The organism is Methylotetracoccus oryzae (genome assembly GCF_006175985.1).
GTDB classification, from domain to species: domain Bacteria; phylum Pseudomonadota; class Gammaproteobacteria; order Methylococcales; family Methylococcaceae; genus Methylotetracoccus; species Methylotetracoccus oryzae.
In genome coordinates, this window is the sequence record NZ_SRSH01000002.1 from 114770 (window position 1) to 292154 (window position 177385).

Annotated in this window: 184 protein-coding genes and 7 tRNA genes (1 of these 191 only partly in view); 139 read left to right on the forward strand and 52 right to left on the reverse strand. The window is 62.3% G+C overall.

From position 1 onward, the window contains the following. The 22 genes from rplP to BWR02_RS03265 all read left to right on the forward strand — a co-directional run. Positions 1-88, forward strand: partial view of a 50S ribosomal protein L16 gene (gene rplP / locus BWR02_RS03160; RefSeq protein ID WP_139556304.1) — the 3' portion only. Its footprint begins 326 nt before the window's first position; 88 of the gene's 414 nt are visible here — the last part of the coding sequence; its start codon lies beyond the left edge, outside the window; its stop codon occupies positions 86-88. Beyond that, positions 88-282 carry a 50S ribosomal protein L29 gene (gene rpmC, locus BWR02_RS03165; protein ID WP_139556305.1) on the forward strand — a complete coding sequence of 65 codons (195 nt, stop codon included), beginning with the start codon at positions 88-90 and terminating at the stop codon, positions 280-282. Before rplP ends, rpmC begins: the two co-directional genes overlap by 1 nt. Further along, entirely contained in the window at positions 279-539 is a 261-nt protein-coding gene (gene rpsQ / locus BWR02_RS03170; RefSeq protein WP_139556306.1) for a 30S ribosomal protein S17, read from the forward strand. Before rpmC ends, rpsQ begins: the two co-directional genes overlap by 4 nt. A 37-nt stretch (positions 540-576) precedes the next feature. Continuing rightward, positions 577-945, forward strand: coding sequence for a 50S ribosomal protein L14 (gene rplN, locus BWR02_RS03175; RefSeq protein ID WP_139556307.1), 369 nt, complete (start codon positions 577-579; stop codon positions 943-945). Between the two features lie 15 nt (positions 946-960). After that, entirely contained in the window at positions 961-1278 is a 318-nt protein-coding gene (gene rplX / locus BWR02_RS03180; protein ID WP_139556308.1) for a 50S ribosomal protein L24, read from the forward strand. Between the two features lie 16 nt (positions 1279-1294). Then, positions 1295-1834: a 50S ribosomal protein L5 gene (gene rplE / locus BWR02_RS03185; RefSeq protein WP_139556309.1), complete on the forward strand. Its 540-nt coding sequence runs from the start codon at positions 1295-1297 to the stop codon at positions 1832-1834. 11 nt (positions 1835-1845) lie between these two features. Next, positions 1846-2151 carry a 30S ribosomal protein S14 gene (rpsN, locus tag BWR02_RS03190; RefSeq protein ID WP_139556310.1) on the forward strand — a complete coding sequence of 102 codons (306 nt, stop codon included), beginning with the start codon at positions 1846-1848 and terminating at the stop codon, positions 2149-2151. Between the two features lie 44 nt (positions 2152-2195). Next, positions 2196-2591, forward strand: coding sequence for a 30S ribosomal protein S8 (rpsH, locus tag BWR02_RS03195; RefSeq protein ID WP_139556311.1), 396 nt, complete (start codon positions 2196-2198; stop codon positions 2589-2591). A 16-nt stretch (positions 2592-2607) separates the two neighbouring features. Next, entirely contained in the window at positions 2608-3141 is a 534-nt protein-coding gene (gene rplF, locus BWR02_RS03200; RefSeq protein ID WP_139556312.1) for a 50S ribosomal protein L6, read from the forward strand. A gap of 14 nt (positions 3142-3155) precedes the next feature. Then, positions 3156-3509, forward strand: coding sequence for a 50S ribosomal protein L18 (rplR, locus tag BWR02_RS03205; RefSeq protein ID WP_139556313.1), 354 nt, complete (start codon positions 3156-3158; stop codon positions 3507-3509). Between the two features lie 9 nt (positions 3510-3518). Then, the gene (gene rpsE / locus BWR02_RS03210) at positions 3519-4037 is read left to right on the forward strand and encodes a 30S ribosomal protein S5 (protein ID WP_139556314.1); all 519 of its coding nucleotides are present in this window, start codon (positions 3519-3521) and stop codon (positions 4035-4037) included. Continuing rightward, a complete protein-coding gene (gene rpmD / locus BWR02_RS03215) occupies positions 4034-4219 on the forward strand; it encodes a 50S ribosomal protein L30 (RefSeq protein WP_139556315.1) in 186 nt (61 codons plus the stop codon). Before rpsE ends, rpmD begins: the two co-directional genes overlap by 4 nt. Before the next feature lie 2 nt (positions 4220-4221). Beyond that, complete coding sequence (gene rplO / locus BWR02_RS03220) at positions 4222-4656, forward strand: 50S ribosomal protein L15 (protein WP_139556316.1); 435 nt, start codon at positions 4222-4224, stop codon at positions 4654-4656. A 26-nt stretch (positions 4657-4682) separates the two neighbouring features. Continuing rightward, positions 4683-5999, forward strand: coding sequence for a preprotein translocase subunit SecY (gene secY / locus BWR02_RS03225; RefSeq protein WP_139556317.1), 1317 nt, complete (start codon positions 4683-4685; stop codon positions 5997-5999). 37 nt (positions 6000-6036) lie between these two features. After that, positions 6037-6150: a 50S ribosomal protein L36 gene (gene rpmJ, locus BWR02_RS03230; protein ID WP_082054193.1), complete on the forward strand. Its 114-nt coding sequence runs from the start codon at positions 6037-6039 to the stop codon at positions 6148-6150. A gap of 74 nt (positions 6151-6224) precedes the next feature. Beyond that, a complete protein-coding gene (rpsM, locus tag BWR02_RS03235; RefSeq protein WP_139556318.1) occupies positions 6225-6581 on the forward strand; it encodes a 30S ribosomal protein S13 in 357 nt (118 codons plus the stop codon). 27 nt (positions 6582-6608) lie between these two features. Beyond that, positions 6609-6992 carry a 30S ribosomal protein S11 gene (gene rpsK, locus BWR02_RS03240; protein WP_139556319.1) on the forward strand — a complete coding sequence of 128 codons (384 nt, stop codon included), beginning with the start codon at positions 6609-6611 and terminating at the stop codon, positions 6990-6992. 16 nt (positions 6993-7008) lie between these two features. Next, positions 7009-7629, forward strand: a complete 621-nt coding sequence (gene rpsD, locus BWR02_RS03245) for a 30S ribosomal protein S4 (RefSeq protein WP_139556320.1) — start codon at positions 7009-7011, stop codon at positions 7627-7629. Between the two features lie 24 nt (positions 7630-7653). Further along, positions 7654-8634, forward strand: a complete 981-nt coding sequence (locus BWR02_RS03250; protein WP_139556321.1) for a DNA-directed RNA polymerase subunit alpha — start codon at positions 7654-7656, stop codon at positions 8632-8634. A 59-nt stretch (positions 8635-8693) separates the two neighbouring features. Continuing rightward, positions 8694-9065 carry a 50S ribosomal protein L17 gene (gene rplQ / locus BWR02_RS03255; RefSeq protein ID WP_139556322.1) on the forward strand — a complete coding sequence of 124 codons (372 nt, stop codon included), beginning with the start codon at positions 8694-8696 and terminating at the stop codon, positions 9063-9065. A 182-nt stretch (positions 9066-9247) separates the two neighbouring features. Beyond that, a complete protein-coding gene (gene glnE, locus BWR02_RS03260; RefSeq protein WP_139556323.1) occupies positions 9248-12127 on the forward strand; it encodes a bifunctional [glutamate--ammonia ligase]-adenylyl-L-tyrosine phosphorylase/[glutamate--ammonia-ligase] adenylyltransferase in 2880 nt (959 codons plus the stop codon). A 39-nt stretch (positions 12128-12166) separates the two neighbouring features. Beyond that, positions 12167-13105 carry a branched-chain amino acid transaminase gene (locus BWR02_RS03265; RefSeq protein WP_139556324.1) on the forward strand — a complete coding sequence of 313 codons (939 nt, stop codon included), beginning with the start codon at positions 12167-12169 and terminating at the stop codon, positions 13103-13105. A gap of 89 nt (positions 13106-13194) precedes the next feature. Here BWR02_RS03265 and BWR02_RS03270 read toward each other — a convergent pair whose 3' ends face one another. From BWR02_RS03270 to rpmB, 3 genes are all read right to left on the reverse strand, one after another. After that, complete coding sequence (locus BWR02_RS03270) at positions 13195-14562, reverse strand: DegQ family serine endoprotease (RefSeq protein WP_139556325.1); 1368 nt, start codon at positions 14560-14562, stop codon at positions 13195-13197. Between the two features lie 311 nt (positions 14563-14873). Beyond that, positions 14874-15029: a 50S ribosomal protein L33 gene (gene rpmG / locus BWR02_RS03275; RefSeq protein ID WP_139556326.1), complete on the reverse strand. Its 156-nt coding sequence runs from the start codon at positions 15027-15029 to the stop codon at positions 14874-14876. A gap of 30 nt (positions 15030-15059) precedes the next feature. Continuing rightward, a complete protein-coding gene (gene rpmB, locus BWR02_RS03280) occupies positions 15060-15296 on the reverse strand; it encodes a 50S ribosomal protein L28 (protein WP_139556327.1) in 237 nt (78 codons plus the stop codon). Positions 15297-15404: 108 nt separating this feature from the next. On the opposite strand from rpmB, the gene gshB reads away from it, so the two are divergent. Genes gshB through BWR02_RS03315 form a run of 7 tightly spaced genes read left to right on the forward strand, consistent with a single transcriptional unit; the run spans position 15405 to position 21207 of the window. After that, positions 15405-16361, forward strand: coding sequence for a glutathione synthase (gshB, locus tag BWR02_RS03285; protein ID WP_139556328.1), 957 nt, complete (start codon positions 15405-15407; stop codon positions 16359-16361). Positions 16362-16364: 3 nt separating this feature from the next. Beyond that, on the forward strand, positions 16365-17330 hold the full coding sequence (locus BWR02_RS03290; protein ID WP_201276118.1) for an energy transducer TonB: 966 nt from the start codon (positions 16365-16367) through the stop codon (positions 17328-17330). Between the two features lie 38 nt (positions 17331-17368). Next, positions 17369-17935 (forward strand): YqgE/AlgH family protein, encoded by a 567-nt coding sequence (locus BWR02_RS03295; protein ID WP_139556329.1) that lies wholly within the window; start codon positions 17369-17371, stop codon positions 17933-17935. Then, positions 17928-18398: a Holliday junction resolvase RuvX gene (gene ruvX / locus BWR02_RS03300; RefSeq protein WP_139556330.1), complete on the forward strand. Its 471-nt coding sequence runs from the start codon at positions 17928-17930 to the stop codon at positions 18396-18398. The genes BWR02_RS03295 and ruvX overlap by 8 nt, the downstream gene beginning before the upstream one ends. Continuing rightward, positions 18395-18922: a bifunctional pyr operon transcriptional regulator/uracil phosphoribosyltransferase PyrR gene (gene pyrR, locus BWR02_RS03305; protein ID WP_139556331.1), complete on the forward strand. Its 528-nt coding sequence runs from the start codon at positions 18395-18397 to the stop codon at positions 18920-18922. Before ruvX ends, pyrR begins: the two co-directional genes overlap by 4 nt. Before the next feature lie 6 nt (positions 18923-18928). Continuing rightward, positions 18929-19927 carry an aspartate carbamoyltransferase catalytic subunit gene (locus tag BWR02_RS03310; RefSeq protein WP_236101870.1) on the forward strand — a complete coding sequence of 333 codons (999 nt, stop codon included), beginning with the start codon at positions 18929-18931 and terminating at the stop codon, positions 19925-19927. After that, on the forward strand, positions 19924-21207 hold the full coding sequence (locus tag BWR02_RS03315; protein ID WP_139556332.1) for a dihydroorotase: 1284 nt from the start codon (positions 19924-19926) through the stop codon (positions 21205-21207). The genes BWR02_RS03310 and BWR02_RS03315 overlap by 4 nt, the downstream gene beginning before the upstream one ends. 202 nt (positions 21208-21409) lie before the next feature. Here the strand turns inward: BWR02_RS03315 and BWR02_RS03320 are convergent, their stop codons facing one another. Continuing rightward, complete coding sequence (locus BWR02_RS03320) at positions 21410-22219, reverse strand: hypothetical protein (RefSeq protein ID WP_139556333.1); 810 nt, start codon at positions 22217-22219, stop codon at positions 21410-21412. Further along, positions 22209-24638: a Lon protease family protein gene (locus BWR02_RS03325; RefSeq protein ID WP_139556334.1), complete on the reverse strand. Its 2430-nt coding sequence runs from the start codon at positions 24636-24638 to the stop codon at positions 22209-22211. The genes BWR02_RS03320 and BWR02_RS03325 overlap by 11 nt, the downstream gene beginning before the upstream one ends. Before the next feature lie 172 nt (positions 24639-24810). Here BWR02_RS03325 and rdgC point away from each other — a divergent pair, with 172 nt between their 5' ends. Next, positions 24811-25725, forward strand: a complete 915-nt coding sequence (gene rdgC, locus BWR02_RS03330; RefSeq protein WP_139556335.1) for a recombination-associated protein RdgC — start codon at positions 24811-24813, stop codon at positions 25723-25725. 64 nt (positions 25726-25789) lie between these two features. After that, positions 25790-27088, forward strand: a complete 1299-nt coding sequence (locus BWR02_RS03335) for a L,D-transpeptidase family protein (RefSeq protein ID WP_236101872.1) — start codon at positions 25790-25792, stop codon at positions 27086-27088. A 124-nt stretch (positions 27089-27212) separates the two neighbouring features. On the opposite strand, the gene BWR02_RS03340 is transcribed toward BWR02_RS03335, so the two are convergent. Both BWR02_RS03340 and mutY read right to left on the reverse strand, forming a co-directional pair. Next, positions 27213-27488, reverse strand: coding sequence for an oxidative damage protection protein (locus BWR02_RS03340; RefSeq protein ID WP_139556336.1), 276 nt, complete (start codon positions 27486-27488; stop codon positions 27213-27215). Then, positions 27485-28543 (reverse strand): A/G-specific adenine glycosylase, encoded by a 1059-nt coding sequence (gene mutY / locus BWR02_RS03345; protein WP_201276119.1) that lies wholly within the window; start codon positions 28541-28543, stop codon positions 27485-27487. The genes BWR02_RS03340 and mutY overlap by 4 nt, the downstream gene beginning before the upstream one ends. A 174-nt stretch (positions 28544-28717) precedes the next feature. Here mutY and lptM point away from each other — a divergent pair, with 174 nt between their 5' ends. The 6 genes from lptM to BWR02_RS03375 all read left to right on the forward strand — a co-directional run bounded on the left by lptM (position 28718) and on the right by BWR02_RS03375 (position 33675). Next, a complete protein-coding gene (gene lptM / locus BWR02_RS03350) occupies positions 28718-28840 on the forward strand; it encodes an LPS translocon maturation chaperone LptM (RefSeq protein WP_139556337.1) in 123 nt (40 codons plus the stop codon). A 4-nt stretch (positions 28841-28844) separates the two neighbouring features. Further along, positions 28845-30092 (forward strand): diaminopimelate decarboxylase, encoded by a 1248-nt coding sequence (lysA, locus tag BWR02_RS03355; RefSeq protein ID WP_139556338.1) that lies wholly within the window; start codon positions 28845-28847, stop codon positions 30090-30092. Then, positions 30089-30928, forward strand: coding sequence for a diaminopimelate epimerase (gene dapF / locus BWR02_RS03360; RefSeq protein WP_139556339.1), 840 nt, complete (start codon positions 30089-30091; stop codon positions 30926-30928). The genes lysA and dapF overlap by 4 nt, the downstream gene beginning before the upstream one ends. Then, positions 30925-31641, forward strand: a complete 717-nt coding sequence (locus BWR02_RS03365; RefSeq protein ID WP_139556340.1) for a DUF484 family protein — start codon at positions 30925-30927, stop codon at positions 31639-31641. The genes dapF and BWR02_RS03365 overlap by 4 nt, the downstream gene beginning before the upstream one ends. Then, positions 31631-32542, forward strand: coding sequence for a tyrosine recombinase XerC (xerC, locus tag BWR02_RS03370; protein WP_139556341.1), 912 nt, complete (start codon positions 31631-31633; stop codon positions 32540-32542). The genes BWR02_RS03365 and xerC overlap by 11 nt, the downstream gene beginning before the upstream one ends. Positions 32543-32613: 71 nt before the next feature. Further along, positions 32614-33675, forward strand: a complete 1062-nt coding sequence (locus BWR02_RS03375) for a DUF2333 family protein (protein WP_139556342.1) — start codon at positions 32614-32616, stop codon at positions 33673-33675. 87 nt (positions 33676-33762) lie between these two features. Here the strand turns inward: BWR02_RS03375 and yjgA are convergent, their stop codons facing one another. Both yjgA and BWR02_RS03385 read right to left on the reverse strand, forming a co-directional pair. After that, the gene (gene yjgA / locus BWR02_RS03380; RefSeq protein WP_139556343.1) at positions 33763-34278 is read right to left on the reverse strand and encodes a ribosome biogenesis factor YjgA; all 516 of its coding nucleotides are present in this window, start codon (positions 34276-34278) and stop codon (positions 33763-33765) included. A 21-nt stretch (positions 34279-34299) separates the two neighbouring features. Further along, positions 34300-34482 carry a hypothetical protein gene (locus tag BWR02_RS03385; protein WP_139556344.1) on the reverse strand — a complete coding sequence of 61 codons (183 nt, stop codon included), beginning with the start codon at positions 34480-34482 and terminating at the stop codon, positions 34300-34302. Between the two features lie 401 nt (positions 34483-34883). Between BWR02_RS03385 and BWR02_RS03390 the strand changes: the two genes are divergently transcribed. Continuing rightward, a complete protein-coding gene (locus BWR02_RS03390; RefSeq protein ID WP_139556345.1) occupies positions 34884-35849 on the forward strand; it encodes an AEC family transporter in 966 nt (321 codons plus the stop codon). Between the two features lie 41 nt (positions 35850-35890). On the opposite strand, the gene BWR02_RS03395 is transcribed toward BWR02_RS03390, so the two are convergent. After that, positions 35891-36355 carry a DUF3429 domain-containing protein gene (locus BWR02_RS03395; protein ID WP_139556346.1) on the reverse strand — a complete coding sequence of 155 codons (465 nt, stop codon included), beginning with the start codon at positions 36353-36355 and terminating at the stop codon, positions 35891-35893. A gap of 161 nt (positions 36356-36516) precedes the next feature. Further along, entirely contained in the window at positions 36517-37293 is a 777-nt protein-coding gene (locus BWR02_RS03400; protein WP_139556347.1) for a M90 family metallopeptidase, read from the reverse strand. A 265-nt stretch (positions 37294-37558) separates the two neighbouring features. Between BWR02_RS03400 and smrA the strand changes: the two genes are divergently transcribed. Then, positions 37559-38122: a DNA endonuclease SmrA gene (smrA, locus tag BWR02_RS03405; RefSeq protein WP_236101901.1), complete on the forward strand. Its 564-nt coding sequence runs from the start codon at positions 37559-37561 to the stop codon at positions 38120-38122. Between the two features lie 3 nt (positions 38123-38125). Beyond that, on the forward strand, positions 38126-39211 hold the full coding sequence (locus tag BWR02_RS03410) for a phosphotransferase enzyme family protein (RefSeq protein ID WP_139556349.1): 1086 nt from the start codon (positions 38126-38128) through the stop codon (positions 39209-39211). Between the two features lie 53 nt (positions 39212-39264). Here the strand turns inward: BWR02_RS03410 and BWR02_RS03415 are convergent, their stop codons facing one another. Next, the gene (locus BWR02_RS03415) at positions 39265-39849 is read right to left on the reverse strand and encodes a 3'-5' exonuclease family protein (protein ID WP_139556350.1); all 585 of its coding nucleotides are present in this window, start codon (positions 39847-39849) and stop codon (positions 39265-39267) included. 130 nt (positions 39850-39979) lie between these two features. Here BWR02_RS03415 and BWR02_RS03420 point away from each other — a divergent pair, with 130 nt between their 5' ends. From BWR02_RS03420 to BWR02_RS03435, 4 genes are all read left to right on the forward strand, one after another. Beyond that, complete coding sequence (locus BWR02_RS03420) at positions 39980-40876, forward strand: ATP adenylyltransferase family protein (RefSeq protein WP_139556351.1); 897 nt, start codon at positions 39980-39982, stop codon at positions 40874-40876. Between the two features lie 90 nt (positions 40877-40966). Further along, a complete protein-coding gene (locus BWR02_RS03425; RefSeq protein ID WP_139556352.1) occupies positions 40967-41356 on the forward strand; it encodes a hypothetical protein in 390 nt (129 codons plus the stop codon). Between the two features lie 58 nt (positions 41357-41414). Further along, positions 41415-42773, forward strand: coding sequence for an MBL fold metallo-hydrolase RNA specificity domain-containing protein (locus BWR02_RS03430; RefSeq protein ID WP_139556353.1), 1359 nt, complete (start codon positions 41415-41417; stop codon positions 42771-42773). Positions 42774-42845: 72 nt separating this feature from the next. Then, positions 42846-43790 carry a TraB/GumN family protein gene (locus BWR02_RS03435; protein WP_162559989.1) on the forward strand — a complete coding sequence of 315 codons (945 nt, stop codon included), beginning with the start codon at positions 42846-42848 and terminating at the stop codon, positions 43788-43790. A gap of 42 nt (positions 43791-43832) precedes the next feature. Here BWR02_RS03435 and BWR02_RS03440 read toward each other — a convergent pair whose 3' ends face one another. Genes BWR02_RS03440 through BWR02_RS03460 form a run of 5 tightly spaced genes read right to left on the reverse strand, consistent with a single transcriptional unit; the run spans position 43833 to position 46442 of the window. Beyond that, positions 43833-44201, reverse strand: coding sequence for a hypothetical protein (locus BWR02_RS03440; protein ID WP_139556355.1), 369 nt, complete (start codon positions 44199-44201; stop codon positions 43833-43835). Between the two features lies 1 nt (position 44202). Continuing rightward, positions 44203-44751 carry a GNAT family N-acetyltransferase gene (locus tag BWR02_RS03445; RefSeq protein ID WP_162559990.1) on the reverse strand — a complete coding sequence of 183 codons (549 nt, stop codon included), beginning with the start codon at positions 44749-44751 and terminating at the stop codon, positions 44203-44205. Positions 44752-44805: 54 nt separating this feature from the next. Beyond that, a complete protein-coding gene (locus BWR02_RS03450; protein ID WP_236101874.1) occupies positions 44806-45168 on the reverse strand; it encodes a GIY-YIG nuclease family protein in 363 nt (120 codons plus the stop codon). Positions 45169-45181: 13 nt separating this feature from the next. Then, positions 45182-45958 (reverse strand): Nif3-like dinuclear metal center hexameric protein, encoded by a 777-nt coding sequence (locus BWR02_RS03455; protein ID WP_236101876.1) that lies wholly within the window; start codon positions 45956-45958, stop codon positions 45182-45184. Between the two features lie 13 nt (positions 45959-45971). Next, positions 45972-46442 carry a ferritin family protein gene (locus BWR02_RS03460; protein ID WP_139556358.1) on the reverse strand — a complete coding sequence of 157 codons (471 nt, stop codon included), beginning with the start codon at positions 46440-46442 and terminating at the stop codon, positions 45972-45974. A gap of 373 nt (positions 46443-46815) precedes the next feature. Here BWR02_RS03460 and ndhC point away from each other — a divergent pair, with 373 nt between their 5' ends. The 13 genes from ndhC to BWR02_RS03525 are packed head-to-tail and all read left to right on the forward strand — an operon-like array spanning position 46816 to position 61281. Continuing rightward, a complete protein-coding gene (gene ndhC, locus BWR02_RS03465) occupies positions 46816-47235 on the forward strand; it encodes an NADH-quinone oxidoreductase subunit A (protein WP_139556359.1) in 420 nt (139 codons plus the stop codon). Between the two features lie 5 nt (positions 47236-47240). After that, a complete protein-coding gene (locus tag BWR02_RS03470) occupies positions 47241-47879 on the forward strand; it encodes a NuoB/complex I 20 kDa subunit family protein (protein ID WP_139556360.1) in 639 nt (212 codons plus the stop codon). Between the two features lie 12 nt (positions 47880-47891). Further along, entirely contained in the window at positions 47892-49682 is a 1791-nt protein-coding gene (gene nuoC / locus BWR02_RS03475) for an NADH-quinone oxidoreductase subunit C/D (RefSeq protein ID WP_139556361.1), read from the forward strand. A 10-nt stretch (positions 49683-49692) separates the two neighbouring features. Further along, positions 49693-50199 (forward strand): NADH-quinone oxidoreductase subunit NuoE, encoded by a 507-nt coding sequence (gene nuoE, locus BWR02_RS03480; protein WP_139556362.1) that lies wholly within the window; start codon positions 49693-49695, stop codon positions 50197-50199. Further along, complete coding sequence (gene nuoF, locus BWR02_RS03485; RefSeq protein WP_139556363.1) at positions 50196-51473, forward strand: NADH-quinone oxidoreductase subunit NuoF; 1278 nt, start codon at positions 50196-50198, stop codon at positions 51471-51473. Before nuoE ends, nuoF begins: the two co-directional genes overlap by 4 nt. Next, the gene (gene nuoG / locus BWR02_RS03490; RefSeq protein ID WP_139556364.1) at positions 51473-54169 is read left to right on the forward strand and encodes an NADH-quinone oxidoreductase subunit NuoG; all 2697 of its coding nucleotides are present in this window, start codon (positions 51473-51475) and stop codon (positions 54167-54169) included. Before nuoF ends, nuoG begins: the two co-directional genes overlap by 1 nt. Beyond that, positions 54166-55122, forward strand: a complete 957-nt coding sequence (nuoH, locus tag BWR02_RS03495; RefSeq protein ID WP_139556365.1) for an NADH-quinone oxidoreductase subunit NuoH — start codon at positions 54166-54168, stop codon at positions 55120-55122. Before nuoG ends, nuoH begins: the two co-directional genes overlap by 4 nt. Before the next feature lie 50 nt (positions 55123-55172). Beyond that, positions 55173-55688: an NADH-quinone oxidoreductase subunit NuoI gene (gene nuoI / locus BWR02_RS03500; RefSeq protein WP_139556479.1), complete on the forward strand. Its 516-nt coding sequence runs from the start codon at positions 55173-55175 to the stop codon at positions 55686-55688. Positions 55689-55698: 10 nt separating this feature from the next. Beyond that, on the forward strand, positions 55699-56199 hold the full coding sequence (gene nuoJ, locus BWR02_RS03505; RefSeq protein WP_139556366.1) for an NADH-quinone oxidoreductase subunit J: 501 nt from the start codon (positions 55699-55701) through the stop codon (positions 56197-56199). Then, the gene (gene nuoK / locus BWR02_RS03510; protein WP_139556367.1) at positions 56196-56504 is read left to right on the forward strand and encodes an NADH-quinone oxidoreductase subunit NuoK; all 309 of its coding nucleotides are present in this window, start codon (positions 56196-56198) and stop codon (positions 56502-56504) included. The genes nuoJ and nuoK overlap by 4 nt, the downstream gene beginning before the upstream one ends. Positions 56505-56516: 12 nt before the next feature. Then, positions 56517-58352: an NADH-quinone oxidoreductase subunit L gene (nuoL, locus tag BWR02_RS03515; protein WP_139556368.1), complete on the forward strand. Its 1836-nt coding sequence runs from the start codon at positions 56517-56519 to the stop codon at positions 58350-58352. Then, a complete protein-coding gene (locus BWR02_RS03520; protein ID WP_328591499.1) occupies positions 58352-59836 on the forward strand; it encodes a complex I subunit 4 family protein in 1485 nt (494 codons plus the stop codon). Before nuoL ends, BWR02_RS03520 begins: the two co-directional genes overlap by 1 nt. Then, complete coding sequence (locus tag BWR02_RS03525) at positions 59833-61281, forward strand: NADH-quinone oxidoreductase subunit N (protein WP_139556370.1); 1449 nt, start codon at positions 59833-59835, stop codon at positions 61279-61281. Before BWR02_RS03520 ends, BWR02_RS03525 begins: the two co-directional genes overlap by 4 nt. A gap of 170 nt (positions 61282-61451) precedes the next feature. Here BWR02_RS03525 and BWR02_RS03530 read toward each other — a convergent pair whose 3' ends face one another. Further along, positions 61452-61655, reverse strand: a complete 204-nt coding sequence (locus tag BWR02_RS03530) for a hypothetical protein (protein ID WP_139556371.1) — start codon at positions 61653-61655, stop codon at positions 61452-61454. Positions 61656-61927: 272 nt separating this feature from the next. Here BWR02_RS03530 and BWR02_RS03535 point away from each other — a divergent pair, with 272 nt between their 5' ends. From BWR02_RS03535 to ybgF, 11 genes are all read left to right on the forward strand, one after another. Next, on the forward strand, positions 61928-62674 hold the full coding sequence (locus BWR02_RS03535) for a YebC/PmpR family DNA-binding transcriptional regulator (RefSeq protein WP_139556372.1): 747 nt from the start codon (positions 61928-61930) through the stop codon (positions 62672-62674). 100 nt (positions 62675-62774) lie between these two features. After that, positions 62775-63281: a crossover junction endodeoxyribonuclease RuvC gene (ruvC, locus tag BWR02_RS03540; protein WP_139556373.1), complete on the forward strand. Its 507-nt coding sequence runs from the start codon at positions 62775-62777 to the stop codon at positions 63279-63281. Beyond that, positions 63278-63874 carry a Holliday junction branch migration protein RuvA gene (gene ruvA / locus BWR02_RS03545; RefSeq protein ID WP_139556374.1) on the forward strand — a complete coding sequence of 199 codons (597 nt, stop codon included), beginning with the start codon at positions 63278-63280 and terminating at the stop codon, positions 63872-63874. Before ruvC ends, ruvA begins: the two co-directional genes overlap by 4 nt. 13 nt (positions 63875-63887) lie before the next feature. After that, positions 63888-64916: a Holliday junction branch migration DNA helicase RuvB gene (gene ruvB, locus BWR02_RS03550; RefSeq protein ID WP_139556375.1), complete on the forward strand. Its 1029-nt coding sequence runs from the start codon at positions 63888-63890 to the stop codon at positions 64914-64916. Then, positions 64913-65338 carry a tol-pal system-associated acyl-CoA thioesterase gene (gene ybgC, locus BWR02_RS03555; RefSeq protein ID WP_328591500.1) on the forward strand — a complete coding sequence of 142 codons (426 nt, stop codon included), beginning with the start codon at positions 64913-64915 and terminating at the stop codon, positions 65336-65338. Before ruvB ends, ybgC begins: the two co-directional genes overlap by 4 nt. Next, entirely contained in the window at positions 65328-66005 is a 678-nt protein-coding gene (gene tolQ / locus BWR02_RS03560) for a protein TolQ (RefSeq protein WP_139556376.1), read from the forward strand. Before ybgC ends, tolQ begins: the two co-directional genes overlap by 11 nt. Beyond that, a complete protein-coding gene (gene tolR / locus BWR02_RS03565; protein WP_201276121.1) occupies positions 66002-66439 on the forward strand; it encodes a protein TolR in 438 nt (145 codons plus the stop codon). Before tolQ ends, tolR begins: the two co-directional genes overlap by 4 nt. Further along, complete coding sequence (gene tolA / locus BWR02_RS03570) at positions 66436-67794, forward strand: cell envelope integrity protein TolA (protein WP_139556377.1); 1359 nt, start codon at positions 66436-66438, stop codon at positions 67792-67794. Before tolR ends, tolA begins: the two co-directional genes overlap by 4 nt. Before the next feature lies 1 nt (position 67795). Next, a complete protein-coding gene (tolB, locus tag BWR02_RS03575; RefSeq protein WP_139556378.1) occupies positions 67796-69103 on the forward strand; it encodes a Tol-Pal system beta propeller repeat protein TolB in 1308 nt (435 codons plus the stop codon). Positions 69104-69177: 74 nt separating this feature from the next. Further along, entirely contained in the window at positions 69178-69726 is a 549-nt protein-coding gene (gene pal / locus BWR02_RS03580; protein WP_139556379.1) for a peptidoglycan-associated lipoprotein Pal, read from the forward strand. 3 nt (positions 69727-69729) lie between these two features. Continuing rightward, positions 69730-70647, forward strand: coding sequence for a tol-pal system protein YbgF (gene ybgF, locus BWR02_RS03585; RefSeq protein ID WP_139556380.1), 918 nt, complete (start codon positions 69730-69732; stop codon positions 70645-70647). Between the two features lie 84 nt (positions 70648-70731). Here ybgF and bamJ read toward each other — a convergent pair whose 3' ends face one another. Continuing rightward, a complete protein-coding gene (gene bamJ, locus BWR02_RS03590) occupies positions 70732-71454 on the reverse strand; it encodes a BamJ family beta-barrel-assembly machinery protein (protein ID WP_139556381.1) in 723 nt (240 codons plus the stop codon). Positions 71455-72000: 546 nt separating this feature from the next. Between bamJ and gltX the strand changes: the two genes are divergently transcribed. The 4 genes from gltX to BWR02_RS21035 all read left to right on the forward strand — a co-directional run bounded on the left by gltX (position 72001) and on the right by BWR02_RS21035 (position 73893). Continuing rightward, positions 72001-73410, forward strand: coding sequence for a glutamate--tRNA ligase (gltX, locus tag BWR02_RS03595; protein WP_139556382.1), 1410 nt, complete (start codon positions 72001-72003; stop codon positions 73408-73410). Positions 73411-73452: 42 nt separating this feature from the next. Then, positions 73453-73528, forward strand: a tRNA-Ala gene (locus BWR02_RS03600). Between the two features lie 27 nt (positions 73529-73555). After that, a tRNA-Glu gene (locus BWR02_RS03605) sits at positions 73556-73631 on the forward strand. Positions 73632-73731: 100 nt separating this feature from the next. After that, positions 73732-73893, forward strand: a complete 162-nt coding sequence (locus tag BWR02_RS21035) for a hypothetical protein (RefSeq protein WP_201276122.1) — start codon at positions 73732-73734, stop codon at positions 73891-73893. Between the two features lie 587 nt (positions 73894-74480). On the opposite strand, the gene BWR02_RS20790 is transcribed toward BWR02_RS21035, so the two are convergent. Then, positions 74481-74645, reverse strand: a complete 165-nt coding sequence (locus BWR02_RS20790; RefSeq protein ID WP_162559991.1) for a hypothetical protein — start codon at positions 74643-74645, stop codon at positions 74481-74483. A gap of 586 nt (positions 74646-75231) precedes the next feature. Between BWR02_RS20790 and BWR02_RS03615 the strand changes: the two genes are divergently transcribed. Together BWR02_RS03615 and BWR02_RS03620 are read left to right on the forward strand one after the other, a co-directional pair. Continuing rightward, on the forward strand, positions 75232-75468 hold the full coding sequence (locus BWR02_RS03615) for a DUF2934 domain-containing protein (protein ID WP_139556383.1): 237 nt from the start codon (positions 75232-75234) through the stop codon (positions 75466-75468). Positions 75469-76148: 680 nt separating this feature from the next. Continuing rightward, positions 76149-76349: a dodecin family protein gene (locus BWR02_RS03620; RefSeq protein ID WP_139556384.1), complete on the forward strand. Its 201-nt coding sequence runs from the start codon at positions 76149-76151 to the stop codon at positions 76347-76349. A gap of 63 nt (positions 76350-76412) precedes the next feature. Here the strand turns inward: BWR02_RS03620 and BWR02_RS03625 are convergent, their stop codons facing one another. The 4 genes from BWR02_RS03625 to cfa all read right to left on the reverse strand — a co-directional run bounded on the left by BWR02_RS03625 (position 76413) and on the right by cfa (position 79798). Further along, the gene (locus tag BWR02_RS03625) at positions 76413-77114 is read right to left on the reverse strand and encodes a Crp/Fnr family transcriptional regulator (RefSeq protein ID WP_162559992.1); all 702 of its coding nucleotides are present in this window, start codon (positions 77112-77114) and stop codon (positions 76413-76415) included. Between the two features lie 124 nt (positions 77115-77238). Further along, positions 77239-77451, reverse strand: a complete 213-nt coding sequence (locus BWR02_RS03630; RefSeq protein WP_139556386.1) for a DUF2934 domain-containing protein — start codon at positions 77449-77451, stop codon at positions 77239-77241. Positions 77452-77871: 420 nt separating this feature from the next. Then, entirely contained in the window at positions 77872-78609 is a 738-nt protein-coding gene (locus tag BWR02_RS03635; protein WP_139556387.1) for a PRC-barrel domain-containing protein, read from the reverse strand. Between the two features lie 31 nt (positions 78610-78640). Beyond that, positions 78641-79798, reverse strand: coding sequence for a cyclopropane fatty acyl phospholipid synthase (gene cfa / locus BWR02_RS03640; RefSeq protein ID WP_139556388.1), 1158 nt, complete (start codon positions 79796-79798; stop codon positions 78641-78643). A gap of 582 nt (positions 79799-80380) precedes the next feature. Between cfa and BWR02_RS03645 the strand changes: the two genes are divergently transcribed. From BWR02_RS03645 to BWR02_RS21040, 3 genes are all read left to right on the forward strand, one after another. Continuing rightward, on the forward strand, positions 80381-80911 hold the full coding sequence (locus BWR02_RS03645; protein WP_162559993.1) for a DUF697 domain-containing protein: 531 nt from the start codon (positions 80381-80383) through the stop codon (positions 80909-80911). 115 nt (positions 80912-81026) lie between these two features. Then, complete coding sequence (locus tag BWR02_RS03650) at positions 81027-81485, forward strand: ferritin-like domain-containing protein (RefSeq protein ID WP_139556390.1); 459 nt, start codon at positions 81027-81029, stop codon at positions 81483-81485. 272 nt (positions 81486-81757) lie between these two features. After that, complete coding sequence (locus BWR02_RS21040; protein ID WP_201276123.1) at positions 81758-82057, forward strand: c-type cytochrome; 300 nt, start codon at positions 81758-81760, stop codon at positions 82055-82057. Positions 82058-82121: 64 nt separating this feature from the next. Here BWR02_RS21040 and BWR02_RS03660 read toward each other — a convergent pair whose 3' ends face one another. The 3 genes from BWR02_RS03660 to coxB (BWR02_RS03670) all read right to left on the reverse strand — a co-directional run bounded on the left by BWR02_RS03660 (position 82122) and on the right by coxB (BWR02_RS03670) (position 86111). Further along, positions 82122-82493, reverse strand: a complete 372-nt coding sequence (locus BWR02_RS03660) for a hypothetical protein (protein ID WP_139556392.1) — start codon at positions 82491-82493, stop codon at positions 82122-82124. Further along, entirely contained in the window at positions 82490-85003 is a 2514-nt protein-coding gene (locus BWR02_RS03665) for a cbb3-type cytochrome c oxidase subunit I (RefSeq protein WP_139556393.1), read from the reverse strand. The genes BWR02_RS03660 and BWR02_RS03665 overlap by 4 nt, the downstream gene beginning before the upstream one ends. A gap of 121 nt (positions 85004-85124) precedes the next feature. After that, the gene (gene coxB, locus BWR02_RS03670) at positions 85125-86111 is read right to left on the reverse strand and encodes a cytochrome c oxidase subunit II (RefSeq protein ID WP_139556394.1); all 987 of its coding nucleotides are present in this window, start codon (positions 86109-86111) and stop codon (positions 85125-85127) included. A 195-nt stretch (positions 86112-86306) separates the two neighbouring features. Here coxB (BWR02_RS03670) and BWR02_RS03675 point away from each other — a divergent pair, with 195 nt between their 5' ends. Both BWR02_RS03675 and BWR02_RS03680 read left to right on the forward strand, forming a co-directional pair. After that, a complete protein-coding gene (locus tag BWR02_RS03675) occupies positions 86307-86879 on the forward strand; it encodes a c-type cytochrome (protein ID WP_139556395.1) in 573 nt (190 codons plus the stop codon). 47 nt (positions 86880-86926) lie between these two features. Then, positions 86927-87400 carry a c-type cytochrome gene (locus tag BWR02_RS03680; protein WP_139556396.1) on the forward strand — a complete coding sequence of 158 codons (474 nt, stop codon included), beginning with the start codon at positions 86927-86929 and terminating at the stop codon, positions 87398-87400. A 54-nt stretch (positions 87401-87454) separates the two neighbouring features. Here BWR02_RS03680 and BWR02_RS03685 read toward each other — a convergent pair whose 3' ends face one another. The 11 genes from BWR02_RS03685 to BWR02_RS03730 all read right to left on the reverse strand — a co-directional run bounded on the left by BWR02_RS03685 (position 87455) and on the right by BWR02_RS03730 (position 99098). After that, entirely contained in the window at positions 87455-88642 is a 1188-nt protein-coding gene (locus BWR02_RS03685) for an NAD(P)/FAD-dependent oxidoreductase (RefSeq protein ID WP_139556397.1), read from the reverse strand. 19 nt (positions 88643-88661) lie between these two features. Beyond that, positions 88662-89060 (reverse strand): DUF5335 family protein, encoded by a 399-nt coding sequence (locus BWR02_RS03690; protein ID WP_139556398.1) that lies wholly within the window; start codon positions 89058-89060, stop codon positions 88662-88664. A gap of 253 nt (positions 89061-89313) precedes the next feature. Then, entirely contained in the window at positions 89314-91455 is a 2142-nt protein-coding gene (locus tag BWR02_RS03695) for a glycosyltransferase family 39 protein (protein WP_162559994.1), read from the reverse strand. 58 nt (positions 91456-91513) lie between these two features. Further along, positions 91514-92623, reverse strand: coding sequence for a hypothetical protein (locus BWR02_RS20795; RefSeq protein WP_162559995.1), 1110 nt, complete (start codon positions 92621-92623; stop codon positions 91514-91516). A 3-nt stretch (positions 92624-92626) separates the two neighbouring features. After that, positions 92627-94126 carry an MBOAT family O-acyltransferase gene (locus tag BWR02_RS03700; protein WP_139556400.1) on the reverse strand — a complete coding sequence of 500 codons (1500 nt, stop codon included), beginning with the start codon at positions 94124-94126 and terminating at the stop codon, positions 92627-92629. 195 nt (positions 94127-94321) lie between these two features. Beyond that, positions 94322-94729: a GtrA family protein gene (locus tag BWR02_RS03705; RefSeq protein WP_162559996.1), complete on the reverse strand. Its 408-nt coding sequence runs from the start codon at positions 94727-94729 to the stop codon at positions 94322-94324. 152 nt (positions 94730-94881) lie between these two features. Continuing rightward, on the reverse strand, positions 94882-95925 hold the full coding sequence (locus BWR02_RS03710; RefSeq protein ID WP_201276125.1) for a glycosyltransferase family 2 protein: 1044 nt from the start codon (positions 95923-95925) through the stop codon (positions 94882-94884). A 231-nt stretch (positions 95926-96156) separates the two neighbouring features. Further along, a complete protein-coding gene (phaR, locus tag BWR02_RS03715) occupies positions 96157-96645 on the reverse strand; it encodes a polyhydroxyalkanoate synthesis repressor PhaR (RefSeq protein WP_162559997.1) in 489 nt (162 codons plus the stop codon). Between the two features lie 22 nt (positions 96646-96667). Next, complete coding sequence (gene phbB, locus BWR02_RS03720; RefSeq protein WP_139556403.1) at positions 96668-97414, reverse strand: acetoacetyl-CoA reductase; 747 nt, start codon at positions 97412-97414, stop codon at positions 96668-96670. Positions 97415-97492: 78 nt separating this feature from the next. Further along, positions 97493-98671: an acetyl-CoA C-acetyltransferase gene (locus tag BWR02_RS03725; protein WP_139556404.1), complete on the reverse strand. Its 1179-nt coding sequence runs from the start codon at positions 98669-98671 to the stop codon at positions 97493-97495. A gap of 94 nt (positions 98672-98765) precedes the next feature. Continuing rightward, entirely contained in the window at positions 98766-99098 is a 333-nt protein-coding gene (locus BWR02_RS03730; RefSeq protein WP_162559998.1) for a phasin family protein, read from the reverse strand. 342 nt (positions 99099-99440) lie between these two features. On the opposite strand from BWR02_RS03730, the gene phaE reads away from it, so the two are divergent. The 5 genes from phaE to BWR02_RS03755 all read left to right on the forward strand — a co-directional run bounded on the left by phaE (position 99441) and on the right by BWR02_RS03755 (position 104634). Continuing rightward, complete coding sequence (phaE, locus tag BWR02_RS03735; protein ID WP_139556406.1) at positions 99441-100565, forward strand: class III poly(R)-hydroxyalkanoic acid synthase subunit PhaE; 1125 nt, start codon at positions 99441-99443, stop codon at positions 100563-100565. Positions 100566-100589: 24 nt separating this feature from the next. After that, positions 100590-101645 (forward strand): class III poly(R)-hydroxyalkanoic acid synthase subunit PhaC, encoded by a 1056-nt coding sequence (gene phaC / locus BWR02_RS03740; RefSeq protein ID WP_139556407.1) that lies wholly within the window; start codon positions 100590-100592, stop codon positions 101643-101645. 184 nt (positions 101646-101829) lie between these two features. Then, positions 101830-102063: a FeoA family protein gene (locus tag BWR02_RS03745; RefSeq protein WP_139556408.1), complete on the forward strand. Its 234-nt coding sequence runs from the start codon at positions 101830-101832 to the stop codon at positions 102061-102063. Beyond that, positions 102060-104393: a Fe(2+) transporter permease subunit FeoB gene (gene feoB, locus BWR02_RS03750; RefSeq protein ID WP_139556409.1), complete on the forward strand. Its 2334-nt coding sequence runs from the start codon at positions 102060-102062 to the stop codon at positions 104391-104393. Before BWR02_RS03745 ends, feoB begins: the two co-directional genes overlap by 4 nt. A gap of 16 nt (positions 104394-104409) precedes the next feature. Next, positions 104410-104634, forward strand: coding sequence for a FeoC-like transcriptional regulator (locus BWR02_RS03755; protein ID WP_201276126.1), 225 nt, complete (start codon positions 104410-104412; stop codon positions 104632-104634). A 12-nt stretch (positions 104635-104646) separates the two neighbouring features. Here the strand turns inward: BWR02_RS03755 and BWR02_RS03760 are convergent, their stop codons facing one another. After that, the gene (locus BWR02_RS03760; protein WP_139556410.1) at positions 104647-105975 is read right to left on the reverse strand and encodes an alpha/beta hydrolase; all 1329 of its coding nucleotides are present in this window, start codon (positions 105973-105975) and stop codon (positions 104647-104649) included. A gap of 350 nt (positions 105976-106325) precedes the next feature. Between BWR02_RS03760 and BWR02_RS03765 the strand changes: the two genes are divergently transcribed. From BWR02_RS03765 to gspD, 14 genes are all read left to right on the forward strand, one after another. After that, on the forward strand, positions 106326-106874 hold the full coding sequence (locus tag BWR02_RS03765) for a hypothetical protein (RefSeq protein WP_201276127.1): 549 nt from the start codon (positions 106326-106328) through the stop codon (positions 106872-106874). 39 nt (positions 106875-106913) lie between these two features. Then, positions 106914-108392, forward strand: a complete 1479-nt coding sequence (locus BWR02_RS03770) for an alpha/beta hydrolase (protein WP_139556411.1) — start codon at positions 106914-106916, stop codon at positions 108390-108392. A 282-nt stretch (positions 108393-108674) separates the two neighbouring features. Further along, positions 108675-110927: a DNA topoisomerase IV subunit A gene (gene parC / locus BWR02_RS03775; protein WP_139556412.1), complete on the forward strand. Its 2253-nt coding sequence runs from the start codon at positions 108675-108677 to the stop codon at positions 110925-110927. A 218-nt stretch (positions 110928-111145) separates the two neighbouring features. Then, on the forward strand, positions 111146-112846 hold the full coding sequence (gene gspE, locus BWR02_RS03780; RefSeq protein ID WP_407941049.1) for a type II secretion system ATPase GspE: 1701 nt from the start codon (positions 111146-111148) through the stop codon (positions 112844-112846). A gap of 4 nt (positions 112847-112850) precedes the next feature. Continuing rightward, the gene (locus tag BWR02_RS03785; RefSeq protein ID WP_139556414.1) at positions 112851-114068 is read left to right on the forward strand and encodes a type II secretion system F family protein; all 1218 of its coding nucleotides are present in this window, start codon (positions 112851-112853) and stop codon (positions 114066-114068) included. A gap of 77 nt (positions 114069-114145) precedes the next feature. Then, positions 114146-114580: a type II secretion system major pseudopilin GspG gene (gene gspG, locus BWR02_RS03790; RefSeq protein ID WP_139556415.1), complete on the forward strand. Its 435-nt coding sequence runs from the start codon at positions 114146-114148 to the stop codon at positions 114578-114580. Between the two features lie 5 nt (positions 114581-114585). Next, positions 114586-115056: a GspH/FimT family pseudopilin gene (locus BWR02_RS03795; RefSeq protein ID WP_236101878.1), complete on the forward strand. Its 471-nt coding sequence runs from the start codon at positions 114586-114588 to the stop codon at positions 115054-115056. 48 nt (positions 115057-115104) lie between these two features. Next, positions 115105-115695, forward strand: coding sequence for a type IV pilus modification PilV family protein (locus BWR02_RS03800; protein ID WP_139556416.1), 591 nt, complete (start codon positions 115105-115107; stop codon positions 115693-115695). Further along, a complete protein-coding gene (locus BWR02_RS03805) occupies positions 115692-116285 on the forward strand; it encodes a prepilin-type N-terminal cleavage/methylation domain-containing protein (RefSeq protein WP_139556417.1) in 594 nt (197 codons plus the stop codon). Before BWR02_RS03800 ends, BWR02_RS03805 begins: the two co-directional genes overlap by 4 nt. Positions 116286-116320: 35 nt before the next feature. After that, on the forward strand, positions 116321-117235 hold the full coding sequence (locus tag BWR02_RS03810) for a type II secretion system minor pseudopilin (protein WP_162559999.1): 915 nt from the start codon (positions 116321-116323) through the stop codon (positions 117233-117235). Between the two features lie 76 nt (positions 117236-117311). After that, positions 117312-118496 carry a PilN domain-containing protein gene (locus BWR02_RS03815; RefSeq protein WP_139556419.1) on the forward strand — a complete coding sequence of 395 codons (1185 nt, stop codon included), beginning with the start codon at positions 117312-117314 and terminating at the stop codon, positions 118494-118496. After that, positions 118471-119046, forward strand: a complete 576-nt coding sequence (gene gspM / locus BWR02_RS03820) for a type II secretion system protein GspM (protein WP_236101881.1) — start codon at positions 118471-118473, stop codon at positions 119044-119046. The genes BWR02_RS03815 and gspM overlap by 26 nt, the downstream gene beginning before the upstream one ends. Before the next feature lie 8 nt (positions 119047-119054). Next, positions 119055-119762 carry a type II secretion system protein N gene (locus BWR02_RS03825; protein WP_139556421.1) on the forward strand — a complete coding sequence of 236 codons (708 nt, stop codon included), beginning with the start codon at positions 119055-119057 and terminating at the stop codon, positions 119760-119762. A gap of 14 nt (positions 119763-119776) precedes the next feature. Then, positions 119777-122245, forward strand: a complete 2469-nt coding sequence (gspD, locus tag BWR02_RS03830) for a type II secretion system secretin GspD (protein ID WP_236101883.1) — start codon at positions 119777-119779, stop codon at positions 122243-122245. A gap of 26 nt (positions 122246-122271) precedes the next feature. Here the strand turns inward: gspD and BWR02_RS03835 are convergent, their stop codons facing one another. Next, positions 122272-122991, reverse strand: coding sequence for a ComF family protein (locus tag BWR02_RS03835; protein ID WP_139556422.1), 720 nt, complete (start codon positions 122989-122991; stop codon positions 122272-122274). A 66-nt stretch (positions 122992-123057) separates the two neighbouring features. Here BWR02_RS03835 and bioB point away from each other — a divergent pair, with 66 nt between their 5' ends. The 9 genes from bioB to BWR02_RS03880 all read left to right on the forward strand — a co-directional run bounded on the left by bioB (position 123058) and on the right by BWR02_RS03880 (position 132211). Then, positions 123058-124056, forward strand: a complete 999-nt coding sequence (gene bioB, locus BWR02_RS03840; protein ID WP_139556423.1) for a biotin synthase BioB — start codon at positions 123058-123060, stop codon at positions 124054-124056. After that, positions 124053-125231: an 8-amino-7-oxononanoate synthase gene (bioF, locus tag BWR02_RS03845; RefSeq protein ID WP_236101885.1), complete on the forward strand. Its 1179-nt coding sequence runs from the start codon at positions 124053-124055 to the stop codon at positions 125229-125231. The genes bioB and bioF overlap by 4 nt, the downstream gene beginning before the upstream one ends. Beyond that, positions 125228-126016: a pimeloyl-ACP methyl ester esterase BioH gene (gene bioH, locus BWR02_RS03850; RefSeq protein WP_139556424.1), complete on the forward strand. Its 789-nt coding sequence runs from the start codon at positions 125228-125230 to the stop codon at positions 126014-126016. Before bioF ends, bioH begins: the two co-directional genes overlap by 4 nt. Beyond that, positions 126013-126828 carry a malonyl-ACP O-methyltransferase BioC gene (gene bioC, locus BWR02_RS03855; RefSeq protein ID WP_139556425.1) on the forward strand — a complete coding sequence of 272 codons (816 nt, stop codon included), beginning with the start codon at positions 126013-126015 and terminating at the stop codon, positions 126826-126828. Before bioH ends, bioC begins: the two co-directional genes overlap by 4 nt. Positions 126829-127164: 336 nt before the next feature. Beyond that, a complete protein-coding gene (locus tag BWR02_RS03860; RefSeq protein WP_139556426.1) occupies positions 127165-127635 on the forward strand; it encodes a DUF2244 domain-containing protein in 471 nt (156 codons plus the stop codon). 71 nt (positions 127636-127706) lie between these two features. Then, complete coding sequence (gene coxB, locus BWR02_RS03865; protein WP_139556427.1) at positions 127707-128840, forward strand: cytochrome c oxidase subunit II; 1134 nt, start codon at positions 127707-127709, stop codon at positions 128838-128840. A 34-nt stretch (positions 128841-128874) separates the two neighbouring features. Next, positions 128875-130464 (forward strand): cytochrome c oxidase subunit I, encoded by a 1590-nt coding sequence (ctaD, locus tag BWR02_RS03870; RefSeq protein ID WP_139556428.1) that lies wholly within the window; start codon positions 128875-128877, stop codon positions 130462-130464. 293 nt (positions 130465-130757) lie between these two features. Then, positions 130758-131303 carry a cytochrome c oxidase assembly protein gene (locus tag BWR02_RS03875; protein ID WP_139556429.1) on the forward strand — a complete coding sequence of 182 codons (546 nt, stop codon included), beginning with the start codon at positions 130758-130760 and terminating at the stop codon, positions 131301-131303. 50 nt (positions 131304-131353) lie between these two features. Next, positions 131354-132211, forward strand: coding sequence for a cytochrome c oxidase subunit 3 (locus BWR02_RS03880; RefSeq protein ID WP_139556430.1), 858 nt, complete (start codon positions 131354-131356; stop codon positions 132209-132211). A 177-nt stretch (positions 132212-132388) separates the two neighbouring features. Here the strand turns inward: BWR02_RS03880 and BWR02_RS03885 are convergent, their stop codons facing one another. Next, on the reverse strand, positions 132389-132769 hold the full coding sequence (locus BWR02_RS03885; protein WP_139556431.1) for a hypothetical protein: 381 nt from the start codon (positions 132767-132769) through the stop codon (positions 132389-132391). A gap of 86 nt (positions 132770-132855) precedes the next feature. Between BWR02_RS03885 and BWR02_RS03890 the strand changes: the two genes are divergently transcribed. From BWR02_RS03890 to folP, 4 genes are all read left to right on the forward strand, one after another. Next, positions 132856-133287 (forward strand): hypothetical protein, encoded by a 432-nt coding sequence (locus BWR02_RS03890; RefSeq protein WP_139556432.1) that lies wholly within the window; start codon positions 132856-132858, stop codon positions 133285-133287. Between the two features lie 16 nt (positions 133288-133303). Further along, on the forward strand, positions 133304-133921 hold the full coding sequence (locus tag BWR02_RS03895; protein ID WP_139556433.1) for a transcriptional repressor: 618 nt from the start codon (positions 133304-133306) through the stop codon (positions 133919-133921). Positions 133922-134099: 178 nt separating this feature from the next. After that, on the forward strand, positions 134100-136280 hold the full coding sequence (locus BWR02_RS03900; RefSeq protein WP_162560000.1) for a TonB-dependent receptor: 2181 nt from the start codon (positions 134100-134102) through the stop codon (positions 136278-136280). 70 nt (positions 136281-136350) lie between these two features. After that, entirely contained in the window at positions 136351-137199 is an 849-nt protein-coding gene (folP, locus tag BWR02_RS03905; protein WP_139556435.1) for a dihydropteroate synthase, read from the forward strand. Positions 137200-137221: 22 nt separating this feature from the next. On the opposite strand, the gene panD is transcribed toward folP, so the two are convergent. The 5 genes from panD to pcnB all read right to left on the reverse strand — a co-directional run bounded on the left by panD (position 137222) and on the right by pcnB (position 141260). Next, positions 137222-137602 (reverse strand): aspartate 1-decarboxylase, encoded by a 381-nt coding sequence (gene panD / locus BWR02_RS03910; protein ID WP_139556436.1) that lies wholly within the window; start codon positions 137600-137602, stop codon positions 137222-137224. Between the two features lie 90 nt (positions 137603-137692). Further along, on the reverse strand, positions 137693-138562 hold the full coding sequence (gene panC, locus BWR02_RS03915) for a pantoate--beta-alanine ligase (RefSeq protein ID WP_139556437.1): 870 nt from the start codon (positions 138560-138562) through the stop codon (positions 137693-137695). After that, positions 138559-139362: a 3-methyl-2-oxobutanoate hydroxymethyltransferase gene (panB, locus tag BWR02_RS03920; RefSeq protein WP_139556438.1), complete on the reverse strand. Its 804-nt coding sequence runs from the start codon at positions 139360-139362 to the stop codon at positions 138559-138561. The genes panC and panB overlap by 4 nt, the downstream gene beginning before the upstream one ends. Beyond that, a complete protein-coding gene (gene folK, locus BWR02_RS03925; RefSeq protein WP_139556439.1) occupies positions 139355-139879 on the reverse strand; it encodes a 2-amino-4-hydroxy-6-hydroxymethyldihydropteridine diphosphokinase in 525 nt (174 codons plus the stop codon). The genes panB and folK overlap by 8 nt, the downstream gene beginning before the upstream one ends. 4 nt (positions 139880-139883) lie before the next feature. Then, complete coding sequence (pcnB, locus tag BWR02_RS03930; protein WP_139556440.1) at positions 139884-141260, reverse strand: polynucleotide adenylyltransferase PcnB; 1377 nt, start codon at positions 141258-141260, stop codon at positions 139884-139886. A 128-nt stretch (positions 141261-141388) separates the two neighbouring features. On the opposite strand from pcnB, the gene BWR02_RS03935 reads away from it, so the two are divergent. The 13 genes from BWR02_RS03935 (at position 141389) to BWR02_RS03995 (ending at position 154266) form a co-directional block, all read left to right on the forward strand. Continuing rightward, positions 141389-141464: transfer RNA gene (locus BWR02_RS03935), tRNA-Glu, on the forward strand. A gap of 315 nt (positions 141465-141779) precedes the next feature. Beyond that, on the forward strand, positions 141780-142718 hold the full coding sequence (locus BWR02_RS03940) for a UDP-glucuronic acid decarboxylase family protein (protein WP_139556441.1): 939 nt from the start codon (positions 141780-141782) through the stop codon (positions 142716-142718). Next, positions 142715-143404: a glycosyltransferase family 2 protein gene (locus tag BWR02_RS03945; RefSeq protein ID WP_139556442.1), complete on the forward strand. Its 690-nt coding sequence runs from the start codon at positions 142715-142717 to the stop codon at positions 143402-143404. The genes BWR02_RS03940 and BWR02_RS03945 overlap by 4 nt, the downstream gene beginning before the upstream one ends. Continuing rightward, positions 143401-143841: a GtrA family protein gene (locus tag BWR02_RS03950; protein ID WP_139556443.1), complete on the forward strand. Its 441-nt coding sequence runs from the start codon at positions 143401-143403 to the stop codon at positions 143839-143841. The genes BWR02_RS03945 and BWR02_RS03950 overlap by 4 nt, the downstream gene beginning before the upstream one ends. Positions 143842-144415: 574 nt before the next feature. Then, entirely contained in the window at positions 144416-145564 is a 1149-nt protein-coding gene (locus tag BWR02_RS03955) for an NAD(P)/FAD-dependent oxidoreductase (protein WP_139556444.1), read from the forward strand. 136 nt (positions 145565-145700) lie between these two features. After that, positions 145701-146183: an SRPBCC family protein gene (locus BWR02_RS03960; RefSeq protein ID WP_139556445.1), complete on the forward strand. Its 483-nt coding sequence runs from the start codon at positions 145701-145703 to the stop codon at positions 146181-146183. A gap of 66 nt (positions 146184-146249) precedes the next feature. Beyond that, on the forward strand, positions 146250-146726 hold the full coding sequence (locus BWR02_RS03965) for a PAS domain-containing protein (protein WP_139556446.1): 477 nt from the start codon (positions 146250-146252) through the stop codon (positions 146724-146726). 42 nt (positions 146727-146768) lie between these two features. After that, complete coding sequence (locus tag BWR02_RS03970; protein ID WP_139556447.1) at positions 146769-147257, forward strand: type II toxin-antitoxin system RatA family toxin; 489 nt, start codon at positions 146769-146771, stop codon at positions 147255-147257. 442 nt (positions 147258-147699) lie between these two features. Continuing rightward, entirely contained in the window at positions 147700-148329 is a 630-nt protein-coding gene (locus BWR02_RS03975; RefSeq protein ID WP_162560001.1) for a retropepsin-like aspartic protease family protein, read from the forward strand. Between the two features lie 130 nt (positions 148330-148459). Further along, entirely contained in the window at positions 148460-148909 is a 450-nt protein-coding gene (locus BWR02_RS03980) for a secondary thiamine-phosphate synthase enzyme YjbQ (protein WP_456237925.1), read from the forward strand. A 15-nt stretch (positions 148910-148924) separates the two neighbouring features. Beyond that, complete coding sequence (locus BWR02_RS03985) at positions 148925-149413, forward strand: DUF411 domain-containing protein (RefSeq protein WP_139556449.1); 489 nt, start codon at positions 148925-148927, stop codon at positions 149411-149413. A 231-nt stretch (positions 149414-149644) separates the two neighbouring features. Next, a complete protein-coding gene (locus BWR02_RS03990) occupies positions 149645-151711 on the forward strand; it encodes a L,D-transpeptidase family protein (protein WP_162560002.1) in 2067 nt (688 codons plus the stop codon). Positions 151712-152496: 785 nt separating this feature from the next. Continuing rightward, entirely contained in the window at positions 152497-154266 is a 1770-nt protein-coding gene (locus BWR02_RS03995; RefSeq protein ID WP_139556451.1) for a cytochrome-c peroxidase, read from the forward strand. A gap of 185 nt (positions 154267-154451) precedes the next feature. On the opposite strand, the gene ssb is transcribed toward BWR02_RS03995, so the two are convergent. Together ssb and BWR02_RS04005 are read right to left on the reverse strand one after the other, a co-directional pair. Further along, positions 154452-154967: a single-stranded DNA-binding protein gene (gene ssb / locus BWR02_RS04000; protein WP_139556452.1), complete on the reverse strand. Its 516-nt coding sequence runs from the start codon at positions 154965-154967 to the stop codon at positions 154452-154454. A 113-nt stretch (positions 154968-155080) separates the two neighbouring features. Further along, positions 155081-156478 (reverse strand): MFS transporter, encoded by a 1398-nt coding sequence (locus BWR02_RS04005; RefSeq protein WP_328591501.1) that lies wholly within the window; start codon positions 156476-156478, stop codon positions 155081-155083. Between the two features lie 71 nt (positions 156479-156549). Between BWR02_RS04005 and uvrA the strand changes: the two genes are divergently transcribed. Genes uvrA through BWR02_RS04020 form a run of 3 tightly spaced genes read left to right on the forward strand, consistent with a single transcriptional unit; the run spans position 156550 to position 161211 of the window. Next, positions 156550-159438 (forward strand): excinuclease ABC subunit UvrA, encoded by a 2889-nt coding sequence (uvrA, locus tag BWR02_RS04010; protein ID WP_139556453.1) that lies wholly within the window; start codon positions 156550-156552, stop codon positions 159436-159438. Further along, positions 159428-160456: a hydrolase gene (locus BWR02_RS04015; protein WP_201276128.1), complete on the forward strand. Its 1029-nt coding sequence runs from the start codon at positions 159428-159430 to the stop codon at positions 160454-160456. Before uvrA ends, BWR02_RS04015 begins: the two co-directional genes overlap by 11 nt. A gap of 50 nt (positions 160457-160506) precedes the next feature. Then, positions 160507-161211: a DUF2959 domain-containing protein gene (locus tag BWR02_RS04020; protein ID WP_139556454.1), complete on the forward strand. Its 705-nt coding sequence runs from the start codon at positions 160507-160509 to the stop codon at positions 161209-161211. 46 nt (positions 161212-161257) lie between these two features. On the opposite strand, the gene BWR02_RS04025 is transcribed toward BWR02_RS04020, so the two are convergent. The 3 genes from BWR02_RS04025 to BWR02_RS04035 form a co-directional block, all read right to left on the reverse strand. Further along, positions 161258-161761 (reverse strand): cytochrome P460 family protein, encoded by a 504-nt coding sequence (locus tag BWR02_RS04025; protein WP_139556455.1) that lies wholly within the window; start codon positions 161759-161761, stop codon positions 161258-161260. A 129-nt stretch (positions 161762-161890) separates the two neighbouring features. After that, positions 161891-162580 (reverse strand): class II aldolase/adducin family protein, encoded by a 690-nt coding sequence (locus BWR02_RS04030; RefSeq protein ID WP_139556456.1) that lies wholly within the window; start codon positions 162578-162580, stop codon positions 161891-161893. After that, entirely contained in the window at positions 162577-163482 is a 906-nt protein-coding gene (locus BWR02_RS04035) for a CPBP family intramembrane glutamic endopeptidase (RefSeq protein WP_139556457.1), read from the reverse strand. Before BWR02_RS04035 ends, BWR02_RS04030 begins: the two co-directional genes overlap by 4 nt. A gap of 132 nt (positions 163483-163614) precedes the next feature. Here BWR02_RS04035 and BWR02_RS04040 point away from each other — a divergent pair. The 9 genes from BWR02_RS04040 (at position 163615) to BWR02_RS04080 (ending at position 172390) form a co-directional block, all read left to right on the forward strand. Beyond that, a tRNA-Leu gene (locus BWR02_RS04040) sits at positions 163615-163699 on the forward strand. Between the two features lie 151 nt (positions 163700-163850). Continuing rightward, the gene (tig, locus tag BWR02_RS04045; protein ID WP_139556458.1) at positions 163851-165161 is read left to right on the forward strand and encodes a trigger factor; all 1311 of its coding nucleotides are present in this window, start codon (positions 163851-163853) and stop codon (positions 165159-165161) included. A gap of 36 nt (positions 165162-165197) precedes the next feature. Continuing rightward, entirely contained in the window at positions 165198-165818 is a 621-nt protein-coding gene (clpP, locus tag BWR02_RS04050; RefSeq protein ID WP_328591503.1) for an ATP-dependent Clp endopeptidase proteolytic subunit ClpP, read from the forward strand. Between the two features lie 115 nt (positions 165819-165933). Further along, positions 165934-167214, forward strand: coding sequence for an ATP-dependent Clp protease ATP-binding subunit ClpX (gene clpX, locus BWR02_RS04055; protein WP_139556459.1), 1281 nt, complete (start codon positions 165934-165936; stop codon positions 167212-167214). A 164-nt stretch (positions 167215-167378) separates the two neighbouring features. Continuing rightward, on the forward strand, positions 167379-169808 hold the full coding sequence (gene lon / locus BWR02_RS04060; RefSeq protein ID WP_139556460.1) for an endopeptidase La: 2430 nt from the start codon (positions 167379-167381) through the stop codon (positions 169806-169808). Positions 169809-169987: 179 nt separating this feature from the next. Then, on the forward strand, positions 169988-170260 hold the full coding sequence (gene hbs, locus BWR02_RS04065; protein WP_139556461.1) for a non-specific DNA-binding protein Hbs: 273 nt from the start codon (positions 169988-169990) through the stop codon (positions 170258-170260). 9 nt (positions 170261-170269) lie between these two features. Then, positions 170270-170345: transfer RNA gene (locus tag BWR02_RS04070), tRNA-Val, on the forward strand. A gap of 13 nt (positions 170346-170358) precedes the next feature. Further along, a tRNA-Asp gene (locus BWR02_RS04075) sits at positions 170359-170435 on the forward strand. Positions 170436-170512: 77 nt separating this feature from the next. After that, complete coding sequence (locus BWR02_RS04080) at positions 170513-172390, forward strand: SurA N-terminal domain-containing protein (RefSeq protein WP_139556462.1); 1878 nt, start codon at positions 170513-170515, stop codon at positions 172388-172390. A 488-nt stretch (positions 172391-172878) separates the two neighbouring features. On the opposite strand, the gene BWR02_RS04085 is transcribed toward BWR02_RS04080, so the two are convergent. Then, positions 172879-172971, reverse strand: a tRNA-Ser gene (locus BWR02_RS04085). A gap of 360 nt (positions 172972-173331) precedes the next feature. On the opposite strand from BWR02_RS04085, the gene BWR02_RS04090 reads away from it, so the two are divergent. The 3 genes from BWR02_RS04090 to BWR02_RS04100 all read left to right on the forward strand — a co-directional run bounded on the left by BWR02_RS04090 (position 173332) and on the right by BWR02_RS04100 (position 177229). Continuing rightward, entirely contained in the window at positions 173332-174117 is a 786-nt protein-coding gene (locus BWR02_RS04090) for a TIGR01458 family HAD-type hydrolase (RefSeq protein WP_139556463.1), read from the forward strand. A 138-nt stretch (positions 174118-174255) separates the two neighbouring features. Continuing rightward, complete coding sequence (locus BWR02_RS04095; protein WP_236101891.1) at positions 174256-175281, forward strand: MraY family glycosyltransferase; 1026 nt, start codon at positions 174256-174258, stop codon at positions 175279-175281. A 22-nt stretch (positions 175282-175303) separates the two neighbouring features. Continuing rightward, positions 175304-177229 (forward strand): polysaccharide biosynthesis protein, encoded by a 1926-nt coding sequence (locus BWR02_RS04100; RefSeq protein ID WP_236101893.1) that lies wholly within the window; start codon positions 175304-175306, stop codon positions 177227-177229. The last annotated feature ends 156 nt before the right edge of the window (positions 177230-177385 follow it).

Here is a 177385-nt window from a genome sequence, read left to right on the forward strand (position 1 = left end):
CAGCGAGGAACTGGCGCGCGAGGCATTCCGTCTGGCTGCGGCCAAGCTGCCTCTGAAGACGACGTTTGCGGTCCGAACGGTGCTGTGATGAAAGTGAACGAGATAAGGGCGAAGTCCGCCGAAGAGCTCAAGACGCAACTCCTGGACCTGCACAAAGAGCAGTTTAACCTGCGTATGCAGAAGGCAACGGGCCAGTTGTCGAAGCCCGACCAGTTGCAGAAACTGCGGAAGGATATTGCCCGCATCAATATGGTGTTGGGTGAAATGGGAGTCAAGGCATGAGCGAAGTAGGCAAGACCGCCCGGGTGCTGGTGGGCAAGGTCGTTAGCAACAAGATGGAGAAGACGGTTGTGGTCAAGGTGGAGCGAGTTGTCGCTCACCCGCTCTACGGGAAGTTCATCCGCCGCAGCAGCAAGGTACTTGCACACGACGCCGCCGGCGAGTGTCGAGAAGGCGACACCGTTCAGGTCCAGTCTACGCGCCCGATTTCCAAAGGGAAGTCGTGGGTCGTCGAACGCGTGTTGGCGAAAGCTTCTTGATCGGATCGGAAACTCTCTTCGGAAGCGGACTACTAACATGATTCAAATGCAGACCTGCCTCAACGTTGCGGACAACAGCGGGGCAAAGGAAGTAATGTGCATCAAGGTGCTGGGCGGCTCGCACCGGCGTTATGCAAACATCGGCGACATTATCAAGGTGAGCGTTCGCGACGCGATCCCGCGTGGCCGCGTCAAGAAGGGCGAGGTCTATAACGCTGTCGTCGTGCGGACGCGAAAGGGTGTTCGTCGCAGTGACGGTTCGCTGATCCGCTTCGACAACAACTCGGCGGTGCTGCTGAACAACCAGCATCAACCGATCGGCACGCGTATCTTCGGCCCCGTGACGCGTGAACTGCGTTCGGAAAAGTTCATGAAGATCATCTCCCTGGCCCCTGAGGTTTTGTGAGGAGAGGGCAAAGAAATGCAAAAGATTAGAAAGGGCGATCAGGTCGTGGTCATCGCCGGCCGCGACAAAGGTAAGCGTGGCGTAGTGTTGGGAGTCGAGGGTGACGGGCGCGTGCTCGTCGAGGGCGTAAACCTCGTGAAGAAGCACCAGCGGCCGATTCCGAGCCGGGGCATAAACGGTGGAATCGTCGAGAAGCCTCTGCCCATTCAGGTGTCGAACATCGCGTTGTTCAATCCGGCCACCAACAAGCCCGAAAAGGTTGGCTTTCGTCTGCTTGCGGACGGGCGAAAGGTGCGTTACTTCAAGGCGACCAATGAGGTTGTCGATCTCTAGATCGGATATCCGAGCAATGGCAAGGCTACAAGACTACTACAGACAGACGATCGTCCCGGAGTTGCACAAGCGCTTCCAGTATCAGTCCGTGATGCAGGTGCCCCGGCTTGAGAAAATCACGCTGAACATGGGCGTGGGGGAAGCGGTCGCAGACAAGAAGATCCTGCAGAACGCCGTGGAAGACCTCCAGAAGATCTCGGGACAGCGCCCTATCGTCACGTATGCTCGGAAGTCGATCGCGGGTTTCAAGATCCGCGAGGGCATGCCGGTGGGCTGCAAGGTTACGCTGCGCCGAGAGCGCATGTATGAATTTCTCGATCGTCTGATCAGCGTGACCATCCCCCGTATTCGCGATTTCCGGGGGTTGAGCCCCAAGTCGTTCGATGGTCGCGGGAACTACTCGATGGGCGTTCGCGAACAGATCATCTTCCCGGAAATCGACTACGACAAGATCGACACCTTGCGCGGTCTGGATATCACCATCACGTCGTCGGCAAAGACCGACGCGGAAGCGCGGGCTCTTCTGGAGCTATTCCGCTTCCCGTTTCGTACCTAAGGGGTAACGCAGTGGCCAAGAAGTCAATGATTGCTCGGGAAGTAAAGCGACAGAAGTGCGTCGCGAAATACGCCCAGAAGCGGAAGGATCTTAAAGCGATCATCCAGAGTCCGCAGACGTCGGACGAAGCACGCGAAGTCGCGTTGAGCCAATTGCAGCGTTTGCCGCGGGATGCATCACCTAGCCGTATGCACAACCGCTGCAGCCTGACCGGCCGTCCGCACGGCTACTATCGGAAGTTCGGGCTCGGGCGCAACAAGCTCCGCGAATCCGTGATGCGCGGTGATGTGCCAGGCGTCGTCAAGGCGAGTTGGTAAACAGTGGCGATGACAAGTTCGGCTAACAGAGCCCGGAGAGAGATATGAGCATGACAGATCCCCTGGCGGATATGTTGAATCGCATAGCCAACGCGCAAGCGGCCGGCAAGACCGAGGCGGCGATGCCCTCTTCGAAGCTCAAGGTTTCGGTAGCGCGCGTGTTGGAGTCGGAAGGCTACATTGGCGGGTTGCGCGTCGATGACACTGACGGTAAGCCCACCCTGACCATCAAATTGAAGTATTTCCACGGCGCCCCGGTAATTGAAAGCGTGCGACGTGTCAGTACTCCAGGTCGCCGTATCTACCGTGGCAACGGAGAGATTCCGAAAGTGATGGGCGGGCTTGGCGTGGCGATCGTCTCGACGTCCCGCGGTGTCATGTCGGACCGGGAAGCGCGCGCAATCGGGCAGGGCGGCGAAGTCCTGTGCGTGGTCAGCTAAGAGCGGTGGAATTCCAATGTCGAGAGTAGCAAAAAATCCGGTCCGGCTTCCTGCTGGCGTTGAGGTTGCCCTCAACGGCACCGAGCTGACCGTGAAGGGAAAGAAGGGCGTCCTTTCGCGTTCGATCCCGGCCGGAGTGCCGGTTCGCGTCGAGGGCGGAGAAGTGATCGTGACCGCTGATAAGTCCAACCAACAGTTGAACGCACTGGCGGGGACGACGCGGGCGAACATAGCCAACATGGTGACCGGCGTCAGCACGGGATTCGAGACCAAGTTATCTCTGGTCGGCGTTGGCTATCGCGCGCAGGCAAAGGGCGATACGCTGAGCCTCACGCTGGGCTTTTCGCACCCAGTCGAGTATCGGGCACCTGCGGGCATCGAGATCGAAACACCGTCACAGACCGACATCATCGTTCGGGGCTGCGATCGTCAGCAAGTGGGGCAGGTGGCCGCGAATATTCGCGCATACCGCCCGCCTGAGCCCTATAAGGGTAAGGGCGTCCGCTACAGCGACGAACAGATTGTCCGTAAAGAAGCCAAGAAGAAGTAGCGTAGGACGGAGCAATGGATAAGAAATCGGCGCGCCTCAAACGAGCCGCAAAGACAAGAATGACGATACGACGCACAGGCCAAACGCGCTTGAGCGTGCATCGGACTCCGCGCCATATCTACGCACAGATCTTCAGTGCGGACGGCGCAAACGTCATCGCTAGCGCATCGACCCTCGAGGTCACGCTCCGTGAAGGCCTTAGCGGCACGGGCAACCAGGATGCAGCCAAGGCGGTCGGAAAAAGCATCGCGGAGAAGGCGCTGGCGCTCGGTGTATCCGAGGTCGCGTTCGACCGTTCGGGGTTCCGCTATCATGGCCGTGTCAAGGCACTTGCCGATGCGGCGCGTGAAGCAGGTCTGAAATTTTAGGATCGAGACATGGCAAGCAACGTAAGCGTACAGACCGCGAATCCGGAAGGACTCTCGGAAAAGCTGGTTGACGTGCGTCGCGTGACCAAGGTGGTCAAGGGCGGACGGCAATTCGGATTCACCGCCCTGACTGTGGTCGGCGACGGCAACGGCAAGGTCGGATACGGGCTGAGCAAGGCCCGTGAAGTCCCGGTTGCCATTCAGAAATCCATGGAGCAGGCGCGGAAGAATATGCGCCAGGTGTGTCTCAAGGGCGACACTCTGCACTATGCCGTGACCGCGTCGAGCGGCGCTGCAAAGGTGTATATGCAGCCGGCTTCAGAGGGCACCGGGATCATCGCAGGCGGTGCGATGAGGGCCGTTTTCGAGGTCGTTGGGATTCACAATGTACTGGCGAAGTGCATCGGTACCAACAACCCCATCAACGTCGTCGCTGCGACCATCCAGGGTCTCACGCAGATCAAGGATCCGAAGCAGATGGCAGCAAAACGCGGCAAAACGCTGGACGAAGTTCTGGGGGCGAAATGAGCACCAAGCAACTCCGAGTCACGCTCGTAAAGAGCAAGCACGGTCGCCTCCGCAGCCATCAGGCCTGCGTTAGCGGTTTGGGCATCCGGCGCATACACCAGACCGTTTTGGTCAACGACACGCCGGAAAACCGCGGGATGGTTAATCGCATCTCGTACATGCTGAAAGTCGAGGAAGCCTGATTATGTTTCTGAACACCATCAGCCCAGCCCCGGGCAGCCGCCAAGAAAAACGTCGCTTAGGGCGAGGGATCGGTTCGGGCCTCGGCAAGACCAGCGGCAAGGGACACAAAGGCCAGAAGGCGCGTGCGGGTGGCTTCCACAAGGTCGGTTTCGAGGGTGGCCAGATGCCTCTCCAGCGCCGGCTGCCAAAAGTGGGTTTCCGGTCACTGAAGAAGCGTTACGTGGCCGAGGTGACGCTGCGGAGTCTGAACGGGCTCCCGCAGGAAGATATCGATTTGGGCGTCTTGAAGGCGGCGGGCCTCGTGCCGGCTCACACGCTGCGCGTGAAAGCGATCGTGAAGGGCGAAATCGAGCGGCGGATCGTGTTGAAAGGGATCCACGCCAGCGCGGGTGCTCGAGAGAAAATCGAGGCCTGTGGCGGGCGAGTGGAAGACTAAAGCAATAACAAAAAGGCGGGCTGGGCGTGGCTACGACAGGTCTCGGAGATCAACTGGGTAAATTGACGGAGTTGCGGCAGCGACTGCTGTTCGTGCTGGGCGCGCTATTCGTCTACCGAGTCGGAGCGCACATCCCGATCCCCGGGGTGGATCCTAAAGCACTTGCCGCTCTTTTTTCGCAGCAGGGTGGCTTCCTGGACATGGTCAACATGTTCTCGGGTGGTGCCTTCAAACGGCTGAGCATTTTCGCTCTTGGGATCATGCCCTACATCTCCGCGTCGATCATCATTCAGTTGATGACCGTCGTGGTGCCGCAATTGGAACAGATCAAGAAGGAGGGGGAGTCCGGGCGTCGCAGGCTCAACCAGTACACGCGATACGGAACCGTCGGGCTGGCCAGTTTCCAGGCGATCGGTGTCGGGCTCGCGCTGCAGAATCAAACCGCCGCCGGATCATCGGTCGTCATTGCGCCTGGGTTTCACTTTCTCTTCGTCACGGCCGTTTCGCTCGTCGCCGGCACGGTATTCCTGATGTGGTTGGGTGAGCAGGTTACCGAGCGCGGGATCGGAAATGGCATCTCGATCATCATTTTTTCTGGCATCGTTGCCGGTTTGCCGTCAGCGATCGGGGGTACGCTCGAACTCGCGCGCACCGGTGAAATGGGGCCGATGAGTATCGTATTGCTCTTCGCGTTGGCGTTGGCCGTGACGGCGTTGGTGGTTTTCGTCGAGCGAGGGCAGCGCCGAATCACGATCAACTATGCGAAGCGTCAGGAAGGGCGTCGGATGTATGCGGCGCACAAGAGTTTTCTGCCGTTGAAGCTGAATATGTCGGGTGTCATACCGCCAATTTTCGCGTCTAGCATCATCCTGTTTCCGACGACCATCGCGGGTTGGTTTGGCAGCAGCGAAGAGCTGTCCTGGCTGCAGGATGTGGCAACGGCACTGTCGCCGGGCCAGCCGCTCTACGTGTTCTGTTACGCGGCTGCGATCATCTTCTTTTGTTTCTTCTATGCCGCGTTGGTCTTCAATACCAACGAAACGGCAGACAATCTCAAGAAGTCCGGCGCCTTCGTGCCCGGAATACGGCCGGGCCAACAGACGGCACAGTATATAGACAGCGTGATGACGCGTCTGACACTGATCGGCGCGATTTATATCACGGCGGTGTGCTTGTTGCCGGAGTTCCTGATCGTGTACTGGAACGTACCGTTCTACTTCGGCGGGACATCGCTTTTGATCATCGTCGTCGTGGTCATGGATTTCATGTCACAGATCCAGACCTACATCATCTCGCATCAGTACGAAGGGCTTTTGAAGAAGTCCAACATCAAAATCAAATGATGGTCGGCAGTCTGCCGGCGACCGGAGGGCATAAATCATGAAAGTAAGAGCTTCCGTCAAGAAGATCTGCCGCAACTGCAAAGTTTTGAAGCGGAAGGGCACTGTCCGCATCATTTGCAAGGACGCGCGGCACAAGCAGCGCCAAGGCTGATTATTGGTCTTTGCGTCAAACAGTGATATGATTCGCGATTCACTTAAACGGGCCAGTATAGCTGGAGAAGGAAAATGGCACGAATTGCCGGCGTAAACATACCGGACCATAAACACGTGGTGATCTCGCTGCGTTCCATCTACGGAGTCGGGGCTACGCGCGCCGGTGTAATCTGCGAGCGCGCCGGGATCGACCCTGCGGCGAAGGTCAAGACGCTCAACGACGAGCAAATCGATCGGTTGCGTGAAGAAGTGGGTCGATTCGTTGTCGAGGGTGACCTGCGACGCGAAACCTCGATGAACATCAAACGGCTAATGGATTTGAGCTGTTTCCGCGGGCTTCGCCACCGTCGCGGTCTGCCCGTTCGCGGTCAACGCACTCGGACCAACGCACGCACCCGTAAGGGGCCGCGCCGGCCCATTCGTAAGTAAGGTCTGGCTCAGAGGTTTCGGACAGAAATGGCAACAGGTCGCTCGACAAAAAAGATCAAGAAGGACATCAGTGATGGCATCGCGCATATCAGCGCGTCCTTCAACAACACGATCATCACGATCACGGACCGAAAAGGCAATGCGCTCTCTTGGGCCAGTGCCGGCGCTTCGGGCTTTCGCGGCTCTCGCAAGAGCACGCCCTTCGCGGCGCAGGTTGCCGCTGAGAAGGCGGGTAACATCGCGAAGGAATACGGCATGCGCAACCTCGATGTGCGCATTACCGGTCCAGGTCCGGGTCGCGAGTCCGCGGTGCGGTCGCTCAACGCGCTTGGTTTCAAGATCACCAACATCGTCGACACGACTCCCATCCCTCATAACGGTTGCCGGCCGCCCAAGAAGCGGCGTGTCTGAATACGGAGCTGTGTAAATGGCAAGATATATTGGTCCCAAGTGCAAGCTGAGCCGCCGCGAAGGCAGCGATCTGTTCCACAAGTCGCGGGGGAAGTCGCTCGAATCGAAATGCAAGCTGGATCAGCCTCCTGGACAACACGGCCAGAAGCGTGCGCGGCTGACGGACTACGCGGCGCAGCTGCGTGCGAAGCAAAAGCTGCGTCGCATTTACGGTGTGTTGGAGCGTCAATTTCGGGGTTATTACCAGGAGGCTTCGCGCCGCAAGGGCTCGACCGGCGAAAATCTTCTTAGCATTTTGGAATGCCGGCTTGACAACGTCGTCTACCGGATGGGCTTTGCTTCGACACGGGCAGAGGCGCGCCAACTGGTCAGCCACAAGGCGGTTTGTGTCAATGAGAGCGTTTTGAACATACCGTCATATCTGGTGAAGAGCGGCGATGTGATCACCATCCGCGAGCGCGCCAAGGCGCAGCAGCGGATCAAGGATGCACTTCAGGTTACGGAACAGTACGGCTTTCCGTCCTGGGTGGATGTGGATGTCGCCCAAATGAAGGGTACCTTCCGCATGCCTCCGGAGCGCGCGGAACTTGGCTCGGACATCAACGAGCAGTTGGTTGTCGAACTCTACTCCAAGTAATTACCTCCCTCCTCGGAAGCGTCTATGCAGAATCTTGCTGATTTGATCAGACCGCGGCTGATAAGCGTCAGTCCCATCGAAAGCCACAGTGCGCGCATCGTTATCGAGCCGCTGGAGCGGGGCTTTGGTCATACGCTCGGCAATGCGCTGCGCAGGGTGCTGTTGTCGTCCATTCCGGGATGTGCCGTGACCGAGGCGGCTATCGAAGGCGTGCTGCATGAGTACGCCTTCATCGATGGCGTGCAGGAAGACGTGATCGATATTCTTCTCAACCTGAAGGACTTGTCGATTAAGTCGCATGGCGACGAGGCAACTCTTCGGTTGGAAAAGACTGGGCCTGGCGTCGTGCTGGCATCGGACATCGCTCTGACGCACGAGGTTGAGATCGTGAATCCGGATTTGGTGATTGCCCACCTGACAAGCCCGGTAAAGCTCTCGATGTCGCTGCGCGTGCAGAAGGGGCGGGGCTATCAATCGGTCGCTTCGCGGTTGGTGGAGAGCGAGGCGCCGATCGGTACCTTACATCTGGACGCTTGGTTCAGCCCGATCAAAAAGGTGTCGTACCTGGTCGAGAGCGCCCGGGTTGAACAGCGCACCGACCTCGACCGCCTGGTGATCGAGATCGAGACCAACGGCACGGTTGATCCGGAGGAGGCTGTGCGCGATGCGGCGTCGATACTGAATCAGCATCTGTCGGTGCTGCTCGATCTCAATACGGAGATGGTGTCGAAGGTGGATCACCCGCCGACACACTTTGATCCACTTCTCATGCGTCCGGTGGATGATCTCGAGTTGACGGTACGCTCGGCGAACTGCCTTAAGGCGGAAAACATCTTCTATATCGGTGACCTCATTCAGCGCACCGAAGTCGATTTGTTGCGGACTCCGAACCTGGGCAAGAAGTCGCTGATGGAGATCAAAGACGTGCTTGCGACCAAGGGTCTGCAGCTGGGTATGCGCCTAGAGAATTGGCCGCCCGAAGGGCTCAAGCGTCCGGGACAGTGAGCATCCGGTCGCGTGGGCGACCCCGAATACTCTAAACAATAAGCTCGTAGGACAATTCCATGCGTCACCGTAAAGCCGGTCGAAAATTCAACATCGACAGCTCTCACCGCAGCGCGTTATTCCGGAACATGGTCAATTCGCTGTTCCACGTCGAAATGATTCAGACGACTCTGCCTAAGGCCAAAGAACTGCGTCGTTATGCGGAGCCCCTGATCACTCTGTCGAAGCGAAATGACAGCGTAGCCGGTCGGCGGCTGGCGTTTGCGCGAATGCGTGATCGTGCTGCCGTGACTAAACTGTTTGACGAACTGGCGCCGCGTTACAGGGACCGCCCGGGCGGTTATCTCCGTATCATCAAATGCGGTTTTCGTCCGGGCGACAACGCCCCGATGGCCTATGTAGAGTTGGTGGATCGCACGGTAGACGCCTGACAGTGCAGTCCGCGGCCCAGCCGAAGTCGGCGCGGCCGTAAGCTCCTTAGTTTTGGGCGCCGGGCCGCATGTCGCGGCGTCCGTCCCTTCCCACCGGCACTATCGCGTGCCTTCCTTCATTAGTCCGTGCGCCTGAACAGGACGCGGCGCGCCTCGCACACTGTGGTGGGTGAGCTTCCGGCATGACAGATTCGATCTCGGGGCCCGCCGCCGTACCAATCCCCCCTGGCTACGCAACGCTTCCCGCTGGCATACACGCGCGGGCCGAGGAAGCGTGGTTGGCCTTTCTGAAGCAATACGGCGCCTTGGATTCGATCCCGCAAAAGATCGCGGAATCCGTCGTGCTCGTGTGGTCCGCAAGTCCTTTCGTGATGCAATGGTGCTTGCGGGAGCCGGAATGGCTCTCAGCAGAGGAAACGCTGCAACGATTGCTCACGGCCACGGGCATTGTGGCGTACCGTGAGTCACTGAGGCTGGCGCTGTCGTCCTGCTCGAACGAGGCGGACCTCGGGCCCGTCCTGCGGCGCTTCCGGATGCGGGAGATGGCGCGCCTGGCGTGGCGTGACATCGCAGGACTGGCCGACATCGATGCGACGCTACGCGAGACCTCCGAACTCGCGGAAGCGATCGTCTCCGAAGCGCTCGCCGTCCTTTTTGATCGCGCTTGCAAGGCAACAGGCACACCGCTTACCCCGGAAGGCGACGTGCAGCCGTTATGCGTCGTCGGTATGGGGAAGCTCGGCGCCTGGGAACTCAACTTTTCCTCGGATATCGACCTGATCTTCCTCTTTCGCAGCGAGGGAGCCTTTCCGGACCGGCGAGCAACGAGCTATTCGGAATTCTACACGCGCCTGGGTCGCCGCCTCATTCAGCTCCTCGATGAAACGACCGATGCGGGCTTCGTATTCCGTGTCGACATGCGCCTGCGGCCCTTCGGGGACAGCGGACCACTGGTCATGAGTTTCGACGCGCTAGAGCTTTATTTCCAGACCCAGGCGCGCGAATGGGAACGCTACGCGATGGTCAAGGCGCGTGTCATCTCGGGCGATGCCGTCTCGACGCGACAACTTGACGCGCTGATCGAGTCCTTCGTCTACCGCAGGTATCTGGACTACCGGGCGTTCGGGGAACTGCGGGATCTGAAACAGAAGATTCTCACGGAGGTTCTGCGCCGCGATCGCCAGGAGAACATAAAGCTGGGTCTGGGTGGGATACGCGAAATCGAATTCGTCGCTCAGGTCTTCCAGTTGATTCGAGGAGGTCATGAACGCGGCTTGCGCGACCGTCGTGTCATCGAGACTTTGGCCATGCTGGCGCGGCAGGGCCACCTGCCGGAAGCGGTGGTCCGCAAACTGACGGAATCTTATCGATTCCTGCGCATGATAGAGAATCGGCTGCAGGAATTTCAGGACCAACAGACGCACGACTTGCCACAGGGGCCGGAGCATCAGGCGCTTCTTGCCTGGTCGCTCGGCTATGGGGATTGGCCCGCGTTAAAGGCTCGTGTAGATGACCTGCGGCGTCAGACGCACGAGGTCTTTGAGCAGGTGATGGCGGCGCCGCATACCGAAGGTGAGGAGCAGGTCTATTGCGTCGGCGGGGAGTTGCCACCCACTGCGTGGCTGGAGTCGGTCGGATTTCCGGACCCTCAACTGGCGTGGCGGTTGCTTGAGGATTTTGAGCACGCCCGCCCGGTGAAGCGCCTGACGAGCCGCGGGGCTGCCGACCTCAATCGGTTGATGCCGCTGATATTGCGGGCGGTGGCTACGAGTCTCGATCCCGAGTTGGCCTTAGGGCGCTTGTTGCGACTCCTAGAGTCCATCGCGTCGCGGAGTGTCTATTTCGCGCTATTGGCGGAAAATCCCCTGGCCTTGTCGCAACTTGTCAGGTTCGCCGTTGCAAGCCCCTGGATCATCCAACATATTACCCAGTTTCCGGTACTACTGGACGAGTTACTGGATCCCCGGGCGCTCTATCGTCCGTTGAGCCGCTCGGAACTGGCGGCAGAACTGGAAGAGAAACTCACCCTGGTCGATTTGGGCGATGCCGAACAGCGAATGGTGGCGTTCCGTCAATTCAAGCAGGCGAACCTTTTGCGCGTGGCGGCGACCGACATCATGGGCGTCACCCCCCTCATGGTGGTTAGCGACTATCTGAGCTACCTAGCCGAAACCCTGGTGGACGGCGTGTTGCGGGAGGCATGGCGCGTGACTGTGGGCCGGCATGGTGGGCCACCCGGTTCGGCCGGTCCTGAAGACCTGCGTGGTTTCGGGGTCGTGGCCTATGGCAAGCTCGGGGGCCTCGAATTGGGCTACGGCTCGGACCTCGATTTGGTCTTTCTCCACAACGCCCCGGATGTGACGACGTTGACCGAGGGCTCCAGCCCGGTGACGGTGGCCGAGTTTTATGCGCGGGTCGCCAAGCGTCTGGTCTCCCTGATGACCACGCAGACGCACGCCGGTGCCTTGTATGAGATCGATCTGCGTCTGAGACCTAGCGGGAATTCCGGATTGCTCGTGAGCAGTCTGGAGGCGTACGAAACCTATCAACGCGAGTCGGCCTGGACTTGGGAGCAGCAATCCTTGGTCCGGGCGCGCTTCATCGCCGGGGACGCGGTCGTGGGTGAGCGTTTTTCCGAGATCCGGTGCGACACGCTGGCACGCCCGCGTGACAAGACGACGCTACGCGCCGAAGTCGTGGAAATGCGCGAGAAGATGCGTCAGCACCTGCTCGTTGTTGATTCGCAGGTCTTTGATTTGAAACAGGGGGTTGGCGGTATTGCGGACATCGAGTTTATTGTACAATTCGGGGTCCTAGCTAATGCCGCCGCCGCCCCGGCGATCACGCGGTGGACCGATGTGGTTCGCCTGCTCGATGCCTTGCGGGATGTGAATTTCCTTTCGCCCGAAGACGCGGAGACGCTCCGAAACGTCTACTGCCACTATCGCGCCCAGGTTCACCGCTGCGCCTTGCGGGAAGAACCCGCGCTGGTTCCGAGCAGCGAGAATTCTGCCGAAAGTGCCGCTATTGAGCGGATATGGCAACGCATTATGCAAGATTAGTGACGCTTCACGATTAATTTCCCATGCAGGAGTGAGTCCATGGCGATGGAGGATAGAGACGGTGTGATCTGGCTGGACGGCGAATGGATCGATTGGCGCGACGCCAAAGTCCACGTGCTGACCCACACACTGCATTACGGGTGCGGCGTCTTCGAGGGTCTCCGGGCCTACCAGACCGACCGCGGCGCGGCGATCTTTCGGTTGCGTGACCATACCGATCGGTTGTTCCGCTCGGCTCACATCATGGCGATGTCCATGCCCTATGACAGGGACACGCTCAACCGCATTCAGTGCGAAGCAGTCACCCGGAATCGGTTGGCGAGTGCCTACATTCGCCCGATGTGTTTCCTGGGCAGCGAAGGCATGGGACTGCATGCAAGCAACCTGAAGGTGCATGTAATGGTTGCCGCCTGGGAATGGGGCAGCTATCTAGGCGCGGAGAACATGACCCGGGGCATTCGCGTGCGCACCTCGTCTTTTACGCGCAGCCACGTCAACAGTGCCATGCTGAAGGCCAAGGCGAATGGCAACTACCTGAACTCGATCCTGGCGGTGAAGGAGGCCGTTGCAGCCGGGTGCGACGAAGCTCTGCTGTTGGACCACGAAGGCTTCGTTGCCGAGGGTAGCGGTGAGAATATCTTCATCGTACGGAATGGCTGCCTGTACACGCCGGATCTGACATCGGCCCTGGAAGGAATCACGCGCGAGACGATCATGACGCTCGCCGCTGATCTGGGTATCGAGGTGCGCGAAAAGCGCATCACGCGAGACGAGGTCTATGTTGCGGATGAAGCATTCTTCACCGGTACGGCTGCCGAAGTGACGCCGATACGCGAAGTGGACTCTCGCAGCATTGGTCCTTATGGTGGGCGTGGGCCTGTTACTGAAAAGCTGCAGTCGCTCTATTTTTCGTACGTGCATGGGAAACAGGCGGAGCGTACGGAATGGCTGAGCTATGTCGACCGCATAGCGGATTGAACCCGGGCGGTGCGGGTTGCGGCCATCGCTTCATCGGCGACGTCGCAACCCCTCAAGCAAACTGCCCGAGCAGGAGTCGCGTCCTCGGGCTAACGCAGCATCAGGAAAAAGGCGCCGCTGCCGCGCTGCAGGTTTAGCAGCAACTCCTTGCTGCCTTTGGCGGCGGCCGCGAGATCATCCAGATTGGTGATCGGGCGGCGGTTCGCCATCACGAGGATGTCCCCCGGGCGCAGTCCAGCAGCCCAGGCATAGGAAGCACTGTGGATCCGCTCGACCAGTACGCCTGTCGCAGGCGCATCCGGCGGCGTGTTCTCGAGCACGGTTCCAGCGAGTTTGGGGTGAATTTTGTTGCCGTCTTCACGGACGATTTTCGGTGCGGCAATCTCGGCGCTTCGGGTCACCGTGTCGCCCTTGTGGATGACCTCGACCTCGACCTTCTCACCGACGCGCAGCAATCCGATGGCATTGCGGACGTCCATGCTATTCCTGACCTTGCGGCCGTTGATCGCAAGCACGATATCGCCAGGTTCGAGCTGAGCGCGGGCCGCCGGCGAGCCGGCCTGCACGGAACTGATCACCGCGCCCTGATTCTGCGGTAACGCGAACGCCTGAGCGAGTTCCGGCGTCAGATCCTGGGCGCTGATGCCAAGTAGACCGCGGCGGATCTCGCCGTGCTCGATCAGCTGGTCCTTGATCTGGGCCGCCATTTTCGACGGGATGGCAAAACCGATGCCGACATTCCCGCCGCTCGGCGCGATGATGGCAGTGTTGATGCCGACCAGTTCCCCGTTCAGGTTCACGAGCGCGCCGCCCGAGTTGCCGGGGTTGATCGATGCGTCGGTCTGTATGAAATCCTCGTAACCCTCGATCCCGAGGCCCGATCGACCCAATGCACTGACGATCCCGGAGGTGACGCTCTGACCCAGGCCGAAGGGATTGCCGATGGCCACGACGAAATCCCCGACTTCCAACTTATCCGAATCGGCAATGGGTAGTGCGGTGAGATTCTGCGGCTCGGTCTTGATCACGGCAACATCCGATTCGGGATCGGTGCCGACCAGCGTCGCGTTCAGTTGTCGACCATCGCTGAGCGTGACCGTGATCTCTTGTGCCTTGTCGATCACGTGGTTGTTCGTGAGGATATAACCCCGCGCGGCATCGACGATAACGCCCGATCCGAGGCTGGAGGACTGGCGTTGTTGCGGTGCGTCCGGCATCTGGAAAAAATGTCTGAAGAACGGATCGCGCATGAGGGGGTGCTCTGCCGTTTCAATCCGTGTGCGCGTCGAAATGTTCACGACTGCGGGCGTTGTCTTCCGCAGCATCGGGGCGAGGCTGGGCAGCCGCTGTCCATCGATGCTGTCCGGCCAGGCGCCCAAGGCAGGCGCCATCGGCTGCAATCCGCCCAGGCAGGCCAGAGCAACGACGGGGAGTAAGGGAATCCGAACCTTGCGCATGAACCTCACCTTAAGTGTGCAATCGTTGGCGTTGGGGAGGAGCCTTGGGGCCCCTTGACCATCTTGCCGATATGCTTCGTGCGAACCCGAATTTCAAGGGGGCGAGGGCGTGCAATGGCGCGCTGCGGGGCAGGGTGGTGCCTGCAGGCTTCAGCCAGTGCAGGATGCCGGTGGGGCTCGGAGGCGATGCTGGTTGGAGTTCAAGCGGAGTGAAGCGACAATTTCTTCCTCCGGGTGCGCCTCTGCTGAGAGTGGGGCGCGATGGTTCAAGCGATGGGGGCAGGCGCGTCCGGGAGCGCCTGCCCAGGCGGTCATTTGATCTTGCCTTCCTTGTACATCACGTGCTTTCGCACGACCGGATCAAACTTCTTGATTTCCATCTTTTCCGGCATGGTCTTCTTGTTCTTGCTGGTCGTATAGAAATGCCCGGTTCCGGCTGACGAAATAAGCTTGATTTTGTCCCGCATCAGAGTCGCTCCTGATTTTTGGCGATGGGTTTAGACGGTTACGCCGCGTTTCCGCATGTCAGCCAACACAGCTTCGATGCCGTTCTTGTCGATCGTCCGCAGACCCTGGTTGGATACGCGCAGCTTGACCCAACGGTTTTCGCTGGCAACCCAGAAGCGGTGATCATGCACGTTCGGGTTGAAGACCTTCTTGGTCTTGTTGTTAGCATGGGAGACGTTATGGCCTACAATACGGCGTTTACCCGTTACCTGGCACGTTCTGGACATCGTGAGCCTCGAAACCTTGAGTGAGATCAAACTCCGCTTTATATATGAAGCGAGTCGCAGTCGTCAATCCCTGCGGGCCGCGCCACACCGGGGTTCGGAGGGGCCGCGATGAGCCTGAAGCTCGGTATCGTCATGGATCCGATCGGCAAGATCAAGATCGAAAAGGACACCAGTTTCGCGTTGTTGCTCGAAGCGCAGGCGCGTGGTTGGCCGCTCTACTACATGGAGTTGAACGACTTGTTCCTGCGGGATGGCCGCGCCTTTGCTCGCGTTCGCTTGCTGAGCGTAACGCGCAACGAAGACGCGTGGTATCGCTTCCACGGCGAGGAAACACTGCCTCTGGACTCACTCGATGTCGTCCTGATGCGCAAGGATCCGCCCTTCGATCAGGAGTATATCTACGCAACCTATCTGCTCGAGTGCGCGGAGAACCACGGCGTTCGTGTCATCAACAGGCCGCGCTCGCTACGCGACGCCAACGAAAAGCTGTTCACCTCGTGGTTTCCGCAATGCTGTGCGCCGACGCTGGTGGCGCGGGAAGCGGCACGTTTGCGGGAGTTCCTGCACGAGCAGGAAGAGATCATCCTGAAGCCGCTGGATGGCATGGGGGGTGCGTCGATCTTTCGGGTTGCGCTGGGCGATCCCAATTTGACGGTGATCCTCGAGACCATGACCCGGCACAATACACGTTTTGTCATGGCGCAGCGTTATCTGCCGGAAATCGTCGACGGCGACAAACGCATACTCGTCGTCAACGGCGAGGCCGTTCCCTACGCGCTTGCGCGCATTCCCGCGGCGGGTGAGAGCCGTGGCAACCTCGCGGCCGGTGGTCGGGCCGAAGGCCGGCCGCTCACGGAACGCGATCGCTGGATTGCGGCCCAGGTTGCGCCCGAACTGAAGAAGCGGGGACTGGCCTTCGTCGGGCTGGACGTCATCGGCGATTATCTGACTGAGGTCAATGTCACGAGCCCCACCTGTGTACAGGAGCTTGACCGTCAGTTCGGACTCAATATCAGCGCCCGCTTGATGGACCACATCGCAGCGACTGTCGCCGAGGCTTCCTGATTCATGAACAGCTGGCCGCAGTCCGGCGATCGTTTGCTGCCCTTTCTGCTGGCAGCGCTGCTGCTGCACGGCGCGGTGCTGTACGCAGTACGGCTCGATCTGCCGCCGGTCGCGATCAACCGGCCGCCGGCCACCGTGCTCGACATCGCGCTGGAGCGTACGCCGACGCCGGTGGCCGTTGACGCGGCGGGCCACGTTCCGGCCCAAGCCGAGAGCCGGCCGGGCGCGATCAATCCGCCAGAGGTTAGCTCCAAGGCCGCACCGACCGGGCCAAATGTCGCCACCGGGCCCGCTGCGATGGTCGGTGCCGGCAGTGCGCGGGCCTCCGCAGCAGACTCGCCGACGATCGCAACTTACACTCCGGTGCCGAAGCCTCTGCCGCGGAAGGCGCGAGTGGAACGCGTGCCTGCGCGCAGCGTCCAGGCGGCGACGGAGGCGCCCGCCGCGGACGCGCCGCTTTCGGGCGTGCCATCGGCATCGGACGCTGCTGCGGGGTCGGCGCCACCTGTCGAGCGGCCTCGGGTGACGTCATCGCTGCTAGACCGGCAGATTAGCGAGTGGACGGCCTCTTACACCGAGACCCGGGCCAGGGAGTCCGCAATGCCTGCTCGGACGGCTTATGTAGCCCAGGTGACGACTCATCGCTATGCCGCGGATGCGTACGAAAGGGCATGGCAGGACAAAGTGGAGCGCATCGGCAACCTGAACTACCCTGAAGAAGCGCGCCGCAAGAACTTGAGCGGAGGTCTGCTGCTGACCGTGGGTGTCAATGCGGACGGCAGTCTGAAAGGCATCAATGTCGCAAAGTCATCCGGGCACGCGGAACTCGATGAGGCGGCCGTCAGGATCGTTCGCCTCGCGGCGCCGTTCGCGCCGTTTCCCTCGCAGTTAAAAGCGGATTACGATGTGCTCGTAATCACCCGGACTTGGCGCTTCTTTACGGATCACCATCTGTCGACGGCGCCTTGACGCTCGGCAGCACCTTGCCGCTCCGACAAAGAACAGCCATGAACGAGCAAGCGGACAATCTGACCAATCATTTCCTGATCGCCATGCCGGGCCTCGCCGATCCGATCTTCGCCAAGACGGTGACCTACCTTTGCCAGCACAGCGCCGATGGTGCCTTGGGCATCATCGTGAACCGGCCGTCGGAACTCACACTGGGCGAGGTCATGGAGCAGATGAATATCGAAGTGGAGACGGCTTCCGTCGGACAGGCGCAGGTCTACTTCGGTGGGCCGGTCCATCGCGAGCGAGGCTTTGTGCTGCACGAACCGGGCGAACAGTGGGATTCGACGCTGACGGTCTCCGACTCCATCGCGCTGACGACATCCCGGGACATTCTCGAAGCGATCGGGTCCGGTCGCGGCCCCCGCCGTATTCTGGTCGCGTTGGGTTATGCCGGGTGGGCGAAGGGCCAGTTGGAGCGGGAGATCGGCGAGAACGCCTGGCTGAACGCTCCGGCCGAGGCGCCCATCCTGTTCGATCTCCCGGCCACGCAGCGCTGGAAGGCCGCAGCCGGGCTGATGGGAATCGATATCGGACTGCTGGGCAGTACGGCGGGCCATGCCTGAAGTACGCCCCGAGAGTATCGCTGGCGTGGTCGTCGGCTTCGACTTCGGCACCAAGCGGATCGGCGTTGCAGTCGGTCAGACGGTGACCCGCTCGGCCGCGGCGCTGTGCACGATTCTGCTGGGCCGTAAGCACGAACCTTGGAAGACCATTTCGGAGATCCGGACGACCTGGCAGCCGGCGGCATTCGTCGTGGGCTGGCCCTATGCCCAGCCAGGTGAGGAGAATCCCGTTCAGGTCGCGATCGGACATTTTGCCGCCGGCCTGGCCAGACGGTACCGTTTGCCTGTCTTTGCGTTCGACGAAACACTCTCGACCGCCGATGCACGCGCGCGTTTTTTTGGCGGAGATCACCACCGATCCGTTCGGTTCGCCGCTCAGAAGGACGAGCTGGCCGCGCGACTGATACTGCAATCCTGGCTGGATGAACCGGCAGCCTCGAACCTTGCCGAGTCAGTCCCATGAACGTCGTGGAGAGGCGAGACGCCACCGAGGATTTCGACGTGCCGACGCTGATCGATACGCTTGAAGCGAGCCTGCGGCGAGAGATCGAGCGGCGGGGGCTGTTGAACCCGGCGATGGTCGGTATCGAGACGGGCGGGGCCTGGATTGCGGCGGCCCTGCACGCGCGCCTGGGTTTGGCGGAGCCGCTCGGCCTGCTGAACATCTCCTTTTATCGCGACGATTTTTCGACGGTTGGAGTCCATCCGCGTGTGGGTCCGAGCCGCTTGCCGTTCAACGTTGAAGGCCGTGACATCCTGCTGATCGACGACGTGCTGTTTACCGGACGTACGATCCGCGCTGCGCTCAACGAGATTTTCGACTACGGCCGACCGGCGCGGGTGGTGCTGGGTGTTCTGGTGGAGCGCAGCGGGCGTCAGATTCCGATTCAGGCGGACTGCATTGGCGGGCACGCCTCGGCCGGACAGAATCAACGGATAAAACTGGTCGGGCCCGAGCCGCTGCGGCTGGTTACTCAGATGGTGTGACGCCGCGTGAAGCACACTCAGATCGGATCCTTGCAACTCGACAGCGCCGGTCGCCTTCGCCATTTCCTGACCGTCGAAGGCCTGAACGCCGGCCTCCTGAACCGCATCATGGACACCGCGGAGTCTTTTTGCAGTGTCACCGAACAGACAGTCAAGAAAGTGCCTCTGCTGCGCGGCAAGACCGTCGTCAATCTCTTCTTCGAGAACAGCACGCGCACCCGCACGACTTTCGAATTGGCGGCCAAGCGCCTTTCGGCCGATGTGCTGAACATCAATATCGCGACCTCCGCGACGGCCAAAGGCGAAAGCCTGCTGGACACGATTCGGAACATCGAGGCGATGCAGGTGGACATGTTCGTGGTCCGTCACGCCCACAGCGGAGCGGCCCACTTCATCGCACAACATGTCGCGCCGCACGTCAGCGTGATCAATGCCGGCGACGGCCGCCATGCGCACCCGACGCAGGCGATGCTGGATCTGTTCACGATTCGCCGCAGCGGGCGGGAGCTTCCCGCGCTGAAGGTCGCGATCGTCGGCGATATCCTGCATTCCCGGGTCGCGCGTTCGGAGATACATGCGCTGCGCCTGCTCGGCGTGCGTGACATCCGGGCGATCGCACCGCGGACGCTGCTGCCGATGCACGCCGAAGACCTGGGTGTCAGTCTTTGGACCGATCTCGATGCGGGTATCGAGGGTGTGGATGTGGTCGTCATGCTGCGGCTGCAGCGCGAACGGATGAGCGGGGCGTTCATCCCGAGCGAGCGGGAGTATTTCGCGCGTTTCGGGTTGACAGCGCGCCGGCTCGCCCTGGCCAGGCCTGACGCGATCGTCATGCATCCAGGGCCGATCAACCGGGGCGTCGAAATCGATTCCGAGGTCGCCGATGGACTTCAATCGGTGATTCTCAAGCAGGTTCACTACGGTATCCCGATCCGCATGGCCATCATGTCCCTGGCCATGCGCAGTGGCACCGATTTCGATCCCGGAGCAGAGCGTCGGGCATGATCGCCGAGCGAATATTGATCAGCGGCGGGCGGGTCATCGACCCGGAGAGTGGCATCGACTGCGTTGGGCCGGTGTGCAGCGCCGACGGGGTGATCCTGGCGGTAGGCCATCAGCCCGCGGATTTCCAGCCCGACCGTGAGTTGCAGGTGCCGGGGCAGGTGGTCTGCCCGGGCTTCATCGACTTGTCCGCACGGTTAAGGGAACCCGGGCAGGCACACAAGGGCACCATCGCCAGCGAGGGGGCGGCGGCGCTCGCCGCGGGTTTCACGACGGTTTGCACGCCGCCGGACACGGTGCCGGTGATCGATTCCCCTGCTGTCGTCAAGCTGATCCTGGAGCGTGCGCAGCAGGCCGGCCGCATCCGCGTGTTGCCGATCGGCGCCCTGACCCGGGGGCTCAACGGACGCGATCTCAGCGAACTCGGCGCCTTGCAGTCGGCCGGATGCCGGGCTGTCGGCAATGCCGGGGTGCCGCTCGCGAACAATCTGGTTCTACGCCGCGCATTCGAGTACGCCGCCGGTTACGATCTGCTGGTGTGCCTGCGGCCGCAGGATACGGCATTGCGCGACGGCGGTTGCGTTCACGAGGGTGCCGTCGCCATGCGGCTGGGTCTGCCCGGAATCCCGGAAGCGGCCGAGACGATTGCGGTGGCGGAAGCCCTGGTACTGGCCGAGCTCACCGGGGTCCGTTTGCACTTCGGTCAGATCAGCGGCGCCCGCGCCATTCGCTCGATTACCAGTGCGCAGCAGCGCGGTCTGCCGGTGACGGCGGATACGGCACTGCACCAGCTGCATCTGACCGAGCGGCACGTCGACGGCTTCAACGCGCTGTGCCATGTCGATCCGCCCCTCCGGACCGAAGCGGATCGGGCTGCGCTGCGGGCCGCTGTCGCAGCCGGTACTCTTGCGGCGCTGTGCTCGGATCACCAGCCGCACGACCCGGATGCCAAACTGCAGGTTTTCCCGGAGACCGAGCCCGGCATGTCGACGCTCGAATGCATGCTGCCTCTAGGCCTTCGTCTGGTCGCCGACGGTGTCTTGTCGCTACAGGAATTGATCGCCCGGCTGACCGTGGGTCCGGCTCGCATCCTCGGGCTCGCATCCGGGCGCCTGGCCATCGGAGCCCCAGCCGACATCTGCATCTTCGACCCCCAACGTTGCTGGATAGTCGACGAGACCACTTGGCGGAGCGCAGGGCGCAATACCCCGTTCTGGGGTGAGGACATGGTGGGCCGAGTCACGACCATGGTGATCGGTGGCTGCGTCGTTGAGCTGATTTAGCTTAAGCGAGTTTTGCCCTTTCGGGTGCCTGTAACCGTCCCAGGGATGCACTGACTCGAGCCTGTCGGCCGGATTTCGACGGCGCGGCAGCGTGGCGATGGCCCATTGTGCGATGCTCACGGCGCTAACCGGGTCCGAAGGGCCTGCACCTGCCCGCACGGTCATTGTCAAGACGCCGCGAGCTGGCCCAGGTGCGGCGTCCTCAGACCAGCATCAACGGCCAGTCCGCACTGTCGGTCGTCGCCTCGATCAGCGACCGCTCGGTGCGCGGAAGAACCAGCATGCGACAACCGCTTTGCCGCAAACGGCGTAGCAGGGCGAACGGCTCGAAAGGCTGGATCTCGATGATCCGAGTGGGGGCAGGCTGCGGCACTTGCCCTGAAGCCAGGCTGCGCTGCAGTTCCTGGGTCAGTTCAGGCGGCGAGCGGGGCACCGCCACGCACAGGGGCCGCTTTTCACAGGCAGCCACCTCTGCGGCCACCGCCACCGCTGACAGGCTCGCCGCGGTGCCGTCGAAGACCGACCACACGGCTTCCCCCTGCATGGCGGGGGCGCTGGTGCCCGATCTCCTGGTTACCGACAGGCGTGCTCCGGCCCGATCCGGAGCAGGGCGGTCGCGACGACGACCGATCACCAGCACATCGATGTCGCTAACACAGGCCAGGGCCGTGGGAACGAGGTGCCCCCGGAGCGTTCGGACGCTGCCGCGAACCTTCAGTTGCTCGGCCAGCCGTCCTAGTTCCTGCCGAATCTGAGACAGGCCAATGCGCTGTGCGCGGGAGACCCGGAGCGGGTCGAAAGCACGTTCGGTACCGAACAGGCGGTCGACCTCCCGAGTGAAGGGCAGTTCGGCGCTGTTGAGCAGGTTCAGTTCCTCGACGAACACGGCGTCGATCTCGGCTCCGCGGCGCGCCGCCAGGACGGCTGCCAGTTCGAGTGAGTCGAGATCGCGCCGGCAGACATCGAACGCGACGACGATTCGCAGGCGGGAGGCAGGAGGCTTACTGTTCATTCGAATCGGTCTTGTCCGCCTGCATCCAGCGGCGTTGAATACGCGCGAATTCAAGCAGTTTGGCTTCGATACGGCCATTGAGGCTGTCGTCGGGAAAGTTCCCGGACGCATCGCGCTCCCCTACGGAAACGCCCAGCAGCAGTTCCAGCGCCTCGTCGAGTGAATCGACCGCATACACGTGAAAATTGCCCACGCGCACGGCGGCGACCACATCGGCGCGGAGCATCAGATTCTTGACGTTGGCGCGGGGGATGATGACGCCTTGGTCGCCGGTAAGGCCTCGGGCATGGCAGATATCGAAAAACCCTTCGATCTTCTCGTTCGCACCGCCGATCGGCTGCACTCGTCCGTGCTGGTTGATCGAACCCGTCACGGCGAGATTCTGCCGGATCGGCAACTCGGCGAGCGACGAAAGGATTACGCACAATTCGGCAAGCGATGCGCTGTCGCCGTCGACCTTGCCGTATGACTGTTCAAAGACCAGGCTGGCCGAGACCGAAAACGCCTGCGCCCGGGCGAACCGCGCGGCTAGCAGATTCGACACGATCATCACGCCTTTGCTATGTATCGCGCCGCCGAGCTCCGTTTCGCGTTCGATGTCGATGACTTTGCCGCTGCCGGGCCGGGTCGTCGCGGTGATGCGCGAAGGCAGGCCGAAGGCAAAGTCGCCGAGGCTGATCACCGACAGGCCGTTGATCTGGCCCACGGCCGCGCCGCTGGTGTCGATCAGCACGGTACCGCGCCGGATCGCTTCGTAAAGCCGCTGTCGGATCCGGTCCGAGCGCCCGGTCTGCTCGTCGATCGCGGTCTGGATATCCTCTCGCGTGATCACGTTGCGTCGGGCTTCGGACGCCCAGAAGTCGGCCTCTTTTAGCAGATCGCCAAGGCGCTGCAGGTGCGTGTTGAGCTTTTCGGCATCCTCCGCCCAGCGGGCGGATTCGTCGATCACGCGGATCACCCCGTCGCGGTCGAGCGGGTGCAGTCCTTCACGACGCGACAGGCTCGCGATCAGGCGGGCGTACATCGCGGTGCTGTCGGGTGTCCGGTCGATGGTCTCCTCGAAATCGGCTGAGACCTTGAACAGGCTCCGAAACTCCGGATCGTAGACGTTTAGCAGGTAGTACAACAGGCGGTCGCCGATCAGCACGACCTTCGTGCGTAGCGGGATCGGTTCTGGTTCGAGCGTGCCGGTACTCATCAGGCCCAGGGTTCGCTCGAGGGCCTCGACCCGAATTTCGCCGGCCTGCAGGGTCCGCTTCAGGGTTTCCCAGGCGTAGGGCTGCAGCAGCAATTTTCGGGCGTCCAGCAGCAGATAGCCGCCGTTCGCGCGATGCAGGGCGCCGCCCTTGATCATCGTGAAGTCGGTCAGCAGCGCGCCCATCAGGGCCTGATACTCGACGCGGCCGACCAGATTGCTGTGGGTCGGCAGGTCCTCGAATACGACCGGCGCAGCAGCGGCGTCATCATGGGCCACGATCAGGTTTACCTGATAGCGCTGCCCGGGACTTTGCCGCGCACTCTGGCCGAAGAGGCCGCCGCCGCTACCCTCCGGCTTCGGGAAAAACTCATCGGCGTGATCGACGATGTCCTGCCGGGCTGCGTCGATGAACTGTTTGACCCCGTCCATATGGCCGTAGCGTTCGGCGAGGTCGCTGATCAGGTGATTGACCGCGAAGGTGGCAATCTCGCGGTTCAGGTTCTTCAGCTTCTCTTTGGCTTCCTTGCGCCAAGGCTGGAACTGGCGGAGCAGTTTCTGCAGCGCCTGATGAAGCTGTTCGATGGTCTCACGGATGTGCTGCTGGTCGGTCTCGGCGAGCGCATGGTATTGATCGGGGCTCAGGACCTCGTTCTCCGGATTGATCGGGGCAAAGGCGAACCCGGTTGGTGTTTCGATCAGGGCTACGTGTTGCCGCTTCGCTTCGCGGCGCAGTTCGTTGAGGGCGTTTGTCTCACGTTCCTTGGCCTCTTCTTCGATTTCCTCGGTTCGTGTCCGGTATTCCTCCCCTTCGAATGCCGCCGGGATCGAGATGCTGAGTTCCTCGATCACGTGGGTCATATCCGTGGCAAAGCGCCGCCCGACGCCGGCCGGCAGGCTCAGTACCTTGGGTTTGGAGGGGTCTGTGAAGTTGTTTACGTAACACCAGTCCTCCGGCTTTGGTTGATGTTCCGCCTCGCGTGTGACGATTTCGCGCACTGCGGTCATCTTGCCGGTGCCGGTGGGCCCCAGCGCAAATACGTTGAAGCCCTTGCGCGGGATCGAGACGCCGAAGCGGATGGCATTGAGGGCGCGTTCCTGGCCGACGACCACTCCGATATCGGCCAGTTCATCGGTCGTCGCGAACGCCAGTTGCGAGGGATCGCAGGAGTTGAACAGCTGGTCCGCGGACAGGGGGCCGGGACCGAGGGTGGGGATCGTCACAAGACACTCCCGAGTTGCTCTGGTCTGGTAGACGCATCATCGGATACTCGGCTGTGTCTTGGCAACTGGGGGCGCTGGCCTGGGGTCGCCGGCTGGAAGAACGCTCGCTGTCGGTGACAACCCAGTCCCGATTGGCGATACTAAGCGGCTTTTTGCGGGTCACTTGCTCGATATGTGGTTCAAGAACTTAGCCCTGTTTCGCTTTACCACCCCGTTCACCATGCCGGCCGAGGAACTCGAGGCACATCTGGCAGAACGGCGTTTTCGCCCTTGCGGCCGCACGGATCAGATGAGTGCCGGTTGGGTGCCGCCCACCAGCCAGGCCGATGCCTCGCTGGCACACGTGATCGGTCCGTTCATGATGGTGACGTTGAAGCAGGAAGAGAAGATCCTGCCCTCGGCCGTTGTCAATGAGCAGGTGGCGGAGCGGGTCGCGGAGATCGAGGTTCGGGAGGGGCGAAAGCCGGGCAAGCGGGAACGGTCGGAACTGCGCGACCATGTGGTCATGGAACTGATGCCCCGCGCGTTCAGTCATTCCCGTCGTACCCATGCCTATATCGATTCCGAGCGCGGCTGGCTGGTTGTGGACAGCGCGAGCGGTCGGCGGACCGATGATCTGACCAGCTTGCTGCGCTCGACGATCGGGGAATTGCCGATCGCCTTTCCGGCCACTGAGGAACAGCCGTCAGTCGTCATGACGCGCTGGCTCGCGGATGGCGAGGCGCCGGCTGACATCACCATCGAACAGGAATGTGAGCTACGTGCTACCGATGAGGAGGGTGGCATCGTGCGTTGCCGGCGTCAGGACCTCGCGGTGCCGGAAATCCAGCAGCACCTGGCTGCGGGGAAGCAGGCCATGCGTCTGGCCCTGCGTTGGCAAGACCGGTTGAGCTTCACGCTGGACGATCGGTTGGTCGTGCGCCGCCTGCGGTTTCTCGAGACCGTTCAGGAGCGCGCCGGCGAGATCGAAACCGATGATGCGGCACAGCGCTTCGATGCCGATTTCGCGATCATGAGCCTGGAATTGGCGGAGTTTCTTCCGCGTTTGCTCGAACTTTTCGGCGGTGAACGCCGTCAGAGCGTATAATGATGATTTTTCAGGCTATTAAGGTTGGTGCCACAACACGATGACCAAGTCCCTACTCCAGATCTTGAAGTGGATTACTATTTCCTTCAATGTCTTAGCGCCAATCGCCGGAAACGCCGAAGTTTATCGGCTCCCGGCTGCCGGCGACGATTTGATCGGCCGTATCAAGTACGCAACGGCCGGCGACGAAGATACGCTGATCGACATTGCGCGGGAAAACAGCCTGGGCCAGGAAGAAATCGTCATGGCCAACCCGACGGTGGATCGCTGGCTGCCGAAAGGTGGCACGAAGGTATTGATTCCCCGGCAATTCATTCTGCCGGATGCCCCTCGCAGCGGGATCGTGCTGAACATCCCGGAAATGCGGCTGTACTACTATCCCGGCGGTTCGGCGCCGGCCGTCACCAAGCCCAAGCCGGCAGCGCCCAAGGCGCAGCCTGTGGCAGCCAGCGGCGGAAGGTATCAGACCCACATTGCGCGCAAGGGTGAATCCAGCCGCGCGGTCGCGAAATCGGAGCCGGCTGCCGAGCCGGTCGAGGCGGTTGCAGTCAGCAGCGCGCCGTCGCGCGACGTGATCACCTATCCGGTCAGCATCGGACGCATGGATTGGCGCACGCCACTGGGCGCGACTCAGGTCATCCAGAAGGTCAAGGATCCGTCGTGGCATCCGCCCGAATCAATCAAGAAGGAGCATGCGAAGGACGGTGACATGCTGCCCGACGTCGTACCGCCCGGTCCCAATAACCCGCTCGGGCAGTTCGCGATGAAACTCGGCGTTGCCGGTTACCTTATTCACGGTACCGACGTCGACAAGGCTTACGGGATTGGCATGCGAGTGACCCACGGCTGCATTCGCATGTACCCGGAAGATATCGCGAAGCTGTTCCCTCTGGTCAATGTCGGAACCCCGGTGCGACTGGTGAATCAGCCCGTGAAACTCGGCTGGATCGGCGACGATTTGTACATGGAGGTGCACCAACCGCTGGACGAGGATCGGATGAGCTACGGCGAACTTCGTGATCTGGCGATGGGGCTGATCGACAAGAAGACCGCAAGTCGGCCGGTATCGATCAACAGTGCAGCGCTGAAGAAGGAACTGGAACATCCGACGGGCGTGCCGGTGCTGATCTCCGGAATCGCTTCCGTATCGGATGCGCCCGAACGCGCCACTCCGTCGGCACTCGAGGCCTCGTCCCCCCGTTCGAACCCATCCGCGTATGCGGCGCCGGTGGAGTCTGCTCCGGTATCATCGAGTGAATCGTACCCCGCGGAGGAATCCCTGGCGAGCCCACCTGAGCCCGCCTACGTGCCGACGGCCCCGGAGCCGGACGATTCCGAGGAGGCGGATGACGCCGGTATCTGACCCGGGAGCCTTTGCTCCAGGGTTGCTTTAGGGTTTAGCGGGGCGGAGCGGTCGGCGGATTGTCGGCTGCTGCCCCGGACCGACACTCTGATGCGCCGGAGCGTTTGTCCTTCTGCCGCCCGTGCTAAGGCTCTTTGGGCGGAACGTAACCCTCCGGCATGGCGGTGCCACTGCCGAACAAGTACTTGTCGCGTTCCTGGGCGAGGAACGATTTGGCCTGTGCTTCGAAGGGTGTCAAGCGATGTTCATTGATGAGCATCGTCTGCAGACGCAGCCAATCCTGCCAGGCCTGTTTCGAGACATTTTCGAAGATCCGCTGCCCGACAGCGCCGGGAAACGGTGGTTGCTCCAGTCCTTCCGTTTCGATACCCAATTTCGCGCACTTGACCATTCTGTTCATGTTCTGGTTGCTCCAAGGTAATTGTTGAATTGATCCAGTAACCGACGCACTGGCGCCGGCAAGCCCAGGTCCGAAGCGTGGTTCGGTGACGTCCAGCACGAGTGCGCTTCCGACACTCGATCCGGGGGGCGTGTGGTTTGCATTCGGACCGCGACGAAGTCCAGATGGAAGTGGGTCAGCGTATGCCGCTGTGCCGGCAAGTCGGCCAAGTGCTCGGCCCGAAGGCTGTTCGTGGCCAGCCACGGGGCGATCTGCGTGGTGTCGTCAAACATCGGAAAGCACCAGAGGCCGCCCCAGACCCCGGTCGGTGGCCGGCGTTCCAGGAAGAAATTGCCCGCTCCGTCTTCGAGGATCAGCATCGTGCAGCGCCGCACCGGGACCGTGCGACGCGGTCGCGGGCTCGGCAGCGAACCGACCCGCTGCTCGGATCGGGCGCGACAGCCGGGGGACAGGGGGCAGTGATTGCAAGCCGGGCGGCCGCGGGTGCAGACCAGCGCCCCCAGATCCATCATGGCCTGATTATAAGCATCAGACCGGTCGGGTGGTGTAAGCCGGTCGGCGGTCGCCCACAAGCTTGCAGCGACTGAGGCGGTACCGGGCCAACCTTCGATACCCCGGTAGCGGCACAACACGCGCTTGACATTGCCGTCGAGGATGGTCGCCCGAATGCCGAAACCCAGGCTGAGGATCGCGCCGGCCGTGGAGCGTCCGATACCGGGCAGGTCAGCCAATTCATCGAGCGTAGCCGGCAGTGCTCCTGCGTAGCGTTCGGCGACGATCTCCGCGCAGCGATGCAGGTTGCGTGCGCGGGCATAGTAGCCGAGACCCGACCATAGGGCGAGCACGCGCTCCGCGGGAGCGGATGCGAGCGTGCGAATGTCCGGAAAATTTCCCGCGAAGCGCTCGAAGTAGGGCACAACGGTCGCGACCTGTGTCTGTTGCAGCATGATCTCGGAGATCCAGACTCGATAGGGGTCGCGTGGATTTTGCCAGGGCAGGTTCTTCCGACCGTGGATCTCAAACCAGGCGAGAACGGAGTGCCTGAATTGCTCCACTGACTCGTTCGTGGGCGTTGGAACCCGAGATTCCGGATTGATTGGTGGGCGCCTCAAACTCACTCCCCGGTACCCTCATCGACGAGCGACAGATCCGCCCAACGCAAAGGGAAGCGTCCGCTGCGGGATTCATTTAGAATTAAGCGACTGCACGGATGGGAAATGTTTTCTGACATGCTCCGGATTTTCAAGCTCAGTTCCCTGACGGTACTCGCCGTCCTCGTCCTGTCGGCCTGTGGCCAGAAGGGCCCACTTTATCTCCCGCGCCCGGGCGAAGACCCCGAGCAGCAGCGCTGACCTCATGGATCATTTTAACTACCGCGACGGCATCCTGCATGCCGAGGCCGTGCCTTTACCCGAGATCGCCAAGCGTTTCGGCACGCCCGTTTACGTTTACTGTCGGGCGACGTTGGAACGCCATTTTCATGCCTTCGATCGCGTATTCGAAGGTTGGCCGCATCTGGTCTGCTACGCCGTCAAGGCCAACTCGAACCTGGGCGTGCTCGATGTACTGGCCCGACTTGGCTCTGGTTTCGACATCGTTTCGGTTGGGGAATTGGAACGTGTCCTGGCGGCGGGTGGCTCTCCGGACAAGGTTGTGTTTTCTGGGGTCGGCAAGCGCGAAGACGAGATGCGCAGGGCCCTCGAGGTCGGTATCCGTTGCTTCAACGTCGAGGTTGCGGAAGAACTCGACCGCCTGAGCCGCCTGGCGGGAGAGTTGGGCGTGGTGGCGCCCGTGTCCATACGGGTCAACCCGGACGTCGATGCCGGCACCCATCCCTATATTTCGACCGGTCTCCGCGAGAACAAGTTTGGGCTCGATATCGACGCGGCGCTGGTGCAATACCTGCGGGCTGCGCGCCTGCCGAACCTCGACATCGTCGGCATCGATTGCCATATCGGCTCGCAATTGACCAGCGTCGAGCCTTTTCTCGATGCGCTGGATCGGATACTCAGGCTCGCGGACCGGCTGAGCGATGCGGGTATCCGGATCCGCCATCTGGATCTCGGTGGCGGTCTCGGTATTCGCTATCAGGACGAGATCCCGCCGGAGCCAGCGGACTACGCGGCCGCAGTCCTGGATCGGCTGCGCTCGCGAGACTACGAAGTATTGATCGAGCCGGGGCGGGCGATCGCCGGCAACGCGGGGGTATTGCTGATGCGGGTGGAGTATCTGAAGTCCACGCAGGCCAAGCACTTCGCGATCGTCGATGCGGCGATGAACGATTTGATCCGCCCGGCGCTGTACCAGGCCTGGCAGGAGATCGTGCCGGTCAAGCAGGGCGGCGCCGGGCCCGAGCGGACCTACGACATCGTCGGTCCGGTCTGCGAAACGGGCGATTTCCTGGGCAAGGAGCGGTCGCTCGGGCTCGAAGTCGGCGATTTGCTGGCTGCCCGTTCCGCCGGTGCCTATGGCTTCAGCATGAGCTCGAATTACAATTCCCGTCCCCGTGCGGCCGAGGTGATGGTCGACGGAGCCACTGTCCATCTGGTACGTGAGCGCGAGGATGTGCCGCAGCTGTTTGCTGGAGAATACCGGATCGGATGAGCCCGACGCGCGTTCCTTTCGTCAAGATGCACGGGCTCGGCAACGATTTTGTCGTGTTCGACGGCGTCCGCCGGAGGCTGAAGCTGGATGCCGGGCGCGTCCGTGCGATCGCTGATCGACATTTCGGTATCGGTTGCGACCAGGTCCTGCTGGTCGAACCCGCGACGAAGCCCGGGGCACACTTTTCCTACCGTATCTTCAATGCCGATGGCGGCGAAGTCGCCCAGTGCGGCAACGGTGCGCGCTGTTTTGCGCGTTTCGTACGGGAGCAGGGACTGTGCGACGCCGACGATGTCATCGTCGATACTCGTGCCGGTCGCATGATCCTGCACCTCCAACCGAACGGGGACGTGAAGGTCAACATGGGCGTGCCGCGTCATGCCCCCGCGGAAATTCCTTATCAGGCTGCCGCGGAAGCGCCGCTCTACACGTTGACGATCGACGGGACGGAGATCCGATTCGGAGCAGTTTCACTGGGAAACCCGCACGCGGTGATCGTCGTCGACGATGTCGATCTGGCGCCCGTAGCCACGCTCGGCAGGCGCATCGAGTCCGATCCGGCCTTTCCCGAACGCGTCAATGTTGGGTTCCTCGCCCCGATTGACCGGCAGCAGGGACGTCTGCGGGTCTTCGAGCGGGGATCGGGTGAGACGCTGGCCTGCGGCAGTGGTGCCTGCGCCGCTGTCATCGTCGGGATCGAGCAGGGGTTGTTCGACGATACGGTGCACCTCGATCTGCCCGGAGGGAGGCTGCAGGTTCAGTGGAGCGGTAGAGGACGCCCGGCATTCCTGATCGGGCCAGCCGTCACAGTATTCGAAGGCAGTATCGATTTATGAGTTCAAAGCCAGCCCAACAGCCCGAACAGGGCCTGCGGTCCATCGATGTGGCCGCCTACCTGAGCGCCCACCCTGACTTTTTCCACCAGCATCAGGACCTGCTGGAAGTGCTGAACGTCCCGCACCCCTGTGGCGACGCCGTGTCTCTGGTCGCCAAACAGATCGACTTGTTGCGGGACAAGAACCGGAAGCTTCAAGTTAAGCTGAGCGAGATCGTGCAGAACGCTCGCGACAACGACGCCGTATTCCGCCGGATACACGAGTTGACGCTCGCCTTGCTCGAAGCGACCAGCGTCGACGATGCGCTCGCCTCTCTGCGCTGGATCCTGCACGAGGCCTTTCAGGCAGATTTCGTGACACTGCGGGTTTTCGACCCGCAGCCTGCGATGGCGCTGTCGGATCTGTACACCTCGCAGGACCGCGCGGAGTTGAGCGCAATCCGCCCGATTCTCGATGCCGGGGTGCCAGTCTGCGGCGTGCCCAGCGCCGACAAGATTCGCTGCCTTTTCGACCCGGATGGCGATGAGGTCCTGTCATATGCCCTGATTCCGTTGCGGCACGCCGGCGTCAAGGGGTTTCTCGCCATCGGGAGCCGCAGCGCACAGCGCTTCCAGACCACGATGGGGAATTTCTTTCTCGCCCAGATCGGTGAGATCGTGGCGGCGCGGCTCGCCGATCTCCTGCGTGCCATCGGCCGAGAGCATGACGCCTGAGTCATTCACCGGCGTCGCCGAGTTTCTCGAACGCTGCGGACAGCGTGGCTCGGAGCACACTGCGGCCGCCTACCGCCGCGATCTGGCGCAGTTCCGGGCGTTCTGCGCTGACCTGGGGATCACCGGCCTCACCGAAATCCGGCCAGGACACGTCAAGGCCTTCATTGCCGACCGGCATCGAGCGGGCATGGCGACGCGCAGCCTGCATCGTAAGCTCGCCGCAATCCGCAGCTTTTTCGATTTTCTGACCCGCCGCGGTGAGCTCACACACAATCCCGCGCGAGCGGTCCGCGCCCCGAAGCTTGCCCGGAGTCTGCCGCGCTTGCTCGATGTCGACCAGATCGGTGGGCTGCTTGCCGCCGAGGCCGACGATGGGCTGGAGGAACGCGATCTCGCGATGTGGGAACTGTTCTACTCTTCGGGCCTGCGCCTCGGCGAACTGGTCAAGCTGGACGTCAGGGACGTGGACCGGGAACAAGGCTGGGTTCTGGTGCGCGAGGGGAAGGGTCGCAAGTCGCGCTACGTGCCACTGGGGCGCTATGCCAACGAAGCCCTCGGCCGCTGGCTCGACGTGCGCCCCGGCTTTGCCGTGACCGGAACGGACGCATTGTTCGTCAGCCGAAGAGGCAGCCGGATCGCGGCGCGTACCGTGCAGGTCCGGCTCAAGCGCTGGCAGGCCCTCAAGGGCGGCGATCAGCCGGTACATCCGCATATGCTGCGGCATTCCTTCGCCAGTCACGTGCTGGAGTCCGGCGGGGACCTGCGGGCTGTGCAGGAAATGCTGGGCCATGCCAATCTGAGTACGACCCAGATTTACACTCACCTTGACTTCCAGCGTCTGGCCGCCGTTTACGATCAGGCCCATCCACGCGCTCACAAGGTCCGCGACAAGAAGCGCTGACCGCGGCCGACCTCGTCGGCAACGGATAATGAGCTATAATCGCGCCCACCCCTAAGATACAGGAACTGATGATGGCATTCTCGCCTCAGAAACCCCCGGGTAAGTCGAAGGCGTCCAATTCCGGACTCTTTCGGGCCTTTCACCCGGAAACGATGAAGGAGAAAGGCGTCTCGTGGACGATCGCCATGCTGTCGATCATCTTCATCGTCGTGTTTCTCGCCATCGCCGAGTACTGGGGCGAGGAGCCGGACCGTTTCGACGTCGTCGCAACGGCCGCCAAAGAGGGTAAGGTCAAAGATGCCAAGCAGTTGCCTCTCGGCTATACCTACGCGACGACGGTCATCCAGGTCGCGGAAACGCTGCTGACCAAACCCGGCGGCTTTCTGGTCAACGACATGTTCCCCCCTGGCGTGTTCGAGGACAATATGCCGAGCTGGGAATACGGTGCGTTGACCGCGCTGCGCGACTCGACCTCGGCCCTGCGTAACCACATCGCGCGCGCTCAGTCGCAGTCCAAAGAAGATCCCGACCTCGCACAGGCCGAGCCGTTCTTCTATTTCGATCACACGTCGTGGCAGCTGCCGTCGTCCGAGTCTGAATACCAGAAGGGGATCGAGGCCATGCGGCGTTACCGCGCCCGGCTGTCGACCCGCGACGCCAGCTTCTTCTCGCGCGCCGACAACTTGCGCCAATACCTCGAAATTCTGGAGAAACGTCTCGGCAGCTTGTCGAACCGCCTGAGCGCCAGTGCCGGTGATACCGGTCTGGTTGCGGCCGACCTGGTGCCTCAGAACACCAATCCGGCTGACCGCCGCCAGACCATGCCGAAGACCCCTTGGTGGAACATCGACGATATCTTTTTCGAGGCGCGAGGATATAGCTGGGCAGCAATGCACGTGCTAAAGGCCGTCGAATTCGATTTCCGTGAAATCCTGGGGAACAAGACGGCGCTGGTTTCGCTGCAGGCGATTATTCGGGAACTCGAGGCCGGCCAGGCGCCTTATCTGAGTCCGATTATTCTTAACGGCGGGGGTTTTGGCATCTTCGCCAACTATTCACTCACGCTGGCGAATTATATCGCCCGTGCCAACGCGGCCACGATCGATCTCCGCAATCTGCTCCAACAGGGGTAGGCTTGCTTTTCAGCCTTCTCAGGTTATCTCGCGGGGCACGCTACACGGGTGGGCTCCGCGGCAGCGAAACCAGATTCCGCGCGGCGCCTATTCCGACTGCGCTTCCGCGAACAGTTCCCGCAGGTATTTGAACAGCAGCCGCGCAGCGCGCGGCGGCTGCGCCCGCAGCCGCTCGGTGCGCGCAGTTTCCACCAGGCTTCGGAGTTTCGGCCGGTCTGCTTCCGGGCATTCCGCCAGCAGGGATGCGATGGCGCTGTCGCCGTCGGCCAGAAGGCGGTCGCGCCAGGCTTCGATGCGGTGCAACGATCGCGTTGTCGCGGCGCTCACCTGTGTGAGCATCTCAAGCTTTTGCCGGATCGGTTCGGCGTCGACCTGCCTTAGCAGTTTGCCGATGTATTTGCGCTGCCGTTTCAGGGATCCGTCCTGTTTCAGAGACTGTCCCTGACGGAGCGCGTCGTACAGTTCCCCGGGCAGTTCCATCCGTGTCAGTTGGTCCGGCGACAGCGCCAGGAGGTCGCTGCCCAGGTCCTGCAATGACTGAGCTTCCCGTTTGAGGCTGCTCTTGCTGGGGCGTTCGGTTCCGTTTTCTTCGAATGAGTCCATCGCACGTTCGGGCTTGGCTTTTCAGGTCAGGAGGATCAGGCCGATCACGAACAACACGACGAAGCTCAGCGGCCAGAGGACGCTCGGCCAGTGGCTCGGCGCATGGCGGCTGAGCGCCAGGGCCGAGCGGATCCCCGGTGTCCACCAGATCAGCACCAGAACGACCAGAGCGCTCAGCAATATCGATTCCAGCGTGGAAGGCATCAGTCGTGTCGCTCCGTCAGGGTGTGGGAGACGCTACGCGAAACCGGCGAGCAGGTAAAGCCCAAGGTTGGTTGAGACTACGGTGTGGCCGCGCTCCTGCATCGGCTGGTCCGACCGGCACGGCCGCCGCTGGTGTCGCAGGCATTCCCGTCGAGCGAGGCATCGGCCCACATGGCCGGTTGCTACGGACATTTCGTCAGGCCGGCGAACCGGCAGGCCGAGTCTGGCCGCCGCCCACCCCGACCCGCCAGGAACGCCGCTGGGTCAAGCTGCTAAATTGTGCTGACTTCATGGCCCGATGGTGCGTGCCGCGCATCCATGCAGGGCGAGGACGTGCAACTCGGGCATCGCCGGACGTCCCCGCGTTATGCGTCGCTAATCGCTGGTGCTAGGAGTCGGCCATGCTGTTTCTGCATATTTTCGCGCTGATGATGCCGGTCATAATCCCGGTCGCTCTGGGCTTTACCTTCATTCGCCTCGGCATCTTCCGGCCGGAGCATGGTGACGCCCTTTTGAAATTCCTCCTCTACGCCACATTCCCGGCGATCATCCTCGATCACCTTGTCGGTCAGCCGCTCGCGGTGTTGTTCCAGCCCGCCTTCACCGCCGCGACGCTGGCCTTTGTGGTCATCATGTATGGGGTCGTGCTGTCCGTTTATCTCTTCGCTTTTCAGCGCCCGATGGCGGAAGCAGCCATGGCGGCGCTGACCGGTTCCTTCGTCTCGGCCGGAATCGTCGGCCTGCCGATCATGCTCGACCTCATCGGGCCGACCTATACCATCGTCCCGGTGATCGCCAATACCGTGATCAGTCTGGTCACGGCGGTGCCGGTCACGGTTCTGCTGATCCAGGTGGGCAGGCGCAGCACCTCCTCGAAGCTGTTGCCAACCCTGGGGCGGACCTTCGTCGAGGTGTTGAAAAACCCGCTGGTCCTGTCCGCCATCGCCGGGCTTCTGCTTTCGCTGCTCGCTGTCCCGATTCCCGGCTGGCTGCACGAAACCTTCGAAAAGGTCGGCGACGCGACTTTCGCGACCGCGCTCTTCGCCGTGGGCATGGGGATCGACCCGACCCTGCTGCGTAGCGATCTGTCACAGATCCTGGTGTTGTCGTTTTTCCGGATCGTGGTCTCGTCAGCCCTCGGGATCATCCTGGCGACTTCGTTCGATCTGCCACCGGGCTATGCGGTTTCCTTCGTCATCATGGCATCACTGCCGACCGCGAAAAGCGTGCCTCCGATCGCGCAGCAATACGGTGTTTTCGTCGGTCAATCGTTTCAGGTCGTCACACTGACAACCCTTGCCATGGTGATTGCGATGCCCATCGTCTGTTATCTGAGCGGAATGATCTGGCCCGGCATCCTACGTTAGCCAGGCTCGGGCCATGGCATGGCCCTACTCGGCCAGGGGGTTCAGGACAGGCGCAAGCGTGCGACCGCCAGGATGAGGCAAAGCGCGGCGACAGCCGTCAAACTGGTGCGCAGCGGCGGGTACCATTCAGGCACGCTGAAGCGGGACTCAAACTGTTGATCTGCTCCGTATTGCGCTGCAAAGGAGCCGGCCATCAACAGCAAGCCCGACTCGGCGGGCACCAGAAAGGACGACCAAGCTGCAGCCGCCGGCACGACGCTCCAGCCCATTGACGTCATTCGATCGCCGTACAGCATCTTCGGATGTACCAGAGCCAGCCCCCAGTGTATCGCCCCGACGAAGCTGAGGACGACGGCACCGTAACTCGATAGCCAGAACACCAGAGTGTTGCGATACTCCGACGGGAGTGCGTAGAGTCCGCTCGTCAGCACGACGAAGGGCAGCATCGCTGCCGTCCCGAGCCAGAACGGAACGGGCGGAGTTGGGTTGATCGGGCGGGTGTTCATTTCTATGGACCGAATGGGAACTGTGTATTCACGATTGAATCATAGGCCGCTGGGCCGATTGTAGCGACTGTTTGACCATGCCGGTGGGGGCGGTGGTTCCGAAACACCCCCCTGCGCGGCTTATGGGCCAAGGTCTTTCGGGTCGCGGCGTGCTGGTCAGGTCAAGTGCGCGAGGCGAGTCGTGTCGCCGGATCCTGACGATAGAACTCGACCAGAAGGCTATAGACCGGCGGGTAGAAGGCCTTGACCAGACCGGGGGTCTCGAAGAAGGCCTCGCTGATGACGGCGAAAAATTCGGCCGGAGATTCTGCCGCGTAAGGATCCAGCGGCTGAGGCTGATCGCGCTCGACAGCGCTCACGAGTTTCTCGAACGCAGCGCGAAAGACACGGGTCCAGTCCGACACTCGCATGTCGGGATGGAGTGGCGGGAGTCCGTCGGTTTCGCCGTTCAGGGCATCGAGCTTGTGTGCCATTTCGTGAATGACCACGTTGTAGCCTTCGCCGTGCCCCGAGGCTTCGACATCGGCCCAGGACAGAACCAGCGGGCCACGATCCCAGGATTCTCCGCTCAGGACCTCCGACCACTCGTGCATGACGCCCGCAGCGTCGACCTCGCTCCGTGGCCGGATGAATTCGCCGGGATAGACGATCACGGTTCGCCAGTCTCTGTCCCATTCGCCGTCGAGGTTGAGAATGGGCAGGCACGCCTGCACGGCGATCAGGAGCCGCATCGGTTGATCCAGTTGCAAGCCGAGTACCGGCTCGAACCGCTTCCGCGCGAGGAAGAGTGTGGTGAGGTGCCTGAGACGTTCGTCCTCCGCGGCTGACAGGTCGCGCAGCAGGGGCAAATCCCGGAGAGTATGGCGCCAGAGTGCCTCATCGATACGATGACGCTCCAGTAGCCGCTTTTCCCGCAGTCGATGCCAGTGTCGGAACATCGGGATCAGAATGATGTCTGGAAAGTTGAGGACAGCGCGCTACTCTGACCAGGACGCGAGCAACGCCGCACAGCGCAAACCCGGTCATCAGTCAGGACGCGCAACCGCCGGATGGCTCTGCGGATCGAATTTTTTCTACGATTTCCGTGCGAATTTTTTGATAAGCTCGGGCCGCAAGCCGCATGCGGTCAAGCTGCTCCCGTTCCTTTTTTTCGTTGACGTCATGCGCATCAAAGACGACGACCTCGAATTTTTCTCTCGCGAAATGGCCGATGTCCAACCGCTCAAGGCGGTCGAGCGCGTCGTGCAGAAGCCGCACTTTGATCGAACGCCCGGCCAGCAGTATCGGCGCGATGCTGCTCAGCGGGCGCAGACCCAGAACGACAACTTCCTGACGACAGCCTTCGTGGAACTCGTTCATCCACAAGCCGAACTGAGTTTCATGCGCCCAGGCATGCAACATGGTGTGTTCCGCAAACTCAGGCAGGGTGCTTACCCGATCGATGCCGTACTGGACCTGCATCAGCTGACGGTTGAGCAAGCGCGTTGCGAAGTTTTTCAGTTCATCCGCGACTGCATGGCCCGCGACGTGCGCAGCGCGCTGATCAGCCACGGCAAAGGCGGGCGGCATCCCGATCGACCGGCCGCATTGCTCAAAAGCTATGTGGCGAAGTGGCTGCCCCAGTTTCCCGAGGTCATGGCCTTTCACAGCGCGCAGGGGTTTCATGGTGGTACCGGCGCAGTGTATGTACTGCTGAAAAAGAGCGAGCGCCAGAAGCAGCGCACGCGGCGCCGCCTGGGCCTGATCGACGCGAAACCGGAGCTCTGACCGGTGGCTTGTTCGGCTGACGAGCGCTGGCGGACGATCGCCGGCCGATTCCCGTTGCCCGGGTGCTTGCTGAGCGTTCGTCCGTTCGGCTCGGGTCTGATCAACACCACGCTGCTGGTCGAAACGGATGCGCCGGCGCGGGTCATCCTGCAGCGGATCAACCGCCGCGTTTTTCCCGAGCCTGCGCAGGTGCAACGCAACCTGAGGACGTTGCATGATCATCTGGCCAGCGCGAGGGCGCCAGAGAGGCTGGCCTTGCAGCTGCCGGGCATGATACCGACGCTCGACGGTGCTGATTTCCTTATCGACGACGAAGGTGAAGTCTGGCGAGCGCTCGATTTCATTGATGGAACGCAGTCGTTCGACGCCATCGGGGACGAGGTTCAGGCAGTTGAGATCGGGCGAGCCCTGGGCCACTTCCACGCGCTGCTCGCCGATCTCGATCCGGACCGCCTGCACGATACACTGCCGGGTTTTCATGTCACGCCGGGCTATCTGGCCACATTCGATCGAGTCCACGCGGATTTCGGTGGAGAAAGGCCCCCCTCGCTGCGGGCTGCACTGGAGTTCGTCCAGGCGCGCCGCGAATTCGCTCGCGTTCTTGAGGATGCGAAAGCTGCGGGCGCGCTGACTGATCGTGTGATTCACGGCGACCCTAAACTCAACAACATTCTTTTCGACGAGTCCACGGGAGTCGCGGTTGCGATGATCGATCTCGATACCGTGAAGCCGGGCCTGATCCACTACGATCTCGGCGACTGCCTCCGGTCGTGCTGCAATCGCGCAGGGGAAGGCGGAGCGGAGTCGGTGGAGTTCGACGTCGAACTATGCCGCGAGGTGCTGGCTGGCTATTTCGCCGAAGCCGCGCACTTCCTGACAGGGTCCGACATCGCCTACCTGTTCGATGCCATTCGGTTACTACCGTTCGAACTCGGTCTGCGGTTCTTGACCGATCATATGGCGGGCGACCGATATTTTCATGTGACGGAGCCGGGCCAGAACCTCCGGCGCGCGCAGATCCAGTTCCAGTTAGTGGAAAGTATCGAGCGTCAGGAGAAGACGATTCGCTCGGTGTGCGGGAGCGGGTGAGCGGGCCGAGCGACACCGCTTAGGGTCAGTGCAGCGCCTGATGCCAGCGGTCGCTAGGAATTTCCCAGCGCCTTCGCCGAGTTCTCCTTGAACATGTTCATGAACAATTCACCCTGTTCCTTCGCATCGTCAAGTGCGACGTGCGTGTGCGATCCGCCCGACAACCAGCGCTTCGGCAGGTAGTTCTTGCCGCTCTTGCCGAACGGCTTGCGGCGCATGCCCATGGCGTAGGAGCGAATGTCGATGCCGTGCTCGGAGAACGGACGCCGGCCGGTAAAGCGGATCAGATACCAGTACACCCACATGAAATCCCAGGTCGCCGGCCAGGCGACGAAGATCGGCAAACCGGGCAGCGTCTCGATCCAGTCGGCGAAGCGGGTCATCGCGGCCGCCGGGGACTGTGGGCTTTCGCGGCAGGCCTCCCAGGCTTCAGGGAACTGCTGCCACCATTCGGTCATCGCAGGGTGCGGTTGGGCCTCCGGCAGGGTCTCCAGGTTGACGAAGAAGTCGCCGATGTTTTCGCCTTCGGCCGTATACGCGACGGCGCCCAGACTCAGCATCGAGTGGGGACCGGGAATGGGACCGTCGGCTTCGATGTCGACGCTCAGAAAAATCTCGGGGGGGCGGGGCTTGCTCATGGGCCTGGATTGTACCTGATCGAACAAGGCAGCACGCGGCGGACGCACCGGGCCGTGCGGGCCTAGGGAATCTGGCCCCGGCGTGCTACCCTGCAAGCGACATCACCGCAGCGGCTCGGAGGCGAGGCGAATGAATGCGCCATTTCCGAAAGGTCGATTCTGGCAACTGGTCATGCGGCGGGCGGCTCGGGCCCGGGTTAACGGGGCTTTGCAACCCATCGATACCGAGCGGGTCATGACCCGCGACCGCGGTATCCCTTTCATGCTCAGGAGCGCGCGCAATCTGGCCTCAAAGGCGCTGGCGAGCGGTGACGGCTCGGGCGCCGGAGAGGGTGCCAACCCGTTCCTTCCCTACGATCCGGACCTCTTCGTCTGCGATGTCAGCGCGAGCCACCTCTGTCTGCTGAATAAATTCAGCGTCGTCGATCATCATCTGCTGATCGTCACGCGGCACTTCGAACCGCAGGAAAACATGCTGACCTTTGCGGATCTCGAGGCGGTCTGGACCTGCCTGTCGGAGGTCGACGGCATCGCGTTTTTCAACAGCGGCCGAGCCTCGGGCGCAAGCCAGCCGCACCGCCACCTGCAATTGGTTCCGCTGCCTATGAGCGACGCGCCGGACCCGTACCCGTTCGCGCCGCTGTTCGCCGCCGGATCGGGCTCCGACATCGCCCACATTCCGGAACTGCCGTTCCGCCATGCCGTCATGTGGATACACCACGAGGTCGGGGATACGCCGCAGACGCTGGCCGAGCGCACGCAGGCGGAGTACGGCTTGCTGCTCGACGCGGTGGGTCTGGCGCCGATCGACCTGGATCGGGCCGTGCGCGCATCGGGCTCGTACAACTTGCTGTTGACCCGGCACTGGATGATGATCGTCCCGCGCTCCGAGGAGCGCTATGGCACGGTCTCGGTCAATGCGCTGGCTTTTGTGGGCTCATTGTTCGTCAAGCGCCACGAGGAACTCGAACAGATACTCGAGTCCGGACCGCTGGCGGTGCTGACCCAAGTCGCCCTGCCGCCATGAATCTTTCGCGTACACTGCGCACCCGGAATGGGCACTCCGGTGCATCGTGGGCGCGACCGCCTGAAACTTATGCCAAGGGTTACGACGACGATGAACAGAAAGCTCCTCCTTACCGCGGCCGGGTGTCTGGTACTGGCCGCTGCCAGCCCTCAGACCTATGCCGAGCGCTCGGCCGCGAGCGCCAAGGGTGCCATGTCCCGAGGGAGTTCGGGAGCCGAGGCCGATGTATCGGATCGAGCCGAAGAGATGTTGAGGAAACGCCAGCAGGACATGATCGCCATGCACGATTTGATGCACCGGATCCGGGACGCTAAGGATCCGCAGGAAAAGGCCCGTCTGATGGAGCAGCATCTGCAGATGCTCAGGGACAACTGGCAGGAGATGCGGGCCCACCGCCGGCCCCGCGCGGCGTTGCGGCGTGGAGGCAAGAGCCCCGATGGATCCGAAACCGATGGCTCGCCGGTCGGCGACGAGCCCTGAGTTCACGGACCGAGGTCCGAACAGGCGAGAGAGGGGCAGGCTTACCGGGAGGTTTCGCATGAAGCTGGCATTCTATGGCGCCACCGGGACCGTGACGGGGTCGAAGTATCTCGTGACGACGGACAACCAGCGGATCCTCGTGGACTGCGGCTTGTTCCAGGGTTACAAGCAGCTCCGCTTGCGCAATTGGGAGCGCTTTCCGGTCGATCCGGGCAGCATCGAGGCGGTGGTCCTGACCCATGCGCACATCGATCACACGGGTTATCTGCCGCTGCTGGTGCGCGACGGATTTCGGGGGCCGGTGTATTGCACGCCGGCAACCCGGGCCTTATGTGAGGTTCTCCTTCCGGACTGTGCCCATCTGCAGGAGGAGGAGGCCGAGTTTGCGAATCGTCGCGGCTATTCGCGGCACCGGCCCGCGCTGCCGTTGTATACGCAGGACGATGCGGCCGCGGCGCTGAAGCGGCTGCAGGTTTGCGATTTCGGTACTCCTTTTGCGATCGGAAAGGACTTGTCGGTCGAGCTGGCTCCATCCGGCCATCTGCTGGGCTCGGCCTTCGTGACGCTCGACCACGGTTCTCTACGCCTGGCATTTTCAGGCGATCTGGGACGCCCGCATGACCTGACGATGCGGCCACCGGTCAAGCTCCCGCGCGCGGATTACCTGGTGCTGGAGTCGACCTATGGCAATCGGCGCCATCCGGCCGTCGACCCTTTGGCGGTCCTTCGCGATGTGGTGAACCGCACCGCGGCCCGCGGCGGCGTCGTGCTGATCCCGGCATTTGCGGTCGGACGAGCGCAGACGGTGCTGTACTGCATCCGGCAGCTGAAGTTGCAAGGCGCAATTCCTGACTTGCCGGTCTACCTGGATAGCCCGATGGCCATCGACGCGACCCAGATCTTCCGTCGTTTCGCCGGTGAGCATCGTTTGGGCAGTGACGAATGCGAGGCCATGTGCCGCCATGTCAGCTACGTGAACACGGCTGACGAGTCGAAGGCGCTCAGCGCGTCGCGTGCGCCGATGATCCTGATTTCCGCGAGTGGCATGGCGACGGGCGGAAGGGTGCTGCACCATTTGAAGGCCTTTGCGCCCGATGCACGCAATACCATCCTGTTTACGGGCCATCAGGCTGGCGGTACGCGCGGTGCCCGGCTGCTCGGCGGTACCGACGAGATCAAGGTCCACGGCGATTACGTGCCGGTTCGTGCAGAGATCGGCGTGGTCGACAATCTTTCGTCTCACGCCGACTATCAGGAGACGCTCGACTGGCTGCAAGGGTTCGCGACTCCGCCGACGGAGATCTTCATCACCCACGGGGAGCCTGAAGCCGCGGATGCGCTGCGGCTGCGGATCGCGGAGCGCCTGGGCTGGCGGGTCCGGGTGCCGGAGTACCGCGAAGTGGTGGCGCTGAACTGAGGGCGGCCGCGGCCGGCAGCGCGCTGCTCCGCCTGGCCGCGCCCGACGACAGGAGTGTCTTGGAGGATGTGCGTGCGAAGACCGACGTGGGCGCGATGGGCGCCGATCTTCTCCTTGTGGCTGACGGGTTTGGTGGCGGTCGCGGCGGCACCCGTCGACGCGGACCTGTCCTGTCCGCCGTTGAATCTTGCGGTATCCCCGTCCGAACCCACCCCGTCATCCCATGCGCGAGGATTGCTGTGGAGGATCACCAGGGGTACGGCGGTGCCGAGTTACCTGTTCGGCACGATACACCTTGGCGACCCCGCGCTGGTGAGGATTCCCGAGCCGGTAGCCGACGCGCTGGATCGTAGTCGGCGCTTCGTCATGGAGGCGAAGCTGGATGTTGAGGAGATGGCGAACTGGTCCCGCAGCATGCTCAATACGGACGCCGACGCCCTCCGAAGCGAACTCGGCAGCCCGTTGTTCGGCCGTGCGATGGCCTTGTTGCCCCGCTACGGGATTCCGGACGCGATCGGTGCGATGTTGAAACCCTGGGCCTTGTATCTGACCTTGAGCACCCCGCCCGCAACGGGGGGATTGCCGCTGGATCTGGTGCTGGCCACGCGGGCCGAGAGTCAGGGCAAGACCGTCGAGGGTCTCGAAACGGTGGCTGAACAGGCTGACGTCATCGCCGGTCTGCCACGGGAGGAGCAGGTGGCGCTGGTCCGCGATGCGGTCTGTTACTACGAGACGCTGCAGGCTGACATCGAACAGACCAAACAACTCTATCTGAACCGTGATCTGGGCGCTCTCGCGGCGATGGCAACCCGCTACGGGCTCAGCGAGTCAGCGCGGTATCGACATCTGCTACAGCAACTCTTATGGGATCGTAACGCCCGGATGGTCGACCGGATGGAGCCCTTTCTTTCGGGCGGCGGCGCCTTCATCGCCATAGGCGCACTACACTTGCCGGGCCCGAAAGGCCTGCTGGGCCGGCTGGAGGCGCTCGGCTATCGTGTGACGCCCGTCTACTGAGCCCGACGCAGCTCGCTATGTGCGCAGTCGAGGACACGAGCGCTAGCCGTTGACCGCCAGGGTCAGGGTACCGGCGAGCAGCAGCGTTGCCAGCGCGACGGCCAGTCCCGCGACCGCGGCGACCGCACTGCTGCCACGTCGTTTTACGCTTGGGATAGTCCGGCGGGCGACGGCAATCCCGGCCGCCGTTGCCAACAGTATCGCTGCCGTGCTCGCTAGCGCGTGTTCACACCAGGGACAGTGCCGGGTTGCGGCCGGGTCGAAGTAATTGCAATGGGCCGCGAGGCCATGCCAGGGCCAGTCGCAACCACAGCTGAAAAGCCAGCCGCACAGCGGTGTCACGAGAAAGGCGACGCCGCCCGCGACCGCCAGAGAGCGACGGTCGGTCAGATGGCGACGAAGGGAAGACATGCTATGCAGCCCCGCTTGCCACGGTCTTGCTCATGACGTAGTCGTCGTAGACGAAGCCGCTGCCCGCGTCGGAAATCTCCTCCTGAGCGATTCGGAATCCGGCCCGTTGGTAGGCGCGGATCGCTCGCAGGTTCTTCTTGAAGACATAGAGCCGGATCTCCGGCAGCGCCCGGTCGTGGGCGGCGCGCTCGGCACAGGCCAACGCATGGGCCCCGAAACCCATTCCGTGGCATTCCGGCACGACGTACAGTTTACTGAGCCACAGGAGCGGTTCGGCCGGATCCGAACGCCAGGCGACGAAGCCAACGCGGGTCTGTTCCCGCTCGATCCAGCGGTAGGAGGCGCCGCGGTCGATGTCGGCCGCGATCAGCTCGGGACGATAGGCACGATCCCACAGGTGCCTGATGGCTGCCAGGGACAGAATGTCCGGGTAGTAATGCCGATGCCAGATGTCCCAGGCCATCGCGGACACTGCCGCGGCATCCAGCGGCAGCACCGGTGTCAATCGAGGTTCCTGTCGAAGGCCGTTCGTCGTGGCGGTGTCGCGCATGGGGGATGTTGATGCGACCTGCATCAGGCAGGCCCGCGGCGATGCCCGCCCGGTCTAACGGGAACCCGCCAGCGCGCCGACATACTTCAGATGACTGCCACAGCCGAAGCGGCAGTCCCCCGCGCCGAACCGGGGTACCAGAATATGCCCTCCGGTGACGCCATTGAGCAGGCATTCCGGCCGGGCAAAGCTGGTGACGGCTTCGATCGCGACACCCCGGGCGCCGAGTAGATAGTCGATGTGCCAGCGTGCCGGCTTTTCGGCCGTCAGATGACGTCCGATCCGTGCTGCGAGGTTCCGCCGCGCGCTGCCGGTGTACACGTAACGGCCTGCAGGAAAGTCGCATAGACCGAGAGCCCCGACGCGGACGCTCAGAGGTTCCGGAACCACGATATGCAATTGGTAGGCTCGGTGCACGGTGCTGATGTCCTTAGGCCGGGTTGTCGCTGGGTATATAGAAACAGTCCAAAGCGAAGGCGTCGGACACGTGAGCCATGAGCGCCTGGATCCCGAACTGCTCGGTCGCGTGGTGCCCGCCCGCAAACATGTAGATGCCCGCTTCCCTTGCTTCATGCCAATCATGCTCGCTCATCTCGCCGGTCACGTAGGCGTCGAGACCGGCGGCCACCGCGTCTTTCCAGCCGCCGTTGGCGCCGCCGGTGATGATGCCGATCGAGCGGATCGGCCGCGGGTCGTCGGGGGACGCCAGCAGCACCGCATGATCCAGCGCCGTCTGCAGGCGCATCCGTAACGCGGCGGCCGGCAGCGGCTCAGGCAAGCAGCCGCGGATACCGGTGGGCCGGCCCTGATGATTGCCGAAGGCATCGAGTTCGGTCAAGCCGATTCGCAGACCGAGCTGCGCGGCGTTGCCGATCTCCGGGTGCGCGTCCAGCGGCAGATGGTAGGCGAACAGATTGATGCCGTGGCGCACCAATGGGAAGACCCGTCGTGCGAACGGTCCGGTCAGGGTGCGCGCGCCATGGAACTGCCAGAACAGCCCGTGATGGACGATGAGCGCCTGTGCGTCCTGTTGCACCGCCACGGCAGCCGAGTGCGCCGTTGCCGACACAGAGAACGCGACCCGCGCGATCTCATCCGTTCCCTCGATCTGCAGCCCGTTGGGGCCGTAATCGGCAAATGAGGCCGGATCGAACAGTTCGGTAAGAAACCGGTCGAGTTCGGCGCGAGTCGTCGTGGCCGGGCCCACGAACAGGCGGCTGTCAGATGTCCTGCACCCATTCGGCGTCGCGGACGAACCGCTGTTTTTCGCGATGTTCCATTTCGGCGAGGTTCTGAAAGACTTCGCGCGCATGGGTATCGTCGATCTCGTTGGCGGTTTCGCGGTAGATGGCAATCAGTGCGTCGTCGAAGCGCATCGCCATCGTGATCACGTCGTCCACCGTCAGGTTGCTGCGCGTGCTGGAATGGGCGAGCAGCCCTTCGATGTTCGAGCTCGGCGCGTACTGCAACCACTGCTCGAGTATCTTGCGGCGCGTACCTTCTTCGAAGCGCTCCATGGCCTGCTGGCGGTTTCGCTCATGCCGGCTGAGGTAATCGAGCACCATCTTGACCCGGGTCTGTTCGGACTGAAGCCCGAGTTGATCGTAGGTCTCGCGCAGCCGTGTGTGCAGATCGATACCGTAGGCGAGTACGTCCTTGACCTGCTCGAAGTTATGCATTCTGGTTGTCATGATTCGATCCTCACTGTATTCGATTCCCTCCGGTCGCGGCGGTCGTTCCGCTCCGCATGGGCAAGTCGGCAGGACGGCGTCCATCGGGACCCAGTACCGTCGCACGACCTGTCCGAACGCACATCATAGCGCCGAACTTTTCGCAATGGCATAGCCGCTGATGCCCGGTACGGATGGCGGAGCGGGCTGGCTTCCGGCCGGTCCGGGGTTGAGTTCGTGTCACGCCTCCAACGGGTCTTCGATACCGCCGGCTCGGTTTGGCAATCCTTCCCTAGTCGGAGGATTCGCTGTACAGTCGGCAAACATTCCGGGATCGCGCGCCGGGGAGCACGCGGACCAAGGTGTCGGCGGCGGGCAATGCCCAGGGGGTTTCATGAACGTCGATCGGGTGCAGGTCGAGTCGCTCGTACCGCTGGCGATCTACTTCCTGCTGGTACTCGGCGTCGTCGGTGTGATGCTGGCCATTCCCCGCTTTGTCGCCCAGCGCCGCCGCAGTCAGGCGCGCGACGAGCCCTTCGAATCCGGCATCCTCTCGGTCGGCGATACCCACCTGCACCTCGGCGTGCATTTCTGGCCGATCGCGATCTTCTTCGTGATATTCGACCTGGAAGCCATCTTTATCTTCGCCTGGGCCGTAGCGGTGCGCGAGGTCGGCTGGCCCGGGTATCTGGAGATGCTGGTGTTCGTCAGTGTGCTGCTGGCTGCACTGGTTTATCTGTGGAAGCTGGGTGCGCTCGACTGGCGCACCCGCCGGCAGCAGCTGCAAGATTCATTGTTGTCGGAGCGGGGGTAAGCGCGATGCCCTGGACCTTGACCCGAGCCAGCGACGATCCCGCTCCGCGGCCGGGTGGAGCGCCGAACGAGGCCGCCATGAGCCGCAACGTCGTGCTGAGCCGCCTGGACGACCTGATCGCCTGGGGTCGCGCCCATTCCGTCTGGCCGTTCAACTTCGGTCTGTCGTGCTGTTACGTCGAGATGGCGACTGCCTTCACCAGCCGCCACGACATCGCCCGCTTCGGGTCGGAGGTGATCCGCGGCAGTCCTCGTCAGGCCGATCTGATCGTGATCTCCGGCACCGTTTTCCGGAAAATGGCGCCGGTCGTGCAGCGCCTGTATGAACAACTGCTGGAACCGCGCTGGGTCATCTCGATGGGATCGTGCGCCAATTCCGGCGGCATGTACGACATCTACAGCGTCGTGCAAGGCGTCGACAGCTTTTTACCGGTCGACGTCTATGTGCCGGGTTGTCCGCCGCGCCCCGAGGCGCTGCTCGAGGGACTGATCCTGCTGCAGCAGTCGATCGGCCGGGAGCGTCGCCCCATGGGCTTCGTGGTCGGCGAGGGTGGCCTTCAGGCAGCGCCCAAGCCGAGCCAGCGGGAGTTGAAAACGGCTGAGCGCATGCAGGCCGACCGGTTGCGGGATCCGGGCCAGGTGTAACGGGTTTCCAGGATGACCGAAGCCGCGTTGCAACGTCCGCCCCCCGCTGCCGAGCCGCCGGAGCCGGACATCGTGGCAGCGTTGCGCGGGCGCCTCGGTCCAGCCGGTTTGCTATGCCATCAGCCCACCCAGGACGGGATTCCGACCTGCTGGGTCGCTGCAGACCAGGTCCTGCCCGCGCTGCGCTACCTGAAGGACGAAGCCGCGCCCCGCTATGCGATGCTCTTCGATCTGACCGCGGTCGACGAGCGCCTCCGCCGTCACCGGGTCGGGCTCCCGGACAGCGATTTCACACTGGTCTATCAGCTGTTGTCGTTCGACAGCAATGACTGGTTCCGTTTAAAACTCGCCCTGCCCGCCGGCACCGCGAGCGCGCCGAGCATCACCGGTCTGTGGGCGTCTGCGAACTGGTATGAACGCGAGGTTTTCGATCTGTTCGGCATCGAGTTCGTCGGGCACCCGAACCTGCGCCGGATCATCATGCCACCGACCTGGCAGGGGCATCCGCTCCGGAAGGACCATCCGGCCCGCGCGACCGAAATGGGTCTGTTCAGTCTGCCGGCAGAGCGCCAAGCCTTCGAGCAGGAAGCCTTGCGGTTCGTGCCCGAGGAGTGGGGGATGCGGCGCAGCGGGGAGGACAACGACTTCCTGTTCCTGAACCTCGGGCCAAATCATCCCAGCGTCCACGGCGTGTTCCGCATCGCGTTGCAGCTGGATGGCGAGGAGATCGTCGACGCGGTGCCGGACATCGGCTATCACCACCGCGGCGCCGAGAAGATGGGGGAGCGCCAGAGCTGGCATAGCTACATTCCCTACACGGACCGGGTCGATTATCTTGGCGGCTCGCTGAACAATCTGCCCTACGTGATGGCCATAGAGCAAATGACCGGCATCGAGGTGCCGCCGCGCGCTCAGGTCATCCGGGTCATGATTTCGGAGTTCTACCGGATCGCCAGCCATTTACTGTTCTATGGAACCTTCGCTCAGGATGTCGGCCAGATGTCCCCGGTCTTCTACACCTTCGTCGACCGCGAGAAGGTGTTCGACATCGTCGAGTCCATCACCGGTGCGCGGATGCATTCGAGCTTCTTCCGGATCGGCGGCGTGGCCGCGGATCTGCCACAGGGGTGGGACCGGCGTGTGCGCGAGTTTGTCGATTGGCTGCCACCGCGCCTGGACGAATACGACGGCATGGTCATGCAGAACGGTTTGCTGAAACGGCGCACGCAAGGGATAGGGGTTTACGACACCGAGCAGGCCATCGCCTGGGGCGTGACCGGCGCCGGGCTGCGGGCCACCGGGCTAGCCTGGGACTTTCGCAAGGCGCGGCCTTACTCCGGCTACGAGAATTTCGAGTTCGAGGTTCCGACCGGTCGCAATGGGGACTGCTACGACCGCTGCGCCGTACGGGTCGATGAGATGCGGCAGAGTGTTCGCATCATCCGGCAATGCCTCGCGCACATGCCCGAAGGTCCTTATAAGGCACGGCATCCGCTGACGACGCCACCGCCCAAGGAACGGACGATGCATGACATCGAGACCCTCATCCAGCATTTCCTGAGCGTCAGCTGGGGGCCGGTCATTCCGCCCGGCGAGGGCTTCGCCTGCATCGAGGCCACCAAGGGCCTCAACGGCTATTACTTGACCAGCGACGGCGGCACGATGTCATACCGGACCCGTATCCGGACACCCTCGTTCCCACATCTGCAGCTGATCCCGGACATGGCCCGGGGCCTGATGATCGCCGATCTGATCGCGATCCTGGCCAGCATCGATTTCGTCATGGCCGACGTGGACCGGTGAGGAGCTAATGATGACGCCGGAAACGATCCTGACCGCGGCCGAAATCGCCGAGATCCAGGCCGAACTCGCGCATTACCCTAGCCCGTCGGCGGCGTCGATCGAGGCGCTCAAGGTCGTGCAGAAGCACCGCGGCTGGGTGGCGGACGAGCCGCTGAAGGCCGTAGCTTCCTTGCTGAACATGTCGCCCGAGGATCTGGATGCCGTCGCGACGTTCTACAACCTGATCTTTCGCAAGCCGGTGGGGCGCACGGTGATCTACTGCTGTAACAGCGTCAGCTGCTGGATGCTCGAGGCCGATGTGGTCCGCGAGCGCCTGTCCGAGCGACTTGGCATCGGCTTCGGCGAGACGACCCCGGATGGTGCGTACACCCTGTTGCCGATCGTCTGCCTGGGCGCTTGTGACCATGCGCCGGTCGTCATGGTCGGCGAGCGTCTATGCCACGATGTCAGGCCGGCACAGATCGACGCCGTCTTCGCTGACGATGTCGGCCCGGCAAGCACGGCGTCCGCGCGATGAGCGGTACCGCTACCCCACTGACGCAAAACGTTCGCCTCGACGGCGCCGCGGCGACGCTCGAACAATATCGGCGAACTGGCGGTTACCGCGGGCTTGAACGGGCGTTGGAAGAGCTGCCACCCGAGGCCGTGCAACAGGAAGTCAAGGACGCGGGACTGCGCGGCCGCGGCGGCGCCGGCTTCCCGACCGGCGTCAAATGGGGACTGGTGCCGATGGGCGACGACGCGGGGCAGAAGTACCTGGTCGTCAACGCCGACGAGATGGAACCGGGCACCTTCAAGGATCGCTACCTGATGGAGCGTGACCCGCACCAGCTGATCGAGGGTGTCGCGATCGCTGCTTATGCCGTGCAGGCCAGCGTCGCCTACGTCTTTCTGCGCGGCGAATATCATCTGGCGGCCGAGCGGCTCAAGCGAGCGATGGCCGAGGCCCTGGATCAGAGCTATCTCGGCTCGAATATCTGCAGCTCGTCCTTCAGCCTGGAACTGCATCTGCACAGCAGCGCCGGCCGCTACATCTGCGGTGAGGAAACCGCGCTGCTTAACTCGCTCGAAGGCAAGCGCGCGACGCCGCGGGCCAAACCCCCGTTTCCGCAGATCAGCGGCCTGTGGGGACGCCCCACGGTCGTCAACAATGTCGAGACACTGTGCAATGTGCCGCACATCCTCAGGGAAGGCGTGGCCTGGTACCGCGCGCTGACTGCCAGCGTCGATCCCGGCACCAAGTTGTTTGGCGCCAGCGGGCGGGTCCGGCGCCCCGGCTTGTGGGAACTGCCGATGGGCACGACGATACGGGAGATAATCGAGGACCATGCGGGCGGGATGCGGGACGGCTACCGGCTCCGCGGCCTGCTGCCCGGCGGGGCGTCCACCGATTTCCTGCTGCCGGAACACCTCGACGTGCCGATGGAGTTCGACGCGGTTGCCAAGGCCGGCAGCCGGATGGGCACGGGCACGATGATCGTGCTCGACGACCGAACCTGTCCGGTGCAGATGGTGTTGAACCTCGAGCGTTTCTTCGCGCAGGAGTCCTGCGGCTGGTGCACGCCCTGCCGCGACGGTCTGCCTTGGACGGTGCGCCTGCTCGAAGACCTCGTGGCCGGCCAGGGGCGGGCCGAGGACTTGGAACAACTGGGCCGCCTTTGTCGCCTGATGGGTCCAGGAAACACTTTCTGCGCGCTCGCGCCGGGCGCGGCCGAGCCGCTGCAGAGTGCGTTGAAGCATTTCCTCGGCGATTTCGAACGCTATTTGCCGCGGCAGTCGGAGGTCGCCTGATGGTCGGAATCGTCGTCGATGGCGAGCCACATGAGGTCCCTGCCGGCGGCAATCTGCTGCAGAGCCTATTGTCGCTGGGGCTGGACCTGCCGTATTTCTGCTGGCACCCGGCGCTGGGTTCGGTCGGTGCGTGCCGGCAGTGTGCGGTCGTGCAGTATCGCGACGAGAACGATGTGACCGGCCGTGTGGCGATGGCGTGCATGACGCCGGTCGCCGAGGGGCTGCGGATCGGCTTGAAGGCGCCGGCTGCGGTCGAGTTCCGCGCCGGCATCATCGAACTGCTGATGACCAATCATCCGCACGACTGCCCGGTCTGTGAGGAAGGCGGCGAGTGTCATCTGCAGGACATGACCGTGATGACCGGCCACACCTTCCGGCAGTACCGCGGGCTCAAGCGCACCCACCGCAATCAGTATCTCGGTCCGTTCATCAACCACGAGATGAACCGCTGTATCGCCTGCTACCGCTGCGTCCGCTTTTATCGCGACTATGCCGGCGGTGATGACCTGCAGGTGTTTGCCTCCCGCAATCAGGTCTATTTTGGCCGTTTCGAGGACGGTGCGCTGGAGAACGAGTTCAGCGGCAACCTGGTCGAGGTCTGCCCGACGGGCGTGTTCACCGATCGTACCTTCAGCGCGCATTTCACACGCAAGTGGGATCTGCAGACCGCGCCATCCGTTTGCGTGCATTGTGGGGTGGGGTGCAACACGACGCCCGGCGAGCGCTATGGCACGCTGAAGCGGGTGATCAACCGCTATCACGGCGACCTCAATGGCTATTTCCTGTGCGACCGTGGGCGTTTCGGTTACGGCTTCGTGAATTGCGCCGATCGCCTGACCGAACCGATGTTGCACGGTCAGCCGGTCACGCGCGCCGAGGGTAGAGCGCGACTGAGGGATGTGACCTTCAAGGGCGCGATCGGGATAGGCTCGCCGCGGGCCTCGCTCGAGGCGAACTTCGCGTTGCGCGAACTGGTCGGGCCCGAGAACTTCTATGCGGGGTGTGCTGACGCCGATTACGCGATGCTCGACACGATACGGCGCGTGCTGGCGTCATGGCCGGTGCATAGCCCTAGCTTGCGCGAGGTCGAAGGGGCCGACGTCGTGCTGGTGCTGGGCGAGGATGTCGGCAATACCGCACCGCGCCTCGCGCTGGCGATCCGCCAAGCCACTCGAAATTGCATGTTGGCCGCTGCCGCGGAGCTGAAGATCGCGCCGTGGCAGGATGCCGCCGTCCGCGAACTGGCCCAGCAGGTCCGTGGCCCGCTGTTCGTACTCGCGACGACGGGGACGCGTCTGGACGAACTGGCCGAGGTCGTGGTCCGGCGAACCCCTGCCGACATTGCCCGTTTGGGCTTCGCGATCGCGCATGCGCTGGAGCCTGCGGCGCCCGCCGTTTCCGGGCTGTCCGACGAGGACCGGCAACACGCCGAGTCGATAGCCGAGGCCCTCAAACGGGCAGACAACCCACTGGTGGTCAGCGGAACCGGCAGTGGTGAGCCGGCCATCGTGGAGGCTGCAGCGCAGATTGCTTGCGCGCTGAGTCGCCGCCGCAAGCAGCCGGCATCCGTATCCTTCGTCGTGCCCGAATGCAACAGCCTGGGTCTTATGCTGCTGGACCCGAAGCGCCTGGGCAAGGCGCTGGAGAGTGCAGAGAGCGGATCAGTGCCGGCGGCAATCGTGCTTGAGAGCGACTTGTTTCGGAGCGCGAGAACAGAGGCGGTCGAAAGCTTCCTGTCACGCGTGGGGGAAACGGTACTGCTCGATCACTCGCCGCAGGCAACCGCTCACCGAGCTCAGATCGTGCTGCCGGTAGGCACTTTCGCCGAGACCGAGGGAACGTTCGTCAACGGCGAGGGCAGGGCGCAGCGGTTCTTCGCGGCGATGTCGCCGCGCGGCGCAGCGATGGATAGCTGGCGTTGGCTCGCCGAGGCACATCCCCGACACGATTGGCAGTGCCTGGACGAGGTCACAGGGGCCTGCGCGGCGGCCATTCCAGTCCTGGCCCGGATGGTCGATGCGGCGCCCCGCGCGGATTTCAGGATCGATGGGCTGAAGATCCCCAGACAGACGCACCGCCGCAGCGGGCGGACGGCGGCTTCCGCGCATATCGATATCCGCGAGCCGCAGCCGCAAGACGACACCGACTCGGCCCTGGCATTCACGATGGAGGGTGATGCTTTCGATGCGCCGGCGGCGCTGCGAACCTACAGCTGGGCGCCGAGTTGGAACTCGAACGGCCAGTCGATAGCCAAGTTCCAGGACGAGGTCGGCGGCGCACTGCGCGGAGGCGATCCGGGCGTCCGGCTGTTTGAGCCGGTTCAGCGAGGTGCAGCCCCCTGGTTCACCGAGATACCCAGGGCCGTAGCCGCCGAGCCCGGCGTGTGGCTCACGGTTCCGCGATATCACGTGTTCGGCAGCGAAGCACTTTCGGCGCGCGCCGAATCGGTCGTAGAGCGCATCCCGGCGCCTTATGTCGCCTTGCATCCCAGCGATCTCGCTCGGCTGGGACATGCGGATTCCGTGGAACTGAACTGGCACGGATTTCGGGAAGTGCTGCCGGTGCTGGCCGACGACACCGTGGTTCCCGGCACCATCGGCGTGCCGGTTGGCCTCCCCGGCATGCCCTGCGGTCCCTGTCCGCGAACCTTGGCCTTGCGCAAGGCCGAACCGCACGGCTCCGGAGTCAGCACGTGAGCGTGGGGTCGCCGCTGAACATCGGACTGATCCTCGGGGCCGTGATCGCGACGGCCGCGGTGTTGATCTGGGTCGAGCGCCGGCTGCTGGCCGTCTGGCAGGACCGGCTGGGCCCGAACCGGCTAGGACCTTTGGGCTTGCTGCAGGTCGCGGCCGACATGATCAAGATCCTCAGCAAGGAAGACTGGGTTCCGCCCTTCGCCGACAAGGGCGTATTCGTTTTCGCACCCACCGTCATCATGGTCACGATGCTGACCGCCTTCGCGGTCGTGCCGATCGCACCGGACGTCGGCATCATCGACTTCAATTTCGGGCTGCTGTATTTCCTCGCCTTGTCGTCGCTATCGGTCTACAGTGCGGTGCTCGCGGGCTATGCATCGAACAACAAGTATTCGCTGTATGGCGCGTTGCGCGCCTCGGCGCAGACGCTGAGCTACGAGGTCTTCATGGGCCTGTCGGTCATGGGGGTGGTGATGCTGGCCGGCACCTTCGACCTGCGGGTCATCGTCGAGGCCCAACAAAATCTCTGGTACATCGTGCCGCAGTGCCTGGGATTCGCGGTGTTCTTCATCGCGGCGCTGGCCGAGAGTCACCGGACCCCATTCGACCTTCCCGAGGCCGAACATGAACTCGTCGCGGGTTTCCATACCGAGTATTCGGGCATCAAGTTCGGCATGTTTTTTGTCGGCGAGTACATCGGCATCACGCTGAGTTCGGCCATGATGGTGACGCTATTCTTCGGCGGCTGGCACGGTCCGTTGTTGCCGCCCGTGGTCTGGTTCGTGCTGAAGACCGCGGTTTTCATCATGCTGTTCATCCTGATCCGCGGCTCGCTGCCGAGACCCCGCTACGATCAGTTGATGGCCTTCGGCTGGAAGGTCATGCTGCCGCTGGCCTTGGTCAACCTGATGCTGACCGGGGCGCTGGTGCTGATGGTCGGGAGTGACGCGTGATGGCCGGTCTGCGGCAGATCGCCATGCAGGGGCGGGCGGTGCTGGGCATCGTGCTGAGTCAGTTCCGAACGCTGTGGCGGGTGCTGGGACATACCTTCACGCGGGCCGACACGGTTCAGTATCCGGAACAAAAGCCCGCGCTATCCCCACGCTACCGCGGGCGCATCGTGTTGACGCGCGACCCCGACGGGGAGGAACGCTGCGTCGCGTGCAACCTGTGCGCCGTCGTGTGCCCGGTCGCGTGCATCGCGCTGCAGAAGGCCGAGGACGCGCACGGCCGCTGGTATCCCGAATTCTTTCGCATCAATTTCTCGCGCTGCATTTTGTGCGGCCTGTGCGAGGAAGCCTGTCCGACCTATGCGATCCAGTTGACACCCGACTTCGAGATGGCCGAATACGACCGGCGCAACATGGTGTATGAGAAGGAGCATCTGCTGATCGACGGCCCGGGGAAGTACCATGACTACAACTTCTACCGCGTCGCCGGCAAGAGCATCGGCGGGAAGGACAAGGGCGAGGCGGAGCATGAAGCGCCCCCGATCGATATCCACAGCCTGCTGCCATGAAGGAACAGGGATGCTGTTGACCTTGTTCTACACCGCGGCCGCCGTCGCCGTGATCTCGACCGCGCTGGTCGTCACCCAGCTGAACGCGGTGCATGCGCTTTTGTACCTGATACTGTCGCTGATCGCATCGGCAGTTGTGTTTTACCTGATGGGGGCCTATTTCGCCGCGCTGCTGGAGGTGATCGTCTATGCCGGCGCCGTCATGGTGCTATTCCTGTTCGTCGTGATGTTGCTGAACCTCGGCCAGCGTACCATCGAACAGGAGCAGGCCTGGCTGCAGCCCGGAAGCTGGCGTGGTCCGGCAGTGCTGGCAGGCGTGTTGCTGACCGAACTGTTGTGGGTGCTTGCAACGGGGTCCGCGGCGGAAACCGGCCATGTCGTCAGCTCCAAGGAGGTCGGCATCCGGTTGTTCGGGCCGTATGTGTTGGCGGTCGAACTGGCCTCGATGCTGCTGTTGGCGGGTCTGGTGGGGGCCTATCATCTGGCGCGCCGCGGGGGCCGGCTGCGATGAACGCGATCCCTCTGGAACATGGTCTGGCCTTGGCTGCCATCCTGTTCGCGCTCGGACTTATCGGCGTGATGGTGCGGCGCAATCTGATATCGGTATTGATGTCGCTCGAAATCATGCTGAATGCCGCCGGACTGGCCTTCATCGTCGCGGGTTCGCGTTGGGACCAGGCGGACGGCCAGATCATGCTGCTGCTGGTGCTGAGCCTGGCCGCGGCCGAGGTCGGCGTGGCGCTGGGTCTGGTCATGCAGGTCTACCGGCGTTTTCGCACGCTGGACATCGACGCGCTAAGCCAGATGAAGGGCTGACGGAGACCGCCGATGCAGGGATTGTTGCCACTGATTCCGCTTTGTCCGCTGCTGGGCTGCCTCGCGCTGATCTTCGGCCAGGGGCTGATGCCGCGGCGGGCCGTGCCGTGGGTTGGAGCCGGTTCGGTTGGGCTGGCCGCTTTGCTGACCGGCATGGTGGGAGGCCAATTCCTGGGCGGCTCGCTGGAGCCCGTCACGGTCACATTGTGGACCTGGCTGCGTTCCGGGGAACTCGGACCGGATTTCGCGCTGTATCTGGATGCCCTGTCTTTATCGATGCTGTTCATCGTGACCGGCGTCGGCTTTCTGATCCATGTCTACTCCGCCGGCTTCATGGCGGACGATCCCGGTTCCGCGCGCTTCTTCGCCTACATGAACCTGTTCGTCGCCGCGATGCTGATATTGGTGCTGGCCGACAATCTGGTGCTGCTGTACCTGGGTTGGGAAGGCGTCGGTCTATGCAGTTATTTGCTGATCGGCTTCTGGTACCAAGAGCCTGCGAACGGTGCTGCGGCACGGAAGGCCTTCGTGACGACGCGGGTCGGGGACACCGCGCTGGCGCTGGGTCTATTCCTGCTGTTCACGGAATTGCGGACCCTGGACATCCAGCCGCTGATGGAGGCGGCGTTGAATCACTGGACATCCGGCGATCCGACGGCCTCATTGGCCGCCTTGCTCTTGCTCGGCGGAGCGGTCGGCAAATCGGCGCAGTTGCCGCTGCAGACCTGGTTACCGGACGCGATGGCCGGACCGACGCCGATCAGTGCACTGATCCATGCGGCGACGATGGTGACGGCCGGCGTCTACCTTATCGCCCGTATGCACAGTCTGTTCGAACTGGCCCCCGACGTGCTGCTATTGGTCGCGGTGGTCGGCAGCGTGACCTTGCTGATGGCGGGCTTCAGCGCGCTGACCCAGACGGACATCAAGCGCATCCTCGCCTATTCGACGATAAGCCAGATCGGCTACATGTTCCTGGCCCTCGGGGTCGGTGCGTGGCCGGCGGCGGTGTTCCATCTGATGACCCACGCCTATTTCAAGGCGTTGCTGTTTCTGGGGGCCGGCGCGGTGATCCATAGCTACCACCACGAGCACGACATCTTCCGGATGGGAGGGCTGCGTCAACGCCTGCCGGTTGCCTTCTGGAGCTTCGTTTTCGGCAGCGCGGCGCTGATGGCTCTGCCATTCACGTCGGGCTACTACAGCAAGCACGAAATCCTGCTCGCCGCGTACGCGGGCAGGGGGGGCGCATGGCTGTGGGCCGGCGGCCTGTTCGGCGCCATGCTGACGGGACTCTACAGTGCCCGGCTCCTCTTCGTCGCATTCTTCGGGCGAGCGAACACGCACGCGAGCGAGCAACTCGGATTGAGCATGAAGCTTCCGCTGTTCGTGTTGTGCGGGCTTTCGCTACTGGGCGGGTTCTGGGTAATACCGTTGGCGAGCGTGTTCGGAGAAACGGCGGTCGTGCCTCATCCCCCTGACGGGATCGGCTTGATCAGCACGTTTGCGCCACTCGTCGGTATCGCGATTGCGGCGGCCTTTTATTGGCAACGCCTGTATTCCAGCGACAACCTGATGGCCTCTAGCCTGGGCCAGCCGCTGTACCGGCTCTGGTTCAGCGGCTGGGGCTTCGACTGGCTGTACGCGCGCGCGTTCGTCGAACCGTTCAAGTGGTTCGCGCGAATCAATCAGCGCGACGGTATCGACGGGGTGTACCGCGGCATCGCGGCGCTGGCGCGCGCTGGCCATGCGCAGGCCTCGGCGGCGCAGAACGGACGGCTCCGGTGGTACGTTGCCAGTCTCGTCAGCGGCGCCGTGCTGGTGGTCGCGCTGGGAGCCTGGTGGTGATGCTGGTTTTACTGATTGCCATCCTGGCGGTGGGCGGGCTGGCGGCCTGGTACGGGGAACGCGCCGGTCCCGATGCCCCGCGCTGGATCGCGCTGGCGGCGATCTCGTTGGTCGGACTGTTGCTGCTGCCCTATTTCGGTCCCGCGGTCTCGCCGACCGATGGAGCCTGGTTGTCGGAGATTTACGCGACCTGGATCCCGCGGTTCGGTGTCGGGTTTCATCTCGCGCTCGACGGTTTGAGTCTGGCCCTGGCGGTGCTGACCGTGCTGCTCGGCGCGGCGGCCGTGGCCGCATCCTGGACCGAGATACGGGATCGGGTCGGCTTTTTTCACTGCAACCTGCTGTGGACCCTGGCCGGAGTGCTCGGCGTGTTCCTGGCGATGGACCTGTTCCTGTTCTTCGTCTTCTGGGAAGCCATGATCGTACCGATGGCGCTGTTGATCGCCATCTGGGGGCATGAAGACCGCACTGCAGCGGCGATGAAGTTCTTCCTGTTCACGCAGCTCAGCGGGCTGCTGATGCTGCTCGCGATGATCGGCCTGGTGTTGCTGCATCATCGGAATACCGGCATTTTCACCTTCGATTATCCGGTCTTGCTGAACGCCGAGCTCGACGGTGACGTCGCGCGGTGGCTGATGTTGGGTTTCTTTGTCGCGTTTGCGGTGAAGCTGCCTGCGGTCCCGTTTCATACCTGGTTGCCGGACGCGCACACGCAGGCGCCGACGGGTGGCAGCGTGCTGCTGGCCGGCGTGCTGCTGAAGACCGGGGCCTATGGTTTGCTCCGTTTCGTGCTGCCGCTGTTTCCCGAAGCGGCCGCCGCATTCGCGCCGGTTGCGCAAGGGCTGGGCGTCGCCAGCATCCTGTACGGCGGCTGGCTGGCGTTCGGGCAGGACGACATGAAGCGCCTGATTGCCTACACCAGCATCAGCCACATGGGCTTCGTGCTGGTCGGTGTCTTCGCCTGGAACGAGCAAGGCATTGACGGGGCCGTCATGACGATGCTCGCGCACGGCATCAGTGCGAGCGCGCTGTTCATGTTGGCAGGCGGACTGCAGGAACGCATCCACACCCGCGACATGCGTCGGATGGGGCGCTTGTGGGCGGATGTGCCGCGCATGGGCGCGATCGCGCTGTTTTTCTCCGTCGCTGCCCTTGGCCTTCCGGGGCTGGGCAATTTCGTCGGCGAGTTTCTGGTATTGCAGGGCGGATATCTCGTCAGCCCGGTGATCACCGCCATTGCCGCATTGGGCCTGGTCGTCGCGCCGGTCTATTCTCTGGTCCTGATGCAGCGCGTGTTTCAGGGGACTTGTCTCGAGCCGCACCGCCTGTCCGATTGCGGTGGGCGTGAGTTGGCGGCCTTCGGCGTGTTGATGCTGGCGACGCTCTGGCTGGGCCTGTATCCGTTGCCCGCATTGACGGTCGCGAAATGGGCAACGGCCCCGGTTGTGGAACTCTCGTACAGCGGCGAGGATCCGCCACCATGAGTGCGGCAGCTATCGGGTCGGCCGAGTTGACCGCGCTGCTGCCGATTGTCACGCTGGGGACGACGGCTGTCGTCGTATTGTTGTGGATCGCGTTCCGCCGCAATCATGCAGAAGCCGTCTGGCTAACCCTCGGCGGACTGTCCGCGACGCTGCTCGCGCTGGCTCCGGCAGCCGGGACGGGCCCGCGGGACGTGACCGGACTGCTGCGCATCGATGGCTATGCGCTGTTCTTCATCGCCTTGTTCTGCCTGGCCGCGATCATTGTCGTGCTGCTGGCACGCGATTATCTGCGGGAGCGTGCCGAGCAGCCGGAAGAGTTCTATCTGCTGCTGCTGACGTCATTGCTGGGCGCCTCGGTGCTCGCGGCCAGTACGCACTTCGCTTCGTTCTTTCTGGGCCTGGAAACCCTGAGCATCTCCTTGTTCCCGCTGATCGCCTATGCGACGCGCGATGCGCGCGCGCTGGAAGCCGCGACGAAATATCTGGTGCTTTCAGGGGTGGCGTCGGGGTTCCTGCTGTTCGGCATGGCTCTGGTCTATGCTGAGACGGGGAGTCTGGCCTTCGGTGGCACCGCACCGGCCGCTACGGCGGTGCTGCAGGCCGGTGCGGTGCTGATCCTCGTCGGTGTGGGGTTCAAACTGTCGTTTTTTCCGTTTCACCTGTGGACCGCCGACGTCTATCAGGGCGCGCCGGCGCCGGTCACGGCGCTGCTGGCGACCGTGTCTAAAGGCGCGGTATTTGCCGTGTTGCTGCGGTATGGCGTCGATGCCCCGCTGGCGCGCTTGCCGATGTCCGAGACGGTCCTCGGTACGCTGGCCGGCGCCTCGATGCTGATCGGGAATCTCGCAGCATTGGCGCAGCACAATCTGAAACGCCTGCTGGCCTATTCCTCGATCGCCCACATGGGGTATTTGCTGCTGGCCGTCATCGCCATGCAGCGGATCGGTCCCGCGCTCGCCGCCGAAACGCTGGGCTTCTACCTGGCTGCCTATACCCTGACGACACTGGCGGCCTTCGGCGTGATGACGGCGATGAGCCCGGCCGATCGGGAGGCTGAGGAAATCGGCGACTACGCCGGACTGTTCTGGACACGGCCCGCGATCGCGCTGTTGCTGACACTGTCCCTGCTGTCGTTGGCGGGTATTCCGCTGACGGCCGGGTTTATCGGGAAGTTCTATCTGTTCATCGCGGCGAGTCACGCGGCGCTGTGGCCATTGCTCGGGCTGTTCGTCGTCGGCAGCGGCCTCGGCCTCTATTACTACCTTCGGGTCATCTTCCGGATGGCCGCGTCCGTCGGAGAAGGAACGGCACCCGGGCCATCGGGAGCGCTGCAGGTGAGCCTCGGCACCGAGGCAGCGCTGGCGTTTCTGGGGTTGTCGATTGCCGTGCTGGGGCTGCTGCCGGCGAGTCTGATCGACTTTCTCGCGGCCGAGGCGCTGCGCTAACGCCCGGATACGACACGCCGCAGTGCACCATCCTTCATCCGAAGGAGGGTCTGGGTGATTGTGCGGCTGCCGATTGCGAGCGACCGGTCGAAACTCGCCGGCTGATGTCTTTGCCGCCTGATTTCTTTATCCGGTCGACCGAGAAGGATTCCCGGTGCCGGCGGCCACCTTCATGAGCGCGCCAGGAAAGCCGCCTGCAGACATTGGTACGCGTAGCGCGTGTCCCATGTCAGAAACGCGCAATACCGAATCCGCAATTCCTGCAGGCAGGCGACGATCTTTCTGGCCGTGTTGGGACAAGGACGCCGCGCGTAGGAGCGAAGCAGAAATGACAGCGCTGCTTCCAAGGTTTCCATGGGAAGAGGTCGCGGCATGGGTCTTCTCGGACTCGGGTGGTTGCGAATAATTCTCATCCAAGCCGTGGCGAATTGCAACCGCTCGGGTCGAGGGAAAGCGCATCGAGCGACGCTTGCCGCTGCGTCGCTCCCGAAGGATTTCCCGATGGCCGGATCGAGCGAGCGGGCCTCCGAATAACGGGTGCCGGCTTGGTGCCGCAGATCTCCCTTGAGCACGCTCCGGGCGGGTCGCCCGTCGCGGAGGTGTTACAATCGCGTGCTTGAGTTAGGCAAACAGACAGTGACGGAGCATGGCAGGTCATAGTAAGTGGGCGAACATCCAGCACCGGAAAGGGGCTCAGGATGCGCGGCGCGGCAAGCTGTTCACGAAGCTGATCCGGGAAATCACCGTATCGGCGCGGCAGGGTGGTCCCGAGGCGGCAAATAACCCGCGGCTGCGGGCAGCCGTGGACAAGGCCCTGACCGCGAACATGTCCAAGGACACGATCGATCGCGCAATCAAGAAGGGCGCGGGGGCCGGGGAAGGCGACAACTATGAGGAAGTACGCTACGAGGGGTACGGGCCGGGCGGCGTCGCCGTCATGGTCGATTGCCTGACCGACAACCGCAACCGCACCGTGGCCGAAGTCCGGCACGCCTTTTCGAAGGCGGGCGGTAACCTGGGCACCGACGGGTCGGTCGCCTATCTGTTCACGAAGGTCGGGCAACTGAGCTTCCCGGCCGGGGTCGAGGAAGACCGGGTCATGGAAGCAGCCCTCGATGCCGGTGCCGACGACGTGATCACGAACGACGATGGATCCGTCGACGTCCTGACGGCGCCCGAGCATTTCGAAGCGGTGCGCGATGCGCTGGTCACGGCAGGTCTTGTCGCCGAGAATGCCGAAGTGACGATGCGGGCCAACACGGCGAGCAAGCTCGACGCCGCCGACGGCGAAAAGATGATCCGCCTGCTGGAACGCCTGGAGGACCTCGACGACGTGCAGAACGTCTATTCGAATGCCGACATCAGCGAAGAGATTCTTGCGAAGATCGCGTGAAGCGGGTGTTTGCATTGACGGTCGTGCCGCGAACGGCAATGCCCGAGGCTGACGCGACAACTTCCCCTTGCAGCGCGGGCCGCGGCCCGGCGGTCGCCGCTTGACGCGCGTACTGGGCATCGACCCGGGTTCCCGCATCACCGGTTTTGGTGTGGTCGACGAATTCCCCGGTCGCCTGGCCGTCGTCGCCTGCGGCTGCATCAAGACCGAAGCCGATTCGTTTCCCGAGCGTCTGCGACAGATCTATCAGGGTATCTTTCAGGTTGTTGAGGAGCATGCGCCGACCGAGATCGCGATCGAGCAGGTGTTCGCCCACAAGAACATGGACTCGGCGTTGAAACTGGGCCAGGCACGGGGCGCGGCGATCTGCGGCGGCATCGCCGCCGGTCTGCCGGTGCACGAATATGCTGCTCGCGAAGTTAAACTGGCGCTGGTCGGAAAGGGCAGCGCCGAGAAGCAGCAAGTCCAACACATGGTTCGCATTCTGCTCTCGTACAAGGAACCGCTGACCTTGGATGCCAGCGATGCGCTGGCAGTGGCCTTGTGCCATCTGCATCATCAACAGACACGGCGCCGCATGCAGCGAGTCGCCGGGGTGGGGCGATGATCGGCTTTCTACGCGGTACGCTGGTCGCAAAACGCGCACCTTCGGTGCTGGTCGATGTCGGTGGCGTTGGCTACGAGGTCGATGCGCCGATGTCGACCTTCTTCCAGTTGCCCGAGCCCGGCGTCGAGGTGTTGTTGTTCACGCATCTCGTCGTTCGGGAAGACGCGCATAGCCTGTTCGGCTTCCTGTCCGAGGAAGAGCGCGCGCTGTTCCGCAACCTGATCCGGGTGACCGGAATCGGGGCCAAGCTGGCGCTCGGCATCCTGTCCGGTGTCAGCGCCGACGAGTTCCAGCGCTGCGTGCTGGCCGAGGACACCGCGCGTCTGGTGCGCCTGCCCGGCATCGGCAAGAAGACGGCCGAGCGCCTGATCATCGAACTGCGCGACCGGCTGCCGCAGACTCCAGCCGGCCTCGACCTGCCGGCGCGCGCGGTCACGCAGCAGCCGCTGGGCGCTGCCGACGAGGCCATCAGCGCGCTGCTGGCGCTGGGTTTTCGTCCGGCCGAGGCCAGCGCGCTGGTCCAGGCCATCCCGGCTGAGGGCAAGACCAGCGAAGACCTGATCCGCGCCGCGCTGCAAGCGGCCGCCCGATAGGTAGCGGGTTGCCGTGACGCAGTCCCGCCTGATCAGCCCCGGCGCCGATTCCGACGACGAAGCGATCGACCGGGCGATCCGCCCACGCCGGCTCGACGACTACGTCGGCCAGGCTGCGATGCGCGAACAGATGGCAATCTTCATCCAGGCCGCGCTGCAACGTCGCGAGGCGCTGGATCATGTGCTGATCTTCGGTCCGCCCGGACTCGGCAAGACGACACTGGCCAACATCGTCGCCAACGAACTTGGCGTGCAGATCCGGCACACCTCAGGCCCCGTCCTGGAAAAGGCCGGCGACGTTGCCGCACTGCTGACCAACCTCGAACCGCGCGACGTACTGTTCATCGACGAGATCCACCGGCTGAGCCCGATGGTCGAGGAAGTGCTCTATCCGGCGATGGAGGACTACCAGATCGACATCATGATCGGGGAAGGTCCGGCCGCCCGCTCGATCAAGCTCGACATCCCACCCTTCACGCTGGTCGGTGCGACGACGCGCGCCGGTTTGCTGACCTCGCCGCTGCGCGACCGCTTCGGCATCGTGCACCGACTGGAGTTTTACTCGGTCGACGAACTGACGCAGATCGTCACGCGCTCGGGCCGCATTCTCGGGCTGGCAATGACGCCCGAGGGCAGCCGCGAGGTGGCCCAGCGCTCGCGCGGCACGCCGCGGATCGCGAACCGGCTGCTGCGGCGGGTCCGCGATTTCGCGCAGGTCATGGCCGACGGTGAAGTGACGCTGGAGGTGGCCGGCAAGGCGCTCGAGATGCTGAAAGTCGATCCGCACGGATTCGACCAACTCGACCGCAAATTCCTGATGACGATGATCGACAAGTTCGACGGCGGCCCGGTCGGTCTGGACAACCTCGCGGCAGCGATCGGCGAGGAACGCGGCACGATCGAGGACGTGCTGGAGCCCTATCTGATCCAGCAGGGTTTCATCATGCGCACGCCGCGCGGGCGCGTCGCGACGCGCAGCGCCTATCTGCATTTCGGCCTGGAGCCGCCGCGCTTCGCGGGGGCGACGGAGGAATTGTTTTGACCGCTGCCGCGGCGCGCTTTATCTGGCCCGTTCGTGTCTACTACGAGGACACGGATGCCGGCGGCGTCGTCTATCACGCGAATTACCTCCGTTTCATGGAGCGGGCACGAACGGAACGCCTGCGGGCACTCGGCCTTGAGCTGACCCATCTGCAGGAAACCGAGGGCCTGGTGTTCGCCGTACGTGGGATGGAGGTCGATTACCTGAGGCCCGCGCGCCTCGGCGACCAGTTGCTGGTCACCGCCGATGTCGACGACATCAAGCGTGTCAGTCTGACCTTTCGACAGGCTGTTTACCCACCCGAGTCCGCCAGCGACGCCTATTGCACGGCGCGCGTGCGCGTCGTCTGCCTGTCCGCGGATGGCTTTCGCCCGATGGCCATGCCCGATCATTTATTGGAGCGGATCCGCGATGTCGCCTGAAACCTCGCTGCTGGAACTGGTCGCGCACGCGAGCTTCGTGGTGCAACTCGTGATGCTCGCGCTGCTGGCCGTGTCGATCGTGTCGTGGACGTTCATCTTCGGCAAGTACCGGGAGATCAAGCGGGCCGAGGCAAACTGCGAGGCGTTCGAAGAGCGCTTCTGGTCGGGTATCGATCTGACGGCGCTGTACCGCGAGCTCTCCCGTGACGAGCACGAAAGCGAAGGGGTCGAGAACATTTTTCGGGCGGGGTTCAAGGAGTTCGCCCGACTGCGTCAGCAGGCGGGCATCACGCCGGAGGCCCTGATTTCCGGCGCGCAGCGCGCGATGCGGGTGGCCCTGACGCGGGAGGTGGAATTGCTCGACGAACACCTGCCGTTTCTGGCGACGGTCGGCTCGACCAGCCCGTATATCGGATTGTTTGGAACGGTCTGGGGAATCATGAATGCCTTTCGTTCCCTGGGGAATGTCAAGCAGGCCACGCTGGCAATGGTGGCTCCGGGCATCTCCGAAGCGCTGATCGCGACCGCCATGGGCCTGTTCGCGGCGATTCCGGCGGTCGTCGCCTACAACCGGTACACCACGGCGATCGACCGTCTGGCGAACCGCTACGAAACCTTTGCCGACGAGTTCCTGAGCTTGCTGCACCGTCAGGCTCACACGCAATGAACGCTCCGCGGACGCGCGGCCGTGGCCGGCGCCGGGCGATGTCGGAAATCAACGTCGTTCCCTATATCGACGTTTCGCTGGTGCTGCTGATCATCTTCATGGTTACGGCGCCGATGCTGCAGACCGGAGTGGACGTCGATCTGCCCGACGCCAACGCCAAACCCATCGACGCCCAGGCGGAATTACCGGTTCTGGTAACCATCGACGCCCAGGGCAACCTGTTCATCGACGTCGGCAATCAGGGTGATCGGCCGGTCGCGGCAGAGGCCTTGACGCGTCAGATTCAGGCGGCGCTCGCCCGCAAACCAGGCCGGGCCGTGTTGATACGGGGCGATCGGGCCGTGGACTACGGTCGGGTGATCACGGTGATGGCAGCGCTGAAGGAGGCCGGTGTGCCCAACGTCGGCCTGATGACACGCCCAATCGAGCAATGACCGCACCGTCCGCGCGCGGCCGGGCCGTGTCGTTCGGGTGGTCGGTCCTGGTGCACCTCCTGTTGCTGATGCTCCTGGTGTTTCGGTTCGACCGGGTAACGGAGGTGAGGCCGCCCGCCCAACCTGAAATCATCGAGGCTCACGTCGTCGAGTCCGCGCCGGTGAAGTCGCGCACGAGACCGCCGCGTTCGATCCCGGCGCTACCCGAAGCTACACCTCGCGAGGAGCCCGCAACGGCGGCCGGTCCTGAAGACGCAGGTGGTCAGGCGGTGCGCCCGGTCGAGGTACCGCCCGAAGAGACAGCGCCGTCGAGTCCGGATCCTGCCGAAAAGGCTGCGGCTAGCCGCCGAAACGAGGAGGCGCGCCAACAGGCCCGGGTGCAGGAACGGAATGAGGAGGCGCAGCGTCGCCGTCGCGAGCTGGAACACGAGGCGGCCCGGAACGCGGCCCGCGCGCAGGCGGAGCTTCAGGCGCGGGCTGCCAAGGAACAGGCCGAGCGTGCGCGAGCCGAGCGGCTCCGCAAGGCGGAACACGAGGCGGCGGCCCAGGCTGAGCGCGAGGAGCAGGCCGCAAAGGCCGCACGGATGAAAGCCGAGGCCGAAAGTCGCGCCCACGCCGAAGCTGTGCAGAAAGCCGAACGGACTGCGCGAGAGAAAGCCGCACGGGAGTCTGCTGCGAAGTCCGAGCGCGAGGCGGCTGCCCGCGCCCAGTCGAAACGGGAGGCCGGGGAGCGCGATGCGCTGGCGGCTCGCGCCAAGGAAGAAGCTGAACTCAGGGACAAGGCCGCGGCGGAACTGGCAGCGCGGCGGCAGGCGGAGCGGGACGCGAAGGAGCAGGCGGACCGGGCGGCGGCACGAGCCAAGGCTGAAGCTGCAGCGAAGGCCGCCGCTGAAAAGGCCGCGAAGGAACAGGCCGCGCAGGCCCGGGCCGAAGCCGAATTGCAGCAGAGGCTGGAAAAGGACGCCCAGGAGCGTGCCGCGGCCGTGGAGCGGCGGGAACGACAGGAACGCGAGCGGGCCCTGCGCGAACAGTTGGCGCAGGAAGCCGAGGCCGGGGACGAGGCCCGTATCGATGATGCCGCCCAGCAATGGGCGATTAGCAAGATCAAGCCGCGCATCAAGGCCCGTTGGGTCCGGCCGCCTTCAGCGGGCCGCGGTATGTCCTGTAAAATGCGTGTCAGCACCGACGCCGGTGGGCAGGTAACCGGCGTGGTACTCGGCAGTTGTTCCGGGGACGCGGCGTTCGCCCGTTCGGCCGAAGCCGCGGTCATGAAGGCTTCACCCTTGCCGATGCCGCCCGATCCCCGCGTGTCGGCCCGGTTGCGTTCCTTTCAGATCACCTTTCAACCCGAATAGCATGCGTCAGCCCCATTCCCGTCGTCGCTTCGCAGCCCGTCTCTGGTGCTTGTTCGCGGGCATCTGCTGGCTCGGTCTCGCGGTGGCCGAGGTATCGCTGAAGATCACCGAGGGCGTGGAGGGTGCAACGCCGATTGCTGTGGTCCCGTTCGGTGGCGCCCAGGGTGGCGACAACATCGGCGCCATCGTCGCCGCCGATCTCGAGCGCAGCGGGCGGTTCACGCCACTGCCCGTCAGCGCCATGCTGGAGCAGCCGACGCAGCCTTCGGAAGTCCGGCTCCGTAGCTGGCAGACCCTCGGGCAGGATTATCTGGTGATAGGGCGGGTGCAGCCCGGAGGTGGCGAGCGCTACGTGGCTGAGTTCTCCCTTTACGACGTGCTGAAGGATGCGCCACTGCTGGAGCAGCGCTTGCCCTTCGCGGGCGCCGAGCAACGCCGCGCCGCGCATCGTATTGCGGACATCATCTACCAGCAGCTGACCGGTGAGGCCGGTGGGTTCGCCGCTCCGGTGGCTTTCGTGACCGTCAGCGGCCGCAGTGCGCAGGAGCGGAAATACCAGCTGCAGATCGCCGACGCGGATGGTTTTGGAGCACACACCGTCTTGAGTTCGCGAGAGCCGATCATGTCCCCGGCCTGGTCGCCGGACGGCACCCGTCTGGCCTACGTGTCGTTCGAGCAGGGGAGTTCGGCCGTGTATGTGCAGACACTCGCCACCGGTGCCCGGGTCGTCGTGTCCGAGCGCAAAGGAATCAACGGCGCACCGGCTTGGTCGCCCAGCGGACAGGAACTGGCGCTGACCCTGTCCAAGGACGGGAACCCGGACATCTATGTGATGGCGATCGACAGTCGCGCGCTGCGCCGGCTGACGGATTCCCCCGGGATCGACACCGAGCCGGCCTGGTCGCCTGACGGGCGGAGCATCGTGTTCACGTCCGACCGGGGCGGACGCCCCCAGCTCTACCGGATGTCGGCAGCTGGCGGACAGGCCCAGCGCATCAGTTACGAGGGGGACTACAACGCACGCGGGGCGTACTCTCCGGACGGCCGTTACCTGGCGATGGTTAACGGGTCTGGCGGTCGCTATCGCATTGCGGTGATGAACCTGGCGACGGGTGCGCTGACGCACGTCAGTCGTGGCCCGCTCGACGAATCGCCCGGTTTCTCGCCCAACGGCCGCATGCTGCTCTATGCGGCGCGCATAGACGGTGCCGCGCGGCTGGTGGCGACGCCGCTTGCGGGTGGACGGGAGCAGGTGCTGCAGATCGGCCCGGCCGACGCACGCCAGCCGGCCTGGTCGCCGCGGGAGTAAGTCATGGCGATCCGCCTTTGGCAGCCGGTTGCTGCCGTGTTTTTCACGAGGCGTGGCTCAAGCGAGGACACACAATGGCCTTGAAGTTCTGGAATGGCGCGGCCTGCCTGGTCATCATCGCCTTTCAGGGGTGCAGTTCGTCCGGAACCAAGCCCGAGGCTGCGGCTCAGTCAGGCTCCGGGCGCGGCGGTGCGGCGCAAGTCGGCCGCTATGACCCCGCCGACGCGGCGGCGCAGGGGCAGCAGCGTGCGCGCGGAGCAGCCGATGCCGCCATGGGCTACCGGGCCCCGTCTGAACGCGTGATTTATTTCGAGTACGATAGCGACGACGTACTACCGGAATACGTGCCGCTCATCAACGCACACGCGGCGTATCTGAGCGCCAACCCGAAGCGTGTCGCCACGCTCGAGGGTCATGCCGATGAGCGCGGCTCCTCCGAATACAATGTCGGGCTGGGAGAACAGCGGGCAAGGGCGGTCGCCCGCATGCTGGGACTGCAGGGTGTGTCGGAAGGCCAGTTGCAGATCGTCAGTTACGGCGAGGAGAAGGCGGCCGACCTCGGGCATGATGAGGCGGCCTGGCAGCGTAACCGCCGGGTTGAAATCAACTATACGGGACGTTAAGCGATGCGTGGATACCTGATCGTGGTAGTGGCGGGGCTGGGTCTGGCGATGCAGGCCGGTGCCCTCCGGGCAGCGGAACCTTACGACGTGTACGATCGTGCTGCCGGGTACGGGGTCGATACGCTCGAGCGCCGCGTGGAAAAGCTCGAGAAGAAACTCTCCGGCCAAGCCCTGAGCGGCATCAATGAACAAGTCGATCGGCTGCAGTCCGAGGTACAGCGGCTGCGCGGTGAACTCGAGAAAGCGACCAACGAAATCGCGCGGGTCAAAAAGTTGCAGAAGGAGGAGTTCGCCGATCTGGAAGCGAAGCTGCAGCAATTCGGCAAGGCGCAGACCGATCTGCAGACTCAGGTTCAGGCGCTGACTCCGCCCGCTCCCGCTACGGCGCCCGGCACGGTGCCCGGCGACGGCAGCGCGCCGATACCTGGGCAGCCGACCGATCCGGCGGCAGCAGTTCCGGGGCAGGCTCCGCCTCCCGGGACAGCGCCTGCCGATCCGGCCGCTGCGCAGACTGCAGCGGCTCCGCCCGCCGTCGCACCGCGGGAAGCGGCTTACCAGAAGGCTTTCGGAATTCTGAAGGAAGGCCGCTATCCGGAGGCCATACGGGAGCTTAAGGCATTCCTGACGGCATACCCGAGTGGGGAATATTCCGACAACGCGCAGTACTGGCTGGCTGAAGCTTTTTACGTGACGAAAGACCCAGCGGCGGCGCGCAGCGCCTTCGACACGGTCATCAAGAGTTATCCGCAGAGTTCGAAAGTCGCCGACGCCATGCTGAAGCTCGGCTTCATCGACTACGACATCGGGCAGTACGCGCAGGCTCGCGCGACGCTGAGCGAGGTCATGCGGACTTATCCGAACTCCAGCGCCGCAAAGCTGGCGGAAAAGCGGCTCGAGCGGATGCAGCAGGAAGGGCGATAGCCGAGCGATGATTGGGGTAACCGGCGGCCGTCGAGGACGCGCCGCCGGTTATGGGGACCGGGCCGAGACCCCGTCCGTGTGTTCTTACTTCTTTTTCGGTTTCGCCTTGGCTTCGGCGGCCGGCTTTTCGATGCCGAGCAACTCCACCTCGAACACCAGCGTGCTGTTCGGCGGGATTGGTCCGACGCCCGCTTCGCCATAGGCCAGAGCGGCCGGGATGAAGAGCTGCCACTTCGAACCTTCGCCCATCAACTGCAGGCCTTCCGTCCAGCCCTTGATGACCTGATCCACACGGAACGAGGCCGGCTCGCCCCGCTTGTACGAGCTGTCGAATTCCGTGCCATCCGTCAGCGTTCCCTTGTAATGCACTTTCACGGTGTCGCTGGCCTTGGGTTTCGGACCTTTGCCTTCCGTGACGACGAGATACTGCAGACCGCTGGGCAGCTTCACAACGCCGGGCTTCTTGGCATTTTCGTCAAGGAAGGTCTGGCCAGCCTTCAGATTCTTGTCGCCGGCTTCCTTTTGCGCGGCTTGCGCCTTCTCGGTCAGGCTCTTCCGCAGATCGGCCATCGTCTTGGCCATGGCTTCATCGGTCATGGCGGATTTAGCGCCGGACATGGCATCCTGAATGCCTTTCGTGAAGACCTCGGGATTTACCTCGACGCCCTGCTTCTTGAAGTCGCCGCCGATCTGGTGGCCAATGCTGTAGCTCACGCGGTCCTTTTCGTCCTTGAATGCGGCCTCGTCGGCATAAGCCACGCCGGTGAGCCCGATGATCGAGGCCGTGACGGTCAGAACATGTTTCATTCTTGCTCCTTCAGTAGTGGGCATGTGGGTAAAGGATTCCTTGGCTTCCTGTCGCGAGCGCGGCATGGTGGGGATCGAGACCTTCGCAAGGACTCCTCCCTGTTGTCGCCAGCGCCCAGCGCGGCGCAACATTGTCGCAGGATGTGCCGCAGCGTGCACTCATCGGCTCGCTGGGCCGAGCCTTGCGGGCGATACTGGATTGGAACGGTGTCCGACGCTCCGCAGAGAACGGGCAACGTTGAAAACAGGGGTCCCTCTGTTCCTGGGTCGGGCCTTCGGACTCAACTCCCCCTTGATCGATCGGCCCAAAGCGGACATCATCCGCGCTGGCTTTGACCCGGCGGCGACGCACGGAGCCCGCGAGGCCCGATGTCTTCGCCACCGACTGCTGCAGTGCAGCCCGTATCTCGGTCGCAGCTATCGCGTTTTGCGCTCAACGCGTGGGATATCCCGATAGCGGCGCCGTTCCGACGCACTGGCTATCGCCTCATGCCCAGAAGCGGATGAGCGTGCCGAGCTGACCCTACCATCGCAGGATCCGTAACAATGACGATACGCACTCGATTCGCCCCCAGTCCGACGGGTTATCTCCACATCGGTGGGGCGCGAACCGCGTTATTCTCCTGGCTTTATGCACGCCGGCATGGCGGGACCTTCGTGCTTCGCATCGAGGACACCGATCTGGAGCGGTCAACCGCCGAGTCGGTCAATGCGATTCTTGAAGGGATGACGTGGCTCGGACTGGAGTACGACGAAGGGCCGTTTTACCAGACGGAACGCTTCGACCGGTATCGCCAGGTCACACAACAGTTGCTCGATGAGGGCAAGGCCTACAAATGCTACTGCACCAGGGAGGAACTGGATGCCATGCGGGCGGATCAGATGGCCCGCAAGGAGAAACCCCGTTACGATGGACGCTGCCGCAACCGCAGCGAGCCGCGCCCGGGCGTCGAACCCGTGGTGCGGTTCCGCAATCCTGACGAAGGTCAGGTTACCATCGAGGATATGGTGCGCGGCCAGGTGCTGGTCTCGAATGCCGAACTCGACGATCTGATCATCGCGCGCTCGGACGGGACACCGACCTACAATTTCACCGTCGTCGTGGACGATCTCGACATGGGCATCACGCATGTCATTCGGGGTGATGACCACCTCAGCAATACGCCACGCCAGATGAACATTTTGGCGGCATTGGGTGCGCCGCTGCCGCGGTATGCGCATGTGCCGATGATTCTCGGCGCGGACGGCTCGCGCCTGTCGAAGCGCCATGGTGCGGTTAGCGTGATGCAATACCGGGACGACGGTTATCTGCCGGAGGCGGTGCTGAACTATCTGGTGCGTCTGGGCTGGTCTCATGGCGATCAGGAAGTGTTCTCGGTCGACGAGATGATCGAACTGTTCGACCTGGGGCAGATCAACCATTCGGCTTCGAGCTTCAATCCCGACAAGCTGCTGTGGCTGAACCATCACTACCTGATGCACGGCGACCCCTTGCATGTCGCCCATCATCTGCGTTGGCATCTGGGTCAGCTGGGCATCGATCCGACCGACGGCCCTGATCCGGTCGAGATCGTCAAGGCACAGCGCGAACGCTGCAAGACCCTGGTCGACATGGCCAGGCACAGCGCGTTCTTCTACCGCGATTTCGCCGCGTACGACGAGAAGGCCGCGCAGAAGAATTTCGCCGGCGACGCGCCGCGGGTGTTGGAGGCGTTGCGGGCGGCGCTTTCGGATCTGTCGGACTGGCAGCGCGAGGCCATACATGGGGTGCTGGCCTCGACGGCCGAGGACCTGGGCGTAAAACTTGGCAGTGTGGCCCAACCGTTGCGTGTCGCCGTGACAGGGACGAGTGTATCGCCGCCGATCGATGTGACGGTGGAATTGCTGGGCCGCGAGAAGACGCTGTGTCGCATCGACCGGGCCAGGGAATTCGTTCGGGCGCTTGGTTTGGGGTAGACAAGTCCAGCGAGGCTGCTATAATGCACGGCTTACGCGGCTGGGGCCATAGCTCAGCTGGGAGAGCGCAACAATGGCATTGTTGAGGTCGGGAGTTCGATCCTCCCTGGCTCCACCATCCTCAACCGCGTAAGTATCCGTTCCTGTCCCCATCGTCTAGAGGCCCAGGACACCGCCCTTTCACGGCGGCGACGGGGGTTCGAATCCCCCTGGGGACGCCAATGACAAAGACGGCTTGATCGGCGCATCGAGTCGTTTTCGGGCAGATGGGGTGAGCCCATTCTGACGCGATTTTCCAGCTGCTTCGAGGTTGCCTGCACGATGGCATCGATTGCTCGGACTCTGCTGAAATTCTCCATCTGGCTGGTTTTCTTCCTGCCCATGACCGCCTGCAATACCTGGTCCGGTTTCGGCAAGGATTTGCAGCACCTGGGCAAGAGCATCGAAGATCGCGCCAAGGAATCGCCGTCCACCGACAAGTAGCCACCGTCGGTTGATCTCCCCCAGTCGCTGATGGCGGTGTTGGGGCGGTTTCCATGGCAAGCCGTCGCTTCGCGATTGTCCCAGTCCGAGTCTCTATTCCTTAAATGATGTGCTCGGGCGGGCGCATGCCCGCGTGTAGTGGACAGAGCACTCACCTGCCGCCAGTTTCGCCTTGCTGAAGCTCGACTCGCGTAAGGAAGCCGTAGCGAGCGGGCAGGGCTCATTATCGTCGCTCCAGGGTACGGTCCATGCGAGGTGCGCTCAACGGTTCGCGCAATCACTCCTCCTTGCGACGCTTACGAGCCCTTGGTTTGCCCTGCATTTCAAACGGGTAAATCCAGGAAAAGCCGGACAAGTTTGGGGATAAGGATGCCTCATTCGGCCTACAACCGCTCTGGCGCTCGGGCGTTATCGATGCTCTCGCATGAGATGCCGACAACCCGGGCATCTGGGTGCTGTGAGGTTGCTCAGCCAGACCAGCAGCGCAAAAGGGAAGCAGCAGAGCATCGCCAGGAACCGCAGGATATCGACCAGCCCTTACGATGCGGGCTCGCATTAACGGGCGAAACGCCCTGGTCACCAGATTACTAGCGGTCGCCGCTGCTGATTGGATCGTGTTCGGTCTCCGCGTCGAATGCATCGCACGGCCACAGCTTGGCCGCCCCGTAATCTTTGTCGTCAAGCTTTCCGAAATCGGCGAAAAGTTCATCCGGGAGATCATCCAGGGAGTCCGGGTTGGTTCTGGTGCCCATGGTGCGCCTTAAGGGGTCATGCCGAGTTGCTGGGTACCGAAAGCCGTTCGCAGACGGTGAGCCTTGGGGGGATGGCGCCGTCATTGACAGTCGATCGAAATTCTCGATCCGTCAGCTTCCGGTAAGGTGCTTGATGGTAGCGGAGAAGAAACAGGTCCGTCACTCGGGAGAATCCGCATATGGGTAAGCGAATGCCTGCCGATCAGAAATTCGGCCAGGCCCTGAGTCAACTGGAATATCTAACAGGTTGGTTGGATTCGTAGGGAACACGGAGGGCGAAAGAGATCGCGAGAAGGAGTATCCGCAGTGTCGGAATGAATCCGTCAGCACGTCTCGGTGCTGAAGACGGTTCGATGGCAGGGCCTGTGTCCCCGAAAGGCTCGTCCGTCGGGCGTTGGGCATCTGGACTTCCGTGTACTCCTTAAGCTTCAGGACTCACTCCGTAGTGGTACGGATAGCGAGGCCGTTGCCGAGGCGGTAACTTTATCTGTCCGTTCGCCCGACAGCGGGTAGGGAAGCAGGAGCGTTCATTAGAACGGGGGGCTGGACGCGAAGTGTTTCAATCAAGATTCGCTGGAGGTAAAGCATGAGCGTGGAGACCGGAAGCAAAGCAGCTGAATGGTTGCAGCGGCAGAGTTCGCAGCTGAGTATCGAACTTGCCAGGCGCTTGACGCGCGAAGCCAGGATTGCGCGAGTAGCCTATGCGCGGGCCGCGCGGAGAGGGTTCGAACCGGGGCATGAACAGGAAGACTGGCTGGCGGCCGAGCACGAAGTGGATTCCGTTTTCGACAGGGGCCGCACACCGAACGTACTCAGGGATTGACGTGACTGCGGGGCGCAGCCACCTTCCGGGTCCATCCCGTGGAAGCGCCCCCGCGGCACAATTGCGGATGAAGACTAACGGCCCGGGGACTCGATGCGAGGTCATGCGTGAGAGCCTGATTGGGTCCCGGGCCGATCGTCCCCAAACCGGACGACATGATTGTTCATCCCTTTTTGTCTTGGCTCCTGACTATCACGGTGGCAACGTTGCCAGCCGCAAATCCGGCGTGGGATTGTTCGTTATCGACTGAAGCCGCGGCATGGACCCTCTTCGGTGTCCCGCACGGATGCGTCCACCTAATAGCTTCGCCTCGCTCGTAGCGGGCTGCGCGGATGTTGCCGCCGACGAAGTCCGCGTTGCCATGCGATGAGACGAGACAGGCGTATACGCTGTTCTTTGTCATCGCTGAAAAGCCGGACGACGAACTCGACTTCGAAATGTCGGTCCCGGAGCCGCCGGATATCGATGCTCGGTGGCGTTTCGCTTTGAAGCTCGGCAATGAATCCGCTTGCGCAACCCGTAACGTTCCCTTACGCCCAGATTGAGTTTCGTCAATGTCAGACACGGCTGGCACGCATTATCGTGACGGCATTGGAGCCCGCAGGGCCTGAGGCCCGGCGATCGCGGCTATCCGCGCAGCTCCAATGGTTTGTAACGCGGATTCAGAGGGGTAATGTGTCATGAGCGTACTGAAAGTGGTCGAGATTCTCGCGGAGTCGGAGAAAAGCTGGGAAGATGCGGCCCAGAGCGGCATCGACAAGGCGGCCCAGACACTGCGCAACATCCGCTCGATTTACGTCAAGGAAATGGAGGCCAAGGTTGCGGACGGCCGGATTACGGCTTACCGAATCAATGCCAAGATCACGTTTGAACTCGAGTAGTGGCGCAGCGCGCCGGCTGGTGACCGGCGCCACCCCAAATCACCTCTTGCCCTTGGCACAACCTTAGTCGTTGGCCAGGGCCTGCAAAGCCAGAGCATCTCGCCGATAGCGGACCACATGGCTGCGGCTTCGCTCTGCGCTTAGGATGCCACTGCGTTTGAACTGCGCCAGGGTGCGGCTCACGCTTTCCGGAGTGACCGCCAGGATACCGGCCATCTCGTCGCAGGTCAGCAGTTCCACTTCGGACGAGCGTTCGCTCCCGTGCATGCAGGCCAGGAAATTGACCAAGCGCGCGACCCTTGCCCTGACCGGACCACAGCAGAACTGCGTAAGCCACAGGTCGGCGTCCTGCAAACACTCATACCAAGTCTCGGTCAAGCGGCAGTACAGGTCTGGGTGAGTCTGCTTGAGCCGGCGGAGCCGGGTCAGCGAGAGACGGTAAGCCTCGACCGGTCCCACGGCAATTGCAGCGTGTTCGGTCATTGGATTGAGCAGTCCGCCCAGTCCGATCCATCCGCCGCGTCCAAGCAGGCGTACGATCCTCTCCCGTCCCTCGGGTCGGGTCGCAATCAGTTTGACCAGGCCTCGGCGGATGAAGAAGGCGGAATGTGCCGTGTCGCCCTGTGTGATGATCACGGAACGGGGAGGGTACCAACAGCGCCGTGCGCTGCGGGCCATGGCCCGCAGAGCGATGCGGTCCGTACCCTTGGTCGGCTGCTGTGGAAGAGCCAGAGTAGTTCCAGCGCGGCCACCTTCCAGGCGCATCTGGGTTGCTGTTGCGCAGCAAAGCATGAGTTACCTCGGACAATCGATCTCGGCCGGAAGCGCTTGGACTCCTGCCTGGAGTTCAGGGACATCGCGGTCGTGGCGATGACGACGTGACGCGGTGCTACGATGCGCACTCGTGCTGGTCGACCTCTCGTTCGGCCGCCAGCCAGTCATCGAGTTCATGGCCGGCTTCGAATCCCCGTGCCTCGGATTTTCGATAAGCCAGAGCGGCGATCCGTAGTTCGCGGCACGCCTCTGCCGACTGGGCGCTTTCCTCCTGGGGAGGAGGTGACGTGAATTGGATAGGGTTTGCGATTGCTTTCTGCGCAGCCATAGGGTGTCTCCGAATTCCGCTGTGGGGTGTGGATCGTGCATCAGAGCCAAAGGTCTGCGGGGACCAGCGGGCTCGATGGCGCTTTCCAAGAGCCTACCGGACGCTCAGTGCGGCTGAAATCCGTGTACTTACCTAGATAAAGCAGCCTAGTTGTCAGATCGGCACCGCCGGTTGGCCGAGGACGTCCCTGTCCAGAGAAGCGGTGCCATCCGGCTTGGGAGGTAGATCCAAGGAAGAAGGCGTTCGGGGCCGTATCACGAATGCGCGCCCGGACCGGGCGCATCTCGTGTCTTGTGAACCGGCCGTCCCACGCAGCCCCGGAGACCGCGGGGAGGGAGGTGGAACCCGTTCATCACGGCGTGCAGGCTGGGCGTCGATCGGGATCTCGCGCGCCCGAAGCGGACCTCCGCGCGTCCTGGCTCATCCGTCGACCGAGCGCTTTCCATAATGCGCATCGAGAGCGGCCTGGTCGGCTGGGCTGATGGCCCTGTTTCGATCATAGGGTGGCGCGGTTCGGATTGATTCCCGGCTCAGGTCGACCGTCACGTGGCGGAAGCCCCAGTCGACTCCGAGTATCCACATCGGCGCGATCAGCACGTGCTTGCCCGGGAGCCAGTTGCGGGTGGCAACTTCCAGGAACCGGATCTTCCAGTCGGGCTCTTCCAGAATGAAATCCTCGACATGACCGATGTCGCCGTCTTGGGCATGGATGTGATAGCCCTTGAGTTCTGCACTGTCGCGCAGGTGTGGATGGGCCGGCTTTACCGGCGCATCGAGGTGTTCCGTTGCCGCTTCACGAGGTTGGAACAAACCCCAATCGGGCGTTGCCACCCGATAGGGCGGGGAACTGACGAAGCGCTCATACTGCTGCTCGTAATGGGCTGAGACGGGCGGGCGTGTTTCGGCCAAGGGGGCGCTTTCGATCTGGCGGCAACTCAACGCCACGTCCAGGCAGTGGGCGTCCGCAAGCGTTTCTCTGACTGTTGCCGGTGGGAGAAGCACCTCCCGCCCGAACACCCAGCTTCCCATGCGCACGACAAAATAGCGCACCCCCCAGTCCTGATCATCAAAATAGACCTTGACCACATTGCCGATGATGCCGTCCTCGGCCAGCAGACTGTAGCCGGTCAGTTCTCGCAACCTACGGAGTTGATTCATGGTGTTGGGGGCGACGTGGTCAGGGTGGCAATTAGCGGTCGATGCGATGGGCGATGGCAGAGCCGAGCGGGGAAAGCGTGAGCTGCCACAATTGGGTGTGCCGGGCCCGGAAAGCGCCTGCAAAGCTGAGCAGGTAGTAGCGCCACATTCGCAGAAAGCGCTCTCCATAACGCGCCTCGATTTCGCGGCGGTGCGTTGCGCAGTTTTGCCACCAGTGCATTAACGTGCGGTCGTAGTCGGGCCCGAAGCAATGCCAGTCTTCAAGCGTGAATAGCCCCTCGGCGGCCGAGGTGATCTGGGATGCGGAGGGCAGCATCGAGTTGGGGAAGATGTATTTCTCGACCCAGGGATTGCCTGCCGCAGCGGATCGATTCGCGCCGATGGTATGCAGCAGAAAAAGGCCGTCGGGTGCCAGACAGTCCCGGGCGATCCGGAGATAGGTCGCATAGTTCTTGTGGCCAACGTGTTCGAACATGCCGATCGAGAAAATCCGGTCGAATCGTCCCTGCAGTTGCCGGTAGTCCTGCAGCCGTATCGACACGGGCAATCCTCGGCACCGCTGCTGGGCGACCTGATGCTGCGCCTGGGAGACGGTGATGCCCACCACCTCGACCCCGTAGCGCTCGGCTGCAAATTGCGCCGCTCCACCCCAACCGCAGCCGATATCGAGGACACGCATCCCCGATTCCAGGCCAAGTTTCCGGCAGATCAGATCCAGCTTCGCTTCCTGCGCCGTGTCCAGACTCTCGGCGTTACGCCAGTAGGCACAGCTGTAGATCATCCTGCGGTCAAGCATGGACTGGTACAGATCGTTGCCGATATCGTAGTGTTGCTCGCCGATGACGTATGCGCGGGCCGGATTCTGGAGGTTCAACACCTTTGCCTTGAGGTCGCCCAGACGCTCGATCCAGGGCCGGACCGATCCGGCTGCGCCGCTTTCCAAAAGGCGGAAAATCAATTGGTCAGGGGATGTGCATTCCCACCACCCGTCCACGTAGCTCTCGCCCAGGCCCAGAGACCCCTGGGCATGGACGCGGTTGTAGAAGCGTTCATCATTCACCTGGATGTCCCAAGGACGGTTGCCTTGGGGTCTCACGTCGGCACGTGCGAGCAATTCCTCAACGAGCTTTCGGGCGTGGTCTCGTTTCGTGCGCTGTCGCTCCAGCGGGCGAAGGCTATGCGCGGCCATGGAAAGCCCTCCTGATTACGCCATTGAGCAGGCGGCCGTTTCGGCTGATCGTGGCGTGACGGTCCAACACGTCATCGTCAACGACTGGTGCGCGAACGGTACGTCCCTGTTTCGCAGAATCCACCGGTCCGAGCCCGTCTGCATTGACAAATGTCATTGATCGCTGGCCATCGGTGTTTGCGGCGGAGGCGGCCAGGTTCTGCCTGCTTACCGACGATCCAGCCGCATGGGCCCGAGTCCGTTGACCCACCGTCGCGAACACTCCGGGCCACTGCCGGGAGGTGTGTCGCTTGTCGGCGCGGAGACGACCCGAGGGAACGATGGTCGATCCGGGGGCATCTAGAGGAGATCTTCCCGTCGTTCCCGCTATTGCCGCCCACCGCACGGAATAATTCATTACACGCTTTCGGGACGCCGCCAATGCGTACGATTGCCGTCGGTAGTCGCACGTATGTCGTCAGGACTTGACGCCTGATATGGTGACTTTCTGATGCCGTGCCGCTGTCCCGGACGGGCGGCGCCCTTGAGGCGTGGCGGCGGGTCGGGTCTGCCGCTGACTAGCGGGTATTGATGAGGTTCGGCATGACGTCCGCGCGAGACGATCAAGGTAAGGCGAAAAAGATCGCGGCGAGACTGGGCAAGAAGGGAAAGCTGGCCCTGGCGCGCCCCGAGCGCAGACGGTACGCCTGGCGTATCGTCTATCGCCACATGGCATGGGCTGGCGGCGTTGGCCTGGTCCCTTTCCCCTTCTTCGACCAAGTGGTCATCGGCGGTCTGGTCGGAAAAATGCTGGCCGAGTTGTTCGAGCTGTACGGTGTCGAAGTGACGGAGCACAAGATGAAGACGATCATGGCCGCCGTGCTCGGCGGTGCCCATACCGAGTGGCTGTCGGTCTATATGATTGATTATGCGAGGCAATATCTGCCCGCCGTGTCGCCCACGACGATGCGGGTCACGCGACCCGTCATGGCCATGGCCGTTACCTACGCGTTAGGCTGGCTGTTCCTGGAACACCTCGATGCGGGTGCCTGGCGTTCGGAGAGCTCGACCGTCGGTGGACTACCGCCATCACTGTCACTACAGCCGCCTGTCGCAAGCCGGGATAAAGGATGAGACCACAGCCCGGCCAGGCCTGGATCCTGTTCCATGAATAGCAGGCGGGGCCCTTGCCGCCGGTTGTTGTTTCTGACCTGAAGCGGGCGTAATCCAGAGAGAGCGGGAGGTCCAGATGGCGGGGAATCGAATCGAGCGCAGCGAAGTCATTGCGACGCTGAACCAAATCCTCGAGTCCGAACTCGCCGGCGTAGTGCGCTACATGCACTACTCCTTCATGGTTTTCGGCTACAGTCGCATCCCCGTGGTTGGCTGGTTACGCGGGCAGGCCGATGAATCGCTGCTGCATGCCCAGGAGATCGGAGAACTGATCACCGCGCTTGGCGGACACCCATCGCTGGGCATCGGGGAATTGCTGGAGACACATCACCATGATCTCGGCGATATCCTCCGCGAATCGCTGGAACACGAACGGGCCGCGATAGGCCTGTATGAGCAATTGCTGGAACTCGTTCAGGGTCGGAACGTGATGCTGGAGGAGTTCGCTCGCCAGAAGATCGCCGCCGAATGCCAACATCTGAGCGAGGTGGACAAGATGCTGCGGCAGGCCAACGGGCTTCCGGTCGGCGCTTGATGGACGTCGCAGCAGCCGGTCATGAGCGACCCCGATCAGGTGGCCCGTTCTCAGAACTCAGACAGAGTGCTTCGCGCTCCTCCGGTAACGGGTCTAAGCGCACCAGCGATGCGCCGCGCCGACGCGGGAATGAGGGCTGTCGGCCGGGTTTTGGGTTTCGGGTTCACGCTGGTCAACTGGCGATTGGTTGCGGTCGCCGGGCGGGGTATGCGCCAGCCGTTGTGTTGGCAGTCTTCGCAGCTTGCGCGGCCACCGCTTCCAACCTTAAAACCGTGAATGCCAGTCCTAGTGCGGGCGATCCCGTTCAGGGTCGCGCACTGGTGCGGTCTTTCGGTTGCGGCGCCTGCCACGTGATCCCGGGAATTTCCGAAGCGGACGGTATCGTCGGGCCGCCGCTCGACCGCATCGCCGAGCGCGCCTATCTGGCCGGGGTTCTCGCCAACACACACGAGAACATGGTGCGCTGGCTGCGCGATCCCCCTGCCGTCGATCCAGCAACCGCGATGCCCAAGGTCGAAATGAGCGAAAACCAGGCGCTCCATATCGCGGCCTTTCTGTATACGCTCCGATGATGCGGGCGATCCGCCCGCCGAGCCGCGCTGCATCAATAGCTGCGCGAGGCTGGGCCACTGCGCGTCATGCGGCGCAATTCGGCAGCAACAGCAATGGAAGCGTCTCCCAGGCGATGGCGACCAGCGCCAGCGCGCATAGGGCGGCAGTGATCCAGTCCACGAAGCGTGCGCTGACGTCCTGCGTGCGCTGATGCCGCGCGGAGCGAACGGCCCGGGCGATCATCCACCCCGCGATGGTGCCGGCTGCAACCGTTGCCGCGCCGATGACTCCGGGGAGCAGGCTGACGCCGAGCCAGCGTTGAGCGTCCCATCCTCGGGCGCAGACGACCGCCGTGGTGGCATAAATGAACAGGAAGTGACAGCCCCAAATCAGTACCCCCGACAGGCTCCGGACTGCCGTGCGCATGAAGGCGGCCGCCTGCGAAACGTGGCTCATAGGAATCGCGGGGCACCGTGGAGGATGGCCAGGGTCAGCAGTCCCTGAAGCATCGTGTACAGCCAGAACAGCCGGGTGTTGTCGAAAGTCGCCCGCCGCTCGTGGTTCAGCAGGCCCGCGACGGAGCGCGCAATCGTGTAGCACGCCATGACGAGGACCACCGCGACAAAAAACCCCTGATTGGCCAGCAAGACGTAGACGATGGCTGCATAAGCGCTGTCGGTGGGTCTTAATCCGGACTCCCAGTGACTGGAGAGGTCGCTCACAAAAGCCCCTACCAGCAACGCCACCGCAAGCGACAGGGCCAAGCAAAGGCGAGGTGGAGGCTGTCGCCGCGAGGCCAGGGCGTGCTGCGCATAGTGGAGCAGTGCGGCACTGCCCAGCAAACACAGCAGGGAACGAAGGACCTCGGCGTCACTGGCAGGAGTGGACGCCTCAGCGGGCCACATCCCCGGTGAAACCGTCCAGAGGTAGAAGTAGGAGAAGACATAGCAGGCAAACATCGTCGCGGAGACCAGACCCAGCACGATCATCGCCCACCAGGAATGGGACATGGGACCGGTCATGTAGACCGGTAGCATGATGCCGCAACCGATTGGCACGGGTGGCTGCGAAGGCCCGGGGTCGGTCGTCCACAGCCAGCGAATCACCATGATCAGTGCCACGCCGCCGGCGAACAGTGCAGGAATCAGCCATTTGATCGTCAACAGCAGGAAGAAGGCCGCTGTGGCAATCGCTGCGATCAGGGCGGCCCAACTCGGCCCCGGCATCTGCAGCACATAGAGTGGCCGGGCGTGAATCGGGCTGGTGATGAGGGTTTCGCGGTAGCCAGTGGGAGCGCCGGGGAGGAAGTAGGCGCCTGCCGCGACGTCCTCGGCCAGATTCGGCTGATCCCACAAGGGTTCGAGACTGGTTACGAAGGGAATGCTGCGGGACGCATAGTTGCCGTTCGGCAGCCATTCCAGCGTACCGGCGTCCCAAATGTTGCCGATGCTGCGCGTGGTTGCCGGCCGGAGGTTCCGGATTAGGTCGACCAGAAACAGCCCCACGCCGGCGGCGATCAGGAAGGCTCCGACCGTCGACAGCAGGTTGGGAAGGTCCCAGCCCATGCCGGCGGGATAGGTATAGATGCGTCGTGGCATGCCCAGCAAGCCGGTGATATGCATCGGGAAGAAGCTCACGTTGAAGCCGACGAAAATCAGGCCGAAGACCCATCGCCCCAGACGCTCGGACAAGGCCCTGCGGCTGAGACTGGGGATCCAGTAGTAAAAGGCGGCGAACAGCGGGAAAACCATGCCTCCGAACACGACATAGTGCAGGTGGGCGACCACGAAGTAGGTGTCGTGGGCCTGCCAGTCGAACGGTACGGCGGCCAGCATGACGCCGGTGAGCCCGCCCAGCACGAAGACGAACAGGAACCCCAGGATGAACAAGGTGGGCACCTTGAACTGCAGGCGTCCCGCGGCGATGGTCGCGATCCAGGCAAAGATCTGAATCCCGGTTGGGACGGACACCGCCATGCTGGCAGCGTTGAAGTAACTTAGCGACAACTGGGGCATGCCGGTGGCATACATGTGATGCACCCAGAGGCCAAAACTCAGGAAACCGGTCCCGATCAACGCGGCCACCACCAGCCGATAGCCAACCAGAGGGGTCCGCGCCATGGCCGGCAGGATCATCGAAACCATGCCTGCCGCCGGCAGGAAAATGATGTAGACGTCCGGATGGCCGAAGAACCAGAACAGGTGCTGCCACAGCACCGGGTCACCGCCCTTGTCGGCGACGAAGAATGGCCAGTGAAAGCTCCGCTCCAACTCCAGCAGCGCAGTCCCGGCAATCATCGCCGGAAAAGCGAAGATGACCATCAGCGCGAACACCAGCATCGCCCAGCAGTACACCGGCATCTTGTCCAGGGACATACCGGGTGCGCGGGTCAGCAGCACGCCCACGACGATTTCGACCGCGCCCGCGATGGCGGAGATTTCGATGAAGCCGATGCCGAGCAGCCAGAAATCGGCGTTGTCGCCTGGATCGTATTCGAAACTCGTCAACGGCGGGTACATGAACCACCCGCCACGCGGCGCGAGCTCGAAAAACAGGCTGCAGAAGAACACCAGGCCGCCGACGAGATAGGCCCAGAATGCGAACGCCGACAGTCGCGGAAACGGCAGGTCACGTGCTGCCTGGATATTCGGCAGCAGCAGCACGCTGATGCCTTCGACCGCGGGGATCGCAAACAGGAACATCATGATCGTCCCGTGCATCGTGAAGACCTGGTTGTAGGTCTCTGGTCCGAGCAGGGTATTGTCCGGAACAGCCAGTTGGGTCCGCATCAGCAGCGCCAGAATGCCGGCGAGCAGAAAGAACAGGAATGCGGCACCGACGTAAACCAGGCCGACGAAGATGTTGTTGACCTCGGTCAGGAAACGGATCCCCGACGGGAATTGCCAGGCCCGCTCGAGGGTAACGAGTTCGTCGTCGGGCCGCGGCAGCGTATTGGGCAATTCCATCAGCATACCCTGCCAGAGACCGCTTGCGGCCGACGAGCCGCGTTGCACCCACAGCCGTGGGCCGGCGCCACGCCACGCCCTGTCTCGCTGTGCCCCAGGAAGGCCAGGTCGTGACTGTCGCTCATTCTAGGCTCGCGAGATAGCCCGCCAACGCCCGGAGATCCTCACCGGAATAGCGGTCAAACGACGGCATGTGACTGCCCGTTTTGAGATGTTGACTCGATGCGATCCATCCGGCGAGTGTGCCGGCATTGTTGGGTAACGTGCCTGCAGCGATCCAGTGCCGGCTGCCGACATGCGTCAGGTCGGGGCCGTGCTCGCCCCGGGCCGAGGTGCCGCGAATCGTATGGCAATCAGCGCAACATTCCTGTTGTCCGCAGTCAGCGGACAGGAACAGGTGCTCGCCGCGTTGCAGGAAGGGCTCCTTCGGTAGCGCGGCAAGCCGCCGCTGCGCGGCTAGCCAGTTGGCGAAGTCGGCGGGCGGTTGAGCCGTTAAGTGAAACGCCATCCTGGCGTGCTGCGCGCCACAGTATTCGGCGCACTGCCCACGCCATGTGCCGGGCTGATCGACGCGGAGCCGGAGCATGTTGGTGCGGCCGGGGATCATGTCGAGTTTGCCCGCGAGGTTCGGAATCCAGAAACTATGGATGACATCCTGGGCCGTCAGCTGGAGGTGCACCACTTGACCGGTGGGAACGTGCACCTCGTTCGCGGTGGCGGCATCGATCGTGCCATCAGGCTTGAGGTAATGCACTTCCCACCAGAACTGATGCCCGATGACGTGCACCTGTACGGCCCCCGTGTCGTCAACCTCGACGATCCGGCTCGCCGTGACGAGCGAATAGGTCAGGAGGCCCGATAGCACCAGGAGCGGGAGTGCGATTCCGCCACCGACGATGAATCGCAAGCGTGCCACCCGTTCCCGGTACCGGCCCGCGACGGCATAGGCCGCCAGCACCATTACGCCAACGAAGATCACGACGGCGCCGACGCTCATGACCCAGCCGAGGTCGGCGATTAACTGGGCGACCGGCGTCTGTGGGTGCAGTACCGACTGAATCCGATCGGTCGGCGCGTCGAGCCAGGACTGGGGTGAGTGCCGGGTCATGGGCCTATGGGTAGTTTGCCGGGCCGGGGGCATCCCACCTTATGGGCGGACGGGCCGCGCCGCAATCCGTAATCGCACGCATTGACGGGGGCCGCGTGCGCGGAGTGCAATCCCTTCATCTGCGGTTAGCGTGCGCAACGGTGCAACGCTGCGCGTCCGAGAGAGTGACTAGACGTTCGTCCGGCGATTTCCCCGATGCAGCCATTCAAGCCGTTTTTCGTTCACGGACTCATCGCGCTGGCGTTCCTGGGTGGCGTAGGGGCGATCGGAGCGGGGCTCGTCGTTTACTTCGGTCTATACAACGTCGCCGCAGTTGATCAGCACACGTCCCCGGTTTACGCCGTTCTGGACTATGCATTGGCGCAGGCGATTCGCCAGCGGGCCAAGGGAATCGAGCCTCCCGCGGACCTGTCCGACCCGTCGCGGACCGACACCGGTTTTATGCTGTTTCGTAAGCACTGTGTCGGGTGCCACGGTGCGCCTGGCGTACCGCCGGGTGATGCCGGCAAGGGCATGTTGCCGCATCCAACCAACCTTGTTGAAAGCGCCAGGGGCCTGCGGCCGGAGGAGATCTTTTGGGTGGTCAAGAACGGCATCAAGATGACCGGCATGCCGGCCTGGCAATTCCGTTTTTCGGATCCGGAGATCTGGGCGATCGTCGCCTTCCTGCGCGAACTGCCATCACTGTCAGCGGATGAGTACCGTGCCCTGGAGTGGGAGGCGAGGGGCGTTGTGCCCCTCACGGCGCCTTGCGGAAGCTTGCGGTGAGCCATTGGCGTCCGCTGCCGGTCCGGTGCTTGTCGAGCCGGTGGGGAATGGCCCAAGCGCCCCGGTTGCCCAAGCGGCACGTCGGCACTTCCGCGCCTCGCGGGGAGCGCGTACCGGGTTTCCAGGGACATAGCGAAAACCTGGGAGACAGGGGTTTCCGTCTGGGACGGCTCGCCCTGGCACTTGTTGCCCTGGGAAGTTGCGGCCGCGGCGGCGAGTCGACCGCGTTGCGCGAACTCGGCGGGGATGCGGTCCGCGGTGTCGTTGCGCTGCAGCAGTATAGCTGTGCCAGCTGTCACCATATCCCCGGTATCGTCGGCGCGACGACCCGGGTCGGGCCCTCTCTCGGCGGAATCTCGAGGCGGAAATACATTGCCGGTGTGCTGCCCAACACGCCCGACAACATGTTGAGATGGCTGCAAGACCCTGTGGCAATCGCGCCGCGATCCGCGATGCCGAATCTCGGGGTCAGCGAGCGGGATGCGCGCGACATCGCCGCCTATCTGTATCGCCTGGATTGAGCCGCCAGGGTGGTCGATACCTGCACCCTGGCGGCACAAACCTGATTCCCGAAGCTACAGCCTGCCCTTGAGGTCTGCCGCGCTGAAGGGGCCGGGTTCCGCGATCAGTGACCGTGCTGCCGGCACGCGTTCCCAGACGTTCCACAGCAGCACGCCACGTACCCGGCCATCGCGCAGGTAATAGATGATGCCCTTTCGATACGGCTGAATCCAGTCCTCAACCGTTTCGGCCGTGGCGTCGAGGCGACCGACGGCCTCGTAACCCAGATCGAACAGATCCGAGTAGAAGAAGGGCAGATGGTCGTAGCGTTCTGCTGCACCGGCCATGTTGGCGCCGGCAATCCGGCCCATGGTCAGCGCATTGTCCTCATGCTCGACCCGAAGTCGTTCGCCAAGGAGCGGATTGTAGAAGTTGGCGACGTCGCCGGCCGCATAGATGTCGGGAGCGCTGGTCCGTAGACACTCGTCGACCACGATCCCGTTGTCGGTTCGCAGACCGGCCTTCTCGGCCAGCGCGACGCCCGGCACGATACCGAGTCCTGCTATGACCGCATCCGCCTCGATTTGCGGCTCCGGAGCGGCCCCGCTTTGCTGGAATCGCAAGGAGGCCTGTTCACCCACGCGGGAATAATGGCTTAGGGTACAGCCCGAGAGAATGGATACACCGCGCTGCGCAAAGTAATCCGTGACGAAGCGACTGAGGCCTGCCGGGAACAGACGACTGCAGATACCGTCTTCCGGAAAGGCCATCACGACGTGCTTGCCAATCTGGTTCAGCGCTGCGGCGATCTCAGACCCGATGAAGCCGCCCCCGATGACGGCGAAACGGTCGTGTCTCTCGGCGAGCTGGGACAGCTGCAGATAATCCGCATAGGTGCGAAAGTAAATGATCCCGTCGTCGGTGTCCGGGAGGCGCCGCGGTTCACCCCCCGTGGCCAGCAAGAGTTTGTCGAAGCCATAGACGTCCTCTCTGTGGTCGGTCACCGTATGCGCCGTCGGGTCGAGCACGGTGGCGACTTGTCCCAGGTGCAAGGTAATTCCCAGGTTCTCGGTACGGAGCCAGATTGACTCGGGGGACTTCCCGAGCCAGAGCCCTTTCGAGAGCGGGGGGCGTCGGTAGGGCGCATGGGCTTCGTGGCTGATGATACCCACGGTCCCGTCAGGGTCGTGTTGTCGAATGCCGCGTACTGCAGCGTCCGCGGTCATGCCTCCGCCGATGATCAAATATCGGTAGTGATACATGGCAATGCTCCCCGGCCGATCAGGCGCTGGGTTGTGATGGAGTTAGCGCTTTGGCGTGACCGCCGCGCACATTACCGAGATCCGTGGCGTGCATGGTCAACATGACCCCACTGTCATCTGTCCGATCGATCCGAAGCCCGGTCTCAGCACCGTTTTCGCCCTCCAGCATGAAGAGGGATGCGACTTCGTGCACGCATTCGGTGATGTGCAGCTTTCCCTCGCCCAGGCACAGCGTGATGTCGCGTTGATTCGGGTCGAGGGTCACGGCGGCGAAGGGCAGGTCGCGCGCAGTGCAGCGCGTCGCTGCAGTGTCACCAGCTCCTTTGACGAAGGTTGCCGCGAGTTGGCCGCGGTGGCGCCGGCTGAAGCGCTCGCAGAAGTCCGCCCATTCGGTTGGAGGGATGTCGACACATCTCATCGATCGGCTCCGCGGAAGGGATCGGTCGGAACGGATTCGGCGCGCCACGTAACTGGCCCCCGGCCCTAGGGTGTATCCCGTAAGGCAACACGCTAACACGCTGTCAGAGCGTGCAGAATCCGTACGTTTACCGAGTTCCGTCTCCGCGCGATGGCCGGACCATGCGGAGTCCGGCCATTACCAGCGGTCGAGGCCGGAGTGAGGCCCGGCAGGAGCGGTGCGGCGCGATCAAGGGACCGGGCACGTTTGCGGGTCAGGGATGCGGCGCAGCAGGGAAGGTTTGCGGAACGGTATGGCTTGCATTCTGGTGCAGGGTGATGGACTGGATGCGCACGACAGCCCGTGTGCCGTCGGACATCTGATTGCGTATTGCCAGCAATGAGACCTTCCCGGCATCCGGGGCGCGGACGGCCACCGATATGGGGGTTTCGGTCTGCGCGATGATGTTTTCGCTCACCACGCGATCCGGTGAGCCGCGCTCGATCAGCGCCACGCTGGCCCGACCGTGGGTCAGCTTCAGCGTCAGGGTGACCGTTGCGGCGGTGCCAGCCGAAAAGGTCTTTGATAGGTCCAGCGTCGCGTCCCAGCCGAAGAATTTCTCGCCTGTGGTCAAGGTCGCACCGTCGGCGTCGTAACGCAGTGTGGCCCCAGGCCCGGCCCGAAGCCTGGTGGCCGGAAGCTTCGCCAAGGTCGGGGCGGGCGGATGATCGAGCACCACATGCGCGAGCACAGCGCCGAAGTCCCCCGACTGCAACTGCCGTCGTTGCGCCAGCCGGTACAGGATCCCGGCCGAGTTGAGCTCGGCCAGGGCCGCGTCGACGCGAGCGGGCGAATAGTCGAGGATGACCAGATGCGCGAGTTGGGGATTGCGAAGCAACTCGAGGGCCTCAGGTGAGAGCGGCCCGAGTGCGATCGGTTGTGCGTCCTTCAGTCGCAGCTGACTGAAGGGCAACTGGATCGATTGGATCATCTGTAGGCGCCGGTCCGTGGCATCGGGTGTGTACCAGAAGGCGAGTTCCTTGCCATCGTCGGCGATGCGCGGCAGCAGATCAGCCACCTGCAGCGCAACCCGCACCAGATCGCGGTCGTTACTTTCCGGTTTGCCCAGCAACACGTTGTAAACGCCGCTACCGGCCTGCAGCAAGGTGGTGACGGCGAGTAGGCCCGCGAGCGCAAAGGGCCGCAAACGAGGCCTTGTTCTGGTCAATACCATTAGCCCGAGCGCGGCAGCGACCGCGGCGGTCAGCCAGCCCAGGGGCGGGGGTTGGGCGCCGGTCAGGCTGAACGCCAACGGAGCGGCGACGAGGCCAAGCACAACGGCGACCGTCACTGAAACTCGGTCCCGGGTCTCGGCAAGCTTTACGGCCAATCCCGCCACTGTGCCCAAAGCCAGCATCAAGGCCGCTTGCCAGTAGGCGGCATAGGGATAAAACGACAGCGAGTACCCGTCGAGCGCCAGATCGGTGACCCAATAGAACGCGACCAACAGCGTGAGGTAAACCGCGGATGCCAGGGCGAGCCGATCGCGTGTCCAGCGCCAGACGCTGAAATTGCCGATCATGACGACGAAGGGCGCGTAAATATGTGGCGAGTCGAACAGCCATTCACCCGGAGGACGCGTCCATTGCTTGGCATCCCCGCCGGCGAGACGCAGGCTGATGTCGATGACGGGCTGCAGGAGTGAGCGAACGCCGAACAAGCCGTGGTAGACAAGGGTAAAAACGGTCAGCAGCATGACCGCGCCCGCGAGGACGGTCGCGAGTTCCCTGGCGATGCGCGCGAGCGACTGGCCCCAGTTCAGAATGGCGTAGGCCGGCAGCCCGAATGCGATCATCACGCCGGCGTAGACGTTGCCGCTGACGCCGGCGCAAAGCAGGATCCCGGCGATGAAAGCGGAGACGCCGGATCGGCCGTGTTCACGAATCAACAGCAGCATGCCGAGCATCGTAAAGGGTACGGCAGTCGAGTCGACATAAGTGGACAGCAGGATGCGCGCCGTGACCGGACTGAACGTCCAGGCGATTACCCCGAGCAAGGCAGCCCGACGTCCGTAACGTTCCCCAAGCACCGCATACAAGGCGAAGCCGACCGCAACCGCCAACAGATAGCGCAGCACATGAAAACCGGTCAACAGACCGGGCAGTGCATTGAAACCGAGCTCGGAGAAAATCGGTCCGAAACGGACCGCGTAGTAGATGAAGCCGTAGCGATTGACCAGATCGACGAAGTTATGGGCATAGCCCAGGTAGTACATCGCATCGGTGAAATTGTTCTGCGAGATCGGCGGCAGGCGGAGCAGCACAAAGGCGGCCAGCGGCAGCAGCAGGATCGCGGCCGTGTCCTGGAGTGGACGGCACGTTCGCAGGGGTGACATGCGCGGCATGAGAGCGTTCATCGAATAACCGGCGGGTTGCCTTCGGGAAGCCGCTTTTCGTACCACTGCGCGCTGGACATCACGGCTGCCCCTTGCTGTTCGTTGGACCGAGGAGCCCGCCGGCCATGGCGGTTCGAGCGCTGGCGTACTGGGTTCTATGCGCCGACAAGTGGGCGGCGATGTTCTCCGTCGTGACGTGCGTTCCGAAATGCTCGGCGACGTCCGGGCCAGATGCGCCGCAGACCCGTCGTAGGATGCGATCGCCAATGACTTCATTGAAGTGCAATGGGTCGTCGTAGTTGCCAGCGTCCTGCGTCACGGCGTTGTAACCGGAAAAATCCCAGATCTCGCCCGCATCGGCCACGATCTTGCCCATCCACTCCGTGTACGCATCGATGCTGAAGCTGGCGTACTGGTCCAGCCGGTACGGCGGCACGATCAGGATGCGGTGGGTCCCCGCACGTTCAAGGATGCCGATGGTGCGCCGGAACTCCTCGCGTCCATCCCCGGTTGCCGGCAGGCGGCGTTCCCGCCCTCCTTTCAGATCCGCTCTCGCCGCCCCCAGGGTTGTGGCGAACAGGCGGGCGCCGTCGAGCAGCGGAGCGGTAGCGTACAGCGGCGGTTCAAGACCCCGGTTCCCCCGTTCCCAAGGGGCGGACGACGTCGCGCGCCAATGCCCCTGGAAGAAGATCCAAAGGATCCTGGGCTGGAATAACAGATACTTGGCATAGAAACCCAGGTTGGATGCGCCGCTGATGAGCGGGTGATCCTGCCTGAGGAGATCGAGCGGGTCACCTAGCACGGACTGCAGATCGAAATCGATCGCAATGATGACCTGCGAAACGGCGCGGGTCCGGGTCAGCCACTCCAGCTTTTGGCGGATGCCAGCGCCATTCTCGAGGCTTGCGCTCAGGTTGAAATAACGGTGTTCGGACCCGCACGCAGTGCGCGCGGATGCCGACTCGAGGAAGCTGGCGCGGGACGAGCCGAGGATGAAGGCGTCGTATTGGGGTTGCCGCCGCAGGTACTCGACCTTCAAAAAACGTGTATTGGGTTCGAAGTTGCGCTTCGGAAAGCGGACGATGCCGAACACGCAGTAGGTATCCGCGATGACGGCGATCAGCACCTGCAGCAGGCAAAGGCCGAGAAAGACGCTCAGCCACCAGCGATTGAAAGCCTGTGGGCGCATCGCTCAGAACTGGTAGTAAAGGAACTCGGTAGGGCGAGCCAGAAACATTACCGCCAGCCAGGCGAGTAGCGCGGTGCCGATGGCCCAGGATCGTCCGATTCGCAGTTTGCCGGAGGGCGCAGCCAAGGCTTGAGCGAGCAGGGGATCGGTCTGCCGCCGAAGACTGGGGGCCCACCAGCATATCCCGCAGAGTATGGCGATCCAGACGAAGACGGTCGCGTCTTGCAAGCCCGTGGGCAGATGGGGGAAGAGCCGGCCGGCCTGCAGGGTCCAACCGCTGGGCGTGCCGAGTCCCAACATGGATTTGTACAGCATCAGCGTGGCGGACAAGTCCCCGGCCCGGAACAGGACCCAGGCAGCCACCACGGCGATGAACGTGATGCTCCAGCCGAAGGCCTTTTCACCTGCTCCGGGCCGGGCGGGAAGCCAGTGCCGGCGGCTGCGCCAGTCGCGCCAGCGATGATTGATGATTACGTACAGGCCATGCAGCGCGCCCCATAGAACGAAGGTCCAGTTCGGGCCATGCCAGAGTCCTCCCAGCAGCATGGTCAGGAAAATGTTGAGCGACTGCCGCAGCGTGCCGGCCCGATTGCCACCCAGGGGTATGTAGAGATAATCGCGAAGGAACAGTGAAAGGCTGATATGCCAGCGCCGCCAGAAATCGATGATGCTGGTGGCCTGATAAGGCGCATCGAAGTTCCAGGGAAATCGAATTCCGAAGAGCAGGGCCCCGCCTACGGCCATGTCCGAGTAACCGGAAAAGTCGAAATAGAGTTGCAGCGTGTAGGCCAGAGCGCCCAGCCACGCCTCGGCCAGGGTCAGGGCCTCGGCCCGCGCCGCGCTGTCGAAGACGGCGCTGGCATAGGGCGCCAGATGGTCGGCCAGGATGACCTTCTTGAACAGGCCGATGCTGAACACCATGAGGCCGAGGCTTAGCAGAGGACTGGCCAGCGAAAAGTTGAACCGCCGAAACTGCGGAATGATGTCGCGGTGATGGACGATGGGACCCGCGATCAGATGCGGAAAGAAGACGATGAACAGGGCGTAGTCCAGAAAGCCGTAGTCATGCACATAGCCTTTGTGGACATCGACGAGAAACGCGATCTGATTGAACGTGAAGAACGAGATGGCGAGCGGGAGCACGATCGATTGCACCGGGAAGCCCGTTCCAGTCAATGCATTCACGGTGCCGATCAGGAAGTCCGTGTATTTGAAGTAGGCCAGCAGGCCCAGATTCGCCGTGATGGCGCCGGTCAGCAGCGCGCGGCTTCTCAGACGGTGGCGACGAACGCGGTGGATGGCCAGACCCGCGAGGTAGTTGCCGGCGATGGAGCCGATGAGCAGGGCCAGATACGCACTGCGCCAGTATGCATAGAAGGCGAGGGAGGCCACGACCAGCCACAGCGTCGGCAGCGCGGTCGAACGCCATCGCCCCAACAGCAGGAATACGCCGAGCACGAGGGGTAGGAACAGAAACACGAACTCGTAGGAATTGAACAGCATCGGCAGGGGTAGGCTTGACGGGGCCTGCTATCGCGACTTAAGGGAGCGAGCCGGACCGAAAAGTGACGAAAGCGCTTGAATGCGGTGTGAGTGAACTCGGGTCAGTACGGTAACCTTGCATGCCGGGCTGGGTGTTTGGCGAGGCACTCGATGTTGGCGTCGCCGCCACGCCCGGATGGGACTGTCAGTCGTTCGTCAACGTTCGGAACCGCGGAGTGGTCGGGACCGGTTCGCGGCCGGGCTCGGCACGTGCGGAGTAAACACGAACCATCGGCTCAGTGCAAAGAAAATCAGCGTATAGACGGGCATGCCGGCGGCGTGGGCGATGGTGGGCTCTACGCCGGCGCGGCGCAGCGCCAGAACCAGCCCCAGGTTGCCGGCATAGGCGATTCCGAACACGGCCAGGAAACGCAGCAGCCCAGGAAACATTCGGACGCGGCTGCGGAAGGTCCAGTTGCGATTCAGCACATAGCTTTGCAGCAGGCCCAGTGTGTAGCCCGTCACGTTGGACGGGACGTCGGACCAGCCAAACCAGAACAGGCAGGCGTAGATCGTGCCGAGCCCGATGGCGGTATTGGCAACGCCCACCACTCCGAAGCGCAAGGCCTGTGTCAGTACCGGGGGTACCGCAGGGCGTTTCGGAATCGGTTCGGGGACATTCCTCCGCGCGCCGTATGGGTGGTGGCTTGCGCGAGTTGTCGAGCGTGCTTTCCCCTCCCCGAGATGGATGGTCAGACGGAGTTGGCGCGGGCGACTCAACTGAGGCTGACCGAGGACGGCGGCGAGGGCGGGCACTCGCCCGACGACAAACCGGTCTGTGTGATGACTTCGCGGATGACGAACAAGGGCCGCCGTTTGGCTTCGAGGTAGGTTCGTCCGAGATACGCGCCCATGATGCCCAGGCAAAAGAGCTGGATGCTGCTGAACACCGAAACGACCAGGATCAGACTGGTCCAGCCGGCAATCGTGTCGCCCTTGGACCACTGAACGAGCGCATAGAGCGCCAGTGCAGCGGCGCCAGCCATGGCGGTGAGCGCCAGATAAAAACTCAGGTGCAACGGTCGCGTGGAGAACCCGGTGATCGCGTCGATGGCAAACGAGAACATTTTGCCCAGAGTGTACTTGGTCGACCCGGCATACCGGGGCTCCCGCACATAGGGCACGGCCTCCTGCCGGAATCCGACCCAGGCCACCATGCCGCGGATGAAGCGGTGTTGCTCGGGCATGTCGTTCAGCACGCTCAGCACGCGCCGGGACATGAGGCGAAAATCGCCGGTATCGACGGGAATCCTGATCGACGAAAAGCTGTAGAGAATCCGGTAGAACAGGGCTGCCGTGATCTTCTTGAACCAGGTCTCCCCATGCCGTTCCTGTCGCTGGCCGTACACGACGTCCGCGCCCTGGTCCATCCGGTTCATCATTTCCTCGAGCAGTTCGGGCGGATCCTGCAAGTCGGCATCGATGATCAGGATGCGTTCCCCACGACATAGGGCAAGTCCGGCGGTCAGGGCCAGTTGGTGGCCGTGATTGCGCGCCAGATCGATGCAGACCAGATGGGAGTCCTCGGTTGCCAGCGCGCGCATCGCCGCGAGTGTCCGGTCGGTCGAGCCGTCATTGACCAACACGATCTCGTAGCTCTCGCCCACCGTGCGCTGCGCGACAGCGGTCAGTCGGCCATGCAGTGCAGCGAGCGAATCCGCCTCATTGAAGCACGGTACGACGATGGACAGCCGGCAGCTACCCGCCGGTGTCGGCCTGGTTGATGGAACTCGGGCTGGAGCGTGCTGTTCGGGGTTCACGCGATGGTCTCCCGGGCGCGATGCGCGTCATCGATCCAAACAGAGGGCATGCGGCAAATAGCGGGCGTTGGGGTAGTCGTCGGGCTCTGACGGTATCGAGGGAGCGCTGTACGTGGCGCCATAGAGCGCTCGTTGGCGGGCGGCCTCCATGGGGGGCGGGATGGCCCATGTCGTCCGGACTTGCCCGAAACAGTCCGGGAGTTAACGGGACGAGATTATATCGCGAAAACCTCAGCCGTCTTGGGGGGGCTCGGTGTCGACTTTGCGATTCGTGCCGAATCCGTAGGGTTTGAACGCACTTTCCTGTAGCGACTGCCACAACTTCAGGTTTTGCTCCGCCAGTTCGGTGAATGCGGAGACCGGGCCGTGCTTGAGCAGCCCGTCCATCTGTTCCTGCACGAGTCGCTGCTGCTGCAGAAAGATGTCGAGACTCTGTTTGAGGTAGGTCGTCATGAAACCCTGCATCGCATCGCCGTAGGTGCGAATCAGTTGTTCCAGGATTTCGATGGTGAAGATGGGCTGGCCCTTGTCCTCCTGCTCCAGAATGACCTGGAGCAGGAGGCTGCGGGTGATGTCCTCGTCGGTCTTGGCGTCGACGACCCGGAACTTCTCGCCGGATCTCACCAGCAGCCGGATATCCTCGATCGTGACGTAGCGGCTGATGCCGGTATCGTAAAGGCGCCGGTTCGGATACTTCTTGATGATGCGTTCGCTTGCCATACCGGGACCCGAGTCAAGCGGCTCAGCCCATGTGCTGGCCGCCATTGATGGAAATGTCGGCGCCGGTGATGAAACCCGACTCGTCGGCCGTCAAAAAAGCGACCAGTCGGGCGATTTCGGAAGGCTGGCCGAAACGGCCGACAGGGATCTCCGCAACGATCTTGGCCCGATGTTCCTCGGGCACGGCCATGATCATCGGCGATTCGATGTAGCCAGGCGATACCGTATTGACGGTGACGCCCTTGCGGGCTGCTTCGCGCGCGATGGACATCGTGAAGCCATGGATGCCAGCCTTGCTGGCGGCGTAGTTGGCCTGTCCGAACTGACCTTTCTGACCATTCACCGACGAGATGTTGACGATGCGGCCGAAATTCCGATCGGTCATCCCTTCGATGACACAGCGCGTCGTGTTGAACACGCTGTCGAGATTGGCGTGAATGACGGCATGCCACATCTCGGGTGTCATCTTGCGCAGGGACGCATCTCGGGTGATGCCGGCCGCGTTGACCAGGATGTCGATGGGGCCGATGGTGTCCTCGATCTTTTTGAACACACTCGCGGTGTCGTCGAACTCAGCGACGTTGCAGCCCAGGGCGTGCGTCGCGTAGCCCTCGTTCGCGCGCGCGGCCACCCAGTCGTCGAGCCGGCAGTCGGGTGTTCCGGGAAGGCACAATGCGACCACCTTACGACCGGCAGCGGCCAGATGTTTGCAAATTTCGGTACCGATGGTCCCGGTCCCGCCGGTCACGACTGCGACTCTGGTGCTCATGATGGGGTCCTTCGTCTATGGGGTGGGGAAGTCTGTGGTGCGGAGCAGCGGCCCGTTCGGGGGGTGCCGATCCCTGGGCTAACGTTCCACAGCGATCGAAATGCCTTGTCCGCCGCCGATGCACAGTGTGGCCAGGCCCTTGTGCGCGTTGCGCCGGCGCATCTCGTATAAGAGCGTGACCAGAATGCGGGCCCCGGAGGCGCCGATGGGGTGCCCCAGTGCAATGGCGCCGCCGTTGACGTTGATCTTGGACGTGTCCCAACCCAGATCGCGGTTCACGGCGATGGCCTGCGCCGCGAAGGCCTCATTGGCCTCGATCAGGTCGAGCTCGTCAAGGCTCCAGCCAGCGCGGTGCAGGCAGCGTCGCGTCGCGCTGATTGGGCCCGTGCCCATGATGGCCGGCTCCACGCCCGCGGAGGCATAAGCGGCGACGCGGGCCAGCGGCTCGAGGTCGAGCCGGCGGGCCAGTTGCCCGGTCATGACCATGACGGCCGCGGCGCCATCGTTGATCCCCGAGGAATTGCCCGCGGTCACGCTGCCCGGCGTCCTGAATGCGGGCTTCAGTTTCGCCAGTGACTCCACGGTGGTGCCGTGTCGCGGGAACTCGTCGGTGTCGAAGATCAGCGGCGGGCCTTTGCGCTGCGGGATCTCGATCGCCGCGATCTCGTCCTTGAACACGCCGGACAGTTGGGCGGCCTCCGCCTTTTGTTGAGAAGCGGCCGCGAACGCGTCCTGTTCCTCGCGACTGATGCCATAGCGGTCCACGATGTTTTCTGCGGTTATACCCATGTGGCAGTCGTGGAAGGCATCCCACAGGCCGTCGACGATCATGCTGTCGATCAAGGTCCAGTCGCCGAGACGGTTGCCGTTGCGCGAATTCGGCAGCAGATGCGGCGCATTGCTCATGTTCTCCTGCCCGCCGGCAATGACGATCTCCGAATCGCCGCAGCGCACCGACTGAACGGCTAGCTGAACCGCCTTGAGTCCGCTGCCGCAGACCTTATTGACGGTCGTCGCGGAAACTTCGACCGGCAGGGCCGCGTGTATCGCGGATTGCCGGGCCGAGTTCTGGCCGGTGCCGGCGGTCAGCACTTGGCCCATGATGACTTCATCGATTTGCCGGGCTTCGAGGCCCGTCTGTTCGAGGAGCGCGAGGATGACGCGCGCGCCGAGCTGGACGGCCGGGATCTCCGCGAGCGCACCGCCGAATTTGCCGATTGCGGTCCGCGCCGCCGCGACGATCACGACTTCGTCCATTTCGGGCTACTCCTGGCTGAGGGGGGGCTGTGAGCCGGTGAGCTATGGTAGACCCGGCGCCCGCGGACGGGCAACCCGCGGGTGCCGGCCTCGATCACGATTTCGGCTCGGCGACTTCCGTGCCCCACGCCGAGAATGCATCGCGTGTTTCCTTGACGACCTCAAGTCCCTCGGTCGCGCGCCCCATCAGCTTGCGGCTGAACTCACCGGCGAGCTTGCTACTTTCGGCCGCCCATTTCTGCGGGTCCTTCAGTTCCCCGAGCAATGCCATCTGGCGCGTGCTCACATCGAGACAGTCCTGGGCTATGGACAAGCTGTAACGCGTGCACTTTTCAGCCGACTGTGCGGCGATTTCGCTCCAGCGCATCATCGGAGCCAGGGCAGCGCGGTTGATTTCCATCCATTGGTCGTACAGCTGCGTGTTCATGGTAGATCTCCTCATGCTTCGTCGATCGTGCCCAACTTGGGTGGTGCAGTGCAGCATAAAATCCTTGGCGGTGCGTGTCAACAGGCAATTGAAGTCGAGCGAACAAGCTCCGTTACGCCACGCCATGGCGTGCTATCGTCGGGATCATTAAAGGGGTAGAAAGTTAAAACGTGCGAAAAAGCAATTGGATAAAATGGCCTCAATCCGCTGTAGCGGATGACGGAGTCGGGCGGCAGTCACGGTCGTTGACGTCCCGAACTACTGCTATTGCATCGCACCACCGCCGTGCGTATAGTCGCGCCTCATCAGGGTGCGGGACACACGACTTACAGAGGAGCGGCCATGAGCGATTCATCATCTTCCACGAGCGGTCCGTGGGCCGATGCGTGGATGCAAATGCAGCGGCACTACTGGGACGCCTGGAGCGATCTGACGAAGCGCGCGGCCGACAGCGGTGCACCGAAAAAGGCCGCTCCGGACGCAACATCCTGGACGCAGGGCCTGGACTACTGGTCGAAAATGATTGCCCCGGTCATTCCTTCCGAATCGCGCGCCTGGGTCGACAAGATTCTCGAGATGAACCAGAGCTATGCGCGGATGGGCGAGTTGCTCTGGCAGGCGGTCTCGGCCGGCCCCGATACGGGGCAAAACCTGACGTCCTGGTGGGAAGGAGTCACCCGGGCCGTGCAGGAGATGCAGAAAAAGGCTTCGTCGGCGGCTCCGGCGGCTGGTAACGAGTCCTGGAACGGTTTCGCCACGCTGTGGGGTTTACCTCTCGACCACTGGAGTCGGGTCACGTCGGCCTGTTCCCTGTTCCCCGGAGACATGAGCAAAGCCTTGCATGATCTGAATGCGGCGCGCCGGAGCGATGCGCTGCCGGATTTCCTGTCGGGTTGGCTGTCGACGCCGACCTTGGGCTACACGCGCGAATCCCAGGAAGAAGTGCAGCGGCTCGGCCAATGCCTGCTCGACTACCAAAAGGCGATGCAGGACTATTCGGGGGTGCTGTCCGGAGTGGTGGCCCGGGCCGCCGAGCTGTTGCGGGAAAAGGCGACCGAACGCGTTGGCCAGGGCGATGCCTTCGAGAGCGTCCGGGAGTGTTACAACCTGTGGGTCGACTGCGGCGAAGAAGCCTACGCCGAGATCTGTGCATCCGACGCCTTCACCCGGTCTCAGGCCGCCATGACGAATGCGCTGATGGCGCTGAAACGCCAGGAGCAGTCGATGATCGACGAGGCGCTCAGTGCCCTGAACATGCCGACCCGTCGGGAATTGGACACGAGCCACCGCCGCGTCCACCAACTGCAGCGCCGCGTCTGGAAACTCGAGGAGGCGCTGAACGCCTCCGGCATCGCTGAACTGCGGGCGGAAATGGAAGCACTGCGGACCGAACTCGCGGCAGTGCGGTCCACCGCGCCGGCACCTGCCAGCACGCGGCGGGCAGCGAAAGCCAAGGACGAGACCTAATCCCCCCGGAGTCAGGAGAGCGACATGTTACGTCCCGACCAGATTGTTCAGGAACTCACGGAGTTCAACCGCAAAGTGGCGGCCGGGATCGGCGCCCTCGGACAAATCGGCGACATCGACGTCGGTGCCAGCGAGAAGGATCCCGTGTATCAGGAAGACAAGGTGATCCTGTACCGTTTCCGGTCGCGCACTGCGGATCCGGCCAAGGTGCCGTTGCTGATTGTCTATGCGCTGGTCAACCGGCCCTACATGGCGGATCTGCAGGAGGACCGGTCCATGATTCGCGGGTTGCTTGACCAGGGCCTCGATGTATACCTGATCGACTGGGGTTATCCCGACGGTGCCGACCGCTACCTCGATCTTGACGATTACCTCAACGGGTATCTGCGCCGTTGCGTCGACTTCATCTGCCGCGAACACAAGCTCCCGAGTCTCAACCTGCTGGGTATTTGCCAGGGAGGGACTTTCAGTCTGTGCTTTTCCGCCATGCACCCGGATAAGGTCCTGAACCTTGTCACGATGGTGACACCAGTCGATTTCCACACGCCCGACAATGTGTTGGGCAGGTGGGTACGGGACCTGGATGTCGACCTGATGGTCGACACGCTCGGGAACGTGCCCGGCGAACTGCTGAACTGGAGTTTCCTTTCTCTGAAGCCGTTTCGCCTCACCGGCCAGAAATACATCGACATGGCGGACATCTTCGAGGACCCGGTTAAGCTGAAGAACTTTCTGCGGATGGAAAAGTGGATCTTCGACAGTCCCGATCAGGCCGGCGAAGCCTATCGCCAGTTCATCACCTGGTTCTACCAGGAGAACCGGCTCGTCGCAGGCGGGCTGCGAATCGGCGACCATGCCGTCGACCTGCGCCGGATCACGATGCCCCTGTTCAATGTCTACGCGACGGAGGACCACCTCGTGCCACCGGCGGCGTCGATCGCGCTCGAGCAGCATGTGGGCACCAAGGACTACACCACGATGGCGTTCAAGGGCGGCCACATCGGTATCTACGTCAGCGGTCGCGCCCAGAAGGACATTCCGCGCGGTGTGGCTGATTGGCTTAAAGCGCGGATGCCTTGAGCCGCTCCGGTTCCGGCCCAGGGATGTCAGGGCTGGGTTGAGCGCCGCGCAGTGCGGCGCGGATACGAGATCGTCGAGTCTGAAGCTTGTTCCTTTGCTCGGTTGGCATTAGGATAATCATTATCATTTGGTGCTGAACGAGAAGGGTGCTCGCGACGTGTCGCGCGCCCGTGGAGACATATTGATGACCCTGCGTGATCTCGCCGCTGGTGAACTGGGCCGGGTTCTGGGTTTTGCCCCCGGCAGTCGGGCGTATCGGGCGCGGCTGCTCGCCATGGGGCTCACGCCCGGAACGGATTTCGCGGTCGTGCGCTTTGCACCACTGGGCGATCCGGTCGAGATCCGCGTTCGCGGCTTCGCCCTCAGTCTGCGCCGAAACGAAGCCAGCGTGTTGCTGGTCGAGAGGCGCGCCGCATGAGCAAGCGGGTCATCGGCCTGGTCGGTAATCCGAACTGCGGCAAGACCACCCTCTTCAACCTGCTGACCGGCTCGCGCCAGCGCGTCGGTAACTGGCCGGGCGTCACCGTCGACCGTAAGGAGGGCCAGTATCGCGACGGCGACCTCGAGGTCTCCGTGGTCGATTTGCCGGGGATCTACTCGCTGGACGTTCTGCAGGAGGAGAGCGCCCTGGACGAAAAGGTCGCTCGCGACTACATCCTGTCCGGCCAGGCGCAGCTCTTCATCAACATCATCGATGCGTCCAATCTGGAGCGCAATCTTTATCTGACCACCCAATTGCTCGAGATGCAGGTCCCGCTGCTGATCGTGCTGAACATGATGGACGTCGCGAACGACCTTGGCATCGAAATCGATGCCAATGCACTGTCGCGGCGTCTCGGTTGTCCGGTCGTGCCCGTCGTCGCCGTACGCGGCAAGGCACTGGAGACTCTCCGGGAACGCATCCGCAGGCTACTCGAACAGACTCGGATTGCCACCACGCGCGTGGCCTATGCACCCGTGATCGAGGCCGCAGTCGACGAACTGGTCTCGATACAGGGAGTGGTGGTGCATGAGGGACGCCGGCTCGACACGCGCTGGCTGTCGCTGAAGTTGCTTGAAGGGGACGTACCGAGTGTGCGGCTGGCAAGCCCCGCCGCCGTGAGGCTGTTGCCCGAACTGCTGGCGCGAATCGAGCATGACACCGGCGAAGAGGCCGACATTCTGATTGCCGACAGCCGTTACGGCTTCATCAATGCGATCAGCCAGAATGTCGTGCGCCGCACGACGCGTCTGCGGCGCAGCATTTCGGACCGTATCGATCAGTTGGTGCTGAACCGCCTGCTCGGCATACCCATCTTCCTGGGCATGATGTACCTGATGTTCATGTTCACGATCAACGTCGGGGGCATCTTCGTCGACTTTTTCGATCAACTCGGGGCCCTGCTGTTCGTCGATGGGCTGGCGGCAGTGCTGGAGCGGCTGCACAGCCCGGAGTGGTTGTCGACGCTAATGGCGAACGGGGTCGGTGGCGGTTTGCAGATCATCGCGACATTCATCCCGATCATTGGCTGCCTGTATCTCTTCCTTTCCTTCCTGGAAGATTCCGGCTACATGGCACGGGCGGCCTTTGTTATGGATCGACTGATGCATTTCATCGGGCTTCCCGGCAAGTCGTTCGTACCGCTGCTGGTCGGTTTTGGCTGCAACGTGCCGGCCATCATGGCGACCCGGACCCTGGACAGCGAGCGCGACCGGTTCCTCACGGTGGCGATGAACCCCTTCATGTCCTGTGGTGCCCGGTTGTCCGTGTATGCCCTGTTCGTCGCAGCGTTCTACCCCAGCGGCGGGCACGATGTCGTTTTCGCCCTGTACCTGGTGGGTATCGCCGTCGCCATTCTGACGGGCTATGTCCTTAAAACGACGCTGTTGGGGGGCGAAGCGACGCCCTTCATCATGGAATTGCCGCCCTACCATCTGCCTACCGCGAAAAGCGTTCTGCTGCGGACCTGGGATCGTCTCAAGAGCTTCATGTTTGGAGCGGGGAAAGCGATCATCGGGGTAGTGGTCATATTGAGTTTCCTGAACAATCTGGGGCGAGATGGATCCTTCGGACACGAAAATTCCCAGGATTCGATCCTCAGCGACATAGGACGCGCCATCACTCCGGTGTTCTCGCCCATGGGCATCACACCGGACAACTGGCCCGCCACGGTGGGTATTTTCACCGGGATTTTCGCCAAAGAGGCCGTCGTCGGCACACTGAATGCACTCTATACGCAGGTAGCGGCCAATGAATCGGGAGCGGGGTCGGCCCTTGAGGCGAAACCTTTCGATTTTCTGGAGGGCCTCAAGTCGGCCACGGCGACCATCCCCGAGAATGCATGGGAGGCACTCGGGACCTACGCCGACCCGTTCAAGCTACGCACAGTCGGCGATACCGATGCCCTGGCGGAGGAGGGTGCCAGCGACGTCAGTCTCGGGGCCATGGTCTCGCGTTTCGACGGGGGGGTCGGGGCTTTCGCCTATCTCCTGTTCGTCCTGCTTTACATACCCTGCGTCGCGGCGACGGCTGCGATTTATCGCGAAACGCACTGGCGCTGGGCCGCCTTCGTCGTCGCCTGGACAACGGGCATTGCCTATGCGGTGGCCACGATGTACTACCAGGCGGCCACTTTCACCCGCCACCCGGCGTCCTCCCTGATGTGGATTGGCGGGCTGACCGCGCTGTTCGTCGTGGTGGTCGTGTTGCTGTGGACCGTGGGGCGGCGGGGGGAGACCCTGGGCCCTCCGGTGCCGATGAAATCCTGATAGCGAGAGACGCGTCATGTTGCTGGTTGATCTTCGTGACTACATCGCTGAGCGCGGTCGTGTTTCGATGCGCGACCTGGCGCTGCATTTCGAGGTCGAGCCCGAAGCGGTGCGGGGCATGCTGGCGCACTGGATTCGCAAGGGCAAGGTGAGCCGCGACGCGGCGTGTCCGCCCTGTGGTTCCGGCTGCTGCAACTGCGCCACCGATCTCACCGAATTCTATCTGTGGAACGGAGCCTGACGACGGCTAGGCTCAGTCGGCCGTCGGCTGCGCTGATTCGACCGATGGTGCTTCCCCGGGACCAGTAGCCACCTCTCGCAACAACCGTCGCTTGATGGCGACGACGCGCTGTGGGTAGTCCGACGGAAAAGTCCAATAGGGAAATCCCTGGCCCGTGCGGCTCTGGTTCAGGCCGCGCGCGTCGGGCGGGATGTGGAACAGGAACTTTAGCAACACATCGCTGCTGACCCAGGGGTGGTCGTACCAGAATGCGTGAGAGCGCCGTGGCATACCCGGGATGGCCTCGGGCTTGACGTTGATCAGGTCGAAGCTCAAGCGTGCGGCGGCGTCGATCAACCAGTGAGACTCCGCCTCCGATAATTCCGAGGGGTCGGGATTGCCGAGTCTGGAGCCGCCGTGCAGCCACTTGGACAGGCCCAGCGCGGCGTCGTCGAGGTTGGCGGAGACTGTGACCCGCCGGGTAGCGTCCAGATACTGCGGCAGTTCGGCAATAAACGTTCGCAGCGCGATGTCGGGCGCTGCGAGATACACTTCGCCCAGCCGCAGTGGGGATTGCGGGCGCCCGCGTCGGGACGGTCGGTGCAACGCCGCCAGGCCTGGACTGACGATTTGCGCGCCGGCGCTGTAGGCCAGCACGTTGATGTGTTCCGCGGCCGTGTGCGCCGCCAGCAATTCGTACAAGCGCGCGAAGACTGGAACTGATGCGCGTGCGTTGCGGACGTCGGTAAAGTACCTCAGCCCGCTGCCGGCCGACGGCCAGATGAAGGCCAGAACGACCGCGCTGCCGCCGGTGAAGTGGCGGAACTGCGCGGCCTGTGCGCTGGCCAGTTCGACCGTGGAATTGGAGCCGTGCACGTAGATCGTCAGATCCTTGTTGCGACTTGTCGCCAAGGCGGCGTCGATCGCTGCGAGGAAGCGACGGGTGTCCGGTTGCAGGCCCCCTGTGCCCTCATCTTCTCTGACGACCGCGAGTTCCTCCAGCGACTCAAGTTGCAATCTCGGGCGCGTCGTGCGGGAAGGCGTCACTGACACGCGATACAAGTCATCCCAGGTTTGTTCCATCGGACCGATTCGCACCGCGGCATGCCCAACATACAGGCTCATGCCTGGCAAAATCGTGTGGACCCGGGCCCCGCGGGGTCCGACCGGTAAACGATTGGTTGCGTAGAAGACACTCACGCGATTCGACTTTTCCTCGGCACGGGCCGTCGCGAACGGGCTCAGTTCGCCAGAGGCGAATACCGCCGGGACCGGCATCAAGCGGGGCGCGGGTTGGCAGCCGGCGAGCAGGCTGGCCATCAGCACCATGGATCGCAGGGTGAGGATGCGGAAGTCGGGCATCAAGGCGCGAAATAGCAGTGACGAAGCCGGGTCGACGAAAAGCCAGCGAGGCCTTCGCCGACGCGAAGTGGTTGACGGCCCATTTTAGGCCAACTCGCCAGTGAGCACCTTCTCGGAGCGCGAGGGGGTGCTGTCCCGACCCGAGACAACGAAGAACAGTCCGCCGCGCTACCTCGACGGCAGCCGCTGCCTGGTTCCCGGCCAGCCTTCGTCATCGCCCTCGTCTGCATTGAAGCGGTAGCAAGGGATACGGTAGCCTTGCTGCAGTGCCCTGGTCACTCCCGTTGCGTTATTCCCTCATTGCCCATTTCAACTCGCCTCTTCCGTCTCCCAACGCCTCGCACGTACTCATGACCGATACCTACATCCACCCCAGGCCAAGGCTGCCGTTCTGGCTGCGTTGCCTGATCGCTCCGCTCGAATGGTCGATCGCGCTGATAATCCTGTTCGAGGAGTGGGGCTGGGAGCCGATGCAGCGACTGATGGTCCGCTTGGCGCGCTTGCCGGCGATGGCGGCGCTGGAGCGCCGCATCGCCTCGCTGCCGCCAGGCGGAGCGCTCGTGGCCTTCGCCCTGCCGACTCTGCTGATGCTGCCGGTGAACGTCTTCGGGGTCTGGCTCGTAGGGCAGGGACAGGCCCTGGCCGGACCTCTCGTCATCATTGCCGCGAAACTCATCAGCACGACGCTGATCGCGCGAGTATTCACGCTGACCCGTCCGGTGCTGATGGAGCTCCGCTGGTTTGCGCACTTCTACGCTGGCTGGAAGCGATGGGAAGCGGCCCTCGTAGAGCCCGTTCGCGCTTCCTGGTTGTGGCGGACCGGGCGTGAACTCCGGGGCCGTTGGCGCGCCTGGCGCGCCGCGCGTGCCCCTGCTGCCGGGGATGCACGTCGTGGGTGAGGTGGAGGTCTCACGGCCAATCTGTTACGACGGTCAGCGATGAGGGGCCGGGTCGCCGCATCAGTTCGCTACGCGCTGGCGAGCGTGGTGCTTGTGGCGGCAACGCTGCTGGGGGCACGCATCTATGACGCGCAGCGGGGGCCGCCGCTCGAACTGTGGCATCGGTTTGTCCCGCACGAAGGGAACGCCGAGCAGCTCGACCAGACGGATTGGGCCGGGTATCTGGCCCAGGAAGCGTCGCTGTTCGACGAGGTGCAGCACGAGGTGACGGAGCGCTTGCCGGCCGAAGATCGCGTTCCCGTTAACCGCTATTTCGCGGGCAGTCCGGTTTACCCGGGGCGCTTCCCGTCGAACTGGAATCGGTCTTACATACTGGAGCCCGACGGGCCGCCCATCGGCGCCGCAGTCTTTCTGCATGGCCTGACGGATTCGCCCTACAGCCTGCGACACATCGCGCGGCGCTATCGGAAGCTGGGGTATGTGGCGGTAGCGATCCGGCTGCCCGGGCACGGGACCGTGCCCGCAGCGCTGACAGAGGTCGATTGGCAAACCTGGCTGGCCGCGACGCGGTTGGCGGTACGGGAGGCATCCCGGCGCATCGCGCCCGGAGCGCCGCTGCATCTGATCGGTTTCTCGAACGGCGGGGCGCTGGCAATGAAGTACGCGCTCGATGCCCTCGGTGACGCGCGATTCACGCGTCCGTCGCGCGTGGTGCTGATCTCGCCGATGATCGGCCTGACCCGTTTTGCGCGTTTCGCCGGGCTCGCCGGCCTGCCCGCGATGCTACCGTCCTTCGCCGAAGCGGCCTGGCTCAGTGTGCTGCCGGAGTTCAATCCGTTCAAGTACAACTCGTTTCCGGTCAACGCGGCACGGCAGGCCCACTTGTTGACCCAGGCGCTGCAGCAGCGGGTCGCAGACTACGCAGGCGATGGCCGGCTGGCGCAACTGCCGCCGGTATTGACCTTCCAGTCCGTGATGGACTACACGGTTACGACTCGCGCTGTCTTGTCGGCACTGTACGATCATCTTCCGGCCAACGGCAGCGAACTGGTCCTGTTCGATCTGAACCGGGGCGCAGAGCTCAGTCTGTTGCTATCGCCCGAGGCCGAGACGAAATTGGGGCGGATCCTGCCGCCGCCCCCGCGGCCGTATCGCCTCACCGTGGTAACCAACGCCAGGCCGGATGCCTCGGCCATGGTCGAGCAATCGACCCAGGCCGCCCAGATGACGGAACTGACCCGGCCCCTGGACATCCCCTATCCCTCCGAACTGTACTCGCTTTCCCATGTGGCACTGCCCTTTCCGCCGGATGACAGCCTGTACGGCCGTCGACCCGATCCGCACGAGGATTTCGGCATCCACCTCGGTACACTGGCGCCGCGCGGCGAGCGTGGAGCGTTGGTAGTCGGCCTGGATGCGCTGCTGCGCGCGACCTGTAATCCCTTCTTCGACTACATGGCCGCACGCATCGAGGAGGGTATCCCGCAGCCGACGCCGGCCGCGGCCGTCGGTCCTTAGGAAAGCTTCGGATTGACGCAGAGCTTTCCGCGATGCAGGGACGGCTCGCCCGGACCCCAGGTTGTCAACGTTCGACCCGCTGCGGTGAGGCGAAACCGCGTTCTGTCTCACCCGCTCTGAATAAAACCAGGATGGGTTTTGTTCAGAGTTTCCCTCGGAAACAAACACGCGGTGCCCCACCGGAGTCGGAGTGTCCGCTGGCGCGCCGATCCCCGGGTGCGAACCGGGAGACGGCAGCTGTGCTAATTTACGCGCCTCGCGCAATGACCCAGATCTGACCCGATGACCGATATCGTCCCCTTCGAGCGAATGCCGGTGAAGGATTTCACCGAAAAGGCCTACCTCGACTACTCCATGTACGTGATTCTCGATCGGGCGCTGCCGGCGCTGGCCGATGGCCTGAAACCGGTGCAGCGGCGGATCGTCTATGCAATGTCCGAGCTCGCCCTGGGCCCGCAGAGCAAGCCTAAGAAGTCGGCCCGCACGGTGGGCGACGTGCTCGGCAAGTACCACCCACATGGCGACATGGCGTGTTACGAAGCGATGGTGCTGATGGCCCAGCCGTTCTCATATCGCTACCCGCTGATCGACGGCCAAGGCAACTGGGGTTCCCCCGATGACCCGAAGTCATTTGCGGCGATGCGCTACACCGAGGCGCGGCTCACGGCTTATGCGCAGACGCTGCTCGCGGAACTGGAGCAGGGCACGGTGGATTGGGTGCCGAATTTCGACGGAACGCTGGAAGAGCCGTCGCTGCTTCCGGCGCGCCTGCCCAATCTGCTGTTGAACGGAACCTCCGGCATTGCCGTCGGCATGGCAACCGACATCCCTCCGCACAATCTTCGCGAGGTGGTCGCGGCCTGTATCCACTTGCTGGATCATCCGCAAACCGGTGTCGAAGCCCTTTGCGAACTGATCAAGGCGCCGGACTTTCCGACCGAAGCCGAGATCATCACGCCGCGGGCCGACATCGTGCGCATGTATCAGACCGGGAACGGCTCGATCCGGCTGCGCGCCCGCTATGAAGCGGAGGACGGCAACATCGTCGTAACGGCGCTGCCCTACCAGGTTTCGGGCGCGAAGGTTCTGGAGCAGATCGCCGCGCAGATGCAGGCCAAAAAACTGCCCATGATCGAGGATCTCCGGGACGAGTCCGATCACGAGAACCCGACCCGGTTGGTGATCATGCCGAAATCGCGGCGCGTCGAGGTGGATCAGGTCATGTCGCATCTGTTCGCGACCACCGATCTGGAGCGGAGTTACCGGGTCAACCTGAACGTGATCGGGCTGAACGGCAAGCCGCAGGTGAAGAATCTGCAGGAGATCCTGGCCGAATGGCTTCAGTATCGCACTACGACCGTAAGGCGCCGGCTGCAGCATCGCCTCGACAAGGTTCTTGCGCGGTTGCACGTCCTCGAAGGCTTGTTGATCGCCTTCCTGAACATCGACGAGGTCATCGCGATCATCCGCCACGAGGACGAGCCCAAACCGGCGCTGATGAGGCGTTTCCGCCTCACCGATATCCAGGCGGAGGCGATCCTTGAACTGAAGCTGCGCCATCTGGCAAAACTGGAGGAGATGAAGATTCGCGGCGAGCAGGCGGATCTGGAAGCGGAGCGGCAGAAGCTGGAGGCGACGCTGGGTTCGCAGCAAAGGCTGAACACGCTCATCAAGAAGGAGTTGACCGAAGATGCGGCGAAGCATGGCGACGCGCGACGTTCGCCGATCGTCGTGCGCAAGGCGGCTCAGGCGATCGACGCGACGGCCTTGGTCGGCAATGACCCGGTTGCGATTATCCTTTCTCAGAAGGGCTGGGTGCGTGCGGCCAAGGGCCACGACGTCGACCCGACAACGCTGACCTACCGCTCGGGGGACGGCTTTCTGGCAGTGGCGCTAGGGCGGTCGAACCAGCCGGCGTATTTTCTCGACTCCACCGGACGCAGTTACAGCCTGCCGGTGCATGATCTGCCCTCGGCCCGGAGCCAGGGCGAGCCCCTGACCGCCAAGCTGAACCCACCCGCAGGGGCGCAGTTCAGGACTGTCATGGCCGGCGGCGAGGACGACTGGCTGATGATGGCGACCGACAGCGGTTATGGTTTCCTGGTGCAGCGGGGTGAACTGAATGCCAAGAATCGGGGCGGCAAGGCCCTCCTGACCGTGCCGGAAGGCAGTCAGGTACTCGTGCCGGTGCGTGTTTCCGACCCCGAGCGGGACTGGATTGCCGTCGCTTCGCTGCAGGGCCGGTTGCTCCTGTTTCCGGCTGCAGACATTCCCAAGCTGAACAAGGGCAAGGGCAACAAACTGATCGAGATCAAGCCGGCGGATCTCGCGACGCGCGAGGACCATATCGTCGCGCTCGCCAGCGTCGCGCCCGATTCGGCCCTGAAAGCCCAGGCAGGCAAACGCGGCCTGACTCTGCAGGTGGCGGACCTCGAACACTACCGCGGCCCGCGCGGACGGCGTGGCAACCATTTGCCCCGGGGATTTCAGCGGGTCGAGTCCCTGGAGGAAGTTCCGAGGGGTCTGCCGCGCTAGAGCGCCGGTTGCCCCTGAGGCGGCCGCCGGTGGGTGTCGACCGCACCGGCTCTTGCGGCGCGGATGTAAAACTTTTGTAGCCTGGTAAGCCGGGGTGTGGACGGTGGCAGGTCGAGTCGCTATGCTCCCGGTCTGATTATTATCGAAAACGGCATTTCCCCTCTACATTGGCAACCGTTCTTAAGACCACGGATGACGAGGCGGTTCCTTCCGCACCGATCGTTCCTGCGAATAGTTACGACCGCTTCGCCGAGTTGCTGGTCCAGCGCGGGAAAATTCGCGATACGGACCTGGCGCGCGCGCGTCGTCTTGCCGCGCAGGCCGATGATATGCGGCTGCCTGCCCTGCTGGTCAAGCTGGGCGTGGCATCGGAACGCGATGTGGCCGAGGCACTGGCCGAGATCAGCGGACTGCCACTGGTTGCCCCGGCCGACTATCCCGAAGCGTCACCGTTGCCGGACACGGTGCCGATACGGTTCCTCAAGGAAAATCATGTCATTGGGCTAGCCTACGGTGACGACCGCGCACTGTTTGCCGTCACCGACCCTTTCGACGAACCGCTATTCCATGCCTTGGACCTGGCCTTCGAGCCACCGGTGCGTGTGTCGGTCGGAATCGCGGCGGAGATCGATCGGGCATTGGAAACCCAGATCGGCACGGGCAAGAGTGCGATGGGGCAGATCGTGGCCGATCTCGCCGGAGATGGTGACATCGACGAGGCCGATGTCGAGCATCTGAAGGATCTCGCGAGCGAAGCCCCGGTGATCCGGATGGTCAACCTCATCATGCAGCGGGCGGTAGAGTCGCGTGCCTCGGACATCCACGTCGAGCCCTTTGAAGAGCGGCTAAAGGTGCGCTACCGCATCGATGGGGTCATGCGGGAAGTCGAGGCGCCCCCGGTCCGTTCGACGGCGGCGGTGATCTCGCGCATCAAGATCATGGCCAAGCTGAACATCGCCGAGCGGCGTCTGCCGCAGGACGGGCGCATCAAGCTCCAGGTGCAGGGCAAGGAACTGGATCTGCGCGTATCGACCGTACCGACGATGTACGGCGAAAGTGTCGTGATTCGCTTGCTGCACAAGGAGAGCATCGTCTTCGATTTCTCCTCGCTGGGCTTTCAGGGCGCAGCGCTCGACAGTTTTCTCAATGTGCTGGCATTGCCGCACGGCATCATCCTGATTACGGGTCCGACCGGCAGCGGCAAGAGTACGAGCCTGTATACGGCGCTGCACAAGATCAACACGCCGGAACGCAAGATCATCACGGTTGAGGATCCAGTCGAATACCAGCTGGAAGGCGTCAACCAGATCCAGGTCAAGCCGCAGATCGGCCTGAACTTCGCCAGCGCGCTGCGCGCGATCGTGCGACAGGATCCGGACGTCATCATGATCGGTGAGATGCGCGACCTCGAAACGGCGCGAATCGCCGTGCAATCGGCACTGACCGGTCACTTGGTCTTGTCGACGCTGCACACCAACGACGCTGCGGGCGGGGTGACCCGGTTGCTGGATATGGGCCTCGAGGACTATCTGATTGCGTCGACCGTCAATGGCATCCTGGCGCAGCGCCTGGTCAGGCGGTTGTGCCAGGACTGTCGCCAACCGTATCCGGTCCTGCCGGAAGTCGCGCATGAACTACGCCTTCGCACATGGCAGCCGGATGGCGATCTGGTGCTGTACCACGCCGGCGGGTGTGAGCGTTGCGAAAACTCGGGATATCGCGGCCGGCTGGCGATCGTCGAATTCCTGGTCATGAGCGATGACTTGCGTCGCCTGGTCATGAGCCATGCGCAAGCCCGCCAGATCGAGGAGCGGGCTATCCAGGAAGGGATGCGGACGATGTACGACGATGGCATACGCAAAGCGCTGGCGGGTTTGACTACGGTGGAGGAAATCCTCCGAGTTACGTCGAGCGACTGATCCCATGCCCCTGTTTTCCTACAAGGCCGTCAGCCGTGACGGCGAAGCCATGGAAGGGGAGCGGGAGTCGGCCGACGAAGCGACGCTGGTGGCCGCACTGCAGGCCGAAGGCTTCATTCCGATACAGGTCAAGCTGGCCGGTGCGCGGTTGCTGCCCTGGGGCGGGCCGCGGGCATCGCGGCTCAAGCTTAGCCACAAGGAGATCATGCTTTTCACTCGGGAGCTGCTGACGCTGCTGCAGGCGGGATTGCCGCTGGACCGCGCCATGGCCGTGCTGCTGGACCTGACGGCGCATGAGCCAAAGCTGAACGCACTGCTCGACCGCGTGCTCAAGGCGGTCAAGGGAGGCACCCAGTTATCCGAAGCGCTTGATGCACAAGGCGGCGTCTTCTCCCGTTTCTACGTGAATCTGATTCGCGCCGGCGAGGCAGGCGGTGCACTGGAACAGGTTTTACAGCGCCTGACGGAGTATCTGGAGCGTTCCAAGGAACTGCGCGACACGGTGGTCACGGCGATGATTTATCCGGCAATTCTGCTGGTGATGGCCACGCTGTCCCTGATGGTGTTGTTGTTGTTCGTCGTGCCGCAGTTCATGGAATTATTCGAGAGTGCCGGCAAGGAGTTGCCGTTGCCGACGCAAATCGTCATCGCGGTGGCAGAAGGTTTGCAGAACTGGTGGTGGTTGATCCTGCTGGTCGTCGCCGGTATCGTGCTGATCCTGCGAAGCCAACTGGCAGACCCGCGTCATCGCCCGGCTTTGGACAGGCGCCTGCTGTGGGCCCCTTTGGTGGGTGAGCTGATCCGGAAACTCGAGACATCCAGTCTGAGCCGGACACTGGGTACCCTGCTGCAGAACGGTGTGCCATTGCTGACGGCCATGGCAATCGTCAAGGAAACACTCAACAATCGGGCCGCTGCCGAGCGGGTCGAGGCCGTCGTCGGTGTCATCAAACAGGGCGGCGGGCTTTCCGCGCCGATGGCCGAGGTCGGGTGGCTGCCGGACCTCGCAATCCAGATGATCAAGCTGGGTGAGGAGTCCGGCCACTTGCCGGAGATGCTCGAGCGGGTTGCCGATACCTATGACAAGGAGGTCAGAATCACCGTCCAGCGACTGCTGGCGCTGCTCGAGCCCATCCTGATCGTCGGTCTGGGTGTGGTCATTGCAGGCATCATTGCTTCCATCATGATGGCGATCCTCAGTGTCAACGACCTGGCCTTCTGACGGTCCATGGCGTTCGGTATCGGCTGGCTTCGCTTCCATTACATTTACATTCGAATAACTACGCAACGGGAAACACCATGCGCCAACGAAACATCCCGCATGTCCAACAGTCGGGCTTTACGCTGATCGAACTCCTGGTCGTGCTCGCCATCATCGGCCTGCTGGCCGGTTTGGTCGGGCCACAAGTCATGAAGCACCTCGGCGAATCGAAGACCAAGGCGGCCCGCCTGCAAATCGAAGAACTGTCCTCCGCGATCGACATGTACCGACTGGACGTGGGGCGATACCCCGGACCCGACGAAGGGCTGCAGGCGCTGATTGAGCAACCGGCCAGCGCCCGTGTGTGGAACGGACCGTATCTGCGGAAGAAGAAGGTGCCGCTCGATCCGTGGAACAATCCCTATCACTACGTCGCTCCGGGACAACACGGCAAGTTTGACCTGTTTTCGCTCGGGGCCGACAACGCGGAGGCCGGTGAGGGTGAGGATCAGGATATTCTCGGCTGGGAGTAAGCTCCTTGGCTTGTCGGCGGAACCTCGCCAGGGTGGCCGGGTTCACGCTTTTCGAGATGCTCCTGACACTGGCCTTGGCGGCCGGCCTGACATTGATCGCGATGCCGAATTTCGGGCCCGCGATCGATTCCGCGCGGCTCAAGTCGACCTCCCGGGATGTGGTGTCCGCGCTGCGACATGCCCGCAGTCTGGCGTTGCGGCAGCGTCGGGAAATCCGCTTCACGCTGGATATCCATCAACACATTTATACCCTTTCCGACAAGCCGAAGGTCTATCGATTGCCTGAAGGTATTGATCTGAAACTGTTCACCGCGGATTCGGAAGTGATCGATCAGGGCAGAGGTAGCGTCCTGTTCTTCCCGGACGGTTCGTCGACAGGGGGGCGCGTGACCCTGGTGGCGGGTCCGCGCAAGCGGTTGATCGACATCAATTGGTTGACCGGGTACGTCAGCCTCACCGAAGAGGACACAGGGTGATGCGCTGGGTTTCGCTCCGTTTTACCCATCCATGCTGGCGCGAAGCGCGTGCGTGAAGGGCTTTTCGCTCGCCGGCCTCCCCGGGGCGGTGGTCGCGGTGCGTGGACTGGTCGGGTTCCAGGCCGTCAAGCCGGCTTCTCGCTGCTGGAGACGCTGGTCGCCTTCTCGGTGCTCGCCATCTGTCTCGGTGTCGTGCTGCGCGTGTTTGGCGGGGGTGGTCGGGCGGCCGTTCTGACCGACGGGTACGCCAGGGCAACGACAATTGCGGAATCGTTTCTGGCGGCGTTGGGCACGGAAAAGGAATTGCGCCTGGGTCGGCAGGACGGCCTGCTGGCCGGCGGGTACCGCTGGACGGTTCAGGTAGCGCCGCTGCCGGTGGATACGGAGCAGATCAGCGCCATGAACTTTGCCTTCATGCCGTACTGGGTTGAGGTCACGGTGACTTGGGGTGAGGAGGATACTCGTTCGGTCAAGCTCAACACCGTGCGGCTCATGGCAAACGATACTTCGACGCCCGGCCAGGCTCCGCGTGGGCCAGGCCGCGCGGGCGGGCCCGGTGGTGGCGGAGGGCAAGGCGGGGCTGGTGGGCAAGGCGGGGACGCCGGGGGCGGTGGGCAAGGCGAGGAGGGAGCAGAATGAGGTCGAACGGCTTCACGCTCCTCGAAGTGCTGATTGCGACCACCTTATTGTCGATCATGATGGTGCTGCTGATGGGCAGTTTGCGACTCGGCGCCAGGAGTTGGGACCGGGGTGAGGAACAGATCGATCAAACCAGCCAGATGCTGGTCGTAAGCTCCTTTTTCCGTCGCCACCTGACGAATGCGATCCCGTGGCGGGTGATGGACCAGCAGCGGCCGGAGCCGATGTTCAGCGGCTCGCGGGATGCCATCGAGTACATAGGGCTGCTGCCCGCGCAGATCAAGACCGGTCTGTATCGGTTCCGGTTCTTCGTGGATCGGCGGCGTGACCGAACGGCACTCAAGCTGTCGGTCCGGTCCATCGACACCTCCGGCGAGGCCGAGCCGATCGACGATCTGGAGGTGCTGCGCGACGTCGAGGAGGTGCGTTTTGCGTTCCTGGCGCCGCGGGCGCCGGGGGAGCCTCCGGTCTGGATTGAGGAATGGACCGACGAGATGATGCCCACGGCGATCTCCATCCGCATTCGGGTGCGCGGCCAGGAAGCCTGGCCGGCGATTGTCGTTGCACCCCGAATCGAGCCGCTGGCGTGATGTCCCGCAGTCGCTTCCGACAGGGAGGCATTGCCATGATGATGGTCCTGTGGGTGCTTTCGGTGCTGACGATCATGGCGGGAGGCTTCGCCGTGTCGACGCGACGCGCTCTGGATCAGTCCCAGTCGGCGCTCGCGGCGTCGGAAGGGCAGGCGCTGGCTGATGGGGCCATCAACTACGCGATGTACATGCTGAGTCATCCTGATCCCAGACAGCGCTGGGAAGGCGACGGAAGACCCTATGCGGTGCGCTTTCCAACCGGTGAGGTGCGGGTGCGGGTCAACGACGAAACTGGCAGGCTGGACCTCAATGTCATACAGGAGGCGACTTTGCGGTCGTTTCTGACACGTGCGCTCCGTGACGTGGATCTGGCGACCCGACTGACGGATGCGATTCTGGACTGGCGTGATCAGGACGCAATCAAACGGCTGCACGGGGCCGAAATCGAGGATTATCGGGCCGCGGGGAAGAACCCGAGGCCGCAGAATCGACCCTTTGCCGCCCCTGAGGAACTGGCGGGAGTGTTGGGTATGACGCCAGCCATCGCGAAGCGGCTCGCGCCCTACTTTACGATCTGGTCGGGACAGGATGGTCTGAACCCCTACCGGGCGACGGAAGAGATGCTGCGTTTGGTGTTTGCGGACGACGAAAACCAGGTCGCGCAGTTGCTGCAACTGAGGAGTCTGCCACCGGGTGAGCAGCGCCCGCAGCTGAGCCTCACGCAGCCTCCGGACATTAAATTTACCCAGACTCAGGACGCGGCCTACCGCATCACTGCGGAAGTGATCAGCGCCGGTGAACAGACGGCAGCGGTCGAGGCTGTCATCCGGCGCGGCGGCAGCCGTGGGGGTGGTCCGTTTGCGTTCGCGGTTTGGCGTCCGATCATGGCCGCCAAGCTGCCTGACGAAGAGAACCTCGGGATGCGGCCCGAACGTCGGAGGTTGCCATGAGCGCCTGGCTGAAGCGGCCACAATCGACTGAACACCCGCATGTTCGAAGGTCGGCGGGTGATGTGCTACAGCGCCATTGCGGGCCCATCGAGAATGCGGGCTTGGCTTTTTATCTGGTGGTGAAGATTACATGAGCTTCCTGACCCAACCGATCAAACTGGATGTCGCCGGTTTCTTCCAGTGGTGGGGTGACGAATTGGCCGCCTTGATTCCGACATGGCTGAAGAAGCTGTTCGGAGGGTCGCGGCCTATTCTGATCCTCAAACGGGCGCCCGCAGGGGTGCATGCATCACTATGGACCGCCGGTCGGATCGAGGATTTGGGGTGTTTTCCGCTGACGGAAGAGGGCAATGCGCGTCGGCAGGAATTGATGCGTCAGCGGAGTGACGTGCAAAACGCCGCTGTCCTGTTGGACCTAACTCCCGCAGATTCTCTCGTCCGGCGCTTTCGGCTTCCGGCAGCGACAGCGGAAAACCTTTTCCAGGTTGCCGGTTTCGAACTGGATCGCTTGACGCCTTTTACTGCCGCCCAAGTGTATTATCATGTACGGGTGGTCGAGCGGTTGCCCGACAGCAAACAGATTCTCGTCGAGTTGGCGTTGACACCGCGTAACCGGCTGGATCCGCTGCTGGAGGAATTGAGCGCGAGCGGGTGGTTTCCGGATCGCGTCGAGATTGCTGCGGACCCAGCGCGGCGGGCCCATCAGCTCTTGCCGGAACGGTTTCAGAAGCCGCGTAAACGACTTCCCAAAATACTGAATTCCGGCCTCGCTGTGCTGGCCGCAAGCCTGGCCTTGCTCATTGGGATATTGCCCATCTGGCGGGATTACCAGCGTTCATCCGATCTGGAGCAGGAGGTTCGCAAAGTCAGCAAGGTCGCCAAAGAGGTGGAAACGCTGCGTCAGGATGCCGAGAAACTGTCGCGTGAGGCAAGTTTTCTCACGAAACGGAAGCGCTCCGAACCTGCGATGGTCGATGTCATAAACGAACTGAGCCGGGTCATTCCGAACAACACCTGGTTGTATGGCCTGCAGTATAAAGACCGGCGGTTGGTGATGCAGGGACAGTCGCCGTCGGCGTCGAGCCTGATCGCGGTGATGGAGGCTTCTCCTTACCTTCATAACACCAGCTTCGTTTCTCCCGTTACCAAAGACGTGTCCAGTGGCTTCGAACGGTTCCAAATTGCCAGTCAGGTTCTCAATGGCCGGTTTGCGGGTTCCAAACCTGCGGAATCGGGTGGTCGAACTCAAGAGCCTGAGTAGGGAGCGGTTGCTAGCGGTCGGTTTGCTGCTGTTCGCAATCGCGCTGATATACATGCTGGTATTTTCACCGCTGCTAACGCTCCGAAAGGAATATTCCGAGTCGGTCGACGAGCTGGAATTCCGCCTGGAGCGATATCGCAAGATCGCGGCCGAGCGACCGCTCTGGAGTCGGCGGGTAGAGGAAATCAAGCAACATGGGCGTGTTTCCGAACAATACATTGCGAAGGAAACTCCGGCACTTGCATCGGCTGATTTGCAGACCTTGATCAAGGAAATCGTGACGACGTCCGGCGGTGAACTGATCAGTACCCAGGTCGTGCCGGAACAGCAGGAGGAGCAGTTGACGCGCATCGCGGTGCGAATTCGCATGAATGGCAGCACGAGGGTATTGCGGGACGTGTTGCATGCCGTCGAGACCTCGCAACCCATTCTGTGGGTGGATAACCTGAATCTCCGGCCCATCCGGATGCCGATGCGTCCCGGGTCCAAGGCTGCGCCGGATCGCCTTAGCATCGACTTCGAGGTCGTCGGCTATATGCGTGCGGGCTGACCCTGTCTATGAAGTGGCTTGCGAAATATCCCGACTACGCACTGACGTTCCCGCTTGCAATCCTTTGTCTGGCGCTCGGTGTCGGACTCGCGGCGGAGTTGTTGCTGCTGCAGCGGCCGGACCGGGGCCAACCGGCCCCGGCGGTCGGTTCTTCGATTTCGGAGCCGGATCCTGCAGCCGACAGCGAGGAGGCGTTCGAACTTCCGTCCGTCGAGGAATTCAGTGATTTTGTCGAGAAACCGCTGTTCGTCGAGGGGCGCAAGCCCCCCCCCGAAGACGAGCAAAAGCAGGCGGCGCAGGCGCAGGATACAACGCCGCTCAATCTGAAGCTGATGGGTGTCATGTTCAGTCCGAGCGGCGAGATGGCCATTCTCGCGGAGGCGTCGGGCAAGAATCGCCGGATCAGAAAGGGGGGTTCCATCAGCGGCTGGCGCCTCGTGGACCTCAAGACGGATCGCGTGACGTTACAGCGGGGTGATGAGCGCCAGGACCTTCCGCTCTTGAAGCCAAAACCCAAGACGGCAACCGCAGCTCCGCCTCCCGGACGCCCGCGTGGCCCCGTTCCCGGAGGGCCGCTGGGACGAGGGGCGCAGCCGCCGCCGGACGTCCCCGAGCCGGACCCGGACGACCTCGATGCGTCCGGAGAAGGCGGGGATCCCGCGGCCGAGGAAGATATGAATGAGGCCGGGGACGAAATGCCCGAGGGCGAAGAATAGGCCGAAACACGAACATGTTGTCGAAACACACACGAAAGACTGCTGTTGCAACGCTGGCGCTGTTGTTGGAGAGCGCGGGCTGCAAGTACCTGGGGCCCGGCATGACCGAGCATCTGGATCTCCCCAAGAATCTGGAAGTGGAGCAGGTGAAGGGACCCGAGATCAGGCCCCTGCAGGAGACGATTGCGGGCACGGATACCCTCAAGCGTCCCGAATACTTTCCCGCGACGGGGCCGGCCGTCGGTCGGCCCGAGGAGCGCGTGCGACGCACGGCCAAGGAGGGTCGTTTCACGTTGAATTTCGACGACGCCGACGTCAGTGAGGTGGCCAAGGCGGTGCTCGGAGACATTCTCAAGGTCAACTACGTGATTAGCCCGAAGGTGACCGGCAAGGTCAGCCTGCAGACCGCCCACCCGCTAGCCGAGGATGAATTGATCCCGACTCTGGAGATGGTGCTGCGGACCAATGGTGCTGTGCTGATCGGTAGTCGGGGCTTTTACCGTATCGAGCCGGATGCGAGTGCGATCATCGATGCGCCCGGTGCCGGCGTGGGAACGCATGGGGGCATGGTGCCGGCGGGGTTCCAACTGCAGATCGTGCCGCTGCGGTACGTAAGCGCGCTGGACATGCAGAAGGTGCTGGAGCCGCTGATGCCGCCCAAGGCGATCATCCGCGTGGACAATCTTCGCAATCTGCTGCTGTTGGCGGGAACATCCGATGAAATCGAATCGGTCATGGATACGGTCCGGCTGTTCGACGTCGACGTAATGCGAGGCATGACGGTCGGCTTGTACCCGCTGAAGAATGTCGAGGCGGACATCGTCGCCGAGGAACTCAGCAAACTTTTCGGCGATGAGGGCAAAGGCGCGGTCGGGGGCATGTTGCGCATGCTGCCGATACAGCGCCTCAATGCCATCCTCGCGGTGTCGCCGCAACCCCAGTATCTGCGCGAAGTCGAAAGCTGGGTGGAGCGTCTCGATCGCTACAACACAAACAAGGCCGGCGGCGTGCACGTCTATCGCGTGGAAAACGTGGATGCCGTCCAGTTGGCCGAAACGCTGAGCAACATTTTCGGACAGGCTGGCGGCGCGGGCTCTCGAGGGTCGGTGGCGCCCGGCTTTTCCGGTTCCGAGATCGGTGGCGGACGCTCCAGTGGTCTGTTCGGCGGGCGTTCTGGCAGCAGCGGCTTCGGCAGCAGTTCCGGCAGCAGTGGGTTTGGCGGCAGTTCCGGCAGCAGCGGCTTCGGGTCCTCGTCCATGTCGGGCAGCGGATCAAGCGGTTTCGGCAGCAGCAGTTCGACCGGAGGCTCGAGCGGCTTCGGCTCGTCTTCAGGCTCCAGTGGTTTTGGTAGCTCCACCGGCACATCGAGCGGACTCGGCGGTTCTGGCGGGACCGGTAGCGGTGGTTTTGGCAGCGGCGGTTTCGGAAGTGGTAGCGCAAGCGGCGGCTTCGGCTCGGGATCGGGTGGTGCCGCCGGCGCATCGGGGCGTCGCACCGGGCAGGGGGGGTCTCAGGCAGCCGATCTCGGCACGATGCGTATTGTTGCGGATTCCTCCAACAATTCGCTGATCATCGTTGCCAAAGCCCAGGAATACCGGCAGATCATGGAGGTCATCAAGGAATTGGACCGCATGCCGCGGCAGGTACTGATCGACGCGACCATTGCAGAAGTCGCCCTGACCGGCCAACTGGAATATGGGTTGCAGTGGTTGGTCAATGCCGGTTCGCAGAAGGCGTCTCTGATCGAAGGCGGGGGTGGATTACAGCCACTGTTGTCGGCGATGTCCGCAGCGGGTCCTGGGTTGACGTATTACTCGGTCGTCAATAATTCGCAGAATATACGGGTCCTCCTCAGGGCGTTGGCTGCGCAGGGTCGGGTCAACGTGCTGTCAACGCCGTCGCTGATGGTGCTGAACAATCAGGAGGCACAGATCAAGGTCGGTGACCAGGTGCCGATCCAGACGTCGGCCACCACCAACACCAGCGGTGGTTCGAGCCCTTTGATCACCAACAACATCCAGTACCGTGATACGGGCGTCATTCTGAGTGTCCGGCCGCGCGTCAATTCGGGCGGGCTCGTTGTGCTCGACGTTCAGCAGAGCGTTTCTCAGCCTTCCAAGAACGACGTGTCGCAAATCGACTCCCCAACGATTTCGCAGCGCGAGATCAAGAGCAGCGTCGCAGTCAAGGATCGAGAGACGCTGGCATTGGGCGGCCTGATACAGGATCGGCGCAGTCAGACCACGAACGGCATTCCCTGGTTGTATGACCTGCCGATCATTGGTGCCTTGTTTAGTACCACGGCGCGCGACATCTCGCGAACCGAACTCGTCGTACTGTTGACTCCCCATGTAGTCGGAGACGAGGCTGATTCCCGGAAGATCACGAACGAGTTCCGGCGGTCGCTGAAGGGTTTGTATCGACCGCCCGGCGAATCGTACGGCGGTAGCGCCTCCGACAAGTCGATCCCGCTCGAGAACTGACACGATGTACGGGAATCGATGCCGTGCTACCCGGGGTCGGGCGGCGCGAGGGTAGCACGGGCGCAAACCCACACTTCAATGCGTTCCGCGCCCGCCGCGCGGAGCGCTTTTGCCAACTCTCCGACGGTCGAGCCAGTCGTCATCACATCGTCGATGAGGGCCACGTGCCGGGCATGGAATGACGGCTTAACCGCAAATGCCCGCCGCACGTTCCGGACGCGGTCGACGGCCGAGAGCCCAACCTGCGATGCCGTGGCCCGTGTCCGCATTGCGCTGCGTGTCTCCAGCGGCAGTTGCAGTCGCCGACCCACCTCACGCGCGATTTCGGCGCTGGGGTTGAATCCTCGCGCTCGGAAACGGTCGGGGTGCAATGGCACCGGGATCAGCCAATCGGGAAGATCTGAGCGCTCGGAGAGCGATTCCGCCAGCAAACCCCCAAGCAAACGTGCGTGCGGGTACCGTCGGTGGAACTTCAACGCCTGGATCATGTGGCGAACGGGCTCTCGGTAGCGCAGCGGCGCAGTGGCGCTGTCGAATGCGGGAGGATGACCGAGGCACTCGCCGCAGACCCCATGCCCGGAGATTGCCAGGGGCAAAGCACAGCACACGCAACTCGAGCGGATGAACGGCAGCGTCCGTTCGCAGCCGGCGCACAGATCCTTCCCGGTGGTCGCGTGTGCCCCACACAGCAGACAGGTGGGCGGGAACAGCCACTGCTGTATAATCCCTGACCAGTTGTAAACCAAAAGATGCTCGCTGGGTTGACGAAGGTTCGCCCCGGCGCGGCGTCCCTGCACCGAAGAGAGAGAAGTATGCGCCCAGAATCAAACGCCGTGGGGGCCGCCGAGCGGGCCCCAGACCAACTTCGTCATGACTGGTGCATCGACGAGGTCGAACGGCTTCTGGAGCAACCGTTCAGCGATTTGCTCTACCGCGCGCAGCAAACGCACCGCGCCTACTTCGATCCGAACGAAGTGCAGATCAGTAGTCTGCTAAGCATCAAGACGGGGGCTTGCTCCGAAGACTGCGCCTATTGCCCGCAAAGCGTTCATCACGACACCGGGCTGGAGCGCGAGGCCCTGATGCCGTTGCAGGAGGTGCTGAAGGCCGCAGACGAAGCCCGTCGCCAGGGGGCCACGCGCTTTTGTATGGGCGCGGCCTGGCGCGGCCCGAAAGATAGGGATGTCGAGCGTGTCGCGGCGATGATCGAGGGTGTCAAGGCGCTTGGCATGGAAACCTGCGTGACCTTGGGTATGCTGACCGACGGCCAGACGGCTCGCCTGAAAGAGGCTGGCCTCGACTACTACAACCACAATCTGGATACCTCGGAAGCGTACTATTCGCAGATCATCACGACGCGGACCTATCAGGACCGGCTCGAGACCTTGCGCCGCGTTCGCGAGGCCGGCATCAACGTCTGTTGTGGCGGCATACTCGGCATGGGCGAAAGTGCGCGGGACCGGGCCGGGTTGCTGGTGGAGCTGGCCAATTTGCCCCAACACCCCGAGAGTGTACCGATTAATCTTCTGGTTCAAGTCGAGGGCACTCCGCTGGCGGGTACCGAAACGCTGGATCCGTTCATCTTCGTACGCACCATCGCCGCCGCTAGAGTTCTGATGCCGGCGTCACGGGTACGCCTGTCCGCGGGGCGCACCGAGATGAGTGACGAATTGCAGGCTTTGTGTTTTCTTGCCGGTGCCAACTCGATCTTCTACGGGGAGCGGCTGCTGACGACGGATAACCCGCAAGTCGGACGTGATCGCGCGCTGTTTGCCCGGCTTGGGCTGCGCATGTCCGGCGTGGGGGCTTGACGTCGCTGCATCCTGAGTGGGCCCGAGCGCTGGAGCGGCAGCGCTCGGCGCATCTGTGCCGCGAGCGTTACGCGGTGGAGGGTTCGCAGGGCGCGGTGGTCCGCTGCGACGGCCAGCGATTGATCAACTTCAGTTCGAACGATTATCTGGCCCTGGCGAGCCATCCGGAGGTCGTGGGCGCCTTGATCCGGGGTGTCGAGCGGTACGGTGTCGGCGCTGGAGCCTCACACCTGATCTGCGGTCACGCTGAGGCGCATGAGCTTCTCGAACAGGAACTCGCCGCGTTCGTCGGTCGTGAGCGCGCCCTTTTGTTTTCCACCGGCTACATGGCCAATCTCGGTGTGATCGCGGCGCTGGCCGGCCGCAGCGCGGACGTGTTCGAGGATCGCGAAAACCACGCGTCGCTGCTCGACGGCGGCCTGTTGTCGCAGGGGCGGCTGCGCCGCTATCCGCACGCGAATATCGGGGTCCTCTCGCAGTTGCTGGCACAGAGCCGGGCCGCCGTGAAACTGGTCGTCAGCGATGGTGTCTTCAGCATGGGTGGGGACATTGCGCCACTGTCGGAGTTGGTCGATGCGTGTACGCCAGCCGGCGCCTTCCTGATGATCGATGATGCGCATGGTCTGGGGGTGCTTGGACCGCAGGGCGCCGGCACGCCAGCGCACTGTGGCGCGCCGGTGGACGCCGTGCCGGTGTTGGTCGGAACCCTGGGCAAGGCGCTCGGTACCTTCGGCGCGTTCGTGGCCGGCGGCGAGGAACTGATTGAATACTTACTGCAGACTGCACGCACCTATCGGTACACGACTGCGTTGCCTCCTGCTCTGGCCGAAGCCACGCGCGCGGCCTTGCGTTTGGCGCGTTCGGAACAGTGGCGCCGCGATCGCCTGGCCGCCTTGATCGCACAGTTCCGTGCCGGTGCCACTGCGCTGGGGTTACGGGTCGTGGCGTCAACCACGCCGATCCAGGCGGTCCTGATCGGCGGCAACAGTCAGACGATGGTGGCCGGAGAGTTCCTGCGACGGGAAGGCTTCTGGGTTGGTTCCATACGCCCGCCCACCGTGCCGGTCGGCTCCGCCCGGTTGCGCATCACCTTGTCTGCCGGACATGATGAACAGCAGGTTCACGACCTGCTCGGTGCCCTGGCCCGCCTGCCAGCGGAGTGTCGAGCGTGGTGACCCGTGAGCCCCTGTTTCGCGAAATTCTGGGGTGCGGCGAAGACCTCGTCCTGTTGCACGGATGGGGCATGAGCAGCCGCTTCATGCGGCCCTTCGCGGAGCGCCTGTCGGAGCGCTTTCGGGTCACCCTGATCGATCTCCCGGGCCATGGTCGAAGCGGCCTGCTCGCGGACGGCGGCATCGCCTCCGTTGCCATGGCCGTGCTTGCGCGGGCACCGGCGAGGGCGCACTGGGTGGGCTGGTCGCTGGGAGGCCTCATTGCCCTGCAGGCCGCTGTCCTCGCGCCTACGGCTGTGCGCTCGCTGTGCTTCCTGGCCGGTTCGCCGCGTTTCGTGGCGGCGACGGATTGGCCCGGCGTGGAGGAAGCGGTATTGAACCGCTTTGCGAGCGATCTGCACCGCGATTACGGCCGCACCATCGAGCGCTTTCTCGCGCTCCAGTTGCATGGAATGAAGGATGAACGGCCACTACTCAAAGCGCTGCGGGAGACCCTCGCAGGCCAGGCGAAGCCGACCGAGGCGGGACTGGCCGCGGGCCTTGCCATGTTGCGCGGGACTGATCTGCGCAGGGCAGTGAGCGCGTTGCACTGCCCTTTGCTGATGCTGTTGGGACGCCGGGATCGTCTGATTCCCGCTGCCGTCGGTCCGGCCGTTCTGGCACTCAATCGCGGCGCTGCGGTTGCCACCCTGGAGGACGCGGCGCACATTCCATTCTGGACCCATCCCGATGCCACGCTATCGGCCGTGGCAGCGTTTCTCGAGCGCGGGGTCATGGTAGGCGGATGAACGACTTGCTCTGCGGGAGCGACCCCGAGAAGCACCAGGTGCGTCGTGCGTTCAGCCGCGCCGCGGCCCGTTACGATGGTCTGGCCAGCTTGCAGCGGCGAATAGCGGAACGCTTACTGAGCCATCTCGGAGACCCGGCTCTGCAACCCTCGAGGGTGCTGGACCTCGGGACGGGAACCGGATACTGCTTGCCGCGGCTCGGGCTGCGCTTCCCGCAAGCCCAGCTCATTGCGGTCGACCTTGCCGAGGGCATGCTTCACCAACTGAGGAAGTCGCGGGTGGTTGGGCGAGACCCCTGGCTGGTGAACGGCGATGCGGAACGCCTGCCTCTGGCCGGTGACTCGGTCGATCTGTTACTGTCGAATCTGGCCTTGCAGTGGTGTCCGAATCTACCCCAGGCGCTCGGCGAATGCGCTCGAGTCCTCGTTCCGGGAGGCTTGATGGTTTTCTCGACCTTCTGCACCGGCACACTGTGCGAACTGCGGCGAGCCTGGGCCGCAGTCGATGGCTATAGCCATGTAAACCGCTTTCGGAGTGCCGCCGAGGTGCGCGCTGCACTGGCCGAGGCGGGTCTATTGGCGGTTCGGGTCGAGCAGGACTCGAATGTCATTACTTATCCGGACGTCTTCGCGCTGATGCAGGAACTCCGGGGGCTCGGCGCCAGCAACAGGACCGCGAATCGGTGCCGAACCCTGACGGGCAAGCAACGTTTGTTGGGGATGGCCCGTCGCTATCAGGCCCAGTACCCCGGGGCCGAGGGAGGTATTCAGGCAAGTTTCGAGATCCTGGCCGTCGCGGCGACCCGCCCGTGAAAATGGAAAGCACACGCTGCGGCAGTGTCGGCGGTTGCCCTTCGGGAATTCCTCCCTCGCAGTGCACCATCCTGGGAAATGGGCTCTTTTCGATCCGCATCCCAATCCCTTGCCAGCAGTTGACTTCTGCCGGCTGGCGCGGGCCGCGAGTCACTCATCGGGGTCGCCGATGGCCACTGGCTGTGGTGTGATCCAGAGGGCAATGGTCTTGCGCAGGCATCGGCGTTACGGTATTTTCACTCGGTTTTTGCTCGTGCGGTGCGAACGTTCGGCGGTGAATTCACTTACTGTTTGGGGGTCTTTCAGGAAGTCCACCGGGTTTACCCTCCGCGTCGCATGATTGCGCGTGAACTCGACCCTGCGACGGGTGCCATCCGGCTGGTTCTGACGCCGAATTCATCGCTCACACAGGCTCAAGCCCGTTTGTTGCTGGCGGCGATGGCCGTCGCCATGGGCACGATCGCACTGTTCTTCACGGCCCTGGGGGCCTGGATGGTGCTGCCATTCTCGGGAGGCGAGTGGTTGATGCTGGCTTTGGCGCTGTGGTGGGTTCAGCGGAAACTTTCGGTCATCGAGATCATCACGATTCACAACAGCACGGTGAGCGTGGACGTTAAGCGACTGGCGTCGGAGCAGTCCCACTGTTTTGAGAAGACCTGGCTTCGGGTGGAGCGGGTGGCTCCTGTACGCGGCGGGTATCCAAGCCGGCTGTATCTGCGCCGCCAACGCACCTCGCTCGAAATCGGCAGCTTTCTGATCGAGTCCGAGCGTGACATGCTTGCTCAGGAACTACGACAGTTCCTGTGATCGAAGAATAATTAAGAATTCGTTTTTGTCTTACGCATTGAGTCCCTAAAGCATTGAAGAGAGAGGCATCTGTGGAGAGAACAAAGCTATTGCTGGGCGCGGCTGCGCTCGGACTGGTTGGCAACGCGCATGCCGAATATGCGTTGAACCTAACGCGCGGAGTCACGCAACTTAGCCGCGATATCTACGATCTTCACATGTACATCCTGTGGGTCTGCGTGGCGATCGGGGTGATCGTCTATGGCTTGCTCACTTACTCGGTCTTGCATCATCGGAAGTCCAAGGGCGTCGTTCCGGCAACCTTCCATGAAAACACGAAACTGGAAGTGGTCTGGACCGTCATTCCGTTCCTGATTCTGTTGGCCATGGCCGTGCCGGCTACCAAGGTGATGATCGAGGCCTACGACACCAGCGCGTCCGACATGACCGTCAAGGTCACCGGCTATCAGTGGAAGTGGCGCTATACCTATCTCGACGACGGGATCGACTTTTTCAGCACCCTTGATGCGAAGAGCAACGAAGCTCGGCAATTGGGATCGAAGATTAACCCGGAGACGGTAGAGCATTATTTGCTCAACGTGGATCACCCGCTCGTCGTGCCCGTCAATAAGAAGATCCGGTTCGTGTTTACAGCGGCCGACGTCATTCACTCCTGGTGGGTGCCGGCTCTGGGCTGGAAGAAGGACACGATACCGGGTTTCGTAACGGAGGCGTGGGCGCGCATCGATGAGCCCGGTGTTTACCGCGGTCAGTGCGCTGAACTGTGTGGTCGCGACCATGGGTTCATGCCCATCGTCGTGGAAGCCAAGAGCGAAGCCGACTACCAGGCTTGGCTGGCGACGCAAAAAGCACAAACCACCGCCAAGGCCGATGAGGCCGTTACTGCGGCGTCGAAAAGCTTCACCCTCCCTGAGCTCATGGCGAAGGGGGAGGCCGTGTACAATGCCAACTGCGCTGCGTGCCATCAGGCCAACGGAGAGGGTATTCCCGGGAACTTCCCGGCCATCAAGGGCAGCCCCGTTGCCCTGGGGCCGATCGACGAGCACCTCTCAATCGTCGCGAAAGGCAAGGGAGCGATGATGCCGGGTTTCAGCAAGACTCTGGACAAAGTCGACATCGCTGCTGTCGTGACGTATCAGCGGAACGGTTTTGGCAACGACAAGGGTGACCTGCTGCAGCCGTCGCAAGTCCCATCTGAAAATTAACAGTTATTCAGCTTCCTAAAGAGGTGAAACGGGTATGTCAGCGGTAACTCATGAGGACCTGCACGACCACCACGACCATGGGCCAGCCAAGGGCTTTTTGCGTTGGGTGTTCACGACCAATCACAAGGACATCGGAACCTTGTATCTGACCACGGCGCTGATCATGTTCTTCGTCGGTGGCGCCATGTCATTGGTCATCCGCGCCGAATTGTTTCAGCCGGGTCTGCAATTCGTCGACCCGGGATTCTTCAACCAGATGACGACGCTGCATGCCCTGATCATGGTGTTCGGGGCGGTCATGCCCGCATTCGCTGGTTTGGCGAACTGGATGATTCCCATCATGATCGGCGCGCCCGACATGGCGCTGCCGCGGCTGAACAACTGGAGTTTCTGGTTGCTTCCGTTCGCCTTCGCACTGCTCGCGAGCACGCTTTTCATGGACGGCGGCGCGCCGGCTGCCGGCTGGACGCTTTACCCCCCGCTGGTACTGCAGGGCGGCAATAACCTGCCGTTCGCGATCTTCTCGATCCATTTGCTCGGCATTTCGTCGATCATGGCCGCCATCAACATCATCGTGACCATCTTCAACATGCGCGCCCCCGGCATGACGATGATGAAACTGCCGATGTTCGTCTGGACCTGGCTGATCACCGCATTCCTGCTGATTCTCGTGATGCCGGTGTTTGCCGGTGCGGTCACGATGTTGCTGACCGACAAGTTTTTCGGTACCAGTTTCTTCAATGCGGCGGGTGGCGGTGACCCGGTGCTCTACCAGCACTTGTTCTGGTTCTTCGGGCATCCGGAGGTCTACATTCTGATCCTGCCATCCTTCGGTGTGGTCTCGCAGATCATTCCGACCTTCGCGCGCAAGCCGCTTTTCGGTTACAGCTCCATGGTCTATGCCACCGCGTCGATCGGTTTGCTGTCGTTCGTGGTCTGGGCTCACCATCAGTACACCGTCGGCATGCCGCTGGCCGGCGAACTCTATTTCACCTATGCGACCATGTTGATCGCCGTGCCCACGGGTGTGAAGGTGTTCAACTGGGTGGCCACAATGTGGAAGGGGGCGATGACCTTCGAAACGCCCATGTTGTTCGCGATCGCTTTCGTCGTGCTGTTCACTTTCGGCGGTTTCACCGGCTTGATGATGTCCATCTCGCCGGCTGACCTCCAGTACCACGATACCTACTTCATCGTCGCGCACTTCCACTATGTGCTCGTACCAGGAGCGGTTTTCGCGCTGATCGCGGCGACTTATTTCTGGTTGCCCAAGTGGACCGGCCACATGTACGACGAGAGGCTGGGAAAACTGCACTTCTGGTTGACGGCGATCTCGGTCAACGTGTTGTTCTTCCCTCAGCATTTCTCCGGTCTCGCCGGCATGCCGCGGCGAATTCCGGACTATGCCGTGCAATTCGCCGAGTTCAACGCCATGTCCAGCATCGGCGCGTTCATCTTCGGATTCTCGCAGCTGATCTTCGTCTACGTGATCATCAAGGCCATTCGCGGCGGCCAACCGGCTACCGATGAGGTGTGGGAAGGTGCCGCGGAACATGGTCTGGAGTGGCAGTTGCCGTCTCCGCCCCCTTACCACTCGTGGGAAGTCGCGCCGCTGGTCAAGTAACGCGACTCGTCGAGGCTGGTCGCCTGCCGGAAATGGGCGACCTCGTTTGGATGATGATCGGAACACTCGGTTCCGATCGCACTTCCTGCATTCGCTGGGGACGGTGCGGCGCCTCGCCCCCAGCGGTACTGAACGAGGCGTGAAGGCCCTTCGTTCAGAGTATCCCTTGTAGGACCTTAGTGAACCATGGATCAACGCAAAAAGAATCTGCTGTTAGCGGGTGCCTTGGCGCTGTTCGCTCTGGCGCTGTTCGGCTACTCGATTGTCAGCATCATTAACCGGGCCTCGCACTCGTGACTCCTGCGAATAGAAGCCGGGATAACATGCGTCTGGTCAGGCGCATAGCCTTCGTCGCGGTTGCGATGTTTGGGTTTGGATTCGCCATGGTTCCGTTTTACAACGTGTTCTGCGAATGGACCGGGCTGAACGGTAAAGTGAAGGGGGAAGCGACCGCGACAGGCGAATACCGCGTCGACGCGAGTCGTGAGATTACGCTTGAGTTCATAACTTCGCTGAATGAGGGCATGCCCCTCGCATTCCGCGCCGAGAAGAGCAAGCTAAAGGTTCACCCCGGACAGTACTATACCGTGAATTTCTACGCCGAAAACCTGACTGATCGTCAGTTGACGGGACAAGCGATCCCAAGTATCGCGCCGGGCTTATTCGCAGAGTATTTGAAGAAAGCGGAGTGTTTCTGTTTCTCGGAGCAGAAGTTCGAGCCGCATAGGGAGCGCACCATGCCGGTTCGTTTCGTGGTTGATCCGAAGATTCCCGAGGAAGTCAGGGATATGACGCTTTCCTATACATTTTTTGACATTACAGACCGAAAGCCGAATTAGCGACACCGTTCGCAGCAGTACTCAGAACATCATCGAAGCAGAGGCACAACATGGCATCCCACGATTCGTATTTCCTTCCGCATAAGGCAATCTGGCCGATTGTCGGATCGATTGGCTTGACCACCCTATTGGCCGGGTTCGCGAACTTTCTGAATGGCGCGGCGATCGGCCCCATGATGATGTGGCTTGGTGCTGCGATCATGATCACGATGCTCGTGGGTTGGTTTGGTACCGTAATCAAGGAAAGCGTCGCTGGTTGGTACAGTCATCAGGTCGAGATCTCGTTCCGCTGGGGCATGATCTGGTTCATCATTTCCGAAGTCTTCTTCTTCGCAGCGTTTTTCGGCGCCTTGTACTACACCCGTGTGTTGGCAATCCCGTGGATGGGGGATGAGGATTCGATCACCAACGAGTTCCTATGGAAGAGCTTCGAATCCGCTTGGCCAACCAACGGTCCAGGGGCGATCGGCGGTCATTTCGAGCCGATGGGTGCCTGGGGCATCCCTGCGCTCAACACGCTGATCCTGCTGTCGAGCGGTGTGACAGTGACTTGGGCACACTGGGGTCTCCTCGCCAATAAACGAAGCCAGTTGATTCAGGGCTTGATTGCGACAGTGGCGCTCGGCTTCCTGTTCGTCGTGCTGCAGGCGTTCGAGTACCACGAAGCCTACACCGAAATGGGGCTGACGCTGGGTTCGGGCATTTATGGCTCGACCTTCTTCATGCTGACGGGGTTTCACGGCCTGCACGTCACGATCGGCGCGATCATGCTCACTGTGGTGTTGCTGCGCAGCGCCCGCGGGCATTTCAGCCCGGAACATCATTTCGCGTTCGAAGCCGCCGCTTGGTACTGGCACTTCGTCGACGTCGTCTGGCTGGGGCTTTTCATCTTCGTCTACTGGTTGTAAGGGCCGCCCGCAAAGCTGAGAGGAGGGCCCGGTCATCCAAGGGCCCTCACTCCACATGACTGGAGAGATCGGTCCGACTGCGCCACATGATCGGCTGTTGGGTCGGCTATGAGGGACTGCGAGCTGCGCTCAATCTGAATGAACGGGTCGTCAGCCACGGCCTGATGCGGCCGGCGGCTACGGGAATCGCGGTAGAGGCGTGTCTATCTGCCATTGTCCAGTGATGTCGTCGTAGTGCCAGAGCTGCGGATCGACGACCTTCTTTTCGACGAGATCCCCCTGGCGGTAGTAGTGCAACTCGACAGTTTGCTCCACCGTCATGCGCTCCTTGTCGGCTGACTGAGACAGCACGTGGTAGCCGGAAACTTTTATGTCTCTCAGGTTGTCAGCTATGGGACGACGGTAGGCAGGGGAACTTCGGTAACGGTTCGCCTCATCGAACGCGCCCCAGCGTATCGCTGCGGCATAGGCATGCAGTGTTTCATCCCGCTTCATTAGCGCCAGATCGTGTGCGCAGGCACCAAGCAACAGGATCACGGCTAGGGGGAGAAACTTCATCGGCGGTCGTCACACGTCGTATCGGCCCTGCAGACTGTTGGCGTCATTATATAATGCGTTTACTTAGGACGACCGGAGACTAGAACATGAGATATCTCGCCGCATTGATGGCTTTGCTCGCTGTGATTTACTTCTTCCCGGCATTTATGTCGCGCACGGAGTCCATCAACGGCTCAACCCGGGAGACGGCGTATCGCTCGGCCCTGGCTGCAAAAAAGCGACTGCCGACGGACGAAAGGTTGATGTTCGATACAGCGCTCGTCCTGCTCGATAAACTCAAGGGCCCCGAGGAATTCCCGAAAGCGGTGGATGGCCTCAAGCCTGAGGAAGTCATCGAACTCGCCAAGCGGGAAGTCAACATCAAGATCGCGACGGGCGATCCGGCGTTCAAGAGTTACTCTTCGTGGGAAGACTGGTTAAGGAAACAGGCCGCAGATCCCGACCTCGAGGGCAAGAAGGCCGGCAAGCCTGAGGCGCCTCCGTTGCGTCAGTCGGAGCGAACTGGCAGACCGCAATGAGCGTGGGATTCGTTGGATGAGTCCCACCACCGGTGAATCGTGCGCGCACGGGTCTCTGGGTCCGCCTTCGGAGTTCACCGATACCCGGTCCGCGGCAGCTGACCAGGGCGATGTGCCAAATGATGGACTGCATCGGAGGCCGTCGCCTGTGTCGGGCCATGATCATCACGATTGCATACACCGGGCGCTTGCCAGCGCAGAAAAGCGCTGCGCCGAACGTGGTGTGCGATTCACGCCGGTACGGCGCCGGGTTCTTGAACTGATCTGGCGCAGTCATGAGGCGGTGAAAGCATACGACCTCCTCGAGGATCTCAAGGTTTTCGATCCCGGCGCGAAGCCCACGACAGTTTATCGGGCACTGGATTTCCTGCGGGAGCAGGGGTTGATTCACCGTGTCGAAAGTTTGAATGCGTTCATCGGCTGCACTGACGTGGAACATCAGCATGAATTGTTTTTGCTGATTTGTGACGGGTGCAACTGGGTAGAGGAACGACAGGCGAAGGGCGTAACGGATGCGGTAGCAGGCGAGATACGCGACGCCAATTTTCTTCCTCGCCATAAAGCCCTGGAAGTCCACGGACTCTGTGCCCGCTGCGCCGCGAAGGAACCGAAAGCGGTTTCGGGGCCGGCGTAACCTGTTGTGACGGTGATCGCAACGTTGTGATAACGCCGCATTAACCAATCCGTCGGCCTGTTTGACCGCAACGGCCAGTCGCCGAACTAGCCATACTCCCACGGTCATTCCTTTCACTTGTGGTCGCCCAAGGCGGATGTTATGTTATAATGTAACATCTGAACTGGAACATCCTACCGTGCGTCCTGAAAAGTCACCATTGCTCGCCCTGAGGCTCTGTTCTGCGCTTGGCGTCGCGGCGGCCTCTGCGGAAGAAGTGGGCACCGATCAGGCGCAGGCTCTGGCACCCATCATGGTCACGGCGCCGCTGCAGCGCTCGGAGGTCCCGCTCGTCGACCCGGTCAACGAAATGTCGGGTGAAGATCTCCGCACCCACGTCACCGGTACGATCGGTACGACGATTCAGAACCAGATGGGCGTCAACAGCGCCTCCTTCGGTCCCGGTGTTGGCCAGCCGGTGCTGCGCGGCCAGACCGGCCCGCGAGTTCGCGTGATGCAGGATGCCACGGGTGCCTCGGATGCCTCTTACCTGAGCCCGGATCACCGTGTCACCGTCGAGCCCCTGCTCGCCGACAAGATCGAAGTCATGCGCGGCCCGGCGACTCTGATGTATAGCGGTAACGCGATCGGCGGAGCGGTCAATGTGATCGACAACCGTGTGCCGAGCATGCTCCCGAAGGACCTGCTGAATGGCGTGTTCGAGCAGCGCTACGACACGGCGCTCGATGAGACGACGACCCTTATGAAACTCGATGCCGGGAAGGATATCCTGGCCGTACACTTTGATGGCTACTATCGGGACAGCGCCGATGTGTTGATTCCCGGCCGTCCCATCGACGTCGAGGCGGCCGAAGCGGAGGGCATCGTCGCGCCGGGTGAGGCCATTTTCAATCCCATCGGCTACATTCCGAACACACAGACGCGTTCGTATGGTGGCACAGCGGGGTTCTCGCTGATCGGTGACAAAGGCTTCGCGGGTTTTGCTGTCAATTACATGGAGAACGACTACGGCATTCCCGGTGCTGCCCACAGTCATGCGGGGCACGGGCACGGCGATGAGGAAGGGCACGACGTTGACGGTGCGGACGAACACGCCGCCGATGAACATGCCCACGAGGAGGAGCTTGCCCTGGTCCTGCCGCTAGATCGCGTGAACATCAAGCAGCGCAGCACCCGCTACGACTTCAAGAGCGAATGGTACGATCCGGCGGAGTTCGCAGAGTTGCTGAAACTCCGGATGACCTATACCGATTACTACCACGTCGAACTCGAAAATCAGTTGGCCGGTACGGTGTTTACGAATCAGGGATGGGAAGGTCGTGCGGAACTCAAACACAAGCCCCTGGGCCCCATGCAGGGCATGGTTGGATTTCAGGGTATCAGTTCAGTATTCGAAGCCGTGGGCGAGGAGGCGGTGGTACCGAAGTCGGACATCCAGAACTTCGGCGCCTTTGTCGTCGAAAACATCGAAGCCGATATCTTCAGCTATCAGGCTGGCGCCCGCGTAGAACATCAGACGATCTTACCGATCAACCAGCATGGGGCCTCGCATACACCGGTCAGCTTTTCCGGTTCGGCTGCGTGGAATGCCAATGAGGCCAATCGAGTCGCGCTGGCGCTAAGCCGTGCGCAACGGGCGCCGCAGGTCCAGGAACTCTATTCGGATGGGTTTCATGCCGCGACCAGGAGTTACGAGATTGGCGATCCACGGCTTAGCGAGGAGACGACCTACAACCTGGAGTTGTCTTACCGGCTCAACACCGAGCCGGTCCGGGCCAATCTGAACGTCTTCCAGAACTGGGCGGCCGACTATATCTATGCGCAGCGCTCGGGGCAGTTGTTCGACGCCGGGAGTGAGGCTTTCGTGAACACATGCCCGGAGGCGGATACCTGCGTGCCCGTGTTTCAGTTCTCCCAAGCGGACGCGACTTTCATTGGTTACGAGGCGGACGTCGGCATTCCACTGGCCGATACGACTTGGGGGGCGATGGACTTGCTGCTGTTCAGTGACTATGTGCGTGGGCAGTTCAGCCACGCAGGGGATGTCCCGCGGCAGCCACCCTTGCGCTTCGGCTTCCAGCTCGACTACCACAAGGACGAGTGGTCGGCCAACTGGCGCGTGATGCGTGCGGAAGCTCAGGACCGTCCGGGCCAGGGTGAGACGCCAACGCCGGGCTATGTGTTGATGAACATCACGGTCGAGTACAAGATCAGCGCGAGCCCCTACGCGGAGGTGCTGTTGTTCGCCAAGGGCAATAATTTGCTGGACCAGGAGATCCGGAACTCGACTTCCTACCTGCGGAATATTGCGCCGGAGCCGGGGATCGGCGGTGCGATCGGGCTCCGGGCGACCTTCTGATTCGCCCTCTGGTGCATCGCGCTCGCTTGGACTAGCATGGCGCGCTGTGTCCTAACCTCGATAACTCTCCATGCGCTTCGATCGCCTGCATTTAGCGTCACATCCCCTGATCATGGGGATCCTGAATGTAACCCCCGACAGTTTTTCTGACGGCGGGCTTTTCCTCGATCCGGACGTGGCCACGCAGGAAGCCTTGCGCATGGTCGCGGAGGGGGCCGACCTGATTGACGTCGGCGGAGAGTCCACGCGACCTGGGGCCGAGCCCATTGATGCCGAGGAACAGATCCGGCGGGTTGTGCCCACGATTCAGCGGCTGCGAACTGTGCTGCCGGAGGGTTTTCCGATCAGTATCGACACCACGCGCGGCGCGGTGGCGGAGGCGGCACTGGCGGCTGGAGCCGATCTGGTGAACGATGTTTTGGCGGGGCGTGACGATCCGACGATGTTCGAACGAGTGGCCGACCGCGGGGTGCCGATCGTGTTGATGCACATGCAGGGCACGCCGAAGACCATGCAGGAGCGGCCGTACTACGACAATGTCGTCGAAGAGGTGATCGCGTTTCTACTGGAACGCGCCGACTTGGCAATGCGTGCCGGTATCTTACATGACCGGATATGGCTCGATCCGGGTATCGGATTCGGTAAGCGGAAGGACGACAACCTGGCGCTGATCGCGCATCTCGATCGGTTGGTCGCGACCGGTTATCCGGTCCTCCTCGGCGCGAGCCGGAAGCGCTTCATGGGGGCTGTGTGCGGCGAGCAGCGCCCCAACGGGCTGACAGCCGCGACAGTAGCCACGACAGCGCTCGGTGTGATGAGTGGGGTACGCATGTTCCGCGTGCACGACATACGACAGAACCGCCAGGCGGCCGATGTGGCCGCCGCGATCAGAACTGTGCGGGAGAGCTCGTGCCCGTAGACGAAGGGAAAAAGGGAAACGCTCAGGCGGCTTGAACCGGGATGGTGTGGCCTACCCGCGCGATCTGGTTGTTTTCGTTCATGTAGAGCAGTGTCGGCTGATAGTTGAGCATCTCGCTCTGGCTTAGACCGACGTAGGCACAGATGATGACGATGTCCCCGACGGCGGCGCGACGCGCGGCGGCGCCGTTGACGGATATCACGCCCGATCCGTCCTTGGCCCGAATCGCGTAGGTCGTGAAGCGATCGCCGTTGTTGACGTTGTAGATCTGAATCTGTTCGTACTCCCGTATTCCTGATCGATCGAGCAACTCGCCGTCGATCGCGCAGGATCCTTCGTACTCCAATTCCGAGTGCGTTACACGAGCCCTGTGTAACTTTGCTTTGAGCATCGTTGTCTGCATTCGAATGACTCGCTGGTGCGCGGGACCGAAAATTATCCCTTATGGGCCGCCAGCCTTACAAGTTGGGAGGCTACGGTGGCGGGAAATGGGCTATTGCTGGCAGGCTGACGGCGCCAAATCGACCCGACGATTATCGATCAGTCGCGTCCGTCCCAGCCACGCAGCGGCCAGGATTACGAGCGAACGATCCGTGGGGGTCGGAACGGAGAGGTCGGTGGCTCGGCGGACACTGACATAGTCGACCCGAAAGCCCGAGCGGCTTAGGCGTGCCCCGCACTCTGCCTCGATTCGAGAGAAATCCCCGACGCCGCGCAGCAGGGCGGTCGAGCCTTCCGTCAGCGCGCGGGACAATTCAGTCGCTTGCGCGCGCTCATCGGGCGTCAGATAGGCGTTGCGGGAGCTGAGAGCCAGGCCGGCGGGTTCCCTCACCGTCGCCCCGCCGATCACGGTCACCGGTATCGCCAGATCGGCCACCATGCGCCGAATGATTACCAGTTGCTGATAATCCTTCTCGCCCAAAATCAAAACGTCCGGCTGCACCCAGTTCAGCAGCTTGCAGACGATCGTGGTGACACCCCTGAAGTGTCCGGGGCGGTGGTGCCCGCACAGGTCGTCGGACAGTCCGGGTACTTCCACGAACGTGTGTCGCTCGGCGCCCTCCGGGTAAATGTCGGTTGTGCGCGGTACGATCAGCAGATCAGCGGCCGCCACGGTCAACTTGCCCTGGTCCGCGTCGAGCGTTCGCGGATAGGCTTCGAAGTCTTCGCCCGGCCCGAACTGCAAGGGATTCACGTAAATGCTGACCACCACCCGGTCGGCCTGCCGTCGCGCCAACTCGACCAGAGCCAGATGGCCCTCATGCAGATTGCCCATCGTCGGTACGAACGCGATGCTAAGGCCGGCTCGGCGCCAGTTGGCGACGTGTTCGCGGACCTCGGACGGACCTTCCGCAAAGATCATGGATGGCCGGCACCTTCTGGCGGTGCGGGGAATGTGCCGGCGCGAACGGCATCGCGGTAGCGGACCAGTGCGTCCTGGATGCTGCTCGCCCCGTCCAGGAAGTTCCGGGAAAAGCCGGGCTGTTTGCGAGTCAGGCCCAGCATGTCATGCAGTACGAGCACTTGCCCATCGCAGGCTGGGCCCGCGCCGATGCCGATGGTCGGCACCGGTACGCGCGCTGTCACTTCTGCGGCCAGTTCGGCCGGGATGCATTCCAGGACCAGCAACGTCGCACCGGCTGCGACCAGCGCCTCTGCATCCGTCAGTAGCTGCTGTGCGGAGGCTGCATCGCGGCCTTGCACCCGGTAGCCCCCCAGTTTGTGGACGGCCTGCGGCAGGAGGCCCAAATGCCCGCAGACGGGCACGTGGCGCTCGCTGAGGAAACGGGTGATCTGGATTTGTGGTCCGGCACCCTCGATCTTTACGGCGTGAGCCCCGGCACGCATCAGGCGCGCCGCGTTCTCGGCGGCTTCGGCGGGTGTCGGGCATGACATGAACGGCAAATCCGCGAGTACGAAGCTGCGGTTTACGGCGCTCGCCACGCAGCGCGTGTGGTAGACGACATCATCGATCGTGACCGACAGCGTGGTCGCCGAGCCCTGAATCACCATACCGAGCGAGTCGCCGACCAAAAGCATATCGATCTCTGCCGCGTCGACGGCCTGCGCAAATGTTGCGTCGTAGGCGGTCAGACAGGTGATCTTCTCGCGGCGCGCCTTCATCGCGAGCAGACCCGGCAGTGTCACGCGTGGGTCAGACACCGGTTTCCTCGATGCGGATCAATGGGGACTCCCGCCGCGGACAGGTCAGGATCAAGTCGCTGAGGGGCTGCCCGTCGGGGAGAGTCAGGCTGGGCGCGATTTCGAGCAGGGGTACCAGCACGAACTCGCGCTCACCCAGTCCCGGATGCGGGACCCGCAGCGTTGGCGTTGCGACTGTCTCGCTGCCATAGAGCAGCAGATCGAGATCCAGTGTGCGCGGTCCCCAGTGGTCACCGACACGGGTGCGGCCATGCGCGTTCTCTACCTCATGCAGCAGCGCCAGCAAGGGCTCCGGTGCCAGCCGGGTCTCTACGGCCATAACGGCATTGACATAATCAGGCTGGTCTTGCGGTCCCATTGGCGCACTGCGGTAGAGGCTCGAAAACGCCAATTCCCTCAGGTTAGCGTTCTGGCTCAATTCCTGCCGCGCCCGCAGCAGTTGAGATACGGGATCGTTCAGATTGGCCCCGAGGCCGATATAGGCGACGACGGGGCGGTGGTCCGCTCCAGCAGTCATGAGTTTAGGCAACGGCCTTGCGTGGACGATGGCGTCGGCGCCGCGGCTTGCTCCGACCGTTACCGCGGTCCGCCTCGCGCAGCATGGCTTTCTTCTCGGGTTCGTCCGCGTCCTGAAAGCGTGTCCACCAATCCGCAAGCGCTGCTTCGGCTTCGCCCGATTCCGCGCGCAGGACCAGGAAATCGTAAGCCGCCCGGAAGCGTGGATGGGTGAGTAGACGGAACGGTCGTCCACCCTGCAGCCGGGCGAATCGTGGCTGTAAGGCCCAGATGTCCCGCATGGGTTGTGACACGCTGCGGGGAATCGCGATCTGGTGGATCTGCTTCGTGACGATGTCGGCTCCGGCCTCCTGATAGGCCACGATGTCGTTGGCACCGTCGCGGATCTGGTTTTCGGCGTGCGCACGCACCGGTTCCCATAGCAATGCTGCGAACAAGAAATGGGGGGCTACGTCCTTTCCCTCCTGCACGCGACGGTCGGTTCGATCCAGCGCCTGGGCGACGAAAGTCAGCGGGAAACCCTGCTCCTCGCGCGACAGGCTGAACTCCGTGTCGGGGAACAGGGCGCCGAAAAGACGGTAGTGCCGCAGCGCCTCGAAGGTCTGTACGGCATAGCCGCCGAGGAACAGCTTCATCACTTCGTCGTACAGGCGAGGGGCCGGTATTTGGCGGAGCAAAGGTGCCATCTGGGGGATGGGGCCGGCACAACTCGGGTGAAGCGTAAAGCCTAGCCGAACGGCAAAACGGATGGCACGGAGCATACGCACCGGGTCTTCACGATAGCGGGCCTCGGGCTCCCCGATCAGCTTCAGGGTCGATGCCTTATGGTCTTCCATCCCCCCCATGTAATCGACGACAGAGAAGTCAGCAATGTTGTAGTACAGCGCGTTGACCGTGAAGTCCCGCCGGAAGGCATCTTCCTCGATGGTCCCATAGACGTTGTCGCGAAGAATGCGCCCGTTTTCAAGCACGCGGTCTCCGGTCTCATCGTCCTGGGCGAGCCCGCGAAAGGTTGCGACCTCGACGATCTGGCTTCCGAAATGGACGTGCGCGAGCCGAAAGCGTCGGCCAATCAGGCGACAGTTGCGGAACGTTGCGCGGATTTCTTCCGGGCGGGCGTTTGTGACGACATCGAAGTCCTTGGGCTCCCGCCCGAGTAGCAGATCGCGGACGCAGCCGCCGACCAGATACGCTTGGTACCCTTCTTTTTTCAGGCGATAGAGGACTTTGAGCGCGGGATCACTGATCAGGGCCCGTGAGATGCAATGTTCGGAACGAGCGTAGATCCGCGGACCGGGGGGATCGGCCGGCGGTCTGGGAGCCAGTGGCCTGAACAGTCCCTTGAAGAAGTCGAAGATAGCGATCTTAGTATGCCACGTCAGATTGAGTCATCACGAAATGGTACCCCAGGCGCGGGGTAGGCTCAATCGCTACCCCTGTTTAGCCGGGTAGGCATGGCGAATCACTGTATTGTCGAAGCGTTCTGCCGTATACTGTGCGTCTGTTGATTGTCCCCATCGTCTAGAGGCCCAGGACACCGCCCTCTCACGGCGGCGACGGGGGTTCGAATCCCCCTGGGGACGCCACACATTCGCTGCAGACGGACCAAACCCCATTTAATTGGCGCGACCCCGTCGAGCGACCGTTCGGATTCGTCCTCTTCCCCTTCCGTTGGACCCGGCACACTCGGTGCAACTCCCCGAATCGTCCCGCGCAGGCAATCGTGACCACGGCGTGGGCGCGCGATCACCAAGCATTGCGAACCATGACTGCCCGGACCGTTGTCCCGTTGGTCAGTGCAGCAGTCCGCCCCCGGCTGTTTCAGCACAAGGACCTGTTTCTTTGCTGGATACTGTCTTCCTCATCAGGATAGCCGGCATGCTATTGCTGTCTTTTGCGCGATGAAAAGAGTGTTGGTGACCGGAGGGGCGGGCTTCCTCGGCTCACATCTTTGTGCGGCGCTGTTGGCCAGGGGGGATGACGTCCTCTGCGCGGACAACCTGTTCACCGGGCGAAAAAACCACATCGAGCCGCTGTTTCGGAATCCGTATTTCGAATTCCTGCGGCACGACATTACCTTTCCGCTCTATGTCGAGGTCGATCAGATTTTCAATCTGGCCTGCCCGGCATCGCCGATCCACTACCAGTTCGACCCGGTGCAGACCACCAAGACCAGCGTACATGGTGCGATCAACATGCTGGGTCTTGCGAAGCGGGTCAAGGCCCGGATTCTTCAGGCCTCCACCAGTGAAGTATATGGAGACCCGGAGATTCACCCTCAGACGGAAGCCTATTGGGGCCGGGTCAACCCGACCGGGTTGCGCGCATGTTATGACGAAGGCAAGCGCTGCGCCGAGACCCTGTTCTTCGACTATTACCGCCAGCATCAGGTCGACATCAAGGTCGTCCGCATCTTCAATACGTACGGGCCGCACATGCACCCGAGCGATGGCCGTGTCGTCAGCAACTTCATCGTGCAGGCGCTGAGCGGAGCGCCGATCACGTTGTATGGCGACGGGATGCAGACGCGCAGCTTCTGCTATGTCGACGACCTGATCGACGGCTTCCTCCGGATGATGGAGAGCCAGCCGGACTTCATCGGACCAGTGAACCTGGGAAACCCGGCTGAGTTCAGCATGCGTGACTTGGCCGAGAAAGTGCTCGCGTTGACGGGTAGCCGCTCCAAGCTGGAGTTTCGTCAACTCCCGCCCGATGATCCGCGTCAGCGACAGCCGGATATCGCCCTCGCCCGGGAAAAGCTCGGCTGGGCGCCGACTGTCAGCCTCGACGACGGGCTCCGAGAAACGATTGCCTATTTCAGGAGATTGCTGGCCTCATGAAGCTCAGCGTAGTCATTCCCTGCTACAACGAACGCAACACGCTGCGGACCGTGATCGACGCCGTTCGGGCCGCCCCCTACGAGAACAAGGAAATCATCGTCGTCGATGACTGCTCCACCGACGGCACGCGTGACATCCTCCGTGAGCAGATTGCGCCGCTGGTGGATCATGTCCTGTATCACGAGACCAATCGCGGCAAGGGGGCGGCGCTGCGCACCGGTATTCAGGCCGCTACCGGGGACATCGTGATCATTCAGGATGCGGATCTCGAATATGACCCGAACGAATACCCGCAGCTGGTCGAACCGATCCTGCGGGACCGGGCCGACGTGGTTTTCGGGTCCCGGTTCATGGGCGGCATGCCGCACCGGGTACTGTATTTCTGGCATCGCGTGGGGAACGGCCTCCTCACCCTGGTCTCGAACATGCTGACGAACCTGAACCTGACGGACATGGAGACCTGCTACAAGGTCTTCCGCCGGGAAATCATCCAGGGCATTCCGATAGAGGAGGAGCGTTTCGGTTTCGAACCCGAGATTACCGCCAAGGTCGCCAAGACTGGGTGCCGGATCTATGAGGTCGGCATTTCCTACTACGGCCGAACGTATGCCGAGGGCAAGAAGATCGGCTGGAAGGACGGTGTCAGGGCGTTGTACTGCATCGTCAAATACAACGTGTTTCGATGAAGCTGGTCCGCTATTTCTTTGTCGGCGGGGCAGCCGCGCTCGTCGACTTCAGTCTGTTCGCGCTACTGGCCCGCGTGGCCGGATTGCCATGGTTTCCTGTCGCCCTGTTCAGCTTCACCATGGCGACGCTGGTGAACTATGTGCTGTCGGTCCGCCATGTCTTCGAAAGCGGCATTCGCTTTTCCCGCCGACACGAGTTGATGTTGGTGTACCTGGTCAGCGCCGTCGGGCTGGCCATCAACCAGGGCGCCCTGTGGTTCGGCATCGAAGCAGCCCATCTCGACATGTTGGTCGCCAAGCTGGGTGCAACCGGCGCCGTTTTTTTCTGGAATTACGGAGCGCGCCGGTACTTCATCTTCAGCGAGCGCGTCTCGCACGTTGCGTTCGATGATCCGGATCTGGACTGTTCTTCCACGGGTCCGGGCCGTGACGCGTGACTCCGTATGCTGGCGCGGCCCCGGCTTCGATCCAGGCCTGACTCGACCGCTCCGTGCGAGCGGCCCGGGCAGTCTCCTGCAACTCAATCGCCCGTAAGGCGCACCCGACACCTAGCGCTGCAGTCCTAACAGCGAGCGCGACAATGGCCGTTCAGTTCGGTACGCAAACTCGGCAAGTGTTTGAATCTGCGACGCCGGAGCCACCCGGTACGGAATCGATCCTTCCGCCTGATCCGACCAAGGGAACGGTTAATCGGGTGTGAAACCGGCCCATCCTCTGCCGCTTGTGAGCGGGCACGCATGCCGTTCTCCATTCGCGTTACCCGTCTCGTGTTGCTCCCCGTTGGTGAGCCCGTCTCCGCACCGCCGAGCGAATTGTCCCGGGGGGCCTGGTTCCCCTCCACTTAGCTGATTAGCCGAAGCTCTGCCCCTACCCACGCGGCGCTGGCGCGAACACCGAGTTGTGATCCGGGAATTTTCGGTACTGCCCGGGGTCGTACAGCGGTAACATGCGGAACCTGCGCGTGGCAACGGCGCTGCCCGGACATCACCGAGCCGTACCCTAGGAGAATCGATGGCCTTTCTGCCCTTTTATCTGCCGCGGTCCAATCCGCTGAACGTCGTCATCATTGGCGGCGGCTATGCCGGTATGGCCGCGCTGGTGTCATTACACCGATTTGCGCCCACGGCGCAAGTCACTATTGTCGACCCCGGCTTGGAACACCTTAAGGTCACGCATCTACACGAAACCTTTCGGCGACCGCTGGCACCCTTGCGAATCCCCTTCGAAACCCTCGCGCGACGCTTTGGTTGTCGGCATATCCAGGCCGATGTCGAACCCAGCGAGTGCAATCTCTTGGAGTGGTGGGGAAATCGCGGTCTAGTATTGGGCGACGAATACTTGGGCTTCGACGCGTTGTTGGTAACCTGTGGAATCAGCTCGCCGCGGAGAGAGCCTCCCCCAGATGTATTCGATCTCGGCAGCTTTGCCGCGAACGAGGGCTCCGCCATAGCGGAGGCGGTGGCATCGAAGGGCCCTGGATGGCTGACGGTCGTCGGTGGGGGTGCCACGGGGGTCCAGTTCCTGTTTGAGCTCGCAAACTATGTGCGCCAACGTCATCTGCCTTTAAAGCTGCGACTGGTCGACGGCGAAGATGCGGTATTGAAACAGTTCGCAGCTCCCCTCGGGCAATATGTGCAGGCGCGCATGGCGGATATGGGAATCGAGTACCTGCCGGAGACCTTTTTTCAGAGTCAGGAAGGTGGTGCGGTCACTTTGCAGAAGGTGGCCAGTTCGGAATTGTTTTCGCTTCCTTCGACGGCTTCATTTCTATTCTTGGGAAAAACGCCACCTCACCGGCTTACCACCAATATCTTCGGCCAGGTGACCATAGGTAACGCTACTTTGGAGGGCGTGTTTGCGGCAGGGGATTGCGCGCGTTATCGAGGTCCTGGGTCGAATACCTACACCGCCCAGGCAGCGGTTCGGAAAGGTAAACTTGCTGCGCGGAATATCCTACGCGCCACCGGGAGGTTGAGAATCCTGGAGCCCTACCTGCATCGCGACATGGGTTATGTAATCAGTCTGGGTCCGGATGACGCGGTGGGATGGCTCGCTCTGGAACGTAATATCGTGGCAGGGTATCCAGCTTTGGTTGTCAAGGAGCTGGTCGAGGCTCAATATGACTTGCTGATGGCGGGGATCGACACGTACATCCTGTAATTGTGGGGCGACTGCCGTATGCGCGCGTGAGGATGGCGGAGATTCAAAACAAATGAGGTTTATCTGGACCGCGTCAAATCAATAACAATCAAGTGTCGCCAAGAAGCTTGCGTTCAATCTGCGAGGAGGGGTTGGTATGTTTGGTTTTGATAATGCACCGATTGTCTCGAAAGCCAGTATCGTGATCGCGCGGCCTGCCGAAGAAGTCTTTCGATTCATCGGAGTGGACTTCTTCAAGAATTATTGCCGCTGGTCACCGGAAGTTCAGGAACTGAAACAACTGAGTCCCGGTAGTGTTGGGGTTGGAACGAAGGCGAGGCAGGTGCGTGTCGATCAGGGGCATCGAACCGAGTCCATCTTCGGCGTGACAGTGTTCCAGCCACACAGCAGGGTTTGCTTTGAGGGTATTTCAAATCCCTACAAGTGCGACTACGAACTCAAGGGTAATGAAACTGACGGCTCGACGCGCGTCACCTTCATCTTTGAGCTTCCGAAGCTCGAAATGTACATGCGGCCGTTCGAGAAATTGATTCGTGTGGTTATGCAGGATGGTTCCGAACGTACGGTGCGCAACCTGAAGAGGCTCATCGAAGCCGAGAGTACGGCCTGTGTCGAATGACGCTAAGGGTCGAATTACCGCCTAATGTTTCAAATCACCGATTAGATCAATCAGAGGACGCAAGCCATGAGTTTTGTCGCCGAAAAAGATCCAGGGCTTATTCCGCAAGTCTTGTCCGTAATTCTTGACTCCTGTGTCAATGGCGTAACGCTGGCCGATCCGGATATCGCGGATATGCCCATCGTGTACGCAAACAAAGCCTTCGAAAGAATGACTGGATATACTCAGGCAGACATCATTGGAAAAAATTGCCGCTTCCTGCAAGGTGAGGACCGAGACCAGGAGGAGCGGAAGCAACTGCGTCAGGCCATTGACAACAGCCAGCCGCTGGAAGTGACCATCCGGAATTATCGCAAGGATGGGACCTTATTCTATAACCATTTGATGATCAGTCCGCTGTTCGATGCAAACGGCAAGGTCATTTATTATCTTGGCGTGCAGTATGATGTGACGAACCAAGTCAAGGCGGCGGAAGAGATCAAACGCCTGAGCGAGAGTCTCGAAGGTTTATCCCGCAGGACGGCTGCGGATGTCAAATCCTGACGTCCTCGGACCGCCGTTACGTATAACAGAGTTGAGGACCTTATGCCAACGGTTAGCACCAGCGTTTGTGTCGACTTTACGCCCCAGCAGATGTACGAGCTTGTCAACGATGTGCAGTCCTACCCGCAGTATCTTCCGCTGTGTAGCGATGTCAAGGTACAGTTTCGGTCGCCAACGAATCTACGCGCGACGTTGACGTTGGCCAAAGGGAAGATCAAGTTCTCGTTCACCACTGCGAACAGCATGATCGAGGGCAAGCGCATTCAGATGAATCTCGTTGATGGGCCGTTCAAATTCTTCCGGGGGTCGTGGGTGTTCGAGCCCACTGCCAAAGGCGGGTGTGAGACGACCTACCAATGTGATTTTGAGTTTTCCAACGGCCTTCTGGGCCTCGCGTTCGGGGGTTTTTTTAAGGACGTGATGGAATCTCTGGTGGACGCCTTCTGTCGGCAAGCCGCCGTGAGATATCCCGCGCGATCCGCTGCGGTTTCCTCAGCGGCAGTTCCGTCCGTGGAGGGCGCCTCAAATTGACGCGTCACGCTCAACGGGTTGCGGCGTCTCGAGATCGGGTCGTGCCGCATCAACATGTCTTTTGCTCTCTCCGCGCGTGCGTCAAAGCGACGGATCGAAAGCAGAAGCTATGCCGTGAGTTCCGCGATCGTGACGCACCCTGATGCCCGTAGGCAAGCCGCCCAGGCAGTCGGAGTCCCCGGCATGAAGGCCGCAAGGAAATACCGAATTGCAGCGCCGTAAGGCTCCGCTGCGGGCGACGCCAGGGACGACGCCGAAAAGCGTGGTATGGCGGCGGGTGGTCTTGTTGATGCTCTTGCTTGGCATCGCCGCCGTAGTTTGGCAGGGTCGCGACGAAGGCCGCCCGGCCACCCCGACGGCCGTCGCGAAGGAACAGCCACAGCCGCCGCCGCAACCTGCGGACCTCCGTGCAGCGGATACGACCGCCACGGCGTCGGGTCCGATGAGTACGACTGAATTGCGCGATCTGCATACCGGAGATGGGAGTGGTGTCCGGGGGGATGTGGACGCGGCACCAAGCCCGGACTCGCGTAATGTACAGCCCGTCGAGCGCAAGGAGACCGTCGAACAGACTACGCAGTTGATTCTGGACGCCGACGACAGCGGGAGCTATTACGTCAAGGGCTCGATCAACGGCGAAGGTGTACTGTTTCTGCTCGATACCGGTGCGACCTGGATTTCGATACCGGAACGCCTGCGCTGGCGGCTCGATCTGCAGCGCGGCCGATACGTCAAGGTCGCTACGGCCGGCGGCGTCGTCGGTAATTACGAGACTCGGGTGGAGTCATTGGATGTGGGGCCGTTTCATTTCCAGGACGTAGCGGCGGCGTTGAATCCCTACGCACCGAACGATGTTGTCTTGCTGGGCATGAGTGCGCTCAAGGATGTCCAGTTCACCCAGACAGGGGGACAACTCATTCTGAGCCGGCAGCACGCGGACGAGGCGACGGTCGTGGCGACACCGCGATCGCCTGAGACCCCGGAACTGGTGATTCGGCGCTCGGTTCGCGACTGCATGGGGCCCTCGAATGTGCTCAATAGCGAAGCGCTCAAGTGCATCGAGGGTCGGTGATCGCGCCCGCGCCAGCGCGGAACGGCCATGGTCGCGCTCAGGCTGGGCGGAAGCGGGTTTGTTGTGGTGGTGGCCCCAGTCGGCTGGTGCCGAAAAGGGTTCGGAGCAATAATGACGCATCGAGGTGTGCGTGAGTGATGCGGGCATGTGGCTGCAGAAGACGATCCGTTTAAGGCCGCGGGCGCGCGGCTTCCACCTTGTTACCGAAGAACTGTCGGATGCTCTGCGTGAAGTCAGGCAAATCGACGTAGGCATTGCGAGCTTCTTCATCCAGCACACCTCGGCTTCGCTGTCGATAAACGAGAATGCCGACCCAACAGTGCGGCACGATTTGGAGGAATATCTGAGTCGCGTCGTTCCCGATGGGGCTTCCTTCTTCCGCCATACCTTGGAAGGTGCTGACGATATGCCAGCGCATATCAAGTGCGGTTTGATCGGCACGAGCGTGATGGTGCCGATCGGCTCGGGCCGACTTCTGCTCGGCACGTGGCAGGGCATTTACTTGGGAGAGCATCGGGATGACGGCGGTGCGCGGACAGTGGTAGCAACAGTACATGGGCAGCCCCAGCGGGCGCGTTGAAGAAGGAGGGTGCGTATGGCCGCTATTTTGAGAAGCTTGTTGACAGCCGTTGGACTGTACATGTTCACGGTCGCCGCCGCTGAGGCGGGGGCGTGGGATGCGCCAACCGAAGCACTGTCTGCCCCGGTTGAAATCACCGTCTACCGGAGTCCGAGCTGCGGCTGCTGCGGCAAATGGATCGAGCATGTCAAGCGCCACGGGTTCGTGGTCAAGGACATCAAGGATGAGGACATGGACGCGGTAAAGCGGCGCCTGGGCTTACCGGAACAACTGCAATCCTGCCATACCGCAGTCGTAGGCACTTATCTGGTCGAAGGTCATGTGCCGGCAGGAGATATCAAGCGGCTTCTGAAGAGCAAGCCGAAACTGGATGGTCTGGCCGTCCCCGCCATGCCCATGGGGACGCCGGGTATGGAGATGGGTGCTCGTAAAGACCCGTTCAGTGTCCTGGGCTTTACGAAGGACGGCCGCACAACCGTGTTTTCGGACTACCGCTCGTATTGATCTCGCCAGACCACTGCCATTGGCCTTGCGGTTCGCGGAACGCGCCCCATCGTCAACGCTTTCGGGACATGGTCGCGTTAGGCCTTGTAGCGCCATGGAGCCCGCATCGCGTGATACGCGCGATCTCAGCGTCCCAAGAGCTACGGCGACTTGGGGTCTCGGAATTTCCGCGTCTTCGTAATGATGCATACTCCTTCGCCCATCCAGACTGACATTGCCCGAAGATTGATGATGCAACGAACGGTTTCCGAGTGCGGCGCGGCCGCCGTCGGCACGCCCGGTGCGGCGGTGTTTGCCCTTTCCGCAACGGCCCATATTGTTCGATGCCGACTGGCGCTGCTGGTTGCGATGGTCCTCATTGGCCCGTCCTGCGCGACCCGGCCCTCAACAGTTCGCAATGTCACGATCGTCGAGCAGCCGACCGGCGACTCGTCCGAGGCTACGGCAGTGGGTGCGGTGCGTCGGCGTTTGGCCGACGAGTTCGAGCGGCACACCTTCACGGTGGCCGAGAACCAGTCGGTCGTCGGCACCCTGCTGAGCATGCCGATCGGCCCCAACGAGACCCTCTCCGACGTCGCGCGCCACTTCGGCCTGGGTTACGAGGAAATGGCCCAGGCCAATCCGGATATCGACCCGTGGGTTCCGGCCGCGAACAGCGAGGTATTGATTCCGCAATTGTTCATATTGCCGCGGGCGGCGCGACGCGGCATCGTGATCAATCTCGCCGCGATGCGCCTGTTCCGGTTCAAAACGAGCGATGGCGCGACCCAAGTCACAACCTATCCTGTGGGCATCGGACGCGAAGGCAAGTCGACCCCCACCGGCACCATGGCGATCGCGCGGAAGACGAAGGGTCCGGCCTGGTATCCGACGAAGAACATCCTTGCCGATCATGCGAAGCGCGGCGACCCGCTGCCCGCGATGGTGCCGCCGGGGCCGGACAATCCGCTGGGTGCCTATGCGATGTACCTCACCCGGCCGAGTTACCTGATTCATGGGACGAACAAGCCCTTCAGCGTCGGCCTGCGCGCCAGCAATGGCTGCATTCGCATGTATCCCGAGAACATCGAGCCGCTGTTCGGTGCCTCGTCCCTCCGGGATCCGGTGCAGATCGTCAATCAACCCTACCTGTATGGATGGCGTGGCGACGTGCTTTATCTTCAGGCCTACCCGCCGCACGAAGAACTGAACCCAGGGCCGCTACGGGCCGCTGTCGAGGCCGATCTGCGCGGTTTGCAAGACAGCAAGAACCATCCGCTCGACTGGGCCCGGGTCACACAGGTGCTGCGGGAGGCGCGCGGTATACCCATTCCGATTTCGCAGGGATCGCCGGCGCCTGAAGCGTTCATCGCATCCGCGGTGCGTGTCGCGCATCCTCAGGTGCTTTACGGCAAGCCGGAGCTGCCGAGTCAGGAGGGCGAGGGTTGGCATGTGTTGGCCACCGACACCGCCAGCGAAATTACCGCCCGCCGCGTCACGGCCGTCTTGATGCATCAAGGGCCGCCAATTCCAGCGAAACCGGTTGAGGTGGGCGAACGCTATCAGGTCATTGCGGGTCCCTTCCCGGATTCCAAGGCAGCGAAACTCGCGGCCCATCGCATCCGGGCCGACCTCGAACTGGAACCACGCATCCTGGCCCCGGACCAACAGGTCGCCGGCCAAGCGCTTCCGGGAGTGATGAAGAGCGCGCCCGCCCCTCAGTCCGCGGGCAATGACTCGGAGAATTCTGTCCCGGAATCTGCGAGAAATGCGGGCGCTGCGATGAAGGAAGAGCCGGCATGGCGCGAGTCCATCGATAATGGTCCGAGTGAGAGCGATACGGCAGCCGAAGACGGCTCGTACGGTACGAGCGGTCTTCCCGCACCATCGGCAGTCGCGACTCCGACCGAGGAAGCGCGACCGCTCGTTGAGCCGGTCGCGCCCGCTGCCGATGAGCCCACCTGGACCGAGGCCCCGCCTGCCGACCGGGCTGCCCCGACGGCAACACAGGAACCCGTCGATCCCGTGGGATCGTCGTTGCCGCCGGCGGCACCGGAGACAGGTTATACGACGGATGACGCCCGCCAGTCCGCACCGGCACCTGATCCTTACGATGCCCGGACGTGGCCGGAGACGGAGCCGACGACCACGGATAGCGACGCCCCCTCGGAACAGGAAAATGAGGAAGAGAAAAAAAGAAAAGAGGCGGAAGCCGAGCATGATCCCCTGAATCTGGTTCCGCTGGAGTATCCTCCGGTGATCTACGCCCCCGGCAACAGTGCCGACCCGATCCACTTCATCGAGCCGGGCAATCCCTGACGAAGTCCCGAGCGTTGCCGCAAAGCAGGCGGATCCATAAGATGGCGCTGCGCGCCTTCCGAACTCTGGACCGCTAACGACTCCTGGAATCCGCGGACACGGGGTCGGATGATCCCGGCGCAATGCTTGCGCTGACGCCGAAGGGTCTGCGCCGGTTTCCGCGACGCCGGGTTTGGTGTCGTCGCGTTCGATCCCGCATGTGCCCGTCATCTGGCGAATCGGGGGGGCACCTCCTCGAGTCGAAACGACACCACTACGACCCCGCCGTTGCCGGCAAGGGCGCCGCACTAGGCACTATCCCGAGCTCACGCGCCATTGGCAGGATGCGTGCCATGTCCGCTCGGCCGCAATCGATATCCCGTATAGCGATACCGCAGCTCTACCCGTCGGCAACGGGAGCATTGCGAACGCCGACGCGATTACGAGTAGATCGCCCCTTACGCTTGCCTGACGTTCCGCCATGCGTGGTGTGCGGGCTGCTAAATAACTGCACCGTAATGATTAGGCCACATCTTTACGACGAATGGTTGATTAGGGTGGTATTTCATAAGCCTTAATGATCTAAAGCGCTAGCTATTTTGTGCAGGAACGGCAAAGTGGTTCGTCGTGTTTTTCTATTTGGCTATAGGAAATCGTACGCATTGCTCATAAAACGCGGCTTATCGCCTAATGTAATCGCATACGGAGGTGCGAGTTGTCGTGCTGCGCGGTGACTCACGTAATGGGATTGCATGTGAAACGTTATTATCGCGTCATTAGGTTTTGAAGGAATATCGAGAGCGGCGATGAGCTGTCATGCTGGCAATCTGGAAACCAATAAGAACTGGACTTTGAGTTTTCAGCAAAAGCCATGTTGTCGATGGGCCGGACTTTCTAATGGAGTGACCTTTTGCGAGGTGGTGCCGCACAGTGCGCACCCTTGTATCAGTGCCTACTTTGAGTTGGGAGAGAATACGGTGAAAAGTATATTAGTTCGACGCGTGGCGAGTGCCATGGCGCTGGGGCCGGTTTGGCTCGGCGCCGTCCTCGCTATTTCGGTTGGGGAGGCTCAGGCGCAAGCCGCGACTGGAGCGGCATTGGTGGAGTTGGGAAAAAGAGTTTTTTTCGATCCAATCTCACATCCTCGAGGTCGGCAGGCCTGTGCCAGTTGTCATGATCCGAGTGCCGGGTGGACGAGCCCAAGTGCCATCGTTAACTCGACAACCGTCGCCGTTCCGGGTGCGGCATTTCATGCGTTTCTCGGGTTTCGAGGGCGTTTTGGGCGCTTCGACGCTATCGGTACTCTGAAACCCCCTAGCTCTGCCTACGCTACCCTGGTTCCAAGACTTCAGGCGGCGGATTGTGGCGCGGGTCCTTTCGTTCCAGACGTGTGTGGAGGTGTCTTCTGGAACGGTAGGGCTAGCGGTGAGGGGGGGCGGCTACCTGACGAGGCGGGAGTTCCATCAGCATGGGCGATAACAGATACCATCACCCGAGCTGAGGTATTCACGGTTAATGGCGAGTATCGTGACGATCTGCAAGATGCCTATGCTAAGCATTTGGGCCCCGTGGCAGAGCAGGCTTTGAATCCGTTCGTCAACGATGTCGAGCAAAACAATCCTGATCGCGAGGCAGTCTGCAATCACGTGCAGCGTGCACCCTACGCAAAGCTTTACGAGCACGCGTGGCTTGAGCCGATAAATTGTGATGCGAGCGAAGGCGTAAACCCCAGGCCGGTCGATATCAGTTACAAGCGCATAGCCGTAGCGCTAGCGGCTTACGAGGGCTCAGAGAGTGAGTCAAACCAATTCACCTCTAAGCGAGATTTGGCGTTGAGAAATGATGGTAGTTTTCCGTTGGCTGGCTTCAGCGATCTGGAGAACTATGGGCACGACCTATTCTATGCGGTATCGCTGCCTCCTAATCCTAATCCGGTGCCGGTAGGAACAAAAACTGGATGTTCCGATGTACCCCTTACAACCGAGGAAAAAGCTGCGAACTGTGTCGTTTGCCACAATTCGGCACGGCCAAGTTTGACTCCTGATCTAGAAAAGAAGCAGACCTATGCTGACTTCAACTACCACAATATTGGCATTCCCCTGAATCCACAGATTCCGAATAATCCGGGTGCAAATCCAGGTCTCAATGGGGTCACAGGAGACCCACAGCATCTGGGACTATTCCGAACTGCTACGCTAAGAAACGTTGACAAGCGACCGTATCCTGGATTCGTGAAAGCGTATGGTCACAACGGATGGTTTAAGAGCCTTGAGAGCATTGTTCACTTCTATAACACGGGTTTCATACCTGATGGCGACGCCTATGCATCGTCTACGGCCGCCGCCTTTCACATCACACGGTGTAGCTCAGATAAGATTACCGAAAAAGAAGCCAAGCGCTTGAACTGTTGGCCGAAACCGGAAAACCCTGGCACCACCGCGCTGGGCGCAGTCATCGGCGACCTCAAGCTGAACTCTTGTGATGAAAAGGCCATCGTCGCCTATATGAAAACCCTTAGCGACACCAAGCCAGTGAGGCGTCCCGGTCCCTACCGCCCGGGGTCCATCCCGAGGTAAGAGAGCCCACGCAGCAGGGGTCGGGCGAGGGAGGAGCCGCCGCGGCATCGTTGCCGGGGCGGCACATCAGGGAAGATTGGGCCATCAGTGCGCGCAAGCGCACTGATGGCCTTTTTGTTTCGGGTCGGGCGGAAGTGCGGGTAGGTCAGTGGGCCCGCAGCATCTCGTGTCAACAGCGAGTCCGTTCAAAACGGAATGTCATCATCGAAGTCATCACCACCCATCGGGGGTGGTGCGGCCGCCGGGGCGCTCGCACGCCTCGGGGCTTGCTGGCGGGGTGCCGCGGCACCGTAGCCATCGTCGCCGCCACCCCACGAGCCACCTGAATCTTCTCCGACACCCATCCCGCCGCCTCCGCCGGCACGGTCCAGCATCTGCATTTCGTTCGCGACGATTTCGGTCGTGTAGCGATCCTGGCCGGTCGTCTTGTCCTGCCATTTGCGCGTACGCAAGCTGCCTTCGATGTAGACCTTTGCGCCCTTGCGCAGGTATTGGCTGGCGATCTCCGCCAGCTTCCCGAAGATCGCCACAGAGTGCCATTCGGTGCGTTCCTGCTGCTGCCCCGAATCCTTGTCTCGCCAGGTCTCGCTGGTGGCGATACGCAGGTTCGTGACCGCCGACCCGCTCGGCATGTAACGGGTTTCAGGGTCTGCGCCCAGGTTGCCGATCAGTATGACTTTGTTGACACCGCGACTGGCCATCAGCGTTCTCCTCAGCTGGTATGCGTTTCAAGGGGCCCTGGACGCTGCGTTGGCCATCGGTGGCCTTGATGTTGGCGGCGCTCGGGGACGGAAAAGGGGACTTTCGGGCGCGCTCAGGTTTCTGGCGCCGGAACAGGTAACAGTTCGATCAGCATGTCGCGATTGAGGCGGTCGCGCTCGACCTTCAGATAGGCGACGCCGTCATCGCTCAACACGACGGCCTCCGTGACGCCGGGCACGCCGAGCAGCCGGCGGCTCAGCAGAGAGGCTTCACCATTCGGCATGTTGCCGACGCGGATGAGGAGACTGCTGACCTGCTTCGGCGGTTTCATCGTCAAGGCCAGCAACGCCCACAGCAGCGCAATCAGCGCACACGCCAGGAATACATATACAGCGCCGAAGTGTCCGTAGATCAGGCCGCCGCCGATGCCACCGACGAATGATCCCAGGAACTGCGCGGTGGAGTAGACGCCCATCGCGGTGCCCTTCATTGCCGCCGGGGCGGCCTTGGACACCATCGACGGCAGGGTGGCTTCAAGCAGGTTGAAGGCGGTGAAGAACAACGCCAGCACGGCGCCGATTACGAGCGCCTGCTCGTTCGTCAGGAACAAGGCCAATTCGGCCGCGCCGAGCAGAGCCACGAAGCTGACGAACACGGGTTTCATCAGCCGCTTCTTTTCCGCCAGGATGATGAACGGCACCATCGCGAACAACGAGATGCCGAACACGGGCAGATAGATCTTCCAGTGTTCGCTGGTTTCCAACTGGGCGTGATCACGCAGGATCAGCGGCAGCGCAATGAAGGTCGCGGTCAGGATCAGATGCAGCGCGAAGATACCGAAATCGAGGCGCACCAACTCGGGGTCGAACAAAACCCGGCCGAAGTAATCGGACTGCGCCTGCGTGTCGCGGTGAAAGCGCGACACCGTCGGTGTCGGCACCGCCGTGTACAGCAGCAGCAGGCTCAGGCCGGCGAGTCCCGCAATGATCCAGAACAGACCCGGTACGCCGACCCAGCCCGAGAGCACGGGTCCCGTCACCATCGATACAGCGAACGACAAACCGATACTGATGCCGATCAGCGCCATGGCCTTGGTGCGGTGCTCTTCCCGGGTCAGGTCCGCCGCCAGCGCCATCACGACGCCCGCAACCGCGCCGGCGCCCTGCAGGGCGCGGCCGGCAACGATGCCATAGATCGAGTCGCTGAGCGCGGCGACTACGCTGCCGGCCGCGAACAACAGCAGGCCGATGGTAATTAGCGGCTTACGTCCGTACCGATCGGACCAGCGGCCAAAGGGAATTTGCAGGATGGCCTGCGTGAGTCCGTAGGCGCTGATCGCGAGGCCGATCAGAAAGGGACTCGAATCCGGCAGATCGCGCGCATAGATCGAGAAGACCGGAAGAATCATGAAAAGACCGAGCATGCGACACATGTAGATGCCGGCCAGCGAGATGCTGGCGCGCAATTCGGTCGGCGTCATCGGGGAATCGAGTTCGAGCTGGGCCTTCACGCGCGGGAATTTTGCTTCGCAGTCAGTTGTCTGCGTATAGTATCAGGTTATCCTCCGAGCTTGAATTTGACATGGACACGATCCAGATCCGCGGCGCCCGCACTCACAATCTGAAGAACATCGATCTGGATCTGCCACGCAACAAGCTGATCGTCATCACCGGTTTATCCGGTTCCGGCAAATCCTCGCTCGCCTTCGACACGATCTACGCCGAGGGACAGCGGCGCTACGTGGAATCCCTGTCCGCCTATGCGCGGCAGTTTCTGTCGATTATGGAGAAGCCCGACGTCGACCATATCGAAGGGCTGTCGCCCGCCATCTCCATCGAGCAGAAATCGACCTCGCACAATCCCCGCTCCACGGTTGGCACGATCACCGAGATCTACGACTACCTCCGCTTGCTGTTTGCTCGGGTCGGCACGCCCCGGTGTCCAGAGCATGGCATCTCGCTCGAAGCTCAGACCATCAGCCAGATGGTGGATCACCTGCTGTCGCAGCCGGAGGACAGCCGCTGGATGCTGCTGGCGCCGGTAGTCAGCGGGCGGAAGGGCGAGCATGCGCAGGTCTTGGAAGGCCTGCGAGGTCAGGGTTTCATCCGGGCGCGTATCGACGGCGAGGTATTCGAACTGGACGATCCGCCGAAACTGGATCTTAAGCGCAAGCATACGATCGAAGTCATCGTCGATCGTTTCAAGGTCCGCGCCGGGCTGACGCAACGTCTCGCGGAGTCGTTTGAGACCGCGCTGCGGCTGGCTGACGGCATCGCGCTGGCGGTTTCACTGGACGAACCCGTTACCCAACTCGTCTATTCCGATAAATACGCCTGCCCGCACTGTGGCTACTCGCTCAGCGAACTGGAACCGCGGATCTTCTCATTCAACAACCCGAACGGCGCCTGCTCGCACTGCGATGGGCTCGGTGTGATGCAGTTTTTCGATCCGCAGCGCGTCGTGCACGACGAGCAACTGAGTCTGGCGGGCGGCGCGGTGCGGGGCTGGGACCGGCGCAATGCCTATTACTACCAGATGCTGCGTTCCCTCGGGGAGCATTATGGCTTCGATCCGGAACAGCCGTTCGGCACTCTTCCCGACGCCGTCAAGGAAGTCGTGCTGCATGGCAGTGGCGGCGAGGTGATCGCCTTCCATGTGCCGGGAGCGCGCGGCCAGACCCTAACTCATCGGCATCCCTTCGAAGGCATCCTGCCGAATATGGAGCGCCGTTACCGCGAAACGGACTCGGTGCTGGTGCGCGAAGAACTGGCCAAGTACCTTTCCAGCCGCCCGTGCCCGGAATGCGAGGGGACCCGACTGAACCGGGCCGCGCGCCATGTCTTCATCAATGACACGACGCTGCCCGCCGTGACCGAGTGGCCGATTCGCCGGACGAGCGCGTTCTTCGACGAACTCACTCTGACCGGGCGGCGTGGCGATGTCGCGGCGAAGATCGTCAAGGAAATTCGCGCGCGGCTGCAGTTTCTGGTGAACGTGGGGCTGGACTACCTGAGTCTGAACCGCAGCGCGGAGACCCTGTCCGGTGGCGAAGCCCAGCGGATTCGCCTCGCGAGCCAGGTGGGAGCCGGGCTGGTCGGTGTGATGTATGTGCTGGACGAGCCGTCGATCGGTCTGCACCAGCGTGACAATGCGCGGTTGCTTGACACCCTGGTCCGCCTGCGGGACATCGGCAACACCGTGATCGTCGTCGAACATGACGAGGATGCGATTCGCCTTGCGGATCATGTCGTCGACATCGGTCCGGGCGCCGGCGCGCACGGGGGACGCATCGTCGCCTCCGGCACCCCGCACGAGATCATGGCGAATGCGGACTCGCTGACCGGCCAGTACATGTCTGGCGCTCTGCGTATCGAGTTACCCGAGCGGCGTGCCGCGGCGCAGACCGACCAACGGCTGCGTATCCGGAATGCCCGCGGCAACAACCTACACGGCATCGACGTGGAGATTCCGGCCGGCTTGCTGGTTTGCGTCACCGGCGTTTCGGGTTCCGGCAAGTCGACGCTGATCAACGACACGCTCTATCGCTGGGTGGCGCGAGAGCTAAACGGAGCCGCGGTGTCACCGGCGCCTTGCGATGGCATCGACGGCCTCGAGCTGTTCGACAAGGTCGTGGACATCGATCAGAGCCCGATCGGCCGCACGCCGCGGTCGAATCCCGCGACTTATACCGGTCTGTTCACACCGATCCGGGAACTGTTTGCCTCGACGCCGGAGTCGCGGGCACGGGGTTATTCGCCGGGCCGTTTCAGCTTCAACGTCAAGGGCGGCCGTTGCGAGTCCTGCGCTGGCGATGGTCTGATCAAGGTCGAAATGCATTTCCTGCCCGATGTCTACGTCCATTGCGATGTCTGCAAGGGCCAGCGCTATAACCGGGAGACGCTGGACATCCGCTATCGGGGTAAGACCATCCATGAAGTGCTGACGATGACGGTGGAAGAGGCCAATCACTTCTTCTCGGCGATCCCTACCGTGTCGCGGAAGCTGCAGACGCTCGTCGACGTCGGCCTGTCCTATGTGACGCTTGGGCAGAACGCCGTCACTCTGTCCGGGGGGGAGGCCCAGCGCGTCAAGCTGGCGCGCGAGCTGTCGAAGCGGGATACGGGCAAGACGCTGTATATCCTGGACGAACCGACGACGGGCCTGCATTTTCACGACATTCAACAACTGCTGCGGGTGTTGCACCAGTTGCGCGATCACGGGAACACCGTGGTCGTGATCGAGCACAATCTCGATGTCATAAAGACGGCCGACTGGATCATCGATCTCGGGCCCGAGGGGGGCGACGGCGGAGGGCGGATCGTCGCGGCGGGTACGCCCGAGGACATCGCCAATCATCCGGCGTCCCACACTGGACGTTTTCTGCGGCCGGTGATCATGCGCGAGCGGAATTCCCCCGCGGATACAGCAGACGCCCATGACACGGCCATGGCCGGCGCCGATGCCGATTGATTGGTCGCCGGCGTTCCGTCCGGCGCGCTGGCTGCAGGGAGCGCATCGCCAGACGATTTGGCCCGCCCTGTTCCGGCGCATCCCGCCTTTTCGGCGGCAGCGCGAACGGCTGGTAACGCCGGATGGCGATTTTCTGCACCTGGACTGGTTCGGCACCGGGACAGGGCCCCTGATCCTACTGTTGCATGGCCTGTCGGGTTCGTCCGAATCAGGCTATGTGCGAGGCCTGCAAGTCCGGCTCGCGCAGTGCGGGTTTCGCACGGTCGCGATGAATTTTCGGGGGTGTAGCGGTGTCATGAACGACACCGCCCGCTGCTATCACTCGGGTGAAACCACCGATCTCGACTTCGTAATCGGCATTCTCCGCTCGCGGGAGCGGGACACGCCCATTGGTGCGGTCGGTTTCTCTCTGGGCGGTAACGTGTTGCTCAAGTGGTTGGGCGAGCAGGGGGACCAGGCTGCTCTGTTCGGTGCAGTCGCCGTCTCGGTTCCCCTGCGACTGGACCTCTGCGCGACGCGCATGGATCAAGGTGCCTCCCGGTTGTACCGCGACCGCCTGCTGCGCGAATTGAAGGACTATTTGTCGGTGAAACGCGCTCACCTGCAACGCATCGGGCGCGCGGATGAGGCCCGGAGCATCGAGGCGCTCGGCGACTGGCGCGCCATCCGCTCTTTCTGGGAATACGACCAGCAGGTCGTCGCTGGTCTCTACGGCTTCCGAGATGCCGCGGACTACTATGAACGCTCGAGCGCGCGGCAGTACCTGCGTGGGGTTCGTGTTCCGACCCTGGTCATTCAGGCGCTGGATGACCCCTTCATGACCCCGGCCGTGTTGCCGGAAGCGGACGAACTCTCCCACTCCGTACTGATCGAAGTGACGCGGGCGGGCGGGCACGTGGGCTTCGTCGAAGGACCGGGGCCGGCCCAACCCAGGTATTGGCTTGACGGCCGCATCCCGGACTTTTTCGACGAGCAGCTCGCCTCGCTCAGACATGCGGCGGCGAGACCCGACCGTTAAACTATGCGCCTTGCGCTCCCCCCTGGAGGCGCTCCCATTCTCGTAAGACCATGAGCCGATACGACCCCGAACACGATTTGACGTTGAGTGAAGTTGGCAGGCGACTGTGGAACCCCATCGTCCGTCTTGTGGTGTCCACCTGCCAGCGGTTTTACTTTCGCGCGGTCGAGTCAGTGGGCCAGCACAAGCGCGACATCCTCATCGCGCGCGTCGAAAACGCACGTGACAGTCTGGAAGAGGCGAAAGACCAGTTCCAGAGCGCGCTCGACAAATTCTCTGCCTTGACCCATTTCGACGGCGGCGAGTTGGACGACGTTTATCGCCAGTTGAAAATCGAGTTCGATTACAGCGCCGCCAAGGCCCTGGCCGTGAAGGATCGCATCGATGCGGTGCAGGACGTAGCGGAAGCGCTGTTTCAGGAGTGGGAGAGCGAGCTGGATCAGTACAGCAATCGCAGCTTGCGCGCTGCCAGCCGGCAGAAGCTCAAGCAAACCCAACAGCATTACGGTCAGCTGATCACCGCAATGCGCCGCGCCGAAAGCAAGATCGGACCCGTGCTGGGCGTGTTCCAGGATCAGGTCCTCTACCTGAAACACAATCTGAACGCTCAGGCCATCGTGTATCTGGAGGATGAACTAGTCGGCATGACCAACAATGTTGCCGGCTTGATCGGCGCGATGGAGCGGTCGATCGGCCGCGCGAATGACTTCGTCCGCACGCTCAATGGGCCGCGCGCGCTGTCGGTCGACGGGTGATCACCGTCAGCGTCGGACCAGGCGGAGGGGCGCCGACGCAGGGTGCTCAGGGCAGGTGGACGGGGGTCGTAAAGACCCAGTCGCTGTCCTTCGCGCCGGCATGGCAGCCAAAACACTCCTGCGCGAAATTCGCATCCGTACCATAGGGCCGCTGTTCCGTTCCCAGCCAGCGCCCGAACCCCCAACCGCCGGTGGCGGCGTACCGAGCCGAGTTCTTCACCATGAACTCGGTGTGAACCAGTGCGTCGGGCACGATCGCGGTGGCGAATTTCGGGTGGCTGCGTTCCTTCCACACGATCTTGGCAAGGACGGTGCCTTCCGGCCACGGTTTGGTGTGGCCCTCGCGAGCTGCAGCGATGGCGACATCGTTTCCCAGGATAGCGCGCAGAGTCCCGTTCTCGGTGCGATGCGATACGCCGATCAAGCGCCAGTCCGGGTAGCCATCCGGGCGCTGGAGCCCATTCGGCGCAGGCGTTAGCTCAGCGGCGGCGGTCAGACTCCTCAGGGTGGCCAACACGGCGGCCGCAATCAGTTGGGCGTAGCATCTCATCGCGTGGATCCTTCGTAAGTTATGGGCTGGCAAGCGGCGAAACGCTAGCAGAAAGGCGGCGCAGCAGCAAAACGCGCGAGTGTCTCCGACATACCCGGAGTGGAAAGGTCTATCCGAGGCGCCAGGTCGTCACTCCTGATCGGGCGAAGCGGCGGCGCCGAGTGCCAGCGCGTGGGCGAGGGTCTCGATCATGCGTTCGGCTGCGTCTCGGACGTTAGCCCCACAACTGATCAAGCCATCGCGATGTCCCGCCATGGCGACGACGGGAAAGCTCTCGCGTTTCGCGGCGGCCGCAATCGCATAGGCCATTTCGGGTGTGCCGTAGGCGACTTCCGGGGGCACGGTCGTCAGTTTCAAGTCGGACCGGAGTTGCCATATTTCCGGCGAATGGACGTGAATCACGCAGTTCACCCGCGGGTCGGCGCTATAGACGGCAGCGTGGGTCAGGGCTTCGGATGACGGGGGCAGGGGGCCCGTCGCGGAAATCCTGTTCCGGCTCAGGTCGTAACTGGCCACGCAGCTGTAATGCCGGGATTCCAGGACTGGCAGCCCACCGGTCTGGGTGCCGCTGATCAGGAAGGCCGAAGCGGATTCGGCACCCGTGGCGGGCGAGAGACGCTGGCTGACGTTGCCATAGGCCAGTCCACCGTAGCGGTGTCGATCCCGTCCGGTAAGACCTAGCCGGTACAGCACGGTGCGCCAGGCGTTGAGCGTTACGATCAGGCCGGGCTCTACCGGCGGCGCCATGAGGAAATCCAGGACGAATTTCGTGACGCCTTCGGTTTCTGCAGAGTCCGCGCCTGGTGTGCAGCCGCTCATGAACGCATGGCTCGGGCCGGTCGTCGTCGCCATGCGACATAGGCCGTCAATGCGAGCACCAGGATGATCCAGCCCGCGGCCCCGTAGCCGATGACCTGATCATAGGGACTGACAAGAAACGACAGCGGTTTGTGGGGGTCGGGGTTCGTATAGCGCCGCGCCAGCTTGATCACCAGCACCCAGCCGGCGTGGATGCCGATGCAGAGTATCAGGCCATCGCGGCGAATCCACCGCACGACGGCCAAAAAAAGACCCGCGCAAAACAGGGCCAGCAGTGCATCGAGGCGCGTCTCGGTCATCAGATAATCAATGCCGTCGGACAGGATTGAGAAGCCGGAGTACCACTTGACCTCGTCGCCAGCGGGGCGCAGGTCGTTCTTGACGAAATGCAGGATTGCGTAATACGCGGCCGTTACTCCCGCCGCGCCGAGCCAGCCGCCGAGTCGAACCATTGCGGCCAACATCACTCCGCGGAAAATGAGTTCCTCCATCGTCGCCACGAGCAACCCGCTCGCGAGTGCCGCAGGCACAGCTGAAGTAAAGTCCGCGATGGTAGGTCTGATCGCCGGGTTCGGTTTGAATATCTGGAGTTGGATCATGACCGCTACGTGGACCGATAAAATCGCGATGCCGATTCCGAGACCCCACAGCAACTGCTTCCAGCCTAGCCTGGAGTTGCCGGGAAGTCCGATGTCGGCCCGCTGCAGACCCAGCGCCCGACCCAAAGGGATCAGGCTCAGTAGCAACACGATTTGGGCGCCCCGCGACACGACCAGGCTGAAGTTCAGTGATCCCAGCGTCACGAGATGGACGCCATACGCCAGCAATGCGGCTAGGGTGACCACGATCGAAAGGTAGAGCACTGGGGCAAGCAGCAGCGCTGCGAAGCGGGCGATTGGCATGCGTGAGGGCGGCAGTTCCGGGTGTTTGGAGAGGGGCGAAGAAGCGCGGGGAAGGCCGGGCACAGCACAGTGAGAAAGCCCGGGCTCGGCAAGTCCCGAGACAAACGAGTATAATTCAGGACCATAGACCTTGCGAATGTGGCGAAACTGGTAGACGCGCTGGATTTAGGTTCCAGTGGGGCAACCCTTGAGAGTTCGAGTCTCTCCATTCGCACCAGCATTTCCCCTGTGCGCGTTCTGTGGTCGTCTCTCCTGTCGGGACGCTGCGGCAGCCGCTCTCGCTGGACCCGCCGTCAGTCTACCGGGTCAGTTCTGGCGACATCCCCTACAACATTTTCGTGAATTGTTTTTGAGCCGAGGATAAGTCGATGCAAATTTCCGTCGAAAGGATTGATGAGTTGAATCGGAAGCTGACCGTTCAAGTGCCGGAGGCGACCATCCGCGAACGGGTGAATTCCCGACTTCAGTCGCTGGCCAGGGAAGCCAAGTTCGACGGGTTTCGCCCCGGAAAAGTCCCTGCGACCCTGATCAAGAAGCGCTTCGGCGCCAAGGTGCGCGAGGAGGTTCTCGGTGATCTGATCGAGTCCACCTTTGCGCAGGCAGTGCGCGACGAAAAACTGCGCCCGGCCGGCATGCCCCGGATCAGCACCAAGGCGGCGGACGAAGGTAGCGGGCTCGAGTACGAGGCCGCGTTCGAGGTCTTCCCCGAATTCGTCTTGATGCCGGTGGAGACGCTCGACGTGAAGCGCTACAAATCATCCATTTCCGAGCAGGATGTCGACAGCATGATTGAGCGCCTGAGGGATCAGCGCCGGAGTTGGCGTGCGGTGGAGCGGCCCGCTGCCACCGGCGACCGGGTCACGGTGGATTTCTCCGGGAATGTCGACGGCGAGAACCTGTCTGAGGAGAGAATTCGGAATTTTCCGGTCGTCCTCGGCGGCAACCAGACGATTCCCGGTTTCGAAGGTCAATTGGAGGGTGCGGTTGCCGGTGCTTCGCTCGCCTTCGATCTGGAGTTCCCGGCCGATTACCACAACGGCAAATGGGCGGGAAAGTCGGGCCATTTCGATGTCGAGGTGGCCAGTGTTGAGGAAAGTGTTCTGCCGGATCTGGACGCCGAGTTTGCCAAGTCGCTGGGCATCGAGGATGGCGATCTGGAAGCCTTGCGGCGGGACGTTCGGGAGAACATGGAGCGGGAGATGCAGCGCGGGCTGAAATCCCGGACCAAGACGGCGTTGATGGATATGCTCTACCAGCGGAATCCGATCGTGCTGCCCAGCACCTTGGTGGAATCGGAAATCAAGGACCTGATATCGCCGCAAGTCGAGCGCGCAGGGAAGACCGGACAGTCGGTGGATGAGGCGGCACTGCGCGAGAAGTATGAACCGCTGGCTCGGCGCCGCGTGGCTCTGGCCCTGATCCTGAATCAGTTGATCGAAGTGAATCAGCTCAAGGCCAATCCCAAGAAAGTGCGTGAAACGGTCGAGGAGATGGCGGCGAGCTACGAGCAACCGGATCAGGTGATTCACTGGTATTATTCAAATGCCGACCACTTGCGTGAGATCGAAAATCTCGTGCTGGAAGATGAAGTCGTTTCGTGGGTTCTGGAACGGGCCCGCGTCACCGATGAGACCATCGGCTTCCAGGAGTTGATGCAGCCCGCCGTGTCCGGCCAGTGAACCACTTTATCGACTTTGTAGCAGGTGAATGAAGGCATGATGCGCGACTTTCCGAACGAACACGCAACGCGGGCAAGCGGGCTGGTCCCGATCGTGATCGAACAGTCCGCCCGGGGCGAGCGGGCCTTCGACATCTACTCGCGACTCCTCAAGGAAAGGGTGATATTCTTGGTTGGGCCCGTCGAAGATTACAGTGCCAACCTGATCATTGCCCAGTTGTTGTTCCTGGAGTCCGAAAACCCGGACAAGGATGTACACCTTTATATCAACTCACCGGGCGGACTGGTGACTGCCGGGTTGGCAATCTACGACACGATGCAGTTCATCAAGCCAGATGTGAGCACGTTATGCGTTGGTCAGGCCGCGAGCATGGGTGCGCTGTTGCTGGCCGGTGGGGCTGCAGGCAAGCGCTACGCGCTGCCGCATTCGCGCGTAATGATCCATCAGCCGCTGGGTGGATTTCAGGGTCAGGCCAGTGATATCGACATTCATGCGCGCGAGATCCTCGCGACGCGGGATCGCTTGAATCGTATTCTTGCAAACCATACCGGTCAGCCGATGGAGAAAATCCAGGTCGATACGGATCGCGACAACTTCATGAGTGGTGACGAGGCAGTGGAGTACGGTCTCATTGACCGCGTGCTGTCCAACCGTTGACGGAGTGCGGTGCGGCCGATGATGTTGTCGGGCCTATCGTTCGACAGGGGTGTGCGTGAGCGCCCTTCTGCTCTTAATCAACCACCTTCGCGGTCCGAGAAACGAGGAGTGATCGATGAGTGATGAGAAGCATGGCAAAGACGGAGGCGGACGGCTGCTGTACTGTTCGTTTTGCGGCAAGAGCCAGCACGAAGTCCGCAAACTGATCGCCGGGCCTGCTGTCTTCGTCTGCGATGAATGCGTGGAACTGTGCAACGACATCATCCGGGAAGAGCTCCAGGAAAATGTTGCCGCCAGTGTCGACAAACTGCCCAAGCCCAAGGAAATCAAGGCTGTACTCGACGAGTACGTGATCGGGCAGGAGAAGGCCAAGCGGATACTTGCGGTTGCGGTCTACAACCACTACAAGCGATTGCGGATCCACTCGAATTCGAAGAAGAGCGACGTCGAACTGGCCAAGAGCAATATCCTGCTGATCGGCCCGACCGGTTCAGGCAAGACCTTGCTCGCCGAGACGCTCGCCCGCCTGCTGGATGTCCCTTTTACGATCGCCGATGCCACGACGCTGACGGAAGCGGGCTATGTCGGGGAGGACGTTGAGAACATCATCCAGAAGATCCTGCAGAAGTGCGATTACGATGTCGAGAAGGCCGAGCAGGGCATCGTTTACATTGACGAAATCGACAAGATCTCGCGGAAATCCGACAACCCGTCCATCACGCGCGACGTATCCGGCGAGGGGGTCCAGCAGGCGCTGTTGAAATTGATCGAAGGCACCGTTGCCTCGGTGCCGCCGCAGGGCGGGCGCAAGCACCCTCAGCAGGAATTCCTTCAGGTCAACACGGCCAATATCCTTTTCATCTGTGGCGGGGCGTTCGCGGGTCTCGACAAGATCATCCGCGCGCGATCGGAGCGGGGTGGAATCGGCTTCTCGGCCGATGTGAAGAGCAAGGACGACCAGCGGAATGTGGGCGAAATCCTGTCGGATGTCGAGGCTGAGGACTTGATCCGGTATGGGTTGATTCCGGAGTTCGTGGGTCGCCTGCCGGTGGTGGCAACCCTCGAAGAGTTGGATGAGTCGGCCTTGGTGCGGATTCTGACCGAACCGAAGAACTCGCTGCTGCGCCAGTATCGCAAGCTGTTCGAAATGGAAGGGTGCGAACTGGAGATTCGGGATGACGCTCTGAGCGCCATCGCCCGCAAGGCTATGGAGAGGAAGACAGGTGCGCGCGGCTTACGGACCATCCTCGAGCATGTTCTGCTCGACACGATGTACGAGTTGCCCTCGGCCCAGCACATAGCCAAAGTCGCGATCGATGAGAAAGTGATCAAGGGCGAGTCAGAGCCGTATACCATCTACAAGAGTACCGAGCGGCAGTGTGCCGGCGCGGATTGAACTTTAGGGCGGTTTTTCTGCGCATTGTCCTCATTCAGCCCGGCGGGTGTCGGGCTGCTCTCCTCCAAGCGGGAATTTAAAGGGTCTCTTCCGCTTGTTTGTGCGGGTCCGCGCCCCCATGTCGTTGCGGAGCACCTAAAACCAGACATCGGCACGCCTAATCCATGGAAAATTCCAATCCCCAGTTGCCCGGTTCAGCCGCCATCGTCGTCCCGGTCCTGCCGTTACGCGATGTCGTCGTCTACCCCCATATGGTCATTCCGCTCTTCGTGGGGCGGGAGAAGTCGATCGTCGCGCTCGACGTCGCGATGAAGGACAACAAGCAGATTCTGCTGGTCGCGCAGAAAGACGCGGAGATCGACGATCCCGCGTTCGAGGATCTGTATGCAGTGGGCACCCTGTCGAACATCCTGCAACTGTTGAAGTTGCCCGATGGCACGGTGAAGGTCCTGGTCGAGGGCGAGCAACGAAGCCGCGTCGAGCGCTACGTCGCACAGGATCGGCACTACGTGGCCGAGGTGTCGCGGATGGCTGAGGAAGTCAGCCTGACGGAACAGGAAGTCGACGTGCTGATGCGGACCGCTGTTACCACGTTCGATCAATACGTCAAACTGAACAAGCGTATACCGCCCGAGGTCGTCAACTCTCTTTCCGGAATCGATGACGCGAGCCGCCTGTCGGACACGATCGCGGCCCACATGACGATCAAGATCGAGGAGAAGCAGAGCATCCTCGAAACGATGGATATCGTGATCCGGCTGGAGAAGTTGATCACCCTTATGGAGGGTGAGAACGACATGCTGGAGCTTGAGCGCAGAGTCCGCGGACGCGTCAAGCAGCAGATGGAGAAGAACCAGCGCGAGTACTATCTGAACGAGCAGATGAAGGCCATTCAGAAAGAGCTCGGTGAAATGGAGGACGCGCCGAACGAGTTCGAGGAACTGGCGCGGAAGATTCAGAAATCCGGTATGTCACCGGCCGCGCGCCAGAAGGCAGAGGCGGAGTTGAACAAGCTCAAGCTGATGTCGCCGATGTCGGCGGAGGCGACGGTCGTGCGGAACTATATCGACTGGATGGTCGGTATGCCCTGGAAGAAGCGGACCAAGGTCAGCAATGACCTGGCCAAGGCAGAGGAAGTTCTGGAACGCGAGCACTATGGCCTGGATAAGGTCAAGGAGCGTATCGTCGAGTACTTGGCGGTGCAACAGCGCGTCAAGAAGATGAAGGGGCCCATCCTCTGTCTGGTCGGGCCACCGGGCGTGGGCAAGACTTCCTTGGGCCAATCGATCGCGCGCGCGACTAACCGGAAATACGTGCGTATGGCCTTGGGCGGCGTTCGGGACGAGGCAGAGATCCGCGGCCATCGGCGGACGTACATCGGGTCGATGCCCGGCAAGATCCTGCAGAATTTGTCCAAGGTGAAGACCTGCAATCCGGTCTTCATGCTGGATGAAATCGACAAGATGTCGATGGATTTCCGTGGTGATCCGGCCTCTGCGTTGCTCGAGGTTCTGGACCCGGAGCAGAACCATACTTTCGGCGATCACTACCTCGAGGTGGATTTCGATCTTTCGGAGGTGATGTTCATCGCGACGGCCAATACCCTGAACATCCCGGCACCCTTGTTGGACCGCATGGAGGTCATCCGGATCGCCGGCTATACCGAGGCCGAGAAGATCAACATCGCAATTCGGTATCTGGTGCCCAAACAGTTGAAGAACAACGGTTTGAAGGCTCAGGAGATTCAGATCAGCGAAAGCGCAATACGAGATATCGTCCGGTTTTACACGCGCGAGGCAGGGGTACGTAATCTTGAGCGCGAGATAGCGAAAATCTGTCGTAAGGTCGTGAAGAATCTGGTTTTGAAGCCGAGCACGAAACGCGTCACGGTGACACACCGCAACCTGTCGGATTTCCTTGGGGTCTCGCGCTTTCGGTATGGACGAGCCGAGGAGCAGGATCAGGTGGGGCAGGTCACAGGCCTGGCCTGGACCGAGGTCGGCGGCGAGCTGTTGACTATCGAGGCCGTGGTGATCCCGGGCACGGGAAAGCAGACGTACACCGGCAAGCTCGGGGAGGTCATGCAGGAGTCGATTCAGACGGCCATTACCGTCGCTCGGTCGCGCACGGATCATCTCGGTATAGAAGCGAGCTTCTACCAGAAGCACGACATGCATGTGCACGTTCCGGAAGGCGCCACCCCGAAGGATGGGCCGAGTGCGGGAATCGGCATGTGCACGGCATTGATCTCGGCTCTGACGAAGATCCCGGTTCGATCGGATGTGGCGATGACCGGAGAGATCACACTGCGGGGCGAGGTTCTACCGATCGGTGGCCTTAAGGAAAAGTTGCTGGCTGCTCACCGCGGAGGCATCACAACGGTCGTAATCCCCCAGGAAAACGAAAAGGATCTGGTCGACATACCCAAGAATATCAAGCAAGACCTGAAGATCGTCACCGTCAAATGGATCGATGAGGTATTGCGTACGGCGCTGCAGCACATGCCGGAGCCTCTCCAGTCCGAGGCAGTGGCTGCCGAGGTTGACGCGAGTGCGAAGCAGAATGGCAGTGCAGGGATGGTCACCGCGCACTGATCGCAGCCCAACTTGAAGGCCACTCTCGAGAGCCTGGAACGCGCGGGGGACAAGGACTTCTTGCTTGACACGCGTTTTTTGCAGTTGCTAAAGTCTGCGTCGGGCTGGCGATGCTTGGCTGTAAACCCGCAAAAGGAAATAGACTCATGACCAAGACACTGGACGGGGGACGTAACTAGATGAATAAAGCGGAATTGATTCAGGCGGTCGCGGATGCCACCGACCTGAATAAAGCGGAGGCCGGACGCGCGGTTGATGCGGTTATCGACGCCATCACCGCAGCGCTGAAAAAGGAGGACACGGTCTCCCTGGTCGGTTTTGGTACGTTTGCCGTCAAGTCGCGCGCAGAGCGGCAGGGCCGAAATCCTCAGACGGGTGACACGATCACGATCCAGGCAGCAAAGATTCCTTCTTTCAAGCCTGGAAAAGCACTGAAAGATGCTGTAAGCTAGGCGTTCTTTGGGTGCTTAGCTCAGCTGGGAGAGCATCGCCCTTACAAGGCGAGGGTCGTAGGTTCGATCCCTACAGCACCCACCACCCAGCCAGTTTTGGAGCGGTAGTTCAGTTGGTCAGAATACCGGCCTGTCACGCCGGGGGTCGCGGGTTCGAGCCCCGTCCGCTCCGCCAATAGCTGAATAAACCCCGAACATTCGTTTCGGGGTTTTTCTTATCCAGATTCCGATTCGAATCCACAGGTTTGCGCCATGCTGCAGGCAATACGTGACCGTGCCCATGGGATTTTTTCCTGGGTGTTGCTCATCATCATTGGTGTTCCTTTTGCCCTCTGGGGGATTCAAAACTACCTGGACACCGGCCAGGAAAGCCCGCTGGCCGTCGTTGGAAAGCGCAAGCTGTATGAGCGGGACGTAAACCGAGCGTACGAGCAGAGTCTCCAAAGCATGCCGAGTCTGGCGCAGTTCGACGAGAAGGAGATCAAGCGGCAGTCGCTGGAGCGACTCATTCGCGAGGAGTTGATCGCCGAAGCGACCGATGCGCACCAGTTGCGGGTCAGCGATGACGGCGTGCGTGATTTTCTGCAGGGGTTGCCCTATTTTCAGACCGATGGTGCTTTCGACAGGGAGAAGTATCGTCAGCTTCTGGCATCGCAGAATCTTTCTCCCGCCGAGTACGCCGAGCAGGTGCGACGCGCGATGGCCATGGAGCAATACCAGCGCGGTATCACGGACAGTGCGCTGGTGCCTGAGGCTCAGGTCGAATCCCTTTATCGGCTCCGGAACCAGCAGCGCTCCATTGATTATGTCGTGATCCCATCGCTGAAATCAGAGCAGCCGGTGACCGAGTCCGACATAAGTGCTTATTACGAAACTCATCGAGCGGATTTCCGTGAACCTGAAACCGTCAGCATAGACTATCTGTTGCTGACCTTGGACGAGCTTGCCGGTAGCGTAAATCCCAACGAGTCAGAACTCCGCAGCTTCTACGAGGAGCAAAAGGGCGCCTTTACCACCGAGGAGCGGCGACGTGTGAGCCACATACTGATCGCTGCCGAGGAAGGCAATGCGGACGCTGACAAGGCGGCTCTGGCGAAGATTCAGGCGATCCGAGAGCGGCTGGCAAACGGCGAAACCTTTGCGAAACTGGCGAAGGAACAATCGGAGGACACCGTATCGGCTGCCAAGGGTGGAGACCTTGGGGTTCTGGCCAAAGGAACCATCGACCCCGCCCTGGAGAAAGCGGCGAAGGCATTGGCGAAGGGTCAGGTCTCGGATCCGGTGCGGACGCCGTTCGGTTACCACTTGATCCAGACGACCGAGCTGGAGCCCGGAAGCACCAAGAGTTTCGAACAGGCCAAGCCGGAACTCGTCAAAATGTTTCAGCGAAACGCAGCCGACAGCCGGTTTTACGAGCTCGGCCAGAAGCTGACTGAGCTTTCGTTCGAACACCCGGATACCCTGGAGCCGGCCGCCAAGATGCTCGGCAAGTCCGCGCAGACCAGTGCGCCTTTCACGCGCGAGACGGGCGAGGGGTTGACCGCCAAACCTGCGGTCCGGGACGCTGCTTTCAGCGAAGACGTTCTGAACGGCAAGAACAGCGATCTGATCGAGCTGAGCCCCGAAGAGGTCGCAGTCATTCGGGTTCGCGATCATCGCCCGGCGGCAGACCGTGCCTTGGAAGCCGTTCGGGCCCAGGTCATCGAGCGCATCCGGCATGAGCGCTCTGTGGCCCTGACGCAGCAGCGTGCGGCGGACACGGTAAAGGCGCTGGATGGCGGTGCGACACTGACGGATCAAGCCAAGGCCTTGCGCGTGCAGGTGCAGTCACCCGCTCCATTCCGTCGCGACTCCGACGCCCTGCCGGAGCCTTTGGTCACCGCAGTGTTCGGCGCAGGCCGACCCAAGGATGCTCAGCACATCAACGGGTTGGTAGCGATCGACGATGGTTCACAAGCCGTCTATCAGCTGAAGTCCGTGGTTGACGGGAAGTCTGGCGAGGGAGATCAGGAACTCGGGCGTCTGAGAGAGTATCTGAACAACTATGCGGGCCAGCGGCAATTTACGGCGTGGGTTGATCAATTGCGGCGAGAGGCTGACGTCGAAATCACACGCTCTGAGCAGCCTTGAACCTCAAAGATTCAGCGGTCACCCCTCGCGACCTGACATTGCATCTGCCGGTGCCACCTACGCCCGCGGCGTAACTGGACTCTTCTGGCTAACCGCGTCGAACAGACGGTCCCGTCAAGGGGCGGCGGCTAGGGTTCTGGGCTGAGCCGCCCTTTGCTGCACGGGCGTCGCAGACCTCGCGTCTGCTTGGTCTCCATCCCGCTCGGTATGGTCTCCGCTGTTGGCTGAACCGCCACTTCGTGGGTGAATTCGCGTTAAGCGCTGTGATGCAGTTCCGATAGCGCTCGACCTGGGCGGGCCCAAACGTTGGATTATTCGGCGTGGGCGAGGGGCCTGTGCGCTGGATAATGCGCGAGACTAAGACGTCAGCCGGACATCCGATGCAGAAACAATGCGTTGACGGGATATCCAGGAATTAGATTACCAGAGACCGATATTGCGGTTCGCATCTTGAAATGCCGTACGCAATTTGAAAAAACTTCGACGAGTGGCGGAGAGGGCGGGATTCGAACCCGCGTGCCGGATCTCTCCGACCATCCGATTTCGAGTCGGCGCCGTTATGACCGCTTCGGTACCTCTCCTGTATCGAGCTTCGTATGATAACCGAACTCGTGCGAAAGTTGAATCGGTGTGGCGGTCCAAGGGCTCCGGTGTTTGCGGTCGCGGGGGCTGATCGGGCAGCTGAAAGGGCTGGCTCCTCGTACGTCGGACAGAGCGCTCGCCCGCGGCCTCGAGGCCTAGTGACCCCTTTGCGGGCCAGGAAGGCCGACCGATGCTGCGTTTCGGCGAAGCCCGCATTAAACTGCGTGTACTCATGATCCGTATCGTCACTTAGTGCCCCACTAAGGCGACGTTTAACGCTGTATGCCTTTGCGGCTGCAGCATCGAGTCCCCGGCCGCATGCCTTTGATCAATCGACCGACCCGAGGATCGCCGCCGGGATGACCCTGCCGAACGCCTTGAAGGCCCTCATCATCGATTTGGATGGCGTGTTGTTCGTCGACCAGGAGCCTGTCGAGGGTGCTACCGAGGCGCTTGTGCGCCTAAAGACGGCGGGCCTCAACTGCCGTTTCGCGACCAATACCAGTACGCTCAGCTCCGAGGCGCTCCATCGCAAGCTGCTCGACATGGGCCTGCCGGTCGAACGTCATGAGATCCTCAGTGCCCCTGCGGCAGTGCATCGGTATCTGCGGGAACGCCCGGGGTCAAGCTGCTGTCTCTTGCTGGCCGAAGATGTTCGGACAGACTTCAAGGACATTCCTCAGGTGGAACTCGAACAGGCCGACTTTGTGGTGCTCGGCGACATTGGAGACGCGCTGACACGAGGGTTGCTGGACGCAGTCTTCAATCGACTGATGAATGGCGGCCAGTTGCTCGCAGTGCACAAGAATCGTTTCTGGCAAACGCGCACCGGGCTCCGTATGGACATCGGCGGGTTCGTGGCGGCGCTGGAGTATGCGACAGGGCGAGCGGCGCAGGTCATGGGTAAGCCATCGGCGGATTTTTTCCGCATTGCGCTCGCAGACCTTGGGGCAGATTCGAGCGAGGTCATCATGGTGGGCGATGACATTGATGCCGACATCGGGGGCGCGCAGCGGCTCGGCATCCGCGGAGTACTCACCCGTACGGGAAAATTTCGACAGACCTATGTCGATGCCAGCAAAATCCATCCCGCGGCGATCATCGCCTCATTCCGGGAACTCCCAGCCCTGCTCGGACTTGAGTAAGCATTGCCGTGACTCTAAGCAGATGACAACACGGGTGTCTTCGGAGATGTCACGGGACCCCATGACATGGCGGACGGGCGTGATGAGGATGCGCCGGCGCGACGCTACGAGCCGGCGGAGTGAGACGAAGGAGTCGATTTGGATTCAATAGAGGGGGTATTCACGACGCTCCCCGGCGTTGCCATTGCCGCCTGGCTCATGACGGGCCTGATCCGACGGTATGCGCTGAGGCGGCTCATCGATGTGCCGAACGACCGGAGTTCGCACGTTGTGCCGACCCCGCGGGGCGGCGGTCTGGCCGTGGTCCTCGCCTTTTTCGTGGGGTGTTTCGCAGCGGTTGTGAGCGGCGCCATGTCGCCCGCCTTCCTGGGCCTGCTGGGCAGCGGGCTGATTGTGGCCGGTGCCGGCTTTTGGGATGACCACGGACATGTTCCCGCCCGCGTGAGGCTCGCCGCGCACACCGCGGCCGGGACTGTCGCGATCGGGCTGATCGGAGGATTTCATGAACTGCCCCTGGGTTCGTGGATGTTGCCTCTGGGTTGGTTCGGCACGGGCTTCGCGCTGTTGTGGCTGCTATGGTCACTAAACCTGTTCAATTTCATGGACGGCATCGATGCGATTGCCGGAACCGAGGCGATCTTCGTGGCCGGCGGAGCTCTGGCCCTAATGGCCCTGCAGCCAGAGGGCCTCGGTGCGACCAGCGCCGCACTGGCTGTGCTGACGGCCGCGAACGCGGGCTTTCTGTGGTGGAACTGGCCGCCCGCGAAGATCTTCCTGGGTGATGTCGGGAGCGGCTTCATCGGCTATTCTCTGGCGCTGATCGCGCTGGCCGACATGAGGAGCCCAGGCGGCGGGCTCGGATTACCGGTCTGGGTGATCCTGAACGGACTGTTCGTTGTCGATGCCACCTATACCCTCGCGCGGCGGGTCATTACGGGTCAGCGATGGTACTCGCCGCATCGTCTCCACGCCTATCAGAAGGCCGCGACGATATTGGGTGGGCATCGGCCCGTGGTAATCTACGCGCTCTGCATCAACACCTTGTGGCTTCTACCTTGCGCGTTTGCCGCGCAGCGCTGGCCAAACTGGGCGGTTCCGTTGCTCGGCATGGCCCTCCTGCCGCTGCTCACTTTGGTCGTGCGGCTCAAGGCTGGCGATCCGTAACCCTTCCTGCCGTCCCGTCCCGATGAACATGTTGTCGAAGCTCCGGGCCAGAGCGGCCATCTTCATTCACGACCTGACGATGGTCGTGATCGCCTGGTTGGGGGCCTACTGGCTCCGCTTCAATCTCGGCGAGATCCCGCAGGCCTACTGGGATGCGGCCTTGAAATGGTTGCCGGTAGTCGTTGTTGTACAGGGTATCTCGTTGCGGATCTTTGGGCTTTACCGGGGAGTCTGGCGCTTCGCTTCCGTTCCGGACCTGCTCCGCATCGTCAAGGCCGTCGCGACGGGTGCCCTGGTTATCGCCAGCGTTACTTTCGTGACGAACCGGCTCGAGGGCGTGCCGCGTTCCGTGCTGCCTCTGTACGTCGTCTTGCTGACCTTGATGCTCAGTTCGCCACGACTGCTATATCGAATTTGGAAGGATCGATCGGCGTCATTACGCGATGGGCAACGGGCGCTGGTCGTCGGCGCCGGCAACGCGGGCGAGGCACTCGTGCGCGACCTGCGGCGGGATCGCGGGAGCCCGTACGTCCCGATCGCCTTCGTCGACGACGACGCGAGTAAGCGCGGGCGGGAGATTCATGGCCTCCGGGTACGCGCTGGCTGCGACCACATACCGAATCTGGTCGTCCGTCTCGACATCGACGTGATCCTGATTGCCGTCCCGTCGGCGAGCGACCGCGAAATGCGCCGGATCGTGGAGATCTGCGAAGGGACGAAGCTGCCGTTCATGACGCTGCCGTCGGTTCAGGATATCTTGACGGAGCAGCTGGGTTCGGCGCTGCGCGATGTGTCGATCGAAGATCTTCTGGGGCGCGCCCCGGTCCGGCTCGAACGCTCCAACGTGGAGGCGCATCTAGCGGGCAAGCGTGTGTTCGTCACTGGTGGCGGCGGGTCGATCGGCAGCGAATTGTGCAAGCAAATCGCACGTTTTCCGGTGGCCGAGTTGACGATATTCGAACGGTGCGAGTTCAATCTCTACCGAATTTCACAGGAACTGGGGCGGCGGTTCCCGAACCTTCGACTCCGCGCGCTGCTGGGCGATGTCGCGGATCGGCGCGCGGTCGAACGCGCCATCGCCGAAGCGCATCCGGACATCCTGTTCCACGCGGCCGCCTACAAGCATGTCCCGCTGCTGGAATATCAGCTGCGTCAGGCCGTCCTGAACAACGTGCTCGGTACGAGAACTGTGGCCGAGGTTGCTGTGGAAAGTCGGGTCGCGGAGTTCGTGCTGATCTCCACCGACAAGGCCGTTAAACCCACGAACGTCATGGGGGCGACGAAGCGGGCTGCGGAAATGATGGTTCAGGAACTGAACCAGCGCGGCGCCACGCGCTTCGTGACCGTCCGTTTCGGAAATGTACTCGACTCGGCCGGGAGCGTAGTGCCCTTGTTTCGCGAACAGATTCAGTCAGGCGGGCCGGTCACAGTCACGCACCCTGATGTGACGCGGTATTTCATGACCATACCGGAAGCCTGCCAGCTGATCATGCAGGCCTCGGCCGTTGGGCAGGGTGGCGAGGTATTTGTGCTGGATATGGGTGAGCCGATCGCTATCAGCTATCTGGCCGAGCAAATGATACGCCTGAGCGGCAAACGTCTTGGCGAAGACATCGAGATCGTCTACACGGGGCTCCGTCCGGGCGAAAAGCTGCATGAGGAGCTGTTCCTCGAGCAGGAGCAATTGCTGGAGACCGCACACAGCAAGCTGAGGTTGGCACAACCCTACGTGCCTGACGGCGATACCCTGCAAATGGGTATCGAGGCGCTGATCGAGTGTTGCCGGGACGGCGCGGACGCCGAGATTCTTGCGGCGCTGCGAAGGCTGGTGCCCGAGTTCGTAGCCGCTCGCGGCCGGGCCGGCTCCATCGATCTGCCGCGCAACGAAGCCGATCGGGTCGAGCGTAAAGATGGGGATGCCCAGTCGGCGCACGTGTCGGCCGGCTAGCGGGTTGCTTCAGACATCGCGGCGTGTCGACGTCCCCCGGCGTCAGAATAGTTGTCGCCTCTAATGTTCCGAGTGAAAGGAGATTAGAGGATCATGAGCATGATGAAAGCAACGTATTCCGAGGGCTTCAAAGAGCAGGCGCTGAAGAAGGTCTTC

Coding starts and splice junctions, on each gene's coding strand:
- rpmC (WP_139556305.1), top strand. CDS start 88: ATGAAAGTGAACGAGATAAGGGCGAAGTCCGCCGAAGAGCTCAAGACG.
- rpsQ (WP_139556306.1), top strand. CDS start 279: ATGAGCGAAGTAGGCAAGACCGCCCGGGTGCTGGTGGGCAAGGTCGTT.
- rplN (WP_139556307.1), top strand. CDS start 577: ATGATTCAAATGCAGACCTGCCTCAACGTTGCGGACAACAGCGGGGCA.
- rplX (WP_139556308.1), top strand. CDS start 961: ATGCAAAAGATTAGAAAGGGCGATCAGGTCGTGGTCATCGCCGGCCGC.
- rplE (WP_139556309.1), top strand. CDS start 1,295: ATGGCAAGGCTACAAGACTACTACAGACAGACGATCGTCCCGGAGTTG.
- rpsH (WP_139556311.1), top strand. CDS start 2,196: ATGAGCATGACAGATCCCCTGGCGGATATGTTGAATCGCATAGCCAAC.
- rplF (WP_139556312.1), top strand. CDS start 2,608: ATGTCGAGAGTAGCAAAAAATCCGGTCCGGCTTCCTGCTGGCGTTGAG.
- rplR (WP_139556313.1), top strand. CDS start 3,156: ATGGATAAGAAATCGGCGCGCCTCAAACGAGCCGCAAAGACAAGAATG.
- rpsE (WP_139556314.1), top strand. CDS start 3,519: ATGGCAAGCAACGTAAGCGTACAGACCGCGAATCCGGAAGGACTCTCG.
- rpmD (WP_139556315.1), top strand. CDS start 4,034: ATGAGCACCAAGCAACTCCGAGTCACGCTCGTAAAGAGCAAGCACGGT.
- rplO (WP_139556316.1), top strand. CDS start 4,222: ATGTTTCTGAACACCATCAGCCCAGCCCCGGGCAGCCGCCAAGAAAAA.
- rpmJ (WP_082054193.1), top strand. CDS start 6,037: ATGAAAGTAAGAGCTTCCGTCAAGAAGATCTGCCGCAACTGCAAAGTT.
- rpsM (WP_139556318.1), top strand. CDS start 6,225: ATGGCACGAATTGCCGGCGTAAACATACCGGACCATAAACACGTGGTG.
- rpsK (WP_139556319.1), top strand. CDS start 6,609: ATGGCAACAGGTCGCTCGACAAAAAAGATCAAGAAGGACATCAGTGAT.
- rpsD (WP_139556320.1), top strand. CDS start 7,009: ATGGCAAGATATATTGGTCCCAAGTGCAAGCTGAGCCGCCGCGAAGGC.
- BWR02_RS03250 (WP_139556321.1), top strand. CDS start 7,654: ATGCAGAATCTTGCTGATTTGATCAGACCGCGGCTGATAAGCGTCAGT.
- rplQ (WP_139556322.1), top strand. CDS start 8,694: ATGCGTCACCGTAAAGCCGGTCGAAAATTCAACATCGACAGCTCTCAC.
- glnE (WP_139556323.1), top strand. CDS start 9,248: ATGACAGATTCGATCTCGGGGCCCGCCGCCGTACCAATCCCCCCTGGC.
- BWR02_RS03265 (WP_139556324.1), top strand. CDS start 12,167: ATGGCGATGGAGGATAGAGACGGTGTGATCTGGCTGGACGGCGAATGG.
- BWR02_RS03270 (WP_139556325.1), bottom strand. CDS start 14,562: ATGCGCAAGGTTCGGATTCCCTTACTCCCCGTCGTTGCTCTGGCCTGC.
- rpmG (WP_139556326.1), bottom strand. CDS start 15,029: ATGCGGGACAAAATCAAGCTTATTTCGTCAGCCGGAACCGGGCATTTC.
- rpmB (WP_139556327.1), bottom strand. CDS start 15,296: ATGTCCAGAACGTGCCAGGTAACGGGTAAACGCCGTATTGTAGGCCAT.
- gshB (WP_139556328.1), top strand. CDS start 15,405: ATGAGCCTGAAGCTCGGTATCGTCATGGATCCGATCGGCAAGATCAAG.
- BWR02_RS03290 (WP_201276118.1), top strand. CDS start 16,365: ATGAACAGCTGGCCGCAGTCCGGCGATCGTTTGCTGCCCTTTCTGCTG.
- BWR02_RS03295 (WP_139556329.1), top strand. CDS start 17,369: ATGAACGAGCAAGCGGACAATCTGACCAATCATTTCCTGATCGCCATG.
- ruvX (WP_139556330.1), top strand. CDS start 17,928: ATGCCTGAAGTACGCCCCGAGAGTATCGCTGGCGTGGTCGTCGGCTTC.
- pyrR (WP_139556331.1), top strand. CDS start 18,395: ATGAACGTCGTGGAGAGGCGAGACGCCACCGAGGATTTCGACGTGCCG.
- BWR02_RS03315 (WP_139556332.1), top strand. CDS start 19,924: ATGATCGCCGAGCGAATATTGATCAGCGGCGGGCGGGTCATCGACCCG.
- BWR02_RS03320 (WP_139556333.1), bottom strand. CDS start 22,219: ATGAACAGTAAGCCTCCTGCCTCCCGCCTGCGAATCGTCGTCGCGTTC.
- rdgC (WP_139556335.1), top strand. CDS start 24,811: ATGTGGTTCAAGAACTTAGCCCTGTTTCGCTTTACCACCCCGTTCACC.
- BWR02_RS03340 (WP_139556336.1), bottom strand. CDS start 27,488: ATGAACAGAATGGTCAAGTGCGCGAAATTGGGTATCGAAACGGAAGGA.
- lptM (WP_139556337.1), top strand. CDS start 28,718: ATGCTCCGGATTTTCAAGCTCAGTTCCCTGACGGTACTCGCCGTCCTC.
- lysA (WP_139556338.1), top strand. CDS start 28,845: ATGGATCATTTTAACTACCGCGACGGCATCCTGCATGCCGAGGCCGTG.
- dapF (WP_139556339.1), top strand. CDS start 30,089: ATGAGCCCGACGCGCGTTCCTTTCGTCAAGATGCACGGGCTCGGCAAC.
- BWR02_RS03365 (WP_139556340.1), top strand. CDS start 30,925: ATGAGTTCAAAGCCAGCCCAACAGCCCGAACAGGGCCTGCGGTCCATC.
- xerC (WP_139556341.1), top strand. CDS start 31,631: ATGACGCCTGAGTCATTCACCGGCGTCGCCGAGTTTCTCGAACGCTGC.
- BWR02_RS03375 (WP_139556342.1), top strand. CDS start 32,614: ATGGCATTCTCGCCTCAGAAACCCCCGGGTAAGTCGAAGGCGTCCAAT.
- yjgA (WP_139556343.1), bottom strand. CDS start 34,278: ATGGACTCATTCGAAGAAAACGGAACCGAACGCCCCAGCAAGAGCAGC.
- BWR02_RS03385 (WP_139556344.1), bottom strand. CDS start 34,482: ATGCCTTCCACGCTGGAATCGATATTGCTGAGCGCTCTGGTCGTTCTG.
- BWR02_RS03390 (WP_139556345.1), top strand. CDS start 34,884: ATGCTGTTTCTGCATATTTTCGCGCTGATGATGCCGGTCATAATCCCG.
- BWR02_RS03395 (WP_139556346.1), bottom strand. CDS start 36,355: ATGAACACCCGCCCGATCAACCCAACTCCGCCCGTTCCGTTCTGGCTC.
- BWR02_RS03400 (WP_139556347.1), bottom strand. CDS start 37,293: ATGTTCCGACACTGGCATCGACTGCGGGAAAAGCGGCTACTGGAGCGT.
- smrA (WP_236101901.1), top strand. CDS start 37,559: ATGGCCGATGTCCAACCGCTCAAGGCGGTCGAGCGCGTCGTGCAGAAG.
- BWR02_RS03415 (WP_139556350.1), bottom strand. CDS start 39,849: ATGAGCAAGCCCCGCCCCCCCGAGATTTTTCTGAGCGTCGACATCGAA.
- BWR02_RS03420 (WP_139556351.1), top strand. CDS start 39,980: ATGAATGCGCCATTTCCGAAAGGTCGATTCTGGCAACTGGTCATGCGG.
- BWR02_RS03425 (WP_139556352.1), top strand. CDS start 40,967: ATGAACAGAAAGCTCCTCCTTACCGCGGCCGGGTGTCTGGTACTGGCC.
- BWR02_RS03430 (WP_139556353.1), top strand. CDS start 41,415: ATGAAGCTGGCATTCTATGGCGCCACCGGGACCGTGACGGGGTCGAAG.
- BWR02_RS03440 (WP_139556355.1), bottom strand. CDS start 44,201: ATGTCTTCCCTTCGTCGCCATCTGACCGACCGTCGCTCTCTGGCGGTC.
- BWR02_RS03445 (WP_162559990.1), bottom strand. CDS start 44,751: ATGCGCGACACCGCCACGACGAACGGCCTTCGACAGGAACCTCGATTG.
- BWR02_RS03460 (WP_139556358.1), bottom strand. CDS start 46,442: ATGACAACCAGAATGCATAACTTCGAGCAGGTCAAGGACGTACTCGCC.
- ndhC (WP_139556359.1), top strand. CDS start 46,816: ATGAACGTCGATCGGGTGCAGGTCGAGTCGCTCGTACCGCTGGCGATC.
- BWR02_RS03470 (WP_139556360.1), top strand. CDS start 47,241: ATGCCCTGGACCTTGACCCGAGCCAGCGACGATCCCGCTCCGCGGCCG.
- nuoC (WP_139556361.1), top strand. CDS start 47,892: ATGACCGAAGCCGCGTTGCAACGTCCGCCCCCCGCTGCCGAGCCGCCG.
- nuoE (WP_139556362.1), top strand. CDS start 49,693: ATGACGCCGGAAACGATCCTGACCGCGGCCGAAATCGCCGAGATCCAG.
- nuoF (WP_139556363.1), top strand. CDS start 50,196: ATGAGCGGTACCGCTACCCCACTGACGCAAAACGTTCGCCTCGACGGC.
- nuoG (WP_139556364.1), top strand. CDS start 51,473: ATGGTCGGAATCGTCGTCGATGGCGAGCCACATGAGGTCCCTGCCGGC.
- nuoJ (WP_139556366.1), top strand. CDS start 55,699: ATGCTGTTGACCTTGTTCTACACCGCGGCCGCCGTCGCCGTGATCTCG.
- nuoK (WP_139556367.1), top strand. CDS start 56,196: ATGAACGCGATCCCTCTGGAACATGGTCTGGCCTTGGCTGCCATCCTG.
- nuoL (WP_139556368.1), top strand. CDS start 56,517: ATGCAGGGATTGTTGCCACTGATTCCGCTTTGTCCGCTGCTGGGCTGC.
- BWR02_RS03520 (WP_328591499.1), top strand. CDS start 58,352: ATGCTGGTTTTACTGATTGCCATCCTGGCGGTGGGCGGGCTGGCGGCC.
- BWR02_RS03525 (WP_139556370.1), top strand. CDS start 59,833: ATGAGTGCGGCAGCTATCGGGTCGGCCGAGTTGACCGCGCTGCTGCCG.
- BWR02_RS03530 (WP_139556371.1), bottom strand. CDS start 61,655: ATGCCGCGACCTCTTCCCATGGAAACCTTGGAAGCAGCGCTGTCATTT.
- BWR02_RS03535 (WP_139556372.1), top strand. CDS start 61,928: ATGGCAGGTCATAGTAAGTGGGCGAACATCCAGCACCGGAAAGGGGCT.
- ruvA (WP_139556374.1), top strand. CDS start 63,278: ATGATCGGCTTTCTACGCGGTACGCTGGTCGCAAAACGCGCACCTTCG.
- tolQ (WP_139556376.1), top strand. CDS start 65,328: ATGTCGCCTGAAACCTCGCTGCTGGAACTGGTCGCGCACGCGAGCTTC.
- tolR (WP_201276121.1), top strand. CDS start 66,002: ATGAACGCTCCGCGGACGCGCGGCCGTGGCCGGCGCCGGGCGATGTCG.
- tolA (WP_139556377.1), top strand. CDS start 66,436: ATGACCGCACCGTCCGCGCGCGGCCGGGCCGTGTCGTTCGGGTGGTCG.
- tolB (WP_139556378.1), top strand. CDS start 67,796: ATGCGTCAGCCCCATTCCCGTCGTCGCTTCGCAGCCCGTCTCTGGTGC.
- pal (WP_139556379.1), top strand. CDS start 69,178: ATGGCCTTGAAGTTCTGGAATGGCGCGGCCTGCCTGGTCATCATCGCC.
- ybgF (WP_139556380.1), top strand. CDS start 69,730: ATGCGTGGATACCTGATCGTGGTAGTGGCGGGGCTGGGTCTGGCGATG.
- bamJ (WP_139556381.1), bottom strand. CDS start 71,454: ATGAAACATGTTCTGACCGTCACGGCCTCGATCATCGGGCTCACCGGC.
- gltX (WP_139556382.1), top strand. CDS start 72,001: ATGACGATACGCACTCGATTCGCCCCCAGTCCGACGGGTTATCTCCAC.
- BWR02_RS21035 (WP_201276122.1), top strand. CDS start 73,732: ATGGCATCGATTGCTCGGACTCTGCTGAAATTCTCCATCTGGCTGGTT.
- BWR02_RS20790 (WP_162559991.1), bottom strand. CDS start 74,645: ATGGGCACCAGAACCAACCCGGACTCCCTGGATGATCTCCCGGATGAA.
- BWR02_RS03615 (WP_139556383.1), top strand. CDS start 75,232: ATGAGCGTGGAGACCGGAAGCAAAGCAGCTGAATGGTTGCAGCGGCAG.
- BWR02_RS03620 (WP_139556384.1), top strand. CDS start 76,149: ATGAGCGTACTGAAAGTGGTCGAGATTCTCGCGGAGTCGGAGAAAAGC.
- BWR02_RS03625 (WP_162559992.1), bottom strand. CDS start 77,114: ATGCGCCTGGAAGGTGGCCGCGCTGGAACTACTCTGGCTCTTCCACAG.
- BWR02_RS03630 (WP_139556386.1), bottom strand. CDS start 77,451: ATGGCTGCGCAGAAAGCAATCGCAAACCCTATCCAATTCACGTCACCT.
- BWR02_RS03635 (WP_139556387.1), bottom strand. CDS start 78,609: ATGAATCAACTCCGTAGGTTGCGAGAACTGACCGGCTACAGTCTGCTG.
- cfa (WP_139556388.1), bottom strand. CDS start 79,798: ATGGCCGCGCATAGCCTTCGCCCGCTGGAGCGACAGCGCACGAAACGA.
- BWR02_RS03645 (WP_162559993.1), top strand. CDS start 80,381: ATGACGTCCGCGCGAGACGATCAAGGTAAGGCGAAAAAGATCGCGGCG.
- BWR02_RS03650 (WP_139556390.1), top strand. CDS start 81,027: ATGGCGGGGAATCGAATCGAGCGCAGCGAAGTCATTGCGACGCTGAAC.
- BWR02_RS03660 (WP_139556392.1), bottom strand. CDS start 82,493: ATGAGCCACGTTTCGCAGGCGGCCGCCTTCATGCGCACGGCAGTCCGG.
- BWR02_RS03665 (WP_139556393.1), bottom strand. CDS start 85,003: ATGGAATTGCCCAATACGCTGCCGCGGCCCGACGACGAACTCGTTACC.
- coxB (WP_139556394.1), bottom strand. CDS start 86,111: ATGACCCGGCACTCACCCCAGTCCTGGCTCGACGCGCCGACCGATCGG.
- BWR02_RS03675 (WP_139556395.1), top strand. CDS start 86,307: ATGCAGCCATTCAAGCCGTTTTTCGTTCACGGACTCATCGCGCTGGCG.
- BWR02_RS03680 (WP_139556396.1), top strand. CDS start 86,927: ATGGCCCAAGCGCCCCGGTTGCCCAAGCGGCACGTCGGCACTTCCGCG.
- BWR02_RS03685 (WP_139556397.1), bottom strand. CDS start 88,642: ATGTATCACTACCGATATTTGATCATCGGCGGAGGCATGACCGCGGAC.
- BWR02_RS03690 (WP_139556398.1), bottom strand. CDS start 89,060: ATGAGATGTGTCGACATCCCTCCAACCGAATGGGCGGACTTCTGCGAG.
- BWR02_RS03695 (WP_162559994.1), bottom strand. CDS start 91,455: ATGAACGCTCTCATGCCGCGCATGTCACCCCTGCGAACGTGCCGTCCA.
- BWR02_RS20795 (WP_162559995.1), bottom strand. CDS start 92,623: ATGCGCCCACAGGCTTTCAATCGCTGGTGGCTGAGCGTCTTTCTCGGC.
- BWR02_RS03700 (WP_139556400.1), bottom strand. CDS start 94,126: ATGCTGTTCAATTCCTACGAGTTCGTGTTTCTGTTCCTACCCCTCGTG.
- phaR (WP_162559997.1), bottom strand. CDS start 96,645: ATGGCAAGCGAACGCATCATCAAGAAGTATCCGAACCGGCGCCTTTAC.
- phbB (WP_139556403.1), bottom strand. CDS start 97,414: ATGAGCACCAGAGTCGCAGTCGTGACCGGCGGGACCGGGACCATCGGT.
- BWR02_RS03725 (WP_139556404.1), bottom strand. CDS start 98,671: ATGGACGAAGTCGTGATCGTCGCGGCGGCGCGGACCGCAATCGGCAAA.
- BWR02_RS03730 (WP_162559998.1), bottom strand. CDS start 99,098: ATGAACACGCAGCTGTACGACCAATGGATGGAAATCAACCGCGCTGCC.
- phaE (WP_139556406.1), top strand. CDS start 99,441: ATGAGCGATTCATCATCTTCCACGAGCGGTCCGTGGGCCGATGCGTGG.
- phaC (WP_139556407.1), top strand. CDS start 100,590: ATGTTACGTCCCGACCAGATTGTTCAGGAACTCACGGAGTTCAACCGC.
- BWR02_RS03745 (WP_139556408.1), top strand. CDS start 101,830: ATGACCCTGCGTGATCTCGCCGCTGGTGAACTGGGCCGGGTTCTGGGT.
- feoB (WP_139556409.1), top strand. CDS start 102,060: ATGAGCAAGCGGGTCATCGGCCTGGTCGGTAATCCGAACTGCGGCAAG.
- BWR02_RS03755 (WP_201276126.1), top strand. CDS start 104,410: ATGTTGCTGGTTGATCTTCGTGACTACATCGCTGAGCGCGGTCGTGTT.
- BWR02_RS03760 (WP_139556410.1), bottom strand. CDS start 105,975: ATGCCCGACTTCCGCATCCTCACCCTGCGATCCATGGTGCTGATGGCC.
- BWR02_RS03765 (WP_201276127.1), top strand. CDS start 106,326: ATGACCGATACCTACATCCACCCCAGGCCAAGGCTGCCGTTCTGGCTG.
- BWR02_RS03770 (WP_139556411.1), top strand. CDS start 106,914: ATGAGGGGCCGGGTCGCCGCATCAGTTCGCTACGCGCTGGCGAGCGTG.
- parC (WP_139556412.1), top strand. CDS start 108,675: ATGACCGATATCGTCCCCTTCGAGCGAATGCCGGTGAAGGATTTCACC.
- BWR02_RS03785 (WP_139556414.1), top strand. CDS start 112,851: ATGCCCCTGTTTTCCTACAAGGCCGTCAGCCGTGACGGCGAAGCCATG.
- gspG (WP_139556415.1), top strand. CDS start 114,146: ATGCGCCAACGAAACATCCCGCATGTCCAACAGTCGGGCTTTACGCTG.
- BWR02_RS03805 (WP_139556417.1), top strand. CDS start 115,692: ATGAGGTCGAACGGCTTCACGCTCCTCGAAGTGCTGATTGCGACCACC.
- BWR02_RS03810 (WP_162559999.1), top strand. CDS start 116,321: ATGATGATGGTCCTGTGGGTGCTTTCGGTGCTGACGATCATGGCGGGA.
- BWR02_RS03825 (WP_139556421.1), top strand. CDS start 119,055: ATGAAGTGGCTTGCGAAATATCCCGACTACGCACTGACGTTCCCGCTT.
- gspD (WP_236101883.1), top strand. CDS start 119,777: ATGTTGTCGAAACACACACGAAAGACTGCTGTTGCAACGCTGGCGCTG.
- bioB (WP_139556423.1), top strand. CDS start 123,058: ATGCGCCCAGAATCAAACGCCGTGGGGGCCGCCGAGCGGGCCCCAGAC.
- bioC (WP_139556425.1), top strand. CDS start 126,013: ATGAACGACTTGCTCTGCGGGAGCGACCCCGAGAAGCACCAGGTGCGT.
- BWR02_RS03860 (WP_139556426.1), top strand. CDS start 127,165: ATGATTGCGCGTGAACTCGACCCTGCGACGGGTGCCATCCGGCTGGTT.
- ctaD (WP_139556428.1), top strand. CDS start 128,875: ATGTCAGCGGTAACTCATGAGGACCTGCACGACCACCACGACCATGGG.
- BWR02_RS03880 (WP_139556430.1), top strand. CDS start 131,354: ATGGCATCCCACGATTCGTATTTCCTTCCGCATAAGGCAATCTGGCCG.
- BWR02_RS03885 (WP_139556431.1), bottom strand. CDS start 132,769: ATGAAGTTTCTCCCCCTAGCCGTGATCCTGTTGCTTGGTGCCTGCGCA.
- BWR02_RS03890 (WP_139556432.1), top strand. CDS start 132,856: ATGAGATATCTCGCCGCATTGATGGCTTTGCTCGCTGTGATTTACTTC.
- BWR02_RS03895 (WP_139556433.1), top strand. CDS start 133,304: ATGAGTCCCACCACCGGTGAATCGTGCGCGCACGGGTCTCTGGGTCCG.
- folP (WP_139556435.1), top strand. CDS start 136,351: ATGCGCTTCGATCGCCTGCATTTAGCGTCACATCCCCTGATCATGGGG.
- panD (WP_139556436.1), bottom strand. CDS start 137,602: ATGCAGACAACGATGCTCAAAGCAAAGTTACACAGGGCTCGTGTAACG.
- panC (WP_139556437.1), bottom strand. CDS start 138,562: ATGATCTTTGCGGAAGGTCCGTCCGAGGTCCGCGAACACGTCGCCAAC.
- folK (WP_139556439.1), bottom strand. CDS start 139,879: ATGACTGCTGGAGCGGACCACCGCCCCGTCGTCGCCTATATCGGCCTC.
- BWR02_RS03940 (WP_139556441.1), top strand. CDS start 141,780: ATGAAAAGAGTGTTGGTGACCGGAGGGGCGGGCTTCCTCGGCTCACAT.
- BWR02_RS03945 (WP_139556442.1), top strand. CDS start 142,715: ATGAAGCTCAGCGTAGTCATTCCCTGCTACAACGAACGCAACACGCTG.
- BWR02_RS03950 (WP_139556443.1), top strand. CDS start 143,401: ATGAAGCTGGTCCGCTATTTCTTTGTCGGCGGGGCAGCCGCGCTCGTC.
- BWR02_RS03955 (WP_139556444.1), top strand. CDS start 144,416: ATGGCCTTTCTGCCCTTTTATCTGCCGCGGTCCAATCCGCTGAACGTC.
- BWR02_RS03960 (WP_139556445.1), top strand. CDS start 145,701: ATGTTTGGTTTTGATAATGCACCGATTGTCTCGAAAGCCAGTATCGTG.
- BWR02_RS03965 (WP_139556446.1), top strand. CDS start 146,250: ATGAGTTTTGTCGCCGAAAAAGATCCAGGGCTTATTCCGCAAGTCTTG.
- BWR02_RS03970 (WP_139556447.1), top strand. CDS start 146,769: ATGCCAACGGTTAGCACCAGCGTTTGTGTCGACTTTACGCCCCAGCAG.
- BWR02_RS03975 (WP_162560001.1), top strand. CDS start 147,700: ATGAGTACGACTGAATTGCGCGATCTGCATACCGGAGATGGGAGTGGT.
- BWR02_RS03985 (WP_139556449.1), top strand. CDS start 148,925: ATGGCCGCTATTTTGAGAAGCTTGTTGACAGCCGTTGGACTGTACATG.
- BWR02_RS03990 (WP_162560002.1), top strand. CDS start 149,645: ATGCAACGAACGGTTTCCGAGTGCGGCGCGGCCGCCGTCGGCACGCCC.
- BWR02_RS03995 (WP_139556451.1), top strand. CDS start 152,497: ATGAGCTGTCATGCTGGCAATCTGGAAACCAATAAGAACTGGACTTTG.
- ssb (WP_139556452.1), bottom strand. CDS start 154,967: ATGGCCAGTCGCGGTGTCAACAAAGTCATACTGATCGGCAACCTGGGC.
- uvrA (WP_139556453.1), top strand. CDS start 156,550: ATGGACACGATCCAGATCCGCGGCGCCCGCACTCACAATCTGAAGAAC.
- BWR02_RS04015 (WP_201276128.1), top strand. CDS start 159,428: ATGCCGATTGATTGGTCGCCGGCGTTCCGTCCGGCGCGCTGGCTGCAG.
- BWR02_RS04020 (WP_139556454.1), top strand. CDS start 160,507: ATGAGCCGATACGACCCCGAACACGATTTGACGTTGAGTGAAGTTGGC.
- BWR02_RS04025 (WP_139556455.1), bottom strand. CDS start 161,761: ATGAGATGCTACGCCCAACTGATTGCGGCCGCCGTGTTGGCCACCCTG.
- BWR02_RS04030 (WP_139556456.1), bottom strand. CDS start 162,580: ATGAGCGGCTGCACACCAGGCGCGGACTCTGCAGAAACCGAAGGCGTC.
- BWR02_RS04035 (WP_139556457.1), bottom strand. CDS start 163,482: ATGCCAATCGCCCGCTTCGCAGCGCTGCTGCTTGCCCCAGTGCTCTAC.
- tig (WP_139556458.1), top strand. CDS start 163,851: ATGCAAATTTCCGTCGAAAGGATTGATGAGTTGAATCGGAAGCTGACC.
- clpP (WP_328591503.1), top strand. CDS start 165,198: ATGATGCGCGACTTTCCGAACGAACACGCAACGCGGGCAAGCGGGCTG.
- clpX (WP_139556459.1), top strand. CDS start 165,934: ATGAGTGATGAGAAGCATGGCAAAGACGGAGGCGGACGGCTGCTGTAC.
- lon (WP_139556460.1), top strand. CDS start 167,379: ATGGAAAATTCCAATCCCCAGTTGCCCGGTTCAGCCGCCATCGTCGTC.
- hbs (WP_139556461.1), top strand. CDS start 169,988: ATGAATAAAGCGGAATTGATTCAGGCGGTCGCGGATGCCACCGACCTG.
- BWR02_RS04080 (WP_139556462.1), top strand. CDS start 170,513: ATGCTGCAGGCAATACGTGACCGTGCCCATGGGATTTTTTCCTGGGTG.
- BWR02_RS04090 (WP_139556463.1), top strand. CDS start 173,332: ATGACCCTGCCGAACGCCTTGAAGGCCCTCATCATCGATTTGGATGGC.
- BWR02_RS04100 (WP_236101893.1), top strand. CDS start 175,304: ATGAACATGTTGTCGAAGCTCCGGGCCAGAGCGGCCATCTTCATTCAC.